General features: G+C 67.0%; 194 protein-coding genes and 4 pseudogenes (2 of these 198 only partly in view). 105 read left to right on the top strand and 93 right to left on the bottom strand.

Going from position 1 to position 230686, the window contains the following annotated elements; all coding sequences use genetic code 11:
- The 3 genes from AC5WJ1_RS27280 to AC5WJ1_RS27270 all read right to left on the bottom strand — a co-directional run.
- Positions 1-767, bottom strand: the 5' portion of a protein-coding gene (locus AC5WJ1_RS27280) for a LysR family transcriptional regulator (RefSeq protein WP_133094646.1). The gene continues 136 nt to the left of window position 1, outside the view; the window shows 767 of its 903 coding nt (coding positions 1-767); it begins with the start codon at positions 765-767; the stop codon falls past the left edge of the window.
- A gap of 219 nt (positions 768-986) precedes the next feature.
- Positions 987-1559, bottom strand: coding sequence for an AraC family transcriptional regulator (locus AC5WJ1_RS27275; protein WP_240745794.1), 573 nt, complete (start codon positions 1557-1559; stop codon positions 987-989).
- A gap of 227 nt (positions 1560-1786) precedes the next feature.
- On the bottom strand, positions 1787-2005 hold the full coding sequence (locus AC5WJ1_RS27270) for a YajG family lipoprotein (RefSeq protein WP_243736861.1): 219 nt from the start codon (positions 2003-2005) through the stop codon (positions 1787-1789).
- Positions 2006-2379: 374 nt separating this feature from the next.
- Between AC5WJ1_RS27270 and AC5WJ1_RS27265 the strand changes: the two genes are divergently transcribed.
- A complete protein-coding gene (locus AC5WJ1_RS27265) occupies positions 2380-2802 on the top strand; it encodes an NUDIX hydrolase (protein WP_133094644.1) in 423 nt (140 codons plus the stop codon).
- On the opposite strand, the gene AC5WJ1_RS27260 is transcribed toward AC5WJ1_RS27265, so the two are convergent.
- From AC5WJ1_RS27260 to ilvD, 3 genes are all read right to left on the bottom strand, one after another.
- Complete coding sequence (locus AC5WJ1_RS27260) at positions 2799-3083, bottom strand: DUF3574 domain-containing protein (protein ID WP_494476762.1); 285 nt, start codon at positions 3081-3083, stop codon at positions 2799-2801. The two genes, AC5WJ1_RS27265 and AC5WJ1_RS27260, sit on opposite strands and share 4 nt — an antisense overlap.
- 247 nt (positions 3084-3330) lie before the next feature.
- The gene (locus AC5WJ1_RS27255; protein WP_135702720.1) at positions 3331-4383 is read right to left on the bottom strand and encodes an alpha/beta fold hydrolase; all 1053 of its coding nucleotides are present in this window, start codon (positions 4381-4383) and stop codon (positions 3331-3333) included.
- Between the two features lie 279 nt (positions 4384-4662).
- The gene (gene ilvD, locus AC5WJ1_RS27250; RefSeq protein WP_133094641.1) at positions 4663-6522 is read right to left on the bottom strand and encodes a dihydroxy-acid dehydratase; all 1860 of its coding nucleotides are present in this window, start codon (positions 6520-6522) and stop codon (positions 4663-4665) included.
- 300 nt (positions 6523-6822) lie between these two features.
- On the opposite strand from ilvD, the gene ligD reads away from it, so the two are divergent.
- Genes ligD through AC5WJ1_RS27235 form a run of 3 tightly spaced genes read left to right on the top strand, consistent with a single transcriptional unit; the run spans position 6823 to position 11102 of the window.
- Entirely contained in the window at positions 6823-9360 is a 2538-nt protein-coding gene (gene ligD, locus AC5WJ1_RS27245; protein WP_494476761.1) for a DNA ligase D, read from the top strand.
- Positions 9361-9390: 30 nt separating this feature from the next.
- Entirely contained in the window at positions 9391-10287 is an 897-nt protein-coding gene (ku, locus tag AC5WJ1_RS27240) for a non-homologous end joining protein Ku (RefSeq protein ID WP_135702723.1), read from the top strand.
- On the top strand, positions 10284-11102 hold the full coding sequence (locus tag AC5WJ1_RS27235) for a tetratricopeptide repeat protein (protein WP_494476760.1): 819 nt from the start codon (positions 10284-10286) through the stop codon (positions 11100-11102). Before ku ends, AC5WJ1_RS27235 begins: the two co-directional genes overlap by 4 nt.
- Positions 11103-11149: 47 nt before the next feature.
- Here AC5WJ1_RS27235 and AC5WJ1_RS27230 read toward each other — a convergent pair whose 3' ends face one another.
- The 3 genes from AC5WJ1_RS27230 to AC5WJ1_RS27220 are packed head-to-tail and all read right to left on the bottom strand — an operon-like array spanning position 11150 to position 13827.
- A complete protein-coding gene (locus AC5WJ1_RS27230) occupies positions 11150-11404 on the bottom strand; it encodes an RNA-binding protein (protein WP_133094637.1) in 255 nt (84 codons plus the stop codon).
- Between the two features lie 53 nt (positions 11405-11457).
- A complete protein-coding gene (locus AC5WJ1_RS27225; protein ID WP_135702725.1) occupies positions 11458-12369 on the bottom strand; it encodes a DUF2950 domain-containing protein in 912 nt (303 codons plus the stop codon).
- A gap of 15 nt (positions 12370-12384) precedes the next feature.
- Positions 12385-13827 carry a DUF3300 domain-containing protein gene (locus tag AC5WJ1_RS27220; RefSeq protein ID WP_494476985.1) on the bottom strand — a complete coding sequence of 481 codons (1443 nt, stop codon included), beginning with the start codon at positions 13825-13827 and terminating at the stop codon, positions 12385-12387.
- A gap of 344 nt (positions 13828-14171) precedes the next feature.
- Here AC5WJ1_RS27220 and ppk2 point away from each other — a divergent pair, with 344 nt between their 5' ends.
- Positions 14172-15068, top strand: coding sequence for a polyphosphate kinase 2 (gene ppk2 / locus AC5WJ1_RS27215; RefSeq protein WP_135702727.1), 897 nt, complete (start codon positions 14172-14174; stop codon positions 15066-15068).
- A 27-nt stretch (positions 15069-15095) separates the two neighbouring features.
- Here the strand turns inward: ppk2 and AC5WJ1_RS27210 are convergent, their stop codons facing one another.
- Positions 15096-15497 carry a hypothetical protein gene (locus AC5WJ1_RS27210; RefSeq protein ID WP_494476759.1) on the bottom strand — a complete coding sequence of 134 codons (402 nt, stop codon included), beginning with the start codon at positions 15495-15497 and terminating at the stop codon, positions 15096-15098.
- A 74-nt stretch (positions 15498-15571) separates the two neighbouring features.
- Entirely contained in the window at positions 15572-17299 is a 1728-nt protein-coding gene (locus AC5WJ1_RS27205; protein WP_494476758.1) for a SulP family inorganic anion transporter, read from the bottom strand.
- A 300-nt stretch (positions 17300-17599) separates the two neighbouring features.
- Here AC5WJ1_RS27205 and AC5WJ1_RS27200 point away from each other — a divergent pair, with 300 nt between their 5' ends.
- The 3 genes from AC5WJ1_RS27200 (at position 17600) to AC5WJ1_RS27190 (ending at position 20806) form a co-directional block, all read left to right on the top strand.
- Positions 17600-18943 carry an MFS transporter gene (locus AC5WJ1_RS27200; protein ID WP_135702729.1) on the top strand — a complete coding sequence of 448 codons (1344 nt, stop codon included), beginning with the start codon at positions 17600-17602 and terminating at the stop codon, positions 18941-18943.
- A gap of 9 nt (positions 18944-18952) precedes the next feature.
- Positions 18953-19546, top strand: coding sequence for an RBBP9/YdeN family alpha/beta hydrolase (locus tag AC5WJ1_RS27195; protein ID WP_135702730.1), 594 nt, complete (start codon positions 18953-18955; stop codon positions 19544-19546).
- A gap of 93 nt (positions 19547-19639) precedes the next feature.
- On the top strand, positions 19640-20806 hold the full coding sequence (locus AC5WJ1_RS27190) for a porin (protein WP_133094629.1): 1167 nt from the start codon (positions 19640-19642) through the stop codon (positions 20804-20806).
- A gap of 120 nt (positions 20807-20926) precedes the next feature.
- Here the strand turns inward: AC5WJ1_RS27190 and phaZ (AC5WJ1_RS27185) are convergent, their stop codons facing one another.
- From phaZ (AC5WJ1_RS27185) to AC5WJ1_RS27165, 5 genes are all read right to left on the bottom strand, one after another.
- Complete coding sequence (gene phaZ / locus AC5WJ1_RS27185) at positions 20927-21760, bottom strand: poly(3-hydroxyalkanoate) depolymerase (RefSeq protein ID WP_133094628.1); 834 nt, start codon at positions 21758-21760, stop codon at positions 20927-20929.
- 61 nt (positions 21761-21821) lie between these two features.
- Complete coding sequence (locus AC5WJ1_RS27180; protein ID WP_135702731.1) at positions 21822-22253, bottom strand: phasin family protein; 432 nt, start codon at positions 22251-22253, stop codon at positions 21822-21824.
- A 98-nt stretch (positions 22254-22351) separates the two neighbouring features.
- Positions 22352-24022: an alpha/beta fold hydrolase gene (locus tag AC5WJ1_RS27175; protein WP_494476757.1), complete on the bottom strand. Its 1671-nt coding sequence runs from the start codon at positions 24020-24022 to the stop codon at positions 22352-22354.
- 56 nt (positions 24023-24078) lie between these two features.
- Complete coding sequence (locus tag AC5WJ1_RS27170) at positions 24079-24543, bottom strand: MaoC family dehydratase (RefSeq protein ID WP_133094625.1); 465 nt, start codon at positions 24541-24543, stop codon at positions 24079-24081.
- 239 nt (positions 24544-24782) lie between these two features.
- Positions 24783-25796, bottom strand: coding sequence for an AraC family transcriptional regulator (locus AC5WJ1_RS27165; protein ID WP_494476756.1), 1014 nt, complete (start codon positions 25794-25796; stop codon positions 24783-24785).
- A 256-nt stretch (positions 25797-26052) separates the two neighbouring features.
- On the opposite strand from AC5WJ1_RS27165, the gene AC5WJ1_RS27160 reads away from it, so the two are divergent.
- The 4 genes from AC5WJ1_RS27160 to AC5WJ1_RS27145 all read left to right on the top strand — a co-directional run bounded on the left by AC5WJ1_RS27160 (position 26053) and on the right by AC5WJ1_RS27145 (position 29251).
- Positions 26053-27105 carry a beta-keto acid cleavage family enzyme gene (locus tag AC5WJ1_RS27160; RefSeq protein ID WP_133094623.1) on the top strand — a complete coding sequence of 351 codons (1053 nt, stop codon included), beginning with the start codon at positions 26053-26055 and terminating at the stop codon, positions 27103-27105.
- An 86-nt stretch (positions 27106-27191) separates the two neighbouring features.
- Complete coding sequence (locus AC5WJ1_RS27155) at positions 27192-27395, top strand: DUF1289 domain-containing protein (RefSeq protein ID WP_133094622.1); 204 nt, start codon at positions 27192-27194, stop codon at positions 27393-27395.
- Between the two features lie 57 nt (positions 27396-27452).
- Positions 27453-28151, top strand: a complete 699-nt coding sequence (locus AC5WJ1_RS27150) for a DsbA family oxidoreductase (protein ID WP_133094621.1) — start codon at positions 27453-27455, stop codon at positions 28149-28151.
- Positions 28152-28273: 122 nt separating this feature from the next.
- Positions 28274-29251, top strand: a complete 978-nt coding sequence (locus AC5WJ1_RS27145) for a tripartite tricarboxylate transporter substrate binding protein (RefSeq protein WP_133094620.1) — start codon at positions 28274-28276, stop codon at positions 29249-29251.
- 579 nt (positions 29252-29830) lie between these two features.
- On the opposite strand, the gene AC5WJ1_RS27140 is transcribed toward AC5WJ1_RS27145, so the two are convergent.
- The 3 genes from AC5WJ1_RS27140 to AC5WJ1_RS27130 are packed head-to-tail and all read right to left on the bottom strand — an operon-like array spanning position 29831 to position 33343.
- On the bottom strand, positions 29831-31477 hold the full coding sequence (locus AC5WJ1_RS27140) for a fatty acid--CoA ligase (protein WP_133094751.1): 1647 nt from the start codon (positions 31475-31477) through the stop codon (positions 29831-29833).
- Positions 31478-31500: 23 nt separating this feature from the next.
- Positions 31501-32349 (bottom strand): TauD/TfdA dioxygenase family protein, encoded by an 849-nt coding sequence (locus tag AC5WJ1_RS27135; RefSeq protein ID WP_135702733.1) that lies wholly within the window; start codon positions 32347-32349, stop codon positions 31501-31503.
- Positions 32350-32362: 13 nt separating this feature from the next.
- Entirely contained in the window at positions 32363-33343 is a 981-nt protein-coding gene (locus AC5WJ1_RS27130; RefSeq protein ID WP_133094618.1) for a quinone oxidoreductase family protein, read from the bottom strand.
- A 191-nt stretch (positions 33344-33534) separates the two neighbouring features.
- On the opposite strand from AC5WJ1_RS27130, the gene AC5WJ1_RS27125 reads away from it, so the two are divergent.
- Together AC5WJ1_RS27125 and AC5WJ1_RS27120 are read left to right on the top strand one after the other, a co-directional pair.
- On the top strand, positions 33535-34581 hold the full coding sequence (locus AC5WJ1_RS27125) for an AraC family transcriptional regulator (RefSeq protein WP_494476755.1): 1047 nt from the start codon (positions 33535-33537) through the stop codon (positions 34579-34581).
- Between the two features lie 48 nt (positions 34582-34629).
- Positions 34630-35646: an AraC family transcriptional regulator gene (locus AC5WJ1_RS27120; RefSeq protein WP_135702734.1), complete on the top strand. Its 1017-nt coding sequence runs from the start codon at positions 34630-34632 to the stop codon at positions 35644-35646.
- 18 nt (positions 35647-35664) lie between these two features.
- Here AC5WJ1_RS27120 and AC5WJ1_RS27115 read toward each other — a convergent pair whose 3' ends face one another.
- The gene (locus tag AC5WJ1_RS27115; RefSeq protein WP_133094750.1) at positions 35665-36147 is read right to left on the bottom strand and encodes a VOC family protein; all 483 of its coding nucleotides are present in this window, start codon (positions 36145-36147) and stop codon (positions 35665-35667) included.
- Positions 36148-36559: 412 nt separating this feature from the next.
- Here AC5WJ1_RS27115 and AC5WJ1_RS27110 point away from each other — a divergent pair, with 412 nt between their 5' ends.
- From AC5WJ1_RS27110 to AC5WJ1_RS27095, 4 genes are all read left to right on the top strand, one after another.
- Positions 36560-36805 carry a hypothetical protein gene (locus tag AC5WJ1_RS27110; RefSeq protein WP_205751615.1) on the top strand — a complete coding sequence of 82 codons (246 nt, stop codon included), beginning with the start codon at positions 36560-36562 and terminating at the stop codon, positions 36803-36805.
- A gap of 301 nt (positions 36806-37106) precedes the next feature.
- Positions 37107-38504, top strand: coding sequence for a hypothetical protein (locus tag AC5WJ1_RS27105; RefSeq protein WP_135702735.1), 1398 nt, complete (start codon positions 37107-37109; stop codon positions 38502-38504).
- Positions 38505-38601: 97 nt separating this feature from the next.
- A complete protein-coding gene (locus tag AC5WJ1_RS27100) occupies positions 38602-42018 on the top strand; it encodes an adenylate/guanylate cyclase domain-containing protein (protein WP_494476754.1) in 3417 nt (1138 codons plus the stop codon).
- A 4-nt stretch (positions 42019-42022) separates the two neighbouring features.
- On the top strand, positions 42023-43261 hold the full coding sequence (locus AC5WJ1_RS27095) for a polysaccharide pyruvyl transferase family protein (protein WP_494476753.1): 1239 nt from the start codon (positions 42023-42025) through the stop codon (positions 43259-43261).
- Positions 43262-43337: 76 nt separating this feature from the next.
- Here AC5WJ1_RS27095 and AC5WJ1_RS27090 read toward each other — a convergent pair whose 3' ends face one another.
- Complete coding sequence (locus AC5WJ1_RS27090; RefSeq protein ID WP_135702738.1) at positions 43338-44048, bottom strand: SDR family NAD(P)-dependent oxidoreductase; 711 nt, start codon at positions 44046-44048, stop codon at positions 43338-43340.
- A gap of 304 nt (positions 44049-44352) precedes the next feature.
- Here AC5WJ1_RS27090 and AC5WJ1_RS27085 point away from each other — a divergent pair, with 304 nt between their 5' ends.
- Positions 44353-45264 (top strand): LysR family transcriptional regulator, encoded by a 912-nt coding sequence (locus AC5WJ1_RS27085; RefSeq protein ID WP_135702739.1) that lies wholly within the window; start codon positions 44353-44355, stop codon positions 45262-45264.
- Between the two features lie 17 nt (positions 45265-45281).
- Here the strand turns inward: AC5WJ1_RS27085 and AC5WJ1_RS27080 are convergent, their stop codons facing one another.
- Together AC5WJ1_RS27080 and AC5WJ1_RS27075 are read right to left on the bottom strand one after the other, a co-directional pair.
- Complete coding sequence (locus tag AC5WJ1_RS27080; RefSeq protein WP_135703942.1) at positions 45282-45746, bottom strand: RidA family protein; 465 nt, start codon at positions 45744-45746, stop codon at positions 45282-45284.
- 241 nt (positions 45747-45987) lie between these two features.
- Entirely contained in the window at positions 45988-48015 is a 2028-nt protein-coding gene (locus tag AC5WJ1_RS27075) for a galactose oxidase-like domain-containing protein (RefSeq protein WP_494476752.1), read from the bottom strand.
- Positions 48016-48625: 610 nt separating this feature from the next.
- On the opposite strand from AC5WJ1_RS27075, the gene AC5WJ1_RS27070 reads away from it, so the two are divergent.
- Positions 48626-49318 (top strand): TVP38/TMEM64 family protein, encoded by a 693-nt coding sequence (locus tag AC5WJ1_RS27070; RefSeq protein WP_195431821.1) that lies wholly within the window; start codon positions 48626-48628, stop codon positions 49316-49318.
- A 141-nt stretch (positions 49319-49459) separates the two neighbouring features.
- A complete protein-coding gene (locus tag AC5WJ1_RS27065) occupies positions 49460-50410 on the top strand; it encodes a Bug family tripartite tricarboxylate transporter substrate binding protein (protein ID WP_240745854.1) in 951 nt (316 codons plus the stop codon).
- 74 nt (positions 50411-50484) lie between these two features.
- On the opposite strand, the gene AC5WJ1_RS27060 is transcribed toward AC5WJ1_RS27065, so the two are convergent.
- Positions 50485-51201 carry a DUF899 family protein gene (locus AC5WJ1_RS27060; RefSeq protein WP_494476751.1) on the bottom strand — a complete coding sequence of 239 codons (717 nt, stop codon included), beginning with the start codon at positions 51199-51201 and terminating at the stop codon, positions 50485-50487.
- Between the two features lie 110 nt (positions 51202-51311).
- Positions 51312-52796 carry a MocR-like pyridoxine biosynthesis transcription factor PdxR gene (gene pdxR / locus AC5WJ1_RS27055; protein WP_494476750.1) on the bottom strand — a complete coding sequence of 495 codons (1485 nt, stop codon included), beginning with the start codon at positions 52794-52796 and terminating at the stop codon, positions 51312-51314.
- Between the two features lie 81 nt (positions 52797-52877).
- Between pdxR and AC5WJ1_RS27050 the strand changes: the two genes are divergently transcribed.
- A complete protein-coding gene (locus tag AC5WJ1_RS27050) occupies positions 52878-53501 on the top strand; it encodes an FMN-binding negative transcriptional regulator (RefSeq protein ID WP_135702745.1) in 624 nt (207 codons plus the stop codon).
- 128 nt (positions 53502-53629) lie between these two features.
- Here the strand turns inward: AC5WJ1_RS27050 and ltrA are convergent.
- A pseudogene (ltrA, locus tag AC5WJ1_RS27045) lies at positions 53630-54637 on the bottom strand (group II intron reverse transcriptase/maturase); the annotation flags it as partial.
- 14 nt (positions 54638-54651) lie between these two features.
- Here ltrA and AC5WJ1_RS27040 point away from each other — a divergent pair.
- The 3 genes from AC5WJ1_RS27040 (at position 54652) to AC5WJ1_RS27030 (ending at position 57554) form a co-directional block, all read left to right on the top strand.
- On the top strand, positions 54652-54960 hold the full coding sequence (locus AC5WJ1_RS27040) for a DUF5372 family protein (RefSeq protein ID WP_494476749.1): 309 nt from the start codon (positions 54652-54654) through the stop codon (positions 54958-54960).
- Positions 54961-55012: 52 nt separating this feature from the next.
- Positions 55013-55345, top strand: a complete 333-nt coding sequence (locus tag AC5WJ1_RS27035) for a DUF6788 family protein (RefSeq protein WP_035862386.1) — start codon at positions 55013-55015, stop codon at positions 55343-55345.
- Between the two features lie 136 nt (positions 55346-55481).
- A complete protein-coding gene (locus AC5WJ1_RS27030) occupies positions 55482-57554 on the top strand; it encodes a recombinase family protein (protein WP_494476748.1) in 2073 nt (690 codons plus the stop codon).
- Between the two features lie 8 nt (positions 57555-57562).
- Here AC5WJ1_RS27030 and AC5WJ1_RS27025 read toward each other — a convergent pair whose 3' ends face one another.
- From AC5WJ1_RS27025 to AC5WJ1_RS26950, 16 genes and pseudogenes are all read right to left on the bottom strand, one after another.
- On the bottom strand, positions 57563-57961 hold the full coding sequence (locus AC5WJ1_RS27025; RefSeq protein WP_494476747.1) for a hypothetical protein: 399 nt from the start codon (positions 57959-57961) through the stop codon (positions 57563-57565).
- A gap of 440 nt (positions 57962-58401) precedes the next feature.
- The gene (locus AC5WJ1_RS27020; protein ID WP_135702746.1) at positions 58402-60144 is read right to left on the bottom strand and encodes a tannase/feruloyl esterase family alpha/beta hydrolase; all 1743 of its coding nucleotides are present in this window, start codon (positions 60142-60144) and stop codon (positions 58402-58404) included.
- Positions 60145-60457: 313 nt separating this feature from the next.
- Positions 60458-61480 carry a class I fructose-bisphosphate aldolase gene (locus AC5WJ1_RS27015; RefSeq protein ID WP_135702747.1) on the bottom strand — a complete coding sequence of 341 codons (1023 nt, stop codon included), beginning with the start codon at positions 61478-61480 and terminating at the stop codon, positions 60458-60460.
- 98 nt (positions 61481-61578) lie between these two features.
- Positions 61579-62083 (bottom strand): annotated as a pseudogene (locus AC5WJ1_RS27010) (Dyp-type peroxidase).
- 68 nt (positions 62084-62151) lie between these two features.
- The gene (fba, locus tag AC5WJ1_RS27005; RefSeq protein WP_133094601.1) at positions 62152-63189 is read right to left on the bottom strand and encodes a class II fructose-bisphosphate aldolase; all 1038 of its coding nucleotides are present in this window, start codon (positions 63187-63189) and stop codon (positions 62152-62154) included.
- A gap of 36 nt (positions 63190-63225) precedes the next feature.
- On the bottom strand, positions 63226-64461 hold the full coding sequence (locus tag AC5WJ1_RS27000) for a phosphoglycerate kinase (RefSeq protein ID WP_494476746.1): 1236 nt from the start codon (positions 64459-64461) through the stop codon (positions 63226-63228).
- 12 nt (positions 64462-64473) lie between these two features.
- A complete protein-coding gene (gap, locus tag AC5WJ1_RS26995) occupies positions 64474-65484 on the bottom strand; it encodes a type I glyceraldehyde-3-phosphate dehydrogenase (RefSeq protein WP_133094600.1) in 1011 nt (336 codons plus the stop codon).
- Between the two features lie 59 nt (positions 65485-65543).
- A complete protein-coding gene (gene gph / locus AC5WJ1_RS26990; protein ID WP_434034623.1) occupies positions 65544-66239 on the bottom strand; it encodes a phosphoglycolate phosphatase in 696 nt (231 codons plus the stop codon).
- Positions 66236-68251, bottom strand: a complete 2016-nt coding sequence (gene tkt, locus AC5WJ1_RS26985) for a transketolase (protein WP_494476745.1) — start codon at positions 68249-68251, stop codon at positions 66236-66238. Before tkt ends, gph begins: the two co-directional genes overlap by 4 nt.
- A gap of 28 nt (positions 68252-68279) precedes the next feature.
- Positions 68280-69158 (bottom strand): phosphoribulokinase, encoded by an 879-nt coding sequence (locus AC5WJ1_RS26980; protein ID WP_135702750.1) that lies wholly within the window; start codon positions 69156-69158, stop codon positions 68280-68282.
- Between the two features lie 11 nt (positions 69159-69169).
- Positions 69170-70264, bottom strand: coding sequence for a class 1 fructose-bisphosphatase (locus tag AC5WJ1_RS26975; protein ID WP_133094596.1), 1095 nt, complete (start codon positions 70262-70264; stop codon positions 69170-69172).
- A gap of 51 nt (positions 70265-70315) precedes the next feature.
- Positions 70316-71020 (bottom strand): ribulose-phosphate 3-epimerase, encoded by a 705-nt coding sequence (rpe, locus tag AC5WJ1_RS26970; RefSeq protein WP_135702751.1) that lies wholly within the window; start codon positions 71018-71020, stop codon positions 70316-70318.
- A 1-nt stretch (position 71021) separates the two neighbouring features.
- Positions 71022-71786, bottom strand: coding sequence for an HAD family hydrolase (locus AC5WJ1_RS26965; protein ID WP_135702752.1), 765 nt, complete (start codon positions 71784-71786; stop codon positions 71022-71024).
- A 3-nt stretch (positions 71787-71789) separates the two neighbouring features.
- Positions 71790-72713, bottom strand: a complete 924-nt coding sequence (gene cbbX, locus AC5WJ1_RS26960; protein ID WP_135702753.1) for a CbbX protein — start codon at positions 72711-72713, stop codon at positions 71790-71792.
- Positions 72714-72859: 146 nt separating this feature from the next.
- Positions 72860-73279: a ribulose bisphosphate carboxylase small subunit gene (locus AC5WJ1_RS26955; protein WP_494476744.1), complete on the bottom strand. Its 420-nt coding sequence runs from the start codon at positions 73277-73279 to the stop codon at positions 72860-72862.
- Positions 73280-73318: 39 nt separating this feature from the next.
- Positions 73319-74779: a form I ribulose bisphosphate carboxylase large subunit gene (locus AC5WJ1_RS26950; protein WP_133094591.1), complete on the bottom strand. Its 1461-nt coding sequence runs from the start codon at positions 74777-74779 to the stop codon at positions 73319-73321.
- A gap of 181 nt (positions 74780-74960) precedes the next feature.
- On the opposite strand from AC5WJ1_RS26950, the gene AC5WJ1_RS26945 reads away from it, so the two are divergent.
- Positions 74961-75914 (top strand): LysR family transcriptional regulator, encoded by a 954-nt coding sequence (locus AC5WJ1_RS26945; RefSeq protein WP_133094590.1) that lies wholly within the window; start codon positions 74961-74963, stop codon positions 75912-75914.
- A gap of 105 nt (positions 75915-76019) precedes the next feature.
- Here the strand turns inward: AC5WJ1_RS26945 and AC5WJ1_RS26940 are convergent, their stop codons facing one another.
- Entirely contained in the window at positions 76020-76427 is a 408-nt protein-coding gene (locus tag AC5WJ1_RS26940; RefSeq protein ID WP_195427216.1) for a hypothetical protein, read from the bottom strand.
- Positions 76428-76890: 463 nt separating this feature from the next.
- Here AC5WJ1_RS26940 and phaZ (AC5WJ1_RS26935) point away from each other — a divergent pair, with 463 nt between their 5' ends.
- Positions 76891-78141 (top strand): polyhydroxyalkanoate depolymerase, encoded by a 1251-nt coding sequence (gene phaZ / locus AC5WJ1_RS26935; RefSeq protein WP_135702755.1) that lies wholly within the window; start codon positions 76891-76893, stop codon positions 78139-78141.
- 11 nt (positions 78142-78152) lie between these two features.
- On the opposite strand, the gene AC5WJ1_RS26930 is transcribed toward phaZ (AC5WJ1_RS26935), so the two are convergent.
- The 4 genes from AC5WJ1_RS26930 to AC5WJ1_RS26915 all read right to left on the bottom strand — a co-directional run bounded on the left by AC5WJ1_RS26930 (position 78153) and on the right by AC5WJ1_RS26915 (position 87275).
- A complete protein-coding gene (locus AC5WJ1_RS26930; protein WP_135702756.1) occupies positions 78153-79493 on the bottom strand; it encodes a TolC family outer membrane protein in 1341 nt (446 codons plus the stop codon).
- A 190-nt stretch (positions 79494-79683) separates the two neighbouring features.
- Positions 79684-83625 (bottom strand): beta strand repeat-containing protein, encoded by a 3942-nt coding sequence (locus AC5WJ1_RS26925; protein ID WP_494476743.1) that lies wholly within the window; start codon positions 83623-83625, stop codon positions 79684-79686.
- 88 nt (positions 83626-83713) lie between these two features.
- On the bottom strand, positions 83714-85096 hold the full coding sequence (locus tag AC5WJ1_RS26920) for an HlyD family type I secretion periplasmic adaptor subunit (protein WP_135702758.1): 1383 nt from the start codon (positions 85094-85096) through the stop codon (positions 83714-83716).
- Positions 85080-87275 carry a type I secretion system permease/ATPase gene (locus tag AC5WJ1_RS26915; RefSeq protein WP_195427218.1) on the bottom strand — a complete coding sequence of 732 codons (2196 nt, stop codon included), beginning with the start codon at positions 87273-87275 and terminating at the stop codon, positions 85080-85082. The genes AC5WJ1_RS26920 and AC5WJ1_RS26915 overlap by 17 nt, the downstream gene beginning before the upstream one ends.
- Positions 87276-87769: 494 nt before the next feature.
- Between AC5WJ1_RS26915 and AC5WJ1_RS26910 the strand changes: the two genes are divergently transcribed.
- Both AC5WJ1_RS26910 and AC5WJ1_RS26905 read left to right on the top strand, forming a co-directional pair.
- Complete coding sequence (locus tag AC5WJ1_RS26910) at positions 87770-87994, top strand: DUF2188 domain-containing protein (RefSeq protein WP_494476742.1); 225 nt, start codon at positions 87770-87772, stop codon at positions 87992-87994.
- Positions 87995-88080: 86 nt separating this feature from the next.
- The gene (locus tag AC5WJ1_RS26905) at positions 88081-88380 is read left to right on the top strand and encodes a hypothetical protein (protein ID WP_255519655.1); all 300 of its coding nucleotides are present in this window, start codon (positions 88081-88083) and stop codon (positions 88378-88380) included.
- 29 nt (positions 88381-88409) lie between these two features.
- Here the strand turns inward: AC5WJ1_RS26905 and senA are convergent, their stop codons facing one another.
- Entirely contained in the window at positions 88410-89612 is a 1203-nt protein-coding gene (gene senA, locus AC5WJ1_RS26900; protein WP_135702761.1) for a selenoneine synthase SenA, read from the bottom strand.
- Between senA and senB the strand changes: the two genes are divergently transcribed.
- The 5 genes from senB to phnE all read left to right on the top strand — a co-directional run bounded on the left by senB (position 89611) and on the right by phnE (position 94023).
- On the top strand, positions 89611-90606 hold the full coding sequence (senB, locus tag AC5WJ1_RS26895; RefSeq protein WP_195427220.1) for a selenoneine biosynthesis selenosugar synthase SenB: 996 nt from the start codon (positions 89611-89613) through the stop codon (positions 90604-90606). The genes senA and senB overlap by 2 nt on opposite strands.
- Positions 90607-90710: 104 nt before the next feature.
- On the top strand, positions 90711-91586 hold the full coding sequence (locus AC5WJ1_RS26890; RefSeq protein WP_135702763.1) for a putative selenate ABC transporter substrate-binding protein: 876 nt from the start codon (positions 90711-90713) through the stop codon (positions 91584-91586).
- Positions 91583-92410, top strand: a complete 828-nt coding sequence (locus AC5WJ1_RS26885; RefSeq protein ID WP_133094584.1) for a phosphonate ABC transporter ATP-binding protein — start codon at positions 91583-91585, stop codon at positions 92408-92410. Before AC5WJ1_RS26890 ends, AC5WJ1_RS26885 begins: the two co-directional genes overlap by 4 nt.
- Positions 92407-93228 (top strand): PhnE/PtxC family ABC transporter permease, encoded by an 822-nt coding sequence (locus AC5WJ1_RS26880; RefSeq protein WP_135702764.1) that lies wholly within the window; start codon positions 92407-92409, stop codon positions 93226-93228. Before AC5WJ1_RS26885 ends, AC5WJ1_RS26880 begins: the two co-directional genes overlap by 4 nt.
- Before the next feature lie 3 nt (positions 93229-93231).
- A complete protein-coding gene (phnE, locus tag AC5WJ1_RS26875; protein WP_494476741.1) occupies positions 93232-94023 on the top strand; it encodes a phosphonate ABC transporter, permease protein PhnE in 792 nt (263 codons plus the stop codon).
- Between the two features lie 10 nt (positions 94024-94033).
- Here the strand turns inward: phnE and AC5WJ1_RS26870 are convergent, their stop codons facing one another.
- On the bottom strand, positions 94034-94312 hold the full coding sequence (locus AC5WJ1_RS26870) for a DUF1330 domain-containing protein (protein ID WP_494476740.1): 279 nt from the start codon (positions 94310-94312) through the stop codon (positions 94034-94036).
- 26 nt (positions 94313-94338) lie between these two features.
- Here AC5WJ1_RS26870 and AC5WJ1_RS26865 point away from each other — a divergent pair, with 26 nt between their 5' ends.
- Positions 94339-94803, top strand: coding sequence for a YaiI/YqxD family protein (locus AC5WJ1_RS26865; protein ID WP_135702766.1), 465 nt, complete (start codon positions 94339-94341; stop codon positions 94801-94803).
- A gap of 96 nt (positions 94804-94899) precedes the next feature.
- Positions 94900-95829, top strand: a complete 930-nt coding sequence (locus tag AC5WJ1_RS26860) for a bestrophin-like domain (protein WP_494476739.1) — start codon at positions 94900-94902, stop codon at positions 95827-95829.
- A 605-nt stretch (positions 95830-96434) separates the two neighbouring features.
- Here AC5WJ1_RS26860 and AC5WJ1_RS26855 read toward each other — a convergent pair.
- A complete protein-coding gene (locus tag AC5WJ1_RS26855) occupies positions 96435-97307 on the bottom strand; it encodes a LysR family transcriptional regulator (RefSeq protein WP_135702767.1) in 873 nt (290 codons plus the stop codon).
- A 174-nt stretch (positions 97308-97481) separates the two neighbouring features.
- Between AC5WJ1_RS26855 and AC5WJ1_RS26850 the strand changes: the two genes are divergently transcribed.
- The 6 genes from AC5WJ1_RS26850 (at position 97482) to AC5WJ1_RS26825 (ending at position 104912) form a co-directional block, all read left to right on the top strand.
- Positions 97482-98468 carry an NAD(P)H-quinone oxidoreductase gene (locus tag AC5WJ1_RS26850; RefSeq protein WP_195427223.1) on the top strand — a complete coding sequence of 329 codons (987 nt, stop codon included), beginning with the start codon at positions 97482-97484 and terminating at the stop codon, positions 98466-98468.
- 863 nt (positions 98469-99331) lie between these two features.
- A complete protein-coding gene (locus tag AC5WJ1_RS26845) occupies positions 99332-100168 on the top strand; it encodes a phytanoyl-CoA dioxygenase family protein (RefSeq protein WP_135702769.1) in 837 nt (278 codons plus the stop codon).
- Positions 100169-100193: 25 nt separating this feature from the next.
- The gene (locus tag AC5WJ1_RS26840; RefSeq protein ID WP_195427225.1) at positions 100194-100601 is read left to right on the top strand and encodes a RidA family protein; all 408 of its coding nucleotides are present in this window, start codon (positions 100194-100196) and stop codon (positions 100599-100601) included.
- A gap of 90 nt (positions 100602-100691) precedes the next feature.
- Entirely contained in the window at positions 100692-102125 is a 1434-nt protein-coding gene (locus AC5WJ1_RS26835) for an MFS transporter (RefSeq protein WP_135702770.1), read from the top strand.
- Between the two features lie 68 nt (positions 102126-102193).
- Positions 102194-103525 (top strand): NAD(P)/FAD-dependent oxidoreductase, encoded by a 1332-nt coding sequence (locus AC5WJ1_RS26830; RefSeq protein WP_434034616.1) that lies wholly within the window; start codon positions 102194-102196, stop codon positions 103523-103525.
- 82 nt (positions 103526-103607) lie between these two features.
- Positions 103608-104912: an NAD(P)/FAD-dependent oxidoreductase gene (locus AC5WJ1_RS26825; RefSeq protein WP_195427231.1), complete on the top strand. Its 1305-nt coding sequence runs from the start codon at positions 103608-103610 to the stop codon at positions 104910-104912.
- A gap of 7 nt (positions 104913-104919) precedes the next feature.
- Here AC5WJ1_RS26825 and AC5WJ1_RS26820 read toward each other — a convergent pair whose 3' ends face one another.
- Entirely contained in the window at positions 104920-105579 is a 660-nt protein-coding gene (locus AC5WJ1_RS26820) for a TetR/AcrR family transcriptional regulator (RefSeq protein ID WP_135702772.1), read from the bottom strand.
- A 370-nt stretch (positions 105580-105949) separates the two neighbouring features.
- Here AC5WJ1_RS26820 and AC5WJ1_RS26815 point away from each other — a divergent pair, with 370 nt between their 5' ends.
- Positions 105950-107164, top strand: coding sequence for a porin (locus AC5WJ1_RS26815; RefSeq protein WP_494476984.1), 1215 nt, complete (start codon positions 105950-105952; stop codon positions 107162-107164).
- A gap of 110 nt (positions 107165-107274) precedes the next feature.
- Here the strand turns inward: AC5WJ1_RS26815 and AC5WJ1_RS26810 are convergent, their stop codons facing one another.
- The 3 genes and pseudogenes from AC5WJ1_RS26810 to AC5WJ1_RS26800 form a co-directional block, all read right to left on the bottom strand.
- On the bottom strand, positions 107275-108201 hold the full coding sequence (locus AC5WJ1_RS26810) for an MBL fold metallo-hydrolase (RefSeq protein WP_494476738.1): 927 nt from the start codon (positions 108199-108201) through the stop codon (positions 107275-107277).
- 199 nt (positions 108202-108400) lie between these two features.
- Positions 108401-109141, bottom strand: a pseudogene (locus AC5WJ1_RS26805) (NAD(P)(+) transhydrogenase (Re/Si-specific) subunit beta); the annotation flags it as partial.
- A pseudogene (locus AC5WJ1_RS26800) lies at positions 109134-109571 on the bottom strand (tyrosine-type recombinase/integrase); the annotation flags it as partial. The pseudogenes AC5WJ1_RS26805 and AC5WJ1_RS26800, both read right to left, overlap by 8 nt.
- A gap of 362 nt (positions 109572-109933) precedes the next feature.
- On the opposite strand from AC5WJ1_RS26800, the gene AC5WJ1_RS26795 reads away from it, so the two are divergent.
- The gene (locus AC5WJ1_RS26795) at positions 109934-110257 is read left to right on the top strand and encodes a hypothetical protein (RefSeq protein WP_195427781.1); all 324 of its coding nucleotides are present in this window, start codon (positions 109934-109936) and stop codon (positions 110255-110257) included.
- A gap of 353 nt (positions 110258-110610) precedes the next feature.
- Here the strand turns inward: AC5WJ1_RS26795 and AC5WJ1_RS26790 are convergent, their stop codons facing one another.
- Positions 110611-110787 (bottom strand): hypothetical protein, encoded by a 177-nt coding sequence (locus AC5WJ1_RS26790; protein WP_255519716.1) that lies wholly within the window; start codon positions 110785-110787, stop codon positions 110611-110613.
- 521 nt (positions 110788-111308) lie between these two features.
- On the opposite strand from AC5WJ1_RS26790, the gene AC5WJ1_RS26785 reads away from it, so the two are divergent.
- The gene (locus AC5WJ1_RS26785) at positions 111309-112268 is read left to right on the top strand and encodes a TauD/TfdA dioxygenase family protein (protein ID WP_494476737.1); all 960 of its coding nucleotides are present in this window, start codon (positions 111309-111311) and stop codon (positions 112266-112268) included.
- Positions 112269-112408: 140 nt separating this feature from the next.
- Entirely contained in the window at positions 112409-112999 is a 591-nt protein-coding gene (locus AC5WJ1_RS26780; RefSeq protein WP_240745805.1) for a 2,4'-dihydroxyacetophenone dioxygenase family protein, read from the top strand.
- Here the strand turns inward: AC5WJ1_RS26780 and AC5WJ1_RS26775 are convergent.
- The 5 genes from AC5WJ1_RS26775 to AC5WJ1_RS26755 form a co-directional block, all read right to left on the bottom strand.
- On the bottom strand, positions 112906-113874 hold the full coding sequence (locus tag AC5WJ1_RS26775) for a Bug family tripartite tricarboxylate transporter substrate binding protein (RefSeq protein ID WP_494476736.1): 969 nt from the start codon (positions 113872-113874) through the stop codon (positions 112906-112908). The two genes, AC5WJ1_RS26780 and AC5WJ1_RS26775, sit on opposite strands and share 94 nt — an antisense overlap.
- 69 nt (positions 113875-113943) lie before the next feature.
- On the bottom strand, positions 113944-115284 hold the full coding sequence (locus AC5WJ1_RS26770) for an NAD(P)H-dependent oxidoreductase (RefSeq protein ID WP_135702778.1): 1341 nt from the start codon (positions 115282-115284) through the stop codon (positions 113944-113946).
- Positions 115285-115316: 32 nt separating this feature from the next.
- Positions 115317-117011, bottom strand: a complete 1695-nt coding sequence (locus AC5WJ1_RS26765) for an IlvD/Edd family dehydratase (RefSeq protein ID WP_494476735.1) — start codon at positions 117009-117011, stop codon at positions 115317-115319.
- On the bottom strand, positions 117004-117939 hold the full coding sequence (locus AC5WJ1_RS26760; RefSeq protein ID WP_494476734.1) for an NAD(P)-dependent oxidoreductase: 936 nt from the start codon (positions 117937-117939) through the stop codon (positions 117004-117006). Before AC5WJ1_RS26760 ends, AC5WJ1_RS26765 begins: the two co-directional genes overlap by 8 nt.
- On the bottom strand, positions 117936-118319 hold the full coding sequence (locus tag AC5WJ1_RS26755; RefSeq protein WP_494476733.1) for a VOC family protein: 384 nt from the start codon (positions 118317-118319) through the stop codon (positions 117936-117938). The genes AC5WJ1_RS26760 and AC5WJ1_RS26755 overlap by 4 nt, the downstream gene beginning before the upstream one ends.
- A gap of 134 nt (positions 118320-118453) precedes the next feature.
- Between AC5WJ1_RS26755 and AC5WJ1_RS26750 the strand changes: the two genes are divergently transcribed.
- The 3 genes from AC5WJ1_RS26750 (at position 118454) to AC5WJ1_RS26740 (ending at position 120519) form a co-directional block, all read left to right on the top strand.
- Positions 118454-119368 (top strand): LysR family transcriptional regulator, encoded by a 915-nt coding sequence (locus AC5WJ1_RS26750; RefSeq protein ID WP_494476732.1) that lies wholly within the window; start codon positions 118454-118456, stop codon positions 119366-119368.
- Between the two features lie 159 nt (positions 119369-119527).
- Positions 119528-119869 carry a YciI family protein gene (locus AC5WJ1_RS26745; RefSeq protein WP_167884539.1) on the top strand — a complete coding sequence of 114 codons (342 nt, stop codon included), beginning with the start codon at positions 119528-119530 and terminating at the stop codon, positions 119867-119869.
- A 428-nt stretch (positions 119870-120297) separates the two neighbouring features.
- Positions 120298-120519, top strand: a complete 222-nt coding sequence (locus tag AC5WJ1_RS26740; RefSeq protein WP_135702783.1) for a DUF1484 family protein — start codon at positions 120298-120300, stop codon at positions 120517-120519.
- A gap of 7 nt (positions 120520-120526) precedes the next feature.
- Here AC5WJ1_RS26740 and AC5WJ1_RS26735 read toward each other — a convergent pair whose 3' ends face one another.
- A complete protein-coding gene (locus AC5WJ1_RS26735) occupies positions 120527-122551 on the bottom strand; it encodes a sensor histidine kinase (protein WP_494476731.1) in 2025 nt (674 codons plus the stop codon).
- Between the two features lie 26 nt (positions 122552-122577).
- Positions 122578-123969 carry a sigma-54-dependent transcriptional regulator gene (locus tag AC5WJ1_RS26730; RefSeq protein ID WP_494476730.1) on the bottom strand — a complete coding sequence of 464 codons (1392 nt, stop codon included), beginning with the start codon at positions 123967-123969 and terminating at the stop codon, positions 122578-122580.
- A gap of 296 nt (positions 123970-124265) precedes the next feature.
- Between AC5WJ1_RS26730 and AC5WJ1_RS26725 the strand changes: the two genes are divergently transcribed.
- The 9 genes from AC5WJ1_RS26725 to moaA all read left to right on the top strand — a co-directional run bounded on the left by AC5WJ1_RS26725 (position 124266) and on the right by moaA (position 133140).
- Positions 124266-125717, top strand: coding sequence for an L-lactate MFS transporter (locus AC5WJ1_RS26725; RefSeq protein ID WP_494476729.1), 1452 nt, complete (start codon positions 124266-124268; stop codon positions 125715-125717).
- 34 nt (positions 125718-125751) lie between these two features.
- Positions 125752-125874, top strand: coding sequence for an MFS transporter small subunit (locus tag AC5WJ1_RS26720; protein WP_198065771.1), 123 nt, complete (start codon positions 125752-125754; stop codon positions 125872-125874).
- A gap of 302 nt (positions 125875-126176) precedes the next feature.
- Complete coding sequence (locus AC5WJ1_RS26715) at positions 126177-127616, top strand: cytochrome ubiquinol oxidase subunit I (RefSeq protein ID WP_195427788.1); 1440 nt, start codon at positions 126177-126179, stop codon at positions 127614-127616.
- A gap of 20 nt (positions 127617-127636) precedes the next feature.
- Entirely contained in the window at positions 127637-128644 is a 1008-nt protein-coding gene (gene cydB, locus AC5WJ1_RS26710; RefSeq protein WP_135702788.1) for a cytochrome d ubiquinol oxidase subunit II, read from the top strand.
- A gap of 11 nt (positions 128645-128655) precedes the next feature.
- On the top strand, positions 128656-128781 hold the full coding sequence (locus AC5WJ1_RS26705; RefSeq protein WP_431189862.1) for a DUF2474 family protein: 126 nt from the start codon (positions 128656-128658) through the stop codon (positions 128779-128781).
- A gap of 3 nt (positions 128782-128784) precedes the next feature.
- Positions 128785-130905: an FUSC family protein gene (locus tag AC5WJ1_RS26700; RefSeq protein WP_135702790.1), complete on the top strand. Its 2121-nt coding sequence runs from the start codon at positions 128785-128787 to the stop codon at positions 130903-130905.
- On the top strand, positions 130892-131104 hold the full coding sequence (locus AC5WJ1_RS26695; protein ID WP_135702791.1) for a DUF1656 domain-containing protein: 213 nt from the start codon (positions 130892-130894) through the stop codon (positions 131102-131104). The genes AC5WJ1_RS26700 and AC5WJ1_RS26695 overlap by 14 nt, the downstream gene beginning before the upstream one ends.
- On the top strand, positions 131101-131916 hold the full coding sequence (locus AC5WJ1_RS26690; RefSeq protein ID WP_135702792.1) for an HlyD family secretion protein: 816 nt from the start codon (positions 131101-131103) through the stop codon (positions 131914-131916). The genes AC5WJ1_RS26695 and AC5WJ1_RS26690 overlap by 4 nt, the downstream gene beginning before the upstream one ends.
- A 108-nt stretch (positions 131917-132024) precedes the next feature.
- Positions 132025-133140, top strand: a complete 1116-nt coding sequence (gene moaA, locus AC5WJ1_RS26685; protein WP_135702793.1) for a GTP 3',8-cyclase MoaA — start codon at positions 132025-132027, stop codon at positions 133138-133140.
- 5 nt (positions 133141-133145) lie between these two features.
- Here moaA and AC5WJ1_RS26680 read toward each other — a convergent pair whose 3' ends face one another.
- From AC5WJ1_RS26680 to AC5WJ1_RS26655, 6 genes are all read right to left on the bottom strand, one after another.
- Entirely contained in the window at positions 133146-133412 is a 267-nt protein-coding gene (locus AC5WJ1_RS26680; RefSeq protein ID WP_133094567.1) for a helix-turn-helix domain-containing protein, read from the bottom strand.
- A complete protein-coding gene (locus AC5WJ1_RS26675; RefSeq protein WP_133094566.1) occupies positions 133399-134859 on the bottom strand; it encodes an aminotransferase-like domain-containing protein in 1461 nt (486 codons plus the stop codon). Before AC5WJ1_RS26675 ends, AC5WJ1_RS26680 begins: the two co-directional genes overlap by 14 nt.
- Before the next feature lie 34 nt (positions 134860-134893).
- The gene (locus AC5WJ1_RS26670; RefSeq protein WP_135702794.1) at positions 134894-136102 is read right to left on the bottom strand and encodes a molybdopterin molybdotransferase MoeA; all 1209 of its coding nucleotides are present in this window, start codon (positions 136100-136102) and stop codon (positions 134894-134896) included.
- Complete coding sequence (fdhD, locus tag AC5WJ1_RS26665; RefSeq protein WP_494476728.1) at positions 136096-136965, bottom strand: formate dehydrogenase accessory sulfurtransferase FdhD; 870 nt, start codon at positions 136963-136965, stop codon at positions 136096-136098. The genes AC5WJ1_RS26670 and fdhD overlap by 7 nt, the downstream gene beginning before the upstream one ends.
- Before the next feature lie 99 nt (positions 136966-137064).
- A complete protein-coding gene (locus AC5WJ1_RS26660; RefSeq protein ID WP_434034601.1) occupies positions 137065-139392 on the bottom strand; it encodes an FdhF/YdeP family oxidoreductase in 2328 nt (775 codons plus the stop codon).
- A 178-nt stretch (positions 139393-139570) separates the two neighbouring features.
- Complete coding sequence (locus AC5WJ1_RS26655; RefSeq protein WP_434034600.1) at positions 139571-139891, bottom strand: AMP-binding protein; 321 nt, start codon at positions 139889-139891, stop codon at positions 139571-139573.
- A 59-nt stretch (positions 139892-139950) separates the two neighbouring features.
- Between AC5WJ1_RS26655 and AC5WJ1_RS26650 the strand changes: the two genes are divergently transcribed.
- Genes AC5WJ1_RS26650 through AC5WJ1_RS26630 form a run of 5 tightly spaced genes read left to right on the top strand, consistent with a single transcriptional unit; the run spans position 139951 to position 145204 of the window.
- Positions 139951-140904 carry a hypothetical protein gene (locus AC5WJ1_RS26650; protein ID WP_195427796.1) on the top strand — a complete coding sequence of 318 codons (954 nt, stop codon included), beginning with the start codon at positions 139951-139953 and terminating at the stop codon, positions 140902-140904.
- Entirely contained in the window at positions 140901-141785 is an 885-nt protein-coding gene (locus tag AC5WJ1_RS26645; RefSeq protein ID WP_195427797.1) for a HesA/MoeB/ThiF family protein, read from the top strand. The genes AC5WJ1_RS26650 and AC5WJ1_RS26645 overlap by 4 nt, the downstream gene beginning before the upstream one ends.
- On the top strand, positions 141778-143061 hold the full coding sequence (locus tag AC5WJ1_RS26640; protein WP_494476727.1) for a hypothetical protein: 1284 nt from the start codon (positions 141778-141780) through the stop codon (positions 143059-143061). The genes AC5WJ1_RS26645 and AC5WJ1_RS26640 overlap by 8 nt, the downstream gene beginning before the upstream one ends.
- Positions 143058-144194 carry a GNAT family N-acetyltransferase gene (locus AC5WJ1_RS26635; RefSeq protein ID WP_133094559.1) on the top strand — a complete coding sequence of 379 codons (1137 nt, stop codon included), beginning with the start codon at positions 143058-143060 and terminating at the stop codon, positions 144192-144194. The genes AC5WJ1_RS26640 and AC5WJ1_RS26635 overlap by 4 nt, the downstream gene beginning before the upstream one ends.
- The gene (locus AC5WJ1_RS26630) at positions 144188-145204 is read left to right on the top strand and encodes a nitroreductase family protein (protein ID WP_494476726.1); all 1017 of its coding nucleotides are present in this window, start codon (positions 144188-144190) and stop codon (positions 145202-145204) included. The genes AC5WJ1_RS26635 and AC5WJ1_RS26630 overlap by 7 nt, the downstream gene beginning before the upstream one ends.
- Here the strand turns inward: AC5WJ1_RS26630 and AC5WJ1_RS26625 are convergent.
- The 6 genes from AC5WJ1_RS26625 to pgaA all read right to left on the bottom strand — a co-directional run bounded on the left by AC5WJ1_RS26625 (position 145201) and on the right by pgaA (position 155386).
- On the bottom strand, positions 145201-146844 hold the full coding sequence (locus AC5WJ1_RS26625) for a c-type cytochrome (protein WP_135702803.1): 1644 nt from the start codon (positions 146842-146844) through the stop codon (positions 145201-145203). The two genes, AC5WJ1_RS26630 and AC5WJ1_RS26625, sit on opposite strands and share 4 nt — an antisense overlap.
- Positions 146845-146965: 121 nt before the next feature.
- Positions 146966-148285, bottom strand: a complete 1320-nt coding sequence (oxlT, locus tag AC5WJ1_RS26620; RefSeq protein WP_133094557.1) for an oxalate/formate MFS antiporter — start codon at positions 148283-148285, stop codon at positions 146966-146968.
- 714 nt (positions 148286-148999) lie between these two features.
- Positions 149000-149494 carry a poly-beta-1,6-N-acetyl-D-glucosamine biosynthesis protein PgaD gene (gene pgaD, locus AC5WJ1_RS26615; RefSeq protein WP_494476725.1) on the bottom strand — a complete coding sequence of 165 codons (495 nt, stop codon included), beginning with the start codon at positions 149492-149494 and terminating at the stop codon, positions 149000-149002.
- A complete protein-coding gene (gene pgaC / locus AC5WJ1_RS26610; RefSeq protein ID WP_135702805.1) occupies positions 149491-150828 on the bottom strand; it encodes a poly-beta-1,6-N-acetyl-D-glucosamine synthase in 1338 nt (445 codons plus the stop codon). Before pgaC ends, pgaD begins: the two co-directional genes overlap by 4 nt.
- Positions 150825-152855: a poly-beta-1,6-N-acetyl-D-glucosamine N-deacetylase PgaB gene (gene pgaB / locus AC5WJ1_RS26605; protein ID WP_167884540.1), complete on the bottom strand. Its 2031-nt coding sequence runs from the start codon at positions 152853-152855 to the stop codon at positions 150825-150827. Before pgaB ends, pgaC begins: the two co-directional genes overlap by 4 nt.
- A 14-nt stretch (positions 152856-152869) precedes the next feature.
- On the bottom strand, positions 152870-155386 hold the full coding sequence (pgaA, locus tag AC5WJ1_RS26600) for a poly-beta-1,6 N-acetyl-D-glucosamine export porin PgaA (protein WP_494476724.1): 2517 nt from the start codon (positions 155384-155386) through the stop codon (positions 152870-152872).
- Positions 155387-156308: 922 nt separating this feature from the next.
- On the opposite strand from pgaA, the gene AC5WJ1_RS26595 reads away from it, so the two are divergent.
- Both AC5WJ1_RS26595 and AC5WJ1_RS26590 read left to right on the top strand, forming a co-directional pair.
- Positions 156309-157001: a cytochrome c biogenesis CcdA family protein gene (locus AC5WJ1_RS26595; protein ID WP_494476723.1), complete on the top strand. Its 693-nt coding sequence runs from the start codon at positions 156309-156311 to the stop codon at positions 156999-157001.
- Between the two features lie 61 nt (positions 157002-157062).
- Positions 157063-157593, top strand: a complete 531-nt coding sequence (locus AC5WJ1_RS26590) for a thioredoxin family protein (protein WP_133094552.1) — start codon at positions 157063-157065, stop codon at positions 157591-157593.
- 38 nt (positions 157594-157631) lie between these two features.
- On the opposite strand, the gene AC5WJ1_RS26585 is transcribed toward AC5WJ1_RS26590, so the two are convergent.
- Positions 157632-158150 (bottom strand): M23 family metallopeptidase, encoded by a 519-nt coding sequence (locus tag AC5WJ1_RS26585; protein ID WP_434034595.1) that lies wholly within the window; start codon positions 158148-158150, stop codon positions 157632-157634.
- 266 nt (positions 158151-158416) lie between these two features.
- On the opposite strand from AC5WJ1_RS26585, the gene AC5WJ1_RS26580 reads away from it, so the two are divergent.
- Positions 158417-158731: a TFIIB-type zinc ribbon-containing protein gene (locus tag AC5WJ1_RS26580; RefSeq protein WP_133094551.1), complete on the top strand. Its 315-nt coding sequence runs from the start codon at positions 158417-158419 to the stop codon at positions 158729-158731.
- A 57-nt stretch (positions 158732-158788) separates the two neighbouring features.
- Here the strand turns inward: AC5WJ1_RS26580 and AC5WJ1_RS26575 are convergent, their stop codons facing one another.
- Positions 158789-160423, bottom strand: a complete 1635-nt coding sequence (locus tag AC5WJ1_RS26575; protein WP_494476722.1) for a hypothetical protein — start codon at positions 160421-160423, stop codon at positions 158789-158791.
- 169 nt (positions 160424-160592) lie between these two features.
- Here AC5WJ1_RS26575 and blaOXA point away from each other — a divergent pair, with 169 nt between their 5' ends.
- The gene (blaOXA, locus tag AC5WJ1_RS26570) at positions 160593-161432 is read left to right on the top strand and encodes an OXA-1206 family carbapenem-hydrolyzing class D beta-lactamase (RefSeq protein WP_494476721.1); all 840 of its coding nucleotides are present in this window, start codon (positions 160593-160595) and stop codon (positions 161430-161432) included.
- 14 nt (positions 161433-161446) lie between these two features.
- Here the strand turns inward: blaOXA and AC5WJ1_RS26565 are convergent, their stop codons facing one another.
- Positions 161447-161791, bottom strand: coding sequence for a hypothetical protein (locus AC5WJ1_RS26565; protein ID WP_133094548.1), 345 nt, complete (start codon positions 161789-161791; stop codon positions 161447-161449).
- 222 nt (positions 161792-162013) lie between these two features.
- Between AC5WJ1_RS26565 and AC5WJ1_RS26560 the strand changes: the two genes are divergently transcribed.
- The 7 genes from AC5WJ1_RS26560 (at position 162014) to AC5WJ1_RS26530 (ending at position 171225) form a co-directional block, all read left to right on the top strand.
- Positions 162014-163276 (top strand): ROK family protein, encoded by a 1263-nt coding sequence (locus AC5WJ1_RS26560; protein WP_135702811.1) that lies wholly within the window; start codon positions 162014-162016, stop codon positions 163274-163276.
- Positions 163263-164864, top strand: a complete 1602-nt coding sequence (locus AC5WJ1_RS26555; RefSeq protein ID WP_240745808.1) for a sugar ABC transporter ATP-binding protein — start codon at positions 163263-163265, stop codon at positions 164862-164864. Before AC5WJ1_RS26560 ends, AC5WJ1_RS26555 begins: the two co-directional genes overlap by 14 nt.
- Positions 164865-165001: 137 nt before the next feature.
- Positions 165002-166033, top strand: coding sequence for an ABC transporter permease subunit (locus AC5WJ1_RS26550; protein WP_133094546.1), 1032 nt, complete (start codon positions 165002-165004; stop codon positions 166031-166033).
- A gap of 26 nt (positions 166034-166059) precedes the next feature.
- The gene (locus AC5WJ1_RS26545; RefSeq protein WP_494476720.1) at positions 166060-167040 is read left to right on the top strand and encodes an ABC transporter substrate-binding protein; all 981 of its coding nucleotides are present in this window, start codon (positions 166060-166062) and stop codon (positions 167038-167040) included.
- Positions 167041-167097: 57 nt separating this feature from the next.
- A complete protein-coding gene (gene zwf, locus AC5WJ1_RS26540) occupies positions 167098-168576 on the top strand; it encodes a glucose-6-phosphate dehydrogenase (protein WP_195427804.1) in 1479 nt (492 codons plus the stop codon).
- A gap of 11 nt (positions 168577-168587) precedes the next feature.
- Positions 168588-170246 (top strand): glucose-6-phosphate isomerase, encoded by a 1659-nt coding sequence (gene pgi / locus AC5WJ1_RS26535; RefSeq protein ID WP_195427805.1) that lies wholly within the window; start codon positions 168588-168590, stop codon positions 170244-170246.
- A 22-nt stretch (positions 170247-170268) separates the two neighbouring features.
- Positions 170269-171225 carry a carbohydrate kinase family protein gene (locus AC5WJ1_RS26530; protein WP_494476719.1) on the top strand — a complete coding sequence of 319 codons (957 nt, stop codon included), beginning with the start codon at positions 170269-170271 and terminating at the stop codon, positions 171223-171225.
- A 319-nt stretch (positions 171226-171544) separates the two neighbouring features.
- Here the strand turns inward: AC5WJ1_RS26530 and AC5WJ1_RS26525 are convergent, their stop codons facing one another.
- Complete coding sequence (locus tag AC5WJ1_RS26525) at positions 171545-172516, bottom strand: Bug family tripartite tricarboxylate transporter substrate binding protein (RefSeq protein WP_494476718.1); 972 nt, start codon at positions 172514-172516, stop codon at positions 171545-171547.
- 493 nt (positions 172517-173009) lie between these two features.
- Here AC5WJ1_RS26525 and AC5WJ1_RS26520 point away from each other — a divergent pair, with 493 nt between their 5' ends.
- Positions 173010-175073 (top strand): cytochrome-c peroxidase, encoded by a 2064-nt coding sequence (locus tag AC5WJ1_RS26520; protein WP_494476717.1) that lies wholly within the window; start codon positions 173010-173012, stop codon positions 175071-175073.
- A gap of 540 nt (positions 175074-175613) precedes the next feature.
- The gene (locus AC5WJ1_RS26515) at positions 175614-176957 is read left to right on the top strand and encodes a nucleobase:cation symporter-2 family protein (protein WP_133094539.1); all 1344 of its coding nucleotides are present in this window, start codon (positions 175614-175616) and stop codon (positions 176955-176957) included.
- Positions 176958-177035: 78 nt separating this feature from the next.
- On the opposite strand, the gene AC5WJ1_RS26510 is transcribed toward AC5WJ1_RS26515, so the two are convergent.
- Both AC5WJ1_RS26510 and AC5WJ1_RS26505 read right to left on the bottom strand, forming a co-directional pair.
- Positions 177036-178517: a PQQ-dependent sugar dehydrogenase gene (locus AC5WJ1_RS26510; protein ID WP_135702819.1), complete on the bottom strand. Its 1482-nt coding sequence runs from the start codon at positions 178515-178517 to the stop codon at positions 177036-177038.
- Between the two features lie 97 nt (positions 178518-178614).
- Positions 178615-179166 carry a MarR family winged helix-turn-helix transcriptional regulator gene (locus AC5WJ1_RS26505; protein ID WP_195427807.1) on the bottom strand — a complete coding sequence of 184 codons (552 nt, stop codon included), beginning with the start codon at positions 179164-179166 and terminating at the stop codon, positions 178615-178617.
- A gap of 115 nt (positions 179167-179281) precedes the next feature.
- Between AC5WJ1_RS26505 and AC5WJ1_RS26500 the strand changes: the two genes are divergently transcribed.
- The 4 genes from AC5WJ1_RS26500 to AC5WJ1_RS26485 all read left to right on the top strand — a co-directional run bounded on the left by AC5WJ1_RS26500 (position 179282) and on the right by AC5WJ1_RS26485 (position 183495).
- On the top strand, positions 179282-180259 hold the full coding sequence (locus AC5WJ1_RS26500; RefSeq protein WP_135702820.1) for a Bug family tripartite tricarboxylate transporter substrate binding protein: 978 nt from the start codon (positions 179282-179284) through the stop codon (positions 180257-180259).
- 19 nt (positions 180260-180278) lie between these two features.
- Positions 180279-181838, top strand: coding sequence for a sulfatase-like hydrolase/transferase (locus AC5WJ1_RS26495; RefSeq protein ID WP_135702821.1), 1560 nt, complete (start codon positions 180279-180281; stop codon positions 181836-181838).
- A gap of 56 nt (positions 181839-181894) precedes the next feature.
- Positions 181895-182815, top strand: coding sequence for an arginase (gene rocF / locus AC5WJ1_RS26490; RefSeq protein WP_135702822.1), 921 nt, complete (start codon positions 181895-181897; stop codon positions 182813-182815).
- A 155-nt stretch (positions 182816-182970) separates the two neighbouring features.
- Positions 182971-183495 carry a host attachment protein gene (locus AC5WJ1_RS26485; protein WP_133094533.1) on the top strand — a complete coding sequence of 175 codons (525 nt, stop codon included), beginning with the start codon at positions 182971-182973 and terminating at the stop codon, positions 183493-183495.
- Between the two features lie 598 nt (positions 183496-184093).
- Here the strand turns inward: AC5WJ1_RS26485 and AC5WJ1_RS26480 are convergent.
- A complete protein-coding gene (locus AC5WJ1_RS26480) occupies positions 184094-184804 on the bottom strand; it encodes a GntR family transcriptional regulator (RefSeq protein ID WP_133094532.1) in 711 nt (236 codons plus the stop codon).
- Between the two features lie 184 nt (positions 184805-184988).
- Here AC5WJ1_RS26480 and AC5WJ1_RS26475 point away from each other — a divergent pair, with 184 nt between their 5' ends.
- The 7 genes from AC5WJ1_RS26475 (at position 184989) to gabD (ending at position 193056) form a co-directional block, all read left to right on the top strand.
- The gene (locus tag AC5WJ1_RS26475; RefSeq protein WP_494476716.1) at positions 184989-186665 is read left to right on the top strand and encodes a GMC family oxidoreductase; all 1677 of its coding nucleotides are present in this window, start codon (positions 184989-184991) and stop codon (positions 186663-186665) included.
- A gap of 71 nt (positions 186666-186736) precedes the next feature.
- A complete protein-coding gene (locus AC5WJ1_RS26470) occupies positions 186737-187645 on the top strand; it encodes a TauD/TfdA dioxygenase family protein (RefSeq protein ID WP_494476715.1) in 909 nt (302 codons plus the stop codon).
- 47 nt (positions 187646-187692) lie between these two features.
- Positions 187693-189114: an aldehyde dehydrogenase family protein gene (locus tag AC5WJ1_RS26465; protein ID WP_494476714.1), complete on the top strand. Its 1422-nt coding sequence runs from the start codon at positions 187693-187695 to the stop codon at positions 189112-189114.
- A gap of 378 nt (positions 189115-189492) precedes the next feature.
- Positions 189493-190689, top strand: a complete 1197-nt coding sequence (locus AC5WJ1_RS26460) for an AI-2E family transporter (RefSeq protein WP_195427814.1) — start codon at positions 189493-189495, stop codon at positions 190687-190689.
- Between the two features lie 131 nt (positions 190690-190820).
- Positions 190821-191036, top strand: coding sequence for a hypothetical protein (locus AC5WJ1_RS26455; protein ID WP_135702827.1), 216 nt, complete (start codon positions 190821-190823; stop codon positions 191034-191036).
- A gap of 127 nt (positions 191037-191163) precedes the next feature.
- Entirely contained in the window at positions 191164-191373 is a 210-nt protein-coding gene (locus tag AC5WJ1_RS26450; protein WP_133094526.1) for a DUF3079 domain-containing protein, read from the top strand.
- Between the two features lie 234 nt (positions 191374-191607).
- Positions 191608-193056: an NADP-dependent succinate-semialdehyde dehydrogenase gene (gabD, locus tag AC5WJ1_RS26445; protein ID WP_494476713.1), complete on the top strand. Its 1449-nt coding sequence runs from the start codon at positions 191608-191610 to the stop codon at positions 193054-193056.
- Positions 193057-193066: 10 nt separating this feature from the next.
- On the opposite strand, the gene AC5WJ1_RS26440 is transcribed toward gabD, so the two are convergent.
- The 3 genes from AC5WJ1_RS26440 to AC5WJ1_RS26430 form a co-directional block, all read right to left on the bottom strand.
- Positions 193067-193837: a hypothetical protein gene (locus tag AC5WJ1_RS26440; protein ID WP_494476712.1), complete on the bottom strand. Its 771-nt coding sequence runs from the start codon at positions 193835-193837 to the stop codon at positions 193067-193069.
- Between the two features lie 69 nt (positions 193838-193906).
- A complete protein-coding gene (gene flhD / locus AC5WJ1_RS26435) occupies positions 193907-194290 on the bottom strand; it encodes a flagellar transcriptional regulator FlhD (protein WP_494476711.1) in 384 nt (127 codons plus the stop codon).
- Positions 194287-195102 (bottom strand): helix-turn-helix domain-containing protein, encoded by an 816-nt coding sequence (locus tag AC5WJ1_RS26430; RefSeq protein WP_133094523.1) that lies wholly within the window; start codon positions 195100-195102, stop codon positions 194287-194289. Before AC5WJ1_RS26430 ends, flhD begins: the two co-directional genes overlap by 4 nt.
- Before the next feature lie 233 nt (positions 195103-195335).
- Between AC5WJ1_RS26430 and AC5WJ1_RS26425 the strand changes: the two genes are divergently transcribed.
- Together AC5WJ1_RS26425 and AC5WJ1_RS26420 are read left to right on the top strand one after the other, a co-directional pair.
- On the top strand, positions 195336-197315 hold the full coding sequence (locus AC5WJ1_RS26425; protein WP_434034582.1) for a PAS domain-containing hybrid sensor histidine kinase/response regulator: 1980 nt from the start codon (positions 195336-195338) through the stop codon (positions 197313-197315).
- A 134-nt stretch (positions 197316-197449) separates the two neighbouring features.
- Positions 197450-198430, top strand: coding sequence for a Bug family tripartite tricarboxylate transporter substrate binding protein (locus AC5WJ1_RS26420; protein ID WP_494476710.1), 981 nt, complete (start codon positions 197450-197452; stop codon positions 198428-198430).
- A gap of 9 nt (positions 198431-198439) precedes the next feature.
- Here AC5WJ1_RS26420 and AC5WJ1_RS26415 read toward each other — a convergent pair whose 3' ends face one another.
- Positions 198440-199300 (bottom strand): IclR family transcriptional regulator, encoded by an 861-nt coding sequence (locus tag AC5WJ1_RS26415; protein WP_133094520.1) that lies wholly within the window; start codon positions 199298-199300, stop codon positions 198440-198442.
- Positions 199297-200139, bottom strand: a complete 843-nt coding sequence (locus AC5WJ1_RS26410) for an IclR family transcriptional regulator (RefSeq protein WP_434034580.1) — start codon at positions 200137-200139, stop codon at positions 199297-199299. The genes AC5WJ1_RS26415 and AC5WJ1_RS26410 overlap by 4 nt, the downstream gene beginning before the upstream one ends.
- A 323-nt stretch (positions 200140-200462) precedes the next feature.
- On the opposite strand from AC5WJ1_RS26410, the gene AC5WJ1_RS26405 reads away from it, so the two are divergent.
- The 4 genes from AC5WJ1_RS26405 (at position 200463) to AC5WJ1_RS26390 (ending at position 205019) form a co-directional block, all read left to right on the top strand.
- Positions 200463-201422 carry an MBL fold metallo-hydrolase gene (locus AC5WJ1_RS26405; protein ID WP_133094518.1) on the top strand — a complete coding sequence of 320 codons (960 nt, stop codon included), beginning with the start codon at positions 200463-200465 and terminating at the stop codon, positions 201420-201422.
- Between the two features lie 63 nt (positions 201423-201485).
- On the top strand, positions 201486-203201 hold the full coding sequence (locus tag AC5WJ1_RS26400; protein ID WP_135702832.1) for an FAD-dependent oxidoreductase: 1716 nt from the start codon (positions 201486-201488) through the stop codon (positions 203199-203201).
- Between the two features lie 36 nt (positions 203202-203237).
- Positions 203238-203468, top strand: a complete 231-nt coding sequence (locus AC5WJ1_RS26395) for a DUF2783 domain-containing protein (RefSeq protein ID WP_494476709.1) — start codon at positions 203238-203240, stop codon at positions 203466-203468.
- Positions 203469-203624: 156 nt separating this feature from the next.
- Positions 203625-205019 (top strand): MFS transporter, encoded by a 1395-nt coding sequence (locus AC5WJ1_RS26390; protein WP_135702833.1) that lies wholly within the window; start codon positions 203625-203627, stop codon positions 205017-205019.
- 66 nt (positions 205020-205085) lie between these two features.
- On the opposite strand, the gene AC5WJ1_RS26385 is transcribed toward AC5WJ1_RS26390, so the two are convergent.
- Positions 205086-205394, bottom strand: coding sequence for a hypothetical protein (locus tag AC5WJ1_RS26385; protein ID WP_133094514.1), 309 nt, complete (start codon positions 205392-205394; stop codon positions 205086-205088).
- A gap of 218 nt (positions 205395-205612) precedes the next feature.
- On the opposite strand from AC5WJ1_RS26385, the gene AC5WJ1_RS26380 reads away from it, so the two are divergent.
- Both AC5WJ1_RS26380 and AC5WJ1_RS26375 read left to right on the top strand, forming a co-directional pair.
- On the top strand, positions 205613-205834 hold the full coding sequence (locus tag AC5WJ1_RS26380) for a DUF2188 domain-containing protein (protein WP_133094513.1): 222 nt from the start codon (positions 205613-205615) through the stop codon (positions 205832-205834).
- Positions 205835-205887: 53 nt separating this feature from the next.
- The gene (locus AC5WJ1_RS26375) at positions 205888-207255 is read left to right on the top strand and encodes an erythromycin esterase family protein (RefSeq protein WP_494476708.1); all 1368 of its coding nucleotides are present in this window, start codon (positions 205888-205890) and stop codon (positions 207253-207255) included.
- 37 nt (positions 207256-207292) lie between these two features.
- Here the strand turns inward: AC5WJ1_RS26375 and AC5WJ1_RS26370 are convergent, their stop codons facing one another.
- The 3 genes from AC5WJ1_RS26370 to AC5WJ1_RS26360 are packed head-to-tail and all read right to left on the bottom strand — an operon-like array spanning position 207293 to position 209332.
- Positions 207293-207571, bottom strand: a complete 279-nt coding sequence (locus AC5WJ1_RS26370) for a BON domain-containing protein (protein WP_135702835.1) — start codon at positions 207569-207571, stop codon at positions 207293-207295.
- A gap of 16 nt (positions 207572-207587) precedes the next feature.
- On the bottom strand, positions 207588-208151 hold the full coding sequence (locus tag AC5WJ1_RS26365; protein WP_135702836.1) for a BON domain-containing protein: 564 nt from the start codon (positions 208149-208151) through the stop codon (positions 207588-207590).
- A gap of 38 nt (positions 208152-208189) precedes the next feature.
- Positions 208190-209332 (bottom strand): flavodoxin family protein, encoded by a 1143-nt coding sequence (locus AC5WJ1_RS26360; protein WP_135702837.1) that lies wholly within the window; start codon positions 209330-209332, stop codon positions 208190-208192.
- 260 nt (positions 209333-209592) lie between these two features.
- Here AC5WJ1_RS26360 and AC5WJ1_RS26355 point away from each other — a divergent pair, with 260 nt between their 5' ends.
- The 3 genes from AC5WJ1_RS26355 to AC5WJ1_RS26345 are packed head-to-tail and all read left to right on the top strand — an operon-like array spanning position 209593 to position 211207.
- The gene (locus AC5WJ1_RS26355) at positions 209593-210201 is read left to right on the top strand and encodes a DUF421 domain-containing protein (protein WP_133094508.1); all 609 of its coding nucleotides are present in this window, start codon (positions 209593-209595) and stop codon (positions 210199-210201) included.
- Entirely contained in the window at positions 210198-210818 is a 621-nt protein-coding gene (locus tag AC5WJ1_RS26350) for a CinA family protein (RefSeq protein ID WP_494476707.1), read from the top strand. The genes AC5WJ1_RS26355 and AC5WJ1_RS26350 overlap by 4 nt, the downstream gene beginning before the upstream one ends.
- A 47-nt stretch (positions 210819-210865) precedes the next feature.
- Positions 210866-211207 (top strand): hypothetical protein, encoded by a 342-nt coding sequence (locus AC5WJ1_RS26345; protein ID WP_133094506.1) that lies wholly within the window; start codon positions 210866-210868, stop codon positions 211205-211207.
- 90 nt (positions 211208-211297) lie between these two features.
- Here AC5WJ1_RS26345 and AC5WJ1_RS26340 read toward each other — a convergent pair whose 3' ends face one another.
- From AC5WJ1_RS26340 to AC5WJ1_RS26330, 3 genes are read right to left on the bottom strand one after another with little or no spacing between them, the layout of a single operon-like run.
- On the bottom strand, positions 211298-211927 hold the full coding sequence (locus AC5WJ1_RS26340; protein ID WP_135702839.1) for a diguanylate cyclase: 630 nt from the start codon (positions 211925-211927) through the stop codon (positions 211298-211300).
- Between the two features lie 52 nt (positions 211928-211979).
- Positions 211980-212417 (bottom strand): PA2169 family four-helix-bundle protein, encoded by a 438-nt coding sequence (locus tag AC5WJ1_RS26335; RefSeq protein WP_133094504.1) that lies wholly within the window; start codon positions 212415-212417, stop codon positions 211980-211982.
- A 36-nt stretch (positions 212418-212453) separates the two neighbouring features.
- Positions 212454-212837, bottom strand: a complete 384-nt coding sequence (locus tag AC5WJ1_RS26330) for a hypothetical protein (RefSeq protein ID WP_494476706.1) — start codon at positions 212835-212837, stop codon at positions 212454-212456.
- A 316-nt stretch (positions 212838-213153) separates the two neighbouring features.
- Between AC5WJ1_RS26330 and AC5WJ1_RS26325 the strand changes: the two genes are divergently transcribed.
- The 7 genes from AC5WJ1_RS26325 to treZ all read left to right on the top strand — a co-directional run.
- Positions 213154-216570 (top strand): maltotransferase domain-containing protein, encoded by a 3417-nt coding sequence (locus AC5WJ1_RS26325; protein ID WP_195427824.1) that lies wholly within the window; start codon positions 213154-213156, stop codon positions 216568-216570.
- A 20-nt stretch (positions 216571-216590) separates the two neighbouring features.
- Positions 216591-219953, top strand: a complete 3363-nt coding sequence (treS, locus tag AC5WJ1_RS26320) for a maltose alpha-D-glucosyltransferase (RefSeq protein ID WP_135702841.1) — start codon at positions 216591-216593, stop codon at positions 219951-219953.
- Positions 219950-222238, top strand: coding sequence for a 1,4-alpha-glucan branching protein GlgB (gene glgB / locus AC5WJ1_RS26315; RefSeq protein ID WP_494476705.1), 2289 nt, complete (start codon positions 219950-219952; stop codon positions 222236-222238). The genes treS and glgB overlap by 4 nt, the downstream gene beginning before the upstream one ends.
- Entirely contained in the window at positions 222235-224475 is a 2241-nt protein-coding gene (gene glgX / locus AC5WJ1_RS26310) for a glycogen debranching protein GlgX (protein ID WP_135702843.1), read from the top strand. Before glgB ends, glgX begins: the two co-directional genes overlap by 4 nt.
- The gene (gene malQ / locus AC5WJ1_RS26305; protein WP_133094498.1) at positions 224472-226724 is read left to right on the top strand and encodes a 4-alpha-glucanotransferase; all 2253 of its coding nucleotides are present in this window, start codon (positions 224472-224474) and stop codon (positions 226722-226724) included. The genes glgX and malQ overlap by 4 nt, the downstream gene beginning before the upstream one ends.
- 104 nt (positions 226725-226828) lie before the next feature.
- Complete coding sequence (locus AC5WJ1_RS26300; protein ID WP_135702844.1) at positions 226829-229372, top strand: glycogen/starch/alpha-glucan phosphorylase; 2544 nt, start codon at positions 226829-226831, stop codon at positions 229370-229372.
- 239 nt (positions 229373-229611) lie between these two features.
- A protein-coding gene (treZ, locus tag AC5WJ1_RS26295; RefSeq protein WP_494476704.1) for a malto-oligosyltrehalose trehalohydrolase crosses the window boundary here: on the top strand, positions 229612-230686 show its 5' portion. Its footprint extends 923 nt past the window's final position; only the first 1075 of its 1998 coding nucleotides appear in the window; it begins with the start codon at positions 229612-229614; the stop codon falls past the right edge of the window.

The following is a 230686-nucleotide window of genomic DNA, read 5'->3' as shown; positions in this document are numbered from 1 at the left end:
AGCGCCATCGTGCCGGCGTGCCGCGCAGCCGTGCTCTCGGGCAGCACGCCGACGCCGACATTGGCCTCGATCATGCGGCAGGCGGTCTCGAAGTTGCTGACCTGGACGCGCCAGCGCAGCTCGCGCTGCAGGTCGGCCGCGGCGCGCTTGAGGAAGTTGTGGATGGCGCTGGCTTCCGGCAGGCCGATAAAGTCGTAGTCGAGCGTATCGATGAAATCCACGGTGTCGCGCTCGGCCAGCGGATGGCTCAGTGCGGTCGCAAGCACGAGCCGGTCGCGCCGGTAGGGCATGACCTCCAGCCCTTCGGTGCGCACATTGCCCGCGATGATGCCGATATCGACCATCCCCTCCTGCACCGCACGCACGATGTCCGGGCTGAGCCGCTCCTGCATGTCGATGGTGACGTCGGGATTGCTGACCAGGTAGGTGCGCAGCACCGCGGGCAGGAACTCGCTCATCGCCGTGGTGTTGGCAAAGACGCGCACATGGCCCTTCACGCCGGCCACGTATTCCTGCAGATCGCCGCTGAGCTGCTCCAGCTGGCGGATCACGCGGCGCGCGTGCGCCAGCAGGGTCTCGCCGGCACCGGTGACCTTCACGCCCTGGCTGCTGCGGCTCAGCAGCTTGACGCCGACATACTCTTCCAGGTTCTTGATGCGGGTACTGGCCGCGGCCAGCGACAGGTGGGAACGCTGCGCGCCGCCGGTCAGGCTCTGGGCCTCGGCAATATGCGTGAACAGTTTCAGATCGACCAGATCAAAGCGCATTACATCGTTCCCTAGCGTGGTACGGGATTATCGCGCAAAGGCGGCGCCCGTACACGACGCCGGTGCGAATGCCGCACCGGCGGGGCGAATATCGCCCAGCGTTGGCGCCTTGTCCGCAAGACAGGCAAAGGTTAGCCAATAGTGCCAGGAAGCCGCGCGGGGCTGGAAGGCAGATGCGCTTGGGTGCCGGGCGGCAGCGAAACGAACGCGTCGTTCGGCTCAGGCTACCGAACGGTGCCGTTCCGGGGCGTGATGCAGCGCGAGACGGCGCGCTGCATCCATGGACAGGCCAAAGCGGTCATAGAAGGCGCAGTCGAGGTCGCTATTGGCGGGCCAGCCCGCAAAGCGCGCCAGGTCGGCCGTCGCCACGTGCCCCGACATGGCTTCGAACAGCACGCGCATGAGCCGCTGCGTCCGGCACAGGTCGGTCAGTGCCGTGCCCTGCGCAAACAACGTGCGGCGCACCCGTGCTGCGGAAATGTCGAGCCGTTCGGCGATGAATGCGGCGCTCCAGGCGTATTGCGGCTGCAGGAAAACCCGCTTGGAGACTCGGTGATGCAGCGCCGCCTGTGCCGCCGCCGGCACCACGCCATGCAGTTCGAGATGGCATGCCGCGGGCTGGGCGCCGCTGCCGTCCAGATGCAGATCGATGGCTTCGAACGGCGCGACCGCCATCTCCTGGCCGGCCACCAGCAGCCGATCGAAGCCGCGCCGCCTGACCACCACCCTGCCTTGCGTGACCGCGACCGACAGCGGAAATGCCAGCAGCAGCCGCTGCAGGCTGATATGCATGGGGGACTGCAAATGGACGCGCATGGTGGCTCGGAAAGCGGTCTGTAACGATGACTATCATCGCCGCCCGCGAGAATTCCTGCCTCTGCAATTTCCGAACACCCCATTCGCCGCCACCACATGGGCTCGCTCTCACAGGCTGCCGGGACCGCGGGACTGCCCGCGGAGCCCGGTGACGCAAGCACTCAGGATGCGGCCGCCATGCCGCCATGCCGCCGGTTGCGCGGTCAGGCAAGGAAACGGCTGCCATCGGTGGCGGCATAGTACTTGCCGACCGTGGGATTGTCGGCATCGCCAACGCTGACGACGTAGGCGCCGGGCTCCAGGTCCGTGACCGGCAGGCTCGCGGACGCGCCCGGGCTGGTCTTGCCCGGCGCATCGTCGCCACCGCAGCCGGCAAGTGTCAGCAGTGCCAACAGGGGGAAAGCTGAAATAAGGCGTTTCATCGCGGCACGCCTCTCACTGGCCAAACAGTTCACCGAGACGCAGGCGCAGCCATTGCTGGCCCGCCGTGCGCTGGTCGAAGCCGACCTGCATGGCCGTCACGGCCACCTTGGTCTTGTAGACCACCGATTCATCTTCGGCCTGCGCGGGCGTCGGCGTACCGCCGCCGGCGCCGATGCCCAGCCCGTACGGAACGCATCCTGTCCGATATTCTCGTCAATTGAGCCGGTGCGCCCCGGACACGCCATGCGAGCCTGTGTTTCTGGCTGCCAGCGTGTGAAGGCCGGATTCTTCCCGATATCCGACGGTCCAACCGGAAGATCGCAGCCGCCGGTGCTGCGGACAGTTCGCATCAATTCCTGATAAGGACTTCCAGATGAAGCCGAACAAAGCCTGTCCGATTGTCCTGAGACGTACGCCGAACGGCCTGGAGATCCTGGCATTCGAGCATCCCCTCTCCGGACTCCAGATCATCAAGGGCAAGATCGAACCGGGTGAACCGCCGGCGGATGCCGCCGTGCGCGAGTTGCGCGAGGAGTCCGGCATTGCTGGCGTAGTGACGGCCGACCTGGGGTTGTGGGAATCCGGTCATGAAGAGCAGATATGGTCGCTGCACCTCTGCGAGCCATCGCAGCCGCTGCCGGACACCTGGGAGCACCTTACCGCCGATGATGACGGCCACGTGTTCAAATTCTTCTGGCATCCCCTGGGCGAGGCCCCATCCGATCGCTGGCATTCGCTGTACAAGGATGCGCTGTCCACCATCGAAATGCGGCTGGCACGGATTGGAAAGTCCTAGAACGACATACAGGCGTTGCTGCGCACCCTGAGCACCGCTTCCTGCCGGAAGCGGGCCTTGTACTCGCTGGCGATGGCACGTACCGCCGCCTCGCTGCGTTCGTCGGGGGCATGCACCAGGCTGAGCACGCGTGTCGCCTCGCTGACGGCCTTGCCATCCGCGCCGCGCCATTGGCCGGAAGCCGGCCAGACCGTAAAGCCGTCCGGGAAGCGCGGTGCCACGGAGCCTTGCACAAAGGCATCCCATTCTGCCTCGGACACCGTGCCGCCGGGCTTTGCCATGCCGAAGTAGATCAGTTCGCCGATGGCCGCCTGTTCTCCGGCTGCGCATGGCGCAGCCGGTATGGCAGCGCAACCCGAAAGCGCGAATGCCAGCGCCAGCGCGATGGCAGGGGCGATCGCGATGGCATTCCCGGCACGAGACGAAGGCGAGCACCGAATCCGCATCCGTGCAGATTAGTGCAGCGACCGGCCCGCGTAAACGGTAAGGGATGCCGGAGCCGCGAACGTTCCGGCCTCCCCTCGGGCATCAGCGGCTGTCGGCGTCCAGTACCGCCTGCGCAAACGCCACCGGCGCCTCTTGCGGCGGGTTGTGGCCGATCTTGCCGCCCAGCTGGCGGTGCTCATAACGCCCGGTGAACTTGTTCGCATACGAACTGGGCGCCGGGTGCGGCGCGCCGTTCGCGTCGGCTTCCATGGTGATGGTGGGCACGCTGATCGCAGGCGCCGTGGCAAGGCGTTTCTCGAACTCGTCGAAGTGCGACTCGCCGGCCGCAAGGCCCTGTCGCCAGCGGTAGTTGTGGATGGTGATCGCCACGTGGTCGGGATTGTCGAGCGCCACGGCGCTGCGATGGAAGGTGGCATCGTCGAACTCCCACTTCGGCGACGCCAGTTTCCAGATCAGTTTGGCAAACTGGTGCGTGTATTGCTGGTAGCCAGCCTGGCCACGGTCGGTAGCGAAATAGAACTGGTACCACCATTGCAGTTCTGCCTCGGGCGGCAGCGGCTTCTTGCCGGCGGCCTGGTTGCCGATCAGGTAGCCACTGACCGAGACCAGTGCACGGCAGCGGTCCGGCCACAGCGCGGCCATGATGGCGGCGGTGCGCGCACCCCAGTCGAAGCCGGCGACCACGGCGGTCGGGATGCGCAGCGCATCCATCAGCGCGATCATGTCGGCGGCGATGGCCGAGGGCTGTCCGTTGCGCATCGTGCCGGACGACAGGAAGGTCGTCGAACCGAAGCCGCGCAGGTAGGGAACGATCACGCGATAGCCGCGTGCCGCCAGCAACGGCGCTACGTCGACGAAGCTGTGGATGTCATACGGCCAGCCGTGCAGCAGCAGCGCGACCGGGCCGTCGGCCGGCCCGGCTTCGGCATAGCCGACGTTGAGCACGCCGGCATTGACCTGGCGGAGCGCGGCGAACTTCGTATGGGTGCCTGGCGTGGTCGACGGCAACGGCGCGGTCTTGGGCAGGCCGGCTTCGGGACGGGCGGCTTGTGCCAGGCCGGCGTGCGCGGCGGCCAGCGTCAGCGCGGCAGCGCCGAGAAAGCCGCGGCGCGGCAGGTCGATGGTGTTTGACATCTCTCTCTCCTATCTGGTGATCGAACCAGGCACGAGTCTAGGAGGCGCTGGCAAGCGCAATGTGTCGGGAATCCGGCGTCTTGTATCGCTGTGTATCCGGATGTGGATGCCAGATACGCCGATACAAATACGGGCCGGAAAATCAGCCAAAAAAAGGCCGCTCCGAGGAGCGGCCCGAGTCTGGTGATATTCACCTCAGTCATTCCCGCGCAGGCGGGAATCCAGCGTCGTTGAAGTCACCGGGTTCCCGCCTGCGCGGGAACGACAGTCAACCTGGCGTCAGTCGTCCAGCAGCGACAGGTCGCGCACGGCGCCCTTGTCGGCCGACATGACCAGCTTGGCATAGGCCTTCAGCGCGGCCGACACCTTGCGCGGACGCGCCTTGGCCGGCTTCCAGCCGCGGGCGTCCTGCTCCTGGCGGCGGCGCGCCAGTTCCTCGTCGGACACCAGCACGTCGATGGTGCGGTTGGGGATGTCGATGCGGATCTTGTCGCCGTCGCGCACCAGCCCGATCGCACCGCCGGCTGCCGCCTCGGGCGAGCAGTGGCCGATCGACAGGCCCGAGGTGCCGCCCGAGAAGCGGCCGTCGGTCAGCAGCGCGCACGCCTTGCCCAGGCCCTTGGACTTGATGTAGCTGGTCGGGTACAGCATTTCCTGCATGCCGGGGCCGCCCTTGGGGCCTTCGTAGCGCACGATCACCACGTCGCCGGCCTTTACCTTGTCGTTCAGGATGTTCTCGACCGCCTCGTCCTGCGACTCGGTGACATGCGCCGTGCCCTCGAACACCAGGATGCTCTCGTCCACGCCGGCGGTCTTCACCACGCAGCCGTCGAGCGCGATGTTGCCCCTCAGCACGGCCAGGCCGCCTTCCTTGGAGAACGCATGCTCATAGGAGCGGATGCAGCCCTCGGCGCGGTCCAGGTCCAGGCTCGGCCAGCGCGTGTCCTGGCTGAACGCGACCTGCGTCGGGATGCCGGCGGGGCCGGCCATGTAGAAATGGCGGACCGCTTCGTCCTGCGTGCGGCCGATGTCCCACTGCTCCAGCGCATCCTTGAGCGAGGGGGCGTGGACCGTCGGCACGTCGGTATGCAGCTTGCCGGCGCGTTCCAGCTCGCCCAGGATCGCCATGATGCCGCCGGCGCGGTGCACGTCTTCGATGTGGTACTTGTTGGTGTTGGGCGCGACCTTGCACAGCTGCGGCACGACGCGCGAGAGGCGGTCGATGTCGTCCATGGTGAAGTCGATGCCCGCTTCCTGCGCGATCGCCAGCAGGTGCAGGATGGTGTTGGTCGAGCCGCCCATGGCGATATCCAGCGTCATGGCGTTCTCGAACGCCTTGAAGCCCACCGAGCGCGGCAGCACGCGCGCGTCTTCCTGCTCGTAGTACTGGCGTGCCAGCTCCACGATGCGGCTGCCGGCGCGCTTGAACAGTTGCTCGCGGTCGGCGTGGGTTGCCACCACGGTGCCGTTGCCCGGCAGCGAGAGGCCCAGCGCCTCGGTCAGGCAGTTCATGGAGTTGGCCGTGAACATGCCCGAGCACGAACCGCAGGTCGGGCACGCCGAGCGCTCCACCTCGGCCACGTCGGCGTCGGAATAGGCGCTGTCGGCGGCGATCACCATGGCGTCGACCAGGTCGAGCTTCTTGAACTCGACGGCCTTGGTGACGGGATTGGCCAGGCGCGTCTTGCCGGCTTCCATCGGGCCGCCGGAGACGAAGATCACCGGGATGTTGAGGCGCATCGCGGCCATCAGCATGCCCGGGGTGATCTTGTCGCAGTTGGAGATGCACACCATGGCATCGGCGCAGTGCGCGTTGACCATGTACTCGACCGAGTCGGCAATGATGTCGCGGCTGGGCAGCGAGTACAGCATGCCGTCGTGGCCCATGGCGATGCCGTCATCGACCGCGATGGTGTTGAATTCCTTGGCCACGCCGCCGGCTGCCTCGATCTCGCGCGCGACCAGCTGGCCCAGGTCCTTCAGGTGCACGTGCCCGGGCACGAACTGGGTGAACGAATTGACCACCGCGACGATGGGCTTGTTGAAATCGTCGTCTTTCATGCCGGTGGCACGCCACAGCGAGCGGGCCCCCGCCATGTTGCGGCCGGCGGTGGAGGTTTTGGAACGGTATGTGGGCATTGTTTTGCTAAGGAATGTCGCCAGAAAGGTTGCGGGCCACGGGATGAACGGCCCTGCGCGCGCCCGTGCGGACAACCTCTTGAGCTGCGCCCTGGGCAAACCGGGGATTATCCCATAACAGGTCGTGTGTCAGGCTCCGGGTCGGCGGCCGATGCGGGCCGTGGATGGGAGCGCCCCCTCGAAATGCCCGATGACGCACTTCCCTCCAACGTAAGACACCGCCCGATACACCGTATCCGGCGCGCCCCCTAGACTGGAATCGCGGGCGCTCTCGTGGCGCGGCTGAGGCGCGGAAGTCTTATGGCAACGAACCCAAGGGCGACAACGGCCAGGCGCCGCGCTGCGGAGCGGCCGGCCAGCCTTCAGGATTACCAGGAAAAGCGGAATTTCCACATTACCCCCGAGCCCGCCGGCACACGGCGCAGGGGGAAGGCGCAGCCGTTGCGCCAGCCGTTGCATTTTGTGGTGCAGAAGCACTGGGCCCGCCGCCTGCACTACGATTTCCGGCTGGAACTGGACGGCGTGCTGCTGAGCTGGGCCGTGCCCAAGGGACCCAGCTACGACCCTGCCGAAAAGCGCATTGCCATCCATGTCGAGGACCATCCGCTCGACTATGCGGATTTTGAAGGCGAGATTCCACCGAAACAGTACGGCGCCGGCTCGGTCATTGTCTGGGACCGCGGCACGTGGGCGCCGGTCGGCGACGCGCGTGAGGGCATGGCAGCCGGCAAGCTGGTGTTCGACCTGTCCGGCGAGAAGCTGGCCGGCCGCTGGGAACTGGTCCGCATCGCCAGGCCGGGCGACCAGTCGGATCAGTGGATCCTCTTCAAGAAGCGCGACGCGTGGGCGCGGCCGTTGTCGGAGTTCGATGTGCTGGCCGCGCTGCCGGACAGCGTCATCGCCAGGCCTCTGGGCGCATTGAACGAATCCGGGCAAGGCCTGGTTGAGGACGCGGCCGAGGCGGTCAGGCACGCGCCGCGCGCGCCGCTGCCGGCGAAGCTGGCGCCGCAGCTGGCAACGCCTTCGCCCACGCTACCGGGCGGCACCGGCTGGATCATCGAAACCAAGTTCGACGGCTACCGCATCCTGGCGCGGATCGACGATGCGCGGGTGACGCTCTTCACCCGCAACGGCCATGACTGGACCCGCAAGCTCGGCTCGCTGGCCGCCGAGATCGAGAAGCTCGATATCTCGCAAGGCTGGCTCGATGGCGAGATCGTCGTGCTGCGCGACGGCATGCCGGACTTCAATGCGCTGCAGAACGCCATCGACGGGCAGCGGCACGACGCCATCGTCTTCTTTGCCTTCGACCTGCCTTACTGGGAAGGCCGCGACCTGCGCGGCCTGCCGCTGGCGCAGCGCCGCGAAAAGCTGGCCACGCTGGTCGCCACGGGCACGGAGCGGGTCCGCTTCAGCGAGGCCTTCGATGCGCCTGCCGCGCAGATGTTCCAGGCGGCGTGCAAGCTCGGCCTGGAAGGCCTGATGTTCAAGCGCGCGGATGCGGCCTACGTTTCCGCTCGTACGCAGACCTGGCTGAAGATCAAGTGCAAGCTGCGCCAGGAGTTCGTCATCGGCGGGTTCGCGGACCGCGAAGGGTCGAAGACTGAAATCGGCAGGCTGCACCTGGGTGTCTATGACGAGGGCAACAAGGGCGAACTGCTCTACGTGGGCGGCGTCGGCACCGGCTGGGACAGCGAGATGGCCGCGAAGCTGCACAAGCGGCTGGCGGCATTGCAGGTCGACGACAGCCCGTTCGCCAACGAAGCGCGTGGCAGCCGCCGCTGGGGCCGTGGCCGTCCCGCCGTGTCGCGATGGGTCAAGCCAACGCTGGTGGCGGAGGTCGAGTTTTCCGACTGGACGCCGGAGGGCCAGGTCCGCCATGCCTGCTTCAAGGGCCTGCGCACCGACCGCCCCGCCGGGTCGGTCCGGCGCGAAGCGGTCCAGACCGCCGTGACGCCGCATGGCATGGCCGCCATCAAGGTCACCAACCCCGCGCGCGTCATCGACAAGGCCGGGGGCTTCACCAAGGTCGAACTGGTGCGCTATTACGAGAGCGTCGCCAGCCTGATGCTGCCGCACCTCGCCGAGCGCCCCTTGTCGCTGGTGCGCGCGCCGGAAGGCATCGACGGGCCGACGTTTTTCCAGAAGTATGCGGAAACGGCAATGCCGGGACTGACCGAGCGCCCCGCGTCGCTCTGGCCCGGCCACGGCGCGCTGCTGACGGCCGACTCGGCCGAAGCCATCGTCGCCGCGGCGCAGATGAATGTGGTGGAGTTCCATACCTGGAACTCCACCACACGCGATATCGGCCATCCCGACCGGGTCATCTTCGATCTCGATCCCGGCGAAGGCGTGCCATGGGAATCGATGCTCGAAGCAGCCATGCTGGTGCGCACGCTGCTCGATGAGCTCGGCCTGCAGGCATGGCTGAAGACCAGCGGCGGCAAGGGACTACACGTGGTGGTGCCGCTGGCGCCGCGCCGCTCGTACGATGAAGTCAAGGCATTCTCACGGGCGGCGGTGAAGCACCTGGCCGCCACCCTGCCCCGCCGCTTCACCGCCCGCTCCGGCGCGGCCAACCGCAAGGGGCGGATTTTTGTCGATTACCTGCGCAACGGCTTTTCCCAGACCACCGCGGCGGCGTTCTCGGCGCGGGCCAGGCCGGGGCTCGGGGTCTCGATGCCGGTGTCGTGGGAGCAACTTGGCAAGCTGAAAAGTGGCGCACAGTGGACCATCCGCGATGCCCGCGAGTACCTCAGCTTCCAGGTCGCCGACCCGTGGCAGTCCTATTGGGACAGCCGCCAGACTTTGACCGCCGCCATCGAGCGCTTAAGCTGATTCCAGCCGTACTGCATTGCGGAGACTTCCATGCCTGCCCGATCCCTCGCCTCGCTGTCCCTCTCCTTCGGCCTAGTATCGATCCCCGTCAAGCTCTACACGGCCACCGAAACCAGCTCGGCGGTGCGCTTCAACCTGCTGAGCAAGGAAGGCTCGCGCCTGAAGCAGCAGTACATCTCCGAGCAGACGCAGGAGGTGGTCGAGCGGGCCGACATGGTCAAGGGCTATGAATTCGAGAAGGGCCGCTTCGTGACCTTCTCTCCCGACGAGCTCAAGGCGCTGGAAGAAAGCGCCAGCCACATGGTCGATATCGTCGCGTTCATTCCCGAGCGAAGCGTCGATCCGCTGTACTACGACAAGGCCTATTTCATCGCGCCGGACAAGCGCGGCGGCAAGCCTTACAGCCTGCTGCGCGAAGCCATGGCCAGGACCGGGCGCTGCGCCATCGCCAAGTGGGCCGCCAAGGGCAAGTCGCATATCGTGCAGATCCGGCCGGTCGAAGGCGGGCTGGTGTTCCAGCAGCTGCTGTTCGCCGATGAAGTGCGCAATATCGCGGAACTGCATATCGATGAGGTGGCGGTCTCGGATGCCGAGCTGAAACTCGCGGTCCAGCTGATCGAGCAGGCATCGGAAGACCAGTACGACCCGGCCCAGTACAAGGACGAAGAGAAGGCCAGGGTTCTCGCCGCCATCGACGCCAAGATCGCCGGCAAGCAGATCGTGTCGCCGGAGCCGGCCGAGGTTGCCGCCGGCGGCGAGGTCATCGACCTGATGGATGCACTGCGCGCCAGCCTGTCGAAGAAGGGAGCGCCTGCGGCCAAGGGCAAGGCCGCCGCGGAAACGGCGTCCGCCCGCCGTCCCGGCAAGCGCGCCGCAACGCCGGCAGCGCCCACGCCGATCCGGCGCACCGCGAAGAAATCGGCGTGAACCGCGGCGAAGGCCTGACCACGCGGGCGCTGGAGGCGCGCCTGGGCGTATCGCGCCGGCTGATCGGCAGCCTGGTCAGCGCCGGGCTGGTCACGCCCGCGCGCGGTCCGCGCGGCGAGCATGTGTTCTCGTTCCAGGACGTGGTGCTGATCCGCACCGCGGCCTCGCTGCACCAGGCACGCGTGGCACCGGCGCAGATCCTGCGGGCGCTGCAGCGGCTCGAACGGCTGGCGCCGGACCGGCACCTGTCAGGCGTGCGCATGTCCGCCAGCAGCGGCAAGGTCTCGGTGCGCGACCGGCATGGCGCGTGGCTGGTGGAGAGCGGGCAGCGGCTGATGGAATTCGAGCCGGCGCCGGACGATGTGCGCGTGGTGGAACTGGCGCGTGCCGCCGCCGGCGAAACAGCGGCCGGCCAAGCCTTTGCGCGCGCGCAGGCGCTCGAGCCCGTCGATGCCGTCGCCGCGGAAGCCGGCTACCGGCGCGCGCTGTCGCTGGCGCCCGGCATGCTGGACGCCTACCTGAACCTGGGCTGCCTGCTGTCGGACCAGCAGCGCTTCGACGACGCGATCGCGCTCTATGAAGGCGCACTGGGCTGGCTGCCGGACGCGCCGCAGCTGCATTTCAACCTGGGCGTCGCGCTGGAAGATATTGGTGCGCCGCAGTCGGCGCTGGCGGCCTACGATCGCTGCATTGCGCTTGCGCCCGGCGATGCGGATGCACATTACAACGCCGCGCGGCTGCATCATGAACTGGGGCACTTCGAGAAGGCGGTGCGGCACTTCAACCAGTATCGCAAGCTCAACCGGGCGGATTAGCAGTACGGGCGGCCGCACGGGCCGATGGCCGCGAAGTGACGCCCGCTTCAGCTGAAGCGATCCCGCATGACCAGTGCGCTGACCTTGTGGCCGTGCCAGAACATCTGGTGGATGCGGCCCTTGAGCTTGTCCAGGGTCTCGTCGTCGAGCGTGTCGAAGGTCAGCCTGACCGCGGGCCGGGTGCCGTCGCCTTCCATATGTTCGATGCTGTTGTATTCCGGGAAGCCGTACTTCACCAGGAAGGCGCCGATTTCTTCGTCGGTGACGCCGGCATCGATGTTGCTGAGCATGAGAACGGACATGGATCACCTCCGCTGTTGGTACAAGGGCGACGGACATTCCGCCGCCCGGGGCGTCATGGCTTGACCTCGGTCCACCCCGGGCCGGGGTCGAAGGACCGGATCGCAGCGGCCCTTGCCGCACTGTCCGGACCCAGGTCGCGCTCGTAGACGCGGCCGTCGTGGCTCACCATGAAGCTCTTGACGCCGGTATCCCCGTACCGCAGCGGCCAGGCGATCACCGCAAACCCGCCAAAGAGCTTGCCATCGACGACATAGTCATACTTGCCGCCCGGCGCGTGCGCGCCCTGCGACGTCAGCAGCCGGTAGCGGTAGCCATGGTAGCCCGCGCCCGGCGCGCTGCGATGCTCCGCGCTGAGAAAGGCGGGGCCCAGCGGGCTTTCCGGTTCGCCGGGGCGCGTTGGCCAGTACAGGCCATCGTGCTTGCCGGGCGAGCTGACCAGCTTCGAGGCGTACGCTGTCACGCCGCGGTCCTGGCGCATCAGCTGCGCATATTCGTTCTGCGCGTCGCACACGGCGAGCAAGGTCTGCATCACCGACAGTTCGTTGCGGCCGATGCGGCGCAGGCGCATCTCATCGACGCCGGCGCGCGTGTCGAAATGCCAGCCCTTGGCAGTCTTCACCAGCGGCACCGGCATGGTCCAGCCGTCATTGCCCGCGGCAATGCGGGCGCGGTCTGGCCCGTCGGGTCGGATTGCGTGCGACTGGTGCCATGCCTCAAGGAACCTGTAGCGGATCTCGGCGCCGACCGGCGGGATCAGGTCGGTATAGCGGGCGCCGAGCAGCGACTTCATGGCGGCGTCGTCGCTGGTGGCAACCGCTTCGCCGAATGCGTTCATTGCCGCCTCGGGCGTGGCGAAACTCTTCTGCGCGTAGGCCGGCGCCGCCGCCAGGGCGAGCAGCAGCCCTCCAAGGGACAACGCCTTGCGGCAGGGCCAGGCCAGGCCCGATCGTTGCGTGCGCTGCATATCGCTGTCCCCCGCTCAACGCCGTCCGCCACCACGGCCACCGCCACCACCACCGCGGCCACCGCCGAAGCCCCCGCCGCCACGGCCGCCGCCGCCGCTGAAGCCGCCACCGCCGCCACGCTGACCGCCACCGTCGCGGAACGAGGCTGACTGCGTGCTGGCGCGGCCGCGGTCGAAGTCACGCTGCGCGGCCGCGCCTCCGCCGCCTACGCCCTGGAATGCGTTGTCGCGACCACCGCCAGCGGGCCGGTCCGAAGCGCGAGCCCGGTCGGACGCCCCGGCGCGATCGGACACCCCTGCCCGGTCGGACACGCCGGCGCGATCGCCCGCACCGCCACGACTGCCACCTCTGTCCGCGACGCTGCCGCGATCGCCAACACCGCCACGGTCGCCAACACCGCCGCGGTCGCCAACACCGCCGCGGTCGCCAACGCCGCCGCGGTCACCGACGCCGCCGCGCCCACCGCGATCCCCGCCCGCCATGCGGTCGGACACGCCACCCGCGCCTTCGCGGCCGCGGAACTCGTTGCGGCGGTTGGCGGCAGCCGCATCACGCCCGCCAAACCTTTCGCTCGTCGCGTTATCCCGGTACGCCACCCCTTTGCGGTGCGAGGCGTCGTGCTGCCATTTCCCTCCGCCCTGCACCTTGGTGCGGTCGAAATTGCGATCGATATTGGCAGCCTTGTTGACGTTGATGTTGACGTCGCCCCCGCCCCAGTTGCAGTTGCCGAAAATCGCGCCCGCAGCGGCCAGGCCAACGCCCCAGGCAAAGCCGGTCATCAGCGCGGCGCCGGGATAGTAGGCGGGATAAGGGGGCCAGTAATACGGCGGGTAGGAGGGATAGCTCCAGGCGCCATACACCACCGTCGGGTTGTAGGCCGGCACATAGATGACTTCCGGGTTCGCCGGCTCGATCCGCACGATGGTTTGCGCCGGCGCTGCCGACTGCGCTGCCTGTGCCGACGGCGCCGGCGCAGGTTCTACAATGACGTTCTGCTGCTCATTCGACTTGAGATTGCCCGATTGCTGCGCGCGCGCCCGCAACCGCTGCACGGCGTCGAGCACTTCCTTCTCCTGGCCGATGAAAGCGTCGCCCAGCTTCTGCGTCCAGTCGAGCTTGTCGCTCATGGGCTCCAGCACCTGCGGGAACGCCACCAGCGACTTGACGCTGACATCCCAGCTCTGGCTCTCGACCGCTTTCAGCGCGGCGTCACCCTTCACCTTGGGATTGGCCTTGACCCAGCGTGCCGCCTGCACGATCTCGAGCGGATAGGTGGAGGCCATCAGCACCTGCGACAGCACCGAATCGGGATAGAGGGCGATGGGTGCAACCAGGGCCTCGAGTTCTTCCGGCTTGAACGGTGCCGGCTGGGCTGGCGCATTCTGCGCATGGGCACTCAGCGCCAGCCATGCCAGGCCCGCGCACAGGCAGGCGCCGACACGGCGCCAAAGACGCATTTCCCGCCCCTCCATGGCCGTCTCCCTTGCCCCGTCGCCGAGCGCCGTTACGGGGCTCAACTTCCGGCCTGCCGTCCGCTCCGTGTCCGCGCCAGGCCTGGAAAAGGTAATTAGCGATCACGATGTATTGCCCTGACAAACTATAGGTGCCGGCGCCGCCTCCAGAGATGAAAACTTTGCGAAAGTGAAATAGGAAAAACTTTTGCCGCCCGCCGGTCCGGACAACGCGGCCAATGCCCGCGGTTTTGCTATTGTGATGAGGTGCCGCATGACACAGGCCGGGCCGCCGTATGCCTTGCCACCTCTCCCGATGCTCGAACCCTATGGACCTATGGAGGAGAACCATGGCCAAGCATAAAGACAAGCGCCACGACAAGGACAGGGAGCAGGCCGCGGCCGAGACCGAGCCGCCACGCCCGCGCGATGACGCCGAGGACCGGCAGGACGAAGGGCGGGAGCCGCTGCAGGAACGCATGTCCGAGAAGGACTACCAGAAGGAGCTTCGCCACCTGCACGGCGAACTGGTCAAGCTGCAGCGCTGGGTGCAGGCGAGCGGCACCAAGGTCTGCGTGCTCTTCGAAGGCCGCGACGGCGCCGGCAAGGGCGGCACCATCAAGGCGCTCACCGAACGCGTCAGCCCGCGCGTGTTCCGCGTGGTCGCGTTGCCGGCCCCGACCGATCGCGAAAAGAGCCAGATGTACATGCAACGCTATCTGCCGTATCTGCCCGCGGCAGGCGAGATCGTGATCTTCGACCGCAGCTGGTACAACCGTGCCGGCGTCGAGCGTGTGATGGGATTCTGCACCGAGACCCAGGCCGAGGAGTTCCTGCGCGCCGTCCCGCTGGTGGAGCGGGCCATCGTCAATTCCGGCATTATCCTGATCAAGTACTGGCTGGAAGTCAGCCCCGAAGAGCAGACGCGCCGCCTGAAAGGACGCATCCACGACGACCGCAAGACCTGGAAGCTCACCGACATGGACCTGCGCTCGTACAGCCGCTGGTACGACTATTCGCGCGCGCGCGACGCCATGTTCGAGGCGTCCGACAGCGACTTCGCGCCGTGGTACGTCGCCGATTCCAATGACAAGCGGCGGGCGCGGCTGAACATCATCCGGCACATGCTGGACCGGATCCCGTACCAGGAGATCGAGCGCAAGCCGGTCAAGCTGCCGGCCCGGCAGAAGGCGCACGGATACCAGGAGCCCCACTACCCCTACCGGCATGTGGAGTCGCGGTATTAGTACGAGGAGTACGAGGCAGCCGGCGGCCTAGTCGCGCAGCTTGCGCGACTTCCAGTCGCCGTTCTTCTCCTTGCAATACCAGCCGGTCCAGCTCTCGGACACGCCGGCACGGCGGAACTCGCTGTGCAGCTGCCGGCACCGGTCGCCATGGTCCTGCCGGGAACGCAGCGGCGTGAATGCGCCTTCGACCTTGCGCTCGCGGGTGTCCGGCGGCAGCGTGAACGGCACGCGCGCACCGTCGGCCCCCTGGTCCAGCGTCCTGCGGAAGACGTCGTTCAGCACGTCGAACTGCTTCTGGGTCAGCGTGCCGACAACAGTGCCGGAAAGATAGTGATCAAAGTAGGCAAAGGCCGTCCCTGCCGGCGCCAGCGCGGCAAGGCACGCGCCGGCGCATGCCAGCGCGGGCAAGACCCGGAATTGGCGGTTCATGTAAGGCTCCTTCGACGTGGTGCCCTGGCAAGCGTGGCGTGAGCTGCAGGCGCTGGCGCCGGCCGCGTACGGCATCAGTCTTCCTTGCCAAGGTAATCATCGACCGCGCTGCCCACGGTAGGGTGGAACTTGTCGCCGAACGCTTCCATCAGCTCGAAGCGCTTGAGCTTGTCGCGCACCGGGTCCTTCATCTCGGCGAAATGCAGGTCGATGCCGCGCTCGCGCAAACAGGCGCTCAGATCGCGCAGCATGTCGGCCGACGTGACGTCGACGCTGGTCACCGGTTCGGCGGCGACCACCACGTGGCGCACCGGCGTCGGCGAGGCGTCGATCGCTTCCATCAGGCGTTCCTGGAACAGCTCGGCGTTGGCAAAGAACAGCGGCGCGTCCCAGCGGAACAGCACCAGTCCGTCGATCCGCCTGGCCTCAGGGTAGCGCTCGGTATCGTGGTACCCGCGCAGCCCCTCCACCTTCCCCAGCACGGCATAGTGCGGCCGCCAGCCGTCCCAGAGGAATTCGATCACGGCGATCACCACGGCCAGGAAAATGCCCTGGATGGTGCCGAACACGGCCACCGCGGCGAAGCACACCATGGACAGCCAGAACTCCCATTGCTGGATGCGGTAGATGCGCCTCAGGTCGGCAAACTCGAACAGGCCGATGGCCGCGGCGATCACCACCGCGGCCAGCGCGCTGCTCGGCAGGTACTGCAGCAGGTTGGGCGCGAACATCAGCAGCACGGCCACGGCCAGCGCGCCCACCACGCCGGTGACCTGGGTCTTGGAGCCGGCGGCTTCGGCCACTGGCGTGCGCGAGGCGCTGCTGCTGATCGGAAAGCCCTGGAACAGTCCCGCCGCCAGGTTGGCGGCACCCAGCCCCACCATTTCCTGGTTGGGGTCCACGCGGGTATTGGTGCGCGCGGCATAGGTGCGCGACAGCACGCTGGTGTCCGCGAAGGCGATCAGCGCCACCGCGCATCCCCCCAGCACGATCTTCATCAGGTCGGCGCCGTCCAGCCACGGCACGACAAAGGCGGGCAGCCCCTGCGGCGTCTTGCCCAGCACTTTCACCCCATGCTGGTCCAGGCCGAACATGCTCACCGCGAGCGTGGCGAGGACCACCGCGATCAGGATGCCCGGCACGCGCTCGAAGCGCTTCAGGGCCAGGATCAGGGCCAGGCTGCCGGCGCCGACGGCAAAGCTGTACCAGTTGGTCTGCCCGGCCACGATGGCGCTGCCCAGCGCAACCATCTCCCGCAGCGGCCCGGCATCCTCGACCGGGATGGCGAACAGCTTGGGCAGCTGGCTCACCAGCACGGTCAGGGCGATGCCGTTCATATACCCGTAGCGGATCGGCTTGGACAATAGTTCGGCGACGAAGCCGAGGCGCAGCAGCCCCATCACTATGCAGACCACGCCCGAGACCACGGCCATCATGCTGGCCACCAGCACGGCACGCGCCGGATCGCCGCCGGCAACCTGCAGCACCACGGCCAGGATCGGCGCGGCCAATGCCGAGTCCGGGCCCAGCACCAGGATCCGGCTCGGCCCGAACAAGGCGTAGACCAGCAGCGGGACCATGGTGGCGTAGAGCCCGTAGACGCCGGGCACGCCGGAGGCCTCGGCGTAGGCGATGCCGACCGGCATCAGCATGGTGGTCAGCACCAGCCCCGCCGCCAGGTCCCGCGGCAACCAGTCCGGCCGGTAGGACTTCAGCATCCGGACGCCTGGCAGCCAGCGCAGCCACCCGGCGGCCTTGCCATCGTCTCGTCCTGCGAAGGGCGTCAGTTTCCCGGATTCCATGGCAGCCTTAATTGTCCGATACGCATCGAATATAGGCGTTGGCGGCACAGTCTTGCCATGCCGCGGGTGGGTTACTTGCCGGCGGCGCCAGACGCGGGCGGTGCCACGGCTCGCGCCCCGCTCGCCCGCCCTCCTCGTTTTCCCGCACTGTCCCTGAATGCAAAAACGTTGTCCCGGAAAGCCAAACCGGAGACAGCCAATCTTAGATACTTCGCGGGTCGCAACCGACCTGCGCCCGCCGCCTGCAAGAGCATTGCCTCCCCTGCTGGCGTAGCCGTGGCCACTACTGGAAGAGCTTTCATGATCGGGCAACCCACTAACACCCATCGCGCAATTGCAACGCCCTCGGGCAAGGCATCGCAATCCGGCCTCTACGGCTGGATCGTCTTTGCCCTGAGCTTTGGCCTGCTGCTGTCGGACTACATGTCCCGCCAGGTACTGAACGCGGTATTCCCCCTGCTGAAGGCCGAGTGGTCGCTGAGTGACACCGAGCTCGGTGCGCTGGGCGGCATCGTGGCGCTGATGGTCGGCTTGCTGACGTTCCCGCTGTCGATCCTGGCGGACCGCTGGGGCCGGGTCAGGAGCCTGGTGCTGATGGCGGCGCTGTGGAGCCTGGCCACGCTGGGCTGCGCGCTGGCGAACAACTTCGGCGAGATGTTCATCGCGCGCCTGTGCGTGGGCATCGGCGAGGCGGCCTACGGCAGCGTCGGCATTGCCGTGGTGCTGTCGGTGTTTCCGCGCCACCTGCGGGCGAGCCTGAGTTCGGCCTTTATCGCCGGCGGCGCGTTCGGCTCCGTGCTGGGCATGGCGCTGGGCGGTGCGTTGTCGGCCCATTTCGGCTGGCGCTGGGCCTTTGCCGGCATGGCGCTGTTCGGGCTGGTGCTGGTGGCGGTGTTCCGCCTGGTCGTGACCGAACCGCGGCTGCAGGCCCGGCGCAAGGCGCTGGGCGAGGACGCCGAGACCGCATCGCGCGAGCCTGCCCTGGCCATGCGCCCGCTGCTCGCCGCGCTGTTCTCGGCGCGCTCGATCCTCTGCGCCTATGTCGGCAGCGCCATGCAACTGCTGGTGATGGGCGCCCTGATCACCTGGATGCCGAGCTACCTGGCGCGCTACTACGGCATGGCCACCGATCGCGCCGGCGTGGTCGCGGCGGGCTTCGTGCTGGCCGGCGGCGTCGGCATGGTGCTGTGCGGGGCGATGACCGACTGGATCGCCCGCCAGGCGCCTTGCCGCAAGTGGGCGGTCGCGGTGACCTACAGCCTGATCTGCTGCGGCCTGCTGCTGACGGCGTTCCGGCTCCCCGCGGGCAGCCTGCAACTGGCGCTGATCGGTGCGGGCATGCTGTTTGTCGGCGGCACCGCCGGCCCCGCCAGCGCCGCGGTCGCCAACCTGACGCGCCCGGCCATCCATGCCACCGCCTTTGCCACGCTCACGCTGGCCAACAACCTGCTGGGCCTGGCGCCCGGACCGTTCGTCACCGGCCTGCTCGCCGACCACATCGGCCTGCAAGGCGCATTGCAGTGGGTGCCGCTGGCGTCTCTGGTCGCCGCCGCCGCCTTCCTTGCCGGCCGCCGCTACTACGCAGCCGACCTGCGCCGCCTGGAGAGCCGGAACGAAGACGCCGCTCCCGCAACTTCTCACTGATCTGGAACCATGAGCCTTACCCCTGACACCACCGTGCTGCTGGTCCCCGGCCTGCGCGACCACGTTGCCGAGCACTGGCAGACCCTGCTCCAGGCACAGCTGCCCAACGCGCGCTCGGTGCCGCCGCTCGAGCACGACAAGCTCAGCCGCGATGCCCGCGTTGCCGCGCTGGACGCCGCACTGGCCGAGATCGACGGTCCGGTCGTGCTGGTCGCGCACAGCGCCGGCGTCATGATCACCGTGCACTGGGCTGCGCATGCGGACACGCATGCGGCTGCAGAAAACCGCCGCAAGATCCGCGGCGCACTGCTGGCCACGCCCGCCGACCTGGAAACCCCCATGCCGGCCGGCTACCCTGACACCGCCACGCTGGCGCAGCACGGCTGGCTGCCCGTTCCCAGGAGCCCGCTGCCCTTCCCGACCATCCTCGCCGCTAGCCGCAACGATCCGCTGGCGACCTACCCGCGCGCCGCCGAAATGGCCAGCGACTGGGGCAGCAAGCTGGTCGACCTGGGCGAAGTCGGCCACCTCAATCCCGCCGCGGGCTACGGCCCATGGCCGCGCGCGACCGCGTTGATCGATGAGTTGCTGCGCGCCGGCTGATCCAGCGCATTGATTTGTAGTACCCGGCAATACCAAACGAGACGGAAATATCCGCATCCCAAAAACCAAAGGAAACAAGTGGAGAAACAATCCATGAAGATCAGGACCCTGGCTGCAGCCGCAGCGCTTGCCTGCTCGGGCAGCGCCCTCGCGCAGTCATCGACCGTCACGCTGTATGGCGTGGTGGACATCAACGTCGAATACGCCAACCATGTTGGCGCGGTGCCGGTGGCGAGCAACCAGTTCAACCGCGGCCCGGCAAACGACGTGTACCGCATGAACTCGGGTGGCATCTCCGGCTCGCGCTGGGGCATGCGCGGCACCGAGGATCTCGGCGGCGGCCTGAAAGGGCTGTTCGTGCTGGAAAGCGGCTTTAACCTCGATACCGGCACGATGCAGCAAAGCAACCGCCTGTTCGGCCGCCAGGCCTTCGTCGGCCTGCAGAAGGCAGGCATCGGCCAGATCAGCCTGGGCCGCCAGTACACCTCGATGTTCGAGGCGCTGGCGAACTTCTCGCCGGCGGCCTACGCCACCCAGTACGAGCCGGTGGTGCTGCAGTCCGGCCCGAACTTCCGCGCCGACAACACCGTCAAGTACACCGGCCAGTTCGGCCCGGTCACCGCGCTGGCGCACTGGTCCTTCGGCACCGGCCTGGCCCTGCCGGCGACCGTGGGCATTGCCACGCCGATCGGCGGCAACGGCGAAGTGCCCGGGCAGTTCCGGCGCGACACCGCGTGGGGCGCCGCGGTGGCCTACCAGGGCGGCCCGTTCGGCGTGACCGTCGGCTACGACCAGTGGAACCCGACCATCGGCACCAGCAACGGCGAGGTCAAGAAGGCCGTGGTCGGCGCGAGCTATTCGTATGGCCCGGCAAAGATCATGGGCGGCTATCGCTGGGGCCAGAACAAGAACGCCGCGGACGTGGTGATCCAGCGCGACGATTTCTACTGGATCGGCGGCACCTACCAGGTCACCCCGGCCATCGGCCTGACGCTCGAATACGCCTACGACAACGTCAAGACCCTGTATGGCGATACCCATGTCCCCAACCCGTGGCAGGTCGCCTTCATCGCCAACTACGCGTTCTCCAAGCGCACCGACGTGTACCTGACCACGGCCTACGCCAAGAATGCCGGCCTGATGATGGAATCGCTGGCTACGGTCTACGCCAACAGCCTGTCGCTGGGCAACAGCTACGCGCTGGCCAACGGGCAGAGCAACATGTTCGGCGCGGCAGTGGGCATCCGCCACAAGTTCTGACAACGCGTCTCGCGGCATCGATCCCGCAAGCGATGCTCTTTGCGGCCGCCCGGTCTTTCCGGGACGGCCGATTTTTTTTGGGACGGTGGAAATGCGGCGTGCGCCAGGCGCACGCCGCCGCTATCGGCGCAGGAAGCCGTGGACGATGCCGGCCGCATGCTCCGGCCCGGTCACCAGGAAGAGGTGGCCATCATCGACCATCTGCAGCGTCGAGCCAGGGATGCGGGCGGCCAGGATCCTGGCATTGACCGCGGGAACGATCGGATCGTCGGTGCCGTGCATGACCAGCGTGGGCTGGCGCAGCGAGCCCAGCCACGGCAGGCTGCTCCAGCCCCATGCCGCGAGCAGCTGGTAAAGATAGCCGCGCCCGGCCGGCGGCTGCATGTGCTGGCCGTGTTCGTCGAGCAGGGAAGGATCACGTCGAAAAGCGCCGCCGTAGAGGTCGGCGCCGACGCGGCGCAGGTATTGCGGGTCGGTATAGCGGCGCACGCCGATCATCCTGGCAAGCACCGACAGGCGGCCCGGCACCATGATCACGCCGGGCGACGTGGCCGCCAGCACCAGGCGCCGGCACCGCGACGAATAAAGACGGGCGAACTCCTGCGCCAGCGCCCCGCCCCACGACACCCCCAGCGCATCGACCTGGCCCGTATAGCCGAGATACGACAGCAGGCGGTCGGCGAGCACGCAAAGACTGGAAAAACGGTACGGCACCATCGGCGCGGGCGAGCCGCCGGCGCCGGGAACGTCGAATAGAATGACTTCGATGCCCGGCAGGGCATCGACAAAGGGGGCGAGCAGTTCGAGATTGGCGCCGATGCCGTTGAATATCAGCAGCGGCGGTCCGGCATCGCTGCCGGGCCGGATGCCGGCACGCACGACCTGGCCGTCCAGGTCCACGGTCAGCACCTGCAGCTTTTGGCCGGCATGCGTGCCGGTGTCTGTTGTTGTCATCAGCTTGTCCTGGAGAGTTTGCGCACGGGCATGGCCGGCGCGCGGCCATGCCCGCCGCAATTTATTGCTTCGGGCGCAGAATCCCCTTCACCTCCTCGACGTTCTCGGCAAGGCGGCGTCCGACCACGGAAATGCTGTCCGCCTGCGCCTTGTACAGCGTGTCGGTCAGGCCGCGCACGCCGGCAACGGCCTTCTGCAGCGAGCGCGGCAGGGCTTCCGCCAGCTTCACGGGCGCCTTGCCATCGACGGCCTGGCCGCCGCGCGACAGCGCCTGCAGATCGGCGGCGGCATCGCACAGGAACTCTGCCTGCTGGCGCACCAGCGATTGCAGGCCTCCGAGCAGCATGACGTTGACGCTGGCGAGCGCCTCGATGTCCTTGCGGCGCGATTCCAGGACCGCGGCCGGGTCCAGGCGGTTGTTGCGCACGAAGTCGAGCAGCTTCTTGTGCGGGGCTTGCGCGGCCGATGTGCCTGCGGTGTTGGTCGATTCCATATTGCTTTCTCCTGAAGGTTGGGTTGGGAAATTCAGATCGCGATGTTGGGTACTGCGATGTTGCGGTGTTGCGATGTTGCGGCGTCTCGCCATGCGCGCTACGCCTCGGTCACATAGCGGCCCGGCGCTTCGCCGCAGGGGGCGAAACGCAGGCTGCCGGGGGCCGCGGGCGCGTTGCGCTTCGGGCCGGAGCGCTTCTTCAGCCACTGGGTCCAATGCTCCCACCACGAGCCCTGCTCGGCGGTGGCGCCGTCCAGCCAGCTTTCGGGGATCGCATCGGGCGTGCCGCTGCGGAAATACTTCGACTTGGCGTTGCCGGGCGGATTGACCAGGCTTTGCACGTGGCCGCTGGAACTCAGCACGAACTCGGTGCGCCCGCCGAACGCCTGCGCCGAGCGGTACACCGCCTTCCACGGCGTGATGTGGTCGGTCATGCCCGCCAGCACGTACTTGTCGCAGTCCACGTCGGACAGCGAGATGGCGTGGCCGAGCACCTGCAGCGCACCCGGCGTGGCGAGCTGGTTCAGCGTCAGCATGTCCAGGAACTGGCCATGCAGGCCGGCCGGCAGGCGCGTGCTGTCGTTGTTCCAGTAGAGGACGTCGAACGCGGGCGGCGCATTGCCGAGCAGGTAGTTGTTGACCCAGTAGTTCCACACCAGGTCGTTGGGCCGCAGCCACGCAAACACCCGGCCCAGCGCCTCGCCATCGAGCACGCCGCGCGACGCGCTGCCGTGCCGCGCCGCCGTGACCGCCTCGGGCGTGCTGAACAGCCCGAGCTGCGACTCGGCATCGAGGCCGAACACCGCCACCATCAGCGTGACGGCGTGCACGAGCTTCTCGCCACTGGCGGCGCAATAGCCCAGCAGCGCCGCCATCGTCATCGCGCCGGAGCAGGCGCCATGCACGTTGACATCGGCACTGCCGGTGATGTCGCGCATCGCATGGATCGCCTCGACCAGCGCGCCGACATAGGTATCGAGATTCCAGTCGCGCTGTGCCGCCGTGGGGTTGCGCCAGCTGACCACGAAGACCTGCAGTCCCTGGGCCAGCATGTACTCCACCATGCTCTTGCCAGGCGCAAGGTCGAACACGTAGAACTTGTTGACCTGCGGCGGCACGATCAGCTGGGGCCGCGCATGCACTTTCGCGGTGGTCGGGGCGTACTGGATCAGCTCCAGCACCTCGTTGCGGAACACCACCGCGCCAGGCGTGGCAGCCAGGTTCGTGCCGACGCTGAACGCATCCTTGTCGACCTGTGCGGGCATGCCGCCGTTGGTCAGCACATCGCTGGCCAGGTTGATCATGCCGCTGACCAGGTTCATGCCGCACGACTCGAAGGTCTTGCGCAGCGCCGCCGGGTTGCCTGCCAGGGTGTTGGTCGGTGCCAGCGCGTCGGTCAGCAGCGACATGAAGTATTGCGCGCGATGCTTGCTGCGCGGATCCATCACCGAACGCCGCACCGTGCCCTCGAGCGCGTCGCGCCAGGCCTGGTAGCCCTGCAGCGACATGCGGAACAGCGGATGGTCGCGCCAGGCGTCGTCGCCGAACCGGCGGTCGCGCGCCGACGGCATCGGTGCCGAGCCGTCCAGCACGCTGACCAGGTCATGGGTGAGCTGCGCCTGCTGCTCGAGCACCAGTACCGGCTCCTGCACGCACTGCGCGCCGATCTGCTGGGCGGCCGTGATGAGATCCTCGGGACGGATCCCGACAAAGGGATTGGGTCCTGCCAGAAAATCGGTGGGCGCCTCCATGGTGGCTGCATTTGTCATACTGCTCTCCTGTCTCTTTCTTTCCTGCTTCTGCTTTTGCTTCCGCTGTTACCGTTTCATGCCATGACAAGCGCCAGGGCCTCGGCCACCATCGCCGGCTTGGCTTCGCCCTCGATCTCCATCGTGTTTTCCGTGCGCAGCAGCACGCGGCCGTCGCCCTTGTTGTCGGCCGACACCAGCCTGACGCGATTGCGCACGCGCGCCCCGGCCTTCACCGGCGCGAGGAAGCGCGTCTTCTCCACGCCATAGTTGACCGCGGCGCGCGCATCCGCCGGCACCACGCCCATGTCGACCAGCTTCCCTGCCAGCAGGGACAGCGTCAGGTAGCCGTGGGCGATGGTGCCGCCGAACGGGCTTTCGCGGCGCGCGCGCTCCACGTCGACGTGGATCCACTGGCTGTCGCCGGTGCATTGCGCGAATGCATCGATGCGCGCCTGGTCCACTTCCATCCACGCCGAAACGCCGAGTTCCTTGCCGACGAATGCGCCGAGCGTGCCCATGCTGTAACCTTCGATTGCCATATGCCTCCTTGCTTGCTTTGGCGTCCGTGCATGCCGACCGTGTCGGCGCACGCATGTTTGTACTGCCGCATCGTAGTGGTGCGGCGCGCAAACACGGCTACCAAAACCGGCCCATTTGCTGACAATGCTTGCCGCTTTGCAGGGCCGTGGCACGGCGTGCGCGCAATGCGCTTCCGCGGGCGCACCGAATGGCAGGATTTGTCAGTCGCGCGGCCGGCATTGCCAGCACCGTTGCTGCGCTAAGGCGTGCGGCGGTAGGTGTTTGGCGTGCTGCCGGTCCAGTGCCGGAAGGCGCGGTGGAAGGCAGTCGGATTGTCGAAACCCACGTCGAAGGCAATGGCCGTGATCGCGTCATCGGAGCGGGTCAGGCGCTGGATGGCAATGTCGCGCCGCACGCCGTCCTTGATCGCCTGGAAGGTGGTGCCCTCCGCGGACAGCCGGCGGCAGAGCGTGCGCACCGAGCAGTGCAGCGCCGCCGCCACGGCTTCGATGGTCGGCGCTACCGGCAGGCAATCCGCCACGTACTGCCTGACGCGATGACAGGTCATGGGCTCGGCAAACGTGACGAAGATCCAGTCCTCGGGCGCGCGTGCCAGGAATTTCTCAAGGTCGGACTTGCGTTGCCGCACCGGCATGTCGAGGAATGCCGCGTCGAAGGCAATGCCGCCGCGCTCGCAGCCGAAATGCACCGGGCCGGGAAACAGGTAGAGATGGTCACTCGCCTGCGCGGGGCGCGCTGACGGCAGCTGCACCGCCTGCAGCGGGATCTTGTGGCGGATCAGCCATGACGCCACGCCATGCACCAGCTTCAGCATCAGCTCGCGTGCCATCGGGCCCACGGGCGGACCGGCCACTGCCTCCACCAGTTCCACATGCGCGGCACTGCCTTCGCGCCGCGACTCCACGCGGAACTCATCCAGCAGCAGCCGGAAGAACTGCCCGAAGCGATGCAGCGCGACTTCGAGCCGTGGCGCATCCAGCAAGCTCAGGCACAGGTACTTGAGCGTGCCGTTGCGCAGCGGACGGCTGAAGATGCCGGGCATCTCATCGTCGAGCTCGTGCGCCAGCAGCCGGTACAAGGTCGAGAACTGCTCCTGCGTCACGCGTGCCGCGGGCTCGTCCATCAGCTCCGTGGCAATGCCGGAACGCGCCGCCAGCTGCGCGATCAGCGCAGGATCGGCACCGGGCAGGAAGCCATGGACGAAGGAAACCGGGACGGTGGGGGACAGGCAATTCACTTGAAAAACCGGCATCGGATGCCGCGGGTGGGAGACGAAAATACGGCGCGTCTGCGCCATCGCCCCGACACTGTGCAACGTTGCCCCGGCCGCGCACATCGTGTTTTCCCTGACTGTCCCGAAATGTCAAGCGATCGTCCCGGATCGTCAAATTGCTTCATGCCGTTCGCCGATACTTCAGGCCATCGAATGACGATGAAAACAGGCCGACGGAACGCGAACCAGCAGGTTCTGCCCGGACCGCCTGCCGACAACACCCAGGAGCAACAGCATGCAATTCCTCGACGATTCCCTGCACCCCGAGAACATGGACAAGGTGGTCATCACCGTGGCGCCGTACGGTCCGGAATGGATGCCGGCAGATTTCCCGGAAGACATCCCCGTTACCATGGAAGAGCAGGTGCAGAAGGCCGTCGACTGCTATAACGCCGGCGCCACCGTGCTGCACCTGCACGTGCGCGAACTGGATGGCAAGGGTTCCAAGCGCCTGTCGAAGTTCAACGAGCTGATCGCCGGCGTGCGCGCAGCCGTGCCCGACATGATCATCCAGGTCGGCGGCTCGATCTCGTTCGCGCCGGAAGACGACGGCCAGGCCGCCAAGTGGCTGTCGGACGACACCCGCCACATGCTGGCCGAACTGGACCCGAAGCCGGACCAGGTCACCGTGGCGATCAACACCACGCAGATGAACATCATGGAGCTGCTGTACCCGGAATACACCGCGGGTACCTCGCTGTCCCATCCGGCCTACGTCGAAGCTTATCGCGAAATGACCGTGCCGGCCGGCCCGGGCTGGGTGGAAGAGCACCTGCGCCGCTTGAGCAACGCTGGCGTCCAGCCGCACTTCCAGCTGACCGGCATGCACGCCCTCGAAACCCTCGAGCGGATGGTGCGCGCCGGCAAGTACATGGGCCCGCTGAACCTGACCTGGATCGGCATCGGCGGCGGCTTCGACGGTCCCAACCCGTTCAACTTCTTCAACTTCATCCACCGCGCGCCCAACGGCTGCACGCTGACCGCCGAGTCGCTGCTGAAGAACGTGCTGCCGTTCAACATGATGGCGATGGCGATGGGCCTGCACCCGCGCTGCGGCATCGAGGACACGATCATCGACCAGCACGGCAACCGCATGACCTCGGTGCAGCAGATCGAGCAATGCGTGCGGGTGGCCAAGGAACTGGGCCGCGAGATCGCCTCGGGCAAGGAAGCGCGCGAGATCTACCGCATCGGCACCTGGTACGACAGCGCCGAGGAAACCCTTGCGGCGCACGGCATGGCGCCCAACCGCAAGCCCGGGCAGAAGAACCTGCCGGTGCGCGCCTGACGCGCATCGCCCGGCCGCGGGGCGTCCCGCCCCGGCCGGGCATCGGCGCCCCACGCGCCTGCCCGAACCACAACACCGCTGAAGCCATGAATCCTGCCCCCGCCGTCGCCAATCCGTGCCTCAACATCTGCCGCCTGGACGTGGCCGGCAAGTATTGCCAGGGCTGCGGCAGGACCCCGCTGGAAATCGGCACCTGGGACCGGATGACCGAGGCCCGGCGCGCCGAGGTGCTGGCCGAGCTGCCCGCCCGCCAGCCCTGGCGCCGCGCGCAAGCCGCGTCCGCCCCCTGATTCCCCTCGCCCGCCGCCAGGCACGCATGCGGCGGCGGGCGCCATCAAGCTGCTGCCATGACCCACCCCACGACGCTTACGGTCGATGCCTACTTCGACCTGATCTGCCCCTGGTGCATGATCGGCAAGAAGCACCTCGAAACCGCCATTGAATGGCTCGCCCGGGAGTACCCGAAAGTTGCCGTCCGGGTCGCCTGGCACTCTTATCCGCTGATCCCGACCACGCCACCGGAGGGCAGGCCCTACCGCGAGTTCTACCTCGCGCGGCTGGGAGGCCCCGAGGCCATGGCCGCGCGCCAGGCGCAAGTCTGCGCTGCCGCGCGCGAAGCCGGCATCACGCTGGCGCTGGATCGCATCGAGACCTTTCCCAGCACGCTGCTGGCCCACCGGCTGGTCCGCCACGCCGTCAGGCAAGCCGGCCCCGAGGCCGCTTCGGCGCTGCTGGACGAGCTGTTCACGCGCTACTTCATCCGCGCCGAGAACATCGGCGATCCGCAAGTCCTGCGGCGCGCCGCGGCAGCCTGCGGCATCGCACTGCCTGACGCAGGCGCCGACGGCGACCTGCCCGATCTGGACTGGCTGCCCCCGCTGCACGACCCGGACGCCCCGCCGCTGCGCACCGGCTTCGGCGTGCCGCATGTGGTGTTCAACGGCACGCACAGCGTGTCGGGCGCCCGGCCGCCTTCGGTGCTGGTCGAAGCCATGCAGCGGGCCCTTGCGCGCGCGAAGCAGCGCGCCACGCTCGCTGCCGGCTGAAGCTCCCCCGCCGGTATTCAAACCGGCGCGCGCCCCCATCTCTTCAACCTGAGCCCATGACCATCCCGACAAGAAGGCTGGCATGGGCAAGTTTCATCTCATATCTTTAAACGGAGACAACCATGCCAACCCGCCCCACCCTGTTCCGTCCCCGCCACGCCGCGGTTGCCGCCATGCTGGCACTGGCGATGCCGGCCGCGATGGCCTGGACCAGCAAGCCCGTGCGCATGCTGGTGCCGGCGCCTGCCGGCGGCACCATGGACGTGATCGCACGCCTGCTGGCCGACCAGCTTTCGGCCGACCTCGGCACGCCCGTGGTGGTCGACAACAAGCCGGGCGCCGGCGGCGGCATCGCGATTAGCGCGATGCTGGCCGCGCCGCCCGACGGCCAGACCATCATGGTGACCGCGACCAACGTGCTGACCGAAGTGCCGCACGTGCTGAAGACTCCCTACAACACCATGAAGGACATCCGCCCGCTGGCCGCCGTGGCCCGCTCGCGGCTGCTGCTGGTGGGCTCGCCGACGCTGCCCGCCAAGGACTTCAACGGCCTGGTGAGCTACGCGCGTGCCAACCCCGGCAAGCTCAGCTTCGCTTCCTACAGCGCCGGCACCGCTTCGCACTACGCGGGCGTGATCGTGAACCAGAAGTCCGGCATGGACCTGCAGCACGTGCCGTTCGCCGGCTCGGCGCCAGCGCTGGCCCAGGTGATGGGCGGCCAGATCGCCGTGATGTACGACGGCATGGTGACGTCGCTGCCGATGATCAAGGCGGGCAAGCTGCAGCCGTACGCCGTGGCATCGAAGAACCGCTCGCCGCTGCTGCCGCAGGTGCCGACCTTCGCGGAACTGGGCTATCCCGATGTGGAGTTCAGCAACTGGGTCGGCGTGATCGCATCGGCGCGCGTGCCGGTCGAACTGGCGCAGAAGATCCAGACCGCGACCTACAAGGCCGCGGCGACGCCCAAGGTGCAGGAGCGGATGCAGGCGCTGAGCTATGAGCCGATGCAGCCACAGTCGCTGCAGCAGCTCGGGCAGTCGCTGCACGAAGAGTTCGAGCGCAATGGCGCGATTGTGAAGGCGTTCAATATCCAGCCTTGATCGGGCGCTTTTGTTCCACTGGTTTGCTTCCCTTTCCCATAAATGGGAGAGAGGAGAAAGCACTGCCGGCACCAGGCTTCGTCGCACCCACACGCCTCCCTCGGGAGGCGTTTCTCATGTGTGCCGAGCATGCCCAACAGCTCGGTGGTGCAGGTCCCCTATCCAACCTGATGGTGGTGAAGGATTAGCGAAGCGCAAGGGCTCCACCGTGAGGTGGGGTCTGAAGGAAGCGTGGAGCAAAGCCACGACCTGACGAACAGAAATCAGATACGAGGCCTGGTACCTGAAGTCGCACTGGGCTGGGCTACTTCGGCTTCAGTGAGTGGCCAAGCGTGCTGCGCGATCTCGAGTGCTGGCTGCGCCGGCGCTTGCGCTGCTTCCTCCGCTTGCGCGAGAGAGGGTGAGGGCAGGCGCATGGCAAGCATCGCTGCCGGCACCAGGCTTCGTCAGCCCCCCGCACGCCTTTCTCGGGAGGCGTTTCTACTTGCCGGCGAAAGCGCGTCGCCCTTTCGCAAGCTCAACAAAAAAAAAGCGCCAGTCCCCGCCCGAGGACTGGCGCCAAGCTCCTTACCTTCCCTTTCAGGCTACGTCTTCCCGCAGCTGCTTCTTGTTGATCTTGCCCACGCTGGTCTTCGGGATCGCCTCGACGAACGTGATGCGGTCGGCTTCAGGCACCGCGTACTTGCTGATGCGCTGCGATTCGACGTGGCCCAGCAGGTGCGCGCGGACCTGTTCCGCATTCACCTCCACGCCCGGCTTGCGTACCACGAACGCCATCGGCCGCTCGCCCCACCTGGCGTCGGGGACACCGATCACCGCGCATTCCAGCACGCCTGGCACTTCGGTGATCAGATTCTCCACCTCGATCGACGACACCCACTCGCCGCCGGTCTTGATCACGTCCTTGATGCGGTCGACGATCTGCACGAAGCCGTCCTGCCCCATCACCGCGACGTCCTGCGTGTGCAGGTAGCCGCCGGCCCACAGGTCTTCCGATGCCGCCGGCTTGCCGAAGTACGCCTTGGTCAGGAACGGCGCACGCAGCACGATCTCGCCGCGGCTCTTGCCGTCGTGCGGCAGGTCCTGCATGTCTTCGCTGACGATGCGGTAGTCCACCAGCGTCACCGGGCGGCCGGTGGAGCAGCGCATGCGCACTTCTTCGGCACGGTCCTTCGGCACGCACCCGGGCGGCAGCTGCGCCAGCGACACGATCGGGCCGGTCTCCGACATGCCGTAGCCGGCGAAGATGTCGATGCCGCGATCCAGGGCCGCCTCGCACAGCGCGGGCGGCAACGCCGAGCCACCGATGATGATCTTCCAGCCCGACAGGTCCGGCTTGCCGTCGGCGGAGGCCTGCAGCAGCATCTGCAGGATGGTTGGCACGCAGTGCGAGAAAGTGACCTTCTCGGTCTCGCGCAATTTCAGCAGCTGGTCGGGCAGGTAGCGGCCCGGCAGCACCGTGCGCAGCCCGAGCATCACGGCGACATACGGGATGCCCCATGCCAGCACGTGGAACATCGGCGTGATCGGCATGTAGACATCTTCACGATGCATGCGCTGTCCTTCGCGCGGCGAGCACAGGCTCGTCGCCGACGCCAGCGTGTGCAGCACGATCTCGCGGTGGCTGTAGCAGACACCCTTCGGATCGCCGGTGGTGCCGGTGGTATAGAAGGTGGCGGCCTTGGTGTTCTCGTCGAAATCCGCGAACTCGAAGTCCGCGGGCGCATGCTCCAGCAGCGCCTCGTACTCGCCGGCGAACGGCACGCTGGACTTCGGCACGTCCTGGCCATCGGCCAGCAGCACGAAGCGCGGGTTGCCGGTGAGCTGCGGGCGGATCTGCTCGATCACCGGCAGGAAATCCGGGTGCACCAGCACGATCGCGGCGCCTGCATCGTTGAGCGTGTAGAGGATCTGCTGGGGCGACAGCCGCACATTGACGGTGAACAGCGTGGCGCCCATCATCGGTACGCCGAAATAGCATTCCAGGTAGCGGTGGCTGTCCCAGTCCATCACGGCCACGGTGCTGCCGTGGCGGATGTCCAGCGCAGCCAGCGCAGACGCCAGCTTGCCGATGCGGCGGCGGAAATCGCGGAAGGTGTAGCGCATTTCGCCGCGGTAGCTGATCTCCTGGTCGCCATAGAGGCTCAGGGCATTGGTCAGCAGCTGCTTGACCAGCAGCGGATAGGCGTAGGCCGACTTGGCCGGCGTGATCAGGTTGTCTTGCATGTTCATTCGCTCGAATCCAGGGTTCAGTACGGCCTGGTGCCGATGATGCCGGCCCGCTCCATCTTGCGGTGGCACGGCGGATAATCCATCACAGCATAGTGCTGCGTCGCGGTGTTGTCCCAGATCGCCACGCTGTCGGGCGCCCAGCGCCAGCGCACCTGGTACTCGGGGATGTACGCCTGGCTTACCAGGTAGCGCAGCAGGTCGGCGGCGCCCGGGTTGGCGTCCTGCCCGAAGCGCACGCGCGCGGCGGTGTGGTAGTTGGTGAAGTGCGTGGTGAAGGCGTTGACGTAAAGCACCTTCTCGCCGGTGTCCGGGTGCGTGCGCACCACCGGATGCTCGGCATCGGGATACTGCGCCTTCAGCGCCAGGCGCTTCTCGACCGGCATGGCGGCGCCGAAGCTCGCTTCGATGCTATGGCGCGCGCGCAGGTCGGCGATCTGCGTCTTGATGTGCTCGGGCAGCCGTTCGTAAGCCAGCGCCATGTTCGCCCACATGGTGTCGCCGCCAACCGGCGGGCATTCCACGCAGCGCAGCACCGCGCCGAACTGCGGCGCCTCGCGCCACGTGGTGTCGGAGTGCCAGGCGTTCTCGTAGCGGTCGTTGGGCTGGTCGGGCGTCTTGTAGATGCGCACCAGGCCGGGGTGTTCCGGGTCGCTGCCGGCCACCGGATGGTCTTCCAGTTCGCCGAAGCGGCTGGCGAAGGCGACATGCTCGGCCCGGCTGAACTTCTGGTCGCGCAGGAACAGCACGCGGTGCTGCAGCAGCAACGCGCGGATCTCGGCGAACAGGCCGTCGTCGCGCACGGCATCGGCCAGGTTGACGCCGCTCAGTTCGGCGCCCAGCGCGCAGGTGAGTTGTTGGACTCGCATGGCTTTTGGCTCCTCAGATGACAAAGATCGACGAACCGGTGGTCTTGCGCGACTCCAGGTCGATATGCGCCTGCACCGCGTCTTCGAGCGCGTAGCGCTGGTTGATCTCGATCCGGATGCGGCCGGAGCCGACATGATCGAACAGTTCCCCGGCCAGTTGCGCCTTCTCGGCCGGATCGAAGATGTAGTCGGCCAGCGCCGGACGGGTCAGGAACAGCGAGCCCTTCATCGCCAGCAGCACCGGGTCGAACGGCGGGATCGGGCCGGAGGCCGTGCCGACGCAGACCATGGTGCCGCGGCGGCGCAGCGAATCCAGCGAAGACGTGAAGGTGCTCTTGCCGACGCTGTCGAACACCACCGACACGCCGACGCCGTCGGTCAGTTCGCGCACGCGCTTGGCCACGTCTTCATGGCTGTAGTTGATGATGTGGTCGCAGCCATGGGCACGCGCCACTTCGGCCTTGGCCTCGCTCGACACCGTGCCGATCACGGTCAGTCCCAGCAGCTTGGCCCACTGCGAAACGATCAGGCCCACGCCGCCGGCTGCCGCGTGCAGCAGGATGGTTTCGCCCGGCTGGAACGCATGGATGCGGCGCATCAGGTACGCCGAAGTCAGGCCGCGCATGGTCATCGCCGCCGCGGTCTCGAAGCCGATGGTGTCGGGCAGCCGGATCAGCGGCGCCGCCGGCACCAGGCGCTCGGTGCTGTAGGCGCCCAGCGTGTTGATAAAGCCGGTATACGTGACGCGATCGCCCACGGCAACGTTGGTCACGCCCGGGCCGATGGCCTGCACCACGCCCGAGGCTTCCACGCCCATGCCGGACGGCAGCGGCACCGGGTAGGTGCCGTTGCGGAAATAGGTGTCGGCGTAGTTCAGGCCCACCGCCACGTGGCGGATGCGCACCTGTCCCGCGCCGGGCTCTCCCACCGCCGCGTCTTCGTAACGCAACACTTCGGGGCCGCCAGTCTCATACATGCGGACGATCTTTGCCATGCAGTTGTCTCCTTGGAACGTTGCGGCACCGATGTGTGCCGCGCATGCAGCCAATGTAGGTCGCCGCGGCCGCGGCAGCTTTGCAATAGGCTCCAGCGGCTTTGCATTTCATGCCAAGCCCGCCTATCATGCCGCTGCAAAGACAATGCGGCGGCCTTCCCAAGGCCAGCCGCCATAAGCGGGAGACAACCTTGGACACCCTGGTACGTGCAGCAGCACTGACCAATTTCTTTGAAGTGGCCGGCGCGCTCGGCCTCAATACTCAGCCTTTGCTGCGCACCGCCAGGCTTAGCCGGGCGCTGCTGGCCGATCCGGACCAGCGCATCCCGGTGGGCGCCTGCGCCACGCTGCTGGAAGCCGCGGCCAGGGCGGCGGACTGCCCCACCTTCGGCCTGCGCATGGCGGAATCCCGGCAGCTATCGGACTTTGGCGTGATGAGCCTGCTGATCAGCCAGCAGCCAACGCTGCGCGCCGCGCTCGCCACGATCATCCGCTACCGGCACCTGGTCAACGAATCGGTGTCGATCCTGCTGGAAGAGGCCGGCGGCGCGGTCATCATCCGCCAGGAAATCGTGCTCGACCAGCCTTCGCGCCAGGGCACCGAGCTGGCGCTGGGGGTGGTGTTCCGCCTGTGCCGGGCCTTGCTCGGCTCGCACTGGCGCCCGCTCAGCATCAACTTTACGCACCCCGCGCCCGACGACCTGCGCGTGCACCGGCGCCTGTTTGGCTGCCCGCTCGAGTTCGACAGCGAATTCAACGGCATCGTGTGCCGGGCAGCCGACCTCGACGCGCCCAACCCGACCGGCGATCCGGCGATGGCGCGCTATGCCGAGCGCTTTGTCGACGCGCTGCCGCGCATCAACGCGCCCAGCATCGGCCGCGATGTGCGCAATGCCGTCTACCTGATGCTGCCGATGGGCCGCGCCACCTGCGAAGCCGTGGCGCAGGGACTGGGACTGAGCCTGCGCACCATGCAGCGCCAGCTCGACGAAGCCGGCGAAACCTTCACCGATATCCTCAATGAAGTGCGGCGCGAACTGGCGCTGCGCTATGTGGAGAACCCGCAATACGCCATGCTGCGCGTGGCGGAGCTGCTGGGATACAGCTCGGCCAGCACGTTCACGCGCTGGTTCTCGCTCCAGTTCGGCGAGCCGCCGCTGGCATGGCGCCGGCGGCACGCAAACGGCAACACCAGCGGCAACGCAAGCGCTGCCGGTGCCGAGGCCACGCAACGATGAGCCCTTCGCACACCATCGGCGTGCATTTCGCGACAATCGGATAACGCGATGTCTTACTACCTGCGCAGCGCCAGCCTGACCAACTACGTTGAAGTGGCACGTGCCGTCGGCCTCGATCCGCACCAGCAGATGCGTGCGGCCAAGATCAGCCGCGACGTGCTGCTCGATCCCGATATCCGCATCCCTGCCGCGCTGGTGGGACGGCTGCTTGACGCGTCGGCACGCGCCGCGCAGGTGGACGACTTCGGCCTGCGCATGGCGGAGCTGCGCCAGTTCTCCAACCTGGGGCCGCTGGCCTTCGTGGTGCGCGAGCAGCCCACGCTGCGCCGCGCGCTGGAGTCCATGGTGCGATACATGGGCCTGCAGAACGAATCGCTGGCGATGCGCCTGGAGGAATCCGAAGGACTGGTCATCATCCGGCTCCAGGTCCTGAGCGAGGAATCCGGCGTGCTGCGCCAGGCCACCGACCTGGCCGTGGGCGTGATGTTCCGCATGCTGAGCCTGTTCCTGGGGACTTCGTGGCGCCCGCGCAGCATCTGCTTCACGCACCCCGCACCCGCCAGCGTGGCGACCTGCATGCGCGTGTTCGGCATCGACCCGCTGTTCAACCAGGACTTCGACGGCATCGTCTGCGCCGCCGCCGACCTGGAGGCCCCGCTGCCGTCCTACGACCCCGCGATGGCAGGCCAGGTCAAGCGCTACCTCGGCAGCCTGCTGGCCCAGGCCAACGCCACCGCGCCGGACAAGGTGCGCAAGCTGGTTTACGTCCTGCTGCCCACCGGCATGTGCTCGGTCGACCGGGTGGCGCAGCACCTGGGGGTGGACCGGCGCACCATCCACCGCCGCCTGGCGCGCGATCAGACCAGCTATTCCGAGATCCTGAACCAGGTGCGTGCGGGGCTGGTGGTCGGCTATATCGAGAACCCCGACAGGCCGCTGTCGGAGGTGGCCACGCTGCTGGGATTTACTTCACTGAGCACGTTTTCGCGCTGGTTCAGCGGCGAGTTCGGCTGCAGCGTGTCGAAGTGGCGGTCGCAGCAGGCGCAGCAAGCGCAGCACGCGTAGGCTCGAGGCGCGCCGGGATCAGGTTCCGCGCCGGGCCGCCTCGATTTTTGCGATATCGATTTTCCGCATCGTCATCATCGCTTCGAAGGCGCGCTTGGCCGCCGCGGGATCGGAATCGAATACCGCCGCGGTCAGCGCGCGCGGCGTGATCTGCCACGACAATCCCCACCGGTCCTTGCACCAGCCGCATTCGCTTTCCTGCCCGCCGTTGCCGACGATGGCATTCCACAGGCGGTCGGTTTCGGCCTGATCGTCCGTCGCGATCTGGAAGGAAAACGCCTCGCTGTGCTTGAAATGCGGGCCGCCGTTGAGGCCAAGGCAGGGAATGCCGGCAACGGTGAACTCTACCGTCAGGACATCGCCTTGCTTGCCATCGGGATAGTCGCCGGGGGCGCGGTGGACGGCCTTGACAGCGCTGTCGGGGAAGGTCTCGGCATAGAAGTTCGCGGCATCCAGCGCGTCGCGGTCGTACCACAAACAGATCGTATTCTTGCTCGGCATGTTGTGTCTCCTTGGAAAGGTGAGCACGGGGCATCCGTGGTCGTCGAACACTCAAGGGCGCCGGCCAGGCACGGTGTGCCGGTCGGCCGCCCAGGCGTCGATATTAGACTTATCTGGCCGCATCCCCAATATGCCGTGGACGCCATAAGCCGGCGCTAGCGTGCCCGCCCATCGCGGCAATTTGATCCGCCCCGCCCCCGAGGGGCGCGACGGTGGCGCCATCCAGACGCACTTGGTGGTCGAGGTACATGTAGTGCCATGAGAGCTTCGCCGCCCCTTTGGTCAGTACGCCTCTCGTCTGAGGAGCACCGGGATAGTGACAGGCGTGCCCATCATCCCGCCACGACTTCGCTAAGACCAACATGACGGTGGACAATCCGATCGGCCACCGTAGCGCCCGGCTATCCCCCCAATGCGGCCGACGCTTTTCCACGAAGGCCGCAATTCCCTCCTTCGCGTCGTCGGTCGCGGCCACCTGGCAGAACGTATCAAAGGCGTGCAGCCCGCCATGAGCCGCCAGGTGTGGATCTGCCGGTCGGCGACGATGCCGGTCACGCTCGCCGCAAGCACGGTGTGGACGCAGTTGCTGGAGATTACCGCCGGGCTGGTCGACGGCGGTGTGTGGCCAGCGCGTTCGGTCCGCAGGCCCGGTTCCTGATCCTGCCCCTTTCGGGGCATGGTTGCGCGGCACATTTCTCATTGTGAAAGCGTCGCTTATTGATCATTGCGGGGATCCATGACCGTCGCCTATCCTGTCCTAACCGGCACGGCGAATCTGTGCGGTACAAGACATAGCCGGACAAGAATTAACAATAACAAGGACAAGGGGAATCTCCCCAAATACGGGCTGATGCGAGAAGCATGCGCCGTCCGCGCGCTCGGCCTGACTGGAATCATGGGGTGAAACCATCGCACGCGGTGCAGTACCGGCCGTGAGCGGGATTCTCCGTTGACAAAACATGGCCGATGCATTCCTGTTCAGCAAACCCTTCACGTTTCTCGCCTGTCCCGGCATGCCGGAAGTCAGGTCCGGCGTCGATGCACTGGAATCGCTGCCCGGACATATGTTCTGGCTCGAGAACGAGGACTTCATCCGCAGCGTCCACGTGCCGGACTTCCTCGCACAGAGCCGCGCCGCCCTCGAGGCGGTGATGCCCGGCGGGGCCGCGCTGGTTGACGCGAAGGCCGACGAGATCCGGCGCAGCACGCATCTCATCTCCGCCCTGCAGCGCCTCGGCCCCGAAGCGGCCGCTGCCGCGCACTCGTACTGCTACTGGCGCTATTCCGCCGACGTACTCGGGCGCTCGCAAGGGATTCCGCGCAGCGCGATCGAGCGCCAGTTCGACCGCGCGGTCGCGCCGCGCGACGGTGCGCACAAGCTGGAATGGATCTGCCCTTGCTGCGATGGCCAGGCGCACTACCAGGTCGACGGACTGCTCGCGTCGCAACGCGTGGCACGGCAGGGCGGGTTCTCGGTGGAATGCCCGCATTGCGGGCATCGGGAGCGCCTGTATGCCGGCTTCCTGCACGCCGGCCGGCTGGAGTGTCAGTGCAGCATCTGCACCGGCTTCATCCAGACGCTGGCAGGCCAGCTTGCCAGGCCCGCTCGCAAGCTGGCGGGCGGGCTGGAAGCGTTTGCCTGGAAGCATGCCGTCGACACCATCGCGGAGATCCACGAACTGAAGGAGGCAGCCTTGCAGCGGCTGGCACGCGGCGATACGCCCTCGGACAACGCGATGGCGTTCGCGCATGCCGTGCAGGCGGATGCCGAACGCCCCCTGCCGGACATCCTCTGCCAGATCGATCCCACGCTCGAAGGCCGGCTCGACAAGAACCCCCGGGTGTGGGCGCTGCTGTGCGAGCTGCTGCAGGAAGGCGTACTCGACTGCGAGTGCACGATCTACGATCAGGACAAGTGCCAGCAGGTCGCGCTGGAGCTTGCGTTGCTCGACGACGACCCGGCAGCGGCCAATCCCGCGGCCCATGATCAGCTCACTACGCTGCTCAAGGGCTACGAGCCATCCAAGCGCGACACTTTCATCAGCTGGCTGCAGGCTCTCAAGCGCTTGCGGCTGTGCGTGGCGCGTTTCAATGTCGCCGTCGACGTGGCCTGGCGGCTCAGCGTGGAGCATTGCCGCATCCTGACCGCGCGGCAACCGGATGGCCCGGGCGCGGCTGGCCCCCATGCCAGCGGGCTGCCACGCTGGCAGCCCGCGCCGCGCCTGCGGCGACCGGACCGGCCGGTCTATCTCGACGCCGAGCTGGAAGCGGTGCAGCTGTTGAAGGCGCTCGGGTATATCGTGTTCAGTCCGGAGGATATCCGCTCGCAGCAGGACAACATGGAAGACATCTCGTAACGCGTTTTCCTGCTGAACCACGATCCCTGGCAACGCCTCTTGCGATGGACGGCTTTGGGCACTAATCCTATGAAGGACGCGTCCCCAAGGAGGCCCCATGGCGCAGTGCACAAAGTGCGGATGCGATAACACCGCGGGTGCCAACTTTTGCCAGCAGTGCGGCAGCGCCCTCGTCCGCCAGTGCCGCAGTTGCGGCCAAGCCCTGGCGCCGGCGGCGCGCTTCTGCAGTGCATGCGGCGAGCCTTGTGGGGAACCGGCACCCGCCGCGTCCACCGCGCCGGTCTCGCCCGTGTCCCCGGTGTCCCCGGTGTCCTATACGCCACCCCACCTCGCCGAGCGCATCCGCAGCGAGCAGGCGGCGCTGGAAGCCCGCGGCGAGCCCGCCGGCGAGCGCAAGACCATCACCGTGCTGTTTGCGGACATGGCCGGCTCGACCGCGCTGATCCACGACCTGGATCCAGAGGACGCCCACCGGCTGATCACGCCGGTGATCGACCTGATGATGGAGGCGGTGCACTACTACGAGGGCTACGTTGCCAAGTCATTGGGCGACGGCATCCTGGCGCTGTTCGGCGCACCGATCGCGCACGAGGACCACCCCCAGCGTGCGCTCTACGCCGCGCTGCGCATGCAGAAGGCAATGCAGCGCCACAGCGACAGGCTCAGGCTGGAGCAAGGCATCTCGCTGCAGATCCGGGTCGGCATCCACACCGGCGAAGTGGTGGTGCGCTCGATCCGCAAGGACGATCTGCACACGGACTACGATCCGGTCGGCCACACCATCCACATCGCGTCGCGGATGGAAACCATGGCGGCGCTCTCGTCGATCTTCGTCAGCGAATCCACGCAGCGGCTTGCCGAAGGGTATTTCGCCTTCAAGCCGCTGGGCGTTGCGCAGGTCAAGGGCATTCCCATGCCGCTGGCCGTCTACGAGCTGACCGGCATCGGGCCGCTGCGTACACGCTTGCAGGTGTCGGCGCATCGGGGCCTGGCGTGCTTCGTCGGGCGCGGCCTGGAGCTGGAGACGTTGCACCAGGCACTGCAGCGATCCGCGGCGGGTCAGGGGCAGATCGTTGCGGTGGTCGGCGAGGCCGGAGTCGGCAAATCGCGGCTGTTCCATGAATTCAAGGCGCGTTCGCCGGGCAGCTGCCTGAAGCTGGAGACGTTCTCGGTGTCCCACGGCAAGGCCTTTGCCTACCTCCCGCTGATCGAGCTGGTGAAGAACTATTTCCAGATCGAGGCTCACGACGACGAACGGAAGGCCCGCGAAAAGGTGGCGGGCCGCGTGGTGATGCTCGACCGGGGACTGGAAGACGTGCTGCCATACCTGTTGCACCTGCTGGGCATCAGCGAGCCGGGCTCGGCGTTGCCGAACATGGATCCGCTGATCCGGCGCCAGCGCACCTTCGAGGCGATCACCACCCTGCTGGCGCGCGAGAGCCGCAACCAGCCGCTGGTGCTGCTGTTCGAGGACCTGCAATGGCTGGACAGCGAGACCGAAGCCTTCCTGGATGTACTCGTCGACCGCCTTGCCAACGCCAGGATCCTGCTGCTGCTGAACTACCGGCCCGAGTACCAGCATGGCTGGAGCCATCTTGACTGCTACACGCCGCTGCGGCTAGACCCGCTGGGCCTGGCGGAAGCCGGGCAACTGCTCACCGCGCTCCTCGGCGACGATCCGGCGCTGGCGGACCTCAAGCGCCTGATCCTGGCAAAGACCGAAGGCAATCCCTTCTTCATGGAAGAAGTGGTGCAAACCTTGTGCGAGGAAAAGGCGCTGCTTGGCGAGCCCGGCCACTACCGCATCGAGAAGACGCCCACGGCGCTCCATATCCCGACCACGGTACAGGGCGTGCTTGCCGCCCGCATCGACCGGCTGTCCCGTGCCGAGAAGGACTTGCTGCAAACCCTCGCCGTGATCGGGAAAGAGTTTACGCTCAGCCTGATCCAGCGGGTGGTCGCGCAACCCGATGAGCAGTTGCGCCCGCTGCTCGCCCAGCTGCAGGCGGGGGAATTTATCTACGAGCGGCCGGCCTTTCCCGACACCGAATACACCTTCAAGCATGCGCTGACCCAGGAAGTGGCCGGCAACAGCCTGCTGACGGAGCAGCGCACCGCGCTGCACCAGCGCACCGCCCAGGCGATCGAGGCCCTGTTCCAGAACCAGCTGAAGGACCACTACGGCGAACTGGCGCGGCATTACAGCCTCAGCGGCAACGACCCGAAGGCGGTGGAATACCTGCAGTACACGGGACAGCAGGCCATCCAGCGCTCGGCCTACCACGAGGCGATCAGCCACCTGAATGCCGCCCTGGAATTGCTCGGCCGCCAGCCGGACACCCCCGAACGCGCACACCAGGAGCTCGCGCTGCGGCTGGCCATCGGGCCGGCGCTGATCGCCGCCCGGGGCTTTGCCGCCGCCGAGGTCGAGGCCACCTACAGCCGCGCGCTGGCCCTGTGCGGCCAGGGCGGCGACACGCTACAGCTGTTCCCGACGCTGGTCGGGCTGCGTACCTACTTCTCGCTGCGGGCGGAGCATGCGAAGGCTTACCGGCTAGGCAAGCAACTGCTGCGGCTGGCCGGGCGAACGAACGATCCGGAGCTGTCGGGAGAAGCGCACGTCGCGCTTGGGATGAGCGCGTATTACCTGGGCAGGTTCGGCATCGCGCATACCCATCTGCGCGCTGCCCTCGCGCTCTATGGCGCAGGACCGCATCTCACCCACCTGAATGTCCATGGCGTGGATCCCGAAGTGCGCGCCCTGTCGGCGTCAGCACTCGTGCTCTGGACGCTTGGCTATCCGGACCAGGCCCTCCAGTGCGCGCAGGACGGGCTTGCGCTGGCGCGGCAGATATCCCACCCCTTCAGTTTGGCGCATGCCCTGTGCCAGGCCGCGGAATTGCACCAGTTCCGCCGCGAGCCCCAACTCACGCAGGAATACGCCGATGCCGCCATCACGCTGTCGACCGAGCAGGGTTTCCCGCTGTGGCGCGCGTGGACCACCATCCTTCGCGGTTGGGCGCTAACGGAACAGGGGCAGCAGCAGGCAGGCATCGCGCTGATGCATGAAGGGCTGGACGCCTATCATGCGACCGGTGCGGTCCTGGGGAATTCGCACTTCCACTGCCTGCTGGCACACGCCTACGGACGCCAGGGACAATGGCAGGCGGGGCTGGACGCGCTTGCCGTGGCGAAGGACGCGGTGGACCAGACCGGGGAGCACTATTGCGACGCGGAATGGCACCGCCTGAACGGCGAGCTGGTACGGCAACGGTCGGCTGCCGAGGGGCGGCCTGAAGGCGACACCGAAGCGCAAGCGTGTTTCGACAAGGCGATGGAAGTGGCTCGCCACCAGCATGCCAGGTCGCTGGAATTGCGGGCCGCGCTGGACCTGGCGCAGCTATGGCGGCAGCAAGGCAAGGAGCAAGCGGCCATCCAGTTGCTGGCGGGCATCCGGGCCGGGCTGACGGAAGGCTTCGACAGCGCGGACATGCAGGCCGTGGCCGCCCGTTGATGCCATGCCAGCGTCCGGGCCGCGGGAACAGGCAGGCGCCGCGACCTTCACGATCCTGTTCGGCGCCTTCGACCGCCACAATTTCGGCGACCTGCTGCTCGCGCATGTGGTGCGGCGCATGATCGGCCAGCACAGCACCAGTGACAAACTCTATTTCGGAGGTCTTGCCGGGCGCGACCTGAGGCGCCATGGCGGCCACCGGGTCCGCGCGCTGGCGCATCTGTCCGCCACCGTGGGCGACGCCGCCGTCGAGGTCATCCACGTGGGCGGCGAAATCCTGACGTGCTCGCCGTGGGAAGCCGCCGTGATGCTGCTGCCGCCTGACGAGGCCGGCGCAGTGGTAGCGCGGCTCGATAGCCATCCGCGCGAGCGCACGGCGTGGGCGCGGCGGCAACTGGGCGTGCCGGACCTTGCTCCCTACCTGTTGCCTGCCACTTTGTTTGCCAATGTCAGGCGCGTCATTGTCCACGCCGCCGGTGGCATTGACCTGGGATCGGTCGAGTCCGGCATGCGGGCCGAAGTGGTGGCCAAGCTCGGCGCCGCCACCAGTGTCGGCGTCAGGGACCGGCAAACCCGGGCCGTGCTCGCCGCGAACGGCATCGATTGCCGCCTGGAGCCGGATCCGGCGGTGCTGGTGGCTGAACTGTTCGGCGATCGCATCCGCCGGCGCGCCGGCCATGGCGAATGCGCCCGCATCGGGTCGGGTTTCCCGGGCGGATACCTGGCGGTGCAGTGCAGCGCCGATTTTGGCGACGACGAAACCCTGGCACAGCTGGCCTCCCAACTCGAGCGCGTCGCCCGGGACAGGCACCTGGGCGTGGTGCTGTTCCGCGCCGGCGCCGCGCCATGGCATGACGACCTGGCTTGCTACCAACGCCTTGCCGCACGGCTGCGCAGCGCGCACGTCGCGCTCTTTGGCTCGCTCGACCTGTGGGACATCTGCGCGTTGGTCGCGCACAGCCAGGGCTTCATCGGCAGCAGCCTGCACGGCGGCATTGTCGCAGGCGCCTTTGGCTTGCCGAGGCTGGGCCTGCTGCGGCCCGGGCAACCGCCCGAAGCCAGCAAGCAGGTTGCGTTCGCCTCGGCCTGGGGCGCGGCCGGCGCGCCGGCGGCCGTACCCGTAGAGAAACTTGCGGCGAGCATGGACCAGGCGTTGGCAATCGGGCTTGCACAGCGCAGCGCGCTGGCCCGCGAATGGGCCGCCGCGTGCCGTGCCGCGTTCAAGCTGGTTCAGGACGACTAGCACCGGTGGCTCAACGCAAAACGGCGCGACAGGGCAACTGCCCCGTCGCGCCGTCGATCCCTTGCGGGCAGGAGACTCAGTGCCCGGCGCTCTGGCCGCCGTCGACATGCAGGATCTCGCCCGTCACGAACGGCGCGCGGTCAAGGTACAGCACGGCGTCGACGATATCGCGCATCTCGCCCATATGCCCCACCGGATGCAGCGCGCCCAGCGCCTCATGCGTTTCCTTCGGGTGCATCGGCGACTTGATGATGCCGGGCGACACCGCGTTGGCGCGGATGCCGGTCTTCGCATACTCGATCGCCAGCGATTTCGTCGCCGCGCTCAGCCCGCCCTTGGTCAGCGAGGCCAGCACCGACGGCACGCCGCTGATGGCATGGTCGACCAGGCTGGTGGTGATGCTGACCACATGGCCGCTGCGCTGCTTCTCCATTTCGGCAATGGCCAGCTGCGTGATATGGAAGAAGCCCGTCAGGTTGATACCCGTGACAGTGGCATAGTCCTCGTCGGTATAGCTGGTGAACGGCTTGGCGACGAAGATGCCGGCATTGTTGACCAGCGTATCGATGCGGCCGAACTTCGCCACGGCTTCGGCGATGACGCGGCGCGCCGTTGCGGGGTCGGCGATATCGCCGGGAACGGCCAGGATGTCCGCGTCGTCCGACGGCTTGATGCTGCGCGCGGTGGCGACCACGCGATGGCCGCGCTCGCGGAATGCCTTGACCAGTTCCGCGCCGATGCCCTGCGATGCGCCGGTGATGACGACAACCTTCTGTGCTGCACTCATTTTCTTACCTCGATGTCAGTTGATTCGGCCTTCGGGTCCTTCAGGTCCTTCGGGCCGATCGGGCCGACGGCTCCGATGGGCTCAAATCTAGGAGAACCGTCCCGTGGTTCGAAGACCTCGGCGGAACAAACAGTTATGCACGCGCGGAACAAATGGCGCAGGAAGCACCGTTGCCAAGGCGGCGAAACGTCGACTCCCGGCCGCTTTTCCGCCCGCTAGACGGCCGCCATCGACTTCTGGCAAAGGCCCACATATGATGGGAACACCGCTTCCCGCCACCCGATGCACCGCCTGATCCGACCCGATGAAAAGGCAATTCGATGACCTCCAGCTCGGCAGCATCGAGCTGTTCTGCCTGGCCGCCGAACTGGGCAGCTTCACCGCCGCCGCGGTCGCGGCCGGCGTGACGCCGCCTGCAGTCAGCCGCACCGTGCAGCGGCTGGAAGAACGGCTGGGGGTACGCCTGTTCGTGCGCACCACGCGGCAGATCCGCCTGACCGACGAAGGCCGGCTGTATTTCGAGCAAAGCCGGGGCGCGCTGGCGCAGCTATTGGATGCGGAGCGGCAGGTCAGCGGCCAGCGCGCAGCGCCCGCGGGCCGCTTGCGGATCAGCCTGCCGACGCCCTATGCCCACTACCGCGTGCTGCCGGTCCTGCCGGCGTTCCGGGCGCAGTACCCGGAAGTCGAGGTCGACGTGCATATCAGCAACCGCAACGTCGATTTCGCGGACGACACCTATGACCTGTCGGTGCGCGGCCGCGCGCCGGACGACTCGAACCTGATTGCGCGCAAGCTGGAGGATGCCGAGCTGGTGGTCGTGGCAACGCCCGCCTACCTGCAGCGCGCCGGCACGCCCCGGTCACTGGAAGACCTGCTCAGGCATGAATGCATCCAGTTCGAACGCCCCAGCAGCGGCCGGCGCATTCCCTGGACCTTCCGCGTCAATGGCGAAGACACCGATATCGTCACCACCGGCGGCTATGCGGCGACCGAAGACATCCTCGGCGGGGCCACGCTGGTCCGCGCCGGAGCGGGCCTGTTCCAGACCTATCGCTTCGTGGTGGAACAGGACCTGCGCGACGGCACGCTGGTGGAAGTCTTGCAGGAATTCAGCGGCAGTACGCGGCCGTTCGTGCTGCTCTACCCGTCGGCGCGGCACGTGACGCGCCGCGTGCGCGTCTTCGTCGACTTCCTGGTGGAGAAGTTTTCCGCGTAAATCTCCACGCGGAGCGCTCACGCAGGCTTGAGCTGCGCAATCACCACGAGGATCACCGCTGCATTGGCGGGCTGCTGGAAATGCGCGGAAATGGTCCGTGCATGGCCGGCCTTGTCCCCCAGCACATCGCGGAACAGGTCCGAAGCCCCGTCGAGGACCGCGGGCTGGTCGAACCAGCCCGGCGCGCTGGCAATGTGGCCGTCGACGCGAACGATATGGTCCAGGCGCTCGAAGCCACCCAGGCAGTCATCGATCTGCGCCAGCACGTTGAGAGCCGCGAGTTCGGCGGCCAGCTTGCCCTGCCCGACCGTCAGGTCCTTGCCGACCTGGCCTTGCCAGGCCACCTTGCCGTCCTGCAATGGCAACTGGCCGGAGATGAAGAGCAGGTCTCCCGCCTGGCTGACGGCGGTATAGCTGCCCAGTGGTTGCGGGGGCCGCGGCAGCGCCAGTCCGCGCGCCGAAAGTCGTTCATGTACGGACATCATGTATTCCAGTCTGGTCGGGTGTGCTGTGAATCGGGAGTGCCGTGCGGCTGGCCTGAATGGCGGCAGCGCAGTCTTCGGCCTTCTCCTGTCAGGCTCAGTTTAGGTGCGCATTGACCGGGAATACAGGCACCGGCGGGAACAGGAATAGAAACGCCATGGAACAAATCCGCGTGCCCGTCGGGGGCCGCCTCGCGAACGAAGGGCCCGGACGGGTCCGGCGGTCAATACCTGCCAATGTCTAATCGTTCGCAGGTTCCCCCTTGGACTTCAGCAGCACATGCCGCCCTTCGCTGACGGTCCCGTTCTTGCCAACGGCGTAGAGCACGTAGTCGCCGGCAATCGCCAGCCCTGGCAGCGGCGGCGCGGTGACCTCCAGCTTGCCGTCGTTGTGAAGCCGCACCGGCAGCTTCACGTACCGGTTTCCCCAGGTCCAGTTGTGCGTGATCGGACCGGTACGAACCAGCGCCACCGACTCGACCTCAGTACCGGAGACGTCGAGCTTGAAGCTGTTGCCGTAGTGGATGCTGTTGGGACTTTGGATGATGACCGGCTTCGCGCCCTTGAAGAAATACGGCGGCTTGTAGAACTCGATGACCGGTACAGCGGCGTCACGCTGCGCCTGCGTCTGCGGCGATCCCGGTATCAGGTTGACCCGGTTGCCGCCCATCACCCATACACCGCCATTTGGCATCAGCAGCGCAGTGGAATGGTCATGCCGGGGCACCGGCGAAGTGGCCACGTCGGTCCTGCTGCCGTCGGCCGGATTGTACAGCTGGTAGACCAGGCTGTTGACGTCGCCCTCGGCACCACCAACGACCAGCAGCTTCCCGTCCGGCAGCACGACCACATTGTTCTGGGAGACCGGCTGGGCCAGGTTGCTAAGGGACGTCCATTTTGGCGTCGCGCTGGAGAAGTTGATGGTTTCCGCAACCGCCGATCCCGGTGTGTTGCCGCCATTCGATCCGCCGAACAGGAACACGTTTTGCGACCACGTGCCATCCGCGTTGATCGTTACCATGATGGCCCCGGCACCACTGTCGTGGGCATTCTGCGCGGTATCGACATATTGCCAATGGTTTTGCGCCGGCGTGGCGATCAGCGGATCGGCCAGCGCTGCCTGGACATCGAACAGGTAGGTCTTGCCGCTGTAGAAGAACGGGTCATATCCGCGGATGTTGAGGCCGCCCGTTTCCCCGGGCAGGGGCGGCACGACTTCGGATGTCACCGCGACCTTCCAGTCCTTCTCGCCAGGGCCGGTCTGGACCACAAAGGCGCGCGGATACATTGGCAACAGCTTGCGCGCGCTCTCCAGCGCCACCGTCGTGTCCGTCTTGGGGTCGTACACCTCGGGTACCGCCTGCCGTACCTTGGTGGCGCTCGCGTTGCCCGCCCCCACGCTGGTATCCTGGTCCGAGCCGGACAGCACCAGGATCTTCCCGTCGGGCAGGGTCACGGCGGTGGGGTACCACCGCTGGTACTTCAGGTCCGAGGGGAGCGGCGGGTCGGTGTTGTTCTCATCGAGGGGATTGCAATGCGACAAGGTGCCGGTCGGATCCGATTCAAAGCCTGACCTGACGCAGGGCGTGGGCCTGAATACCCATTGCTCGGTCTTGGGGTCGAATATATTGACCTTCCTGCCGCCATTGTTGCCGCCCTTGTCATGCAACCCGACTACATAGATGCGGCCATCGATGCCAGCCACGTGGCCATTGCAGAACAGGTTATATCCCAGTCCCCTGGAAAAGCCTGCGTCCGAAAAGAACGGATCGGTATGGCTGATGTCCGCGCTGGTCAGGTCGGCGATAGCCGTCTTGGTGAATATGCCGGTATCGATCAGGGACTGCAGTCCACAGACATCCACGATCTGGGTGTTTTCACGTTCGAGGTCGGAGCTGTAGCGCGACCAGCCGCTTTCGTCGAGTTGTCCGAGCCCGAAACCGCCCTGTACCAGTTCGATGTACTTCTGGTTGAATCCCGGGAAGCCACCACCCTGCACCGGCGGATTCAGATAGTGCTTCGGCTTGTACTCAGATGGCCGCATCCAGATCAGCATTTTCGGGCATTCCGCGTACTTCTTATTCCATATCAGCGAGGTGTGGATGAAATCCTTGTGCACGGGAATCAGACCGCTGTTTACCCCACATACCGTCGCACCCGCGGCAGGGCATGCCTCCACCGCCGCAGCGGTACCGGCCGGCGCGGCGATAAGCCAGAACGAGCATGTGCCTGTCAGCGCCAGTGACAGGGCCTTACGACGATTTGCCATACGACCACCTTTGAAGCCATCAATGCAGGAAACAGCCGGGAGGACTGCAGCCAGCAGTGCCCCCAGCCCTTGAAAAGCTGTTTCAACCAAGGTACTGGTGGCGCCCTCCTTCTCTGATTTCCGTGGCGCATTTGGCTATGCCCTGGACATGCGGTGCACCCGCAGCGTCGCAAGACAGGGAAGCGCGCGGGACGACATCCCTGGTCTCGGCTGCGCCCTCCAATACTGCCTTCGGGCGGTAGCTTCACTGCCAACTTGAGCGCGTGCCGGCATCGCCGGCCCACGCCCGGCATCTCCCCGGAATAGCGAATTGATTCAAATGGCTAAGCGAGATCGGTGCCAACCGGGCTAGCGTCTTGATTCTGTTCGGAAATTCTGCGGTGGAAGAATTGCCGGCCAGCGCAAACCGGAAAGAACGTTTCAGAGAGGAGACAACTACGTCGGGGCTCGTATGTCTCTAGCGGGGCAATGAGCCGTCAATCTCTTGCAGTTTGTGCCGCGAGCTAAAACTCGAAATTGCCGCCAGTGGCCGCGCGCACGGCGCCCCCCGTCGTGATCCACCGTGCCCTCGCATCGAAACTTCGGCCCTGCCCGCGGTTCTAATTTTTATATGCTGAGCAAATTGTCTGCCAATCGGCGCACCATCTGGTTCTGGTCTGCAGTCGGCACCGTGGCGGCGCTGATCGCCCTGGCCGTGCTGTCCCCGCCCGTCAAGGGCTTTGCCGACCAGGCCATCGCCTGGGCCCAGGCAACGATGGAACAGCATCCCGGGGCTGGCGCGCTGGTTTTCTTCCTGTTCTCCGCCGTATCTGCCATGCTCGCTTTCGCCTCGAGCGTGGTCCTGGTGCCGCCGGCCAGCGCCGTGTTTGGCAAGCCCCTCACCGTTCTTCTGCTCTGGGGCGGCTGGGTGCTGGGCGCGGTTGCCGCCTACGGCATCGGCCGTCTCGCCTATCCGTTGCTTGCCCGCAGCGGTTATGCGGACAAGCTGGCGAAGTACCAGGACTACGTATCGAAGCGCATCAGATTCTGGGCGGTGCTGCTGTTCTGCATCGCGGTGCCGTCCGAAATTCCCGGCTATCTTTTTGGCACGATGCGCTACCCCTTCGCGAAGTTCCTGGCCGCCATCGCCATCGCCGAAGCGGGCTATGCGATTGGCATCGTCGTCGCGGGCGAGAGCCTGGCGATCGACCGGCCCCTGCCCTTCTTCATCGCCGCCGGCATCCTGGCGGTCGTCGCGGTGCTGGCGGGACTGGCGCTGCGTACGGCCAGGAAGCACAAGGCTGGCGGCCTGCGTCGGCGCTGAGGCGGGCGTCGGCTCAGATCAGGTCGTTGCGGGCAGTCCCCGGGTGAATATAGGATTACCGGCACAAAAGACATACGCTGACGAGCCGATTCCCTGATCCACACACGGAGACAAGCCTTGACCACGAAATATCGATTCGCCTTGGGCCTGCTGGCCACGGCAAGCCTGATTGCCGCTACGCCGGCCTCGGCACAAGGGCAGTGGCCGAACAAACCCATCCGCTTTGTCGTGCCTTTCGCCGCTGGCGGCGCCAATGACCTGATGGCGCGCGCCGCGGCCGAGGGCGCTTCCAAGGAGCTGGGGCAGACCGTACTGGTCGAGAACCGCCCGGGCGCCGGTGGCACCGTCGGCGCGGACGTGGTGGCCAAGAGCAAGCCCGATGGCTACACCTTCCTGATCAGCGCCGCCGGTGTCATTTCCAACAGCATGATCAAGAAGTCGATGCCGTTCAAGGACGACGACCTGGTGCCGGTCGCCATGATCGGCCTCGCGCCGTCGGTGATCGTCGTGCCGAAGAACGCGCCCTACAAGGACTTGCGCGACTTTGTCGAGGCCTCGAAGAAAGGCACCGGCTTCAACTTCGCCACCGCGGGAACCGGAAGCACGCCCCACTTTGTCGCCGAGATCCTGAACGTAAAGTACGGCGCGAAGCTGCAGCCGGTGCCGTACAAGAGCGGGTCGGAGAGCACCACGGCAGTGCTGGGCGGCCAGGTGGAGGGCACCTCCGAGGCCAGCATCATCGCGCTGCCGCACATCCTGCACGAAGGCAAGTTCAAGGCGCTGGCCACGACCTGGACGCAGCGCATCTCGGCCTACCCGCAGCTCTCCACCGCGGTCGAGCAGGGTTTTCCGGATTTGCAGATCGCCCACTGGGCCGGTGTCCACGCGCCCAAGGGCACGCCCAACGCCATTCTCGACAAGGTCGCCGCGGCGGTCGACAAGGCCATGAAAGATCCCGACGCCTCCGCCAAGCTGAAGGCCGTCGGCATCGAGCCGATCGGCGGCACGCGTGCGGATTTCGTGAAGTTCGTCAATGCGGAACGGAAGCGGCTGGGCGAGATCGTCAAGGCGGCCAGGATGCAGGAGAAGTGATGGCAGCGCAGGCCGTCGCAATGGCCTGCGCTGTCAGCGCATCCTGCGACGAAGGACTGGTCGCGCGCGGGGCGTTAGTAGGCAAGCTTCGGCATGAACTGCCCACGCCCCTCGGGCGTCATGTCGAGCAGGCCCCAGAGCGCACTGACGGCGTCGCCGGACCGATGATCCGTGCCAACGTCCGCCGGTGCCCAGGTAAGGTCGCTGCCCCAGAAGTGGCGGACCTTGCCGTGGTCGAGACGGAATACGTTGAATGCGGTGTCGTCCCATTCCTCGCCGGGCTTCCCGCCGCTCAACGCCCGGATCTGCGCCGGCAGTTTCGTTGAGTCTCCGAAATAGTCGGCGTCGTAGCTGTTGCCCGCGGTCGAGAGGAACTGAAGATGCGCCCATCCCCGTTCGCGCGCCCACGCGACCAGCCGTGCGATGGGCGACTTGGCGACGATATAGAGCGCAGCACGCTGGCCGATATGCCTGGCCGCGCCGTTGACGGAGTCGAGCAAGAGCGTGCACATCGGGCATGGCGTATCGCGGTCCGGGCCGTACATGAAGCTGTACAGGACCAGGGTGGGATGCGGGCCGAACAGCCCGGACATTGCGACCGTTTCGGGCATGCCGTTCGCGCCGATCCGCTCGAACACGTAGTCCTGCGGCACTTCGCCGCCTGGCGGCAGCGCGCGGCGCTGCGCCGCGACGGCCTCGATATGCCTTCGCAACGCAATTTCCTCTTCAAGCAGTGCGTTCCGCGCCTTGCGGTACTCGGCGCTTTCGTTGGGGTAAGTGACGTGCAACATGCTAGCCTCCTGCGGTTGCTCCCTGTTAGGCTTGTCGACGCCGGGATCGGTTCTCCGCGCCTTCGAGCACACCGGCATAGACGCGATCCGATAGCACCGCAGCATAGGGTTCACGCGGCCATAGCCGCGATGACCGCGCCCAGGATGCGCATGCCTTCCTCAATCTGCCGGGTCGTCAGGCTGGCATAGCCCAGCACCAGCCCGGCCGGTCGTGTGGGTCCTGGCGACGGCGGCAAGGCAAACAGCGGCGACAACGGATAAACGCCCACGTCCTGCTCCCGCGCGGCAGCCGCCAGCGCCGCTTCGTCCCGCGGGCGCAGCGACGGCAGCCACAGCACCACATGCAGGCCGGCCGCCGTGCCGCTGACCTCGGCATCCGCGGGCAGGTAGCGGGCAATGCCATCCAGCAACGCCGCACGGCGGCGCTCGTTCTCCCGGCGCATGCGCCGCACATGGCGTTCGTAGGCGCCGCTCTCGATCAGCGCGGCCAGCGCGCGCTGCTCCAGCACCGGCGCATGGCGGTCGGCCAGCCGCTTGGCCTGCCGGAACACCGGCACCAGTTCGGCAGGGAGCACCAGGTAGCCGAGCCGCAGTTGCGGCGACAATGCCTTGGAGAGGGTGCCGACGTAGATCACGCGTCCGTCGGTGTCGATCGACTGCAGCGTGTCGATCGGGCGCTGGCCGTAGCGGAACTCGCCGTCGTAGTCGTCTTCGACGATCCAGGCATCGTGGCGCTGTGCCCATTGCAGCAATTCCATGCGCCGGCCGACCGGCAGCACGCCACCCAGCGGGAACTGGTGCGATGGCGTCACGTATGCCAGGCGGACGCGCTCGTGCTGCGGCAGGCTGGCGGTATCCAGTCCGTGTTCGTCCGCGGGCGTGGGCAGGCAGGTGGCGCCGGTCGCCGCGAAGCAGCACCGGGCCATCAGGTAGCCGGGATCTTCAAAGGCGAAGGCGTCGCCGGCATCCAGCAGCAGCCGCGCGCACAGGTCGATGGCCTGTTGCGAGCCGTTCACCACCACGATTTGCGCGGGCTCGCAGGCAAGCCCGCGGGCCCGCCGCAGATAGCCATGCAGGGCGCGGCGCAGCGCAGGGTCGCCCTCCGGCGCCGCATAGTAAAGGCCGTCCTGCTGACGCAGCAGTTCGGCCTGATAGGCGCGCCGCCACGCCAGCGTAGGGAAATCCCGCGACGCCACCGCGCCATAGCGGAAGTCGAAACGAAGCGGTTCCGCGTCGGGGAATGCCGGCATGCCGATGTCCGCCAGCCGGCGTGCAAAGCGGGACAGCGGCAAACGGGAGGCAAGGCGCGGCGTCCCGGCCGCGCTGGCAGGCGCCGGCGCCGCCAGCGCATTGGCAACCCGCGCCGCGCGCCCCGCCGACGTGACGAGAAAGCCTTCGGCCGCCAACTGCTCATAGGCCGCGGTGACCGTGGTGCGGGATACCCCCAGCTCGGCTGCCAGCGCCCGCGTGGACGGTGCGGGCGCGCCCGGCGGCAGCACGCCGTCCGAGATCTGGCCGCGCAGCAGGTCGTAGATGCGGCGTCCCGCGCCGCTGGCGCCCGGCCGCGGGCCGTTGGGTCGGGGAATCTGGCCCATAAAAAATCCTGAAAACTGGACCTTCCGATTGTGCCAGTTACAGGAGACAGTATCTACGACGCCAGGACACCCGTTCGCCCCATGTACATCCCCGCCCACTTCGCAGAAACCCGCCCAGAAGAACTTGCGCGCATCATTCGCGCGCACCCGCTCGGCATGCTGGTCACCCAGGCAAGCGGCACGCTGGATGCCGACCACATTCCGTTCGAGTTCGACGCCGACGCGGGCTCGCACGGCGTGCTCAGCGCCCACGTGGCGCGTGCCAACCCGGTCTGGCAGCGCTGCCCTTCCGGCACGCCGGTGATGGTCGTCTTTCGCGGCGCCGAGGCCTACATCTCGCCAAACTGGTACCCGAGCAAGCACGAGACGCACCGCCTGGTGCCGACCTGGAACTACGAGGTGGTGCACGCGCACGGCACGCTCACCGTGCATGACGACGAACGCTTCGTCCGGCGCATCGTCGCGCGCCTGACGCGCCGGCACGAAGCGGACGAGCCCAGGCCGTGGAAGATGGGCGACTCCACGCCCGAATTCATCGACGGCATGCTGCGCCATATCGTCGGCATCGAGATCGCCGTCACTGCGCTGCAGGGCAAGGTCAAGCTGAGCCAGAACCGGGAAGCGCGCGACCGGCTGGGTGCCGCGGAATCGCTGCAAGCGCGGGGATTCGGCGAACTCGCGCAGTCCATGCGTCGTGCCGGGTAAGGCAGGCAAGTAAAAGAGCAAGTAAAAGCGCAAGCAAGCAATCGGCATAGGGGGCAGCCCATCGGGCTGCATCCCCTGCCACACCACCCGGCATGCGGGTCCGCACCGGGCGGTTCGAGAGGTTGAGGTCAGACGAGACGGGGCAGTCCCAGACTATCGAAGTAGGCAGTGGTCAGCACCCGATGAATCGCCGATAGGCTGTTGTGCCACCAGCGACGGCTTAACGCCGCCACCGACTGCGCCACCGGTAGTGAGGCCCCCAGGCGAAGCAGTTCGCGGTGGATAGTCTTGCCCCTGCGCCACTGTTTGAGCTGCAAGGCCCGAAGCCGCCGCCTTATCCAGCTGTCCAACTCACGCCAGATTCTGGAGGTCTGCGCCAGCCCGAAGTAGGCTTTCCAGCCCAGCAGGTAAGGGCGCAACTGATCGACTACGGCTTGGAGGCTGCGCCCACCATTGCGCCGCGTCAGTACCCTGACACGCTGTTTGAACGCCGCCATTGGCTTAGCAGCCACCACACGTTTGATCACACCGTCCCGGGCTTGCCATAGGCCATACCCAAGGAACTTGCGACCAAATACCGGCGCCACGGCGCTTTTGGCTTCGTTAACTTTCAGCTTGAGGCGGTCATAGAGCCTTCGTAGCAGAGCCATCACCCGCTCGCCAGCGCGACGACTGCCAACGTAGACGTTGCAGTCATCGGCATACCGCGCGAAGCAGTGACCCCGCCACTCTAACTCCTTGTCCACCTCATCTAGCAAGACGTTGGCCAGCAGCGGCGACAGGGGACCACCTTGCGGCGTTCCCTGATGCCGTTCCATGACCACCCCGCCATCCATGATTCCCGCGTTCAGGTAGGCTCGTATCAGCCGGATGATCCCGGCGTCGGCGATGCGTTGCCTTAGGCGGTCGATCAGAATGTCGTGGTTGACCCGGTCGAAGAACTTCTCCAAGTCCACGTCCACCACCACATGACGGCCCGACTGCACGAACGACTGAGCGGCTAACACCGCATCATGTGCCCGCCGTCCAGGCCGAAACCCGTAGCTATGCTTGCTGAAGGTCGGGTCAAGCAGCGGTTGCAGGACTTGCAACAGCGCCTGCTGGATCAGCCGATCCGTCACCGTCGGGACGGTCAGCGCGAACTACACAAGTGCTCAACGAGCATTTGGGATGGGCTGAGATCCGCCATCCGTTTCATCCGCTCCGGGGCCAACGCTTTCCGGTCCTGAAGACGCGCCGCGTGGCGGGCGCCGACACACTGCTGCTGGGTCATGTAGAGCGCGGCAGCTTCAGCATTGCCCGCGATTGGACCGACTGGGGCGCGCCTATCGTCGAAGACGATCGCGAGGTCCCTGCGTGTCGCTTCGATCTGGACATGCTGCTGGAGCTGATTGCGCTGATCGAACAGCTTGCCGCTTCGTCCTCCAAGAAGTCATCCAAAGGATCCAAAGGAGCTTGATCAATGCATCACGTTCACCTACTATCAGACCAGTTTTTACCGTGGTCCGCCAATGCAAGATATTCCGTCGTCCACTCTACGCAAACGCCGCGCGCAATTGCTCAAGCAAATGCCGGCATTGGACACGCTCTTGCGAGGCTCGCTCATCGAACGCTACAAGCGCTGCGGCAAGCCTGGCTGCAAGTGCGCCGACGGCCCCGGTCATGGCCCCAAGTACTACTTATCGGTGAGTTTCCCCGGGCGCCGGCCGCAAATGGACTACGTGCCACAGGCCGATTACGCCGAAGTCTCCGAACACTTGACGAACTATCACCGGGTCCGCGAGATCATCGAGGAGATCTGCGAGATCAATCGCGAACTACTACGCCGCCGCGAGGCGCTCTGAGGGGCGTCGGTGAGCCAGGCACCGCTGTCGCTCACCATCTCCATCGATCCGCAATCAGCCGGCGTACTCATCGCCAACATGCTCGAGGCTTGGCTCACCGCCGAGTCCGCGCTGGAACCGACTGAGGAGGCCGTCGATGAACACCAAGATCACCCCGCAACATCACAGCAAGCCGGCGTACATCTATATCCGCCAGTCGACGCTGGCTCAGGTACGGCATCATCAGGAGAGTACCGAGCGCCAGTATGCGTTGCGCGAGAAGGCGCTGGCGCTCGGTTGGCCGGACACGTCGATCCGGATCCTGGACCGGGACCTCGGTCAGTCGGGCGCCCAGATGACCGGCCGCCAGGACTTCAAGACGCTGGTGGCGGATGTCTCGATGGGGCAAGTGGGCGCCGTGTTTGCGCTGGAAGTCTCGCGCCTGGCGCGCTCGAATCTGGACTGGCATCGCCTGCTCGAGTTGTGTGCACTCACCCATACGCTCGTCATCGACGCCGATGGCTGCTACGATCCGGGCGACTTCAACGACGGTCTGCTGCTCGGTCTCAAAGGCACAATGGCACAGGCCGAACTTCACTTTTTGCGCGGGCGCCTCCAAGGCGGCAAGCTCAATAAGGCGCAGAAGGGTGAGTTGCGATTTCCGCTGCCAGTTGGCTTGTGCTATGACGATGAGGGTCGCATCGTCCTCGATCCCGATGACGAGGTTCGCGGCGCCGTGCAACTGGTATTTCGTTTATTTGAAGAGACCGGCAGCGCATACGCAGTCGTCAAGCGCTTTGCCGAGGATGGGCTGCGCTTTCCTAAGCGCGCATACGGCGGTGCCTGGGCAGGTCGACTCATCTGGGGGAGCCTGAGACACGAGCGCGTGCTCGGTTTGATCCGCAATCCCTCGTACGCCGGCATCTATGTCTTCGGCCGTTACCAGTATCGCCGACGCATCACGCCACAGGGAGAGGTCCATCAGCGCGTGCAGCCGGTACCCAAGGCGGACTGGCGCGTCCATCTGCCCGACCATCACGAAGGCTATATCACGCCGGAGGACTTCGAGCGCAATCAGGCGCGACTGGCGCGCAACCGAACCAATGGCGAAGGTTCCGTGCTCAGCGGTGCGGCGCGTGAAGGGTTGGCGCTGCTGCAGGGGATGCTGATCTGTGGCTGCTGTGGTCGGGCGCTGACCGTGCGGTACCAGGGTAACGGTGGCCTTTATCCGTTGTACCTGTGCAATGCGCGCCGCCGCCAGGGTCTGGCGACCACCGATTGCATGAGCGTGCGCAGCGACCTGCTCGACAACGCGATCGGCGAAGCAGCGCTCGCGGCCCTGCGGCCAGCGGAACTCGAACTGGCCATGAACGCCCTGAACGAACTCCAGCAGCGCGATCACGCCATCATGCGCCAATGGCATATGCGCATCGAACGCGCCGAGTATGAGGTCGCGCTTGCCGAGCGTCGCTACCAGGAATGCGATCCCGCCAACCGTCTGGTCGCGGGCACCCTCGAGCAGCGCTGGAATGACGCGATGCTTCGCCTCGAAGCCATCAAGACGGAAGCCGCCCAGTTCCAGAGCCAGAAGGCGCGCGTCGCCACGCCCGAACAGAAGGCCCAGATCCTCGCACTTGCCCGCAATCTGCCGCGCCTTTGGCGTGCCCCGGCGACCCTAGCGAAGGATCGCAAGCGCATGTTGCGACTACTCATCCGGGACATTACGGTTGAGAAGCTGCCCGCAACGAGACAGGTAGTCCTACATGTGCGTTGGCAGGGCGGCATCTGTACCGACACCACCGTGACTTTGCCCAAGCCGGTCACCGACGCGATGCGCTATCCCACTGCGACCGTCGAGCACGTGCGCAAACTTTCGCAACATCTGTCCGACCCACAAATCGTTGCGCACCTCAATCAGGAAGGCCTGCGCAGCCCAACTGGCAATTCGTTCACGCTCTCCATGGTCAAGTGGATCCGCTACCGGTACGGGATTGCGCCGACCAGCCTCAAGCGGACTGACGAACTCACGGTACAACAACTCGCTCACCGACTGGGCATCAGTCCACACGTCGTGTATTACTGGATTGAGCGCCAGGTGGTCCACGCTCGGAAGCTTGATGGGCGGGGGCCGTGGTGGATCACCCTGGATCCTACCAAGGAACAGCAACTGCGGGACTGGGTGCGCACTTCAGGGCATCTTCGGGGGCAACATTCCTACAATCAACTGTGAGAGGTGCATTATGAGATCACCGTCGGGATGCCAAGCTCGCGCTCGCCACCTTCCGCCTTCGGGATCGTCACCCGTCGTACCGGACTGGGCCGGTACGTCCCCCGCAGCAGTTCCTCACGGATACGAGGCCACTCGGACGCCAGTTTGCGCGACGTCTGGTCAATGTCCAGCCCGTCCACACCCGCCGACCCCTTGTTCGCCCGCACCCGTTTGAACGCCTGCCGCAAGTTCTCGCGCGTCAGCGCCGCTTCCAGCAGCGCCGACCCTGTGCCGTCCGTTTCATGCCGCGGGATTTCGGCTTCGCCGCGACACACTCCATCCGGGGCTTCACCCCTGGCTTCGGTGTCCCGCCCCGCTCGCGCGGGCTTCTGGCGCCTGGCCTCCAACATCGTCATGGCTTCTGACACTTCCTCTCGTTCGGCCCTTCGCCAATAGCTCCAACCTTGCCGGTCTGTCCTCTGGCTACTACGGCCTCTGCTGACTCCTCACTCCGGCTCGACGCCGTTACCCTTTCGGGATCGAGGTGAGGTCTCCCCAGGTAAGAACGCACTCCTTCATCGCACAGCCGCCACATTTACGCTGCCTCGCCTTGATCACAAGAGCTTCGCGGTTTCTCGCCCGCTCGCCCTGCTCAGCCGCGCCTTCTATGTGGTTCTTGTTCATCGGCTCACGATTTACGCTCCACGCTTCCTCCCCACGCTCGGTCGCCCTCACGCAGTTGCGCTTCGCTTCGTTCGCTGTGATCAGCTTACGGTGGGACTTGCACCCACAAGAGTGCGCCCATGCTGGGCGCACAAAAGAAGCGAGCCGCGCGGGCTCGCCCCTTTTTCCTACGCCTGCCTCCGCATTATTGCGTCGCGCAGGTAAAGCTCGATGCCAGGTTCACATCGCCGGCGCCGTTGTACTTCGGCCAGCTCGGGTATTCGCACAGCGGCCGCGTGCGGCCCGGCACGCCGACCGTGTCGGTCACCGTCAGCGAAGCCGGCGCGGTGCCCTGCTCGACCCACTTCTCAAGCGCCGTCAGCGAGTCCCACGAAGCATTGAACACCGAGCTTATCGAGTGTCCGTAGCCCGGGATTTCGTAGTAACGCATGAAGTTGGCGACATTGCCCGCGCCCATCGTTCCCTGTACGCGCGTGAAGTAGTCCTCGGTCGCGCGCGTGCTGACCAGCGCATCGGACTTGCCGTGCGCCATCAGGATCTTGCCGCCCTTGTTCATGAACGCGGACAGGTCGGTCTTGTTGATGTCCTGCAGCCCGGCAAGCTGGCTGATGCGGTCCTGCCAGGGCCCCGGGTTCTGCGGGTCGAGCGTCAGCGAGTTGAAGGTCGGATCGCGCGTGACGAAGTAGCGCACCCACTGGTCCCAGAACACGCTCATGTACGGCGCGGTAGCGGGCATCGGATTGACCGGGGCATCGATGTTGAGCGCCAGGGCAATGACTGTCGGCTGGACGGATGCGTTGCCGGCCAAGCCGAGGTCGGCGCCCCAGACGTTGAAGCCCGGATACTGCGTCTCGCCGCTGCCCAGCGCATAGCCGAACACGATCTGCGAGTTGTACACCTTCAGCGCGTTGATCTGCGCGTCGGACAGGCACGTGTCCCCGGCGTCGGCGCCGTTGGCGCAGCGGACCGGCTGGCCGTTGAGCATGGCCGTGGATGGGTCGAAGCTGGCATTGCAGGCGGCGACATTGCTGATCAGGCCGTCCTTGACGCCGTCGAGGTCGTCGCACGCGGCAATGGCGGCGTCGTATAGCACCTTGCGCTTGGGCTGGTTCGGGTAGGCGCCCGGCGCGGCCAGCGCGCGGGTGATGCGGCCGAACTGCAGGTCCAGGCTGGCGGCATTCCAGGCGGGATAGAGCACGATGGCGCCATCCCAGTCCTGCGGCCAGCGCTGCACCACGGCCAGCGCTTCGCGGCCGCCGGTCGATCCGCCGGCAAAGTAGGCCTTCTTCGGGCCATCGGCCTGGTAGTGCATCTGGATCAGCGCGATCGCCACGTCGCGCGTCTTCTTCAGCGCGTCGCTGGCATAGTTGCGCAGCGCCTCGTCATTGACGCCGAACGAGCCGTCGCGGCTGCCGAGCGCACCCGCCTGGTGGCCGGAATCGCTGGCGAAGGTGGCATAGCCGCGCGCCAGTGGCGAGGGCTGGTCAGTCGGTCCGGCCGGCACATTGCCTGCCGTGTTGGGAATGGTCCCGTCATAGCCGCCGCCGCCGAACATCACCACCTTCTGGTTCCAGCTGGCGGGCATGTTGATCTCGAACCGGATCGGTGGCGCCGTCGGATCGACGGGCGCGATGGTCCCCGTTACCTTGCAATACGCGCCAGTGCCCAGCTGCCCGCCGCCGGTGGCCGGCACCATGTCGGTCTCGGCAACCGTTGCGCCCTTGGTAGGCAGGCCGATGCTGCTCGCGGGGACGGTCTTGCCCGGCAAGTTCTGGCACGATACCGGGGTCTTTACCGGCGGGGGATGATCGTTGTCACCGTCACCGCCGCCGCAGGCACTCAGCACAAGGCCGGCCACGGTCGCAACGAGGACGGGAGCCAGTTTGAAGGTCACTGGCAAAACTCTGCTTTGCAAGTCGGTTGACATTTGTCTTCTCCACGGGGTCTCCTGGGACGGGATAGCGCCGCCGGGACCTCGGCCCCGGCGGGATAATCCTCGGTGCCTGCGTCTGCATTCGGCATGCCAGCACGCAGGTGATGAGACGGATGTGGAGCGTGAAATATGTTCCGTATTGCCGAAGCGGAGGGCCGGGTGTTTGCCGGATGCGCGCGTCACACGCGCACCCGGGCCGGCGACCGGAAGTTCTTTCAATCGAATCGGGAAGGACCTGCAAACGGCGCGGCAGGCCGCCGGCGATTCAGCGATAGAAGAGCACGCCCGCCGGCATCTTGCGCGTTGATCAGGCCGCGGCGTTCTCCATCGCCGCTTCGTATTGCCCCAGGCACGCCATGGCGTTGAGCCGCGAGCGCTGCAGCAGCGCCCGTTGCGCCAGCGCGGCGTTGGCCGGCTCCCCGCGCCACGCCAGCAATGGCGGCTCCTGCAAGGCGCGCCCATAGGAGAAGCTGAGCCGCCAGGGCAACGGGCCGAGCCGGTTCATCGCATCGAGATTGGCGGTGGCTTCGGCGGGCGTCTGGCCGCCGGACAGGAAAAAAATACCCGGCACCGCGGCGGGCACGGTGCGCCTGAGCACCTGTACGGTCTGCGTGGCAACCTCTGCCGGTGCCGCCTGCCCCGCATCCTTGCCTGGAAGCACCATGCTGGGTTTCAGCAGCATGTGCTCGAACACCACCGCATGCCGCTGCAAGGCGTCGAACACCTCATGCAGCACGGCTTCGGTGACTTCCGCACAGCGCGCCATGCTGTGCGCGCCATCCATCAGCACCTCGGGTTCGACGATGGGCACGATCCCTGCCTCCTGGCAGATCGCGGCATAGCGCGCCAGCGCCTCGGCGTTGGCGTGAATGGCAAGCCGGCCCGGCAGCTTGTCGGACACGTTGTAGACGGCACGCCATTTGGCAAAGCGCGCGCCCTGCTGGCGATAGCCGGCAAGCCGTTTTGCCAGCCCGTCGAGGCCTTCGGTGATTTCGTCCCCGGGTGCGTGCGCCAGCGCGAGCTTGCCCTTGTCGACCTTGATGCCGGGCACGATGCCCTGGCGCGCGGCCAGTTCGGGCAGCGGCGTGCCATCGTCGGCCCGCTGGCCCAGGGTCTCCTCGTACAGGATCACGCCGCTGATGAACTCGCCCAGGCCCGGCGTGGACAGGAGCAGGTTGCGCCACGCCCGGCGGCTCTCCTCGCTGGATTCCACACCGATGCGGTCGAACCGCTTGGCGATGGTCGGCCCGCTTTCGTCGGCGGCCAGCAGGCCTTTGGCGCCCTGCACCATGGCGTCGACGGTGGCTTGCAGTTCGCTTGCTGTGTCCATGGCGTTGCTCCGGGAGGGGGTATAACAACAAGCATTGGCGCCTCGGTGCGATTGCGCAAGCGACCGGCGTGCGGGCCGTCGCGGACCGCCACGCGGAACTACCGAGCCTCACCGGTATCGGCGCCTCCCGGGCGGCGTTCGGCAAGCGCCTCCAGCAGCGAGGCAGGCGGCACGAAGAACAGGTTGCCGCTGACCGCCTCGCTGAAGTCCAGCAGCCGGTCATAGTTGCCGGGCGGGCGCCCCACGAACATGTTCTCGAGCATCTGCTCGACCGGCGCGGGAGAGCGGGCGTAGCCGATAAAGAAGGTACCGAACTCGCCCTTGCCCGGTTGCCCGAACGGCATGTTGTCACATGGCCATGGCGCGGCGCGCGCCGCTGCCGAATTCGCGGAACGGATGCAGCGAGGCCGGCCGTGGCTGTCCGAACAGCGTGTCCCAGGCCCCGGATCCGAAGCCGCAGACACAGGAAAGGTTGCCGCCCTGGACCCGCTTGCCTACGGCACGGACCAGCGCGGCCACATCCGCGCACCACGCCCGCACGGTTTCGGCGTGCGCGGCGCCGGGTGAAAGGGTCGCGACGATGAAAATCGCGCTACGGGTGATGGGGCTGCTGACGGCTTGCGGCTCTGCAGCCGGATCGCCGTGGCGGGGTGGTGGTACTGCGAGCGCCGCTAGCGGTAGAGCCCCGCCATCCTTTCCATCCCCACCGGCTTGATCCGCGACGCCTGCCCGGCGCAGCCGAAGGCCTCGAAACGCAGCTTCACCACGCCCTTGGCCCCTTTCTTGGCCGCCAGCAGGGCCTTGCGCGGATCAAACTCGCTGCGGTCCTCGGACAGCGACTTGCGGATCGCCCCGGTCATGGCCAGGCGGATATCGGTGTCGATATTCACCTTGCGCACGCCCATCCTGATGCCACGCAGGATTTCCTCGACCGGCACGCCGTAGGTCTCCTTGATCTCGCCGCCGTACTGGCGGATGATCTCCAGCCATTCCTGCGGCACCGAGCTGGAGCCGTGCATCACCAGGTGGGTATCGGGGATCTGCTCGTGGATCTCGCGGATGCGGTCCATCGCCAGGATGTCGCCGGTGGGCTTGCGCGAGAACTTGTAGGCGCCGTGGCTGGTGCCGATGGCGATGGCCAGCGCATCCACGCCGGTGCGTGCGACAAAGTCGCGCGCCTGCGCCGGGTCGGTCAGCATCATGTCGTGCGACAGCGTGCCTGCCGCGCCCACGCCGTCCTCTTCGCCGGCCTGCCCGGTTTCGAGCGAGCCCAGGCAGCCGAGTTCGCCTTCCACCGACACGCCGACCGCATGCGCCATCTCGCACACGCGCCGCGTGACCTCGACGTTGTAGTCGTAGTCCGACGGCGTCTTCATGTCTTCGCGCAGCGAGCCGTCCATCATCACGCTGGTGAAGCCGGAGCGGATCGAGGCCTGGCACACGGCCGGGCTGGAGCCGTGGTCCTGGTGCAGCACGATGGGGATGTCCGGATGGGTTTCGGCAGCGGCCAGCACCATATGCCGCAGGTAGGCCTCGCCGGCATACTTGCGCGCGCCGGCCGAGGCCTGCAGGATGACCGGGCTGTCGGTCTCCTCGGCCGCTTCCATGATGGCGTGAATCTGTTCCAGGTTGTTGACGTTGAATGCCGGCACGCCGTAGCCGTACTCTCCCGCGTGGTCCAGCAGCTGTCGCAAGGAAATGAGTGCCATGGTGAAGCTCCTTTAGTCGATGCTTGGTAATACGGGTCAGCCGGCGGCGCGCTGCTCCAGCACGTCCAGTGCGGGCAGCTTCCTGCCTTCCAGGAATTCCAGGAACGCGCCGCCGCCGGTGGAGATGTAGCCGACACGGTCGGCAATGCCGTACTTGGCGATGGCGGCCAGCGTGTCGCCGCCGCCGGCGATCGAGAAGGCCTTGGATTCGGCGATGGCCTGCGCCAGCACCTTGGTGCCGTTGCCGAACTGGTCGAATTCAAACACGCCCACCGGGCCGTTCCAGACGATGGTACCGGCGGCCTTCAACTGCTCGGCCAGCAACGCGGCGGTTTGGGGGCCGATGTCCAGGATCATGTCGTCGTCGGCCACATCCTTCACATCCTTGACGGTGGCCGCGGCGGTCGCGCTGAATTCCTTGGCGCAGACCACGTCGACGGGAATGGGCACCGAGGCGCCGCGCCTGGCCATGATATCGATGATGGCCCTGGCATCGCCGACCAGCTCGGCTTCCGCCAGTGACTTGCCGATCTTCAGGCCGGCGGCCAGCATGAAGCTGTTGGCGATGCCGCCGCCGACGACCAGGTTGTCGACCTTGTCGGCCAGCGACTTCAGGATGGTCAGCTTGGTCGAAACCTTGGAGCCGGCCACGATCGCCACCAGCGGACGCGCCGGCTGGCCCAGCGCCTTGCCCAGCGCGTCGATCTCGGCGGCCAGCAGCGGGCCGGCGCAGGCGACCGGCGCATACCTGGCGATGCCATGGGTAGTGGCTTCGGCGCGATGCGCGGTGCCGAAGGCATCGTTGACGTAGATGTCGCACAGCGCGGCCATCTTCTGGGCCAGCTCGTCGCTGTTCTTCTTCTCGCCCTTGTTCACGCGGCAGTTTTCCAGCAGCACCACCTGTCCGGGCGGCACCTGGAAGCAGCCCGCGGTCCAGCCGGACAGCAGCGGCACCTGCCGGCCCAGCAGCTCCGACAGGCGGCGGCCCACCGGCGCCAGGCTGTGGCGCGGGTCCGGCTTGCCTTCCTCGGGACGGCCCAGGTGCGAGGTGACCATCACCGCGGCCCCCGCCTGCAGGCAGGCCTCGATCGCGGGCAAGGAAGCACGGATGCGGGTATCGTCGGTGATCTGTCCCGCATCGTCCTGCGGGACGTTGAGATCGGCGCGGATAAAGACCCGCTTGCCGGCCAGCCCGCCGGCGGCGAGCAATGCGGCCAGCGTGTGCGGCGCCGCGGGTTTCGGTTGCGTGTCCGTAGCATGGAAAATGCTCATCGTAGCCACCCTTCAGCGTGCGTTGGCCAGCGCCACCGCGGTATCCAGCATGCGGTTGGAGAAGCCCCATTCGTTGTCATACCAGGCCGAGACCTTGACCAGCGTGCCGTTGACCTTGGTCAGCGTGGCGTCGAAGGTGGACGAGGCCGGGCTGTGGTTGAAGTCCACCGAGACCAGCGGCGCGGTGTTGTAGTCCAGGATGCCCTTGAGCTCGGCCTCGGCGGCGCTCTTCAGGATGCCGTTGACCTCGTCCACGGTGGTCGGCCGCGCCGCCACGAAGGACAGGTCGACCAGCGACACATTGATGGTCGGGACACGCACGGCAAAGCCGTCCAGGCGGCCATCCAGCTCGGGCAGCACCAGTCCCACGGCGGCGGCGGCGCCGGTCTTGGTCGGGATCATCGACATGGTGGCCGAGCGCGCGCGGCGCAGGTCGTCGTGGTAGACGTCGGTCAGCACCTGGTCGTTGGTGTACGAGTGCACCGTGGTCATCAGCCCGTTCACCACGCCCAGCTTCTCGTGCAGCGGCTTGACCAGCGGCGCCAGGCAGTTGGTGGTGCACGAGGCGTTGGAGATGACCGTGTCGGTCGCCTTCAGCACGCCGTGGTTCACGCCATAGACGATGGTGGCGTCCACGTCCTTGCCGCCCGGGGCGGAGATGATCACCTTCTTCGCGCCGGCCTTCAGGTGGGCCGATGCCTTCTCCTTGCTGGTGAACAGCCCGGTGCACTCCATCACCACGTCCACGCCCAGCCCGGCCCACGGCAGCTCGGCCGGATTGCGCTGCGCCACCACGCGGATGCGGTCGCCGTTGACGCGGAAGGCATCGCCGTCAACCGAGACCTCGCCCGGGAAACGGCCGTGGACGGTGTCGTACTGCGTCAGGTGGGCATTGGTGGCGGCGTTGCCGAGGTCGTTGATGGCAACGATCTCGATATCGTGGCGCTTGCCGCCTTCATAGTGGGCGCGCAGTACATTGCGCCCGATGCGCCCGTAGCCGTTGATGGCAACCTTGATGGTCATGATGTCTCCTGATGTCTCCGTTTACTTGTCTTGGTATCCTTGCCGGCCCGCGCCGGATATCAGGCGGCGGGTGCGAGCCACGCCGGCGTCAGCAGCACCGGCAGTGCCTCGATCGAGTCGATCAGCGCATCCGCGCCCAGTGCCGCGGGCCCGTCGGGGCCGGCGTAGCCGTAGCGCACCAGGCAGACCGGCATGCCGGCCGCGCGCGCAGCGGCCACGTCCACTGGCGAATCCCCTACCAGCACGCCTTGCGCCGCATCGACGTCGAGCAGCCGGCAGGCATGGCGCAGCGGTGCGGGGTGCGGCTTCATCTGCGCGATCGAATCGCCGGCCACCAGCACGTCGAGGTACGCCGCCAGGCCGGTCATGGCCAGCAGCGGCGCCGCCAGCGCGCGCGGCTTGTTGGTGACGCAGGCCATGCGGTAGCCCTCGCGCCTGAGCGCAGCCAGGCCCGCTTCCACGCCCGGGAATACCGAACCCAGGCGGCCGTTGGTGTCGTCATAGTGGCGATGGAACAGCGCCTCGGCAGCGGCGGCCTCCACCCGCGGCGCCAGCTGCGCGGTCTCCAGCACGCGCCGCACCAGGTTGGGTACGCCGCGGCCGATGAAGCCGGCCACCGTATCGAAGGGCAGCGGCGCGCTGTCGAGACCGGCGAGCATGCGGTTGGCGGCCTCGACGATGTCCGGGGCGCTGTCGACCAGCGTGCCGTCGAGGTCGACCAGCACCGCGGTGCAAGGCAGGGATACGGCAGTCATGGCTTCTCCTCCAGCAAGGCGCGCGCGGCAGCCGCAACGTGCGCCGGAGTCAGTCCGAAGTGCTGGTACAGCGCCTCCGCCGGGGCGGACTCGCCGAACGTGTCGATGCCCAGCGCCACGCCGCCCTCGCCCACCACGCCGCGCCAGTACCAGGTGGCGCCCGCCTCCACGCTGACGCGCGGCACACCCGGCGGCAGCACCGTGTCGCGGTAGGCCGCGTCCTGCGCGTAGAACAGCTCCACGCACGGCATCGACACCACGCGCGCGGCGATGCCGGCGTCGGCCAGTTCCTGCGCGGCGCGCACCGCGATCTCCACTTCGGAGCCGGTGGCGACCAGCACCACCCGCGGCGCCACGGCATCGCGCAAGGCGTAGCCACCGCGCGCGATGTCCGCACGCCGGGCGGCATCGCGCTCGAACGGCGTCAACGCCTGCCGCGACAGCACCAGGCAGGTCGGGCCGTGCTCGCGCTGCAGCGCGGCCTGCCACGCGTAGGCGGTTTCGGCGCCGTCGCACGGGCGCCAGACCCGGTTGTTGGGGATCAGCCGCAGGCTCGCGGCATGCTCCACCGGCTGGTGCGTGGGGCCGTCCTCGCCCAGGCCGATCGAATCATGCGTCAGCACGTGGATCACGCGTAGCCGCATCAGCGCGGCCATGCGGATGGCATTGCGCGAGTAGTCCGAGAAGGTCATGAAGGTGCCGCCGTAGGGGATCAGCCCGCCATGCAGCGCCACGCCGTTCATCACCGCCGCCATGCCGAACTCGCGGACGCCGTAGCTGACGTAGTTGCCGTGCCCTTCGTGGTTGACCCAGACCGAAGCCTTCACATTGGTCAGGTTGGAGCCGGTGAGGTCGGCCGAGCCGCCCAGCAGTTCCGGCAAGGCCGGCGCCAGCGCCTCCAGGCAGAACTGCGAGGCCTTGCGCGTGGCGATCCTGCCCTGCAGTGCCGAGGGCGCGTCCAGCAGCGCCATCAGTGCCGCATCGAAGCCTTCCGGTAGCTGGCCTTTGATGCGGCGCAGGAATTCCCCGGCCAGTTCGGGATGCGCGGCGCTATAGGCGGCGAAGCGCGCCTCCCATTCAGCCTCCCTCGCCGCGCCCTGGACGCTTGCGTCCCAGGCGTCGGCCACGTCCGCCGGTACGGTGAAGGGCTCGGCCTCCCAGCCCAGCGCCTCGCGCATGGCTGCGATCTCCGCCGCGCCCAGCGGTGCGCCATGCACATCGTGCCCGCCCGCCTTGGCCGGGGCGCCCTGGCCGATCACGGTGCGGCAACAGATCAGCGTGGGCCGGTCGCGCTCCGCCCTGGCCGCGTGCAGCGCCGCGTCGACGGCGTGCGCATCATGCCCGTCCACGCCGGCGATCACGTGCCACCCGTACGCGGCAAAGCGCTTCGGCGTGTCATCGGCAAACCAGCCGGCGACGTCGCCGTCGATGGAGATGCCGTTGTCGTCGTACAGGCAGACCAGCTTGCCCAGCCCGAGCGTGCCCGCCAGCGAGCAGGCCTCGTGGCTGAGGCCCTCCATCAGGCAGCCATCGCCGAGGAAGACATAGGTGTGATGGTCGACGATGTCGAAGCCGGGGCGGTTGAAGGTGGCGGCCAGCAGCTTCTCCGCCAGCGCCATGCCGACGGCATTGGCCAGGCCCTGGCCCAGCGGCCCGGTGGTGGTCTCCACGCCCGGCGTCACGTCGACTTCCGGATGCCCCGGCGTGGCCGCGTGCAGCTGGCGGAACTGGCGCAGCTGCGACATGGGCAGGTCGTACCCGGTCAGGTGCAGCAGCGCGTACTGCAGCATGGAAGCATGGCCGTTGGACAGCACGAAGCGGTCGCGGTCCGGCCAGGCCGGGTTGGCAGGGTTGTGGCGCAGGTGGCGCCGCCACAGCGCCTCGGCCATCTCGGCCATGCCCATGGGCGCGCCGGGGTGGCCCGACCTGGCCTGTTCCACCGCGTCGGCGGCCAGGAAGCGCAGCGCGTTGGCGCAGCGGGCCGCGGAGTCGATGCGTTCGGGTGCGTTCATGTTTCTTGTCCTCGCAGCTCAGCGGTTGTTACAGGGCGGCGCGCTTGCGGCGCTCCATCATGCGCAGCACGAAAGGCGTGAAGATCAGCTGCATGGCCAGTTCCATCTTCCCGCCCGGCACCACGATGGTGTTGGCGCGCGACATGAACGAGTCGTGGATCATGCTCAGCAGGTACTGGAAGTCGATGCCTTTCGGGTTGGCGAAGCGGATCACCACCATGCTTTCATCCGGCGCCGGGATCTCGCGCGAGATAAAGGGGTTGGAGGTATCCACGCACGGCACGCGCTGGAAGTTCACATGGGTGCGCGAAAACTGCGGGCAGATGTAGTTCACGTAGTCCGGCATGCGGCGCAGGATGGTGTCGGTCACCGCCTCGGTGGAGTAGCCGCGCTGCTTCTTGTCGCGCCAGAGTTTCTGGATCCATTCCAGGTTGATGACCGGCACCACGCCGATCAGCAGGTTGGGATATTGGGCGACATTGATTTCGTCGGTGACCACGCCGCCGTGCAGGCCCTCGTAGAACAGCAGGTCGGTGTCGGCGGGCAACGGCTCCCACTCGGTGAAGGTGCCCGGCTCCTGCCCGAAAGGGGCGGCCTCCTCCGCGCTGTGCAGGTAGTGCCGGTGCATGCCGGTGCCGGTTTCCGCATAGGAGCGGAACAGGTTTTCCAGGTCGCCGAACAGGTTGTTCTCCGGGCCGAAATGGCTGAAGTTCATGTTGCCGGTGCGCTCGGCCTCGGCCATCTTGACCTTCATCTCGGCACGGTTATAGCGGTGGAAGCTGTCGCCTTCGATCACGACTGACTTCACGCCTTCGCGGCGGAAGATATTCTCGAAGGTACGGGTCACCGACGTGGTGCCGGCGCCGGAGGAGCCGGTGATGGCAATGATGGGATAGCGTTCTGACATGGCCGTGCACCTCAGGCAGACGCGCGAAACAGGCTGCGCTCGTTGAACAGGGGATTGGGAAGGTCGGGATCCGACTGGTTGGCGTGGTAGTCCTCGATCCGCTCCACTTCATTGCGCGAACCGAAGATCACGCCGATGCGCTGGTGCAGCCCGCCCGGCGCCACCGCCATCAGCGGCTGCCGGCCGGTGCTGGCGCGCCCGCCGGCCTGCTCCATCAGGAAGGCGATCGGGTTGGCCTCGTAGAGCAGGCGCAGGCGGCCCGGCTTGGCGGGATCCTTGGTATCGCGGGGGTACATGAAGACACCGCCACGCATCAGGATGCGGTGCGCCTCGGCCACCATCGACGCAATCCAGCGCATATTGAAATCCTTGCCGCGCGGGCCGCTCTTGCCGGCCATGCACTCGGAGATATAGCGCTGTACCGGCGCCTCCCAGAAGCGGCTGTTGGAGGCGTTGATGGCGAATTCCTGGGTCTCGGCGGGCACGCGCAGGCCCGGGTGCGTCAGGAAGAATTCACCCAGGTTCGGATCGAGGGTGAAGCCGTTGACGCCGTTGCCCACGGTCAGCACCAGCATGGTGGTGGGGCCGTAAAGCGCATAGCCGGCAGCCACCTGGGCCGTTCCGGGCTGCAGGAAGTCCTGCTCCGTCACGGCGTCCGCGCCTTCGGGCGCGCGCAGCACCGAGAAGATGCTGCCCACCGAAACGTTGACATCGATGTTCGAGGAACCGTCGAGCGGGTCGAACACCAGCAGGTACTTGCCGCGCGGGTAGCACGCGGGGATCTGGTATGGCGCCTCCATTTCCTCCGAGGCCATGCCGGCCAGGTAGCCGCCCCACTCGTTGACGCGCAGGAAGGCCTCGTTGCTCAGCACATCCAGCTTCTGCTGGATCTCGCCCTGCACGTTGATGGCCGACTCGTTACCTTCCGCACTACCGGCGCGGCCGTGCAGGCCGCCCAGCGCGCCGAAGGCCACCGCGCGCGCGATCTCCTTGCAGGCCATGGCCACGTTAAGGATCAGGCCGTTGAAGCCGCCGCCGGCATCCGGGTAGCGGCGGCGCTCCTCGATCAGGAACTGCGTCAGGGTCATCCTCTGGACTTCGGGCATGACAGGTCTCCTCTTCATTTGCTATGTGTTCTTGTCTGGCGCCGGCGCGGGCTAGGTGAGCGTCGCGGCCTCGCGCAGTCGGCGCAGGATGCCGCGGTAGCCGCCGCCGGCGTCCGGCGCGCCAAACACGGCGCTGCCTGCAACGAAGGTGTCGGCGCCCGCGCGGGCGATCTCCGCAATGTTGTCGGCCTTGACGCCGCCATCGATTTCCAGCCAGACCGCTCGCCCGCCGGCCTCCACCTGCCGGTCGATGCGCGCGCGCACCTGGCGCAGCTTGTCCAGCACGCCGGGGATGAACGCCTGGCCGCCGAAGCCGGGATTCACGCTCATCAGCAGCACCAGGTCGAGCTGGCCGAGCGTGTGGTCGAGCCAGCCCAGCGGCGTGGCCGGGTTCAGCACCAGGCCGGCCTTGCAGCCGTGCTCGCGGATCAGCGCGATGGTGCGATCCACATGGCGGCTTGCCTCGGGATGGAAGCTGATGATGCTTGCGCCCGCCTTGGCGAACATGGGGATCAGCGCGTCGACCGGCTCCACCATCAGGTGCACATCGATAGGGATGGACACATGCGGCCGGATCGCCTCGCACACCAGCGGCCCGATGGTCAGGTTCGGCACGTAGTGGTTGTCCATCACGTCGAAGTGCACCAGGTCCGCGCCCGCTGCCTCGATCGCGCGCACCTCTTCGCCCAGCCGCGCAAAATCCGCCGACAGGATGGACGGCGCGAGGCGGACGGCATGTTGGTCGTTGGCATGCATGTCAGGCTGCCTCGAACAGGGTGCCGCGATGCCAGTTGCGCAGTGCGCCCAGGTCAGCCCAGCGCTGCGCCGCGCCGGGCAGCTGCTGCGGCAGCGGCTGCCCCGGATCGCCCAGGTGCGGCAGCACCAGCAGCGCGCCGTCGAAGCGTTCGTGCGCGGTGTAGGCGCTGGGCGTGACCAGGGTGGCAATGCCGGCCGCCTGCGCGGCGCGCAGCCCGTTCTCCGAATCCTCGATCGCCAGGCAATCCCCGGCTTCCAGGCCGAGGCGTTCCAGCACGGCCAGGTACACATCCGGGGCCGGCTTCTTGATGGCGGTGGTGCCGGCGTCGCCGATGGCGGCGAAGCGCTCGCGCCAGCGCTGGCCCAGCGGCACCTGCAGCAGCGCATCGAGATTGGCCGGCGTGGTGGTGGTGGCGATGGCGATGGGCACGCCGGCACTGCCGGCCTCGTCGATCAGCCGGGCAATGCCCGGGCGCAGCGGCAGCTGGCCGCTGCCGACGCGCTCGGCGTAGTGGCGTGTCTTGATGGCATGCACGGCGTCGATAGTCTCCCTGACCTTGCAGCCGCGGGCCTCTTCCGGATCGACCATCCCCCAGTAGTGCAGCAGCCGCTCCTTGCCGCCGGCCACCTTGAGCAGGCGCGTGTAGAGCGCCTCATCCCAGCACCAGTCGAGGCCGACCTCGGCAAAGGCGGCGTTGAAGGCCTGCAGGTGGGCGGTCTCGGTATCGGCAAGCGTGCCGTCGACATCGAAGATCAGGGCTTTCATGGCTTACTCCGCGGCCGAAGGCTGCGAGAACACGCGGCTGGCGCGCAGGTCCCCGGCCGTGATGGTGGTCAGGGCACGGTCATCGACCACCGTGCCGGGATCGTCGAGCAGCCGCGACGCATGGCGCAGGCGCGCGCGGTCCAGCGCGTTGCGCACGCTGCGGGCATTGGCGAAATGCGGCTGCGCCATGCGCCGGGCCAGGTAATCGGCAAATACGGCGCGGCTCTCGTCGTCGAAGTGGTATTGCATCTCCGCCAGCATCAGGTCGGCGATCCGGCGCAGTTCCTCGAGCTGGTAGTCGGGGAAGTCGATATGGTGGGCAACGCGCGACGACATGCCCGGGTTCGATTCGAAGAACCGGTCCATGCGGTCCTTGTAGCCGGCCAGGATCACCACCAGGTCTTCGCGGTTGTTCTCCATCACCTGCAGCAGGATCTCGATGGCCTCCTGGCCATAGTCGCGCTCGTTCTCCGGGCGGTAGAGGTAATAAGCCTCGTCGATGAAGAGCACGCCGCCCATGGCCTTCTTCAGGATCTCCTTGGTCTTGGGCGCGGTATGGCCGATGTACTGGCCGACCAGGTCGTCGCGGGTCACGGCCACCAGGTGGCCGCGGCGCACGTAGCCGAGCTGGTGCAGGATCTGCGCCATGCGCAGGGCCACCGTGGTCTTGCCCGTGCCGGGATTGCCGGTGAAGCACATATGCAGGCTGGGCGCCCCCGCGCTGAAGCCGCGCGCGGCGCGCAGCTTGTCCACCAGCAGCAAGGCGGCAATGTCGCGGATGCGCGCTTTCACCGGCTTCAGCCCGATCAGCTCGCGGTCGAGCTGGGCCAGCAGCTCGGTGATGCCGGAGCTGGCCAGCGACTCGGCCAGCGAACCAGGCAAGGCAGCGGGGTGCTGCAGTGGTGCGGTCGTTTCAGGTGCGGACATGGCAGGCTCCGTAGGTTTCATCGAATCCGGGGCGCAGCTTCCCCCCGCGCGCTGCCTGACCGCGGCGCGCCCGTGGGACTGCACAGTGAGGGAATCGCCGGCGGGCAGTGCGTGGCTGCGCTACGCGCCGGTGCGGCCGCTGCCGTTCAGTAGCGGCAGCCTTCGGGCCGCGCCTGCACGGCGTAGCTCTCGATCGAGTAGCGCAGCGTGCGGCCGGGCCCTTCCTGCCGCACCAGGCGGAAGCCGGGTTCGTCGGCCGGCCGGTTGACGATGAACGACATCACCACCGACTCCACCGTATGCGTCGAATCGAAGGCCGTGACGCGGATGTAGTGGTTCGGGAAGGTGTTCCGCGCGTTGTTGATTTCCATCAGGATGCCGGCGGCATCGCGCAGGTCGAACATCGGCAGCCCGAACATCTCCCAGTACGTATTGCGCGGGTGCGGGTCGTCGGTGTATTCGATGCCGACCGCCCAGCCCTTGTTCAGGCAGTATTCGAGCTGCCTGGTGATCTGCTCGTCGGTGAGGTCGGGCAGGAAGGAGAAAGTGCCTTGAGTGATGCGCATGATGTCCTCTCGTTCTGTGGTGTTCAGGGGCTCGGGGGCTCAGGCCACCGACGCGGTGGGCACGAAGTCCGAGGTATCGGTCGGCGTGTAGTTGAAGGTGATGTCGCCCCAGGTATCGAGCGCCGCCCGCAGCGGTGCGCACCAGCGCGCCGCGTCGCGCAGGATCTCCGGCCCTTCGTTGAGGATGTCGCGTCCTTCGTTGCGCGCCAGCACCATCGCTTCCAGCGCCACGCGGTTGGCCGTGGCACCGGCCTGGATCCCCTGCGGGTGGCCGATCGTGCCGCCGCCGAACTGCAGCACCACGTCGTCGCCGAAGAGGTGGATCAGCTGGTGCATCTGGCCCGCGTGGATGCCGCCCGAGGCCACCGGCATCACCTTGCGCAGCGAGGCCCAGTCCTGGTCGAAGAACAGCCCGCGCGTCAGGTCGGTCTGAGTATAGGCATCGCGGCAGACGTTGTAGTAGCCCTGCACGGTGAGCGGATCGCCTTCCAGCTTGCCCACCGCGGTGCCGGTGTGCATGTGGTCGACGCCGGCCAGGCGCAGCCATTTGGCGATCACGCGGAACGACACGCCATGGTTCTTCTGGCGGGTGTAGGTGCCGTGGCCCGCGCGGTGCAGGTGCAGGACCATATCGTTCTGGCGGCACCAGTTGCTCATCGACTGGATGCAGGTCCAGCCCACGATCAGGTCGACCATGATGATGACCGAGCCCAGCGACTTGGCGAACTCCGCGCGCCGGTACATCTCTTCCATGGTGCCGGCGGTCACGTTCAGGTAGCTGCCCTTGACCTCGCCGGTGGCGGCCGAGGCCTTGTTGACCGCGTCCATCACGAAGAGAAAGCGGTCGCGCCAGTGCATGAAGGGCTGCGAGTTGATGTTCTCGTCGTCCTTCATGAAGTCCAGCCCGCCCTTCAGGCCCTCGTACACCACGCGGCCGTAGTTGCGGCCCGACAGGCCCAGCTTGGGCTTGGTGGTGGCGCCCAGCAGCGGGCGGCCGAACTTGTCCAGGCGCTCACGCTCGACGATGATGCCGGTCGACGGGCCGGCGAAGGTCTTCACGTAGGCCACCGGGAAGCGCATGTCTTCCAGGCGCGCCGCCTTGATCGGCTTGAAGCTGAACACGTTGCCGATGATCGAGGCGGTCAGGTTGGCGATCGAGCCTTCCTCGAACAGCGACAGGTCATAGGCCACGTAGCAGAAGAACTGCTCGGGGTTGTTGGGTACCGGATCGACCCGGTAGGCCTTGGCGCGATACATGTCGCACGCGGTCAGGCGGTCGGTCCACACCACCGTCCAGGTGGCCGTCGACGATTCGCCGGCCACCGCGGCGGCGGCCTCGACCGGATCGACGCCGTCCTGCGGCGTGATGCGGAACAGCGCCAGGACATCGGTGTCCTTGGGCACGTAGTCGCCGTCCCAGTACCCCATTTCCTTGTACTTCATCACGCCGGCGTCATAGCGCTTGCGCGGCTTGCTTTGGATCGTTTCAGGTGCGTTCATGCTGGTCTCCCTTCCGTGGTTTGGCGGCGTGACTGCTCGTTGGAAAGAAAGATATCCGGCCACCAACATAAGGTAAATTCAGATATTCTTAGCCCCTGTATAAGCCATCCTTTAAGTGAGGCGCGGGCCGCACACCCGGGCCTCAGATCAAAGGACAAACCCCAAGCCGCCCCCACTGCCCATGTCCTCCTTCCTGCGCGCCCTCACGCTTCGCCAGCTCCAGATCTTTGTCACGGTGGCCCGCCACGCCAGCTTCGTGCGCGCGGCCGAGGAGCTGCACCTGACGCAGCCGGCCGTCTCGATGCAGGTCAAGCAGCTGGAATCCGTGGTGGGGCTGGCCCTGTTCGAGCGGATCCGGGGCCAGCTCACGCTGACCGAGCCCGGCGACCGGCTGCTGCACCATGCCTCGCGCATCCTTGGCGAGATCAAGGATGCGGAGGAAGGCCTGCAGGCGGTCAAGGATGTCGAGCAGGGCTCGATCACGATCGGGCTGATCAGTACGGCCAAGTACTTCGCGCCCAAGCTGCTGGCGGGGTTTACGGCGCAGCATCCCGGCATCGACCTGCGCATTGCCGAGGGCAACCGCGAAACGCTGCTGCAGCTGCTGCAGGACAATGCCATCGACCTGGCCCTGATGGGCCGTCCGCCACGCGAGCTGGACGCGGTGTCAGAACCGATCGCCGCGCATCCGTACGTGGTGGTGGCCTCGCCGCGGCATCCGCTGCGCGGCGAGAAGCGCTTCGACCTGCAGGAACTGCGTCACGAGACGATCCTGCTGCGCGAGCCCGGATCCGGTACCCGCACCGTGGCGGAGTTCATGTTCCGCGACCACCTGTTCACACCGGCCAAGGTGATCACGCTGGGCAGCAATGAAACCATCAAGCAGGCGGTGATGGCGGGCATGGGGATCAGCCTGCTGTCGCTGCATACGCTGTCACTGGAACTGCGTACGGGAGAAATCGCGTTGCTGGATGTGACGGGTACGCCGATCGAGCGCGTCTGGCATGTGGCGCATATGGCAAGCAAGCGCCTGTCTCCGGCCAGCGAGAGCTGCCGGGGCTATCTGCTTGAGCACACTGCGGAGTTCCTGGGGAAGGAATATGCGGGGCTGCTGCCTGGGCGGCGCGTGGCGTGATGAAACAAGGGGACGCCGGGATTTGCAGGTGATCGGCGGAAGCCGACAGGCGCAGGATTCAGTGGATGGGCTGTCGCACCCGCATGAACGGCTGTCGCCAGATAATCAATCCGGTTGTTCGTCGTCCGTCGGTGCTTGAAGCAGGTGCCCGTACGCGTGCTCGGCATTCGCCTCGTCGACCCCGACGCGCGTCACGGTGCAAACCTTGGAGATCATGTATCCCACACCGGCGATCCGGTGCTGGTGGCGGGGCGCGAAGGCGTTCAGGTGCGCGGTGATGCAACGGTCGATGGCCTGGCAAGCCGCAGCGTCATCGAACTCTGGCAGGAATGCAATCGAGATACCGGGTAGCTGGTAGTCGAGCAAGCGCGCCTCTGCCAGACGGGTGTACAGATTGCCGTTGCGGAAGTCCGCCGGGATGTCGTCCCATTCCGGCAGCAGTTTCATGGTGCTGCACTGCACGTCGCCATCGGTAATGCTGTCCACTTCGGCGCGCGAGAGCGAATAAGTCATGGTGGTTACATCCTTCCAAGAACATCGCGACACGAGACATGCCGGCAACGCGCCCAGGCTGGACACGCGTTGATTTCGGTCATGACCTACATGGCATAGCCTAACGGCGCCAGCGGGCCGCCCGCCATGCAAAGGATGCCAACGACTTTGCATTACATGCCACTGTGTCGGATTGGTGCCCCATAGGGCACACCAAAACGCGGCATAACGTGTTTGGCGAGGATGGAGCCCCCTCCGCGTACCCTGCTTACAGTCGAGTCACAGGCCGAACCCGCCTGGACTATGCTGGAGTGGTTCCGGGCTGAGGCATTGCCGGCAGTCCGCTTTATCGGCAGCGGCAGCAGAACGAGCCCATAGCGATTGGAACGGTCCGACTTTGCCTCGCTCGGCATTGCGGGTCGTGCCATGTTCGGTGCTGGTGGCGCGTGATTATCTGGCAGACCTACTTCGACGTGAGATCGGTATGCTCTATCAGATTGTGGAGTATCAAAGGGCAACAATGGCGGCCTTGGCGATACAAGCGAGCCGCGCGTTTATCCACCCCATGAGTCCGTTTTCTTATGTGCCTGGCGCAAGCGACTTTGCCGCTTGCTGGGAAATGCTCAGTCGCGTCGGCTCGCCCTGCGATGAGCCCTCGTTCAGCATTACAGCGATTCAGCTTCGTGGCTGCGTTGTCCCGGTGGAGGAAACTGTCCTTTTAGAAAACCCGTTTTGCCGCCTGCTGCGCTTCACGACTGGCTCCGCCAAACATGAGGCTGGACAACCGTCTTCATCAATACTTCTGTGCGCACCGTTGGCGGGTCACCATGCCGTCATGCTCCGCGAGGTCGTGGAGTCGTTGCTGCACGAACATATCGTCTATGTCACAGATTGGAGCAATGCGCGCAACGTGCCTGTGAGTGATGGCCCCTTCCATCTGGACGACTATGTGCTTTTCATCAAACGCCTTATTCGTCAGATCGAAGCGGAATCGCTCCATGTCCTCGCCATCTGCCAGGCCACTGTGCCGACGTTGGCCGCCGTTGCGCTGCTGGCGAGCGAGGATGAGCCGACACCGCAAACCTTGACTCTGATTGGCGGTCCGATCGATGCGCGTCGCAGCCCGACCGCGATCGGGGATCTCGCCGCTCGTCATTCCCTGCAGTGGTTTCAACGCAATCTGATTCACGCGGTGCCTGAGCCGTACATGGGCGTCGGACGCCAGGTTTGCCCAAGCTTCGTGCAAGTCGCCGGCCTGGCCGCGGCGGAGTCATCTTCATTGACGACCCTGTATCGGGACTTCTGCCTCAGTCTTGCGCGCGGCGACGCCGATCTTGCGCAGAGGCATGGGCAAGCATTGGACGCCTATAACGCCGTGCTCGACATGGCGGCAGAGTTCTACCTGGATACCATCAGCACAGTGTTTCAGGACTTCCGGCTGCCGCGCGGAACATGGCAGGTGCAAGGACATGCGGTGCGACCACAAGACATCCGTACGACCGCATTACTCACCATTGAAGGCGAGTGCGACGAAATCTCTGGCCGGGGACAGACCCATGCGGCTCATGATCTGTGCCAAGGCATTGCCCTGCGCGGCAAGCGGCTCGTTACGGTGCCGCGCTGCGGCCATTATGACCTTTTCTCTGGCCCTTGCTGGCATAGGGAAGTCTTTCCCACGATATGCGATATGACGCGACGCGGCATTGACGCCCGGGCGAGCATGGGAAGCGTTTGACATGGCGCCGGCTAACGTGGGCGGCTGCGTATCCCGGCCTGCATCAGCGCCTCGCCCGGCGGTGCCACCTGCAGCGTCGCCAGCAGCAAGCCCATGCCGGCCAGGATGCGGTACTGGCTGGCCAGCTGGGTGTACTGGCCGGTCACGTACGCCGTGCGCGCGCTGAAGTACTCATTCTCGGCATTGAGCAGGTCGAGCAGGCTGCGTTGCCCGATGCGGAACTGCCTGCCGTAGCTGACGCGGGTGGCGTCGCTAGCCTGCACATATTGCTCCAGGCTTGCCAGCCGGTCCTGCGCGGTGCGATAGGCGTTATACGCCAGCGACACGCTTTCCTGCACCTGACGGCGCAGCCGCTCCAGGTTCTGCTCCGCTTCCTGGATCTGGTAGCCGGCCTCGTTGATCCGTGCCTTGTCGGCATTGCCGCGGAACAGGTTGTAGCGCACCCGCAGCATTACACTGCGCTCATCCGTGGTGCCGAGCACCCGGTCGCGGTCGCGCGCCGCGCCCACCTCCAGGTCCAGCCGCGGCCACATGGCCGAGCGGGCCAGCGAGCGCGCGGCCTCGGCTTCGGCGATATCGGCCTGCCCCGCGCCCAGCGCCGGATGGCTGGCGCCGGCCACCAGCATCGCCTCGCGCTCGGTGGCGGGCAGCACGGCCGCCAGCGATTCCGGCCGGGACAAGCCTTGCGGCGGCGCGCCGACCACGCGCAGGAACGCCGTCACGGCCTCCTGCAGCGCGCCCTGCTCGGCGCGCAGGTTAGCCTGTGCCAGCGCCAGCCGGCTTTCGGCCTGGTAGAGATCGGCGCGGCGCAACACGCCGTTGTCGGCACCGAGCCGGATCTGGTCGTAGATGTGCTGGTGCGCTTCAAGGTTGGCCATCCCGATGGCCACCGTTTCCTGCCGGCGCAGCACCTCCACATAGACGCCCACCGTGCGCAGCGCGATGTCTTCGGCGGTGGCGCCCACCCGGTAGGCCGCGCCTTCGATGCGCGCGCCCTGCCGCTCCACGTCGCTGCTGACGCCAAAGCCGTCAAACAGCATCTGTGTAATCGTCACGCCGGCCAGGTGGCTGGCATAGGAGGAATCAGCCAGTCCCATCGCACGCGTGCTGTGGCTGTCCAGGCGCACGCGGCCGGTGGCGGCATTGACGTCGACCCGCGGCAGGTAACCGGCGCGCGCCTGCTTCAGCCCCTCGTCGGCGGCCAGGCGGCGGCTGCCCGCCGCCAGCACTTCGGGATTGGTGTGCACGGCCTGCTCCACCGCCTGCTGCAGCGCCTGGGCGGCCGCGTGCGGCGGCGCCGCCATGGCTGCCCATAGCAGTACGGATGCCAGCCGGCACCATGCTGTCGTCATGCTTCCCCCAGATCGGGTACACCGCGCTCGCCGTGCCAGTGCGTGCGCAACGCGGTGCCCTGCCCGTTTATTATGGTTTTCTACTGCGCCGGCAGCGGTGCCGCCGGTCCTGCCTTGCCCAGCTTGCTGCTTGCGCCTGATGCTTGCCTTTGACGCCAGCGGTGAAGTGATATGAAATCAGCGGTATGAATCAAGCGGTATGAATATTGCCGTTGCTCAGCAGCGTATTCAGGTCGAGCCCGACCACGCCCTGCAGCACCGCCACGTCCTGGAAGGCCGCGCCCGAACCACCGCCATCCCGGTCAAGGCTGACCACGGTATTGCCATCAATCTCGGCGAGCCGCACGAATTGCGCCGCGTTCGCGGTGGTGACACTGGCGCCGGACAGCAGGTCGGACAGGTCCAGCACATCGCCACCTGCCGCCGCGGGCGTGACATCGAAATCGGAGATCGTGTCGACCGAGGCCGCATCGGCGCGCAGGAAGCGGTAGGTATCGCTGCCGCCGCCGCCGCTCAGCTGGTCGGCCCCGGCCCCGCCCACGAGCAGGTCGTTGCCGCCGCCCCCTGCGAGCTGGTCGTTGCCCGCGCCCCCACGCAGCACGTCGTCGCCGCCCGAGCCGGTAATCGTATCGTTGAAGGCCGACCCGATCACCCCTTCCATGTTCCGGTAGCTGTCGATGCCCAGGCCGGACGCCGTCCCCAGATCGACGGTAGTCGTCGCGCTGCCTTGCGTCAGCGTGAAGACAACCGAGCTCATCGCATCGGCAAAGTCCAGCAGGTCGAGGCCTTCGCGGCCGTCGATGATGTCATTGCCGGCGCCAGCGCGAATGATGTCGTTGGCCAGGCTGCCCGTCAGGGTGTCGCCAAAGCGCGAGCCGATCACACCCTCCATATTCTGGTAGGTGTCGGTACCGAGTCCGGTCCCCGAGCCCGTGTTGAACTGGGTGGCGACGTTGCCCTGCGTCAGCGTGAACGTCAGCGACGCGCCTGCGTCGGAGAAATCCAGCAAGTCGATCCCTGCGCCACCGTCGATGTTGTCGTTGCCGGCGGCACCGCGCAGTACGTCGTCGCCGGCACCACCGTTGAGCGAGTCGGTACCCGATCCGCCAATGAAGACGTCGGCAATGCCGGCGCCGGTCAGCGTGTCGTTCTGGGAGCCGCCATCGAGATAGGAAGCCTGGTATTCCAGTCCCTCAAGGGACACCTTGGCACCGTTCTCGGTGAGCATGACATTGACCGAGACAGTTGCGGTACTGGTGCCGCCGGCGGCGTCCGAAACGGTATAGGTGAAGCTGCCGGAGGTCTTGTCGACGTCGAAGCGGATGTAGCTGCCGTTGGTATCCGCGACGAAAGCCAGGTTGCTGACGCCCCCGTTCGCGGAGCCCAGCCCCGTGACCGACAGCGCCATGCCATCGACATCGCCATCGTTGGCAAGCAGTGCGCTGACCGGAATCAGGATGGTGCTGCGGCTGTTGCCATTGCTGTCGTTGGAGACATAGACCAGGTCGGATGCCGCCACCGGTGCATCGTTGACAGCACTGAGCGTGATGGCAACGGCGCTGGTGTCGGCTGAGATGCCGTCGCTTGCCTGCATCTGCACCGACGCCGTGCCGGCATAGTCCTTGTCGCCGACGAACGTCATCCCGTCCAGCGCGGCATTGATCGCCGCGTCGGTGCCCGTAAACGTCATGGTGCCGTCCGCGGTGCCATCTCCCGCCAGGAACTGCAGGCCGGCAATGCCGTTCAGCGTGATCGTGCCGGCTGCCGCCGTCAGCGTCACGGTATGGCTTGCGTTGTCCACATCCGCGATGCTGAGCGCATTGCCCGTGGCCGAACTGAAAACCAGCGGTGTGTCTTCCCGGCCCGCCTGCACCGTTGGCACGGTGTTCACAACGGTATCGTTTTCACCGGTGATATTGACCGTGATGACCTGGCTGGCGCTGAGATCCGACGATTGCACGGTCAGCGTGTCGGTCACGTGCTGCCCCGCTGCCAGCGCGTCCGCCTTGCCCTGGTCAAGCGTGTAGGTCCACGCGCCCGTGTCGCTGTCGAAGGAAAAATTCCCGTACTGGCCGACCAGGCTGTCCGGCGCCACGGCGGCAAAGTGCGACTGCCCGGCATCGCCATCGCTAACGGTCAGCATGCCGCTTGCGAATGCGTCGCCCGTGGTGCCGTTGGCCACGCCACCCGCCTCGGTCACCGAGGTCTCGTCGCCGGCCGATGCGGTGATGATGGCCTGATCGTTGGTGCCGGTGATATTGACACTAATCGTTTGCCGGGCGGTCTGGTCCGCTGACACCACGGTCAGCGAATCGCTGGCCTGCTGGCCTGCGGTCAGCGATTCGGCCTTGATGTTGTCAAGCGTGTAGGTCCAGGCGCCGGTATTGCTGTCGAAGGTGAAGGTGCCATAGTTTCCGGAAAGGCTGTCCGTCGGCACAGCGGCGAAATGCGCTTCACCGGTATCGGCATCAGTGACCGTCAGCGTTCCGCCGGCCGAAGGATCACCGGCAATGGCGTTGGCCAGCCCTCCGGCCTCCGTCGCCAACGTATCTTCGCTGGTCGATGCCGTGATGGTGGCGTGGTCGTTGGCGCCGGTGATATTGACGGTGATGGTCCGCTGGGCGGTCTGGTCCAGTGACACCACTGTCAGCGAATCGGTGACCTGCTGGCCTGCGGTCAGCGATTCGGCTTTGCTGTCGTCAAGAGCGTAGGTCCAGGCGCCGGTGTTGCTGTCGAAGGTGAAGGTGCCATACTGCCCGACCAGGCTTTCCGCCTGCACGGCGGCGAATTTCGCTTCACCGGTATCGACATCGCTGACGGTGAGCCTCCCACTGGCCGAAGGATCACCCGCAACGGCATTGGCCACCCCGCCAGCCTCTGTCGCCAACGTATCTTCGCTGGCTGACGCATGGATGGTGGCCACATCGTTGGCACCGTCGACCCGGATGGTCAGCACCGACGATGCCGACGCCTGCCCATCGGTCACGCTGTAGCTGAAAGTCTCATCGACATGGTCGCCACGCCGCAGTGCCTGCACCTGCGCATTGCTGTTGTCCAGCGTGTAGCTGTAGCTGCCGTCGGCGTTGATCTGCAGCGTGCCGTACTGGCCGACATAGATGCCGGGACTGGACACCGCCAGCACGTTGCCGGCGTCGATATCGCTGTCATTGGACAGCACATTGCCGGTAATCGGATTCGGATGATTGTCTTCGGCCATGCCATGGGTGTCGGCGGCGGCCGTGGGCGCATGATTGTCGTAGCCGGCAAAATCGCTCCTGGCGAGTTCATGCAGGCCGTTGAGCTGGATGACCATCTCCGCTGTGGCGGGATTGCCATCGACATCCACATAGACATAGGTATTGCCGCCCGATTGCCCGAACCAGGCGCCATGAGCCGTCGGCGTGCGGCCTCCCCATTCGAAGCCGGTCTGTCCCAGCACCGGCCGCAGGTCGAGACGGTCGGTGCCGCGCTGGAAGTCGGTGATGACATCCATGCCGCCCGCAGAAGAATCCATCACGGCGCTGTAGACGAACACATCGCGGCCTGCACCGCCACTCAGCAGATCGCCGCCACCGCCGCCGCCGATGGTGTCGTTGCCACCTTCGCCATAGACGGTGTCCTTGCCGTTGCCGCCGGCAATGATGTCGTCGCCGCCCACGACGGCGTTGTTGCCGTTGTCGCCGTAGATCAGGTCATCGCCATTGCCGCCAGCGATGCGGTCGTTTCCAGGCTGGGCCGACTCATGGCCGCGCCCAAGCTGGTAATCGGCGTAGCTGTCGAAGCCGTCGCCATAGATGGTATCGCCGCCGTTGTCGCCGGTGTAGAGCGCAGAGCTCGCATCGAGGCTGCCGATTACATCGTCGCCGCTGCCGCCATAGACCGCATCGGCCCCGTTGCCGCCCGCCAGGCTGTCGCTGCCGCGCCCGCCGAATACCCGGTCCTTGCCATTCGCACCCAGCAGGGTGTCGTCGCCGTCGCCGCCTTCGACGATATCGTCGCCGTTGCCCGCGTCGACGTAGTCATTGCCATCGCCGGCGCTGACATAGTCGTTGCCGTTGCCGCTCAGGATGGTGTCGCTGGAAGTGGTGCCGCTGATATTGTCGATGCCATTGCCGCCGGTCAGTGTTGCCATGGTTCCCCCGTCCTGAATGCCGGCCTGGTGGCCGTGCCTTGCTGGTTGTGATTGTGCGCGGGCTGCGCGCGTGCCTTTTTTGTTGCGCTTACCGTTCCCGGAACGCCAGCTCCCGGGTCTTGATGATGGGCTTGAGCAGGTAGTGGAGCACCGTCTTCTGGCCAGTCAGCACATCGACCGTGGCCACCATGCCGGGCAGGATGGGCACCTGCACGGCGCTGCCGCCGGGCCGGTTGTCGCGAGTGCGCACGCGTACCAGGTAGTAGCTCTCCGGCCGCTCGCCCGGGCGTTCCGGCGTCAGCGTATCGGCGCTGATATGTTCGACCGTGCCGGGAAAACCGCCATAGATCGAGAAGTCATAGGCCGACAGCTTGACCACCGCCGGCTGCCCCGGGCGCAGGAAGGCGATATCGGCCGGGCGCACGCGCGCTTCCACCAGCAGCGTGTCTTCCAGCGGCACGATTTCCACCAGGTCCATGCCGGGCTGCACCACCCCACCGACGGTATTGACCTTGAGTTGCTTGACGATGCCGGCGAGCGGCGCGCGCACCAGGGTGCGATCGACACGGTCCTGCAGCGCGGTGTTGGTGGCGCTCTGCGCCGCCTGCTCGGCCTTGGCCTGGTTCAGTTCGCGCATGGCCTCCGCGCGGAAATGCGTGGCCGTCTCGTCCAGCTTCTGCTGGCTCTCGCGCAAGGCCGCTTCCAGGCGTGGCATGGCCAGCCGCGTGGCGTCGAGCTCGCCCTTCAGGTCGTTGGTCTGCCGCTCCAGCCGCAGCACGTCGACGTCGGACACGACGCCCTGCGCCACCATTGGCCGCATCATCGCCAGCTCCTGCGCCACCAGGCGATGGCTCTGCCGCAGCTGCTGCTCGCGCGAGCGCTTCTCGGTCAGTTCCTGGCGGCGCTGCTCGGACTGCTGGCGCAACACTGACAGATTGGCTTCGAGCGCGCGCTTGCGTGATTCGAACAGCGCGTGTTCCTCGGCCAGGAACCGGCGGTTGTCTGCATCGCCGGCCGCGCTGGCGACGAACGCCGTGCCGGCAGACTCGGCACTCAGGCGCGCAATACGCGCCACCAGCGCATCGTCCCTGGTGCGGCCTTCCTGGTACGAGGCGGTAAAGCGGGTATCGTCGATACGCATCAGCGCCTGGTCCTTGTTCACGACCTGCCCCGGGCGCACCATGATCTCGGCGACGATGCCGCCTTCGAGGTTCTGCACCACCTGCACCTGGCTGGACGGGATCACCTTGCCCTCGCCCACCGTCACTTCATCCACGCGCGCCAGCGCGGCCCATGCCAGCGCCACCAACACGAACAGCAGCGTGCACAACAGGATCCAGTGCGTGAACCAGCGCGGCCCCGCCACCGCTGCGGCCTCGCGCTCGCCCATGAACACGGTGTCATCCGCGTGCGGCCGCAGCGCTGCGGCCAGGCGGCGCAGGCGATTCCGGGTCTCATGCAGACGCGACATGGAGCTTCCTTCCTGCAAGCGCGTTCAGCACATCGGCCTTCGGCCCGTCGGCGACAATGCGGCCCTGGTCCATTACGATCAGGCGGTCGACCAGGCTCAGCAGCGAGCCCCGGTGCGTCACCAGCAGCAGCGTGCGCCCACCCAGCGCCGCGGACAACCGCGACTTGAACTGCTCCTCGGTGCGGTTGTCCATCGCGCTGCTGGGTTCATCCAGCAGCAGCACCGGCGGTTGCAGCAAGTCGGCGCGGGCGATCGCGATCGCCTGGCGCTGCCCGCCCGACAGCCCTTCGCCGCGCTCGCCAAGCCGCAGGTCATAGCCATCCGGCAGGCGATCGATAAAGTCGCTGACGCCACCCAGCCGCGCCGCGCGCAGCACCGCCTCATCGTCGGCATACGGTGCGCCCATCACGATGTTCTCGCGCACGGTGCCGCTGAACAGCATCACCTCCTGCGGCACATAGCCGATATCGCGCCGCAGCGCCGCGGGGTCTAGCTGGCGCACATCCGCGCCATCGACCAGCACCGAGCCAGTCTCCGGTGCGTAAAGGCCCAGGATGAGCTTCTCGATGGTGGTCTTGCCCGAGCCGATGCGGCCGATCAGGCCAACGCGCTCGCCGCTGGCAATGCGGAAGGACACGTCGTCCAGGACGGCGCCGTCGCGGCCCGGATAGCGAAAGCTCACCTGCCGGAATTCGATCTCGCCCCGCAACGGCGGACGGTGCACGAAATGCCTGCCGGGCGGGCGCTCGACTGGCAATGCCATCATCCGGTCAATGCCGGCCAGCGCGGTGCGTGCCTGGTGGTAGCGCGTGGTCAGCCCTGCCATCTGCGACAGCGGCGCCAGCGCGCGCCCGGCCAGGATGGTGCAGGCAATCAGGCCGCCCATGGTGAGCCGGTCTTCGGCGATCAGGTAGACGCCGATAACCACCACCACCAGCGTGGCGGCCTGCTGTGCGAACAGCGACACGTTGATCACGCACGCTGACAGCAACCGTGCCCGCAAGCCCAGCCTTGCCATCTGCCCGACCACCTGTTCCCAGTTGCGCTGTGCGGCACCGTCGGCGCCGACCGTCTTGATGGTCTCGAGCCCGACCAGGGTTTCCACCAGCGCGGCTTGCCGCTGCGCCGCGCAGGCACTGCTGGCGCGCACCGCGCGCGACAGCGGTCCCTGCAATGCCAGGCTGACACCCAGCACCAGCGGCACCGTCAGCAGCGGCACCCAGGCAAGCGGGCCGCCGACCCAGAACATCGCGACGATGAAGACCGCGGCAAACGGCAGGTCGATCAGCGTGGTGATGGTGGCGGAGGTCAGGAAGTCGCGCACCGATTCGAACTCGTGCAGCTGGCTGCTAAGGCTGCCCGCCGACGCGGGCCGCGACTTCATCTCGATGCCCAGCACTTTGCCGAACACCGTTGCGGAGACGGTCACGTCGATGCGCCTGCCCGCCACGTCGACAAAATAGCCACGCAGCGTTCGCATCGCCAGCTCGAACAGCAGCACCAGGCCAACCCCGACAGCCAGCGCCCATAGTGTCTCCAGCGCATGGTTCGGCACCACGCGGTCGTAGACGTTCATGGTGAACAGCGGCATGGCCAGCGCGAACAGGCTCAGCAGCAGCGAGGCGACCATTACCTCGCCATAAACCGGCCAGGACTGGCGCATCACACCCCAGAACCATTCATGGGGCGCAGCCGGCGCGCCATCGTGCGCCGCCGCATCCGTGCGATGCGCGGGCCGGGCAAAGATGGCATGGCCGGAGTAGCGCGCCAGCAGTTCTTCTGCGGGCACAACCTGCTCGCCGTTCCCGCATTCGGGCAGCGCCAGCACCACGGTGCCCGCCTCGCCCCGGCGCAGCAGCACGCAGGCCTGTCCCTGGTCAAGCAGCAGGATCGCGGGCAAGACCAGGTCAGGAATCCCTTCCAGCTTGCGCCGCACCAGCCGCGCCGACATGCCGGCCCTGGCCGCCGCCCGCGCGAACAGCGCCGGGGTCAGGCGATGCGAGGCAAGCGGCAGGCCGGCAAGCAGCGCCTCTGCTGACGCCGGCTGGTGGAAGTGGCGGGCCAGCCAGAGCAGGCAATCCAGCAACGGATCGTCCGGACGCGCCTCGCGGCATGCCGGGTCCGGCAGGTTCCAGCCGGTATCCCCGGCCTCCCGGGCAGGGATGGCGGCAGCATGCATGGCCATTGCCCTCGCGCTTCAGCGTGCGCGCGCGCCACGCCGCCGCGGCGCGGCATGGCATGCCGCCAGCAGCCTGGCGCGGCCTGCCGCCGCCTCACGCCATGCACGCCGTGCACAAGGCGTGCGTCGATTGCATCCATCCATGTTTTCCCCGGTCCCATTTGTTATGACGTTTTTTGCAAGCGTATGCGGCGGAGGTCTGTGCGCCCATCCTGCAAATGGCGCAACCGGGCCATCGGAGACGCTCGAAGCAATCATCCGTATGGCGTTTCATACATGCAACATCCGGGAAAGAGCGCCAAGAATCAGGGACCGCGCGGGCCACCAAATATCAAGGCATGATGTATTCGCGCCACGCCCTACTTAAGTGGTGTATATCCCTCGGGCGGGCACATAAGACAATACAAAGACAATATAAGACAGTGATAGTGCGCCAGCCCGCTCTGGCAGGGTGCGCTTGTTTTTCTTGTCACAACTACGGCGGGGTCATCCAGATGCCTACGCGAATCTTTCGCGTTGTTCCGGCAGTTCAAGGCTGGGCCCTTGAAATTGAAGGTCTTGCGGAAAAGCCCCTGCTTTATACCTCTCTTGAAGCTGCGATAACCGCGGGATGGCGCCGGGCGAAGCATGATAACGCCGAGCTTCACATCCACCGCCAGGATGGAACCGTCCGCCTGCTGACCGCTCTCGCAGCCGATTCAGGCGGCAACAAGGAGTGAAGGCTTTCTGGCAGGCTGCACCGCGGATAATCCGGCGTGTGACGCCATCTTCACCAGGTGTAGGACGCCGCCCGATAGCTACGCGATTGCCGCTGATCTATCACAAAGGCATGAGCACAGGCTTCCGCATGGAGATCATCATGCAACCCGGATTAGAGGCGCGATGCATAGAGCAGGATCTGCAAGACCTGGACGACACGGATCTGGCCATCCTGCGGGCCGAGAAACGTATCGCCGCGCAGGAGCTACGGATCGCTCAGTTGAACCGGGATGGTATCGATAGCGCCAGTGCGCAGGCAATGCTGACCAACATGCGTGAAGGTCTCAAGGAACTCATCATGCACCGTGCGCTAATCGTGCATGGCATCACCTATCGCGAACCCTAGGCAAACCCGGCACGGCCTATGGCACCTCCTCAACCGCAGCAGCGGAATCCGACGAAGAGGTCGCTGCGGTGCGGCAGGTAGAAGTTGCGGTAGCGGGGATGCTTCATGCGTGCATGGGTAGCGAACGATCCGCCGCGAACCGAGCGATGCGTGTGAAACCAGGGGGCGGAATATTCCTGGTACGGGTCGGGCGAGAATCCTGCGTAGGGTACGAACGGATCAGCCGTCCATTCCCACACGGCCCTCCCCCAGCGGATCAGGTCATGCGTTGCCGCATACTCCCATTCCGCTTCCGTGGGCAAGCGCTTGCCGGCCCAGCGGCAATAGGCTTCCGCCTCGTAGGCATTGATATGACACACGGGCTGTTCGGGCGGCAGCGGCACCCATTGCCCGAACCAGCGCAACGCCCATTGCCCGGGGGGGCCGCCGGCTGGCCGGCGCCAGCGACCCGGATGCGCCAGCCCGCCCTGCTGCAGCCATGCGCGTCCGTCGCCGGACCACCACTGCGGATCGCGGTAGCCGCCGGCGGCCACGAAGTCCGCAAACTCGGCATTGCTGACACAAGTGCGATCGATGCGGAAAGGGGCGAGGTGGACGGGGTGGGCCCACTTCTCGTTGTCGAAGACAAAGCCGTCGCCCCCTGCGGGCGCCCCCATCAGGAACGTGCCGCCGCCTGCGGCTGCCGAGCCGGCGCCTGGCGCAATGGAAGGCATGCCAAGCGGGGCATGCAGCGGATAATCGAGCGTCTGGCGCATATAGGTCAACGCCTCCGCGTGCATGTCTTCGTGGAACAAGGCGAGCCGGAAAAAATAGAGCGCCTGGTCGGTATCATCCGCCACGGCGAGGCTGGCCCGGACACGCTCCAGCACCGCCGCCACGTAGCCGCGTACTTCCCGCAGCGGGGGCAAGGCGAGCTTCCAGCGATCCGTGTGAGGAACGAGCGAGGAATCGAAGAAGCGGTCGGCATTATCGAGCATCGACGGCAGGCTCGCGACCAGGCGGCCGCCCGCGCCCGGACGCGGATCCCGCAGCACCCAGTGCTCGGTGAACCACGCGACATGCGCGTATTCCCACAAGGGTGGATTGATCCCCGGGTCGTAGCGAACCTGCCACTGGGACGGCGACAGATCCTGCAGGATGGCCCAGGTGCGCCGATGCGCATCGGTAAAAGCCGCATCGAGCCCGAATTTGTTTATCCTTCTGGCTGCACCCCCTTCAGAGCCGATCGTCATGCGTCCTCCCAAGGCCACTGTCGCGATTATCAGCCCGGCACTCCGCAAAGCCAATAACGGCAACTGGCAGACCGCACATCGCTGGTCGCACTTCCTGCAGGCAGATTACGGTGTGACCGTGGCCGCGGAGTGGCCGCCGGGCCACTCAGGCGGTGCGGTCCCGGCGTGCCTGATCGCGCTGCACGCCCGGCGCTCGGCAGATTCCATCGCCAGGTTTGCCGAAGCCTGCCCCGGCCGTCCACTGGTGGTGGTGCTGACCGGGACGGACCTGTACCGCGATATCCGCAGCGACGCATCCGCCCGGCGCTCCCTGGAGCTTGCCACCCACCTGGTGGTGCTGCAGGACGAAGGGCCCGCCGAACTGGCCCCCGGGCATCGTGCCAAGTGCCGGGTCATCTACCAGTCCGCCCCGGCAATCGTGCCGGCAGCGACCAGCCACGATGCGTTTGACGTCGTCCTGGTGGGTCATATGCGGGCGGAAAAAGACCCGGCGACGCCCATGCTGGCCGTGATGCTGCTTGCTGAGGATTCGCGCGTGCGCCTGACCCATATCGGCGCCGCCCTGGACGAGAGCTACCGGGAGTCAGCCGAGGCGCTGCAAGCGCAGCGCTGGCCAGGGCTCCAGCGCTATGTCTGGCTGGCAAACCTGCCTCACACCGAGACGCGGCTGCGCATCGGCCAGGCGCAGGCGCTGGTCGTATCGAGCGTGATAGAAGGCGGCGCCAACGTGATCATCGAAGCCGTTACCAGTGGCGTACCGGTGCTCGCCAGCCGCATCCCCGGCAACATCGGCATGCTGGGCCGCGACTACGAGGGCTATTTCCCGCCGGGCAATGCCGCGCATCTGGCGGAGCTGCTGGAACGCGCCAGCCGCGACGCCGCCTTCCTGGCGCGCCTGCGGCAGCAATGCGCACAGCGGGCGCCGCTGTTCGCACCGGAGCGCGAACGCGCCGAAGTCATTGGGCTTGTCGCCGAAGCCCTGAAGCCGGATTAACCTAGCCGGATTGACCAGGAGAGGCCTTGCCCGGATTGCGGTAGCATAGGCGCCCCTTTGGATAGTCCATCACCATCACCGCCGTTCTTCGACCACGCCCGATCATGATCCCGACCATATTCCCGCGTATCGCGAAACGCCTTGCCGCGCTTGCCCTGTTTGGCCTTGCCGGCCTGTCCGGTGCCCAGGCGGCACAGACCGTGCTGAAGGTGTCGGCCATCCCCGACGAGGCACCGACCGAACTGCAGCGCAAGTTCGCGCCGCTCGGCAAATACCTGGAGAAGGAAACCGGCATGAAGGTGGAGTTCGTGCCAGTGACGGATTACGCCGCCGTGGTCGAGTCCCTGGCGACGGGCAAGCTCGACATGGCATGGCTGGGCGGTTTCACCTACGTGCAAAGCAAGATCCGGACGCAGGGCGCCACCATCCCCATCGTCCAGCGACAGGAAGATGCCGCGTTTACCAGCAAGTTCATCACGGCCGACAGCAGTATCAAGACCCTGGCCGACCTCAAGGGCAAGACCTTCGCCTTCGGCTCGCCGTCCTCGACTTCCGGACACCTGATGCCGCGCAGTTTCCTGCAGCAGGCCGGCATCGATCCGGACCGGGACTTCAAGACTGTCGCCTACTCGGGCGCCCATGATGCAACGGTCGCCTTCGTCCAGGCCGGCAAGGCCGACGCCGGCGTGCTCAACGCCTCGGTCTGGGACAAGCTGGTGGAGCAGCACAAGGTGGACCCCGGCAAGGTCCGGGTGTTTGCCGTCACGCCGCCCTACTTCGACTACAACTGGACCGTGCGCGGCGGGCTCGACCCGGCCTTGGCCAAGAAGCTGACCGAAGCGTTCCTGCGCCTTGACCCGGCCAATCCCGAGCACAGGGAGATCATGGCACTGCAAAGGACCGTCAAGTACATCCCCACCCGGCCGGAGAACTACGCCGGCATCGAGGCCGCGGCCCGCGCCGCGGGCCTGGTCAAGTGAGTTTCAGTCTCGACGCAGCCAGCGTCACCTACCCCAACGGGCAGCGCGCGCTGAGCCGGATCGCCTTGTCGGCGGGCAGCGGCGAGCGCATCGCCGTCATCGGTCCCTCGGGCGCCGGCAAGACCTCGCTGCTGCGCCTGCTGGCAACGTCGCTGCGGCCCGGCGAAGGCCGCGTCGAGATCCTGGGGCAAATTCCCTGGGCACTGAGCGCCGCGCGCCTGCGGCGCCTGCGCTGCCGCATCGGCATGGTGCACCAGGCACCGCCCATGCCTCCGCGCCAGCGCGTGATCACCGCCATCCTTGCCGGCCGCCTCGGTATCTGGCCCGGCTGGAAATCCATGCTCTCGCTGGTCTATCCGGCGGATATTGCCGGTGCCAGCGAACAGCTGGCGCGACTGGAGCTGGCCGACCGCCTGTTCGATCGCTGCGACCAGTTGTCGGGCGGCCAGTTGCAGCGTGTCGGGGTGGCCCGCGTGCTCTACCAGCGCCCGGAACTGATCCTGGCCGACGAGCCGGTCTCGGCGATGGATCCCGTGCTTGCCAACCTGACCCTGGGCGAGTTGCGCAAGGAAGCCGATACGCGTGCGGTGACGCTGGTCGCCAGCCTGCACGCGGTAGATCTGGCGCTGCGCTGGTTTCCCCGCATCATCGGCCTGAAGTCGGGCGAGATCGCCTTCGACCTGCCGGCCGGGCACGTCACTGACGCCCTGCTGCGCGAACTCTACGCCTCCGAGAGCGAATCGCCACCCGTGCAGGGCAGCCGGTCCGTGGCCATCGCCGCCACTGCCGGCAGCGTTGACCCACGCAGGGCGGCATGCCGATGACCACGCATCCACGCGACCCGCAGGCGCTGCGGCGGGCCAGCGGCCTGCTGCTGGCGCTGCTGCTGCTCTGGCCCCTGCTGCGGCTGTCCCGGTTCAGCCCGTCGGCGCTGTTCGACGCGGCAAACCTCAAGGTGATGGGCGGCTTCCTGCGCAACTTCCTGCCCCCCGAGGTCTCGGTCGAATTTCTTGGCTACGTGGCCAAGGCAACGCTGGAAACGCTGGCTATCGCGACCGCAGGCGTCGCGCTGGCCTTTGTCATTGCTGCGCCACTGGCTGTGGCAATGTCCAGGAGCCTTTCCATCTCGCGTATCGGCCCGGGCCCGGGAAAGCGGGTGCGGGCAGCGTTGCGCACCGCCGTGCGGGCGCTGGTGCTGCTGCTGCGTGGCGTACCGGAGCTGGTCTGGGCGCTGGTCTTCGTGCGCGCCCTGGGCCTTGGCGCGGCGGCGGGCGTGCTGGCGCTGGCGGTCACCTATGGCGGCATGCTGGCGAAGGTCTATGCGGAAATCCTCGAATCGAGCGACCAGCGCGCGGCGCAGGCCCTGCTCACCGGCGGCAGCGGGCGCCTGGCGGCGCTGTCCTACGGATTGCTGCCGAATGCCGCGCAGGAGCTGGTCTCGTACACGGTGTATCGCTGGGAATGCGCCATCCGGGCGTCGGTGGTGATGGGCTTCGTCGGCGCCGGCGGGCTTGGCCAGCTGATGGACCAGGCCATGAAGCTGCTCAACGGCGGCGAAGCCGCGACCATCCTGCTTGTATTCCTGCTGCTGGTCCTGCTGGCCGACGCGCTCAGCGCCCGGCTGCGCAAGATGCTGGAATGAACCATGGCGACGAACACGCCCACGGCCGCCCAACTCTGCCTGAAGTGCCTGCTTACGCTGCTCGCCGTGGCCATAGCGGTTGCGGCAAGTTTCGCCTGGCTCTCGCTTGACCTGGGCCAGCTCATTTCCCGGGACGCTGCAGCCGGGATGCTGCGCTTCCTGCTGACGTTCTTCCCGCCGGAGCTGTCGCCGGCGTTTCTTGCCAGAACCGGTGTCAGCATGCTCGAAACGCTCGCGATTTCCGCCGTGGGCACGCTGTGTGCGGCGGTGCTGGGTTTTGGCCTGGCACTACCGGCTTCCGGGCTCTACGGCGATGCGCTGCGCACCTTGTCACGCTTGCTGCTGAACCTGCTGCGCTCGATTCCCGAGCTGGTATGGGCTGGCCTGACCGTGCTCGCGGTCGGCCTTGGACCGTTTGCCGGCACCCTTGCCCTGGCACTGCACACGGCGGGCGTGCTCGGCCGCCTCTTCGCCGAGGCGCTGGAGAATGCGCCGCGCACACCCGCCCGCGCGCTGGCGGAAAAAGGCGCCCCCGCCGCACTGGTCTTCATGTATGGGACGCTGCCCTGCGTATGGCCCCAGTTCCTGTCCTACACCCTGTACCGCTGGGAAACCAATATCCGCGCGGCGGCGATCCTTGGCTTTGTCGGCGCCGGCGGGCTTGGGCAGATGCTGTATTTCGAGCTGTCCCTGTTCCATATGCCCCAGGCTTGCACGGTGATCATCGCCATGCTTGTCCTGGCGGCCATGGTCGACACGGCCAGCGCGATCATGAGGGTTGACCGGCCATCCTGAAATTACGAGGTTACGGGGCAATCCCTTCTAGCGCGACAATCCTTGTCGTCGCACATTTTTGACGGATCGCCTTAAGACGAGCGTACTCTGGTGACTCATACCAGGCCATCAAGGAGTCCATGCTCGGGAACTCGACGATGACGAGACGATGTGGCTGCCAGTCGCCTTCGAGAACTTTGGTCAGACCACCACGGCCCAAATATTTTCCGCCGTAGCGGAACTCAGTGGCAGGTACTTCTCGCTTGTACTCTTCGAAAATGGCAGGGTCCGTTAGCAGTAATATGAGCATTCCGCCCTTCAATTGGAAATACCGCGATGCAAGTACTGGTTGACGCAGACGCCTGCCCGGTTGTCGTCAAGGAAATGTTGTATCGGGCCGCGCAGCGTGTCGGAGTGTGCGTCACGCTGGTGGCGAACAAGTATATGCGCACGCCGCCTTCCCGCTTTATCAAGGCACTGCAAGTGCCGGCGGGCTTCGACGCCGCCGATGACCGTATCGTCGAATTGGTCAGCAACGGTGACCTCGTGATTACGGCGGACATACCCCTTGCCGCCGCTGCCCTCGGCAAGGGCGCTTTCGTGCTCGACCCACGAGGAATCTGGTTTAGCCGAGAGAATATCCAGGAGCGCCTGACGATGCGCGAGGTGATGGACCAGCTCCGCGGCTCGGGCGTCGATACCGGCGGTCCGGCACCGTACGCCTCACAGGATAGCAAGGCGTTCGCTGGCCAATTGGACCGATTCCTGGCACGCCATGCGCCGCCAGGTGCGGTCGCCTGAAGCGTGCTACCCACAGCAACGCAATAGTGGACCGGCTCTGATAAACGTGGCTCCCGCCAGTCGCTTGCCGGCCATCTACGGGCGTTGGCTTATGCCGTGACGCCGACGTTCAAGCGTCAGTTCCACCCAGCTATCGGACGCCGGTGCGGAAGCGCACATATTGTGGCGAAACTTTTCCATACCGTCTTCAACGTTGAAAGCGCGCATCGCGGCAATGCACCGGAGACGATTTTGGCATCACTACTTTATGGTGCCGGTTGGGCCGGCGGGCTGGTGTTGGCGGTCGCAATATTCACAAGTATCCTGATCGCCCTGGAGCTCGGCCGGCTGGTGTGGCAATGGCAGGTTGCCTCCGGTCGCGAACCGGAGACAACGGGCGTCAGCGCGGTCGCAAGCGCGATATTCGCACTGCTTGGGCTATTGATCGCCTTCACCTTTTCCGGCGCGGCAAGCCGCTTTGATATGCGGCGTACGCTGATCGTCCAGGAAGCCAACGATATCGGCACTGCTTACCTGCGTCTGGATCTGCTGCCGCAACCAGCACGTGGTGAGTTGCAGGAGATACTCCGGCAATATCTCGATACCCGGCTTGGCGCCTATCGAGCCGTCCCTGACCGCAAACGCGTCGAGGCTTTCTTGGTACGTTCGGACGTACTGCGTGAACACCTCTGGACAAGATCCGTAACGGAGTCCCAGCGATCCGCTAGTACGGCGGCCACCATGCTTCTGTTACCAGCGCTCAATGCAGCATTCGACACGGCATCGACCCGACTCGCCGCAACAAAGGAACATCCGCCCGGCGTCATCTTCGGCATGCTTTTCGCGCTTTGCTGGGTTGGGGCATTGTTTGCGGGCTATGGCATGGCCAGCCGCAGTCCTCGAAACTGGTTGCATGCGCTTTTCTTCGTGGCCTCGCTGACGGTGACACTCTATGTCATCGTCGACTTGGAGTTTCCGCGGTTAGGCCTGATCCGCGTTGACGTTTTCGATGAGGTGTTGCAGGAAGTCCGCAATGGAATGCGATGAACCAACAGGTGCAGCAGCGCGCCAGCGGCAAGAGACAGGTTGAGTGACGTCTGGATGCGCTCGAGAGTCCTGAGCTGACGGTACACCAAGTTAACGAGCGGAGTAAAGCAATCCACCCAGCCCCCCCGACTCCGCCGACCACGACAAATGCCAGTGGCGACGATGCGGCTTGTCAGGGCCACCCAATCGCGGCTATCGCTGTCCGGACGACGTCATCAGCCGCACTGTGCGCTGGGCAGATCCCAGAAAGTATGTGCGGAATTGAGCAGTGGCCGCTGTACTCTGAAAGTGGCCGTCGCGGCGTCTTGTGCTCGAAGGGCAGCAGTGGGTCGGGAAGCGCCTGCTGGCAAGTGGCTGGCAGAGGTCGCTTGCCGATCTCTATCTGGCCGCAGGCAGAAACGGAATCCCATTGGTGGCGCCTCCATTGATTTAAGGCGTGGCGACATCGCTGCCCCGTGAGCACTCGAGAAGGCGGTCAAGGTCATTCGCGCACCATCTGCGGACGACCGCAGTTCGGCCGACGCGGCCGTCCAAGGTCTGGGAGGTGTTTTTCATACGCTCCTGGCCACTTGGTATCCTTGTTGCTGCCAATACCCCGCCCTCGCTCAGCGGCTGCCCTCGAATTCTGCCACGATGGCCTCGATCATCGCCCGCACCCGGGCGGTGTGGCGCAGGTCCTGATGGGTGACCAACCATACCTCGTAGGGCTGCGCGCGCTCGCGTTTGGGCCAGATCCGCACCAACCCGTCGCGCTCGGCCAGGTGCACTGGCACTTCGCCGATGGCAATGCCGGCCTGGATCGTCGCGCGCAGCATCAGGCTGGAGTTGACCGCCGACACGAGCCGGCCCGCGTGGGTCGGCTCGCCCACCAGCGTCGGAAGGCGGCTGCCGCTGGTATGGGGCTGGTAGATGACGAGGTCGTGCCCGGCGAAGCCGGTGCCGACGGCCGGCTCGCCGTGCCGCTTCAGGTATGCCCTCGATGCGTAGAGTCCCACCGCCCAGCGGGCCAGCAGGCGGGCCGCCAGGTCGGGGTTCTCGGGCTTGATCGTGCGCACCGCGATATCCGCCTCGCGTCGTGCCAGGTTCATCATCTGGGTGGACGTGTTGAGCTGCACGCGCACGTCCGGGTGCTCGGCGTGCAGCCGCTCGATGGCCGGGATCAGGAACCCCAGCGCCAGCGTGTCGGTGGTGGTCACTCGCACCTCGCCTTCCAACCGGGTATCGACGCCTTGTGCCTGCCGGGCCAGCTCGTGGGCCGACTGCTCCATCTTCTCGGCGGACCTGAGCGCGTTCTCGCCCGCGTTGGTCAGCACGTATCCATCGGAGGTGCGCAGGAACAGCGTGGCGCTCAGCGCGTGTTCTAGCGCGGCGATACGCCGGCCCACGGTGGCCTGGTCCATGTTGACTACCTTGGCCGCGCGCCGCAGAGTGCCCTCGCGCTGCACGGCCAGGAATACACGGGTGTCGTCCCAGTTCATATCGGATCCTTCCGAGGAGGCGGATGAGGTGATGCAAAAATGCATTGCTGACCTGGAATATATCAGCATGACTGCATCGCCGCGCCGACCTACATTGAGGCCCTGGCACAGAAACCGGGCCGCGTATGGCTGATCTGCCCATCGGCCTCCGGCCCATCCACTAAGGACATTCCCATGAAAGCCATCGACTTCCAGGACTTCGGCGACGCCGACGTCCTGCAACTGCAAGATCTGCCCGTGCCCGAACTGCGCCCGCAGGACCTGCTGGTGCGCACTCACGCCGCCGGCGTGAACCGCGCCGACATCATCCACCGCCGCGGCGGCTATGGCCGCGCCAGCTTTGGCGATTCCACGGTGATGGGCCTGGAAATCGCCGGCGAGGTGATCGCAGCCGGCGCCGAGGTGGCTGGCTTTGCGACTGGCGACCGCGTAATGGGCATAGTGGGCGGCGGCGGCTATGCCGAGGTGGCGCGCATCGACTACCGGCAGGCCATGCACATCCCCGACCGGCTTGACTACGTGCATGCCGCCGCGATTCCCGAGGTGTTCGTCACGGCGCACGAGGCGCTGCTGCACCTGGGTCGTCTGCAGGCTGGCGACAAGGTGCTGATCCACGCGGGCGCCAGCGGCGTGGGTTCGGCCGCCGTGCAATTGGCGCATGCCACTGGCGCGCGGGTCTTCGCCACGGCCAATGGCGGCAAGCTGGCGCGCGTTCGCGGCTTCGGCGCGGACGTGCTGATCGACTACAAGGCCGAGGACTTCGGCGAGGTGGTGAGGCGCGAAACCGATGGCAACGGCCTAGACGTGATCGTTGATTTCATCGGCGGTTCCTACCTGGAGCGAAACGTTCTTTCGCTGGCCAATGGCGGCCGGCTGGTGCAGGTCGGCCTGCTTGGCGGCGCAGAGGGTGCGAATCTACCGCTGGAGCGGCTGCTTTACCGCCATCTGCAGATCATCGGCACGGTGATGAAATCGCGTACGCCGGAGGTCAAGCGGCAGATGGTAGCGCGCTTCTCGCAGCGCTGGCTACCGGGCTTTACTGAGAGCGGACTGGTGCCGGTGGTAGACAGCGTGTACCCGCTGGCCCGGGCCGCCGATGCGCACCGTCGCATGGAGTCGAACCAAAACGTGGGCAAGATAATTCTGTCGACCGGGGCATAGCGGGATCACTACGTTGCCGGCAGGCGGAAAACGACGGTGGATTCAATCCGCCCTGACCTCGCTCAGGCCGCCTGCCAGTTGGCGCTTGCCAACCGGCTCAAGCGTGGTTTCCCTGGCCTGCCCCGCCCGCAGTCGACGCGAGCGCGTGCCTATCATGCAAGCCATCGTTGCTACCAAGCTGGTCGAGCGGCAGTAGTGGGGGAGGAAGGCAATCAGGTAGCGGAGGGCCGAGGTCCCTTCCCGGCCATAAGCGGCCTTTGACCTCGACGAAGCGAGGACCGTTCTAAATCCACTTGCAGCCATTTGCCCAGGTAGCGTTTCGGGAAACCCCTACGTTGTCGATGGCCTTCAACTGAGCCTTGGTCGACCGCGGGCGTCGCGCCAGTCCCCACACTTTGCACGCCTCACGCCTTTCATGACGGCGGCCATGGGCCGGCGGCGCACAGCACCTTCCACGACCCAGGTGCACACGGCCCGGTGGGGACATTCAACTACCCGATCTGCGACCAGCCCGGAAAAGCCGGTGGGTGCGGGCCCATCCCGATCCGACCAAGACCCGTCTGGCGGTCATGGCCCTCTGCTACGAATCGAGGCGGGATGTTGCCACAGCATACGCCGCGGTATCCGCACCTCCGTTTTGCCCGAGTTGAAGCCATATACCTAGACAACGCCTTCTTGTCCGCGGAGAACCAAGCACGGCCGAGCTCTCGTCACGATTACACGGACGGCAAACTCGACGATTCTCCAAGAATCCCGATGCTCGCACTTTAACCCAACGAGTGTTGTCTTAAATCGAATTGCGAGTTATTGTTCATGCATCGCGCCGGCCAGCGTCCATCACCGAGGAATGAAGGAGACTTATCATGCTTACCACCCAATCCCAACGAGAGGCGTTTCGCGAGGACGGCGCCGTACTTATAAAGAACTGCCTCGACCCTGTGCAGCTAGCCCGGTGCTATGAGGCTTTCAAGTGGAACGTCGCCAACCCGGGCCCATATCACTTCCGCTCGCTGGACGGCACCAGCCTGCAGACCCATATCGACAACGCCAATCCGGTGGTTAAGCAAAAGCTTGACGACCTGGTCACGACGCTGCCGTTCGGAATGGTGTTCCAGGAGTTATGGGGCTCGGAGCATGTTTGGTATTTCGCCGAGGAGGTGTTCGCCAAGGAAGGCGGCAACAGCGGCCGCGGACCGTGGCATCAGGACACCGCGAACCTGCCGTGGGCCGGCCAGCATTGGGGCAACGCGTGGATTACCTTCCAGGCCATTCCAAAGAAGAATTCGCTGGAGATCATTCGCGGCTCCCACCTCGGCATCCAGTACGACGGGGCCAGCTTCGCAAATGCCGATGACCCGACCGATCCGCTGTACGGCGACGGCACCCTGCCCCGCCTGCCGCATATCGACAAGGAGCTCGCCGAAGACCCCAACTCCTGGGACGTGCTCTCCTGGGAGGTGACCCCTGGCGATGTCGTGTTCCTGCATCCACGTTCGCTTCACGGAGGAGCCGCCGTCGATGCCGCCTGCCCGACCCGCCACACGCTGGTGCTGCGCTTCTTCGGTGACGACGCCACGTTCCGCGCCCTGCCAATGTCGAACCCGCGCTATGCCCGCAACGGGCCGCTCTTCCGGGAAGAAATGGCCAGGCTCAATGAAGGCGAACCGTTCCGCTCGCCTGTCTTCCGCCAACTCGCCTGATATCGCCTTGCACGGAGCAGCAGCCATGAAACGACAAATGATCAATCCCGGCCTCACGCAGGCAAGGCACTACGACCAGCTTCACTTCTCTTCGGCGACCCGTGTCGGCGACATGATCTGGGTGTCCGGTCAGGTGGGCTTCGATCTGGTGACGGCCACGGTGGGCCAGGGAATGGAAGCGCAGGCCCGGCTGGCGTTTGAAAACCTGAAGGCGGTGCTCGAAGCCGCAGGAGCCGGCCTTGCCGACGTCGTGGAAATCATGACTTTCCACACCGACCTGCGCGGCGACATCCAGGCATTCGTGAAGGTCAAGGATGAATACCTCCCCGACCGCTATCCCTCCTGGACCGGCGTGGGCGTAAGCCAATTGGCCCGGCCCGAATTCCTGGTCGAGATACGCGCGATTGCGGTCGCCGGCTGCGGCGCCGGCTGACAGCAGAGGCCGTGCCCCGTTTGCACACCGGGGCCGCGGCACGACATCCTTAGAAAAAAGAACAGCGACAAAGCTGATGGAGACATAAACATGAAGCGTCCGAATGCGGTCGTCAGACCGGACAAGCCATCCAGCATTCTTGCGCGGCTTGACCGCCTGCCGGTAATGGCTTCCCACTACGTCTGGGCCGCGCTGCTCGCGGCCAACCTGATGCTGGAGTACTACGACAACGCCATCTTTGCCTATGCCAGTCCCACGATCAAGGCCCACACCAATCTGAGCACCGAGCAGATCGGCGTCATCAGCAGCGCGTTCTTCATCGGGATGATCATCGGGGCTCTGGTGGGAGGAAGACTGTCTGACCAATGGGGACGACGTTCGGTGCTCGTATGGACCACCGTCCTGTACTCGCTGGGAGCGTTGGCGACGGCATTCGCACCTACCTACGAGACCATACTGGCCTCCCGCGTCATCACCGGTATCGGCGTGCAGGCCGCCACATCGGTGCTGCTTGTCTATATCGCCGAAATGTTTCCCGGCAGGGCACGTGGCCGCTTCGTCTCCATAGTGACGATCGGGTTCGTGGTCTCCGGCATCGGTGCTGCCGCGCTGGCGATGTTCTATCTCCCACACGGCAGTAGTGATGCCTGGCGCAACCTGTTCCTGGGCGGCAGCGTCGGCCTGCTGATTGCGCCCCTGGCACGCTTCATCCTGCCGGAATCGGTGCGCTGGTGTGTCTCGCGCGGTCGATTCGACCGCGCCGAACGCATCGTAAGCGAGCTGGAAGCGCGCGCGCTGCGCCGCGGTCCGCTCGACGAACCCGCAATTGCCACCGTTCAACCGACCGCCGCAGCGCCCACGCTACGCGACCTCTTCAACGACAAGGCCTTGCTGCGAACCATAGCCGTGCTCACGCTCGGCTACTTTGGCGCCAGCCTGGCCTATTACCTGTTCGGCCAATGGGGCGTCTACTCGCTCGTATACAGCCTCAGGTACTCCGAGGAACATGCGTATTTCATCCAGTTCCTGTGGAACGTGATCTATGGCGCCACGCCGTTAGTCGCCATGCTGTTTCTCGACCGGTATGAACGCAAGTCCACCATCCTTGTCGTGTCCGTGCTAAGCGCACTGCCGTTGGCCGTGCTCGGCATCTCGGCCACCAGTTGGGCAGTGATCGGGGCAGGAGGACTCGCCGCCATCATCACGGGGCTCGTCGTCAACGCCTACTACACCTACATCCCGGAGACGATACCGACGCAGCTGCGCGCCCTCGGCAGCGGGATCGTGATGTCTGGCGGGCGGTTCGGCGGAGCGGCAGCCGGCGTCCTGGGCGCCGCGCTGTTCTCCGCAAGCGGCATGGCTGGCGTCATGCTAGCGGCGGCAGCCTGCTACATCGTCTTCTCCATCCCCGTCGCGCTGTTCGGCCCGCGCACGACCAACCGCTCGCTGGAAGCCGTTGCCGGCGACGAGTCGGGCGCTGCCAACGGAGCGCGCCAATGCCCGGACACGTCCATGGCCGCCTGACACGGCATTTGCGTCTAGCGCGGATTGTTCCCGCCCGCATAGATCACCAGACAAAGGAAAGCGGCAACGTGACTGAAGACTTCAAGACATATCGAACGCTGGGCGGCTGGATAGAAAGGCCGGCTGACCTGCAGCCATCGCTCGAGGGCCATACCAACGCCGATGTGGTCATCGTCGGCGCCGGCTTTGCCGGGCTATGCGCGGCGCTGGAGCTCGCCCGGCAGCGCGTGAAGGTGGTCGTGCTCGAACGCGAGTTCTGTGGCTATGGAGCGAGCAGCCGCAACGCGGGCTATCTCGCCGGCGGGCAGGGACTCAAGTACGACCGCTTCCTCAAGCGGGCAGGCCATGAGAAAGCGAAGCAGATCGTCCGCTTCTACCAGGAAGGCGTTAGCTTCGCCGAAGGCAAGTTCGCGGAGCATGGGATCGACTGCGACTACAACCGGTCGGGATTGATCCGTGCCGGCATCGACCCGTCGCAGGAAGCCAGGGTGCGCGAGGATATGCGGATTGGCGCCGAACTCGGATGCCCATCGGAGTACCTGGACCAGGCCGAGATGCGAGCACGCGGCATCCCGCCAGCGTTCCTGTTTGGCAGTTACGTGCCGACCGGCGGCACGCTCGATCCCGGCAAGTACGTCCTGGGACTGCGGCGCGCGGCCCTGCGGGCAGGCGTGACGATCCACGAAAACACGCCGTTGCTGTCCTTCACCGAAGGACCAACCGTCAGGGTGCAGACACCTCGCGGCAGCGTCAGCGCGCCGGTCATGATCCTGGCCACCAACGCCTATACGCCCCAGCTCGGCCCGCTCGCGGACAAGGTGGTGCCGTTGCGGCTTTCGGCCCTGGAGACCGAACCGCTTTCCCCTGTACAGCTGGCGGCGCTTGGATGGCACCGCCGCGAAGGCATCACAACCATGCACCGGGTCATGGAGAGCCATCGCCTGACGGCGCGCAACACGCTGGTCTTGACGACCAAGCGCCTGCGCTACCCGTTCGGCTCGCGGACGCCCGAAGTGCCCGAGCACGACCAGTATCGAGCGCTGCGGATGGCCCTGCATTACCGCTTCCCGCCCTTGAGGGGCATCGCCATCCGGCGCTGCTGGAGCGGCTACATCAGCTACGCCGACGACGGCCTGCCGGTCATAGGCCGCACAGGAGCAGACAGGAACATTTACTACGCGGCGGGATGTTCCGGTCACGGCGTCGGCACACAGGGCATGGTCGGACACATGCTGGCGGAAGACATCCAAGGCATCGGCAACCCGCTGCTTGTCATGCTGATGCAACACGCGTCACCCGCGACGCTGCCGGAACCCCTGCGCTGGCTGGCCCTCAACGGCGCCCTGAAAGTCGCAAGCGGTCTCGATGAACGTTCGAACCGCAAGGCGCGCCGGGCATGAGGCAGCGTGAGAGGCGGACTCGCAATTGCCGGGAGCATCCTTTCCCGCCCACGTATCACCTGAAACTCAAACGGAAATTCCCATGACAGATCTGTACGATGTTGCCGTGATTGGCGCTGGCTTCGCAGGCGTGACCGCTGCGCGGGACCTCAGCATGGCAGACCACTCTGTGGTACTGCTTGAAGCGCGTGACCGCATCGGCGGTCGGACTTGGTCGAGCACGGCGCTTGGCCTGGAGCTTGAACTGGGCGGCACCTACGTGCACTGGACGCAGGCGCATGTGTGGCGCGAACTCAAGCGATATGGCATCGGCCTGGCGACACCGATGCCGGTGACCAGGGCCTATTGGTACGCCGACGGCGTTGTACACGCCGGGACGTGGGAACAACTCAACCAACTGGCCACGCCGCTGGTCGCCCGCTTCTTTGCCGATGCGCGGATGCACTTTCCCCAGGTGGATGACCTGGCAGCCGCCGACGTCGGCACGATCGACAGGCAAACCATCGGCGACCGGCTTGACGCGCTTGAACTCTCGGCGCACGACCGCGACGTGCTGGTCAACGCGATGTCCATCCTGGTTTGCTCCGAACGCGAGCAAGGGCTCGCACAACTGCTGTTCTGGTGCGCGATCTGCTTCGGCAACTGGAGCGCGTTCAAGGAAATCGCCGGGCACTGGCCGATCGAGGGCGGCACCGGTCGCCTGATTGGCGCCATGAGCGCCGAATCGAAAGCCGAACTGCGCCTCTCGACGCCAGTGGCCGCTGTCGATGACAACGGGCACGAGGTCATTGTGACCACACGCGATGGACAGCGTATCCGGTCCCGGCGAGCCGTGGTGGCATTGCCGCTGAACATGCTGAGCGAGTTTTCCGTCACGCCTGCGCTGCCGCGCCCCGTGCGCGCCATGATCGAGCAAAAAAACCCGATCATGCCCAGCAAGATCTGGGTACGGGTCAAGGGCGAGATCGAGCCCTTCGTGATCTATGCACCAGCGGGCAAGCATCCCATCAACACCGCCCATGCCGAGCGGCGCGCCGATGGCGATACGCTGGTGGTGTGCTTCTGTTCCGACAGCTCGGCGCTGGACGGCAATGACCGCGAGGCAGTACAGGAGGCGCTGCGGGATTTCATTCCGGACATCGAAGTGTTGGACACGGTCTGCCAGGACTGGGCGAACGACCCGTTCTCCAAAGGAGGATGGATGCATCACCGCCCCGGCAATCTGACGCAGGCCGCGCCCTTGATGCGGCAGACCCACGGCCGCATCCATTTCGCGGGCGCGGACATAGCGCCCATCGGGGTCGGCGGCATCGACGGTGCCATCGAGACCGGCGCCAAAGCCGCCATTGACGTCGCTTGCGCCCTGCGTGGCGACCACCGGTTGTGATCCCGTGCTACGCGCGCGCCGCCCGTCCGCCGGACTTCTGCTCGCCCGGCACGGGCGCAACCAGCACCGCCAGGGCATCGATAAGCGCCCGCATTCGCTTGGGCGTGAAGCGTTTGGGTTCGATCGGGTACATCATCATCCATCCATCCCCCATGGCAACGAGCTGGTCGGTGAGGATGTCGGCCGGAATATCGTTGCGGACCGCCCCCCGTTCCTGCGCGTCCTTGACAATGGCGGCGAGCAGGCGACGATAGCGCGCGTAGCGCCTGCTGATGACTTCCGCAAACGCAGGCTCGTGTCGTCCCTGCGCCAGCAATTCCGATGTCGCCGGCCAGAACCTGGTGCTGCGGTCGGTCAGCCTGATCCAGCTTTCGAACGGCGCGAGGATGTCACCGCTTTCCCGAGCGGACTCCAGCATCGCGTCGAAACGATCGAATGCGCTTTCCATCAGCGCCACGACCAGCTCTTCCTTGTTTGCGAAGTAATAGGTCACCGCGCCGGTGGTGTAGCCCGCATGCTTCGCAACCTTGCGCAGCGATGCGTTGGCATAGCCCTCCTGTGCGATCACCGTTGATGCCGCGCGCAGCAACTCCTTGCGCTTCGCTTCGCGGTCGCCGACCGGACGACCCCGGGTTGAGACCTGCTCGATATCGTCGTCGCTTTCCATTGTCTTGTTCTGTCTCTTGAGCATTACGATCACTGGCTGCCAGCCTGGTTAGCCGCCAGATACGTGATTTTACAGAATCATCGTTATGTTTTGATTCCACGTGGCCCCTCTCCGGCTAGCTCCTCTCGGGCAAGGCCTATGCGCAGTCTGTTCCACCCAGGTAGTGTGCCGGCGTCCGCACGCCCCCACGTAGCCACACCTCTGCTCGCTCATGGTACCGCCCAGGCAGGGAATACCCGGCCTTTTTATTTAACATCACGCTCGTTATTCTAATTCACGATTTGCGCGAATCGCCGACAGATTCAGGACGAGTGCGCGGCCGATGCGCTGCATGCGGCCGCCAGGCAACTGACAAACAAGGAGATCGTTGATGGATGCATTCAGGCGCTATGCCTCTAACAAGGATGGGGCTGTGGTCACGGCGGTGCCGTGCAAACTGGCACGCGACTGGGGCAAGACGCCTGCCGTCGCACTTGCAGCATTTGGTGTCTTCGCAGGCGCGGCGCACGCCCAGTCATCCGTCACGTTGTACGGTACGCTCGACACCAACCTGGAGTTCAACACCAACTTCAAGAGCGCCGGCAGCGGCTCGGCCAATCGATACGCGCTGAACGGCGAAGGTCTGTCGGGTTCGCGTTGGGGCCTGCGCGGCGTGGAAGACCTCGGCAACGGACTGAGCAGCGTCTTCGTGCTGGAAAGCGGCATCGGCGCAGACGATGGCACCATGCAGCAAGGCGGTCGCCTGTTTGGCCGGCAGGCGTTTGTCGGCCTGCAGAGCGCCACCTACGGCAAGATCACCTTCGGTCGCCAATACACCTCTATGCTGGAGGCACTGGCCAACTTCTCGCCAGCGGCGATGTCGAGCCTGTATGAGCCCGTGATCGCCCAGATCGGACCGGTGTACCGCGAGGACAACACCGTCAAATATTCGGGCACCTTTGGTCCGGTCAGCGTCGGGGCACACTGGAGCTTTGGCACCGGCGGGAGCAGCGGCACCGTGGACCTGAGCCGCCTGGGTGGCTCGGGCGAGGTTCCGGGCCAGTTTCGCCGCGATACCGGCTTTGGCGCCCGGGCGTCCTATGCGGCGGGGCCATTCAGTGCCACCGTCACCTACGACCAGGTGAACCCGAGCATCGTCGGCAATGGCGGCTTCGCCGGTACCGGCACATTCAAAAAGGCCGCCGCAGCAGCCAGCTACGCCGTCGGTCCGGCGATCTTCATGACTGGATACCGCTGGGGCATGTCGACTGCGCCGGGGCAGACACTGACGCGCGATAACTTGTACTGGGCCGGCGTCTACCACGAGATGACGTCTGCGCTGAGCCTGACGCTGGACTACTACTACCAGACGTTCCGGTCCTCGACCTTGCCGGTGCTAAGGCCTGTCGGCAATCCGAGACAGTGGATGCTAATCGCCGACTACCGCCTCTCCAAGCGTACGGACCTGTACCTGACTACCGCTTACGCAAAGAATGCCGGCCTGTGCCTGGACACCGCTTCCATTGCGTTCAACAACGGCTATCAGCCCGCTGCTGGCAAGGACAGCATGTTCGGCGTCGCGCTGGGCATCCGCCACAACTTCTGAGCGCGACGGAAATCGTCAGACCGATGCAATCCCGATGCGGGCAGCTTCAGCAATCCGCATCGGGACATGATGCAAGGGCGGCCACTACCGAAGTGGTCCTCCCGGGTATCTCATCCCACCCGGTAGACGCCGTCTTTGTTCACCTCAACCCGCCCGTCCGCCAGCAGTTCTGCCAGATGCTGGGAAATCGTACGGGTCTCGGCATCGACTACCCATGAGCCTTGAAAGCCCGGCGGATACAGCAGCCGCAGGTCGACCAGCTGTGCCAGTGTCTTTGGCGATTCGCGCAGCAAGGTCAGCAGGCGCTGTTCGCGTTGGTCCAGCTTGGCCGCATAGGCAGCGAGATCGCGCAGGAAGTGCTCACGATCGGTATAGACGCCCCGATGATGGGAGGTAACCCACACCTTGGCCGGAACCTCGGCCAACCGTGCCAGGCTACGACGGAAGTCCCCCAGGCTGGACCCTGCATCGCCATAGTAGGGCCCGAATCCGGTCAGGTCGATGTCGCCCGTGAAAGCCACCCCCTCCGGTTCCACAAGGAGAACGGTATGGCCCGCGGTGTGCCCTGGCAGGTGGAAAGCCCGAATGCCGGTCTGCCCTAGATCCCAGCACGCACCGTCCACGTAGCCCTGCGCATCGGGCCGCGGCGCATAAAAGAATTCGCGCTGAAACCTGAGCAGGGTCTCCGATGCATACGCCGCATTACCGAAAGCGGCGACCATGCCATCCCAGCTCCTTGCCGCCGGTAAATCGCCTTCGTGCACATAGACCGATGCATCCGGTAGACGATGCAACCCAGCCATATGGTCCTCATGCACATGGCCCATCACCACCAGCTCGGTGGCGTCAAACTCGGGACCGATGTAGTTCGCGACAAGCGGCGTGTCGAAAGCCGCGCGGGTTTCGGAGCCCCGTATCAATACCTGGTTGCCGTCGGGATACTTGCCGCTCTTCTCGCCAAAGAAGACCGAGACGCGCCCGAGATCCACGCGCTGGATATGTCGATTCGTGCCGGAGTTGCCGAACGCTGTGCTCATGTCGATCATCCTCGCTGGGCAGTCTTAGCGATTTCCGCAGCCGGGGCGTTCCGGTAGCGATCAGGTCAGGCTGCGCAGCTTTGTTCTCTGTCTATTTATAGTAACACCAGTCATCAAAATAAAGATGCCCGCAAACGCGGCACAGACAGAACGTGGGATGTCGTTATAGACGTAGACGCCTTCACGCCAGGCGTCAGGGTTATGCTTCGACCGCCTTGAACATGTCCTCGACCACCTTCTTGGCGTCGCCGAACACCATCATGGTCTTGTCCATGTAGAACAGCTCGTTGTCCAGGCCGGCGTAGCCGGCCGCCATCGAGCGCTTGTTGACGATGATGGTCTTGGCCTTGTACGCCTCCAGGATCGGCATCCCGGCGATCGGCGACTTGGGATCGGTCTTGGCCGCCGGGTTGACCACGTCGTTGGCGCCCAGCACCAGCACCACGTCGGCCTGGCCGAACTCGCTGTTGATGTCTTCCATCTCGAAGACCTGGTCGTACGGCACCTCGGCCTCGGCCAGCAGCACGTTCATGTGGCCGGGCATGCGGCCCGCCACCGGGTGGATCGCGTACTTCACGGTCACGCCCTTCTCGGTGAGCAGTTCGGTCAGTTCCTTCAGGGCATGCTGCGCGCGCGCCACGGCCAGGCCGTAGCCGGGGACGATGATCACGGTCTCGGCGTTGCCCATCAGGAAGGCGGCATCGTCGGCCGAGCCGGACTTCACGTTGCGCTGCGCCTGCGCGCCGGCGGACGCGCCAGCCGACGCATCGCCGCCGAAGCCGCCCAGGATCACGTTGAAGAACGAGCGGTTCATCGCGCGGCACATGATGTACGAGAGGATGGCACCGCTTGAGCCCACCAGCGAGCCGGCGATGATCAGCATCGGGTTGTTCAGCGAGAAGCCGATGCCCGCCGCCGCCCAGCCCGAGTACGAGTTCAGCCACTTCGCTGGCGCGCAAGCCGGCGCCATAGGCGACCGCGAGCGCGGTCTGGTGCTTCAGGTTCCCAGCGGCCGCCAGCAGTCGGCCGACTTCGTCGGGACTGACTACCACGGGCAGGGTGCGTGGAATTCGTACCGGTCGCATCTTGGCCATGCGTTGCGCGTCGCCGAGCGTCACTTCAAAGAAGAACTTCAATCCGGTGATCGCGGCATTGAGCGAAACCGGGGAGATGCCGTGATCGACCAGATGGAGTTGATAGCGCCGTAGGTCCTCAGTGCTAGCCGTGTCGGGAGAGCGGCCGAGAAAGACCGCGAACCGGCGCACGGCACGGATGTATTGGGTCTGGGTCTTATCTCCAAGCTTGCGCATCCGCATGTCTTCGATCATGCGCTGGCGTAGCGGGCTGATGGTAGGCGTCGCGACTGACATGGCTGTGCTCCTGTCGAGGCTCGAGGCGAATTGCCTCGGTCCTCAACATAGGAAACAGCGCTGGCGGTTGAGTCACTTCGCGCTTGACCGGAGGGTTACCGTGTGAGCGGTTTAGTCCGTCGGCCAAAAACGGGCGCTGGCATAGCCCGCGGGCAATGACGTTTGCGTCAAGTATCGGTCATCTCGCTCCGGCGCCGGCGCCGACGCGGCACAGGCGTTGCCGTTGCAGACAAGCACAGTACGACCTACTATGGGGAGGCAGCCCGTCGCGGATTCGCCTCGGGCAGGGCCAGTTCAGGGCAGGTCGCCCCCGCCAGTCGGGTTCTACGCTTGAGTGAAGTTGATCCTCACGGGAGAAAGAAATGAGAGCGATTATTATCGCGGTAATTGCGGCCTTCGGAGCATCACTAGCACTGCCCGGCTACGCGCAAAAGGCAGTGGATCCGTATACGCAAGGGGCCAAGGGGAAAGCGGATCCATTTACGGACGGTGCGAAATCCGCAAAATTCGACCCATATACGGATGGGGCTAAGGAGTCGACCCGCACCGACTTGGCGCCGACCAAGAAGCCCGACCCGTATACCGACGGCGCGAGGGCTGGCAAAGCTGATCCTTATACCGACGGCGCGAAGGCAGGGAAGGCCGATCCGTTTACTGACGGCGCCAATAGCGGCAGCAAGCAATAGCGGAACGCGTCAACTGCGTGGCCTTCCCGGTCCGCCCGGGAAGATCAGGGAAAGCGGTGGCCCCTCGCACACAGCGGGGGGCTATTTTCGCTTCAGGCGTCACCCCATCCGTTCCGGGCCTTCCGTCGCGTCACGCTACTGAATCGCAGCAGCCGCATCTGGATCGCCGCGTCTGAATCACCACTTCCAAGACGGTCTTGCCACCAACCATCGCGATTACCGCTACGATGCCTTCGGTAAGCCCTTGTCTCGCCATCGAGGGGCGACTCGCTGGGGCGATTGGGCTACGCCGCGTACAAGGCAATGATTCCGCGAAATGCTGGTAATCAGTTCCGCATCCGACACGAGAACAGTCATCTCTCACCGCGCATATAGCGCACGCCTATCAACAGGACAACAGCCGACGCGATCCCTGCTCTTGGCAATAGCTCGAGCGCCACCGTCAGCCCTAACCGATCTGCCAGTGCTCCGGTGACGATGGAACCCGGCGCCAGGCCGAGGACGTTGTAGGCCAGGGCGAGCGTCGCCATGGCGGTGCTGTGAATCGCCTTGGGCGTCAGCCTCGCGACCACAGCAGGCGCAAGCTATATGAAGTCGCCGAACTGCTTGGATTCTCCACCGCTGGCGACTTTTCCCGCTGGTTCCGCCGGGAGTTCGGCAAGACCCCATCGGATTGGGTGGCTAACTACAGGCAGAGCATGGCCACAGCCAGGCCCCGGGTGGACCGTGGATGATCGTTTGGGAGGTCCCTGACGCAGGTGTGGCTGCTTCATCGGCCCACGGCTTTCTGCCCGGTTCTCGTACCGACTAGCATCGAACGGCAAGCAAGAGCGCCAACCGCCCATTGCATGGGCGACTTGAAGGCAATTGACGGCGTGTCCCAACATGCTAAGAATTTGGCCCATAGGGCGAATCATGGAGGGGCGACAAAACCTACCATAGCTGCATCCAAGTGGATTTGATCAAGCGCCGTCGATGCGCTGGCGTGCCGAACCACCAAGGCCTGCCAACGACTCGCGCACCGCGGCCCAGACTGAGATTGGAGACAGCTATGACAGCAGCAACTACGGCGCAGAACTGGGCTACACAAGCCTCCCCTACAGCACCAGCCATCATCCGGACATCGGTGCGTCAACATTCGATCAAGGTGGAGCTTTGCACGCCGGCCATCGGCGCTGAACTCAGCAACATCAGCCTGGCCGACGCCGCCCAGGATCCTGACCTCATTGCTGAGATTCGGGCGCTGTGGCTGAAGCACAAGGTGCTGTTCTTCCGCGACCAGGACATTACCCCGCTGGAGCAGCAGGCGTTTGCCGCGCAATTCGCCGAACTCGAAGCGCACCCGCTTGCGCCGAGCCATCCGGAGGCCGACAAGCTTCTGATGCTCTATCGGAATCTGGATCCGAACAAACAGAATTTTGTCGAGAAGGCCAGCCGGGAGAATGTCTGGCATTCGGACGTGACCTACAAGAAGGCCCCTCCGCGCGGCGCAGTCTTGCGCCGCGAAATGGGACCGGAAAACGGCGGCGATACGATCTGGTCCAACATGGTAATGGCCTATGAACGCCTTCCCGACGCCATCAAGCAGCGAATTGACGGCCTGTACGCCAAGCACAGCGCCGAACATGTCTTCCTGGCTCAGTATCCGAAGGACGAACGCCACGCCGCCGCAGCAAAGAACCCCGGCAGTGAACCTCCGGTCGTCCTGATCCACCCGGAGACACAGGAAAAGGTTCTGTTTGTCAATTCGGCATTCACGACCCATTTCGTGAACTATTTCAACTTCACGGACATTCGCTACGGCCAGGACTTCATGCCCGAGTCGCACCACCTGCTGTGCTACCTGTGCTCGCAGGCCGCGATTCCGGAGTATCAGGTGCGCCTGAAATGGCGCGACAACACCGTGGCAATGTGGGACAACCTGCTGTGCCAACACTATGCCGTGGCGGACTATGGCAATGCGCCACGCAAGATGCTTCGCGCGACGCTGACAGGCACATCCCTTTCCTGATCCGGACAGTCCGCCGGAAAAACCCCTGAGAAGTCCGCCAGCCAACCCATGGCGGCGGCAAACAGCGCCTCATCCGGAACGATGTCGAGGAAGGATGAGGCTCCTCACCGCACGCGTGTTGCATCACGCGGTGTATTGAAATGCCGTCTTATTCCAAATCACTGGAGACAGTCAGGCTTTACCAACAAATCGATACTGCAGTCATCGATGGCGAATCGCTGCCGTGGGTTCCGTTCACCCCCTATTCGGACGACGTCCTGCTGAAGTACTTCAAGCTTGACCCGATTCGGGGCGAAATCATCGTGCTGATGAAGGCGCCCAAGAGCATGCAGCTTCCCAAGCACCACCATTCCGGCACCGTCGTCGTCTACACGCTGGAAGGCCAGTGGAAATACAAGGAGCACGACTGGGTTGCGGGTCCTGGCAGCGTGGTATTCGAGACCGCCGCGTCCTGCCACACGCCCGAAGTCGTCAGCACCGACGATGAAGGCGGCTACGTGGTGACGCTGGTCTCCGTGATGGGTGACCTTGTTTTTGTCGATGAGAACGACAACAAGCGCTGCATATGGAATCCCACGGAAGCTCTTCACAGTATCCCCGATGCCAGAGACCTTCCCACCTTCGGTCGTCGCAACCGTTATTCAGCGGTGATTCTTCCGTCCTTAATCACCTTCGCCCAGGTAGCGAGTTCTTGGGTCACAAATTTATCCAGAGTCGGAGGGTCCATGTAGGCAGCAAAGCCGCCCTGCTCCTCAATCTTTTTCTTGTACTCCGGGCTCTCCACGATTCTCTGAATCGATGTGGAGAGTTTCTTGACGATGTCCGGCGGCGTGCCTGCCGGCGCGAATACCGCAAACCAAGACTCCACGATGTAGCTTGGCAGACCAGCTTCAGCAGAAGTCGGGACGTCAGGCATCGAAGGGTGGCGTTTAGCCCCCGTGTAAGCCAGTGCCTTGATTTTTCCGGCCTTAACCTGTCCGATTACTGACGGCGGTGTCGTCACGAACATATCGACCTGGCCGCCGATGAGGTCGCTGACCACAGGAGCAGCCCCCTTGTATGGGACATGGGTTACCGGGACCTGCGCTTGATTGCCGAACATGACGCCCGCAATATGCTGGATGGAGCCATTGCCTGATGACGCAAAGAACAAGCCTTGGTTGTCCTTCTTGCCAAACGCAATCAGGTCTCGCAGGTTCTGAGCGGGAATCTTTCCGCTGACGGCGACGACATGCGGGGCGCGCATCACCAGCGCTACAGACGCGAAGTCCTTAGGCTTCCAGCGCGCCTGGGGAAACAGCGTGGGATTGCCCACGTGATAGCCGGAGTACTGCATGAGGAGCGTGTAACCATCCGGCTTGGCTCTCGCGACAGCTTCTGTGCCAATGTTGCCGCTGGCGCCAGGCCGGTTCTCAATCACGATAGGCTGGCTGAGGTCCTTGGCGAGTTGCTCGCCAATTAGCCGCGCGACGATGTCGGTCGACCCAGCAGGTGCGCTCGGGACAATCATCGTGACCGGCTTGCTAGGGTAGGCGTCAGCTGCAAGCACCGGCCCTGCGGCCGCCAGCACGAGCGCTGTCGCGGAGATCTTCACACTCCATTTCATTCTGCGTCTCCTATTGATATATGTAAGTCGGGAAGGTCCGTCCCATCCCGGCTTCGTTCCGGTGGCCTGTCAGCTCTGGAACAGAGCTTCCATCTCTTTACGAACGCGGTAGGCTGGTTGCTCTGCATCGATGACCACGTCCTCCCACGTGAGGGACTGGTCCTTGGGCACATCCCGCCGCAGTTTCATGTGATGGGCCAGACCCAAGGGCAGACTGCCAACACGGAGCGATTCCTTTGCAGGGAACAGCTTGCCGAAGACCGTGTAACCGCCTTCGCCATCGAGCATCTCCCCTGCCTTCAGGTCCCGCTTTGCCGTGGCAACGACGTCCGCGTTAAAGTGCTGACCCACACCGGTTGACTCCCGACGCAGCCCGACGCTCGCCACAGAGATGCCGAGCTCCAGGCCAATGAGATGCCATTTCTTGTACTGGACCATGCACTGGCCGTTGGGGTCGGTGAAAACCTGGTATTCCTTGAAGCAGCGACGAATGTATTCCGTTGGTGCCTCGACGCAGACCCACACACCCTTACGGATGTCGTACCCTACGGAAGTACCGTCGGTGTTCAGCGACGACACCACATCGACCACACCCTTTTGCGACAGCACGCCGCCATCCGACTTGAGCCGCATGACGGTCGGAATCTGCTCGACGGACGCCGGTGCAAAGGTGATACCTTCGGCCTGCACATGAAGGCCGGTGGCATTTGCAATGGCAGTGCTTTCGATAGCTGGCTTGGAGCCATCGAGGAAGGCATTGAACATTTTCGAATTCATGCCGCCGATGCGTGCCTGGTCGGCCGTAACGCCCCAGTGGTCCCAGACCGTATCGGGCGTCGATTCCCGGAACTTGGGCAGCCACTTGTGCCCGCGCCCCGCGGCGATGATGGGGAACCCGCAAGTGCGAGCCCAATCGACGAGTTCGCAAGCCAAGCCTGGTTGGTCACCATAGGCCAAGGAGTAGACCACTCCAGCCTGACGGGAACGGTGGGCTAGCAGCGGACCGCAGAATGCATCGGCTTCGACCGTGACGTTGATGACATGCTTGCCATGCTTGAACGCGGCGAGGCAGTGGTCGACAGCGGCAATCGGGTTACCCGTGCATTCGATTATGATGTCAACACCCGGATGCGCCACAAGCGCTTCCCAGTCATCGCCGACGTGCGTGGCGCCCGAGGCGACCGCGTCATCCAGGGTCGCTGCTTGCGCACGGCCACGTTCCCAGCCCACGCGTTCGAGGCTGGCATGGGCGTTTGCCGGATTCAGGTCGGCAATACCAACCATGTGCACGCCTGGCGTGCGCGGCACCTGCGCCAGGTACATCGAGCCGAATTTCCCTGCACCAATAAGGCCGACGCGCACGGGGTTTCCCTGCTCGGCGCGCGCGAGCAGCTGAGGATAAAAGTTCATGGTCAATCGAGTAAGGTTGGTGACGAACGGTGTCAGCTGCGAGGCTGGGCGAGGAAGTCGAGGTCACAGCCTTCAGGGGCTTGCGTGACTGTGCGCTGATAGAGTTGCTGATAACCGCCGCGCTTCTGAGGCAGCGGCCTGCGCTCCGTAAGACGGCGTGCAATTTCGTCAGGCTCGACCAGCAAGTCGATTCTCTTTTTAGACACCGACAGGCGAATCCGATCGCCGTTGCGGACCGCTTCCAAGGGGCCGCCGGCCGCCGCCTCCGGAGAGACGTGCAGCACGATGGTGCCGTATGCGGTACCGCTCATGCGGGCATCCGAGATGCGAACCATGTCTTTCACGCCGGCCTTGGCGAGCTTCGACGGAATAGGCAGATAGCCGGCTTCTGGCATACCGGCTGCCAGCGGGCCGGCGTTCTTCAGCACTAGGATGTCATCCGCATTGACGTCCAGGTCGGGCGAATCGACACGGTTGGCCAAGTCTTCCAGGCCTTCGAAGACCACCGCGCGGCCTTCGGTTTCGAACAACGAAGGCGTGGCGGCAGCACGCTTGAAGATTGCGCCGTCCGGTGCCAGGCTGCCGTGCAGTGCAATCAGCCCGCCGACCTCGCTAACCGGCTTGTCAAACGCCCGGACGACTTTGCGGTCCACCCAGCCAACCGGTTCGTCCAGGCGCTCGCGCAGCGTCCTGCCATCCACGGTCAGGCAGTCCAGGTTCAGCAGCGGGCGCAGTTCGCGCAGCACCGCGCCCATGCCGCCTGCGGAATGGAAGTCCTCCATGTACCCATCGCCCACCGGCTTGAGGTCGACCAGCACCGGGGTTTCGTCCGAAATCTCGTTCAGGCGTTGCGGGCTGATACGGATGCCGAGGCGGCCGGCAACGGCCGTGAGGTGGATGATGGCATTGGTGGAACCGCCCAGCGCCATCAGGACGCGGAAGGCGTTTTCGACCGACTGCTCGGTCATGATTTGCGAAGGCACGATTGGCGAACGCGCCAGTCGCACTGCAGCCCGACCACTCTCTTCAGCGGCCACCAAACGCTGCGAGTCGACTGCAGGAATCGCCGCGGTGCCTGGCAATGACATGCCGAGCGCTTCCGCAATGCACGCCATCGTACTGGCGGTACCCATGACGGCACAGGTGCCGGCAGTGGTGGCCAGACGTGTTTCGACCATCTGGATTTCTTGCTGGTCAATCTCTGCGGCTCGGAACTTGCCCCAGAAGCGACGGCAATCCGTGCATGCGCCGAGCCGCTCGCCCTTGTGGCGACCCGTTGACATCGGGCCAGTCACCAGTTGGATGGCGGGGCGATTGGCAGAAGCAGCGCCCATCAGCTGAGCCGGCACGGTCTTGTCGCAGCCACCAATCAGGACGACGGCGTCCATCGGTTGGGCGCGCACCATTTCCTCGACGTCCATCGACATCAGGTTGCGGTACACCATGCTGGTCGGGTTGAGGAACACTTCGCCCAGGGACACCGTGGGGAACATGCGCGGCAAGCCACCTGCCGCGAGCACACCGCGCGATACCGCTTCTACGAGTTGTGGCATGTAGCGGTGACAGTTGTTGAAATCGCTGGGCGATGCCGCGATGCCGACAACCGGTTTCGAAAGCAACTCTCCCGAGATACCCATCGAATGCGCCATCGAGCGGCGCAGGTAACGCGCGAAATCCCGGTCGCCGTAGTTTGTCAGGCCATTGTCTAGGCCAAGCGGTTCAGCCATGTTCTTTCTCCATCTGGGGTGCTGCGGCGCTGAACTGCACGGCAAGCATGTCTTCAAAGAAACGTGTCATTGCGCCCTTGTCGCTGGTGCCGTGGCCGGCCAACAGACTCATCTGATATGTGGCGGTAGCGGCGGCAAGCACAGGCATCGGGATGCAATGGCGAGCGCCTAACTCGGCCGCGCTGACCAGGTCCTTGTAGGCCGCCTTGAGCGGATAGCCGTCGCTGAAGTGGCGTGCCAGGATGCGGGGCAGGAAGAATTCCGATGCGTAGCTACGCCCCGTGCCGCTGTTGATGACTGACGCAATCTTCTCGGGGTCCAGCCCCATCTTCCGGGACATGGGAAGAATCTCTGCGAGAGCGGCGCAGTTGATATCGAATAACAACTGGTTCACGAGCTTCGTCAGCTGTCCGCTACCTGCGTCACCCATGTACAGGACGTTGTTGCCCATGCGCTCGAGCCACGGCTTCACCGTTTCAAAGGTCTGTTCCGCCCCGCCGCACATGACAGTCAATGTGCCGGCTTCAGCCCGCGATTGCATTCCCGACACCGGCGCATCGAGGAACACGATGCTGGCAGCAGTAAGACGTGCATGAATATCCATCGTCGCACCGTGCTCCATCGTGCTGGTATCGACAACGATGGAACCCGGACGAAGCAGCGTTGCCAATCCACCGTCGCCAAATAGCACATCCAGCACGGCAGCGGTGCCTGGCAGACTCAGGAACACAATTTTGGCGTCGGCCAGGCCGGCCAGATTGTCGGCTGTCGTAGCGCCAGCTTCCTGCAGCTCCCGATACGGGTCCTGCACTTTTGACGTGACGCGCAGGTCCGTGTCGGCATGAATCAGGTTAAGAGCCATTGGCTTGCCCATCTGGCCGAGGCCAACGAAGCCAACAATGGTGCGCTCGGAATTTGCGGCACTCATGCGTCGGCCCTGTCGGAGATTTCAATCAGATTCAGGTCGGGGTCGCGCAGGTAAATCGAACGCAGGCGGTAGTTCGCGCCGGTACGGGCGACCGGCCCTTCGATAATGCGAGCGCCCCGCGCATTCAGTTTCGCGATGACTTCATCGAGCGGAATCGCCGCGATAAAGCAGAGGTCCAGGGCGCCAGGCACGGGAAGATGGGCCTTCGGCTCGAATTCCTTGCCCTTCACATGCAGATTGATTTTCTGCTCGCCGAACTTGAAGGCTTTGCGGCCTTCTGCGAAGGTCTCGAGGGTCATCCCCAACAGACCGACGTAGAAATCGACACATGCTTCCTCGTTGCTGGTCGTCAAGACCAGATGGTCCAAGTGATGAATCACCAGCGTCTCCTTCTTGCGATTTTGCGATGACCTCGAATGTATGCGCACGAATAGGAGAGGAGGAATTCCTAATTTCGCATGGAGCCTTCGCATTTTGCGAAGCCGGTCGCTTGCCAGACTGATAAAGTGCCTACATGCCACAGAACCTCATCAATCCCGCTCGCGTCGATTTCGTCACTCTGCGTTTGTTCTGTGCCGTGGCACAGACCGGCAGCATCACCAAGGGTGCCGAGCGGTGTAACTTGGCGCTATCGGCCGCAAGCAGGCGGATTTCGGACTTCGAAACCGCCTCTAACGCAGTCCTGATGGAGCGGAATGCCCACGGCATTCGGCTGACGCCCGCTGGTCACGTTGCGCTTCAGCATGCGATGCGTCTTTTTCAGGGATTCGAGCTTTTCAGTAATGAGCTCAGCGAGTACTCAAGCGGTTCTCGGGGACACGTTCGGCTTTGGGCGAACATGTCCGCCCTGGTCGAATTTCTTCCATCTGCACTAGAAAGCTTTTTGCACCTTTACCCCGACACCCGTGTCGAGGTCGAAGAGCAACTCAGCGGTGACATCGTCCGTGCAATCGTGGAAGGACTGGCAGACGTAGGCATCTTCGTCGAGGGTCCACCAACGCACGGTCTGAACGTCATCCCCTATCAAACTGACCGGCTCGTTGTACTTTGCTCGAAGAGGCACCCGTTGGCGGGGGTGGACGAAATCGACTTCCGAAGCTGTCTTTCCTATGACTTCGTGGGCCTGAATCGAGGCAGTTCGCTGCTTAACACCATCTCTAGCGCGGCACATGACATTGGCTTTCCGTTGCGGCTGCGCATCCAGGTTCGAAGCTTTGACGCCATGTCCGAAATGATTGCTTCTAATCTGGGGATAGGTGTACTTCCGCTCGGCGCATGCTTTCGAAAGCTCGAGCCGTGGGGTCTGAAAGCCGTTCGGCTTGTAGATGACTGGGCAGAGCGGAGGCTGCTTATCGCCACGAGCGCCTCCCGCGCTCTGTCCGGTTCAGCTGCCCTTCTTGTCGAGCATCTGAGTAAGACGCCTGACTGAATTGCTGCCGTCCGATAGGCCACTCTGCAAGATCAACGGCTTACATGCTCGGAATCTGCACGTGTTAGAGCGCATCATCCGTATTAGGGCGCGTTACACATCAACCCATAACAGGCTAGGCCTCCCAAACAGCACCAACCTCAACCGAAGGATGGAACGATGACGAAATACCTTATCTCCTTTCCTGGAAGGGCGATGCAAGTCCCCGCCGAGGACTTTGCCGCCGTGGGCGAAGCTGCGCACGAGGTCATACGCGAGGCGAAGGCTGCAGGCGTGTACGTGTTCGGTGGTGGTATCAACGAGGATGTCGCACCACTCATGGTCGCCTCAGACGGCACGGTCACAAACGAAACCTATCCCCAGACGAAGGAGTTCGACGGTGGCTTCTGTGTCCTGCAGCTCCCGTCGCGCGAAGCCGCCATCCTGTGGGCTGCAAAGATCGCCAAAGCCTGCCGCTGCTCGCAGGAACTCCGCGAGTTTGGGTATGACCCCGAGAGCTGACGGGCAGGGCCCGTACCCACTGCGAGCGAAGACACTCTCCCGCATCTACTTTCCTCATCGCCATGAACTTCAGTCAGGCAATAGCCGAGTCCGGTTGCAGAGCTGCCGCCGGAAGCCGCTTTCCGTTGAACCCAAAGGAAGCTTGCGAATCGTCTGATCGTCATCCCCAACTGAAAAGGGAAAACTAAGGCCATCACCGAGACAACGGTGATCGGGCGTCGAAACCCGCTTTCACCAACGGATGGTCGCTCAGGCGACCATCCTCAAACGCACGCGCGCGTCGCTTCACAATGGCGGGCCGGGCGGGGCAGCCAATCAGGCTGGCCGGTGTTCGTTGGTGAGCCGGTATTTCGACCCCCGCTGTCAGGCCCGCCACCCCTCAAGCAATTGCATCAGGCGGGTCTCCTAACCTTCTTCAGGAGAACGCAATGCAAGAGAAAGCCCGTCAACAGCGCGAAGCCATTATCGTCGGCATTCCGGCAGAAACACTTGAATCGCTCGACCGGATCAAGGCCGGCCTGGGTAGCGTCCTGTCGCTGCTGGAAGTGGAAAGCGAGCGCTTGCAGGCATGCCACGGCGTACACTGCCTGCTGGCAATGATCAAAACGCAACTTGATCTGATGGCAGAGGAGTTGTGTCCCGTGGCGTGAGTCGTCATCACCCTCGGCCATCCGCCTCTGGCTGCGCCGCAGACCCGTCTTCGCGCAGCCAGACGATGAACTCGGCACCCTGCCCCACCGTGCTTTCCACCGTAATGCGGCCACCATAGCGCTCTACCAGCGCATAGCTGATGGACAGGCCGAGGCCGGTCCCCATCTGCTTCTTGGTGGTGAAAAACGGATTGAACAGGTTGGGCAGGTCTTCCTCGCGGATGCCGCGGCCCGTGTCGCGCACATGCAGCGTCACGCCGTGCCCTTCCCAGTCGCGCGTGGCCAGCGTAAGGATGCCGCCCTCCGGCATGGCGTGGATGGCATTGGTCACCAGGTTGACGATGACCTGCTGCAGTTCGCTGCGGCTGATGCGCACGCGGCGTGTGGCCTGGCAGGCCAGTTCGACCCGGATGGCCGCGTCCTTCAGCATATGCCGGACCAGGTCCATGCAGCCGGCCGCGACCTCGCCCACATCCAGGCGCTCGGTATTGCCGGCGTAGGCCTCCGGCCGGACAAACTGCAGCAGCCGGTTGGTCAGCAGGTAGATGCGTCGCACCTGCTCGTCGATCAGCCGCAATTCATGCCGGACCGGCTCCGCGGCCGGGCCGAGAATATCGCGGGCCACGTCCAGGTTGCCCTGGATCACCGCAATCGGATTGTTGATCTCATGGGCCACGCCCGCGGTAAGCTGCCCCGCGAGCGCAAGCTTTTCCGAGGTAATCAGCTGCTGCCGGGTCGCGCGCAGCACCGCGTTCGCATCCTCGAGCTCGCGGGTCCGCTCGGCGACCTTGCGGTCTAGCGAGTCCGCCCAGTCCCTGAGCTCGGCATTGCGCTGCTGCACGTCCGACAGCAACCGGTCGAACTGGCCAGCGAGCTGGCCCAGTTCATCCTCGCTGCGCACCGGGCCGACGCGCGCGTTGTCGTTGCCGGCCTCGAGCGCGCGCATGGTGCCGACCATCTGCGTCATCGGCGTGAACACGCGCCTGGCCCACAGCAGCGAGAATAGCGCTCCCGCCACGGCCAGCAGCAGGAACAGGCCCACCAGCACGCCCAGCGCGAGGTCCTTGGCCTGGCTGATCGGCCTGGCCAGGTAGCCCACGTAGAGCATGCCGATGCGCTGGCCGCGGCTGTCCACGATAGGCTCATAGGCGCTCATGTACCGGTCGTTGACCACGAAGGCCAGGTCCAGCCATTTTTCGCCACGCGTGAGCACCTTGTCCCGCACCTCGCGGGAGACGCGCGTGCCCAGGGCCCGCTCGCCATGGAACAGCCGCACATTGGTGGCAATGCGCGTGTCGTCCAGGAACAGGGTCGCCGTGCCCTGGCTGCCACGGGGCAGGGATTCCGGCTGGTAGACCAGTGCGTTGATCGCGTCGATAAAGCCGAGGTTGTGGTTCAGCAGCGTACCGCCGTGCAGGATCGCCACCAGCTTGCCCGCCGCATCGAACACCGGCGCCGCCGCGTGCACCACCATGCCACGGGATTCCATGGTCCTGTCGGTCGGCGCCGCATTGGCGGTGGCGCGCAGCGTTACCTGGGCGCGCCTGGCAAGGTCGCCGGAGACGGCAGCCAGCTGCGCGGCGGACCAGGCGTCGGTGGCGGCATCCGGGCGGCCGGCCGCGGCGCTTTCCACCACGCGCCAGCCGGCGTAGTCCATACCCGCCGCACCCGCCGGCGCAGCGGCAAGCAGCCGCCCTTTGGGATCGAGCAGTTGCAGGAAGTCGAGGCCGTGCGTACGCCGCGCGTCGGCCAGGATGGCGGGCATGGCGCTGCCGCGGCCAAGACCGTCCACCAGGGCATAGGATCTGGCCTCCTGCAGGACGCGGTCTTTCATGCCGCCGACCATGTGCTCGAAGTACTCGTGGGCGACCAGCAGGTCGCTGTTGACCTTGTAGGCCAGCAAGGCCTGGAACGTGCGATTGCCCCACAGCGCCATCAGCAGCAGCAGCGCCACCAGCGCCACCAGCAGGGGCGCGACCACGATGGACACCAGCTTGGCGCGCAGCGAGGCGCGATAGCGGCGCAGCAGCATTGAGGGCGCTGAGGGCGTTGAGGGCTTCAAGCGCGCAGGCCCCACTGCAGGCATTTGCGGTCCAGCGTGCGGCGCGAGATGCCGAGCCGGCGCGCGGCTTCCACGCGATTGCCGCCCTCCGCCGCCAGCACCTGCAGGATGTGCCGGCGCTCGACGGCTTCGAGCAGGGTGGCGTCGTCGGCGGCTGCGTCATGCGTCGGCGGCGTATCCGCGTCACGCGGCTCGGCGGCATGGGCCAGCAGTTCGACCGGGTACTCGCCCAGGATCAGCGCCCGCTCCACCAGGTTGCGCAGCTCGCGCGCATTGCCTGGCCAGTCATAGGCCTTGAGCAGGCACACCAGCGACGGCGACAGCGGCACCGGCGGCAGCCCCAGCTGCGCCGACAGCTGCTCGGAGAAATGCTCGGCCAGCGGCACCACGTCTTCCGGCCGCGTGCGCAGCGGCGGGATGGTCACGGCGACCACGTCGAGCCGGTAGAACAGGTCCTGGCGGAAGCGCCCCGCGGCGACTTCGTTGGCCAGGTTGCGGTTGCAGGCGGCAACGATGCGCACGTCCACCGCGATCTCACGCTCGGTGCCGAGCGGGCGGATGCGCCGGTCCTCGATGACGCGCAGCAGCTTGGCCTGCATCGCCAGCGGCAGTTCCGAGATCTCGTCCAGGAACAGCGTGCCGCCATCGGCATAGAGGAACAGCCCGTGGCGCGCGCCGGCCGCGCCGGTGAAAGCGCCCTTGGCGTGGCCGAACAGCTCGCTTTCGATGATCTCGGGCGCCATCGCGCCGCAGTTCAGCGGCACGAACTGGCCCTGGCGGCCGCTGAGCCGGTGCAGCTCGCGCGCCACCACTTCCTTGCCGGTGCCGGACTCGCCCGTCACCAGCACCGTGGACGGCATCGGTGCGACCCGCGCGACCAGCGCCATCAGCTTCTTCATGGCTTCGGACTCGCCGATGAAGTCCTTGTGGATGGTGTACTTGTCCAGCTCGCGGCGCAGCAGGTAGTTCTCGCGCGCGAGCCGGGCCTGGTTGAAGCAGCGCCGGATGGCGTTGAGCACCTGGTCGACGCGGAACGGCTTGACGATGAAGTCCGTCGCGCCGGAGCGCAGCGCGGCAATGGCCGTGTCCATGTCGGCGAAGGCCGTCATCAGGATGACGTCGGCGGGATTGCCGGCTGCGCGCAATGCCTGGAGCCACTCCATGCCGCTGGCGCCGGGCAGCGCCACGTCCAGCAGGATCAGGTCCACATGGCGCTGCTCCAGCAGCGCGGCGCCCGCTTCGGCGCTGTCGGCCGTAAGCACGCTGCCCACCTTGCCTTCCAGCGCCCGCGACAGGAACGAACGCATGCCGGCCTCGTCGTCCACCACCAGGATCGTGCGGCGCTGCCAGTTATCGGCTTCGGCGGCGTTGCTTTGTCGTTCGCTCATCACTTTGGTTGTTGCGGTGCAGGCGGAGAGTCTAGCGACTGTGCCCGATCCGCCTGTATTGGGGTTAAACCGACCCGACCGTGCGCGGCGGCGGCCGTGGATGGACATTTTGACCCGCACGCCGGGCCCGTGCCCGGACATTTTGTCCAATGGCCCGCCCTTCCGGAAGGCCGCTTGCCGCAACCCATTGATGGCAAACGGTATCGGCCACCGGCACAGCTCTTGCTGAACGACGCGCCTCAGCCCGGCGCACCCGCGCAACAAGAGGCTGCCACTTCCAGGTAGGAGACAACTTCATGTCCTATTCCGCGCAAGCGCAAACACCCGCCAAGCAGGAGCAACACCGTTCCGGGCCATCGCAAGGACCATCGCCATCGCGGCCAGCATCGCGGCCATCGCCCTTCTCCAAGGAAGCGATCATCGCCCGGCCGGGCTTCAACCGCTGGATGGTGCCGCCCGCCGCGCTGGCGGTGCACCTGTGCATCGGCCAGGCCTACGCCTTCTCGGTCTTCAACGAACCGCTGACACGGATCATCGGCGTCACGAGCGCGGCGCCGGGCGACTGGCAGCTGACCACGCTGGGCTGGGTGTTCTCGCTGGCGATCTTCTTCCTTGGCATCTCGGCCGCGTTCGCGGGCAAGTGGCTGGAGAAGGTCGGGCCGCGCCGCACCATGTTCACGGCCGCATGCTGCTTCGGCGGCGGCTTCCTGGTGTCGGCGGCGGGGATCTGGCTGCACCAGATCTGGATGCTGTACCTGGGCTACGGCGTGCTGGGCGGGATCGGGCTCGGGCTTGGATACGTGTCGCCGGTGTCTACGCTGATCCGCTGGTTCCCGGACCGCCGCGGCATGGCCACCGGGATGGCGATCATGGGCTTCGGCGGCGGCGCGATGATCGGCGCGCCGCTGTCGGTCGCGCTGATGAACCACTTCAAAAGCGCCACCAGCGCGGGCGTGGCCGAGACCTTCCTGGTCATGGGCGTGATCTATTTCATCTCGATGTCGCTTGGCGCGCTGGCGATCCGCATCCCGGCCCCGGGCTGGGCGCCTGCCGGCTTTGTGCCCAAGGCCAAGGCGAGCAAGATGGTCACGCACGCCAACGTGCATATCGACCAGGCGCTGAAGACGCCGCAGTTCTACCTGCTATGGCTGATCCTGTTCATGAACATCACGGCAGGCATCGGCGTGCTGGGCCAGGCAGCGGTGATGATCCAGGAAACCTTCAAGGGCACCATCACCGCCGCGGCCGCGGCCGGCTTCGTCGGCCTGCTCAGCATCGGCAACATGACGGGACGCTTCCTGTGGAGCTCCGCCAGCGACTACTTCGGCCGCAAGCTGACCTACGCCATCTTCTTCGCCTTCGGGGCCGCGCTCTACCTGGCCGTGCCGGCGATCGGCGCGGCCGGCAACGTGGCGCTGTTCGTGGCCTGCTATTTCCTGATCCTGACCATGTACGGCGGCGGCTTCAGCACCATTCCGGCGTACCTGGCCGACATGTTCGGTACCGCGTACGTGGGCGGCATCCATGGCCGCCTGCTGACCGCATGGGCCGCCGCCGGCATTGCCGGACCGGCGCTGGTGAACTACATCCGCGAGTACAAGCTGGCGCTGGGCGTGCCCAGGTCAGAGGTCTACGTCGACACCCTGCACATCATGGCGGGACTGCTGGTGGTGGGCTTCGCCTGCAACCTGCTGATCCGGCCGGTGCATGCGCGGCACCACCTGCGCGAAGCGGCCAGCGCGGCCTGACTGGGCCTGCCATCAAGAACACAGGAGACAAACCATGGAAAACGGCCGCACTTTCGGCAAGACACTGCTGCTGCTCGCGTTCTGGACCTATGTGCTGATCCCGCTGGGCGCGGGCATCTGGTCGACCCTCGGCAAGGCCATGACGCTGTTCAGCTGAGCAACCGCGCAGGCTGTCCGCTGCAGCACGCTCCGTGCTTGCGGCGGCGCCCGATGCGATTGCCCCTGGCTCCGGGCCCGTCGATGCCGCGGGATCCATCCCGGCCTGTGATCCCGCGCAACGGCGCTATCTGTACTGGTGGCGCCCACGCGCCTGGCCAGCGTCGCCCCGGCCCGAACAACTGAGCTTGAACGGTTCCCCCAGAACTGTATCCCTGGCGGGCAGGCTGTCACCCGTACCCTTGTCCGTAATGTCGCGGTACGGCCCATCTGCCGGCGGCGCCCCCCACGGAGAGCACCTCAATGCACGGACTCACAGCCCTGGACCTTGCCCGAATCCAGTTCGGGTTCACGGTTTCCTTCCACATCTTATTTCCCGCCATCACTATCGGGCTGGCCTGCTTCCTGGCATTCCTGGAAGCGCGCTGGCTGCAGACCCGGGACACCGTCTACCGGACCCTGTACCAGTTCTGGATCAAGATCTTCTCGCTGAACTTCGGCATGGGGGTCGTCTCCGGCCTGGTCATGGCCTATGAGTTCGGCACCAACTGGTCGGGCTTCTCGCAGTTTGCCGGGGGCGTCACCGGCCCGCTGCTGACCTACGAGGTGCTGACCGCCTTCTTCCTGGAGGCGGGCTTCCTTGGCGTGATGCTGTTCGGCTGGAACCGCGTCGGGCCGGGGCTCCATTTCTTCTCGACGGTGATGGTAGCGCTCGGCACCATGATTTCCTCCACCTGGATCCTGGCGTCCAACAGCTGGATGCACACGCCCGCCGGCTACGTCATCGTTGCCGGCAAGGTGGTGCCGACCGACTGGCTGGAGGTGATCTTCAACCCGTCGTTCCCCTACCGCCTCGCCCATATGGTCATCGCCGCGCTGCTGTCCACGGCGCTGTTCGTGGCGGCGTCGTCGGCCTGGCAGCTGCTGCACGGGCGCGCCGTGCCCGCCGCGCGCAAGATGCTGTCGCTGGCGATGTGGATGGTGCTGGTCACCGCGCCGATCCAGGCGATGGTGGGCGACGCCCACGGCCTGAACACGCTGGAGCACCAGCCCGCCAAGATCGCGGCGCTGGAGGGGCACTGGAACACGGCCGCGAAGGATGACAAGAACGGCTTCCCGCTGATCGTGTTCGGCATCCCCGACATGGAGCGCGAGGAAACCCGCTACGCCATCGAGATTCCGCGCCTGGGCAGCCTGATCCTGACGCACACCCTTGACGGGCAGATCCGCGGCCTGAAGGACTTCCCCACGGAAGACCGCCCCAACGCCACCGTGCTGTTCTTTACCTTCCGCACCATGGTGGGCCTTGGCGTGGCGATGATCGGCTTCGGCCTGCTGGGATGGATACTGCGCCGCAACGGCGCGCTGTACCGGTCCAGGGCGTTCCTGCGCCTGGCCGTGGCGATGGGCCCCACCGGCCTGATCGCGCTGCTGGCCGGCTGGATGACCACGGAGATCGGGCGCCAGCCGTGGGCGGTGTACGGGTTGCTGCGTACCCGGGACGCCGTGTCGGCGCATGCGGCCGGCCCGGTGGCGCTGTCGCTGGCGCTGTTCGTGGTGGTCTATTTCGTCTGCTTCGGCGTCGGCATCCGCTACATGCTCAAGCTGGCCAGCGCCGGCCCCGCCCCTGACGCACATCCGCATGAGGCACCGTCCTACGGCCCCGGCAGCGTCGTTCCCGCCGCCATCGCCGCGGCTTCCGAACCCCACGCGATGGCCCGCCACGGCCGCCGCGATTCCTGAACCCTGAACAGGTGATCGACATGGGTATCAACCTTCCCGTTATCTGGGCCGCCCTGATCTTCTTCGGCGTGATGATGTACGTCGTCATGGACGGCTTCGATCTTGGCATCGGCATCCTCTTCCCCTTCGTCGGCGACCGCCATGACCGCGACGTGATGATGAACACCGTGGCGCCGGTCTGGGACGGCAACGAGACCTGGCTGGTGCTGGGCGGCGCGGCGCTGCTGTGCGCCTTCCCGCTGGCCTACTCGGTGCTGCTGACCGCGTTCTACCTGCCGCTGATGTTCATGCTGCTGGGACTGATCTTCCGTGGCGTGGCCTTCGAATTCCGCTTCAAGGCCAGCGACCGCAGCCGCCCGTACTGGGATGCCGCCTTCACGTGGGGCTCGGTGATGGCCGCGTTCTTCCAGGGCGTGACGCTGGGCGCCTATATCGATGGCATTGCCATGGATGGCACCACCTATGCCGGCGGCGCGCTGGACTGGCTGGCGCCGTTCCCGATCTTCGCGGGCGTGGGCGTGGTGATCACGTACGCCTTCCTGGGCGTCACCTGGCTGATCATGAAGACCGAGGGCCGGCTGCAATGGACCATGCTGCGCGTGACCAACGTGCTGACGGGCGTGATGGTGGCCATGATCGCGGCGGTGAGCGTGTGGACGCCGCTGACGCATCCGGGCATTGCCGAGCGCTGGTTCGCGCTGCCCAACCTGTTTTTCTTCCTGCCGGTGCCGCTGCTGGTGCTGGTCGCGGCCGCCGGCATCTACCGCTCGCTGCACCAGCAGCCGAACGTGGCGCCGTTCCTGTACGCGCTGCTGATGATCTTCATGGGCTATACCGGGCTGGCCATCAGCATCTGGCCCAATATCATCCCGCCGTCGATCTCGATCTTCGATGCGTCGTCGGCCCCGCAAAGCCAGGGCTTTGCGCTGGTCGGCACGCTGTTCATCGTGCCGATCATCCTGGCCTACACGTCCTGGTCCTACTATGTGTTCCGCGGCAAGGTCAAGCGCGGGGAGGGGTACCACTGATGGCCAGGCTCATGCGTTCGCGGCTCGCGTCGCGGCTGGGCTGGCTGCTGGCCCTGTGGCTGGCGGGCGTCGGCACGGTCTTCGTGTGCGCCAGCCTGATGCGGCTGCTGATGCGGGCGGTCGGGTTGTCGGGCTGAAGCATGGCCTCGTCCAACCCGCTTCCCCGGGCCACGCTGCCGGGCCACGATGCACCGGATGCCCCCGATGCCACCGAGGCACAGCGCTGGCTCCGCGCGCTCGCGGCAGCATGCCCGGAATACGCGCCGTGGCTGCATTCGCTGAAGGTGTTCGGCGCGGCCATGCTGGCGCTCGGCGTGGCGCTGGCGCTCGGCCTGCCGCGGCCGTACTGGGCCATGGCCACGGTGTACCTGGTATCCAGCCCGCTGGCCGGCGCCACCCACGCCAAGGGCACCTACCGCATCCTCGGCACGCTGCTGGGCGCGGTGTCCGCAGTGGTGCTGGTGCCGCTGCTGGTCGACGAGCCCGTGCTGCTGATGGCCGCGATCGCGTGCTGGACCGGCGCCCTGCTCTACCTGTCCCTGCTGGAGCCGGCGCCGCGCAACTACATCTGCCTGCTGGCCGCCTACACGCTGCCGATCGTGGCGCTGCCCACGGTCACGCATCCGGCGGCCGTGTTCGGCGTGGGCCTTGCCCGTATCGAGGAGATCGTGATCGGCATCGCCTGCGCCAGCGTGGTCAGCGCGGTGGTCTTTCCCGTGCGCACCACCCCGGCGCTGGCTGCGCGCGCGTCCGCCTGGCTGGACCATGCCTCGCGCTGGATCCGCGACATCATGGCCACCGGCGCCACCGGTGCCAGCGCGGGCCAGCGCCACGACAGCTTCAGCCTGCTGGCCGCCGATATCCTGGCCATGGAGACGCAGCTCGCCCAGCTCAGATATGAGACCGACGGTGCGCCGGCACTGCGGCACGCGCGCGCCCTGCACCAGCGCATGACGGCCCTGCTGCCGCTGGTGCTGGCGCTTGCCGATGCCGCCGGCGCCTTGCGGCGCCACCCGGCGGGCATGCCTGACGCGGTGGCGCAACGGCTGCGCGCCACCCTGGCATGGATCGCCGGCGAGCGGGGCGCGAGCCGCCCGGTGCCTTCCTGGCTACCCTCGGGCACTGCACCGGCACCATCCGCGGACTGGCATGCGCGCCTGGTCGCGGCCACCAGTACCTACCTCGATGAGCTGGCCGAGCTGTGGCAAGACTGCCGCCTGCTGCAGGCAAGCCTGCGCCAGCATGGCAGCGACCCGGCGACGCTGCGCTATCGGGTCGAGCCCGCCGGACGGGCGCGCCACCACGATCACGCGCAACTGCTGTTCCGCGCCGCCACCGCCGGCTCGGCCACTTTAATGGCGGGATTGCTGTGGATGGCCTCGGGCTGGATCGACGGCGCCGTCCCGGCCGGGCTGGCCGCGCTTGCCAGCTGCTTTATCGCCAGCACCGCGGAGCCGCGCCTGGTGGCCGGCCGGGTGATCGCGTGGGGCATCGCCTGCGCGCTGCTGTCCTGGTACTACCAGTTCGTGGTGCTGGTGCTGGCGCATGACTTCGGCTCGCTGGTGGCGCTGCTGTTCGTTCCGTACCTGTTCATCGGCGCGATGACGACGCAGCCGCGCAATGCGCTGTTCGGGGTGCTGCTGGCGGTCACCGCGGCGTCGTTCCCCGGGCCGCAGCACCTCGGTGCAGCCAGCTTCGCCGGCATCTTCAACAGCAGCCTGGCAAGCCTGGCGGCGCTGGTGTTCGCCGCGTTGTGGGCCGTGCTGATGCAGCCCTTCGGCCAGCAGCTGGTGGCCTACCGGCTGGCCAGGGCCAACTGGAACGAGATCGCGCTGGCCGCGCATCCGCGCGCGGCGGTCAACAGCGCGCGGCTGCGCGGCCGCATGCTGGACCGGCTGCTGCGCCAGTGGCCGCCGCTGACGCGCCGCAACAACGCCAGCACCAGGCCGGCCGGCCTTGCCGCAGCCGACTTCCTGGTGGAAGCCGCCGTGCTGGCGCTGCGGCGCGCCTGTGCCGATGGCCCGGCCGAGCGCCGCCGCGCCGTGGAACACGTGCTGGCAGGGGTGGCGCGGCATTACCGGCAGTACGCGCGCATCGGCCATGCCGGCACACCCGCTGTGGCGCTGGCCGCGCGGATCGACGCTGCCGCCGCGGCGCTGGCCACGAATTTCCACGCCAGCCCCCGCGCCGCGCTGGCGGCGCTCGCCACCCTGCGGCTGGCGCTGTATCCGGACCAGGGACGCCCTCATGCACGCCACTGAGTTCGACCTGTACGGCGTCTTCGTGCCGGCCACCGTGGTGTGGATGCTGGCGGCGTTCGCCATCACCGCCGGCGTGCGCGCCGTGCTCGGCCGGATCGGCTTCTACCGCATCGTGTGGCACCGGTCCCTGTTCAACTTCTCGCTTTATATCCTCGTGCTGGGCGCGATCGTCGCGCTCGCCTGGCAGGCTCCATCATGAATCGCAAGCTTTCGCTGCTCGGCCCCTACGCGGTGACCCTGGCGGCCGTGGTCGCGGCGGCACTGACCGCCTGGCATCTTTGGCAGTACTACACCGAAGCACCGTGGACGCGCGACGGCCATGTGCGCGCGGACGTGATCCAGGTCGCGCCCGATGTCTCCGGCCTGGTCACGGCCGTGATGGTCGATGGCAATGCCTGGGTGCGGCGCGGCCAGGTGCTGTTCGTGGTGGACGAGGCGCGCTTCAGCCTGGCGTTGCGAGTGGCGCAGGCCGAGGCCGCCTCGGCACGCGCGGCGCTGGCCCTGGCGCGCCGCGATCCCGCCGCGGCGGACAGCGCGCAGGGGCGCGTCGCCACGGCCGATGCCGCGGTGGACGTGGCCAGCCTGAACCTTGCCCGCTGCCGCGTAACCAGCCCCGTGGACGGCTATGTCAGCGACCGCCTGCCGCGCGCTGGGGATTTTGCCAGCCGCGGCCGGCCGGCGCTGTCGGTGGTGGCGAGCGGCACCCAGTTCGTCGAAGGGTATTTCGAGGAAACCAAGCTGCCCGCGATCCGGGTCGGCAGTGCCGCGGAGGTACATATCATGGGCCTGCCCACGCCGCTGCGCGGCCGGGTGCAGAGCATTGCCCCCGGCATCGAAGACCAGGACCGCAGCAGCGGGCCGAACATGCTCCCCAGCGTCAACCCGACCTTCAACTGGGTGCGGCTGGCACAGCGCATCCCGGTGCGCATCGCCCTGGACAAGGTGCCGCCCGGGGTACGCCTGATCGCCGGCCAGACCGCCACGGTGCGCATCCGCGACGCGCACGAATAGGCGCCAACTGTTCTGCTGCGGGCCGGCCCGAAGTGTGCGCCTGCCGGGCCGCGAGCCGTCCTTACCATGGACGGCATGCCCCACCCCATTGCCCCCGGGAGAGCCGCCATGCAAGCCGCGCCTGCGCAGACCCAGCACGCTACCCAAGCCAACCCCGCCACCCTGGCCACCATCGCGCCGGACCAGGCCTGCCGCGACCTGCTTGGCCGGCCCTTGCGCGACCTGCGGCTCTCCGTGATCGACCAGTGCAACTTTCGCTGCACGTATTGCATGCCTAAAGAGCGCTTCGGGCCCGACTATCCGTTCCTGACGGCGCAGCAACGATTGAGCGATGCCGAGCTGCTGCGCATCGTCCGCGCCTTCGTCGGCCTCGGTGTCGAGAAGGTGCGGCTGACCGGCGGCGAGCCGCTGCTGCGCAAGGGGATCGAAGCGCTGGTGGAAGCGATTGCGTCGTTGCGCACCCCCGGCGGCAAGCCGGTCGAGGTGGCCATGACCACCAACGGCAGCCTGCTGGCGCGCAAGGCCCGCGCGCTGCGCGACGCCGGCCTGGGCCGCGTCACGGTCAGCCTGGACAGCCTGGACGACGGCGTGTTCCGCGCCATGAACGACGTCGGTTTCCCGGTGGCACGGGTGCTGGAAGGCATCGATGCCGCGTGCGCCGCCGGGCTGGCTCCGGTCAAGGTCAACTGCGTGGTCGAGCGCGGCACCAACGACGCGCAGGTGTTGCCCCTGGTCGAGCACTTCCGTGGCACCGGCGTCACGCTGCGCTTTATCGAATATATGGACGTGGAGGGCCCGCGCGGCTGGTCGCAGTCGCGCGTGATGCCTTCCGCCGAGATCCGCGCCATGGTCGAGCGCACGCATGCGCTGCTGCCGGTCGCGCGGCGGGATGCGGAAACGGCCAGCAACTACATGCTGGCCGATGGCAGCCTGAAACTGGGCTTTATCTCCAGCGTATCGCACCCGTTCTGCGGCGATTGCACCCGCGCACGCGTTTCGGTCGATGGCCGCCTGCACCTGTGCCTGTTCGCCACCAGTTCCGTCGACCTGCGTCCGCACCTGTCGGCCACTCGCCCGGGTGCAGCACTCGCCGATGCCATCAGCCAGGCATGGCAGGCGCGCGGCGACCGCTACTCCGAACTGCGCGGCGAATTGCGCGCGGAACGGCTTGCCAGCGGCAAGTGCCAATACCCCACCGTACGCATGTCGCTGGTGGGCGGCTGAGCCGTTCAGTCATTCTGCGGGAACGCCTGCGCGGCAAGCTCCGCCCCGGCCTGCGTCAGGCTGGCGTGGCCGTGTCCCGCCTCGTCGATCGCAAAATCGGCCAGCCCCGCGGACTGCAGCTGCGTCAGCACGCGCCGCAGCACGCTCATCGGCAGTTGCGCCCGCTTGGCGATCTTCGCGAGCGACCAGGGCGCCGTGGCAGCGTCGCGCGGGGCCTGGTTCAGCACCTGCAACGCGGCGAGGATGGCGGGATCGATGTCATGGTCCGGCATGGCCCGGCTTCTCCTGTTCGTGCTGCCGGCTGCGCGCCAGCAGGTGCTGCGCGATCTTGCCCAGCGTCTGCACCGCGGACTCGATGCCGGGCGACCATTCGGCGCTGTAGTTCAGCCGGATGCAGTTAGCGTAGGTGGCCCCTGGCGCGAACATATGGCCCGGCGCGACCGTGATGCGGTGTTCCAGCGCCGCGTGGTACATCTCCATGGCGTCGATGCCTTCCGGCAGCTGCACCCACAGCACGTAGCCGCCCGCGGGCCGCGACGTGGTCGTCCCTTCGGGAAAGAAGCGGCGCACCGCCGCCGCCATGATGCTGGCCTGCTGCGCATAGGCCTTGCGCACGCGCCGCAGGTGGAAGTCGTAGCCGTCGTTCTTCAGGAACTCGGCGATCGCCAGCTGCGGGATCGCCGGCGTGGTCAGCGTATTGAGGAACTTGAGCCGCTCCACCGCTTCGCGGTAGCGGCCCGGCAGCGCCCAGCCGATGCGGTAGGCATTGGTCAGCGTCTTGGAGAACGAGGCGCAATGCAGCACAATGCCGGCCTTGTCGTGGGCCTTGAGCGAGCTGGGATGGGCTTCGCCGTAATAGAGCTCGCCGTAGACGTCGTTCTCGATCACGGGGATGTCCTTCTCGGTCAGCATCGCCACCAGGCTGCGCTTCCTGTCGTCGGGCATGTGGAAGCCGAGCGGGTTCTGGAAGTTCGGCATCACCATGCACGCCTTCACGCCTTTCTCGTCGATCAGCCGGGCCAGTGCCTCCTGGTCGATGCCTTCCACGGGATCGGTCGCGACCTCTATGGCGCGCATGCCCAGGCGCTCGATCGCGTGCAGCATGGCATAGTAGGTCGGTGACTCGACCGCGATGGTGTCGCCCGGCTTTGCCACCGCCTGCAGGCACAGGTTGATGGCTTCGGTGGCGCCGATGGTGACGATCACTTCATTGGGGTCGATGGCCTGGCCGTTCTCCAGGTAGCGGCGCGAGATCTGCCGGATCAGCTCGGGGCTGCCCGGAGGCAAGTCGTCGAGCAGCGTCCACTTGGCATAGCGGCGCGCGATGTTGTTGGCGTACTGGTTGATGCGCTGCCACGGGAACAGCGACGGATCCGGATAAGGCGAGCCCAGCGGCACGGCCTCGTCCGAGCGGATCGAGCGCAGCGTGGAAAGCACCAGCGCGCTGACGTCGACCGCCGAAGGCTTGGCGCTGGGCCGGGACGTACGCAGCTCGATCGCCGGCTCGCCCGGGCGTGCGCGGACGAAGTAGCCGGACTGCGGCCGGCTTTCGATCACGCCGCGGCTCTCCAGCAGCACATAGGCGCGGATCACCGTAGTGATGCTCATGCGGTGGTGCTGGCTGGCCTGCCGCACCGACGGAATGCGCTCGCCCGGCAGCAGCACGCCCTGCTGCACCAGCGCCTCGATATCCGCAGCCAGTTTTTCATATAGTGTCACGCTGCGCTCCCCGCCTGCCGTGTTGCCGATCTTGTTAGCTGAGCCAACGATGGAGATCATAGTACGGCAGCGGCACATGATGGAGCGATCCGGCGCTGTGCGGCCCGACGCGCACAAAGCCGCTGGCGTGGCCGAGCGCGGACACGGACGCCGCGCCCTGCTGCGCGGTGACCTGCACGAGGCTGTCCCGGCCGGCCGGGCTGCCGGGCTCGCCGACACGCCAGAAGGCATCACCGCGCTGCGCCCGCGCACCCGGCAGCGCCGCGCGCACGCGCCCTACCGGCGGGAACAGCACCGCGCGGCCCTGCAGCCGGCGCAGCAGCGGCGTCACCAGCAGCGCGAAGGTGGCATACGCCGCGGCCGGATTGCCGGGCAGGCAAACCACTGGCTTGCCGCGCAGGCGCCCCACCGTGACCGGCTTGCCGGGCTTCATGTCGACGCCGCGGCAAAGCAGTTCCCCGCCGGCCGAGGCCAGCGCCGCGGCCACCAGGTCGCGCTGCCCGACCGAGGCGCCGCCCGCCACCAGCACCAGGTCCGCATCGGCGGCCAGTTCGCGCAGGATGTCGTGCAGCGCCCGCTCGTCGTCCCGCACATGGCGATGGCAGCAGACTACCGCGCCCATGGACTGCACCAGCGATTCGAGCATGGGGCCATTGACGTCATGCACCTGGTAGACGTCGCGCGGCTCGTCGTTGGCGGCGACCTCGTCTCCCGAGGTCACGACCGCCACTTCCACCAGGCGGCAGACCGGCACTTCGGCCAGGCCCTGCGACGCCAGCGCGGCGATATGGCCAGCCTGCAGCAGCGTGCCGGCGGGCAGCAGCAGGTCGCCGCGGCGGGCGTCCTCGCCCTTGCGGCGGATATGCTGGCCCGCACCGGGGGCGCGCGCGCACACCACGCCGCGGTAGCTTTCCTCGGCATCCTCCAGTGCGACGACCGCGTCGGCGCCGGGCGGGATCACGCCGCCGGTGTAGATGCGGATGGCATGGCCCGGCAACAGCGGCTCGGGCCGCGTGCCGGCGTAGACCACCTGCTGCAGCGGCAGGCAGGCCTCGCGGCAGTCTTCGCTGCGCACGGCGTAGCCGTCCATCGCGCTGCGGTCGGCTGCCGGCGTGTCGATCACGGCGCAAAGGTCGCGTGCCAGCACGCGCCCCGTCGCCAGTCCCAGCCATACGGTCTCCGTTTCGCGGACCGGCTCCGCGCTCATGGCGAACACGGCCTGTGCCTCGTCGAAGCTCAGCACGCTGCCCCTCCCACTTCTCCAGTCATGCCCGGCGCGGCGGCGGTGTAATCGACATAGCCGTCGGCGCGGCAGAAGCTGAGCAGGCGCAGGCCGGCCTGCTCGGCTATGCGGATCGCCAGCGAGGTCGGCGCCGAGATCGTCGCCAGCATCTGGATGTTCATGCGCGCGGCCTTGCGCACCAGTTCATAGCTGGCACGGCTGGACAGCAGCACGAAGCCGTCGTCCAGCGCCACGCGCTGCATGGCCAGGTGGCCGATCAGCTTGTCCAGGCCGTTGTGCCGGCCGACATCTTCGAACGCATGCAGGATCTCGCCGCTGGCGTTGCACCACGCCGCCGCATGCACGCCACCGGTGGCGCGCATCAGCCGCTGGTGCGAAGGCAGCGCCGACACGGCGCGCTCGAGCAACCCGCGCGAAGGCACCAGCCGCCGTGCCGGCTCGCGGATGCGCGCAGGCTGCAGGTCCAGCAGTTCCAGGCTCTCGATGCCGCACACGCCGCAGCCGGTGCGGCCCGCCAGCGCACGGCGCTGCGCCTTCATCGCGGCAAAGGCCTGTTCGCTGATCTGCAGCTGGATTTCGGCGCTGTGCCGGTGCACGCGGACTTCGACGTCGTGGATCTGCGCGTTGTGGGCAACGATGCCCTCCGTCAGCGAGAAGCCCACGGCGAACGCTTCCAGGTCCAGCGGCGAGGCCATCATCACGGCGTGCGAGATGCCGTTGTAGACCAGGGCCACCGGCACTTCCTCCGCCACGTTGTCGAGCGCCGGCCGCGCCGCGATGTCCTTGTGGCGGACGATGGGGCGGGATTCATAGCCTGTGTGCTGGATCTGGTCGATCTGTCCGGCCTGTTCGATGCAATGCATGGGGACCTCATGAACCTGTGAAATGCTGCCGGTCTGCTCCCTCTCCCACTGCGCGGGAGAGGAGCGTTTGCGTGGGGCGACGGCAAGCGCCGGCCACGCTCACGCCGCCACTGCCGGCTGGCTGCGCGACGGCGTCAGCAGCACCGGCACCGATTTCGAAGTCGGCGTGCCGCAGCCGTCGCCGGTGCTTTCCAGCGGCACCAGCGGATTGGTCTCGGGATAGTAGGCGCCCAGGCAGCCCTGCGGGATGTCGTAGTCGACCAGCACGAAGTCCTCGACATGGCGCTGCAGGCCGTCGTCCCAGACGCTGGTGATATCGACATGCTGCCCCGCCTCCAGGCCAAGCCTTGCACGGTCGGCCGGATTGATGAAGACCACCCGGCGCAGGCCGAACACGCCGCGATAGCGGTCATCCAGGCCGTAGATCGTGGTGTTGTACTGGTCGTGCGAGCGCGTGGTCATCATCACCATCAGCTTGTCGCCGTACTGGTCCCGCGCGCGGTGGATCGGGGTGTCCTTGTCGATGCCGTGGACCAGGAACTGCGCCTTGCCCGACGGCGTCTGCCAGATCCGGTTGCGCGCCGGCGGCGTCAGGTGGAAGCCGCCCGGCACGGCGACGCGCTCGTTGTAGTCGTCGAAGCCTTCGATCACCTGCTCGATGGCATCGCGGATACGCGCATAGTCCTGCGCGTACCAGAGCCAGTCGATCTTTCCGGTACCCAGCGTGGCGGCGGCCATGCGCGCCACGATCGCGGTCTCCGACAGCAGGTGCGGCGACGCCGGCGCGTTCATGCCGAAGGAGATATGCACCATGCAGACCGAATCCTCCACCGTCACTCCCTGCGGCACGCCTTCCTGCATATCGATTTCGGTGCGGCCTAGCGTCGGCAGGATCAGCGACTCCTTGCCATGCACCAGGTGGCTGCGGTTGAGCTTGGTAGCGATATTCACCGTCAGCGCACACTGGCGCAGCGCCTCGTGCGTGCGCGGCGTGTCCGGCGTGGCGGTCGAGAAATTGCCGCCCAGTCCGACAAAGACCTTGACCTTGCCCTCCAGCATCGCGGCAATGGTCTCGACCACGTCATAGCCGTGCTCGCGCGGCGGCTCGAAGCCGAAGGCGGCGCCCAGGCGGTCCAGGAACGCCGCTTCTGGCTTTTCCTCGATGCCCACGGTGCGGTCGCCCTGCACGTTCGAATGCCCGCGCACCGGCAGCAGCCCGGCTCCCTCACGGCCGATATTGCCGCGCATCATCATCAGGTTGGACAGCAGCTGCACCGTCGGCACCGAATGCTTGTGTTGCGTCAGGCCCATGCCCCAGCAGGCGATCACGCGCTTGCCGCGGGCATAGACCTGCGTCAGCGCATCGATGTCTTCCAGCGAAACGCCCGACTCCGAGACGATGTCGGCCCAGCTTTCCGCACGCAGGTCTTCGACGAAGGCGCCGAAGCCGATGGTGTGCTCGCGCACGAAGTCGACATCGACCAGCCGCTCGCGGCCATGCCGGATCGCCTCGTCGTCGAGCTCGACCAGGCGCTTGGCCATGCCCTTGATGAGCGCGAAGTCGCCGCCCAGCTTTGGCTGCACGAACATCGACGCAATCCTGGTGCTGGAGCCGGTCAGCATCTCCACCGGGTGCTGCGGGCTGGTAAAGCGCTCCACGCCGCGCTCGCGCAGCGGATTGATCGACACGATGGTCGCGCCGCGCCGGGCGCATTCGCGCAGATCGCCCAGCATGCGCGGATGGTTGGTGGCCGCGTTGTGGCCGAACAGCAGGATGGTGTCGGCATGCTCGAAGTCATCGAGCACCACGGTGGCCTTGCCCACGCCCACCGTCAGCGGCAGGCCGCGGCTGGTGGCTTCGTGGCACATGTTCGAGCAGTCGGGGAAGTTGTTGGTGCCGTAAGCGCGCACGAACAGCTGGTACAGGAACGCGGCCTCGTTGCTGGCGCGGCCCGACGTGTAGAACGCGGCCTGGTTCGGGTCCGGCAGCGCATTCAGGTGGCGGCCGATCATGGCAAAGGCCTCGTCCCAGGCGATCGCGCGGTACTTGTCGGTCTGCGCGTCATAGACCATGGGGTGCGTGAGGCGGCCGTGCTGCTCCAGCTCGTAATCGGTCTGCGCCATCAGCGACGTCACCGTGTGCTGCGCGAAGAATTCCGGCGTGACGCGCAGGCTGGTGGCTTCCGCGGCCACGGCCTTGACGCCGTTCTCACAGAACTCGAAGGTCGACGCGTGCTGGCGGTCCGGCCAGGCGCAGCCGGGACAGTCAAAGCCGTCGGCCTGGTTCTGCTTGAACAGCATCTTGTACTTGCCGCCGGCCACCTTCTCCTTGATCAGGTTGATGGCAACGTACTTCAGCGCACCCCAGCCGGCGGCGGGATGGGTGTAGGGGGCGATGTGGCCTTTCTCGGGGGTCGGGGTGCTCATTGGCGTGGTGTCCTGTAACGACGGGGGCATCCGGGGGGCTGGACCAGGGGTCGCGTCCGGATCGTTGCGGTGACACCAGAGTAGGCCGGCGGGGTGGCGCCGGAGACGTACAAAGCGCGGGATGGCCGGGGAGTACAGTCTTGCCGGGCGGCCGGGCCGCCGCCCATGCGAGGTTGCGTCAGGCCGGCTGGCTGCCGGCCTGGCCGTGCCTATGCAGCACAAGCGACGTGCGCGGCAGGTTGCACCTGGAACAGCGCGCGCCCACGGACCGCAGGTTGCGGTGTGACAGCGGCACGCCCTTGGGAACGCCGGTCGAGCCCGAAGTGAACAGGACCCGCCCCGTCTCTTCGTCACCGATTGCGGCATGGGCGGCGCGCACCGCCGCGCTGCGCTGCGCCGTGACTTCGGCACCTGCCAGTGAGGCCCAGGGCAATTGCCCGGTCACGGCCTTGTCGAATTGCGTACTGGCCCCGATCTTGTTATATGCTGCGCCCTGCACCTCCGTTTCCCGGAGTTACTGGACCGCTTACATAAGAACAAGGCATCGGGCAGACCTGCATGTTCCAAGTCATCCGTCGAATCCGCCAGCGGCTGCGCTACCTGGACCTGACCCTGAACGCCAGCCGCAGCGTGCGCATCCGGGTGGTCGAGCGGCCCGGGCTGTGGATGGACAGCGCCCGGCTCGACGCCATGCTGGCCCAGATGCGCGGCGTGGTGCGGCGGGGCATCGGCAAGGATCTCGACTACGGGGTGCTGTCCGGCGATCCCGAGCGGCTGCGCCGCGCCGTGGTCACGCTGCTCTACGACCGGGACAGCGGCCATCCCATCGCCTTCAACGCGCTGTCGATCATGCCGATCGAGGTCAGGGGACGGCCGGTAGAGGCCATCCACCTCGGGCTGGTGATGGTCGATCCCGGCTATCGCACGCAGGGACTTTCCTGGGTGCTGTACGGCCTGACCTGCATCCTGCTGTTCTTCCGCCGCGGCTTGCGCCCGATCTGGATCAGCAACGTGACCCAGGTGCCGGCGATCATCGGCAAGGTGGCCGAAGTCTTCGTCACGGCGTATCCCAATCCGTTCGCGCAGTCGCGGCGCAGCTTCGAACACCTGAGCGTGGCGCGCGAGATCATGAAATCGCACCGCCATGTCTTCGGCGTCGACGCGGATGCCGGCTTCGACGAGGCCCGCTTTGTCATCACCGACGCGTATCGCGGCGGCTCGGACAACCTCAAGAAGACCTTCGACGCGGCGCCCAAGCACCGCGACGAGCGCGTCAATGCGCTGTGCCAGCGCGAGCTCGACTACCAGCGCGGCGACGACTTCCTGCAGGTTGCGCGGCTGGACCTGGCCAGCGCGCGCAAGTACCTGCTGCGCGAAGTCCCGCGCGACTCGCTGCCGGCGATCTTGTCGCAGGTGGCGTTCCTCGCGCTCGGCCGGATCGTCCTGCCGCTGGTGCATTGGCTGAACCCGCGCGAGCCGATGGGAGACTTGCGCGCAAGGAACCACGCATGACCGCATCGCCTGCCTTTTCTTACGAAGAATTCACCACCCGCAATATCGGCTTCGTGACCGAGGCCGAGCAGCAGCGGCTGCGCGACGCGCGCATCCTGGTCTGCGGCGTCGGCGGCATGGGCGGCGCCTGCCTGCAGGCCCTGGCGCGCATGGGCGTCGGCGGCTTTGCGCTGGCCGACTTCGACGTGTTCGAAGTGTCCAACATGAACCGGCAGGTGTTTGCCAGCCTGGCCACCGTCGGCGTCGGCAAGGTCGAGGCCACCGTCGCGCAGCTGCGCCAGGTCAACCCCGCGCTTCAGATCGAGATGCTGGGCGAGGACTGGCCGGGGCGGCTCGATGACCTGCTGGCGCGCTACCCGATCGTGGTCAACGGCATGGACGACATGGCCGCGGGCATCGCGCTCTACCGCAAGGCGCGCGAGCATGGCGCCACCGTCATCGATGCCTATACCGCGCCGCTGCCCTCGGTCACCGTGGTGCGGCCGCACGACCCGCGGCCGGAGACGCGCCTGGGCTATCCGACCGCCGGCATGGACTGGCAGGCGCTGACGCCGGAGATCCGGCAGGCCTGCCTGGGCAAGGAGCTGGAGTACGTCATGGTCCATTCCAGCTCGGTCCGCCATGTCGATCTTTCGATTGCGAAGGACCTGCTTTCGGGCAAGCGCAAGCGCATGTCGTTCGCGCCGATGGTAATCACCACCGGCAACCTGATGGCCTTCGAGGCAGCCAAGCTGGTGCTGGAGCGGCCGAGGCTGGCGGATGCGCGCGGCTATTTCTTCAACCCGTGGACCATGCGCGTCGAAACTCCGCGCAATGCGCTGGCGGCGTGGCTGGTGCGCGCCGCGGTGCGCCGCTTCATGGCGAGGCTGTTCCGTGATTAACGCGCTTGCCAGCGATGTCACCGTGACCTGGCTGGGCGCACTGGGCTGCGGCCTCTACCTGCATTTCCTGTGGACACGCCGCGAAGCTGGCACCGGCACCGGGTTGTTCCTGTTCGGCGTGCTGACCGCATTGCTGGCGGTCCGGGGCTTTGCCTGGCTGCTTGGCGGACCGCATTTCGGCCCACTTCTCGGCCCACTTCTCGGCCCACTTCTCAGCCGACTACTCGGCCGGCTGGTGTTCGCCGCGGCCACGCTGCTGCCGATCGCGACCACGCTGTTCGCCGAACAGCTGCTGCGGCGCCATCATCCGTTGTGGCTGAAACTGCTGGCGCTCGGTGTGTCGGTGGTGTTCTTCGTCATCAACCTCGTTGCCGACCTGTCCGCCAACGTGCCGCTGCTGCTGGCCTTCCTGGCCTGCTATGCGATGGTGACGGCGAGCAACGGCTGGTTCCTGCTCTGGCTGCGCGATGCCGACCTGTCCAGCAATGAAGAGCGGCTGGCGCGCGCGGTGGTCGTGGTGGTGGCGCTGGCCGTGCCGCTAATGGCGACGGATTTCCGCGAGGAACTTGGGCATGTGCCGGTCCGGCTGGGCGCGCTCGGGGCGCTGGCCTTTATCTACGTGCTGCTGAACCTGTCGGATTCGCAGCGGGTCGTGCGCGGGCTGCTGGCGCATATTGCCGCCGCGCTGGTCTTTGCCGTGGTCCTGGCCGGCGCCATGGCGCTGGCGTCGCACGGGCCGGGCCAGGGATTCTGGCAGGCCGGCGTGCGCGGCATGCCGGTGGCACTGGCCTGGGTGTTGCTGACCGCCATCTTTGCCCGCATCCGCGCGGTGTCGCTCGCTGGCGACGGCAACGCCTTCCTGCGCTGGCTGCTCCATGCCCGGCTCGATACGCCGGACGGCTTCCTCCATTCGCTGCGGCGCCTGCCGCAGACGGCCGACCATGTGGTACTGGGCGACGCCGAGCTGGCTGGCTATGCGCTGGGCGAGTTGTTCGCGCTGGCCGGCAAGCGGCGTGAGCCGGTGTCGATCGGTGATGCCAGGGCGTGGGCCCGGCAGCCCCAGGCAAGCGGCGTCGGCAACGGCATCGAAGCCGCGGAGCAACTGGTCGACCTGATGGAGCGCCACGAGATGACCCACGCCCTGCTGATCGCACGGCAACCGGCCATGGTGGTGCTGCTGAACCTGCCGCAGGGCGCCAACGCCGCCATCGGCGAGCTGCGCGCCGCCGTGATCCTGCGGCTGGCTCGGCACCTGCGCCGACAGGAGGCCGCATGACCGTGGAATTGCGCGAAGGCGATTTCGATGCGTTCTTCGCTGCGCCGTTCGCCTGCTATGGCGACCAGACCCATTTCGTCTCGCCGATGAAGGGCGACCTCGCGCGCGCGCTGGATGCGGCAAAAAACCCCTTGTTCCGGCAGTTTGCGCGCCGCACCTGGTACACCGCGCACCGCGACGGGCAGATCGTGGGACGCATCCTGGCCCATGTGCACGATGCCTCTAACCGGCGGTACGGGCAGAAGCGCGGGTATTTCGGCCTGTTCGACTGCATCGACGACATCGCCGTCGCGCGTGCGCTGCTCGATGCGGCTGCCGGATGGGCCAGCCGGCAAGGCTGCGACGAGCTGGCGGGCAGCTTCAACCTGACCATCACGCAGATGATCGGCATCGTTACCGATGGCTTCGGGCACGCGCCGTACACCTACCAGGAATACACGCCGCCGCACATTGCCCGGCTGCTGGAAGCCTGCGGCTTCGAGCGCTTCTTCCCGATGCGCACCTTCGAGATGGACGTGCGCGGCTACGACCCCGAACAGTTGCTAGGCGACCGGCAGCGTGCGCTGGCCAGCGATCCGGACTGGCGTTTCGCGCCGATCCGCCGCCGCGGCTTTGAAGGGCGCCTGCGCGAAGCGTGCGCCGTGCTGAACGACGGCTTTGCCGGCAACCCGATGTTCGTGCCGCTGACGGAAGCGGAATTCCTCTACCCCTGCGCCGGCATGATGTGGATCATCGACGAGCGCCTGTCGTACACCGCGTATTACCGCGGCGAGCCGGCCGGCGTGCTGCTGTGCGTGCCGGACCTCAACCCGTTCCTGCGTGCCACCGGGTTCCGGCTGACATGGTCGACGCTGTGGCACTTGCTGCGGTTCCGCGCCAGCCGCAAGCGCGCGGCGGTGATCTTTTTCTCGGTACGCCAGGCGTTCCACGGCCAGGGCGTCAACGGCGTGCTGCTGCATCGCCTGCTGACGGCAATGCGCGATGCCGGCTATTCGCACCTGGGCATCAGCTGGGTGTCCGATACCAATGGCGCAAGCCTGCGGCAGATGGAAAAGCTGGGCGCCACCGAACTGCACCGCCTGCACCTGTTCCGCCGGGCGCTGGCGCCGGAGAATGGCAACCTACGATGCTGACACCAGACCAGCAACTGGCCCTGGTCGCGCAGGCCGCGCGCGCCCCGAGTGCCCACAATATCCAGCCGGCCCGCTGGCACTTTGCCGGCGACCGCATCCTGCTGCTGGAGGATCCCGCGCGCTGGCTGTCCGTAGGCGACCCGACCGGCCGGGATAACCGGATCGCGCTGGGCATGGCGTGGGAAGGCATGGCGCTGGCGTTGTCGGCCATCGGCTTTGCGCTTTCGCCGCCGGAGGTCGCGGCACTGCCCTACCCGCCCGCGGCTGCCGGCCCGCGCGTCACGGCCACAGGCGAGCTCCGGCCGGGCGCCTGCGCCGATCCGCTGGCTGCCGCCTGTGAGCAACGCCGCACCTGGCGCGGCACGTTCGCGCCTGCCGACGCCGCGCAGCTCGCGGCCATGGACCAGTGCATCGCCACTCATGCCCCGGTTGCCATGGCGGCGGAGCCCGCCAGCACGGCGCAGATCGCCAGCTGGCATGAGGCTGCCGCCGCGGCCGCCTTCCACGACCCGGCCTTTGTGCGCGAGCTTTACCACTGGATGCGCCTGTCCCCGCGCGCCGCTGGCTGGACCCGCGACGGACTGTCGGCCGAGTGCATGGCGCTGTCGCGCTGGGAAGCGATGGCAGCGTCGGTGGCCCTGCGTCCGGCCGTAGTGCGCGCGCTGTCGGCGCTGTCGCTGACCGGCCTGCTGGCCGCGGACGCCGCCAAGGTCAACAGCGCCGCCCGGATCGTGCTGATCCACGCCGCGCACGACGTGACAGACTTCGAGGCCGGGCGCCGCTGGTACCGCTTCTGGCTGGGCATGGCCGCCCTCGGCTTTGCCGGCGTGCCGATGTCGGCCCTGTCCGATTCGCCCCGCTACGCGGCATTGCTGACGGACCACCAGGCGCTGCCAGCGGGCCACCGGCTGGTCAACGTGATGCGTTTCGGCCCGGCGCCTGGCGCGGCGATTCCGCGCAGCGCCAGGCTGCCGGCGGCGGAATTGCTGCAGGCGGACGGCCCGCGCTAGAGCAGCTTCAGGAATTCCAGCAGCGCATCCTTGTCGCTTTCCGGCAAGGCGCTGAACTCCCGCTCATGGCCCCGGTTGTCCCGCCCCGTGGTCGCGGTGTCATAGAGCACCGGGCTTGACCACGGCCGGTAGTCCGGAGGATAGGCCCACGCGCCCTGCGCATCGGGCCGCCCGGCAATGCCCACTTTGGCGTAGTCCAGCGCATGCCCACCCACCCAGAACCGGCGCGGCCGCGCCTCCGGATGCATCAGGTGCCACAGCGTGGGCACCGAGCCGTTGTGCAGGTAAGGCGCCGTCGCCCACAGGCCCGACAAGACGGGCGCCACATAGCCGCCGGTGTTGGCCGCATCGATATGCTTGCCCAGCGCGGAGCGCCCGATGGCCTGCAGCAGGCTCGCATCGATCGCCTGCCAGCGCGTGGGATCGGTGCCGAGTTCCGCCTGCGCCACCAGCCGGTTGGGATAGCTGACCAGCCGGGGACGCGCCGCGTCCTGGCTGTAGCTGCCATGGCACTGCGCGCACTGCGCCGCGTAAACGCCGGCGCCGCGTGCCGCGCGGCCCCGGTCGACCGGTCCGGGAAACGGCGGCGGCGTGTAGCCCGCCATAAACCGCATCACGTCCTCCACCTGCGGGATGGCGCGGCTGGCGCGATCCGGCGGCATGCCCATGGTCGGCACGGTAAAGAAGGCCACGATATGCGCGAGACGCCCGGGATCCATGGCCGCATCCGCGGCAACCGGCGCAAAGCGCGCCGCGCCCTTGTTGGCATAGACCCCGTCATAGAGCAGCGACGAGCGCAGGCGCCGGTCGCCCAGTTCCGGGATCGAGGTCGAGCCGCTCGCGCCCGTCCCGGCGGAGAGCAGATGGAACTGGAACTTCAGCGCCGCCACGCCATTGGTGCTGCCGGCCGCGCCATTGCTGAACGGCAGCGGCGCATCGCCGCTGGCCGCGAGTTCGTCGATGCGCCTGACCAGCCGCGGCCAGACGAACTTGCGGATGGTCGCCAGTTCGTCCGCCGAGGTATCGGGATACAGCTTCGGAATGGCGACCAGCAGCTTGTCGGGGTCGGACTTGACCCGCTTGACCGCGAGGTAGACCGCGTTGACGAAGCCATCGAGATTGAGCGAGGTATTCGGCAAACCCAGCCACACCTTGCCGCTGGGCTGGCCGTCCTTGCCGTAGGTCACGCCCGCATGGCACGCCGCGCACCCCAGGTTAGAGACTTCCAGCCGGATCCTGGGCAGGTCGCGGCCGACGGTGCCGCTGACGATGCCGAGCGGCTTGTCGAAGCGCGGCTGCTGCGCAAGCGGCCAGTTCAGGATGCCGTCGGGATAGACAAACCCGAACTCCCGCAGCGCGCGCCGCAATGTCTGCGGCGCAGGCACCGCATCCGGGGCGTTGGCAAGCACCAGCGCGGTCGTGGCCAGCTTCCATGGCAGCGCGTTGGATTCCAGCGTATCGGTGCTCAGGCCGCCGAAGTCGTCGAACACAAAGCGCGCCGCGCCGATCTGCGCCGGCGTGCCACTGCCGGCAAACTCCCGCATGGCCGAGGATTGGCCATCGGCATAGCCGCGCAGGAAATCGCAGCCTGCGAGCGTGGACAGCAGCAGCCCTATGGTGATTGCGCGTGCGAGAGGCATCGAGATCGCCGGTGGATCGAGCTTCGCATTCTAATCGGTGACGCCCAAAAAAAAAGGGCTTCCGAAGAAGCCCGCCCAGCCAACTACAGTGGATCCGTCTATCTGAAGCGCGGCGCGTGGACTAGGCCGCCACCTGCGCGCCGGCTGCGGCAGATTCCTTCGCGAACTGCTGCCTGGAGGTCGCAACGTGCGAGGCCAGCACCGGCCGCAGCACCATGATGGCAAGGAACGCAGCGGTCAGGTCCATTGCCGCCACCGTGTAGAGCACCGTCGACCAGGTGCCGGTGGCTTCCATCAGCAGGTTGCCGATCGGCACGAACAGTGCGCCGATGCCCTTGGCGGTGTACAGCACGCCGTAGATCTTGCCGATGTGCTTGGTGCCGAAGGCATCGCCCGCCAGTGCCGAGAACAGCGAGTAGACTTCGCCCCAGGCCAGGAACACCACGCCGGACAGGATCAGGAAGGCGTACGGGTCGCTGCCGAAGTAACCCAGCGCGATGATGCCCAGCCCTTCCAGCGTGAAGGCGATCACCATCGTCTTCTCGCGGCCGATGTTGTCCGAGATCCAGCCGAACAGCGGACGCGAGATGCCGTTCATGATGCGGTCGAGCATCAGGGCGAGCGGCAATGCGGCCATCACGAAGAAGTGCAGGTCAACCTTGAATTCCTTCACGCCAAGGTCCTTGGCGATGACGCCGAGCTGGGCCACGGCCATCATGCCGCCGGTGACGACCAGCACGAACATCACCAGCATCAGCCAGAACAGCTTGGTGCACAGCGCTTCCTTGAGGGTGTAGTCGCGCGTGGCCTGGGCCAGCTTCTTCGAACCACGCACCTCGCCGGTCTTGGGCGAACGCAGGAACCATGCCGCGACGAAGGCGAGCGATCCTTGCAGCAGGCCGAAGAACAGGAAGGTGTGCTGGAAGCCCTGCGACTCGATCATCGCCGCGATCGGCAGGATGGTCGCCGCCGAGCCCGCGCCATAGCCGCCGGCGGTCAGGCCGACCGCGAGGCCGCGGCGGTCCGGGAACCACTTCAGCGCGTTGTTGATGCAGGTCGCATAGATGGAGCCCACGCCCAGGCCGCCGACCGCGGCGCCGACGTAGAAGCCCATCAGCGTGGTCGCCTGCGAGTTGATGACCCACGCCGTGCCGATAAAGAGCGCGCCGAAGGCCACCATCATGCGCGGCCCGAACTTGTCGATGAAGTAGCCCTCGATCGGCGCCAGCCAGGTCTGCACCAGCACGAACACGGTGAAGGCGATCTGGATGCTGGCGCGTGACCAGCCGTAGGTTTCCTGGATTTCAGGCACGAACAGCGTCCAGGCGTACTGGATGTTCGCGGTTGCGATCATGCAGACCACGCCGACGACCAGCTGGATCCAGCGCGTGGACTCCGGAGCGTGATTGGGGTGCAGGGCCCCTGCGTTTGCGTTACTCATAGCGCACTCCTTGAACCGTGTGTTTCGGGAAATCCGTGGGGATGGACGAAGGTGGGGACGCCATGCGCGTCAACTTGCAGGTGGCTCCTGGCATTTTCTGTCTCCTGTGTCGTTGGCATTTACTGCCTTTTATTGCGACGCCATATCGACGTCTCCCGCACTCACCTGTTTTCAAAACTACGAGATGCGATGGGATACACAGTATGTGATATATCAAGTAAGCACAAGGCGAACCAGCAGCAGGGTTTTCACTAGCCCGCCGATTAATGAGGAATATCGCTGGAAATCAGGATTCAGGCTATTTGCGCATCAGTGCGAAAGGCGCATGAATAAGCACGTCACATTCCCGGGAATCCAATACCGGCGCGGCTTTTCTGGAAGTGTTGACGATCAGGTCAAAAGCACGTCAAATGCTGACCAACCCAGAAACATTGCGATTTTGTAATGTTTCGGGAAAAATCAGGGTTTTCACCAGCCAAAATCAGAAAGCGGCAAAATGAAATTCCTGATTAATATCGATCATGAATAATCGAGGATAAAAAAAGGCCCGCAGGCGTCCCGGCGGGCGGAGTCATGATGCGTGACATCAGCCGCAGCATGTCACGTATTTATAGGCGATTATCTCAGGCAATTAAATAGCGGCAAGACTAGTGGATTACCCGTTGTCCGGCGCGCTGTCGCGCAGGCGCCGCGCGTGCATGCGCGACTATCCGATCACGCTGGACAAGCTTCTGCCGAAGCTGCCACTGCGGGCTTGACCGGCTCGAGTTGCCATTCGTAACCCAGCCGCACGCCAGCAATGCCGCCGTCGTGGTCGTGGTCGACGACCGCCACCTTGGCCTGCTGCAGCGCCTCGACGCGCTGTTCCGGCAGGCCGAAGCTGGCCGCCAGCTCATCGCCGCCCAGCGGCGGCAGCGGCTTGCGGCGGTCCATGCCGGCGAAGCGGATCTGGTTGTACAGGGCCCACACCAACAGCACCACGCCATTGAACACGCCCACCAGCACGTACACCGACAGCGTGCCCATGGTGGGCATCATCGCGGACCAGAACGGCACGTCGAGGCCGGACGACGCTCCCGCCAGGATGTCGCGGATGCCGCTGGCGAAGAGGTAGAAGAACCCGGTCCACGCCAGCGCGGTCAGCACCGCGTCGAACGCCCAGCGCAGCGGTGCGCGCCGGGTACGGATGATCATGTTGTCGGGATTCATGACGATTTCATCGATTGGATGCCGCGATCGGGACTGTCCCAGCGCGCACGCTTGCGCCGGGTCTTGAGCATGACCTTGGGAAAGGCCAGCAGCGTGGTGAACATGCCGACCAGCCAGTACGCCAGCGGGTACCAGATGATCCAGTACAGCGTGCGCCCCAGGCGCGGCTCGTAGCGGCGGTCGATCGCCACGCTGATCATGAACTGCAATATGCAGACCGCCGCCAGCACCATGCCGGTAAAGCCCGGCGGCATCAGCTTCTGGATGCGGATATGCTCCGGCAGCTCGACGAAGTGCCCCAGCGCCCACAGTACGATCGACATGGCAAAGGCAAAGGCCCAGCCCGCGGACAGGCAGTACTCCGCCATCAGCGGCCACAGCCGGCGGTGGCGCCAGATCCAGATCGAGCGCACGTTTTTCATGAACACTTCGGCGCCGCCCTGGGCCCAGCGCAGCCGCTGCTTGAACAGGCCGCGCACGGTCTCGGGCATCAGGATCCAGCACAGTGCGCGCGGCTCGTAGAAGATCGACCAGTGGTCGCGCTGCAGCTTCCAGCTGATGTCGATGTCCTCTGTGATCATGTCCAGGCTCCAGTAGCCGACGCGGTCCAGCGCGCGGCGGCGGAACGCGGCGACCACGCCGGACACGGTAAAGACCTGCCCATAGACGCGCTGGGTGCGCTTGATCAGCCCGATGATCGACGAGAACTCGCCGACCTGGATGCGGCCCACCAGCGTGGAGCGCGTGCGGATGCGCGGGTTGCCGGTGACCGCGCCCACGCGCGGGTTGGCCACCATCGGCGCGACCAGGTAGGCGGCAGCGTCGGGATCCAGCGCCGCGTCGCCGTCGATGCAGACCAGGTATTCGCCGCGCGCGGCCAGCGCGCCCATGCGCAGCGCCATGGCCTTGCCCTGGTTCTGCGCCAGGTGCACCACGCGCAGCCGCTCATGGCGCTGCGCCAGCGCTTCCAGCACGGCGCCGGTGCCGTCGCGCGAACCGTCATTGATGGCGATCACCTCGAACTTGGGATAGCGCTGTCCCAGCGCGGCCAGCAGCGTCTCTTCGCCGTTCTGCTCTTCGTTGTAGCAGGGCACCAGGATCGAGATGAACGGTGTGCCGGGCACCTGCGGCGCCTCGCGCTGCTCGCCCCCCCGCCACTCGCGCTCCCAATGCAGCCAGAAGTACACGCCGCCGGCCATCCACAAGCCGGACATGAACAGCGGATAGAAGAACACGAAGGCCAGCAGCAGGTCGCCGGTGGCAAGCGCGGCCAGCGCGAACGGCAGCGCCAGCGCGAGGCACAGGATAACCAGGGCAAACAGTCTTTCGATCATGGTGCGGGGTACCAGGCGTTAGACAGCGCCGGGCGGATCAAGTCGAGCCGGGGCTGGTTGTTCAGGAAGTCGTCGGGGTAGTAGCCGAAGCTGCGCGCGCCGCGCCGCTGAAGGCGCTGCATCCAGCCGGCCAGCACCTTGCTGTCGACTGCGCCTGCAACCCCACCTTCTGGCTTGCGCCAGTCGCGCGCCTGCAGCTCGAACACCGTGCGCCGCAGCGCGCCGGGGCGCTGCGCCACCGCGTCGACGATGCGGTCGAGCCATTGGTGCTCGTGGCCGCGCGGCACCTGCTCCATGTACGGCATCGCCATCGGCGCGGTCCAGTCGTATGCGGCCAGGAAGTCGTCGAGGTTCTGCGCGAACCAGGCTTCGCTGTCCGGCTGCAGGATGGGCATGGCGAAGATATTGCGCGCGGTCTTGATCGCCGGGCCGCGGATGGCGCGCACACGCTGCGTCAGTTCCTGCGTGAAATCGACCAGCGCACGGCTCTTCATGCGCGTCCAGCGCTGCACCGTTTCCGGGTCGGCGCGCAGCGCGGCAATGTTGTCCGGCAGCCCGGCCTTGCGGTACGCCGCCAGTGCCGGCGCGCTGGCGTCCTCGAAATCGCTGAGGGTGGCGTCGTCGTGGAACAGCAGGCCCTGGAAGAAGGCGTGCCGGGCCAGGTCTTCATAGACCTCGGCGATGCGCTGGCGCGCCACCGGGTCGAACGGCGACAGGCGGCGGTATTGCTTCGCGTCGACCCCGGCGCGATTGGTGGCCGGGTCCCAGCGGGTCACGCGCGGCAGCGACGGGTCCATGTCGAAGCTCAGCACCGGCATCCAGGCGTAGACCTTGACTTTGGCGCGGTTGCCGAGCTGCCATGCCACGCGGTTGAACAAGTCCGCGCGCATCGGCAGCCAGCGGTTCGGGAAGTACACCGACCGGACCAGGCCGCTGCCATCTTCGTCGGAGAAGGCCTGCAGGAAAACCGTGTTGATCTTGAGGTCGTAGATGCGCTGCACCAGCCGGTCGAGGTTGCGATCGAGCTGGGCCGGGTCCGGATCATAGACGTAGTCCAGGTCGACGTGCGCGACGCGCATGGCGCTCGGCTCTTCCATCGTCGCCACCGACTGCGCGAAGCCGGGCACGCCGGGATCGCCGGTGACTAGCATGCGCGGGCCGGACATCAGCTTGTCGACGCTGGCCAGGCCGTCTTCCAGCGTCAGCGCCATCTCGTAGCCGTTCTCGCCGACGATGCGCAGCGCGGTGCCTCCTTCGGCGCCGTACGGCCATACCCAGACGCGCACCGGCTTGCCGGTGACGGCATGGACTTTCTTCGTGATGCGCTGCATGTCGGTACGCACGCGCGCCGCGTAGGTTGCGTCGGTCTCGTAGCGGCCGGTGCCGGCATCGAAGGCGCGCACCGCCGCAGCCGGCTCGGTATTGCCCTGCGGATTGGCGTTGATGCCGTAGTGCAAGGCGTCCGTGTGCGCGCCGATCTCGACCAGCCCGGAGGCGGAAATCTCGCGCAGTTGCTGCCACGTCAGCAGGCGGTCGCGAGCGGTCGGCGTGCCGCCGAAATCGACCGGCTGGCCCGCTGGCGTGTCGAGCCACGCACCGACCGGCGCCAGCACCGCGGGCCAGCGGTAGGCCTTCAGGATCGGCAGCACGCGCGCATGGAAGCTGCGGTAGCCGTCGTCGAAGGTCAGCAGCACCGCGCGCGCCGGCAACGGCTTGCCGCCGCGGCGCGCGGCCAGCACCTGGTCGACCGAGACCGCCTGGTAGCCGTTCTCGCGCAGCCACGCCAACTGGCCGATCAGGTGGTCGGTACGCACGCTCAGGTAGGCCTGGTCGGGGTCCCTGTCTTCGACGTCGTGGTAGGCCAGCACCACCAGGTGGTTGCCGGGCCAGGGCTGTTCGGCGGCGGCGAGCGGGCGCTGCGCCGGCGGCGTGAACACCGGAATGTCCTTGGCGCAGCCGGCCAGCAGGCATGCGGCCAGCAGCAGCCAGAACAGGCGGCGCCAGGCGCTCAGCGGGAATCGTGTCATGGCGGGGGTCCGGGTCAGAATCGATAGGTCAGGTCGAACACGATGCGCAGTTCGCGCTCGCGCTGGCCGTCATAGGGCCGGCTGCTGGCGGTGACGGTGGCGCCCACGTCGAACACGTCGTTGGTGCGGTAGCGCTGGCCGTAGCCGAGCAGCAGGATCGCGCCGGTGCCGAAGCCTTGCTGGCTGTAGGTGCCGGCGCCGCCCAGGAACTGCTGCTCCCAGGCGGTCTCGTAGCGGCGGTACAGCGTGTGCGTGAGCCGGGCCGACGGCAACACCGTCAGGTCCGCGCGCGGGCTGTAGTACGGCACGTCGGTGCGGCTGTTGCGCGAGCTCCACAGGTCCACCAGCAGGTCGGCCTTCAGGTGCGGCGCGGCGTAGATCCGCTGCACGCCGGAGATGCCGCCTTCGAGCCGGTCATTGCCGTCGCTGAAGTGCGACGGCGCCACCGTCAGCATCCACTCGCAGGCCTCGCTGGCGCGCCAGCGGCCGTAGACCTGCACGTTATTGGCGTAAATGCCGTTGAGCAGCGCCCGCAGCGGCGTGGCGGTCGAGCGCATCGCGGCCGAGGCGCCGATGCGCCAGCGGTCGTCCAGGTCATAGTCCACCGCCACCCGGCCGCCCTGGCGCGCGCCATAGCCATACCCGTGCATCGACAGCTCGGCCTCGACGGTCAGGTCGCGCACGCGCCGCTGCACGCCGGCGCGGGCCCAGCGGTAGTCGACACGCCCTTCGTCGAAGCGGCCGGTGGCATAGCCCACGCCGCCGAAGGCGCGCCAGTCATAGTGGATCGGCGGCGTGTACAGCACCGACTCGATGCCGAAATTGCCGTCGCCCACCACCGGGCTGTCGTTGGCCAGGCCGCGATAGCCTTCGATGCGCAGCTCGGCCTTGTTGTGCACGGCCCATTCGCGCGCCAGGCGGCGGGCGGCCAGGTCATCAGGGAAGCGCGCCAGGGTATCGTCGCGCAGCATTTCCGCCTGGCGCCATTCCTGCAGGTCGAGCGCGGCGTGGCCCTGCTGCACTTCCACCGCGAGCGCGCGCGGCGCCAGCGTTTCGGCGGCCTTCAGTTCCTGCTCGGCGGCGCGCGGCCAGCCGCGCGCCAGGTAGACATTGGCCAGGCCCACGCGCAGGCCGGAATGGCCGGGCGCGTTGCGCACCAGGTCTTCCGTGCGCTGCTGGGCCTGCTGGGTGTCGCCGGCCTGCAGGGGCGCGAGCGTGGCGGTCTGCTCGGCGGACAGCCACAGTTCGTTGGGCTGGCGCGCCGGCTGGCCGCGCACCCGGCGCCATTGCGGCTGCTCGGCGCGGGCCTCGCTCACCGCCTCGCCCGCCGGGTCGAAGGCTTCGGCTTCGGCGTTGGCGTAGTACAGGCCGGTCTGGGCCTTCAGGCGCGTTTCGGGGTCGAGTCCGGGCGGATAGGCTTCGCGCACCTGGCGGAACAGTTCGGCGGCCTGCTCGGGGTGGCGCAGGTAGAGGTAGGCCGAGGCCACGTCGCCCAGCGCGTAGACGGGCACGGCGACACCCTCGGCGCGCAGCGCCTCGTAGCTGTCGACCACGTCCTGCATGCGCAAGCGCGCATGCAGCGCGCCGAGGCGGTCGATGCGGGCGCGGCGGTACAGGGCCTCGCTTTGTCCTTCCTTGTTGCCCTGCCCCTGCAGTGCGGGCAGCAGCGCGTCATAGCGCGCCAGCGCGCGGTCGGCGATGGCAAAGCGCTCGGCTTCCATCCGTGTGGGCATGTCGGCCAGCCGCACCAGTTCGGCGGCGGCGTCCAGTTCCAGCGTCTGCCGGGCCGCGGTGTCGAACAGTGTCGGCTGCTCGCCGGCGACGCGCAGCGCGGCATCGGGCAGCCCGGCGCGCTGCAGCGCGCCCACATAGGCGCGCACGGCGTCGGCGCGTTTGGGTGCGCGGGTATAGGCCTGGTCGGCCTCGAACAGGGCCTCGTAAGGTTCGCCGGCGCGGGCCTGCGCATAGGCCAGCGCGAGGCGGCTGTCGACATCATACGGCTGCTTGCGCACCAGGGCCTGGCCAGCGCTGACGGCTTCCGCGGCCTGGCCGCCGTCGGCCAGCACGCCGACCTCGCCCAGCGCGAACACCGGCTCGGCGGGGTAGCGCTGGCGTCCTTCGCGGTAGCGTGCCAGCGCCTCGTCCCAGCGCTTCTGGTCGCGCAGCGCGCCCGCCGCCGCGGCCAGCACCTGCGGCGGCGCGGTGCGCGCGGCGCCCGCCTGCTCCAGTTCGCCGTAGGCGGCCAGCACCTCGTCGGAACGGCCGGCCCAGCCGGCGATGATGATCCGGTCAAACGCCGCGCGCCGGTCCGAGGGAGCGCTGGCCACGCGCTCGCGCAGCATTGCCAGCGCACTGCCGTAGTCGCCGGCGCGGGCGCGCTGGATCAGGGCTTCGTATTCGGCGTCAGCCTGCGCGGGGGCCGGCATGCAGCAAAGTGCCGCCGCCAGCCCGGCCGCGAGCCCGGCCGGCATGCGCCGGCGCAAGGCCTTGCGCCGGGCGGGACCGGTGCCGGCGCACGAAGGTTGCGTCATCAGTGAATCCATGGGATCCGCAGCCTGTCTCATCTATGCCCGAGCGCCGGCTCGCCTGCTGGAAGCGGGCGCGCGCCTGGGGTCCGTTATCGGCAGATGACATGCGGCACGGAGACACGGAACCCGATCGGGCCTGGCCGCAGGAGAGAGGCGGCAGGACAGGCCTACGGGATCCGGCGGGTACCGAGGAACCACGCCGGATGGCCAGCCCGCGATGGGCATGGCGTCGTGCAGACGCTACCTCCGCCGGTGGCGGGGTGCGTTGCCGCAAATCGGGGGAAAGTGTAAGCGCGTGGCGAAAATCAAATCGTGAACATTCGCAAACACATTTACAGCTTGCATCAAATTCCCGGGGCGAATTCTTGCCGCATTCCGCGGCTCGGGACAATACCCGTTCGGGGGAAACATTACTCGGTTCTGGCCAGGCGCCTTGCCTGGCCTGGTGTCGCGAGAGCCGCGGTAAAGCGGGGGGGGGGTAAAGCGGGAGTTTCCGGGGCGGATTTGGCGGGGTATCAGGTAATGTCCGACATAACTCCTCGCGCACGAATATCTTGATTATTCGCTGGCTGGCAGGTGTCCGGAATTCGATAAATCAGCCCAATGGCGGATTTATGGTGGTAGAAATGCCGCCCTTTGGCGGCATTTCACCGGCCCCAGCGGGCCACCTGGCCGTCGATGCCCATTTCCAGGCCGCTGACGCGCTCAGTGCCTGCGGCCAACCCGCCACTTTGTATCGCACTGTATCTGGCGCGGCGCCGGACATGAAATCTTGCATTCCGGCCGCTGCCCGGAAACAAGCGGGATACGCGCGGGCGCTCCAATGCGGTCATCGACCCGACCGGAGCCCGACGATGACCTGCTGCCTTGCCCTGCCTGCCCCTGCCGCGCGGTGTGCCGCGACGCGCCCCCGCAGGAGCCGCCAATGATCGACGCACTGCTTGCCTTCCTCGCCGGCGTGCTGACGATCGCCTCGCCGTGCGTGCTGCCGGTGCTGCCGATGCTGCTCGGCGCTTCCCTGGGCCAGTCGGACCGCCTGCGCCCGCTGGCCATCGCGCTGGGCTTCGTCACGGCGTTCTCGGCCTTCGGCATTGCCTTCGGCGCGCTGTCCAGCGCCTTTGCCGACGCCCACGGGGTGGTGCGCAACGCCGCCATCCTGTTCCTGCTGGCGACCGGACTGGCGCGGCTGTGGCCGGCCGGCTTCGCGCGGCTGACGGGGCCGTTCGGCGGTATCACCGAGCGCCTGGCGGACCGGCTCGGCAGCGTGGGCGGCAGCGGCATGGCCGGCGGCTTTGTGCTGGGCATGTCGCTGGGCGTGGTCTGGACCCCGTGCGCGGGGCCGGTGCTGGCGTCGATCCTGGCGCTGGTGGCCAAGGCCCAGGACCTGCAACGCGCCGCCGCGCTGCTGGGGATGTATGCCGCCGGCGCGGCTATTCCGATGCTGTTGATCGCCTATGGCGGCCAGTTCGCCACCACCCATGTGCGCCGGCTGGCGCGCCATACCCAGCGGCTGCAGCAAGGCTTCGGCGCGCTGGTGGTGGCCACGGCCGTCGCCATGTACTTCCAGTACGACACCCTCGCCGTCGCTTGGCTGACGTCGCTGGCCCCGCTGACCTGAATCCACCAGCGGAATCTGTTCGCTGAACCCTTCCCCCACTGTCTGACACGGAGACTGCACCATGCACCGCATCCTGCGTACCCTGCTTGCCGCCACCACCATCTTCGCCGCCACCCACGGCGCTCCCGCTGCCGCCGCGCCGGCGGATTTCGGCAAGGCGCCGGAATTCACCGGCATCGAGAAATGGCTCAACTCCGAACCGCTGACCCTTGCCGGACTGCGCGGCAAGGTCGTGCTGGTAGATTTCTGGACCTACGACTGCATCAACTGCATCCGCACCCTGCCCCATGTGCGCCAGTGGTACGACAAATACCGCGACAAGGGGCTGGTGGTGGTCGGCGTGCATACGCCCGAGTTCGGCTACGAAAAGTCCACCGCCAATGTCCAGGCGGCGATCAAGCGCTTCGACATCCGCTACCCGGTGGCGCAGGACAACAAGTACGCCACCTGGAACGCCTGGCACAACCAGTACTGGCCGGCGCTGTATCTTGTCGACGCCAGCGGCAACGTCGTCTACAAGCACTTCGGCGAAGGCAACTACGCCCAGACCGACGCTGCCATCCAGAAGGCCCTGGCCGACGCCAGGCCCTGACTCCTCCGGCGCGCTCCTGCGCGCGGCGCAGCCCCCGGCTAGCGCCGCGGCGCGCCGGCTGTCGGGGGCGGCTTCAGCAGCGGATACGGGTTGATCGCACCCCCGGCGGCATAGATGCCGTAGTGCAGGTGCGGCGGCGTGCCGCGGGCGTTGCCGGTGGTGCCGACATAGCCGAGCACCGTGCCCGGTGCAACGATATCGCCGGCGCGTATTGCCGCGTAGTCGTCGAGGTGCGCGTAGTAATGCATCTGCCGGCCCGGTCCCATCACCCAGACCACCTTGCCGCCGAGCGAATTGGTGCCGACGCGCGAGACGATGCCTTCCGTGGCCGACTGCACCGGCCGGCCGCGCGGCGCGAAGATGTCGATGCCTTCATGCTTGCGCCCGCCGGAGCGCGCGCCATGCCACGTGTCGCGCAGCGCGCGCGGGGCGACGCCTTGCACCGGAACCGGCAGCGCGCTCGGCGCCGGGCGGGCCGCCAGCCGCATCGCGTAGATGGCGCGTTCGAGCTGGGGCTGCAGCCATGGCCAGGCGGCCCACAAGATCGCCGCCACCATCGCCGGCGCTGCCAGGCGCCCGATCAGCGGCCGGCGGCGCGGCGCATCGCCATACGGCGCCGATGCTGGCGAAGCGGACGGTTCAGGAGCCGGTCCGCGATGGGGATCGAATTGAGGCATTCCGGTTCGACGGCGGCGCGGCCGACAAATTCCGCACGCCGCCACGTGGCGTGCGCGTCTCTGCGCAGGCGACAGCCGCACACTGGCGAACCATTGCCGGGCGGGCCGGTCATACCTCGACTTATCGACAGCAACGAGGAGAAGGCATGGATTGTCCGGTGTGCCCGCAAACGCAACTGGTGATGTCCGAAAGGCAGGGCATCGAAATCGACTATTGCCCGAAATGCCGCGGCGTATGGCTGGACCGCGGCGAACTCGACAAGATCCTGGAGCGTTCGGTCGCCGCGGCGCCAGCGACGCAGGCCGTGGCGCCCGCTGCGCCGCCCCAGCAAAGCTACGGCGACCGGGACCGCGGCCATGAGTGGGGCCGCGCTCGTCATCATGACGGGGACCGCTATTACGACGAACGCCACCAGAAGCAATATCGGAAGAAGAGCATCTGGCACGAGCTGTTCGACTGAACGCTGGCTGCGCGCGATGCCGCGCAATGAATACGCCGGCGATCCCGCTATCCCCCGCTATCCCTTGCGCCGCCGGCGCGCCACCTCCGCCGCCGCGTCGCGCAGTTCCGGCGGCAGCGCGCGGATCTCCGCCGCAAAGAACGCCCGCTCGGCCGCGCGCAACGCCGGCAACTGCGCTGCCAGCCGCTCCACCGCCGCGCAGGCTTTGGCGGTTGCGCCTTGCTCGTGTGTCAGGTACCAGGCCGACTCCAGCAACAGGTTGGCCAGCTGCAACGGCCCCAGGCTGACATGGCCCGCGTCGTGGTCTTCCAGCGCAAAGGCGGCCACGGCCGACCAGCGCACGAATCCCTTGGCCGGAGCAAACGGCGCGTGGAAGGGCCGCAGCGCATCAATGGCATCGGCTACGGACAGCGGGCGCTGGCGGCGAAAGGCGGCCACGCTCTGCACGCCCTTGCCCTCGCCAGCATCGCCGGGCGCATCCGGCCCGCAGCTGCCGCGCGCGATGCGCAACAGGAAGATCGCGTTCCACGCGGTGCCGCCGCCCACCCCGAAGCGGTCGCAGATCCATTCCGACAACCCCAGCCAGCGCATCGCCTGCCGCTGCACCGCGCCGGCATCGAGCGCGCGGCCGGGGTCGGCCAGCCCATGGCGCCAGAACAGCCACAGGCACAGGCCGATATTGGCCGCGGCATGCTGCACGGCGTCGACCGAATCGGCTTCGTAACCGGCTTGCAGCGCTGCCGCGAAGGCATCGAGGGCACGCTGCGCCGACAGCGCCGGCGCCACGCTGCCGGCTGCGGCCTTGCCCATCGCACCGGCCTTGTACAGCAGCCCTTCCAGGTTCAGCACCTCGAAGCGCAGGCGCGGGTTGTAACGCACCGCCGGGGATAGCTCCGGATCCGCACGCAGCGCGGCCAGCCCGGCGCCGGCGCCGTCGTGGTCGCCGCGCGTATAGCGGGCCCAGGCGCGCACCACGTGCGCCATCGCCGCGAAGGTGGGCATGGCGGCGCCGGGGCTGCCTGCCCGATACAGCCGGCCAAAGCGCGCCAGCGCGGCGCGGCTCTGCTCGAGGCTGCCGCAGCGGCGCCAGGCCAGGCTTTCCTTCAGCAGCGACAACGCCTGCTGGAACGGATCGCCGGCGCTGCGCTGTGCCACGCGGAACGCTTCGGCCACGGCGGTGCCGTGCGCGCCGGCATAGCCGTCCTGCGCGCTGCGCATGGCCTGCGTCAGTTCGCTCCAGAAGGCCATGTCGCGCATCACGTAGGCCGCGCCGTCCGCCATGCCGGACTCTGGCGCCCCCGCCTCGGCAAAGCCCAGCTGCCGCGCCAGCGCCGCCGGGCCCAGCGTGCGGCCGTGCGCGACGAAGCGCAGTTGCCGGGCCTGCGCCGCCGTCATCCAGAACGGCCCGCGGCTGCGCTGCGCGGGGTTGGCCGTTGCCGGATCGCGTTGCCGGTCCGCGCCCCAGCCCAGCGTCACGCCCCACCGGGCAAAGTCCGCGAAGGCGCGCGATACCAGCATGCGCAGGTTGGCGGCGGCCGGGAAGGCGCTGCGCACGGCCGCCGCTGTCACATCACCGCCGCTGCGCTGCGCATGCCAGGCGCGCGCCAGCAGCCAGACCGACTGGAAGCGGGCGGGCTCGCCATTGACGCGATAGGGGGCGCGGACGTCGATGCAAAGCAAGGCAGCGGACATGGGCTGGAGCAGTAGCAGGCTGGAGGCCGGAGAGGATGCGACGCCGTCATGTTACGCAGGTTACAGCGTGCGCGGTTGGCGTGCGTGGAGCGCTCTCCTATGCTGCGCACCACGGTCCGGGCCCGGATTGCCACCAGAGGATTCCTATCCAACCCAACACGCTACTGCCATGCCTATCCGAATCGCCCGTTTGCTGTCCCCGCTGGCCGTGGGACTCGCCCTGCTCTCTTGCGCCCTGCCCGCCACCGCCGCACCGCAAGCTGCACCGCTCGATGCGGAAGCGCTGTTCCGCCAGGCCGGTACCAGCGGCACCATCGTCGTCCACGACCTGCGCCGCGATCGCGTGCTGACCTACAACGCTGCGCGCGCGGCCAGGCCGTATTCGCCTGCGTCGACCTTCAAGATCATGAATTCGCTGATCGGCCTGGACAGCGGCGCCGTGGCCGAAATCGACCACGACAAGCTGCCGTGGGACGGCAAGGTCTGGCTGGTCGGCGGCAAGGCTGTCCTGCCCGAAGCCTGCAATGCCGACGTGCCGCTGCGCGTGGCCTTCCCCAACTCATGCGTGCCCGCCTACCAGGCGCTGGCGCGACGGGTCGGCAGCCCGGCCTACCAGCGCTACCTGACCGCCTCGCATTACGGCAATGCCGACAGCTCGGGACCGGTCGACCGCTTCTGGCTCAATGGCCGGCTGCAGATCTCAGCCAACCAGCAGATCGATTTCCTCAAGGGGCTGGTGCAGCGCACGCTGCCGTTCTCGCCGGCCGCGTTCGATGGCGTGGACCGGCTGACGGTGATCGAACGCACCGCAGGCTATACGCTGCACGCCAAGACCGGCTGGGCCGATTCGGCGCAGCCGGCGGTGGGATGGCTGGTGGGATGGGTGGAGCGCGGCGGAGACAACTACCTGTTCGCGCTCAATCTCGATCTCCTCAAACCCGAGCACGCCAAGGCACGGATGGAGATTGCACGCGCGGCGCTGCGGCAGGCCGGGGCGCTGCCGGATTGAGTTGCAGCCGACGCCTACGGCACCGTCCCGCCGAGCTGCCGCAATAGCTTCTTCACGATGTCATCGTGCAATGCCAGCGCGGCAGCGAGCGTGGGCGCGCCGTAGCTTTCGTTGTCCTGCTCCCCCATGCCAGTCACGCGGGTCACGAACAGCGGCGCTTCCCCTGATGCCTGCGCCAGTCCGCGAAAGCGCGTGGTGACCACGCCGCCGCTGTCCTGCAGCAGCGTGCGGCGGAACACCGGATCGTTCTCAGCCATCCAGCGCTCCCATTCCTCACGTGCCGCCACCTCCACCGGCCGGTTTTTCAGGTCCAGCACGTAGTAGCGGCTCCACTGGCCAGTCTCGGCGCGGGCCTTCATCTCTTGCTCCGGGTTGCTAGTTTCGGTCTGTCTTTACGCTAGCCAGCCAGGCGCCGCCGCGCAAGCGCAGTGTTCCAAAAGCCACTCCAGCCCGCCTGCGGCGCTTTCACCCACGGGTTTTCCCGCAGTTGAGTTCTGCCGTCGAGTATTCTTTAATTCAACCTGAATTAATTAATACAAAGCCGACGCGCCCACCAGCGTCGGCCAAAGGACGGAGACAACATGACCGCATCCAAGGCAGGCCGTGGCGTGAATTCCGCCAGCTTGCGCCTGTACAACGAACGCGCGCTGCTGCTGGCGTTGCGCCGCGCCGGCGAGGCGTCGAAGGCCGATCTGGCGCGGATGGCGCAGCTGACCAACACCGCGGTCGGCAGCATCGTGCAGACCCTGGCCGACGAAGGCCTGGTGGAGCAGGCCGGCCGCCGCACCGAGGGCCAGCGCGGGCAACCCGCCAGCCTGATCCGGCTCAAGGCCAAAGGCGCCTTCGGCATTGGCGTGAGGCTCGACCGCGGCAGCATCGAGACCGTGATGGTGGACTTTGCCGGCGAGCTGCTCGCCAGCCATGCGCACCAGCTGGTCCTGCCTCATCCCGAGCAGGCGCTGGAACTGGTGCGGCGCGATATCGACGCGATGCGCGCCCGGCTCAGCCCGGGCGAGCAGAAGCGGCTGCTGGGAATCGGCGTGGCGCAGCCCTATAACCTTGGGGCGTGGCTGCGCGAGCTCGACGTGCAGGGCGAGGACTTCCAGGCAAGCTTCCGCGCCTGGGACGAAGCCGACTTCGCCGCGATGCTCAACGCCGTCACTGGCCTGCCGGTGTTCAGCGAGAACGACGGCACCGCGGCCGCGGTAGCCGAGCTGTTCTACGGGCGCCACCACGCGCAGCATTTCCTCTATGTGTTCCTCGGCCCCGCCATCGGCGGCGGCGTGGTGATCAACGGCGACTGCGTGCGCGGCGTTTCCGGCAATGCCGGCGACATCGCCATGATGCCGGTGCCGCCCAGCACCCTGCCGTCAGCGCCGGCGCCTGCCGGCAAGCGCCGCGACCTGCTGCTGTCGCGCGCCTCGCTCAATGCGCTGACGCGCCACCTGCGCTATCACGGCGTGGCGGTCGACGGCCATGCCGACCTGCAGCGCCAGGCCGAGCTGGGCCACCCGGCGGTGGCGCAATGGATCGACGACTGCGTCGACGCGCTGGCGCCGGCGCTGCAATCGGCGCTGGCGGTGCTGGACGTGCCGCTGGTGATCTTCGACGCCGACATCGACGGCGGGCTGGTGCCGGCGCTGATCGACCGGCTGCAGCAGGCCCTGAACGACAGCGCCCCGGAAGCGCGCACGCCCGCCACCGTGGTGCGCGGCTGCTTCGGCGCCAACGCCGGCGCGGTCGGCGCGGCGTCGCTGCCGATGTTCATGAATTTCTCGCCGCGTGCCGAGCTGCTCAAGGGCGCCTCGGCCATTGTCCCGGAGGCCCGCCATGCCATGGTCTGAAGCATCACGCACCCTGCCCCAGCCCCAGCAGCAGCGCCCCCATGGCGCCGCCGCTGCCGGGCCGCTGCTGGCGCTGCGCAATATCTCCAAGACCTTTCCCGGCGTGAAGGCGCTCAGCAATGTGCAGCTGACCGTCTACGCGGGCGAAGTCCATGCGCTGATGGGCGAGAACGGCGCCGGCAAGTCGACACTGATGAAAATCCTCTCCGGCGCCTACACCGCCGATCCCGGCGCCGAATGCCGCATCGCCGGCGAGCCGGTCGCTTTCGGCGGCCCGGCCGCGGCACGCGAGCATGGCATCGCGGTGATCTACCAGGAGCTGAGCCTGGCGCCGAACCTGAGCGTGGCCGAGAACATCTACCTCGGCCGGCATCTGCACCGCCATGGCATGGTTGACCGCGCCGCGATGGCCAGCGCGTGCGAAGCCACGCTGGCGCGGCTCGGGGCAGACTTCACGCCAGCCACGCCGGTGCATACGCTGTCGATCGCGCAGCGCCAGCTGGTCGAGATTGCGCGCGCGGTGCATTTCGAGACGCGCATCCTGGTGATGGACGAGCCCACCACGCCGCTGTCGACCCGCGAGACCGACCGGCTGTTCGCGCTGATCCGCCAGCTGCGTGCCGAAGGCATGGCGATCATCTACATCAGCCATCGCATGGCCGAGATCGACGAGCTGGCCGACCGCGTCACGGTGCTGCGCGACGGCTGCTTCGTCGGCACGCTGGAGCGCGACAACCTGACCCGGGCAGCGCTGGTCAAGATGATGGTGGGCCGCGACCTGTCCGGCTTCTACACCAAGACCCATGGCGAGACACGCCAGGGCGAGATCATGCTGTCGGTGCGCAATATGTCCGATGGCCGGCGCGTGCTGCCGTGCAGCTTCGACCTGCGCGCCGGCGAAGTGCTGGGGCTGGCCGGCCTGGTCGGCGCCGGCCGTACCGAACTGGCGCGGCTGATCTTCGGCGCCGATGCGCGCAGCGCTGGCGCGGTGTTCGTCGCCGGCACGCCGCTGGCCATTTCGAGCCCGCGCCAGGCGATCGACGCCGGCATCGCCTACCTGACCGAAGACCGCAAGCTGCAGGGGCTGTTCCTGGATCAGAGCGTGCACGAGAACATCAACCTGATCGTGGCGGCCCGCGACGCGCTGCGCGGCGGCCGGCTCAACCGCGCCAGCGCCCGCCAGCGCACCACGCAGGCAATCCGCTCGCTCGGCATCCGCGTGGCGCACCCGCAGGTCAACGTGGGCGCGCTGTCAGGCGGCAACCAGCAGAAGGTGATGCTGTCGCGGCTGCTGGAAACGCGGCCGCGCGTGCTGATCCTGGATGAGCCGACGCGCGGCGTGGATATCGGCGCCAAGGCGGAGATCTACCGGCTGGTAGACGAGCTGGCCCGCTCGGGCGTGGCCGTGCTGCTGATTTCCAGCGAGCTGCCGGAGGTGGTCGGCCTGTGCGACCGCGTGCTGGTGATGCGCGAAGGCGAGCTGGTCGGCGAAGTGGCTGGTTGTGCCGATGCGGCTGGCATGCAGGAACGGATTATTGCGCTGGCGACCGGGGCGGGTGGGGACATTCAACCCACCACACTGCATTGACGGTCCCCGCGGTTTGCTTCCCTCTCCCGCAAGCGGGAGGGGAGCAAACAATCGGTTCATCAGTCGCCAATCGCAAAACATAAATGCACCTAAGCACGTCGGCCCACGCAGGCACGACGTTCCGACAAGGAGACAACATGCGCAACCCCTTCCACCCCGCCGCCCACGCCGCTGCCGCGGCCGCACCTTCCACCGGCCCCGCCCTGCCCGGCGCCGCCGGCCGCGCCACCACGCAGGAACGCCTGCGCGCGCTCGGCATGCTGCCGGTGCTGGTGCTGCTCTGCTTCGGCTTCACGCTGCTGACCGACAACTTTGCCAGCCTGCAGAACCTGTCGATTATCGCGCAGCAGGCGTCGATCAACCTGGTACTGGCGGCGGGCATGACCTTTGTCATCCTGACCGGCGGCATCGACCTGTCGGTGGGCTCGATCCTGTCGGTGTCCGCGGTGGTGGCGATGCTGGTTTCGCTGATGCCGCAGCTGGCGGCGCTGAGCGTGCCGGCGGCGCTGCTGTGCGGGTTGCTGTTCGGCCTGTTCAACGGCGCGCTGATCGCCTTCATGAAACTGCCGCCGTTCATCGTCACGCTGGGCAGCCTGACCGCAGTGCGCGGACTGGCCCGGCTGGTTGGGAATGACAGCACCGTCTACAACCCCGACATCTCCTTTGCCTTCATCGGCAACGGCGACCTGCTGGGCGTGCCCTGGCTGGTGGTGATCGCGGCGGCCGTGGTGGCGGTGTCGTGGCTGGTGCTGCGACGCACGGTGCTGGGCCTGCAGATCTACGCCGTCGGCGGCAATGCCGAAGCGGCGCGGCTGTCGGGCATCAAGGTCTGGGTGGTGCTGCTGTTCGTCTATGCCGTGTCCGGGCTGCTGTCGGGGCTGGGCGGCGTCATGTCGGCGTCGCGGCTGTACGCGGCCAATGGCCTGCAGCTGGGCCAGTCCTACGAGCTCGATGCCATCGCCGCGGTGATCCTGGGCGGCACCAGCTTCGTCGGCGGGGTCGGCTCGATCGCCGGCACGCTGGTGGGCGCGCTGATCATCGCGGTGCTGTCCAACGGGCTGATCCTGCTGGGCGTGTCGGACATCTGGCAGTACATCATCAAAGGGCTGGTGATCATCGGCGCGGTGGCGCTGGACCGCTACCGTCAGAAGGGTTCGGCGCGGACCTGAGCAACGCACTGACAGGAGACAGATCGATGATCAAGCCCGTTCCCTTCCTCCGCGCACTGGCAGCGGTCGCAATGGCCGCGCTCTGCGCGCTGCCGGCCGCCGCGCAGACGCCGTCGCAGTCCGCCGTACAAGCCCCGCAGCGCCAGCTCAAAAAGGTCGGCGTAACGCTGGGCTCGCTCGGCAACCCGTACTTCGTCGCGCTGGCGCGCGGCGCCGAGGCCGCGGCCCGGCAGGTCAATCCCGACGTGAAAGTCACCGTGCTGTCGGCGGACTATGACCTGAACAAGCAGTTCACCCATATCGACAGCTTTATCGTCGCCAGGGTCGACCTGATCCTGATCAACGCGGCGGATGCGCGCGCGATCGAGCCTGCGGTGCGCAAGGCGCGCAAGGCCGGCATCGTGGTGGTCGCGGTCGACGTGGCCGCCGCCGGCGCCGATGCCACGGTGCAGACCGACAACACCCAGGCCGGCGAACTGGCCTGCGGCTTCATCGCCGAGCGTCTCAAGGGGCGCGGCAACGTGATCATCCAGAACGGGCCGCCGGTGTCGGCCGTGCTCGATCGCGTCAAGGGCTGCAAGGCCGTGCTGGCGCGGCACCCTGACATCCGCATCCTGTCGGACGACCAGGACGCCAAGGGCTCGCGCGAGGGTGGCCTGAACGTGATGCAGCTGTACCTGACGCGCTTTCCCAAGGTCGACGCTGTCTTCACCATCAACGACCCGCAGGCGGTGGGCGCCGACCTGGCCGCGCGCCAGCTCAACCGCCGCGGCATCCTGATCGCTTCGGTGGACGGCGCGCCCGACATCGAAGCCGCGCTGAAGGCGGATACGCTGGTGCAGGCCTCGGCCAGCCAGGACCCGTGGGCGATCGCCCGCACCGCGGTGCAGCTGGGCGTCGGCATGATGAACGGGCAGCGTCCCGCCACCCCGACCGTGCTGCTGCCGTCGACGCTGGTGACGCGCGCCAACGTCAGCCAGTACAAGGGCTGGGCCACGCCGCGCTGAGCGGCAGGCCCGCCATCTTTCCAATCTCTCTTGCCGAACGCACCGTTTCTACCCCACATGCCTGACAGTCTTTCCGCCGCGATCCACGCCCCCGAATTTGACTTCGTATTGTTCGGCGCCACCGGCGACCTGGCGCGGCGCAAGCTGCTGCCGGCGCTGTTCGATGCGCACGCCGCCGGCGCGCTGCACCCGCGCGGGCGCATCCTGGCGCTGGGCAGCCAGCCGCTGTCGCACGACGCCTACGTGGCCATGCTCAACGACGAGGTGCTGCCGGCGCTGGCCGGCAACGCCGCGGCATGGCAAGGCTTCCTGGAGCGCATCGTGTACCTGCAGGTCGATGCCAACGCCGATGCCGGCTTCGACGCGCTGGCCGAACTGGTCAACGCCCGCGCCGCGCCGGTGGTGGTGTGCTACCTGGCGACCGCGCCGCACCTGTTTGCCACCATCTGCGCGCAGCTGGCGCGCGTGGGGCTGGCCGGCGAGCGCAGCCGGGTGGTGCTGGAAAAGCCGCTCGGCCATGACCTGGCATCGTCCGAGGACATCAATGCCGAAGTGGCGCGGCATTTCGCCGAGGACCGCATCTACCGCATCGACCACTACCTCGGCAAGGAGTCGGTGCAGAACCTGATGGCGATGCGCTTCGGCAACGTGTTGTTCGAGCCGCTGTGGCGGCGCGAATGGGTACGGCAGGTACAGATCACCATTGCCGAGGAGCTGGGCGTGGAGCGCCGCGGCGGCTTCTACGACGGCATCGGCGCGCTGCGCGACATGGTGCAGAACCACTTGCTGCAGCTGCTGTGCATGGTGGCGATGGAGCCGCCCACCAGCCTGTCCGAAGACGCCATCCGCGACGAGAAGCTCAAGATCCTGAAGGCGCTGCGTCCGATCCGCACCGAGGACGTGGCCGAGAAAGTGGTACGCGGCCAGTATTGCCGTGGCGCCGCGGGGGGCAACCCGGTGCCAGGCTACGCCAGCGAGCCGGGCATCGCCCCGGACAGCCGCACCGAAACCTTCGTCGCCATCCGCGCCGAGATCGCCAACTGGCGCTGGGCCGGCGTGCCGTTCTACCTGCGTACCGGCAAGCGCATGCAGTCGCGCGTGGCGGAGATCGTGATCCATTTCCACGACGTGCCGTACCCGCTGTTCCCGCATCCGCTGGGCACCATGGCCGGCAACCGGCTGGTGATCACGCTGCAGCCGGAGGAAAGCATCCGCCTCTATTTCCTGACCAAGCAGCCGGGCGACACGCAGGCGCTGCAGCCCGCTTCGCTCGACCTGCAGCTGAACAGCGCGGCGCCGCGCGTGCGGCGCGTGGGCGCCTATGAGCGGCTGCTGCTCGACGTGATCCGCGGCCGGCTGGGCCTGTTCGTGCGCCGCGACGAGCAGGTGCAGGCCTGGCGCTGGGTCGCGCCGATCCTGCAGGCGTGGGAGAACACCACCGCGCCGCCCAAGCCATATACCGCCGGCACCTGGGGGCCGGCGGCCTCCAGCGCCCTGCTGTCGCGCGACGGCCAGGCCTGGCACGAAGAAATGTAGGAGCCATCGACATGACCACCACCCTCCCCGCCTGGCAAGCGCTGCGCGCGCATGCCGAGACCATGCGCCACACCCATATGCGCGACTGGTTCGACGGCCCGCATGGCGTGGCGCGCGCCGAGCGCTTCACCGCCGAGGCCTGCGGCCTGACGCTCGACTACGCCAAGAACCGGGTCACCGACGAGACGCTGCAACTGCTGCTCGAGCTGGCGGCACAGGCGCGCGTCAGCGAGCGGCGTGATGCCATGTTCGCCGGCGAGCCGGTCAATACCACCGAGCGCCGCGCCGCGCTGCATGTCGCGCTGCGCGCTTACCCCGAGGACGGCTACCGCGCGCTTGGCGTGCCGGTTGGCGCGGACGTCGCCACGGTGCTGGGCCAGATGGAACGATTTGCCGATGCCGTGCGTGGCGGTGCCTGGACCGGCTTTGACGGCCGCGCGATCACCGATGTGGTCAATATCGGCATCGGCGGCTCTGACCTGGGGCCGCGCATGGTATGCCGTGCGCTGGCGGGCGCCGAGAGTGCGAACAGTGCCGACAGCGCCGGGCCACGCATGCATTTCGTCGCCAACGTCGACGGCAGCGACCTGGCGCGCACGCTGGCACCGCTGGACGCCGCCACCACGCTGGTGATCGTCTGCTCCAAGACCTTCACCACGCTGGAAACCATGGCCAACGCAGGCACCGCGCGCGACTGGTTCATGCAGCAGGGTGCGTCGCGCGCGGACCTGGCGCGCCATTTCGTGGCGGTCTCGACCAACCGCGACGCGGTGGCCGCGTTCGGCATCGACCCGGCCAACATGTTCCCGTTCTGGGACTGGGTGGGAGGACGCTTTTCGCTGTGGTCGGCGGTGGGCCTGTCGATCGCCGTGGCAGTGGGCTTCGGGCGCTTCCGCGAACTGCTCGACGGCGCGCGCGCGATGGACCTGCATTTCGCCAGCGCGCCTGCAGCGCGGAACCTGCCGATGCTGCTGGGGCTGCTCGATGTCTGGTATCGCAGCTTCCTCGGCGCCGGCAGCCGCTGCGTGGCCCCCTACTGCGAACCGCTGGAACTGCTGCCCGCCTTCCTGCAGCAGCTGGAGATGGAAAGCAATGGCAAGTCGGTGCGCCTCGACGGCGGCAGCATCCAGGCAGGCTCGGCCCCGGTGGTGTGGGGTACGACCGGCACCAACGGCCAGCACGCCTATTTCCAGATGATGCACCAGGGCTCGCAGCTGGTTCCGGTAGACTTCATCGCCACGCTGGAGCCGGTCAGCGACCTGCCCGGGCACCATGCCAAGCTGCTGGCCAACTGCTTCGCGCAGGGAGAGGCGCTGCTGCGCGGCCGCACCGCGCAAGAAGTGCGGTCCGAAGGCGTCAGCGATGAAGCCCTGGTGCCCCACATGGTGTTCGAAGGCAACCGGCCCAGCAATACGCTGCTGCTGCGGCGGCTGGATCCGTGGCACCTTGGTGCGCTGCTCGCATTGGCCGAGCACCGGACCTTCGTGCAGGGCGCGCTGTGGCAGATCAATTCCTTCGACCAGTGGGGCGTGGAACTGGGCAAGAAGCTGGCCGCACCGATCCAGCGCGAGCTGGAAGGCACGGCGGCCGCGGCCCCGCACGATGCCTCTACCGCCGCGCTGATCCGCCGCGCGCAGGCCGCTCTCGCCCCGCAAGACGCCGCGGCCTGAGCTTTCCGCCGGAGATACCCTTATGTCCACGCCAACCTCCCTGCCCCGCTATGTCGTCTTTGGCGAAGCCCTGACTGACATGGTGCGCCAGCCCGACGGCAGCTGGCTGGGCCTGCCTGGCGGCTCGTGCTGGAACGTGGCGCGCGCCGGCGCGCGGCTGGGCCTTGCCACCGCATTCGCCGGCGCCGTCAGCCAGGACCTGTTCGGCGACGACCTCGCCCGCGCCAGCGCCGCGGCCGGGCTCGATACGCGCTTCCTGCAGCGCGTGCCGCACTCGCCCTTCCTTGCCTTCGTCGCCTCGCGCCATCCGCCGCAGTATTTCTTTGTCGGCGACGACAGCGCCGACCTGCACTTCGATGCCGCCGCGCTGCCCGCCGGCTGGCGCCAGGCGGCAGAAGTCGTGCATTTCGGCTCGATCAGCCTGGTGCGCCAGCCGCTGGCCGCACGGCTGTGCGAAGAGGCCACCCAGGCTGCGCAGGCCGGCAAGCGCATCGCCTTCGATCCCAACTTCCGCGACCTGATGCGCACGCCTGGCTACGCCGCGGTGCTGGCGCATATGCTGCGCCTGGCCAGCTACGTCAAGATCTCCGACGAAGACCTGGCGGGGCTGTTCCCCGGCCTCGACACCTGTGCCGCACTCGCACAGGTGCGCGCCATGGCGCCGGATGCCACCGTGATGCTGACGCGCGGCGCGCAGGGCATGACGCTGTGCAAGGGCGATGTCAGGGTCGAACAGCAGGCCTTGCGCGTTGAAGTCGCCGATACGGTCGGCTGCGGCGATGCTGCCATGGGCGGATGGATGGCCGGCGTGCTGTCGGGCGCCGCGCACGATCTGGCGGCGCAGGCGCGGCTTGCTGCGGCAGCCGCGGCGGTAGCAGCGACGCGGGCCGGGGCGTATCCGCCGTCGCGCGAAGAAGTCGAGGGCCTGATGAACTCTACGGCAAGAACGCCGGCGACAACAACCGCAACCCGATCGTAAAAAACCGCTCGCCGGTCCCGCCGCCGAACACATTGCCATAGGTGGTATCGACCTGCACCCGGTCCCGCACGACCCAGAAGCGCAGGCCCGCCCGGAACGATGGGGTTGTCGCCAATGGAAGCCACTGCAGGCAGCGATGCCGCGCCTGCAGCCGCAAGACTGCAGTTGCTCAGCGCGCCATGGCGGCCCGGGACGATCCCCTTCCGCGGGAATGACTGGAACAACTGTCCACGGATAGCTCCGTTTATCAGAACGGGGCGCAGTGTAATGTCTGCGTCGGAAGCGGATCAACCCATCTGCGGCATGGATTTCGTGCTGGTCAGGAACCGGCCTTGTAGTTGGTTTCCTTGACGATGCGGGCCCAGCGGGCCGTGTCTTCGGCGATGGTGGTGGCGAACTGCTCCGGCGTGCTGCCGACCGCCTCATAGTCGATCGCCGCCAGCTTCTCCTTCATCTCCGGCAGCGCAACGATGCGCGTCACCTCCTGGTTCAGCCGGTTGACGATCTCCTTCGGCGTCCCCGCCGGCGCCAGCAAGCCGGCCCACGAGTTGAACGCCATGCCGTCGAAGCCAGCCTCCTGCATGGTCGGCACCTGCGGCAGCGCCGGCGATCGCCTGGAGGCAAACACCGCCAGCGGACGCAGCTTGCCCGCCTTGATCATCGCCATCGAGTTGAACGGATCGATGGTCATGTCTACCTCGCCCGACACCACCGCCTGCATCTGCGGGCCGGTGCCCTTGTACGAAGCGCTGACGACATCGGGAATGCCCGCGCTTGCCTTGAAGCTCGCGCCGATCAGCTCGATCATGCTGCTGCCTGCCGACAGGCTCAGCGGCCGGGTCTTGGACTTGGCCAGCGCCACGAACTCCTGCACCGTCCTGGCCGGCACCGACGGATGCACCACCATCACGAAGCCGATATTGCTGATCAGCGAGATCGGCGCAAAGCTCTTCAGCGGGTCGTAGCCTGCCTTGTACAACAGCGGGCTGAGCGTCTGCGCGCCGGCGGTGTTGAGCAGCAACGTGTAGCCGTCCGGCGCCGCGCGCGCAACGATATCGGTGCCGATGATGCCGTTGGCGCCGGGACGGTTCTCCACCACCACCGACTGCTTCAGCGCCTCGCCCAGCTTCTGCGAGATCAGCCGCGCCACCACATCCGTGGCGCCGCCAGGAGAGAACGGCACCACCATGCGGATCGGCTTGCTGGGATAGGTATCGCTCCAGGCCAGCGTGGGCAGGGTGCCCAGCACGGCGGCGCACAGCAGCGCGCGGCGGCGCAGGTTGACGATCATGGGGCTGTCTCCGGTTTGCGGGCTATGCCAGTTCAGGGCCAGCCCTGCTGTTATTCATGATGGTAAATCAGATTTTATTCCCATGAATTTCATCGTCAACTGAGGGTATGTACGGACGACGTTGACCACGTCGCGAAGCCGCCTAAGCAAAAACCTTGCCAATCACCCCTGCTCCAAGCTGGGTGTCTCTTTCCACTCCCAGTTTGAATCCCTACGCGCTGATCGCGACAACGGTCGCGCAGCGACAACCAACTCCCTGCCTCGCCTTTTGCGACAACGCTTTCCGGCACATGACCGTGCCACGCGAGCGAGCTGGCGAAAGCCCATGACGGGGTTACAGGGCTATGTGCGGTACCGCACATAGCCGATCCATTGGTCATCCTGCGGCCCCTACAAATTAATAGCGAAAGGGCCCGTCGGGCCCTCTTGCAAGGCTGCATGCCAACTCCTGAGGGACAGGCAGCAATGCTGGCGGGAGGCGGCCTGTTGACGCATGGAATACGACAACGCCGCTCGAATTCATGGGGTGCAATTGCCTACGGTGAGGGGAGATATGATCAACAACATCAGTAGTGGCCGAGCCACGCCAATGCTCACGGCTGCCATCCTGGCTGCCGCACTAGGCCTGACGTCGCGCACGCCGCAGGCCCAGGTGACAGACCCACTGGCGGGTCTGCGTTCACTCAAGACGGTTACGGTTCCCGGTCCGCCTGCCGAAGTCCTGGACGAGTTCGTCAAGGACAAGGCGGCCGCCATCCAGCTCGGAAAGGCGCTGTTCTGGGACATGAAGGTGGGCAGCGACAACAAGACCTCTTGCGCAAGCTGCCACTTCCATGCCGGCGTCGATAACCGCATCACGAACCAGCTTTCTCCAGGTTCAGGTGCGCCCGGCACCGATAGAACCTTCCAGCTGGGGCGGCCCAACTACACCTTCAAGCCGGAAGACTTTGGGTTCACCAAGCATGTGGACGTGAACCAGCCGCAGCCGCAACTCTCGAACGTCAACGAGGTTTCCGGCTCGCAGGGGGTGTTCACGGCCAACTTCATCGACTTTGGCACAGGCAGCACGGGCGATGCCTGCGCCAATGTTTCCGATGACATCTTCCACGGCGGCTCGGGATTCAACATCAACGGCATCAACACGCGGCAGGTGACCGGACGCAATACTCCTTCCGTCATCAACGCGGTATTCAATTTCCGCAATTTCTGGGATGGGCGCGCCAACAACATGTTCAACGGCGGCGACCCGTTTGGCATGCGCAATCCATATGACCTTGTGTGGAAAAGTGAAGGTGGCGTCCTCAGGCAAGTCAAGCTGGCAATCCCTGGCGCGTCCCTGGCGTCGCAAGGTAGCGGCCCTCCCCTGAGCTCGGTCGAGATGAGTTGCAATGGACGGTCATTCATGAAACTCGGCAAGAAGCTGCTCGGCCAGCGTCCTTTGTCAGGCCAGGCGATCGCGGCGGATGACAGCGTACTTGGTCCCCTGGTGATATTACGCAACAAGGATCAGGTGCCGACCTACTCCGAGATGATCAAGAAGGCATTCCGCTCCGAGTACTGGAACTCACCGACGTTGTTGAGGATGTCGGCCGCGGATGAGGCGAAATTTGCTTCGATGGATTTGTCGCCTCGCCAGGTCAAGCGCAGCACCGGGAAATTCGAGGTAAGCCAGATGGAAGCCAACTTCGCGCTCTTCTTCAGCCTCGCCGTTCAGCTTTACGAGTCCACCTTGATTGCCAACGATACGCCGGTCGACCGCTACCTCGATGGCCAGACCGGGGCCCTGAATGAGCAGCAGTTGCGTGGCGCCAGGATCTTCACCGGCACAGGTCGCTGCAGCCGCTGTCACTCGGGCGCTGAGCTGACCGCCGCCTCATTCTCCAGCGTGACCGCGCAGCGGCTCAGGCGGATGCCGATGGGTGACGGGCTCGAAGCGGTCTATGACAATGGCTTCTACAACATCGGCGTGCAACCGACCGCAGAAGATCTCGGCGTAGGCGGGCTGGATCAGTTCGGCAATCCGTTGTCCGAAACGCGGATGGCGCAGCAGGGCAAAACCCATTTGCTGGGGAACGGCTTCGATGCCACCAAGGAAACCACAGTCGGAACTGAACAGCGGGTGGCGGTTGACGGTGCCTTCAAGACACCAAGCCTGCGCAACCTGGAGTTTACCGGCCCCTATTTCCATAACGGCGGCAAATCTACCCTGATGCAGGTGGTCGACTTCTATAACCGTGGCGGCGATTTCGGGGACGTCAACAGGGCTAACCTGGACCGGGGCATTACGCCGCTCGGCCTGAGCGAGACGGACAAGCAAGACCTGGTGGCTTTCCTGCTAGCCCTGAGTGATGACCGCGTTCGCTATCGCAAGGCGCCGTTCGACCACCCCTCGCTGTGCGTCCCCCAAGGGCATAAGGTCGGCGATTCCGGGGCCCTGCTGCAGGACGGAAGCACCGGGAACGGCGTAGACAACACGGAGTGCATTGGCGCGGTGGGCGCGGGCGGCGCGAGCAGCGGCCTCAAGCCGTTCCTCAACCTCGATCCGTTCCAGCGCTAGTGGATGAGCCAGCGGCGATTCGTGCAGCGCGGGTCCCGCTGACTCCCTGATCCCCCGTGCGGCGGCGCACCGCCGCCGCATGATTGTCGGCACAAACTGTCGTGGCGTGACCGCCATTCCAGTGCACGACAATCCAGCAAGACAATGACCAGCGCTGCGACGAAGCGGTGCTGACATTGTCACTGGAGATATATGTCGGTGCCGATTATCGTCTTTACAAGACGGACTGCAGGAATTGCCTGTCGTATTTACTCACGACTCGCATCGCCCCTCAACAAGGGCCAGCTTCCGTTATTATCGGCCGACAAAATATTTCCCGACGAAGCCTACATACACCACCTCGCGCCCCAATAGCATCACGGCTTCCTGATAATCACATGGATTGATTTTTCATTTACTTTCCGGATAGCATGCCGGGCGCGCCGCGTAGCCGCCTCGATGCTTCGCTGCACGCGCATTGCCCCTCCCGGCGGCATATGCCGACCGGCCCGGAAAATGAAAAAAGGTGGAAACATCCACCCGCATAAAAAGGAGACGTGAATGGCACCTTTGCTGTTCAAGGTGGAAGACCGTCCGCCGCGCATTACTACCGTGCTGCTGGCGCTTCAGCATTTGCTTGCCGCCCTCGGCGGCATTATCGCGGTGCCGCTGGTGATCGGCGGGGCATTAAAGCTGCCGACCGCGGAAATCATTGCGCTGGTGAATGCCGCGCTGATCGGCTCGGGCGTCGTAACCATTATTCAATGCAAGGGCGTGGGGCCGGTCGGCATCCGCCTGCCGTGCGTGATGGGCACCAGCTTTTCCTTCGTCGGTGCTGCCATCAGCGTTGGCGCCGAGCACGGCGTGGCCGGCATCCTGGGCTCGGCCCTGGCCGGCTCGCTGCTGATGATCGTCGGCAGCCATTTCATGCCGACCATCCGCAAGCTGTTTCCCCATACCGTCACCAGTGTGGTCGTCACCATGATCGGCCTTTCGCTGATCCCGGTTGCAGTGGACTGGGCCGCCGGTGGCCGCGGCAGCCCGCAGTATGGCGCAGTCGGCAACCTGGCGATTGCGGCCTTCGTGCTGGCGCTGGTGATCGCGATGGTGCAGTGGGGCAAGGGCATGATCTCGGCCTCTGCCATCGTGATCGGCATCCTGGGCGGCTACCTGCTGTGCCTGGCGCTGGGGCTGGTCGATTTCACGCAGATGCGAAATGCGCCGGTGCTCGCGCTGCCGCAGCCGCTGCACTTCGGGTTGACGTTCCCGGTGTCGGGCATCGTTGCAATGGCGATTGCCTACCTGGTGACGACGGTGGAATCCACCGGCACCTTCATGGCGCTCGGCTCGGCCACACAGACGCCGATCACGGGCAACAAGCTGTCGCGCGGCATCCTGTGCGATGGCTTCGGTTCCGCCTTTGCCGCACTGATTTCGAGCCCGCCGCTGTCCACGTTCGCGCAGAACGTCGGCGTGGTGTCGCTGACCGGCGTTGCCAGCCGCCACGTGGTGGCGCTGACCGGCGTGATGCTGCTGCTGGCCGGGCTGTTTCCGGTGCTGGGCGCACTGGTGGTGACGATTCCGCAGCCGGTGCTCGGCGGCGCCGGCCTGATGATGTTCGCGATGATCGTCTCGGGCGGCATCAACATGCTGAGCCGGATCGAGTTCACGCAGCGCAATACGCTGATCGTGGCCGTGTCGATCGGCTGCGGCCTGGCGGTGACGTTCCGCCCGGAGCTGCTGTCCAGGCTGCCGCTGTTTGTGCAGGAAGTATTCGGCTCGGGGATCTCGGTTGGATCGCTGGTGGCGGTGACGCTGAACCTGGTGCTGCCGGGCGGCAAGGCTGAACATGCTGAGGAGGCGCAGCACGACGAAGGGGCGCAACCTTCCGGCGAACTGGCCTGAACGCAACCGCTGCGCAGACGCGGTCGGGCCGGATTCGTGTATGGCACGGATCCGGCCACCAGTGTGACCAGGGGCGGCTTACTGCCCGCCAACGGTCGCATCGACCCGATACACCGCACCACTGGCCGCCGAAGTTCCTGTGTCCGACAGCACATACAGCGCCTGCCCGGCATCCACGCCAAAGGAATAGACGCTACCGGGGATGGTGACATTCCAGTCGACCTGCTCGGCTGCGCCACCGTCGCGGTACACAAAGCTCAACAGCTTGCCCGTGCACAGGTCCGAGTAGAAATAGCGGCCTTGCAGCGCAGCCAGCGCATTGCCCCGGTACACATAGCCGCCGACGATGGCGCAGGCGCCGGCTTCATGGCCGTACTCGAACACCGGCAGCGTCAGCCCGGCCGTATCGCAGGTGGCGGCGCCCACGCACGCGGTGCCCTCCATGCGGTTCCAGCCGTAGTTCAGCCCGGCGCTGGTGGCCGCCGCGACGTCGACTTCCTCGCGCTGGCCCTGGCCGACATCGGCGATATACAGCAGACCGGCATCGAACGAGAACCGCCACGGATTGCGCAGTCCGTATGCCCAGATCTCGCCACGCCTGCCGCTCTGGCCGGCAAACGGGTTGCCGGAGGGAACGCCATAAGGCTGCCCCGATGCGCCGCTGACATCGATGCGCAGCAATTTGCCGAGCAGCACGCCGAGGTTCTGCGCATTGCCTGACGGATCTCCGCCACCACCGCCATCGCCGGTGCCGACATAGAGCATGCCGTCCGTGCCGAACGCCAGCTGGCCGCCGTTGTGGTTCTGGAAGTTGCTGTGCGGGATCGACAGCAATATCGTGCCTGCGGTGTCCGCAACGTCTGGATTGCCCGCCGACACCTGGTAGCGCGCAATGGTGATGGCGCCGTTGTTATCGGTGTAGTAGACGTAGAAGCGGCCGTTGCTGGCATAGCCGGGATCGAATGCCATTGACAGCAGGCCGCGCTCGCCGTCGGTGGTGGTCAGCGCATCGATATTAAGGAAGGGCGTGCCCAGCAGCGTGCCGTTGCGCACGACGCGGATGCGCCCGGCGCGCTCCACGATGAACAAACGCGCGTCGCCCGCGGGCGCGGTGAGATAGATCGGCTCGGCCAGGCCGCCGGCCACTTGCGTCAGCGACAGGCGCACCGGCTGTGGCGAGCCATAGACGACGTTAGCCGTGGCGCCCGCGCCAGCGCCGACGGTCACCGACTGGGCCGGTGGCTGCGGCTGATACTGGCTGGTGCCGGCGAGCACGTCGGCGGCGCTGACGGTGTAGGTGCCGGTGGCAAGATTGGACAAGGTAGTCGACTGGGCGACGGCCTGGCGGTATTGCCCCGGGCCAGTCACCGTAACCAAAGCCGGAGTGCCGGACGGCAGGCCGGTTACCGTCAACGACAGCGTCCCCGGGCCGCCCGGCCCGCTGCCACCGCTACCGCCGGCGTTGCCGGAACTGCCCCCGTCGCCGCCACCGCATGCCACCAGACCCAGGCAGCATGCAAGGAACCATTGGCACAGCGAAGATCGTATTGAGACTGTCATGATGCGCTCCTGCCACCCCGGCGCCAGATACAACGCAAGAACCGCTCCATGGCGGGCAACGTAGCCAGCCCTACCCCTTACCCCCTATCACCCCCTATCACCCCCTGTCGCTCCGCCACACCTGCAGCGGATCCCATGCCGGCGCCGCGTCTTCCGGCTGCGGCAAGGCCTGCGCCTCTGCCATCATCGCTTCGGCCCGCGCCTGCAGCTTGTCCAGGCAGCGCGACAGCACGCGCGCTTCCTCGGCGCTCAGGCATGCTGCCAGCTCGCGATTGAAGGCGCGCGCCTGGGCAAAGGCGCGGCGGTAGACCGCTTCGCCCTCTTCCGTCAGGGTGAACGCGGCTGCGCGCCGGTCCTGCGCACGCGCCTCGCGCCGCACCAGGCCGCGCTCGGCCAGCGCGTGCACGGCCCGGCTGGCAAGCACCTTGTCCAGGCCGGCACTTTGCGCCAGTTCGGTCAGCCGGGTACCCGGCTGCTCGCCCAGGAAGGCGATCATGCGCCATTCGCGCCGCGTCACGCCGGCCGTGGCGCGCAGATGAAGCCCCGCCGCCCCCAGCGCCACGCGGTTCAGGTGATAGACCCGGTAGTTGATGAAATCGCCCAGCCGCCTGGGCCGCTGCAGCCGGCCGCCGCCGTCGTCGTGTGCCATGCCACACCCGCGAATTAGTTGACTTTGTCAATTATATCGACGGGTGTTAGCGTGCCACCCATACCAAACGAATACCTAACGAATACCAAACGACGATCCGGACCGAGGAGACACCGTGAGCCCCCGCAATTGCCTTCCCCGCCTTGCCGCCTGCCTGGCGGCCATTGCCGCCGCCTGGGCGCTGCCCGCCGGCGCGCAGTCGGAGCGCCCGCTGCGCATCCTGGTCGGCTACCCTGCCGGCGGCACCGCCGACCTGGCCGCGCGCCTGGTCGGCGACAAGCTGCGCGAGACCCTGAACCAGAACGTGGTGGTGGAGAACAAGCCGGGCGCAGGCGGCCGGCTGGTGATGGACTATGCCCGCACGCAGCCTGCCGACGGCCATACGCTGGTGGTGGCCAATTCGGCCGTGATGACGATCGCGCCGCTGGTCTACCGCAAGCTCAACTACGACATCCAGCGCGACTTTGTCCCGGTGGCGCAGGCCGCCAACTTCCAGCTGGCACTGGCCACCGGCCCGGCCAGCCCGGCGCGCTCGCTCAAGGACTACGTGGCATGGCTCAAGGCGGGCCCGCAGAACAACTCCTACGCCTCGCCGGCGCTGGGCAGCATCCCGCATTTCTTCGGGCTGATGATCGGCAAGCAGGTCGGCGTGGAGATGCTGCACGTGCCGTTCAACGGATCGGCGCCGCTGATGAGCGCGCTGGTGGGCGGGCAGGTGCCGGCCTCGGTCGATACGCTGGCCGACCTGACCGAGATGCACCGCGCCGGCAAGGTGCGCGTGCTCGCCACTTCCGGCACGCAGCGCTCGGTGGCGCTGCCCGATGTGCCGACCTTCACCGAACTGGGCTACAAGGGCATCGAGGGCGAAGGCCGCTACGGCGTGCTGGCGCCCGCCGGCACGCCGCGGCCGGTGCTGGACAAGCTCAACGCCGCCATCGTCAAGGCGGTGCAGTCGCCCGACTTGCGCGACAAGTTCCTGAAGCTGGGGCTCGAACCGGCCACCGGCACGGCCGACGCGTTTGCCGGCGTGCTGAAGGCAGACGCCGCCAGGTGGGCGCCGGTGGTGAAGGCCTCCGGCTATACCGGCGACTGACAAGCCGCAGCGAGCCACCGTGCCGATCCGCAATACCCTGTTCATCATGTGCGACCAGTTGCGCCGCGACCACCTGGGCTGCTACGGGCACCCCACGCTGCGCACGCGCAATATCGACGCGCTGGCCGCGCGCGGCGTGCGTTTCGACCGCGCCTTCGTCACCTCCGGCGTCTGCGGCCCCAGCCGCATGAGCTTCTACACCGGCCGCTATGTCAGCAGCCACGGCGCCACCTGGAACCGCGTACCGCTGCCGGTGGGCGAAATCACGCTGGGCGAGTACCTGAAGGACAGCGGCCGCGCGCTGGCGCTGGCGGGCAAGACCCACGTGATGCCCGACAACGCCAACCTCAGGCGCCTGCACCTGGACGGCGGTACCGAGCTGGAGACGCTGCTGCGCAGCGGCCATTTCACCGAGGTCGACCGCCACGACGGCCATCATGCCGAGCCGCGCGGCGCCTATGCCGACTGGCTGCGCCGGCAAGGCTACGACAGCGCCGACCCGTGGACCGACTACGTCATCAGCGCCGAGAACGCGCAAGGCGAGATCGTCTCCGGCTGGCACATGCGCAACGCGGGCCTGCCCGCGCGAGTGGCCGAGCCGCATTCCGAGACGGCGTACACCGTCGACCAGGCCATGCAGTACATCGGCGCGCGCGGCGACGAGCCGTGGGTGCTGCACCTGTCGCTGGTCAAGCCGCACTGGCCCTACCTCGCGCCCGCGCCCTATCACGCCGCCTACAAGCTCGACGACTGCCTGCCGCTGCGCCGCCACGCCGCCGAGCTGGAAGACCCGCATCCGGTGCTGTCGGCGTACCGCACGCAGGAGGAATGCGCCAACTTCATGCGCCAGGAAGTGTCGGATACGGTGCGTCCCGCCTACCAGGGCCTGATCCAGCAGATCGACGACCGCCTCGGCCTGCTGTGGGACCAGCTGGAACGCCTTGGCCGCTGGCAGGACACGCTCATTGTCTTTACCGCCGACCATGGCGACTTCCTCGGCGACCACTGGCTGGGCGAGAAGGAGCAGTTCTACGACACCGTGCAGAACGTGCCGCTGATCGTCTACGACCCCTCGCCCGAGGCCGATGCCACCCGCGGCAGCGCGCCGCAGGACATGGTGTCGGCGGTCGACGTGGTGCCGACGGTGCTCGACGCGCTGGGACTGCCTCCGGCCGGCCATCGCATCGAAGGCCGCTCGCTGCTGGACCTGACCGGCTCGCGCGATGCGGGGCCATGGCGTGATTTCGTCGTTTCCGAACTCGACTACGCCTACCGCGGCGCACGGGTCGCGCTCGGCCGCCACCCGGGCGAATGCCGCGCCTGGATGGTGCGCGACGCGCGCTGGAAATACGTCCACTGGCAAGGCTTCCGGCCACAGCTGTTCGACCTGGAAAGCGATCCGGACGAGTACTTCGACCTGGGCGCCGACCCCGGCCATGAAGCCGTGCGCAACGCCATGCGGCTGCGGCTGCTGGACTGGTTCTGCACGCTCAAGCCGCGCGTGACCGTGACCAACGAGGAAGTCGCGGCCAAAACCAACGTGTACAAGCAGGCCGGCGTATTCTTCGGCGTGTGGTGAACGCGGCGGGTACGGAACCTGCAAACCCAGGGGCGTCCGCACTCACCGCACCCGCCATGAAACCTGTCACGCTGATTGGCGCCCCCACCGACGTCGGGGCCGGCACGCGCGGCTGCTCGATGGGCCCCGAGGCGCTGCGCGTCGCCGGCCTGGCGCAGGCGCTGGCACGCAACAACCTGCTGGTCGAGGACACCGGCAACCTGGGCGGCCCCGCCAATCCGTGGCAGCCGCCGCAGGATGGCATGCGCCACCTCGACGAAGTCGTGGCGTGGAACCGCGGCGTCTATGACGCCTGCCTCGGCACGCTGCAGGCAGGCCGGCTGCCGCTGCTGATGGGCGGCGACCATTGCCTGGCGATCGGCTCGATCAGCGCCGCGGCGCGCCATTGCCGCGACACCGGCAAGACCCTGATGGTGCTGTGGCTCGATGCGCACGCCGACGCCAATATCGGCACCACCACGCCCACTGGCAACATGCACGGCATGCCGGTGGCCTGCCTGTGCGGGCACGGCCCCGCGCCGCTGACCACGCTGGCCGGGCCGGCGCCGGCGGTGGAGCGCAGCGCGATCCGGCAGATCGGCATCCGCAGCGTCGATGCAGAGGAGAAGCATCGCCTGCACGAACTGCAGCTGGCGGTGTACGACATGCGCTACATCGACGAGAACGGCATGCGCTACACCATGCAACAGGCGCTGGCCGGCATCGACGCGCAGACGCACCTGCACGTCAGCTTCGACGTCGATTTTCTCGACTGCGTGATTGCGCCTGGCGTGGGCACCACCGTGCCGGGCGGACCGACCTACCGCGAAACCCAGCTCTGCATGGAAATGATCGCCGATACCGGCCGCCTGGCATCGCTCGACGTGATGGAGCTGAACCCGGCCTGCGACGTGCGCAACCAGACCGGCCAACTGGCCGTGGACCTGGTGGAAAGCCTGTTCGGGAAATCGACGCTGTGGCGTCCGCCGCCCGCCTGAAAAAGTTGCACGGCGTGCCTGTCGATACTGCAATGCCATGCCGCATGCGGCACCCGGGCGCGCGAACCGGCGCAGCCGCGCGCCGCCGGCCGGTGGCGTACCCCTTGCAACACCGGTAATCAGGCCCACCATTCGGGCCGGCAACCGGAGCGATCATGAAGAACATCTGGATCCTGGTGGCGGACGAATCCGTCGCCCGCGTCTTTGCCTCGCATGCAGACGCCGCCCCGCTGGCGGTGGTCGAAGAAATTACCGATGCCGCCGCGCACGCCGACCGCGCCGACCTGCGCCGCGATGCCTACGGCCGGCGTGGCCACGCCGCCTCGCAGGGCGATGCCGGTCATCCCGGTGCACACCAGGTCGGCCCGTCCACGGTTACGTCGTCCGCGGGCGAGGACGAACTGCACCAGGAAGCGCAGCTGTTTGCGCATCGGGTCGCGGATTTCCTGGCGGACGCGCGCAACAAGCAGCGCTATGAAGAACTCGTGCTGATCGCGGCGCCGCGCTTCCTGGGGCTGCTGCGCAAGACCCTGCCTGCTGCCGTCGCCGACGTGGTGACGCGCGAAATCGACAAGGACTTTATCCACGTGCCCAACAACGACCTGCAGCAGCGGCTGGCCGACGAGGGCGTGGTGCCCGCGCGCCGTGACGAGCGCGTGAATACAGGAAGGGATCGCTGACGACGGCAGGCTCGAAAGAAAGGCGGCCGCCCATATGCTTGCGGGCGGCCGCGAGAGATGTGCGGGCGTGTCAGCGCGCCGTGCCCGAGCCGCTGGTCGCGCCGCTGGAGCCGCTGGAGGTGCCGGCAGGGCTGGTGGTGCTGGTTGCGCCGGACGTGCCGGTGGAAGTGCTGGAACTCGGCGAGCCATAGCCGCTGCGGCTGCGTTGCTGCTCAGACACCGAGCCGGAACCCGACAACGATCCTGATCCGCTGGTGCTGCCGGTGGCAGTGCATCCAGCCAGGATACCGAGCGAGGCGAGTAATGCAGTGCCAATGCGTAGCGTCGTTTTCATGTGGTCCTCCGTCTTGCAGGTTGCGACCGGGCCTTGCATCGATGCAGGACCGGCCGGCGAGCGCGCAGAAATCGCCGCTCCGCTGCGTCATCACGCAACTGACGTACCAGTAGTCCGCAGCGATGCCGGCAATGGGCTGCCGTTGCCGGACCAACGGCGGGAAAGGACAACACTGCGGGCTTGCTGCAGTAAGAAGTGCGCGGCGCGCGTAAAACTTACCGCGCGCCCCCGGTGGTTTAGTTCAGCGTTTACAGAAAAACGAACCTAGCGCCTGAGCGTCCATTTGTACGCGTAGCGGTCCGGCCGGAACACCAGTTCGGCGCAGAGCAGCGGCGTGCCGTTGATGTCGTACGGCGTGCAACGCAGCCGCAACAGCGGCTCGCCCTCGGCGACGCCCAGCCGCCTGGCCACTTCGGCCGGCGCGGCTACCGCGCTCGCCTCCATCGTCGACTCCTTGAAGCGGTAGCCGAGCCGGCTCTCAAGCACCGACATGGCGTCATTGGTCTCCAGGTCTTCCTGCACCAGCCGCCGCATCAGCGGCTCGCGCCCAAGCAGCGTGAAATACGCCACCGGCGCATCGTCCCAGAAGCGCACGGTCGACACGCTCAACACTTTCTCCGCGGGTTCCAGGTCGAGCACGCTGGTCACGAACGCCGGCGCGCGGACCAGCTTGACCGAGGCGAGCTTGCCATACGCCAGCTGGCCGCGCGCACGGGCGGTCTCGTAGAAACCGGTCAGCGCACCGAGGCTTGGCGTGTCGGCCGGGCGCGTGACGAAGCTGCCCTTGCCGTTGACCTTTTCGATCAGCCCGGCATTGTGCAGGCCAGACAACGCCTGGCGCACGGTGATCCGGCTTACGGCAAATTCCGTCATCAGCTCGGCCTCCGACGGCAGCTTTGCGCCCGGACCCAGCTGGTTGCGGACGATCCGCTCCCGGATCTCGTTCTCGATTTCCTTGAATCTTGGCAGCGCCACGTTGTGTTCCGCCTGGCGGCGGCTCCGATGCGGGGATCAGGGATTATACCTATCATGACAGGTCAGGCCGTAAACTCGTTGACCTGTTATAACAGGTAATGGCAGTATCGCATCGCCAGCGCATGCCAGCGCCCCCGACATTCCCCAACCCACCTTGCATGCCGGCGACTCAGGAGACACGCAATTGCATACCCACGCAACACCAGGCGCCGCGCGCGCGACGGCGGACTTTGACTACATCGTGATCGGCGCGGGTTCGGCGGGCTGCGCCGTGGCCGCAAGGCTGGCCGAAGACCGTGGCGCAACCGTGGCGCTGCTCGAGGCAGGGCCGCATGACCACCACCTCTCGGTCTGGGCGCCCATCGGCTTTGCCCACACCGTTCCCAAGGCCGGGCCGCGCAACTATGCGTACTACACTGAACCACAGGCCGGGCTGAACGGCCGGCGCTCTTACCAGCCGCGAGGGCGCGGGCTGGGCGGCAGCTCTTCGATCAACGGCATGCTCTACGTGCGCGGCCATCGCAATGACTACGATGAATGGGCAGCTCTGGGTTGCAAGGGCTGGGGCTTCGACGACGTGCTGCCCTACTTCCGCCGCAGTGAGCACAACGCCAGGCTGGCCAGTGATCCGCTGCACGGCAGCGACGGTCCGCTGCATGTCAGCGACCTGCGCTCGCCCAATCCGTTCTCGCGGCGCTTTGTCGAAGCGTCGCTGCAGGCCGGCATGGCGCCCAATGCCGATTTCAACGGACTAACGCAGGAAGGTGCCGGCCTGTACCAGGTAACGCAGCGCAACGGCGAGCGCTGGAACACGGCGCGCGCCTACCTGCATCGCGGCGATGCCGCGGACAAGGCCTTCAACGGCGGCCGCAGCGGCCTGTCGGTGTTGACCGACGCGCAGGCGCTGCGGATCCTGTTCGAGGGCCGGCGCGCCACCGGCGTGGAGATCGTGCGCAACGGCGAGAAGCAGGTGCTGCGCGCGCGGCGCGAGATCGTGCTCAGCACGGGTGCCTTCAACTCGCCGCAGTTGCTGATGGCTTCGGGCGTCGGCCCGGCGGCACAGCTGCGCGGCCTTGGCATCGACGTGGTCCACGACCTGCCCGGCGTGGGCGAAAACCTGCAGGACCACCTCGACATCATCGTCAACAAGCAACTGCATTCGACCGACCTGTTCGGGCAGACCGCAGGCGGGCTGCTGCGCATGGCGGGCGAGGTCATGCGCTACCGGCGCCACCGCACCGGCATGGTCACGTCCAACTTTGCCGAGGCCGGCGCGTTTTTCCGCAGCCGTCCCGAGCTTTCCATCCCTGATGTGCAACTGGTGTTCGTGGTCGCGCTGGTCGGCAACCGCAACATGGACAAGCGCAGCAAGCTCGGCCACGGCTATTCGTGCCATGCCTGCGTGCTGCGCCCGAAGAGCCGCGGCCACGTGCGCCTGCGCAGCGCGGACATGCGCGACGCGCCGCTGATCGACCCACGCTTCCTGTCGGCGCAGGAGGACATGGCCGGCATGGTGGCCGGCGTGCGCGCCATCCGCCGCATCTTCGCCCAGCCGGCGCTGGCGCAATACGGGGGCCGTGAGCTGCTGACCGACGATTTCGGCCCGGACAACAGCAACGAAGAGGCCATCCGCCATTTCATCCGCACGCACGCGGACACCGTCTACCACCCGGTCGGCACCTGCAGGATGGGGATCGACGACATGGCGGTCGTCGATCCCGAGTTGCGCGTGCGCGGCATCGACGGGCTGCGCGTTGCCGATGCCTCGGTGATGCCGACGCTGGTCGGCGGCAATACCAACGCGCCGACGATCATGATCGGCGAAAAGGCTGCGGACCTGATCAAGGCCTCGGCCCGCTGAAAACCCCTCGCCGCCTGGCTGGTCCGGGCGGCGAACTGCATCCGCAACAGCCATCACAAAGGAGACAACGCATGCAAGCCACCGCCCTGACCCTCAGCCCGGAAGCGTTCCGCGCCCAAGACCCGGCCTCCTGGCCGTTCACCGTGCGCCGCTGCACGCCTGCCATTGGCGCCGAAGTCGAAGGCATCGATTTCCGCGAAGCCCTGGATGACGGCACCTACCTCGCGCTGCGCGCCGCGCTGCTGACGCACAAGGTGCTGTTCTTCCGCAAGCAGGCGATCACGCCGGCGCAGCACGTGGCCGTCGCGCGCCGCTTCGGCGAACTCGAAGTGCATCCGATGTTCACCAACCATCCCGAGCATCCCGAGCTGGTGGTGTTCGGCCGCGACGGCGAAAAGCGCGGGCGCGAGAACCTGTACCACTCCGATGTGTCCTGGCGCGAGATTCCCTCGACGGGGTCGATGCTGCGCTGTATTACCTGCCCCGAGGTGGGCGGCGACACCATCTGGATCAACATGGCCGCGGCCTATGAGAAGCTGCCCGAGGACGTGAAGGCGCGCATTGCCAACCTGAAGGCGGTCCATGACGCGATGCCCACCTTTGGCGCCGCGCTGTCCGAGGAAAAGTATGCGGAAATGCGCGCCAAGTACCCTCCGATGGTGCATCCGGTGGTGCGCACCCATCCGGAAACCGGCGAGAAGATCCTCTTCATCAACGAGGCCTTCACCACGCACTTCGCCAACTTTGTCAAGGAACAGGCCTACCGCATCGGCTCGGACTATCGCCCCGCCGAGCTGGACCTGCTGCAATACCTGTACCGCCAGGCGGCAGCGCCCGAATACCAGGTGCGCCTGCGCTGGCAGCCCGACACCATCGCCCTGTGGGACAACCGCTCCACGCAGCACTACGCAGTGCAGGACTACTTCCCCGCCGTGCGCCACATGAACCGCGCCACCATCATCGGCGACCGTCCGGTATGAGCGGCCCCTCCCCATCGATTACCCCATCGACCTGCGAGGCAAACCCGATGAAACTCGTCGACAAGTTCTATATCAACGGCCAGTGGGTGCAACCCGCGCCGGGTGCAACCCAGGCCGATCTCATCGATCCGGCCACCGAGTCGGTGGCGGGCAGGATCGCCATGGGCACGGCTGCCGACGTGGACCACGCGGTAGCTGCCGCGCGCGCCGCCTTGCCGGCGTGGTCGGCATCCACCCGAGAGGACCGCATCGCCCTGCTCGAGCGCATCATGGCCGCGTACCAGGCGCGCCTGGGCGACCTGGCGCAGGCGGTGCGGCAGGAGATCGGCGCGCCAATCACCGTCGCCACCAACCTGCAGGCCGCGATCGGCCTGGCGCAATTGCAGGCCACGGTGCAGGCGCTGCGCGAGTTCGAATTCGAAAGCCAGCGCGGCAAGAGCTACCTGTTGCGCGAGGCCATCGGCGTGGCGGCGCTGATCACGCCATGGAACTGGCCGCTGAACCAGATCGCCGCCAAGGTGGCGCCGGCGCTGGCGGCGGGCTGTACCGTGGTACTCAAGCCATCGGAAATCGCGCCCCTCGACGCGCAGATCTTTGCCGAGATCATGGATGCCGCCGGCACGCCGCCGGGTGTATTCAACATGGTCTTTGGCGAAGGCCGCGTGGTCGGCACGGCGCTGTCGTCGCACCGCGATGTCGACATGGTCTCGATCACCGGCTCGACGCGCGCCGGCGTCGAGGTGGCGATCAGCGCCGCGCCGACGGTCAAGCGCGTGACGCAGGAACTGGGCGGCAAGTCGCCGCTGGTGATCCTGGACGATGCCGATTTGCAGGCCGCCGTGACCAGCGGCGTCGCCCACGTGATGCTGAATTCCGGGCAGACCTGCATCGCGCCGACCCGCATGCTGGTGCCGCGCGCGCAGTATGAACAGGCGGTGCAGATTGCCGTGGTGGTGGCCAACGCGGTCACGGTGGGCGACCCCGCCGATGCGCAGACCAAAATGGGACCGCTCTCCAACCGCGCACAGTACGAGAAGGTGCAGCGGCTGATCGGCGTCGGCATCGAGGAAGGCGCGCGCGTGGCCGCCGGCGGCCCGGGCCGTCCCGAGGGGCTGGCGCAAGGGTTCTATGCCCGCCCGACCGTCTTTGCCGACGTGCGCAATGACATGACCATTGCGCGCGAGGAGATCTTCGGGCCGGTCTTGTGCATACTGCCTTACGACACCGAGGACGACGCCGTGGCCATCGCCAACGATACGGAGTTCGGCCTGGCGGCGTACATCGCGTCGTCCAACCCCGAGCGCACCCGCAAGCTGGCCGCGCGCCTGCGGGCCGGCAGCGTGCGCATCAATGGCGCGTCGATGGACATCTCGGTGCCGTTCGGCGGCTACAAGGCCTCGGGCAACGGTCGCGAGTTCGGTCCGGAAGGCATCGCCGAGTATCTCGAAACCAAGACCGTCACCGGCTGACCGCCGTAATGGCCCGGCCGCAGGCGCCCCGCAATGGGCGCCTCGCAACACGAGCCCGGCCATGAGAGGCCCGGCCCGGCAGCGCTTGAGCTGCCGGCCGGGCTTTTCCGCCTTGTTGCCAAAGGTACCGAACCCGGCGCGCCGGTACAGCAGGGCCTCCCTCACCAGTTCGGACAGCGCCCGCTGTATGGGGGATGCCCGCGCCACCTGTCCCGACCGTTCAAAATTGCCGTGGCAACTTGCAGGCGCAAATGCCGCGCATGCCACACCCCGACCAGCCGCCCTTGTCTGACACCAGCAGTCGGCGGCGTCCGACAGCCGCGCGTCGCCAGGCAGCTACATTTCAAAGACAGCCCCTTTTTTGCCGAAGCGCCGGCTATGTCGACCGTTCCCGACCCTGCTCCGTCCCCGATACCGCATGCCGAGCCGCCTGCTCCTGTGGAAGCAGATCCGGCAGCGCCGGCCGACGCCCCGACGGTGGCGATTGCGCCTGCCACGGTGTCCGCGGCCCTGCAGCGCGCCAGCACGGCGCTGGTCGTGCTGGCAGTGCTGTTCTCGCTCTATGCCGTGCATCTCGCCCGCGATTTCCTGGTGCCGGTGGTGATCGCGATCGTGCTCGCCTACCTGCTCGACCCGCCGGTGCGCGCGCTGCAGCGGCTGGGCATGCCGCGCGTGGCGGCCGGCACGGTGGTGCTGCTGGCGCTGCTGTGCGCGCTGCTCAGCGGCGCCTACCTGCTGCAAGGCCAGGTGGAGTCCATCGTCAACAGCCTGCCCGAGGTGGCCAGCAAGCTGTCGCGCTCGGTCGGCGCCCTGCTGAGCGGCGACGATTCGATGTGGCAAAAGGTCCGGCGCGCCGCCACCGTGCTCAGCGGCGCCGGGCAGCCGCCGCCGGTGCGCGTGCCGCACGTGGTGGTGGACCACTCGGGGGACCAGATCAACACCATGCTGCTGGCCGGCTCGGTGAGCATCTTCACCATGGCCGGCCAGGCGGTGGTGGTGGTGTTCCTGCTCTATTTCCTGCTGCTGGCGGGCGACACCTTCAAGCGCAAGTTCATCAAGATGGTCGGCAATACCATCTCCGAAAAGAAAATCAGCGTGCACATGCTGGACGAGGTCAACCGCTCGATCCAGCGTTACATGGGCATGCTGCTGGTGACCAATGCGGCGCTGGGGGTCTGTACCTGGCTGCTGCTGAAATGGCTTGGCGTCAATAACGCGGGCAGCTGGTCGATCGCGGCGGGCGCGCTGCACCTGGTGCCTTACTTTGGCGCAATGGCGATCGCGTTGTGCCTGGGCATGGTGACGTTCATGCAGTTCGGCACGCTCGGCATGGCCGCGGCAGCCGCGGGCGGCTCATTGTTGATCGCCACGCTGATCGGCTCGCTCGTCACCACCTGGATGACGGGTCGCATGGCCAGGATGAATGCCGTCGCGGTGTTCGTGGCGCTGCTGCTGTTCACGTGGCTGTGGGGCGTGTGGGGGATGCTGCTCGCGATCCCGCTGATCACCATTGCCAAGGTCGTGGCCGATCACATCGAAGGGCTGGAAGTGGTGGCGGAGTTCCTTGGCGAATAGTCTGTTCGCTTTCCCACGCGCCGGCGCAACACCGGCGCGGACCCGCGCATCCCCAATGCATCTATACTCAATCCACGGATGCTGCACCACAGCATTTTTCCTGCTGCGGAATTCGTGCTGGAGGAACCAACATGCCTTTGTGCGACCTTTGCCTGTCGCAACTGGACCGGCCGGGGCATTTCCCGCCACATGCGCGCCTGCTGAAGTCGGCCACGCTAAGCACCACCAGCGGCCAGAACGCTTTCGTGTACCGCTGCGGCGATTGCGGCGAAAGCCTGCTGCTGGCCTCGTCGGATGGCGAGGCGCCGGACCGCTGGACATGGCTGGACGCCGATGGCTGGCGCTGAAGCCGGAGCCGGCGCAATCGGCAGGTCCGCGCTGGGCTTCGGCCCGCCTTGATCTTGGGCAAATCTGCATTGTTGGGGGGCCGGATAATCTGGCTCAAGCGGGCGCTTTCCGCCCGCCAACCACGCCATGGCCAAGAAATTTCCCCTGCACCCAAGCCATCCCGAGCGCGTCTGCTGGGGTTGCGACAAATACTGCCCGACCGACGCCATGGGATGCGGCAACGGCTCCAGCCGGACGCAGCATCCCATCGAACTGCTCGGCGACGACTGGCTCGACTACGGCGACTGGGGCATCGAGGCTCCGGACGCTCCCGCGCGCGGACCCGCTCCGGCCTGACCGGGCCCGCATCACCGCACCTTCACCCAGCCGTCCTGCTTCTCGCGGGACGCCCGGTGCATGCCGGCTCCTTCCCAGGCATCGCGCGATGACCGGCACGCGCGGCAGGCCCCGCACGGCTTTCACGCTTTCACGCGGCGGCGGCAAGAACCTCGACGCGGGCCGGATTACAATCGCCCTCAGGCTATCCAGCCCTTCCGCCTACCGCCCCCAAAGCCTTCCACCTGAACCATCATGCTCAACCTCCAGGATTCTTCGCTGCTGCGGCAGCAATGCTATATCGACGGCCGCTGGACCGATGGCGAGCGCCGCATCGACGTGACCAACCCCGCCACCGGCGAACGCGTCGGCCAAGTGCCGCAGCTGGGCGCCGAGGAAACCCGCCAGGCCATCGAAGCCGCCAACCGCGCCCTGCCCGCCTGGCGCGCGCGCACGGCCAAGGAACGTTCGGTGCTGCTGCGCAAGTGGTTCGAGCTTATCCTGGCCAACCAGGAAGACCTGGCGCGCATCATGACCGCAGAGCAGGGCAAGCCGATCGCCGAGGCACGCGGCGAAATTGCCTATGCGGCCTCATTCATCGAATGGTTTGCCGAAGAAGGCAAGCGGGTCTATGGCGACACCATTCCCGCGCCGGCCACCAACCAGCGCATCGTCGTCACCAAGGAGCCTGTCGGCGTGTGCGCGGCGATCACGCCGTGGAACTTCCCGGCGGCGATGATCACGCGCAAGGCCGGCCCTGCGCTGGCAGTCGGCTGCACCATGGTGCTCAAGCCCGCGTCGCAGACGCCGCTGACCGCGCTGGCGCTGGTGGCGCTGGCCGAGCGTGCCGGCATTCCGGCCGGCGTGCTGTCGGTGGTGACGGGCTCGGCGAGCGCGATCGGCGGCGAGATGAGCGGCAACCCGCTGGTGCGCAAGCTGACCTTTACCGGCTCGACCGAGGTGGGCCGCGTGCTGATGGCGCAGACCGCGTCGACCATCAAGAAGGTGTCGATGGAGCTGGGCGGCAACGCGCCCTTCATCGTGTTCGACGATGCCGACCTGGATGCCGCGGTGGAAGGCGCGATCGTGTCGAAGTACCGCAATGCCGGCCAGACCTGCGTCTGCGCCAACCGCATCTACGTGCAGGCGGGCGTGTACGACGCGTTCGCGCAGAAGCTGGTGGCCGCCGTGGCCGCGCTCAAGGTCGGCAACGGCATGGAGGATGGCGTGCGCATCGGACCGCTGATCGACGACAAAGCCGTGACGAAGGTGGAGGAGCATATTGCCGACGCCGTCGGCAAGGGCGCGCGCGTGCTGCATGGCGGACAGCGCCACGCGCTCGGCCATTCGTTCTTCCAGCCGACCGTGCTGGCCGATGTCGCGCCCGGCATGCTGGTCGCGCGCGAGGAAACCTTCGGCCCGCTGGCGCCGCTGTTCCGCTTCGACACCGAGGACGAGGTCGTGGCCATGGCCAACGATACCGAGTTCGGCCTGGCCAGCTACTTCTATGCGCGCGACCTGGGCCGCGTCTGGCGCGTGTCCGAGCGGCTGGAGTACGGCATGGTGGGCGTCAATACCGGGCTGATCTCGAACGAGGTGGCGCCCTTCGGCGGCGTCAAGCAGTCGGGCGTGGGCCGCGAGGGCTCGCACTACGGTATCGAGGATTACCTGGTCATCAAGTACACCTGCATGGCCGGGATCTGACCCGCGCGCCCTAGCGAAACCGCTCGATCTGCTCACAGAAGCGCTGCATCTGCTCGAACTGGTAGCGCGCATGGTCGGCGCCGTACGGCTTGCCCAGCTCATGCAGCGCGCAGTCGGCGGCCCGCGACAGCGCTTCGAGCGCCTGTGCCAGCGCCCGCCCTTCCACGCTGCGATGCCGGCGCAGGCGCCACGACAGCGATTCCTGGCCCTTGCCGAACAGGCTCTGGTCGAGGTGGCCAAGCCGGTCGGCAGTGGCCTGCGCATCGTGGAGCGCCGCCAGGTAGGCGCAAACCGACGACAGCCGCTGGTTCATCTCGCCGCCGCGGCACAGCAAATCGCCGGCGCACTTGCGCAAGCGCTCCGCCGCGCCGCGCTGGCCCGCCGTCGGGCCGTCGGGCACATACGTGCCGATCGGCCGCACCGACAGCGCCAGCCCCGGTGGCAGCACGCTCGTGCACAGGCTGGCCAGCTGGCGCTGCAGCGCGCCATCGAGCTCGCAGCACGCCACCAAGCCGGCCTCGACGTAGAAGTCCAGCGACGCCTGCCGGCCCTGCCCGCTGTACACCACCGTGCGCACCGGCTGGTGTCCCGCCTGCACCAGCACGCGCAGTGCGGCTTCGATGCAGCGCTGCGCGATGGCGTCGCCCGGCAGCGCACGGAGCAGCGCGTGCGCGTGCGGCATGCCGGTGATTTCAGTGCGGGTCGGCAATGTGCCCGGCTGGCCCGCGTTGCCGGACAGTCTCAGGCTGGTCTCGACGTAGCTCGAGGCGGTACCCGTCATCAATAACTCCATGGTTGGTTGCTATGCCCATGCGGGCGGTGGCGGGGCGCGCAAGTGCCAGGGCTGGCATCAGCGCGTCCCGCCGGCAGGCTGCGAGGCCATCACGATCGCCGCATGCATGCCCCGCAGCGGGTGGCGCGCCTCGGGCGCCGTCAACGATGCCAGCACCTTGCTGTCTTCCAGCCTGAAGCGGCACAGCAGCAGGTTCGATTGCGCCAGGGCCACCATCTGCGCCGGGGCCAGCGCGGCCAGCGCGCGCCCCAGCTCCTGCCGCATGCCAAGCCGGAACAGCGCCTCGGCTTCGTGCTCGCGCAGGAGGCGCTGCGCCAGCATCAGGTAGGACAGGTTCAGCTGCTGGATGTCGCGCAGGATGTCAGCCCCGGCAGCGCCGAGGTCCGCCGCGCCGCGCGTCGTGCCTGCGCTCGTGTCGGCGTGCTCCGGTTTGCGCTTCATTGGATAAACGCCGTGGTGCCAATGGCGGTACCTGCGGAGCCGGCGACGGTGTCCGGGGCGGTGCGCGCCGAGATCTTCGGGCGTTCTGCGATGGCGCGCAGCGCGGGCTTGTCCAGCAACTCGACGCAACGGTTCCGCACGCGGATCAGCCCGATCCCTGCCATCCGCGAGAACTGGCGGCTGACCGTCTCCAGCGTCAGGCCGACATAGCTGCCGATTTCCTCGCGGCTCATGCGCAGGATGAACGCCGACGAGGAAAAGCCGCGCGCCGCGAAGCCGTCGGCCATCCACAGCAGGAACGTTACCAGCCGCTCCTCGGCAGTCATCAGCGCCAGCATGGTCTGCATGGCCCGCGCGCGCTGGGTCATGCAGTCGAGCGCCAGGAACAGCTGGATGGCCAGCGCAGGCGCTGCGGCCATGGCGGCACTGCCCAGGTCGACCGCGATCATGCACAGCTTGGTGTCTTCCAGCGCCGTGGCATACGACGCGTAGCGAGTGCGCACGAGGCTGTCGAGCCCGACCAGTTCACCCGGAAAATGGAAGCCAACCACCTGCGTGCGGCCGTCTTCGGTGGTGACATGCGTCTTGAGCGTGCCGACTCGGATCGCATAGAGCGCGGTGACCGGATCGCCGATCAGGTACAGCGGCTGCCCCTTGCGCAGCCGGACGCCGCGCTGCGGCTGCGGACCGGCCGCGGGATGCGCATGCCGTACCAGGCCGGCCCCCTGGCAGCCCTGCGCGTGGGGGCAGCTGTCGCAGCAAGGCAGCGCATCGGGCGACGCGGACCGGCCGCTGGTCGGTGGCAATTGCATTGTTTCGTGACAAAGATTGACGGCGTTTAAAACATGTGACCGATTCTATGGATCGTGCACCGCGTAACAATCTGTATATTCCGAATCATCGTCGCGAACCTTCGGACCACCCAGGCGCCGCGGCCGCCTGCTTCGGCGCGAGGCGCGTATGCTATGTCATGCGCAGCGCCGCGCGGCGGCGCTCGCTTCCAGACATCGCCGGCAAGCCGGCAGCAGCGAACCCAGATTTCGCCATGAAGAAAGACCCCGCCGGCGCCGACGGCCCGGCCGCACACGCGTCACTCCGCGAGTCGCAAGGCAACGCGCCCGGCGACGTGGCTGCCGACGCCCCCTACCGGACCCTGGTCGAGTCCGTGCAGGACTACGCCATCTTCACGCTCGACGTGACCGGGCATGTGTCGAGCTGGAACAAGGGCGCCGCGCGCATCAAGGGCTATACCCGCGAAGATATCCTGGGCAAGCACTTCTCGACCTTCTACACGCCCGACGCCGTGGCACGGCGCTGGCCGGATGCCGAGCTCAAGGCCGCCGCCGAGTTCGGGCGCTTCGAGGATGAAGGCTGGCGCGTGCGCAAGGATGGCAGCCGCTTCTGGGCCAATGTGGTGATCACGGCCCTCAAGGATCCGGACGGCAAGCTGATCGGCTTCGGCAAGGTCACGCGCGACATGACCGCCCAGCGCCGCACCGCCGAAGCACTGCGCCAGAGCGAGGAAACGCTGCGGCTGCTGGTGGAGGGCGTGAAGGACTACGCGGTCTTCATGCTCGATCCCGCCGGCAATATCGTCAGCTGGAATGCCGGCGCCTCATACATCAAGGGCTATCGCCGCGACGAGATCCTGGGCCGGCATTTCTCGGTGTTCTACCCGCCCGACGACATTGCCGCCGGCAAGCCCGCGCGGCTGCTCGAGAAGGCCCGCCGCGCCGGCCGCGTCGAGGACGAAGGCTGGCGCGTGCGCAAGGACGGTTCGCTGTTCTGGGCCAACGTCACGCTGACCGCCGTCTACGACGAATCGCGCGCGCTGCGGGGCTTCGCCAAGGTCACCCGCGACATGAGCGAGCGCCGCCGCCACGTAGAGCTGGAGCGCTCCAGCCAGCGCATGAGCGAATTCCTGGCCACGCTGTCGCATGAGCTGCGCAATCCGCTGGCGCCGGTGCACAGCGCGCTGGCGGCAATGCGGCTCGCGCCCGGCGACGAGGCACTGGCCGACAGGAGCCTGAGCCTGATCGAACGCCAGGTCACGCACCTGAGCCGGCTGGTCGACGACCTGCTCGACATCGGCCGCATCAACTCCGGGCGCATCGAGCTGCGCACCGGGCCGCTCGAGTTCAACGAAGTGATCGCGCTCGCCACCGAGGCGGCACGGCCGTCGCTCGAGGCCAAGTCGCAGCACGTCGCGGTGCAGGCCCACGCCGCGTCGATCCCGATGCACGCCGACAAGACCCGGCTGGTGCAGGTGATGCAGAACCTGATCCTGAATGCGTCGAAGTTCTCGCCGGCGCAGACGACCATCAGCATCGTCACCGCCGTACAAAAACGTACCCTTCTGGTACAGGTGATCGACCAGGGCCGCGGCATCGCGCCGCAATCGCTGGACGACATCTTCACCATGTTCGTGCAGGAAAGCCGCCCCGGCACCGATGCGCATGGCGGTCTGGGCATCGGCCTGTCGCTGTGCCGCGCGCTGGTGGAACTGCATGGCGGCACCATTGCCGCAGCCAGCGCCGGGCCCGGCATGGGCAGCACCTTCACCTTGCGGCTGCCGCTGCCGGTGGCACAGGAAGCCGCCACGATGCAGCCACCGGGGCGCGCCGCGGCCGGCGGCCGTGCCAACGTCGTGCTGCAGGCACAGCGCATCCTGCTGGTCGACGACAACCGCGATGCCGCCGACAGCCTGGCGATGCTGCTGGAAATGTGCGGCCACGACGTGACCATTGCCTACGACGGCGCCGAGGCGCTGCACGTGGCGCCGCGCTGCCGTCCGCATATCGCGCTGATCGACCTGGCCATGCCGGGCATGGACGGCTTCGAGGTGGTGCGCGCCCTGCGCGGCGTGGCCGGCACCGACCAGACCCGCTACGTCGCGCTGACCGGCTTCGGCCAGCCTGCCGACCGGCAGCAAAGCGAGCGCGCGGGGTTCGACGCACACCTGGTCAAGCCGGTGGAGCTGGAGACGCTGTTCGGCACCATCGCGCGCCTGCAGCGGCCCGAATAGGTTGCGCGCGGCCGCCCGCTGCACGCTGTGCAGGCCGCGGAAGGCCACCTTCGCCAAAGCCAAACCCGCGCTTGCTCGCGCTGCGACACACTGAGGCCCGTTCCATCGCCAGAACACACATGGAGGAGACAGCGATGCAGGGTTGGATCAGGCGTGCAGCCAGCGGGCTGCTGTTCGCATTCGCCGCCACGGCGGCAGGCACGGCACTGGCGGACTACCCGGACAAGCCGGTCCGGCTGGTGGTGCCCTTCCCGCCCGGCGGCGCGACCGATCTGCTGGCGCGCGAGATCGGCAATGCCCTGTCGGCGCGGCTGCGGCAGCCGGTGGTGATAGACAACCGGCCCGGCGCCGGCGGCAACCTGGCTGCCATCGCCGTGGCGCGCGCGCCGGCCGACGGCTACACGCTGCTGTTCGGCACCTTCGGTTCGCTGGCGGTCAACAAGAGCCTGTACGCCAGGCCCGGCTACGACCCGCTCAAGGATTTCGCCCCGGTCGCATCCGTGGCCTACCTGCCCAACGTGCTGGTGGTGCATCCGTCGGTGCCGGCGCGCAACGTGCAGGAACTGCTGGCGCTGGCGCGCAAGGAGCCGGGCAGGCTGACCTACGGCTCGTTCGGCAACGGCTCGTCGTCGCACCTGGCTGGTGAATTGTTTACCCATCTCGCCGGTGTCAATATCGCGCACATTCCGTACAAGGGCAGCGCCGCCTCCATGACCGACCTGATCGGCGGCCGCATCACGATGATGTTCGACAGCGTCTCCACCGCGCTGCCGTATATCCGCGACAACCGCGTGCGCGCGCTGGCGGTGACCACGCAAAAGCCCTCGGAACAGCTGCCGGACGTGCCTACGCTGGCCGCGGCGGGCGTGCCCAACTATGAGCTGACGGCATGGTTCGGCGTGGCCGCACCGGCCGGCACGCCCAAGGCAGTGATCGACCGGCTCAACGGCGAGATCGTTGCCGCGCTGAAGCAGCCGGAGTTGTCGGCGAAGCTCGCGAGCCAGGGCACGGTGCCGTTCCCGGCCACGCCCGCGCAGTTCGGCAGCTATATCCGCGCGCAATACGAAAAGTGGGATGGGCTGATCAAGTCTGCCAACATCCGGCTGGACCAGTAAGCAGCCGGCTCAGCCGGCCGCGCCGCGCAACGCGCCGAAGCGCCACGACAACCGCCGCGCCGCCTGCCGCACCAGCGCGGCGGGCGCGCCTTCGGTGCCGCTGTCGAAGCTGCCGCTCGATCCCATCACCGCGATCACCAGCGCCAGGCTGCCGGTGTGATCGAACACCGGCGCCGCCAGCGTATCGATGCCCGGCACCGGGTGGCTCAGCGCGTTGTCGATCTGCGCCTCGCGCACCTTGGCCAGGCGGGCGGCGTAGTCGGGCGCAGGCTTTCCGTCTTCCCCCAGCACCTGCCCGACGGCAGCGCCGGCCATGCGCAGGTAGTCGGTCTGCAGCAGCCCGGCAAGCACGTTGCCCGGCAGGTGCGCGGCCACGGTACGGCCGATCGCGGTATGGACCAGCGACAGCACCGTGCCGACGCGCAGGCTGACATGCTGGGGCCGCGCCGATTCCTCCAGCCTGACCACGGTCGGACCCATCGGGCCCAGCACGGCCATGGCCACGCTCAGGCCGGTGGTGCCGGCCAGTTCGATCACTTCGGGCTCGGCCTCGCGCGTCGGCGACAGCCGCTGCAGCGCGACCAGTCCGAGCTCGAGCCCCAGCGGGCCGCACAGGTAGTTGCCGGCGGCATCGCGCGCGAGCAGTCCGGTCTTCTGCAGGCTGACCAGGTGCGGGAACGCCTTGGCGGGGGGCATGCCGGCAGCCAGCGCGAGGTCGCGCAAGGCCAGCGGACGGCCCGCCGCGACCAGCGCGCCCAGCAACTGGCCGGTGCTGTCGAGAGACTGGATGCCGCGCTGCGGCTTGCCGCCTTCGGCTTCGGCATCCGGGCCGGCGATGCCGTCCGGGTCGGGTATGCGGGTCGGGGTCATGCCGCGCTTGCCTCCTCCGCGCCTTCCGCACGCAGCAACGCTGCGATATCGGCCGCTGCTGCCAGCAGCGCGCGTGCGGCGGTGCCGTTCCAGTCGACGTCGATGGCGCCGGTCGAGCCAACCAGCGTCAGCACCAGCCGCAGCGTCCCGGCAGCGTCCAGCACCGGCACGCTGAGGCTGCTGACCGCGGGGCTGGGCGTGTCGATGCTGCGCTCGATGCCGCGTTCGCGGATTCCCTGCAGCACTGCGCCGAAGTCAGCCAACTGCGCCTCCGTGGCGTCCGGCTGCTGCGTGCGCCACAGCGGCTGCCACTGCGCCGGCGGCCGGAACGCGCAGTAGACGCGGCCGGTGGCGGTGGCCGCCAGCGCCATCACCGTGCCCACGTGCAGGTTCACGTGCAGCGGCGCGCTGGCAGGCACGTAGCGCACGATGGTCGGCCCCTGCGGCCCGGCGATGCTGATGGCCACGCTGAAGCCCGACGACCGCGCCAGCGCGTCGACGCGCGGCACCGCGGCGCGGTAGGCCGGATCCTGCTCCAGGCGCAGCATGCCCAGCTGCAGCGATAGCGGGCCGGGCTCGTAGCGGCCGGAGACATGGTCGCGCTTGAGCAGGCCCAGGCGCGTCAGGCTGACCAGGTAGGCGTGCGCCTGCGCCGGCGCCAGCTGCGCGGCCTCGGCCAGCGCGGCCAGCGGCATCGGTACGCGCGCCGCCGCCAGCGCGGCCAGCAGCCGGCCGCCGACTTCCACGCTCTGGATGCCGCGCTGGGCCTTGTCAGCCTTTTCCGGCTTTCCTTCCTTGTCAGCGTTGCCGGCCGCGCCGGTTGCCTTGCCCCTGGCCATCGCCACCTTGTGTGATCGGAAAACCCGGATATTAATCGAACGCCATCCACGCGCCTTCGAATCGGGGTAAACCCGCGATCGCGCGGTACGCGATCCGTTGGTCTCGTGTCGCACCATTATTTGCTATAGACGAACGAATTAGCTATTGATTAATTAAACGGTCTTTCCTAAGATTGCACTACCCCGTCGAAACACGCCGGCACCGCCGCGTGGAAGACCCATAGAAACGGGGGCGAGACAGCCCGTGCCGCCAGCCCCGAACTGCGGTACACCCGCCGCGCGCACGTGCCGTCTTGCCTCCCCCACACACAAAGGAAGACGCCATGTCCAAGGCATTCGCATCCCAGGCCGACCTCGAAGCCAAGCAAGTCACCTTCACCCAGCTGTCCGAGAACGCCTGGGCCTACACCGCCGAGGGCGACCCCAATTCCGGCGTCGTGATCGGCGACGACGGCGTTCTGATCGTCGATACCACCGCCACGCCGGCGATGGCGCAGGACCTGATCGCGCGCATCCGCACCATTACCGACAAGCCCATCAAGTACGTAGTGCTGTCGCACTACCACGCGGTGCGCGTGCTGGGCGCATCTGCCTACTTCGCCGAAGGCGCGCAGCAGGTCATCGCCAGCCGCGGCACCTGGGAAATGATCGTCGAGCGCGGCGAGGCGGACATGAAGTCCGAGATCGAGCGCTTCCCGCGCCTGTTTGCCGGCGTCGAGACCGTGCCCGGCCTGACCTGGCCGACGCTGGTGTTCGAGAAGGAAATCACGCTGTTCCTCGGCAAGCTGGAAGTGCGCATCGCCCACCTGGGCTCGGGCCACACCAAGGGCGACACCGTGGTCTGGCTGCCGCAGCAGAAGGTGCTGTTCTCCGGCGACCTGGTCGAGTACGACGCCGCCTGCTATTGCGGCGACGCCCAGCTCGAAGAATGGCCCGCCACGCTCGACGCGCTGCAGGCGCTCAACCCCGAGAAGCTGGTTCCCGGCCGCGGCCCCGCGCTGACCACGCCGGAAGAGGTCAGGAAGGGCCTCGCCTACACCAAGGACTTCGTCACCACGCTGTTCCAGTCGGGCAAGGAAGCGGTGGCCGAGAAGCTCGACCTGAAGGCCGCGATGGCGCATACGCGCCAGGCCATGGACCCGAAGTTCGGCCATGTCTTCATCTACGAACACTGCCTGCCATTCGACGTCTCGCGCGCCTATGACGAGGCCAGCGGCATCCGCCACCCGCGCATCTGGACCGCGCAGCGCGACAAGGAAATGTGGGCCGCGCTGCAGGACTGAGCGGCCGAAGACCCATAACAAGTCGGGCAACGAAGCAACACAGAGTTGGATGGAGAGACAGGCATGAGCAGCATCGACTACCAGCGGTTGTCATTTGAGTACCAACCCTGCGCGGAACAGCGTGCCGGGCAGGCGGATGGCCCGGTCCATCCTGTCGTGGTGGTGGGTGCCGGTCCGATCGGGCTGGCCACCGCCATCGACCTGGCCCAGCGCGGCGTGCGCGTGGTGCTGGTCGACGACGACTGCACGCTGTCCACCGGTTCGCGCGCCATCTGCTTCGCCAAGCGCACGCTGGACATCTTCGACCGGCTGGGCTGCGGCGAGCGCATGGTGGACAAGGGCGTGAGCTGGAACGTTGGCAAGGTATTCCTGCGCGACCAGCAGGTCTACAGCTTCGACCTGCTGCCGGAAAGCGGGCATCGCCGCCCGGCCTTTATCAACCTGCAGCAGTACTACGTCGAAGGCTTCCTGCTGGAGCGCGCGCAGGCGCTGCCCAATATCGAGATCCGCTGGCACAACAAGGTGGTCGGGCTGGAGCAGCGCGCGGATGGCGCCGTGCTGACCGTCGAGACGCCTGAAGGCAGCTACCCGCTGGCCGCGCGCTACGTGGTGGCGGCCGACGGTTCGCGCAGCCCGATGCGCAAGCTGCTCGGGCTGGACAGCAAGGGCCGCACCTTCCGCGACCGCTTCCTGATCGCCGACGTGAAGATGGAAGCCGACTTCCCCAGCGAGCGCTGGTTCTGGTTCGACCCGCCCTTCCACCCCAACCAGTCGGTGCTGCTGCACCGCCAGCCGGACAATGTCTGGCGCATCGACTTCCAGCTCGGCTGGGACGCCGACCCGGTGCTGGAGAAATCGCCCGAGCGCGTGATCCCGCGCGTGCAGGCACTGCTCGGCAAGGACGTCAAGTTCGAGCTGGAATGGGTCAGCGTGTACACCTTCTCGTGCCTGCGCATGGACAGCTTCCGCCACGGCAATATCCTGTTTGCCGGCGACTCGGCGCACGGCGTTTCGCCGTTCGGGGCGCGCGGTGCCAACAGCGGTGTGCAGGACGCCGAGAACCTGGCGTGGAAGCTGGCCTACGTGCTGCAGGGCCACGCTGCCGACAGCCTGCTCGATACCTACGCCAGCGAGCGCGAATACGCCGCCGACGAGAACCTCCTGAACTCGACCCGCGCCACCGACTTCATCACGCCCAAGAGCCCCGTCAGCCGCGTCTTCCGCGATGCGGTGCTGACGCTGTCGAAGCGGCACGCCTTTGCCCGCGGCCTGGTCAACAGCGGCCGCCTGTCGGTGCCGGCGGTGCTGCACGGCTCGCCGCTGAACACCGGCGATGCCGATGAGGGGTATGCCGGCGGCATGGTGCCCGGCGCGGTCTGCGCCGACGCGCCGGTATCCGGGCCGCAGGGTGCCGGCTGGCTGCTGTCGCACCTGGGACAGGACTTCACCGTGCTGCTGTTCGGCAATCCCGATGCCATCGACGCCGCCACGCTGGCCGACCTGTCCGCGCTCAGCCAGGGCAACGTGCCGCTGCGGCTGGTCTACGTCACGGACGCGGCGCAGCCGGCGATGACCTGTTCCAACGCCACCGTGCTGCGCGACGACCAGGGCCTCGCCGCGGCCCGCTACGGCGCCGCGCCCGGCACCTGCTACCTGGTGCGGCCCGACCAGCATGTGTGCGCGCGCTGGCGGCGCGCCGACCCCGCCGCGATCCGCGCCGCGCTGGCGCGTGCCACCGGTGCCGGCCTGGCCGCGGCCCCTGGCCGGATCGCCGCCTGAGGCACGCCGGACCGCTCGAGAACAGGAGACCACAACATGCCCGCCACCCTCAATACGCAACCCAACCTTGCCCGGCCCGACGATTTCTACGAAGCGCTGATCGAGATGCACCGCGATCTCGACGACGCCCAGAGCCAGGCCGCCAACGCGCAGCTGATCCTGCTGCTGGCCAACCATATCGGCGACCACGACGTGCTGCTGGCCGCGCTGCAGGCCGCGCGCGAAGGCGTGGCCGACATGCCGGGCACTGCGGCGCCGGTCGCCTGACACGCCGCGCCCCGCTCCGCTCTTTCCCCGGCCTGACCCGGGTCCGCCAGCCAGCGCGCAACAGACGCGCCCGGCGGCGCCATTCCCTGGCTGCAACCACCCAGGCGCGACACGCGCAGCCACCACCGCAGCTACCGAAAATACGGAGACAACAGCATGAGCCATCCGGTCTCAGGGGATCTCGCGTCCCTGCATCTGACGCCCGCCAACATCACTGCCCCGCCCACGCTGGCGGCGCGCGAGGAAGACGCGCTCTACCGCAAGGTGTGGCTGCGCATCATCCCGTTCCTGTTCGTCTGTTACGTGGTCTCGTTCCTGGACCGCATCAACATCGGCTTCGCCCAGCTGCAGATGAAACATGACCTGGGCTTCAGCGACGCCATGTACGGGCTGGGCGCCGCGATCTTCTACGTTGGCTACGTGCTGTGCGAGGTGCCGAGCAATATGCTGCTGGCGCGCTTCGGCGCGCGCCGCACCTTCACGCGCATCATGGTGCTGTGGGGCCTGGCCTCGGTGGGCATGATGGCCGTGTCGACGCCGGCGCAGTTCTACACGCTGCGCTTCCTGCTGGGCGTGTTCGAGGCGGGCTTCTTCCCCGGCATCGTGCTCTACCTGACCTACTGGTTCCCGGCACGGCGCCGCGCCGCGGTGATGGCGATCTTCTTTGCCGGCGTGGCGGTGGCGGGCGTGCTCGGCGGCCTGGTCTCGGGCTGGATCATGCGCGACATGGCCGGCGTGCTCGGCCTGCAAGGCTGGAAGTGGATGTTCGCGATCGAAGGTGCGCCCGCGGTTTTCCTGGGGCTGATTGCCGCGCGCTGCCTGGTGGATGGTCCGGAACAGGCCCGCTGGCTCAGCCCCGATGAGCGCGCATACCTGACGCGCGCCGCGGCGGGCGGGTCGGCCAGCGCGGCCGACGCGGGGAAAGGCGGCCATTCGCTGCAGGCGCTGCGCCAGGTGCTGCGCAACCCGCGCGTGTACCTGTTCGCCCTTATCTATTTTTCGCTGACGTGCGGATCGCTTGCGCTGAGCTTCTGGATGCCGCTGATCATCCGCGACTTCGGCATCACCGATGTGATGTCGGTCAGCCTGTATTCGGTGGTGCCCAATGCCGTCGGTGCGGTCGGGCTGATCCTGATCGCGCGCCATTCCGACCGCACCGGCGAGCGCCACCGCCATTTCCTGCTGTGCACCGCCGGCGGCGCGCTGGCGCTGGCCGCGCTCACGCTGCACCCCTCCAGCCTGGCCATGATGCTGGCGATCCTGTCGGTTGCCGCCGTGCTGATCTTTGCCGCTCTGCCGGTGTTCTGGTCGCTGCCGCCCAGCTACCTGCCGGGCGCGGGGGCCGCGGCCGGCATCGCCGTGATCAGCAGCGTCGGCATCACCAGCGGCATCGTCAGCCCGTGGGTGATCGGGCAAATCAAGACCCGCACCGGCAGCCTCGACCATGCGCTGTTGCTGCTGGCGGCACTGCTGCTCGCCAGCGGGCTCGCGATGTGGCTGGGCGTGCCGCGCCAGCCCGCGCAAGGATCCCGCCAGGCCCGGCAGGATTAACCTGCAGCAAGGGCCTGCAACGGGTTTCGTCAAACCGGAATGTCCGCACCCGCGCGGGTGCGGCGTTCAGTGGGACCGGCCGCAGGGAATGACCTGCGCGATCTCCTCGCGCATCACCTCGACCACATCATCGATCTCCAGCCCTTCGGCCGTCACCAGCACGTCCTGTCCGCGGCCGATCGCGTAGACCACGCCGCGCCAGCGGCCGGGCTCGACGGCCTCGCACAGGCGGATATTGAATTCGGTGTCCTGGTCCTGGCTGTACACGGTCACCAGGTCGCCAATCTGGGGGGCCTGCACCGCTTCTCCGTCGAACGCCCGGGCCACCACGGTCACCGGCGACTGCGTCAGTCCCCTGGCAAATCTTGCACGCATGGTCCGCTCCTCTAATGCGATCCAAGTCCAGCTTACAAGAGGGGCGCCAAATAACCAGAAATTTCCATGAAAAAGTCGGGCTTGCTGCCCTCCACCCAGCGTCCGGGTTGCGTCCGGGTGTGCGGCCGGGTTGCGGCCGGCCTGTCAGACGCCGCCGGATAGACAGCCGCCGTACATCGCCCACAATGAAAGCATAGACAGCCGTAGGAGACAGCAAAATGGGCACCAGCATACACGTCGTGCCGCATCGGGATGGCTGGGATGTCATCCATGAAGGGGCCCGCTACGCAGAATCCCACCACGACACGCAGGAAGAAGCCATCGCCGCCGCGACTGCGCAGGCGCAGCGCGAGCATGTTGAACTGCTGGTCCATGGCCGCGATGGCCAGATCCGCTCGCGCAACAGCTTCGGCCACGATCCGCGCACCATACCGGGCTAATTCCGGCCTAGCCGGATAGCGTTTCCGGCGCGCGATCCTGCGCAGGCGCATCCATGCCACCGCACTGGGACGAAATGCACGCGGCTGCCGCGATCGCAGCCGCGGCGGTGCCGCTGCCGCAAGTCGACGACCCCGCGCAGAACCCCTTCTCCGGACCCTTTTCCAATGCACTCGCGGTGCAGGCCGAAGCGCTGGCCGCGCACCGGGTGGTGCTGCTTGGCGAAAGCACGCACGGTACCGCGGAGTTTTACCACGCGCGCGCCGCGCTGACGGCGCAGCTGGTGGCGCGCCACGGTTTCCGCATCGTCGCGGTGGAAGCGGACTGGCCCGACGCCGCGGCGGTCGACCGCCATGTCCGCGGCCGGCCCGCGCAGCCGGCGCAAGCGCCGGCCGAAGCGTTCACGCGTTTCCCGGTGTGGATGTGGCGCAATCTCGAAGTCGCGCGCTTTATCCGCTGGCTGCACGCGCACAACGCGCCCCTGCCCCCGGTGCAGCGCGCCGGCTTCTTCGGGCTGGACATCTACAGCCTGCGTGCCTCCATCGCGGCGGTGCTGGCCTACCTGGACAGCGTCGATCCTGAGGCCGCGCGCGCCGCACGCGAGCGCTACGCCTGTCTGGAACCCTGGGGCCGGGACCCGGCGCGCTATGGCCGCGCCGTGCTGCACGGCACCCATGAAGACTGCGAGGAAGCCGTCATCGGGCAATTGCAGGAGCTGCTCGACAAGCGCCTGGCCTATGCCCGTGCCGGCCATGAAGACTACCTGGATGCCGCACAGAATGCGCGGCTGGTTGCATCGGCAGAGCGCTACTACCGCGTGATGTACCACGGCAGCGACGACAGCTGGAACCTGCGCGACACGCACATGTTCGAGACGCTCATGCAACTGCTGCATGCGCACGGACCCGATTCGCGCGCCGTGGTATGGGCGCACAACTCACACATCGGCGATGCCTCGCACACCGAAATGGGAACGCTGCACGGCCAGCTCAATATCGGCCAGCTGTGCCGGGAAACCTTCGGCGATGATGCGGCGCTGGTTGGCTTGAGCACCTATGCCGGCACGGTAGCCGCCGCGACGTGGTGGGATGGCCAGATAGAAATCAAGACCGTGCGCCCCGGACGGCCCGACAGCTACGAGCACCTGTTCCACCAGGCCGGCCACGCCCAATGCTGGCTCGACCTGCGCGGCGCGCGCAGCGGGCCGCTCGAAGACGCCCGCACCGCGTTGCTGCCGCCGCGGCAGGAGCGCTTCATCGAGGTCATCTACCGGCCCGAAACCGAATTGCAGAGCCACTATGCGCGCGCGGCACTGCCGCGGCAGTTCGATGCGCTGCTGTGGTTCGACCACACGCGTGCGGTCCCGGCCTTGCCGGCCAGTCCGGCGCCTGGCGCACCGGAGACGTGGCCGTCCGGACTATAGCGGCTGGCGGGCGCGGCCGGTGTCACGCGACCGCCGCTCACCCGCCGGTGCGGTCCGGCGCCACGCTGACATGATTCACGACCTCGCGCACGCCGCCGGACTCGCGGATGCTCGCCTCGATCGCCGCGCGATCCGCCTGCGTGCCGACCGCGCCTTCGATGGTGACGCGACCTTCCGCGACGTTCAGCGCGATCTCGCTGACATCGAGGCCGCTGTCCCACAGGCGCGCGCACAGCGCTGCCTGCAGTTCGACGTCAGCGGCGGTGACAGCGGTGCCGCGCGGATTGGCTGGCGGCGTATTGGAAGGATCCTGCATGCGTGAGCCTCCGGCGTCAGTACATGCGCATGCCATGCCCCGGATGCGCGGCCGTAGCCTCGCCCCGCGCCACGCGCAGGTGGTTCACCACGTCGGTGACGCCGTAGATCTCGTCCGCGATGTCCTCGATCCGGTACTTCTGCTGGCGATGCGGCACGCTGCCCTCCAGCGTGACCACGCCCTGCTCCACCCGCACCTCGACGTCTTCCACCTCCAGCCGGGCGCTGCGCGCGAGCTGCTCGCACAGGTCCTCGAGGATGCGCGCATCGCTGCGCCGGTAGTTGCGCGGACCTACTGGGCGCACAGGGCGCGCCTGGCGCGTTCCGCCGCGATACAGGTCCATGCGCTCGTTGTAGCCGGTGAACTGGCGGTAGGGATCGCGCCCGCGCGGCGCTTGCCGGGCGCGTGCATCTGGCGCGCCGCCGCGCTGCCAGTGTTGCGTGCCGCCGAACTCGCCGGGGTCCACCGGCTCGTCATAGTCGTAGACGCCATAGGCGCCCACGTAGTGGCTGCGCATGTCGGTGTCCGGCACGGGGCTTTCGTGCCAGGGTGGTCCGCGCCGGTTGTCTCTACGGTCCATTGTCGTCTCCGCTTGCCGTGCCGGGATTTGTAGCGCCGCTATTTCTGCCGCGGCGGCACCAGGCCGCGGTCGGGCTCGCTGAGCTTGCCGGCGCGCAACTGCTGCACCGCGCACGCCAGCGCACGCGCCACGTTGTCCACCTCGCCGAGCACGCCGTCATCCTCGTCGAGTTCCACATGGCTGGTGGCATATGGCTTGTAGTAGCCGATAAACCGGTCCAGCCGCGCCTGCGGACCGGCGTCGATCAGGCCCATCCAGTCGAGCCAGTCGGACAGCGCGCGGCGCACGCCTTCGATGCCGGCCACGTCGCCGTGGACCACCAGCCCGTAGGTACGGCCGGCCAGGTGCTTGGGATAATCCCACCCCGCCAGTTCGATCGACTTGGCGCGCACCACGTCCTTGCCCTGCGTGCTGGTCGGATCCGGATTGCCGCCATCGGCGCAGACCAGCCGGTCCATCATCAGCTTCAGCGGGCTGCTGGCCTGGTACCAGTAGACCGGGGTGACGATCAGCACGCCATGGCAGCCTGCCCAGCGCGGATAGATGTCGTTCATCCAGTCGTTGACCTGGCCGAGCGCGTGGTTGGGGTAGCAGCTGCAGGGCCAGTGGCACAGCGGCATCGACGTCGAGACGCAGCCCTTGCACGGATGGATGCGCAAGTCGGCATCGGAAGCGAGCAGGCTCAGGTCGAGCACATCGACCTCGATGCCCTGCGCTTCCAGCGTTGCCCGCGCGCGCTGCGCCAGCCGCCAGGACTTGGACATCTCGCCGGGGCAGGTGTAGTCGTTGCGCGCGGCGGCACAGACCAGCAGCACGCGCGAGGGCGTGGCAGGGTCGGCCTGCAGCTGCTGCGCCACGCGGACCGCCTCGCTGGCCGCGCGCCATTCGTCCGACAGCTCATACTCCGGATCGGCATAGCCCGGTCCGGCCTTGTGCTTCAGCGGCGCCTTGCGACCCTCGCGGTAAGCCTCCCAGGCAATGCGCTCGAGCCGCGCCAGGGCTTCATCCTCGTCACGGTAGGCGGGGTCGGTAAAGCGCGCCATGAAGCGCTGCCGGAAAGTTTCGCGCGGCAGCGGCTCGCTCACCTGGCCCTTGCGGACATCGGCGGGATCGCCGGGATAGCGCTGCTTGCGCGGTGCATCCGGCGCCGGCTGGTTCGGCTTGTGCGTCGGGTCTGGCATAGGTGTCTCCGTGCGCCTCTGCAATGTGTGCTGGTGCAGGACATGCAAGATAGACGCCACCATCCGCCACCATCCGCGGCCATGTGCAGCGCGCGCGGCCACGCAGCTTTTACAGGCGGCTGCTGGCGCTGCATGTACTTTTTTCCTCGCTTGCGGCACCGGCGCGGCATTGCGACGACCGCTGGGCGGCGCTTCGCCGGTGCCGCGGCGCTGGCACGGAAAGTGCCGCCGCTGCCATCAATTCCATTCCGGATGCCGTCATGGACGTCATGGAAATCCTGCTCGATATGGTGCGCCGCGCCGTGGGCGAAGGCGACGAGCTGCAGTGGTGGCAAGGCGCGGTGCGCGCCGCGGTGATCTTCATCGCCACGTGGGCCATGCTTCGGCTGGCGGGCCGCCGCGCCTTCGCGCAGAAGAGTTCGTTCGACCTGTGCATCGTGCTGCTGCTGGGCGCCGTGCTGTCACGCGCGGTGGTGGGCGCAACCTCGCTCACGGTGGCATTCGCGGCCGCACTCGTGCTGGTGCTGCTGCACCGGGCAGTGGGCTGGCTCTCGGGCCGCTATCCCGCGTTCGACCGCGCCACAGGCGGGTATGCGCTGGACCTGCTGCACCAGGGCCAGCTGGATCGCAAGCGGATCGGCCGTGCCATGCTTACCGAGGAAGACCTGAAGGCCAACCTGCGCGCTACGCTGCAGACCGACAGCTTTGCCGACCTGACGCGCGTCGTGCTGGAGCGCGACGGCAAGGTAACGTTCGTGCGCCGGTCCAAGGAGGATGAGCCGGCGAAGAACCATCCTGCCGCACCGGCAGCGCCGGCCGTCTCGCGCGGCAATGGCGTGCCGGTCCGGTCGCGGAGTCGGCGTCAATGACCCGACGCAACGCAGGCGGAGGCTCGGGCGATAACCGCGGCATCGCCCGTTACCTCAGGCGCCACGGCATCCACGTAGTGACCGCGGAATCCTGTACCGCGGGCCTGATTGCATCGCGCATCGCAGAAGTGCCTGGCTGCGGCGATGTCCTGTATTGCGCCATCGTCGCGTATTCGCCATCGGCGAAGGAGCAGTTGCTGCGCGTGCCGTCGGGAACCATCCGCCGGTACGGACTGACAAGCGAAGAAGTATCGCTCGCGATGGCGCTGGGCGCGATGCAGCTCACCGGCGTCGACCTGGCGCTGGCGAACACCGGCGTGGCCGACGACGGCGGCGACGGTGACACCCCGGCCGGCACGCAATGCTTTGCATGGGTCTTCCGCAGGCCTGGTCACGCCGGCCGTGCCGGCCGCGCCCTTGAGGACGCGCCCGCGGGCGTGGCGGTGTTCACGGAAACCCGCCGCTTTCCCGGCGAACGCAATGCCGTGCGGGAAGCCGCGGCGGATTGGGCGCTGGCCCGGATCTGCCATTACCACGAACTGGCGCGCCGCGGTGAAGGCAACCGCGCCGCGGCGCCCGATGAATTGCCGGACACGCCTGCGGGCGCAACGGCATAACCCAGGGCCCTGGGCCCGACCGACGTAGTCTTGCAATGGAGACCATCATGAAACGCACCCTCGCTACCACGGCACTGGTCGTCGGCACTGCGCTCTGCCTGCCGGCCTTCGCCCAACAGGCTCCGGCCTCGCCTACCGCGCCGAACCCGAGTGCGCCACCGATCGAAGGCGCCGGCGCCTCGCGTAACCAGCCGGCCGCCACCGACATGACCACGGCGCCGACCGACACCACCAAGGACACCGCCAAGAAGTCCAAGTCCAAATCCGGCAAGCAGGCCAACACCGCCCGCAGCAAGAAGCCACGCGAACAGGGCGCGCCGCCGGCACCGACCGCCGATGCGCCGAGCGGCCCGAAGGGCGATTCGCCGGACCCGGCGACCAAGCAGTAAGCGCATGCCGTTGCGCATGCATCGAGCGCATGCATTGGGCGCAATCGTGGCGGGGCTTCAGCGGACAGGCCCTCGCGCGACGGGCGCTGCTCAGCTATCCCCGCGCAGCGCCCGGGTCGCCTGCGCCAGCGCGGCGTCACGCTCGCGCTTGCGCCAGCGGTGGCAGCGCCACAGTTCTTCCAGGTAGGGCAGGCCGGCGAGCAAGACGACCGCGATGAACAGTCCGCCCAGATAGCCCGGCGGCAGCGCTACGGGCTTCCACGCCAGCGCCAGGCGCGCCGGTTCGCTGCCGGCGCCGAACAGCGCCAGGAATTGGCCCCAGTACATCACCACCACGTATGAGGCGGCAGCCATCGGCAGGACTTCGAGCAGGCTGTGCATATGCTGCTCGACTGGCGCGATATGGCGGCGCTTGCTGGCGTACTGCACGTCCCACCACGCCGTGGCTTCGTGGATCACGAGCGCCGCCAGGACGACGGCGATCACCAGCGCATTGACCTCCAGGAACAGCACCATCAGCAGCGGCAGGCCGACCTCGGCCAGCATCAGCATGTGCAGCAAGGACTCGCGCACGCCCGCGTTGCGCTCGATGTGCGTGAGGCGATGGCACAGCCAGTCGCCTGCGCCGGCCAGCAGCCACAGCGGCACCAGGCCGTACATCAGCACCAGGCGCACGGCATGCTCGAAAGCTTGCAGGTCGGCAGAGGCGGCAGTGGGCATGGTGGGAGGAGTGTCCCGACGATGTTCCGATGGTGACCGGTCAGGTGACCGGTTACGCGCGCACCGGCTGCGCCCGGTATTGCTCGCGCAGCACGCGGAACAGCTCGTGGTTGACCTGCACGCCGCGATACTGGCGCCGCACTACCGCCCGCAGGCGCGAGCCCAGCACATGTGCACGCAGTGCGCGCGCATAGCGCCGTTGCACCGCCTGCTCGCCCTTGCTGACCGCGAGCAGGATGGCGCGGTCCGAGCGGTGCTTGCCGCTCCCGCCCCGACAGGCTGCCGCCGGCATGGCCTCCGGCACCTGCCCCAGTTCCAGCAGGCACGCCTGCAGTTCCTGCGCAGCCAATGCGAAGGCATTGGCGCGGCTGGTCAGCAGCGACTTGAGATGCGGGTTGGCGGCGGCGTGTGCGGCGCGCCGGCAATCGTGCTCGCCCTCGCGCGAGATCGCGATCAGCGCGTTGAGCACCAGGATCTTTTTCTTTGCCATCGCACACCTGCCTGGTCCGCGGCCGGACCCGTGAAGTCATCGATCGGGGCCGGCGGAGGCCGGCGGTTGCTGGCGGGCGCCCCGGACATGGCGCATGTCGGTGCGGGACAAGGATAGTGGCTCTGCGCCTGCGCTGCCAGTGCTGTCGCGCGGCGCGCCAAAGGCCTGGCGCGAAGACGCTTGCCAGGCCTTGCGTGTTTCGCGCATGCCGCGCAGGTTCATCACGACCAGCGCCAGCTGCAGCACGATCAGCGCATACGCATCACCGTGCCATCCCCACGCGATCCACAGCACGTTGCTGACCAGGAACACCCAGAACCCCGCGCGACGCCGTCCAAGGGAGCGCGAACCCACCAGCCAGGTGGCCAGCACCGTCACCACCATCGCCGGCCATTGCGCGGCCTCCAGCCACCAGTCCATGCATGTTTCCCACGGTTGTCCGTCACGACACCGGGCAAGAAACGTACCGGGCAAAGCGCCTCCGCGCCGCATGGCCGGCGCGGCCACTTTCTTGCCATTGGTCATGACGTACCCGGTACTTTTTACAAGCGGTAGCGTCAGACGCACATTAGCCTTACGCCGGAAAATCCTTTGGCGCGGTGGGCCCCCGCCGCATATCTTCTATCGAGCTGGCGTGCTGGCACGCACTTCGCGTGGCTTTGCCATCCCGCCGGCTGGCCGTGTGGCGCCGGGCGGGTCATTGTTGCTCCGCCGGAGCTGAAACCGGGAGGATTTTGTGCGGATCTGCCAGATCGACCTGACCGGAACACCTGATGCCGACGAACGCGCCTTGCAACGCGTGGCCGCGCTGGGCTTCGACCACGTACTGATCGGCGGCTGGCCGCACCTGTCGGGGACTGACACGCTGGCGGCGTGCGCCCGGCATGGGCTCGCGGCGCTGCTCGACATTTCACTGGACCGCTACAGCGCCGATGGGGAAGGCGCTCCCGATCCCGCCTGGATCGATACCGCGGCCCCCGCCTTCGCCCCCCACGAAACCGACAATCATCTTCCCGGCGCACGCCTGCGCTGGCATGACCCGCAAGTGGCCGATGCCCTGGTGCAATGGTGGGCCGCGCGCCTGCGGCTGGCATGGGCCTCGGGCGCCGCCGGCTTCTGCTGCCGGGCGCCGGCGCGCGTGCCCGGCAGGCATTGGGCAACGCTGGCCGACACCCTGCGCAACCACGCCGCGCCGCCTGAAGCGCGCGGCACGCCGCTGCTGCTGGCGTGGACGCCCGGCCTGACCCCCGCCCAGCTGGACGACCTCGCCCCCGCCGGCTTCGATGGCGCCTTCTGCTCGCTGCCGTGGTGGGACTTCCGCAGCGCCTGGCTGACCGAGGAAATCGCGCGGCTGCGCCGCTTCGGCCGCGTGCTGGCGGCTCCGGCGCTGACCCCTGCGAGCCAGGATGCGCTCAGCGCACGCCGCGCTCTGTGGACCGCCGCCGCCATCGGCGACGGCATCCTGGTGCCGGCCGGCTTCGAAACCGGCGGAACGCTGGCGCGCGACCCGCTCGCTCCGGATGGCGCCAGCCACGACGGGGCACCCTACGACATCACGCATGAACTGCTCGAAGCGACCACCTGGCTCGCCTCGCGCGACCCCGCGCCGGCGCTGGCGGTGCGGCTGCTGAGCGGCCCGGAAGCACCGCTGACAGTGCTGGCAAGGCTGCCAGCGCCGAACGGCCTGTGCGCGGACCCCGCCACGGGCAATGGCTTCGCCGAGCCGGATGACGCCGCGGCGTTGACGGTGGTCCTCAATCCCGACCCGATGAAGCCCGGCACGCTCGGCGCCGACCGCGTGCTGAGCGCGCTGCCGCATGCCAGCGCCCACCTCGAAGCCACACCGGGCGGACCCGGCGGCACGCTCGATGCCAGCAACCGGCTCGATGCGCTGGGGTCGATCACGCTTGCACCCGCCGACATCCGGTTGTTTGAAGCGCCGCCGGTGCCGCTGACCCGGCCCGGCATGCCGCGCGCCGACGCGCGCGCGCCGCACGGGCACGAGACCCTCACCGCAACCGGGCTGGGCAGCGTGGTCGCCGCCATGGAATCGCCGCGCATCGCCATCGAGCATATCGAACCCGCGTGCGACGACGGCCGCTTCGCCGTGCGGCGCGTGGTGGGCGAGCGCGTGGAAGTCAGCGCCGATATCTGGATGGACGGTCACGACAAGCTCGCCGCCGCGGTGCTGTGGCGTGCACCTGGCGAGACCGACTGGCACGAAGCGCCCATGCGGCATGTGGTCAACGACCGCTGGCAAGGCAGCTTCCCGCTGGTGGCGCTGGGCCGGCATGAGTTCACGGTCGAAGCCTGGCGCGATCCTTATGCCAGCTGGCTCGATGAAATCGGCAAGAAGCGCGCGGCCGGCCTCAACGTCAGCCTGGAGACCGAGGAAGGCGCCCGGCTGATTGCCGACGCGCTGCTGCCGCCTGAAGGCAAGAAGGGCAAGAACGGCAACAAACGAAGCAAAGGCAATGGCCGGAAGAATGGCGAGGCCCCTCCCCCGGACAGCGAACTGTCCGCCATCGTCGACGAACTGACCGCCGCCGCGGGCGATGACGAGCGACGCCTGGAACTCCTTCTGTCCGCACGCACCGCTGCCGCCATGCAGGCCCACATGGCCACGCCGGCAGGCAGGCAGTTCGCCTCGCGCCACCCGGTGGCGCTGCCGGTGGAAGCCGACCGCCTCGCCGCCCGCTACGCCAGCTGGTACGAGCTGTTCCCGCGCTCGCAAAGCAATGATGCGCAGCGCCACGGCACCTTCGACGATGTCATCGCGCGGCTGCCCGCAATCCGCGCGATGGGCTTCGATGTGCTCTACTTCACGCCGATCCACCCCATCGGCCGCACCCACCGCAAGGGCCGCAACAACAGCCTGCGCGCCGAGCCCGGCGAACCGGGCAGCCCCTATGCAATCGGCGGCGAGGAAGGCGGGCATGATGCCTTGCATCCCGAGCTGGGCACGTTCGAAGACTTCCGCCGCCTGTGCAACGCCGCCGCGGCGAACGGCCTGGAGATCGCGCTCGATTTCGCGATCCAGTGCTCGCCCGACCACCCGTGGCTGAAAGACCATCCCGAATGGTTCGCGCACCGCCCCGACGGCTCGCTGCGCTACGCCGAGAACCCGCCCAAGAAGTACGAGGACATCGTCAACGTCGACTTCTACGCCGCGCCGCCCGCCGGCGCCGCGCTGTGGCAGGCGCTGCGCGACGTGGTGATGTTCTGGGCCGACCACGGCGTGCGCATCTTCCGCGTCGACAACCCGCACACCAAGCCGCTGCCATTCTGGGAATGGATGATCGCCGACGTGCGCGCGCACCACCCCGACACCATCTTCCTGGCCGAGGCCTTCACGCGGCCGAAGATGATGGCACGGCTGGCCAAGCTGGGCTTCAGCCAGTCGTACACCTACTTCACCTGGCGCAATACCAAGTGGGAGCTGACCGAGTACCTGACCGAGCTGACGCAGAGCCCGCTGCGCGAATTCTTCCGCCCGCACTTCTTCGTCAATACGCCGGACATCAATCCCTATTTCCTGCACCACGGCGGCCGCCCCGCGTTCCTGATCCGCGCGGCGCTGGCCACGTTGCTGTCGGGGCTATGGGGCATGTACAACGGCTTCGAGCTGTGCGAGAGCGCGCCGTTCGTGCTCGACGGCAAGGTGCGCGAGGAATACCTCGACTCCGAGAAATACCAGCTGCGCGCCCGTGACTGGCACCAGCGCGGCAACATCGTCGCCGAGATCTCGCGCCTGAACGAGATCCGCGCCGGCCATCCCGCGCTGCAAAGCCACCTGGGGCTGCGCTTCTACCATGCCGGCAGCGATGCCGTGCTGTGGTTCGCGCGCTTCGTTCCGGGTACCGAGTACCTGTTCGGCGACGACGTGCTGCTGGCAGCGGTCAACCTGGACCCGCGCAACGCGCACGACACCGATATCGAGCTGCCGCTGTGGGAGTGGGGCCTGCCCGACCATGCGCGCGTGGCCGTGCACGAGCTGATGCGCGGCCAGCGCTTCGAGCTGCAGGGCAAGCACCAGCGCATCCGCCTCGACCCCGCGCAACTGCCGTTCGCGGTATGGCACGTGCGCCCGCTGGACCGGCCGGCGCCGCGCCCCGCCGCCGCGCCGGCATCGCATGATCCGCATGGCGCCTGACCGGCATACGTGGAGACACGATGAAACGCCTCACCGAAACCGCCAGCGCCGCGCTGCTCAATGCCGATCCGCTCTGGTACAAGGACGCGGTTATCTACCAGCTGCACATCAAGTCGTTCTTCGATGCCAACGGCGACGGCGTGGGCGATTTCGCCGGATTGCTGGCCAAGCTCGACTACCTGGTCAACCTGGGCGTCGACACCATCTGGCTGCTGCCGTTCTACCCGTCGCCGCGCCGCGACGACGGCTACGACATCGCCGACTACCGCAACGTCCATCCCGACTACGGCACGCTGGCCGAGGCGCGCCGCTTTGTCACCGCGGCCCATGCGCGCGGGCTGCGCGTGATCACGGAGCTGGTCATCAACCACACCTCCGACCAGCACCCGTGGTTCCAGCGCGCGCGCAAGGCCAAGCCCGGCTCGGCCGCGCGCAGGTACTACGTCTGGTCCGACCATGACCAGTCCTACGCCGGCACGCGCATCATCTTCTGCGACACCGAGAAGTCCAACTGGAGCTGGGACCCCGTCGCCGGCGCGTACTTCTGGCACCGTTTCTATTCGCACCAGCCGGACCTGAACTTCGACAATCCGCAGGTGCTCAACGAAGTGCTGTCGGTGATGCGCTTCTGGCTCGACATGGGCATCGACGGGCTGCGGCTCGATGCGGTGCCATACCTGGTCGAGCGCGAGGGCACCAGCAACGAGAACCTGCCCGAGACCCACGCCGTCATCCGCAGCATCCGCGCGCATCTCGATGAGCACTTTCGCGGCCGCATGCTGCTGGCGGAGGCCAATATGTGGCCGGAAGACGCGCAGCAGTACTTTGGCCTGACCGGCCCCGAACCGGAAGGCGACGAATGCCACATGTGCTTCCACTTCCCGCTGATGCCGCGCATGTACATGGCCATCGCGCGCGAAGACCGCTTCCCGATCACCGACATCATGCGGCAGACGCCGGAGGTGCCGCCCAATTGCCAGTGGGCGATCTTCCTGCGCAACCACGACGAGCTGACGCTCGAGATGGTGACCAGCAGCGAGCGCGACTACCTGTGGGAGGTCTACGCCACCGACCGGCGCGCGCGCATCAACCTGGGCATCCGCCGCCGGCTGGCGCCGCTGATGGAGCGCGACCGGCGCCGCATCGAGCTGATGAACAGCCTGCTGTTCTCGATGCCGGGCACGCCGGTGATCTATTACGGCGACGAGATCGGCATGGGCGACAACATCCACCTGGGCGACCGCGACGGCGTGCGCACGCCAATGCAGTGGTCGCCCGACCGCAACGGCGGCTTCTCGCATGCCGACCCCGAGCGGCTGGTGCTGCCGCCGCTGCAGGGGCCGCTGTACGGCTACGAGGCCGTCAACGTGGAGGCGCAGGCGCGGGACCCGCACTCGCTGCTCAACTGGATGCGCCGCATGCTGGCGCTGCGGCGCAAGCATCGCGCGTTTGGCCGCGGCACGCTGCGCTTCCTCTTTCCCGGCAACCGCAAGATCCTCGCCTACCTGCGCGAGTACGAGGGCGAGCACATCCTGTGCGTCGCCAACCTGTCGCGCGCGCCGCAGGCGGTGGAGCTCGACCTGTCTACCTTCAACGGGCGCGTGCCGGTCGAGATGATGGGCGCCACGCCCTTCCCGGCAATCGGCACGCTGACGTACCTGCTGACGCTGCCGCCGTATGGCTTCTACTGGTTCGTACTGAGCGACGAGGCGCAGCCGCCGTCATGGCATGTGGAGGCGCCTGAGCAGATGCCGGACCAGATCACCCTTGTGATGCAGAACATCGGCCGCCCCGAACTGACCGACGCGTCGCGCCGCGCCCTGGCCACCGAGGTGCTGCCCCACTACATCAGCCGGCGCCGCTGGTTCGGCGGCAAGCACGAGCGCATCGAGCGCGTCGGCATGGCGTACCTACTGCCGTTCACGCGCGGCAGCAACGGCGAGGATGTCTACCTCGGCGAAGTCGAGGTGGCACTGCCCGGACGCACCGAGCGCTACCAGCTGCCGGTCGGCATCCTGTGGGACCGCGAGAGCCCCGACGGCATGTCGCAGCTGGCGCACGGGCTGTCGATGGCGCGCGTGCGCCAGGGCAGCCGCGTGGGGCTGGCCACCGACGGCTTCGTGGTCGAGCCGTTCGCGCGCGAAGTGGTGCAGGCGCTGCGCAAAGGCGTGGAGCTGCAGGCCGGGCCGGACCGGATCCGCTTTCGCGCCGAACCGGGCCTGGCGGCGCTGGAACTGGAGCGCGACCCGATCGAGTGGATGTCGGCCGAGCAGTCGAACAGTTCGCTGTCGTACAACAGCACCGCGGTGCTCAAGCTGGTGCGGCGGCTGTCCGGCGGCATCCATCCCGAGGCCGAGATGACGCGCTACCTGACCGCGCAGGGCTATGCGCATGCGGCGCCGCTGCTGGGCGAAGTGGTGCGAACCGGCGCCGACGGCGTGCCGCATACGCTGATGCTGCTGCAGGGCTATATCCTGAACCAGGGCAACGGCTGGGACTGGACCCTGGACTACCTGGGCCGCGCCATCGACGATGCGCTGCCGGCCAAGGAAAGCGAGGACGAGTTCGCCGAGGCCATGAACGGCTACGCCGCGATGGCGGGCACGCTGGGGCGGCGGCTGGCCGAGCTGCATGCGGTGCTTTCGCGCCCGACCGACGACGAGGCTTTCGCGCCGGTGCCCGCAACGGAATCCGACGCGCGCGACTGGGCCGCGCAGGCGCTGCAGGCGCTGGAGCGCGCGCTGGCGACGGTCGACCAGCGCGCCGACAGCGTACAGGGCTCGGTGCCGCAGACGTTCGACGCCGATGTGCAGACCCTGATGGCCGCGCGCGGCGAGCTGCCCGCGCTGGTCGAGCAACTGGCCAGGGCGGCGCCCGGCAGCCTGCAGACGCGCTTCCACGGCGACTTCCACCTGGGCCAGGTGCTGATCGCGCAGAGCGACACCTACCTGGTCGATTTCGAGGGCGAGCCGGGCAGGACGCTGGACTGGCGCCGGCGCAAGACCTCGCCGCTGCGCGACGTGGCCGGCCTGCTGCGCTCGCTCGACTATGCCGCCGCCACGGTCGGCACCGATCGCCAGGAACGCACCCATACCGAGCTGCCGCCGCAGCTGGCCGAACGCCGCGCGCTGCTGCTGGAGCGCTTCCGCAGCACCGCCAACGAGGCCTTCCTGCAATGCTACCGCCAGCATATGGAAGCTTCGCCCGCACCGTGGGTCGACCCGGCTCAGCTGCAGCCGCTGCTGGACCTGTTCCTGCTCGAACGCGCCGCCTACGAGGTCGACTACGAAGCCGCCAACCGGGTGGCGTGGATCGACCTGCCGGTCAGCGGGCTGGCGCGCCTGCTGCGCAAGCTGCTGGGGCAGCCGGGAGCCCAGCCATGACCGCCCCGACAACAACAACCCGCGGCGCTTCGCGCACCGGCATGCTGCCGGGACACGAACTCGATGCGCTGCTGGGCGCGCGCCACCACGACCCGTTCGCGGTGCTGGGCCCCCACCATGACGGCGACGGGCTGCTGGTGCGCGCCTGCCTGCCCGGCGCCGTGGCGGCGCAGCTTGCCGGCGCCGACGGCGCCACGCTCGCCGAGATGGAGCGGCTGCATCCCGGCGGCATTTTTGCCGCGCGCCTGCCCGGCAACGCGCATCGTGCCGCCGCGCCGGACTACCGCATCCGCGTGACCTGGCCGGACGGCACCGAGCAGTGCAGCGCCGACCCCTATGCCTTCGACCTGCTGCTGGGCGAACTGGACCTGCACCTGATCGCCGAGGGCCGCCATTTCGAGCTGGGCGAGTGCCTGGGCGCGCAATGGCAGCGGGTGGACGGCATCGATGGCGTGCGCTTCGCGGTGTGGGCGCCGAACGCGCGGCGCGTGTCCGTGATCGGCGAATTCAACGGCTGGCACCAGGCGCGCCATCCGATGCGGCTGCGCCACCCCAGCGGCATCTGGGAGCTGTTCGTGCCGGCCGCGCTGGGCGCCGGGCCGGGCAGCCGCTACAAGTATGACCTGCTCGACCCGCACGGCACCGAGCTGCCCGACAAGGCCGACCCGCTCGCGCTCGCCACCGAAGCGCCGCCGCAGACCGCCTCGGTCGTGACCGCGCCGGGCAGGGGCGCGCCGCCGTTCGAATGGCATGACGGCGACTGGATGGCGCGCCGCGAGGGCGCCGATCCCTACGCCCTGCCGATGTCGGTCTACGAAGTCCATGCCGGCTCGTGGCTGCTTGCCGCCAACGACAACCGCCATGGCTGGGACATCCTGGCCGACAGGCTGGTGCCATACGTGCAGGAGCTCGGCTTCACGCATATCGAACTGCTGCCCATCACCGAACACCCCTTCGGCGGCTCGTGGGGCTACCAGCCGCTGTCGCTGTATGCGCCGACCGCGCGGCTGGGACCGCCGCAGGCCTTCGCCGCCTTTGTCGACCGCTGCCACCAGGCCGGCATCGGTGTGATCCTGGACTGGGTGCCGGCGCACTTCCCGACCGACCCGCACGGGCTTGCGCGCTTCGACGGCACCGCGCTCTACGAACACATGGATCCGCGCGAAGGCTTCCACCAGGACTGGAACACGCTGATCTACAACCTCGGCCGCAACGAGGTGCGCGGCTTCCTGCTGGCCGGCGCGCTGCACTGGCTGGAGCACTTCCACGCCGACGGGCTGCGCGTCGACGCGGTCGCTTCCATGCTCTACCGCGACTACAGCCGCGAGCCGGGGCAATGGGTGCCGAACCGCTACGGCGGCCGCGAGAACCTGGAGGCAGTCGCGTTCCTGCGCGAACTCAACAGCGTGGTCCATGAACGCTGCCCCGGTGCGCTGACCATCGCGGAGGAATCGACCGCGTGGCCCGGCGTCACCGCCAGCGTGGCCAGCGGCGGGCTGGGCTTCGACTTCAAGTGGAACATGGGCTGGATGCACGACACGCTGCGCTACCTCGGGCATGAGCCGGTACACCGCGCCTGGCATCACCAGGACATGACCTTCGGGCTGGTCTATGCGTGGTCCGAGGCCTTTGTGCTGCCGCTCTCGCACGACGAGGTCGTGCACGGCAAGGGCTCGATGCTGGGCAAGGTGCCCGGCGACCACTGGCAGCGCTTTGCCGGCCTGCGCGCCTACTACGGCTTCATGTGGACCCATCCCGGCAAGAAGCTGCTATTCATGGGCAGCGAGCTGGCGCAGTGGCAGGAGTGGAACCACGACGCCGAACTCGACTGGGCGCTGCTGGACCACCCCATGCACCGCGGCATGCATACGCTGGTGCGCGACCTGAACCGGCTCTACCGCGAGCTGCCGGCGCTGCACGCGCTCGACCACAGCCCCGAGGGCTTCCAGTGGGTGGTCGGCGACGACAACCACAACAGCGTGTTCGCGTGGCTGCGCCGCGCCGCGCCGGGCAGCCGCGAGGTGGTGCTGGTGGTGGTCAACATGACGCCGGTGCCGCGCCAGGGCTACCGGGTCGGCGTACCCTTTGCCGGCACCTGGCACGAATGCCTGAACACCGACGCCGGGTGCTATGGCGGCAGCAATGTCGGCAACGGCGGCACGGCGACAGCCGTGGACGTGCCCTCGCACGGCCAGCCCGCCTCGCTGGCGCTGACGCTGCCGCCGCTGGCCACGCTCGTGCTGCGGCTCGAGCCGACTGCGGGTGCGCCAGGCGCCACGACATGACCCGACCGTTCGCGAACCGGCTGCTGCCCGGCAAGCCGTACCCGCTGGGCGCCCACTGGGACGGGCTGGGGGTTAACTTCGCGGTGTTCTCGGCGCATGCTTCGCGCATCGACCTGTGCCTGTTCTCCGAGAACGGCCGCAAGGAACTGGCGCGCCTGCCGCTGCCGGAATGCACCGACGAGATCTGGCACGGCTACCTGCCCAACGCCGCGCTCGGCACGCTGTATGGCTACCGCGCGCACGGCCCCTACGATCCCGCGCACGGGCACCGCTTCAATCCGCACAAGCTGCTGCTGGACCCGTACGCGCGCCAGCTGAGCGGGCCGGTGCGCTGGGCCGACGTGCTGTTCGGCTACCGCCTGCAGAGCGCGCGCGGCGACCTGACGCCGGACCGCCGCGACAGCGCCCAGAGCATGCCCAAGGCGGTGGTGATCGACGAAAGCTTCCATTGGGGCGACGACCGCCCGCCCGCCGTGCCGTGGCCCGCCACCGTCATCTATGAAGCCCACCTGCGCGGCCTGTCGATGCTGCGCGACGACCTGTTGCCCAACCTGCGCGGCTCCTTCGCCTCGCTGTGCGACCCGCGCTTTATCGACCACCTGGTGCAGATGGGCATCACCACCGTGGAGCTGCTGCCGGTGCAAGCGATCCTGCAGGACCGCTTCCTGCTGGAGCGCGGGCTGCGCAACTACTGGGGCTACAACACCATGGCGTACTTCGCGCCGGAACCGGCCTACCTGGGCACCGGGCAGCTGCAGGAATGCAAGGTGGCAATGCGGCGCCTGCATGCAGCCGGCATCGAAGTGATCCTGGACGTGGTCTACAACCACACGTGCGAAGGCAACGAGCTGGGACCCACGGTATCGTGGCGCGGCCTGGACAACGCCAGCTACTACCGCCTGATGCCGGGCGACGGGCGCCACTACATCAACGACACCGGCTGCGGCAACACGCTCAACCTGTCGCACCCGCGCGTGCTGCAGATGGTGATGGACTCGCTGCGCTACTGGGTGGAGTGCTACCACGTGGACGGCTTCCGTTTCGACCTGGGCAGCACGCTCGGGCGCGAAGGCAACGGCTTCGACCAGGGCTCGGGCTTCTTCGATGCGCTGATGCAGGACCCGGTGCTGAGCCGAGTCAAGCTGATCTCGGAACCGTGGGACCTGGGCCCCGGCGGCTACCAGCTCGGCAACCACCCGCCCGGCTTTGCCGAGTGGAACGACAAGTTCCGCGACGCGGTGCGCCGCTTCTGGCGCGGCGACGCCGGCAAGCGCGGCGAACTGGCCGCGCGGCTGGCAGGCTCGGCCGACCTGTTCGACTGGCGCCACCGGCGCCCGTGGGCCAGCGTCAACTTCATCACCGCGCACGACGGCTTTACGCTGGCCGACCTGGTCAGCTACAGCGCCAAGCACAACGAGGCCAACGGCGAAGACAACCGCGACGGCACCGACGACAACGCCAGCGGCAACTGGAGCCCGGACGGCAGCGTCGAAGGCCCGACCGACGACCCCGAAATCCTGGAGCGCCGCAGCCGCGTGGCGCAGGCCCTGATGGCCACGCTGCTGCTCGCGCAAGGCACGCCGATGCTGACCGCCGGCGACGAATGGGGCCGCACCCAGCACGGCAACAACAACGCCTACTGCCAGGACAACGAGATCTCGTGGCTGGACTGGAAGCAGGCCCAGACGCCTGGTGCGCAGCCGCTGCAGCACATGGTACGACGCCTGCTCGCGCTGCGCCGGCGGCTGCACGCGTTCACCGGCGACCGCTTCGCCCACGGACGCCAGGAACCGGCGCGCGGCATCGCCGACATTGCCTGGTTCGATATCGACGGCAATCCGCCCACCCCCGAGGAATGGGCCGACCCGGAAATCCGCACGCTGGCGCTGCGCCGCGCCGCCGCGCCGCCGCAGCCCGAGCGCCCGCAACTGGGCTCGCTGCCGGAAGAGGAGGGAGACGAGGACGATGCGCGCACCGTGCAGGTGACGCTGATGCTGCTCAACGCCGGTGAGGCCGACGCGTCGTTTTCGCTGCCCGCGCCCAGGCTGGCCTGGACCCTGCTCTTCGACAGCAGCCGGCCGGAAGCCACCGAGTCCGAGCTTGCCGGCGATCCGGTGGACGAAAGCCAGGTGGTGCCGGGGCATTCGCTGGTGCTGCTGGCTGCCCCGGCCCGCAGCCGCGAGAGCCCGCACCAGGAAAGCCCGCCGCTGGGCGCGCCGCAGGAAACACAGGAATGACCCGACGCATGCACCGCAGCGCAACACCGCCGCCAACGCTACTACAGAAGCTGGCGCTGCGCGCCGACCTGCAGCCGCACTGGACGGATGCCTGGAGCCAGCCCCGAATCGTGTCCGACGACGCGCTGCGGCGCGTGCTGGACGGCCTTGGCCTGCCCTGCGCCACCCCCGGCCAGTGCGAGGCCTCGCGCGCCTGGCTCGCGGCCGATGACGCCGCCCACACGCTGCCGCCGCTGGTCACGGCCGAGCGCGGCCAGCCGGTGGCGGTGCCGTGGCCGCACACGCTGCCGCAGCGCGCATACCGGCTGACGCTGGAAGACGGCGCCATCGTGAGCGGCACCGCCGTGCGCGCGCACGCAGACGGCAATCCGGCCGGCACCATGCTGCTGCCGCCGATCGACGTCTGCGGCTACCACCGGCTCGAACTGGGCGATGCGCAAACGGTGCTGGCAGTGGCACCGGCGCGCTGCTACGGCGTGGCGGACGCACTACGGCACGCCAACCGTGCAGCCACGGGCGCCGGCGCACGCCCCTGGGGGCTGGCGGTGCAGCTCTACAGCCTGCGCCGCGGCGCCGACTGCGGCATGGGCGACCTGACCGCGCTGGCCCGGTGCTGCGCCAGCGCCGCCGCCCTGCACGCCGACGCGGTCGCGATCAATCCGCTGCACGCCGGCTTTGCCGCGCTGCCGCAGCGGTACAGCCCGTATGCGCCCTCCAGCCGGCTGTTCCTGAACCCGCTCTACGCCGATCCCGCCGCGGTGTTCGGCCAGCAAGCGCTGGACGCGGCCATCGCGGCGCTCGGCATCGGCGAGCGGCTGGCGGCACTGGAAGCGCTCACGGAAATCGACTGGATCGTGCTGGCGCCGCTGCGCTATGCCGTGCTGCACTGGCTCTGGCAGCGGCGCGAGACCCTGCTGCCACGCGCGGCGCTGGACGACTGCGCCGCCTTCCGCGCCCGCGGCGGCACGGCACTGCATGCGCATGCCTGCTATGAAGCGATCCAGGCGCAGCGGCTGGCCACGGCCAGCAATGGCATGAACCACGCATCGGCGCCGGACTGGCGCTGCTGGCCGGTCACGCTGCGCTCGCCCGCCGACGCCGCGGTGGCGGCCTTTGCCCGCGACCACGCCGACGACGTGGGCTACCACGCCTTCCTGCAATGGCTCGCCGCCGATGGCATGGCGCGTGCGCAGCGCGCCGCGCGCGACGCCGGCATGGCGGTTGGCGTGGTCTGCGACCTGGCGGTCGGCGCCGACCCGGGCGGCAGCCAGGCCTGGACCCGCCAGCAGGAAATACTGGCCGGCTTCCATGCCGGCGCGCCGCCGGACCTGTACAACCCGCTCGGCCAGGACTGGGGCGTGGCGGTGTTCACGCCGCGCGGCCTGCGCCAGAACGGCTACGCCGCCTTCCTGGAAATGCTGCGCGCCAACCTTTCCCATTGCGGCGGGCTGCGCATCGACCACGTGCTGGGCCTGGCGCGGATGTGGCTGGTGCCCGCGGGCGCATCCGCCAGTGACGGCGCCTACCTGCGCTACCCGCTCGAAGACCTGCTGCGGCTGGTGGCGCTGGAATCCTGGCGGCACCGCGCCATCATCATCGGCGAGAACCTCGGCACGGTCCCGCCCGAACTGAACGCGGCGCTGGCCGCGCGCGGCGTGCTCGGCATCGACGTGCTGTGGTTCCAGCGCGAGGAAGTGAAGGCGGCAGAGGCCGCGGCCGATCCGGCCACCGAAGCAGACCCCGCGCCGTTCCAGCCGCCCGCGCAGTGGCCGCCCGAAGCCATCGCCACCACGTCCACGCACGACCTGCCCACCGTCGCCGGCTGGTGGGCCGGACGCGACCTCGACTGGCGCGACCGGCTGAAGCTGCTCGCGCCCGGCGAATCCCTGGCGCAGGCCCAGGCAGGCCGCGCCCGCGAGCGCAGCGCGCTGTGGCGGGCGCTGAGCGACGCCGGGTTGTGCCACGGCCCGGAACCCGGTCCGGCGCACGCGCCGCTGGATGCCGTGCTGGCCTGGCTGGGTACCGCGCGCACGGCGCTGCGCGTGGTGCCGCTGGAAGATCTGCTGGGCGAGGCCGAGCAGCCCAACCTGCCCGGCACCACCAGCGTCCATCCCAACTGGCAGCGCCGGCTCGACCCCGACGTACGCGCGCTGGCCGACATGCCGGCGCTGCGCGCCCGGGCGCAATCGATCCGGCAAGCGGTTCGCAGTGGCCGCCACGGCACCCTGCATCCGCCGCCGCGCGGCTAGCCACCATGGAGGTGGCGCCGACCCCACCCGCGCCGCGATCCGGGCGCGCACCGTTCCCCCCATCCGCTAAGCTTGACCCACCAGCATGCGCAGGAGGTTCCGCCATGAAGGAAGTGATCCGGCCCGAGCACGCCGACGACACCCGTACCGCCCTGTCCGGCGCCAGCCTGCGCCGCGCGTTCCTGGACCACGTGTTCCATACCCAGGGCAAGCTGCCCGGCCACGCCAGCCAGAACGACCTCTACCAGGCCGCGGCGCATACCGTGCGCGACCGCCTGGTGCAGCGCTGGATCAGCACCGCCGAAGCCTACCTGGGCCAGCCTTCGCGCACTGTGGCCTACCTGTCGGCCGAGTTCCTGATGGGCCCGCACCTGGGCAACAACCTGATCAACCTCGGCATCTTCGACGAAGTGCACGAGGCCATGGCGGCGGCCGGGCTCGACCTCGACCGCATCCTGGAGCAGGAAGTCGAGCCGGGCCTGGGCAACGGCGGCCTGGGCCGTCTGGCGGCGTGCTTCATGGATTCGCTGGCGACGCTGGAGATCCCGGCGCTGGGCTACGGCATCCGTTACGAATACGGCATTTTCCAGCAAACCATCATGGACGGCATGCAGGTGGAGAAGACCGATACCTGGCTGCGCAACGGCAACCCGTGGGAGATCCAGCGCTCCGAATGGGCGGTGCAGGTGCGCCTGGGCGGCCACACCGAGCACTACACCGACGACCGCGGCCACTACCGCGTGCGCTGGGTGCCGGCCAAGACCGTGGCCGGCGTGCCCTTCGATTCGCCGATCCTGGGCTACCGCGTCAATACCGTGAACACGCTGCGGCTGTGGCGCGCCGATGCCACCGAGGCCTTCGACTTCCATACCTTCAACCGCGGCGACTACCTCGGCGCGGTGAGCAAGAAGGTGACGTCGGAGAACCTGACCAAGGTGCTCTACCCCAACGACGAAACCGCGCAGGGCAAGGAGTTGCGGCTGGAGCAGCAGTACTTCTTTGTCGCCTGCTCGCTGCAGGACATGCTGCGGCTGCTGGCTGTCGACGGCATCCCGGTGACGCGCTTCCACGAGAAGTTCGCGGTGCAGCTGAACGACACGCACCCGGCGGTAGGCATCGCGGAACTGATGCGGCTGCTGGTCGACGAGAACGACCTGCCCTGGAACCAGGCGTGGGACATCACCCAGCGTGCCTTCGCCTACACCAACCACACGCTGCTGCCCGAGGCGCTGGAGCGCTGGCCGCTGCCGCTGTTCCAACGCGTGCTGCCGCGCCACCTGGAAATCATCCTGGAGATCAACGCGCGCTTCCTGGACGAGGTGCGCATCCGCTTCTACGGCGACGAATCGCGGCTGTCGCGGCTGTCGCTGATCGACGAGCACGGCGAGCGCAATGTGCGCATGGCCAACCTGGCGTGCGTCGGCAGCCATGCCATCAACGGCGTGGCCGAGCTGCACTCGCGGCTGATGCGCGAGGACGTGCTCAAGGATTTCTACGCGATGTGGCCGGAGAAATTCACCAGCATCACCAACGGCGTCACGCCGCGGCGCTGGCTTGCGCTGTCCAACCCGAGGCTGACGCGGCTGGTCACGGATGCGATCGGCGATGGCTGGATCTCCCACCTCGAACGCATCCGCGTGCTCGAGCCCTATGCCGACGACGCCGGCTTCCGCCGGCAATGGCAGGCGATGCGCCGCGCCAACAAGGAAGACCTGGCGCAGCTGATCCGCGACACCACCGGCGTGGTGGTGGACCCATCGTCGATGTTCGATGTGATGGTCAAGCGCATCCACGAATACAAGCGCCAGCACCTGGCGGTGCTGCACGTGATCGCGCTGTACCACCGCATCAAGTCCGACGCGCACGCCGAGATCCAGCCGCGCACCTTCCTGTTCGGCGGCAAGGCCGCGCCGGGCTACGAATACGCCAAGCTGATGATCCGCTTCATCACCTCGGTCGCCGACGTGATCAACCGCGACCCGCAGGTGCGCGACCGGCTCAAGGTGGTGTTCCTGCCCAACTTCAACGTCACCTTCGGCCAGCGCATCTACCCGGCTGCGGACCTGTCCGAGCAGATCTCGCTGGCGGGCAAGGAAGCCTCCGGCACCGGCAACATGAAGTTCGCGATGAACGGCGCGCTCAACATCGGCACCATGGATGGCGCCAATATCGAACTGCGCGAGGCCGTCGGCAACGACAACTTTTTCCCGTTCGGCCTGACCGCGCCCGACGTCTATGCGCTGCGCGCGAGCGGCTACGACCCGGCCGCCTACTATCACGGCGACCCGCAACTGCGCGCGGTGATCGACCTGGTGCAGCAGGGATTCTTCTCGCGCGGCGATCCGGCGCTGTTCCGCCCGCTGTTCGATCCGCAGGCGGGGCACGATCCCTACCTGCTGCTGGCGGACTTCGCTTCCTATGTCGAATGCCAGCAGATCGTCTCCGACGCCTACGCCGACCCGGATCGCTGGCAACGCATGTCGGTACTGTCGTGCGCGCGTTCGGGCCGTTTTTCGTCGGACCGTGCCATCCGCGAATACTGCGAGCGCATCTGGAACGTCGAGCCGGTACCGGTGCGGCTGCTGCACCGTGCCAGCGGCGCGCCGTGGCAGGTTGATCCGGGTGCCCAGGGGCCGCGCGCGGCATAGCCATGCAGGCGCAAGACGCGCGCGCAGTGTGCGGTATCGCATGCGCGGGGCGCCGCATGCCGGGCAGTACTTTCTACAATCGCCCTTGTAACAAAGCTTTCGGCCCGGCCGCCCGCCTGCCCGCGCGCCGCACCGCAAAAGCGCCGTTCTGCTGGCATGGAGTTCGCATTGCGCTAGGGCCGCCGCAAGGCAACTTCCAGTCCGCACACCCAGAAGCCAATCGATGGCAGGAGCCGAATTTGAACGCGAACCCGTTTCCGCTGGCCCCGGGTGCCAGGTCCGCCCTGCCCAGCCTGCCCCCGCTCGACTGCTTTGCCGCGCCTTCTTCACGGGCCTTCTCCTCCAACGACGAACATGCGCAGGACTACCTGTTCGGACCGGCCTGGCTGCCCGACGGACGCGTGCGCTTCCGCCTGTGGGCGCCCGACGCGGCCGAGCAAGGCCATCCCGTGCGGCTGGAGATCGCGGGCCTGGGACCGGTCCATATGGCGGCGGGGCCCAACGGCTGGTTCGAGGCGATCGTGCCGTGCTGCGAGGGCGCGCGTTACTGGTTCCGGCTCGACGACGGCACCACGGTGCCCGACCCGGCCTCGCGCTGGCAGGCAGACGACGTGCACGGCCCGAGCATCGTGCCGGCGCGCGACGCCGGTGCCTCGTACGCCTGGACCTGCCCCGACTGGCGCGGCCGGCCGTGGCATGAAGCCATCATCTACGAAATGCACGTTGGCCTGTGCGGCGGCTTTGCGGGCGCCGCGCAGCAATTGCCGCGGCTGGCCGCGCTGGGCTTCACCGCCATCGAGCTGATGCCGGTGGCCGAGTTTCCCGGCGGACGCAACTGGGGCTATGACGGCGTGCTGCCGTTCGCGCCGGAGTCCGGCTATGGCACGCCGGACGAGCTGCGCGCGCTGGTCGACCGGGCGCACGCGCTCGGCCTGATGGTGCTGCTGGACGTGGTCTACAACCACTTCGGGCCTGAGGGCAACTACCTGCACCGCTATGCCAGCGCCTTCTTCCGCGCCGACCGGCGGACCCCGTGGGGCCCCGCCATCGATTTCCGGCGCCCGCAGGTACGGCGCTTCTTCACCGAGAATGCGCGCTACTGGCTGGAACAGTTCCGCTTTGACGGACTGCGGCTCGATGCGGTCCACGCCATCGAGGACGAAGGCTGGCTCGCGGCGCTGCCTGGCGAAGTGCGCAGCATGCTGACCGATGGCGCCGGCGGCGACCGCCACCTGCACCTGGTGCTGGAGAACGACGACAACGAAGCCGCGCTGCTGGCGCAGGGCTTCGACGCGCAATGGAACGATGACGCCC

The sequence above is a fragment of the Cupriavidus sp. MEYA8 genome, from assembly GCF_059278825.1.
Note: the sequence above shows the minus strand (reverse complement) of the source record. Positions and strands in the feature narration are given on the sequence as shown.

Bases quoted from the DNA above. Each gene is read 5' to 3' on its own strand.
- AC5WJ1_RS27275 (WP_240745794.1), bottom strand. From the start codon at position 1,559: ATGCATATCAGCCTGCAGCGGCTGCTGCTGGCATTTCCGCTGTCGGTC.
- AC5WJ1_RS27270 (WP_243736861.1), bottom strand. From the start codon at position 2,005: ATGAAACGCCTTATTTCAGCTTTCCCCCTGTTGGCACTGCTGACACTT.
- AC5WJ1_RS27265 (WP_133094644.1), top strand. From the start codon at position 2,380: ATGAAGCCGAACAAAGCCTGTCCGATTGTCCTGAGACGTACGCCGAAC.
- AC5WJ1_RS27260 (WP_494476762.1), bottom strand. From the start codon at position 3,083: ATGGCAAAGCCCGGCGGCACGGTGTCCGAGGCAGAATGGGATGCCTTT.
- AC5WJ1_RS27255 (WP_135702720.1), bottom strand. From the start codon at position 4,383: ATGTCAAACACCATCGACCTGCCGCGCCGCGGCTTTCTCGGCGCTGCC.
- ilvD (WP_133094641.1), bottom strand. From the start codon at position 6,522: ATGCCCACATACCGTTCCAAAACCTCCACCGCCGGCCGCAACATGGCG.
- ligD (WP_494476761.1), top strand. From the start codon at position 6,823: ATGGCAACGAACCCAAGGGCGACAACGGCCAGGCGCCGCGCTGCGGAG.
- ku (WP_135702723.1), top strand. From the start codon at position 9,391: ATGCCTGCCCGATCCCTCGCCTCGCTGTCCCTCTCCTTCGGCCTAGTA.
- AC5WJ1_RS27230 (WP_133094637.1), bottom strand. From the start codon at position 11,404: ATGTCCGTTCTCATGCTCAGCAACATCGATGCCGGCGTCACCGACGAA.
- AC5WJ1_RS27225 (WP_135702725.1), bottom strand. From the start codon at position 12,369: ATGCAGCGCACGCAACGATCGGGCCTGGCCTGGCCCTGCCGCAAGGCG.
- AC5WJ1_RS27220 (WP_494476985.1), bottom strand. From the start codon at position 13,827: ATGCGTCTTTGGCGCCGTGTCGGCGCCTGCCTGTGCGCGGGCCTGGCA.
- ppk2 (WP_135702727.1), top strand. From the start codon at position 14,172: ATGGCCAAGCATAAAGACAAGCGCCACGACAAGGACAGGGAGCAGGCC.
- AC5WJ1_RS27210 (WP_494476759.1), bottom strand. From the start codon at position 15,497: ATGAACCGCCAATTCCGGGTCTTGCCCGCGCTGGCATGCGCCGGCGCG.
- AC5WJ1_RS27205 (WP_494476758.1), bottom strand. From the start codon at position 17,299: ATGGAATCCGGGAAACTGACGCCCTTCGCAGGACGAGACGATGGCAAG.
- AC5WJ1_RS27200 (WP_135702729.1), top strand. From the start codon at position 17,600: ATGATCGGGCAACCCACTAACACCCATCGCGCAATTGCAACGCCCTCG.
- AC5WJ1_RS27195 (WP_135702730.1), top strand. From the start codon at position 18,953: ATGAGCCTTACCCCTGACACCACCGTGCTGCTGGTCCCCGGCCTGCGC.
- AC5WJ1_RS27190 (WP_133094629.1), top strand. From the start codon at position 19,640: ATGAAGATCAGGACCCTGGCTGCAGCCGCAGCGCTTGCCTGCTCGGGC.
- phaZ (WP_133094628.1), bottom strand. From the start codon at position 21,760: ATGACAACAACAGACACCGGCACGCATGCCGGCCAAAAGCTGCAGGTG.
- AC5WJ1_RS27180 (WP_135702731.1), bottom strand. From the start codon at position 22,253: ATGGAATCGACCAACACCGCAGGCACATCGGCCGCGCAAGCCCCGCAC.
- AC5WJ1_RS27175 (WP_494476757.1), bottom strand. From the start codon at position 24,022: ATGACAAATGCAGCCACCATGGAGGCGCCCACCGATTTTCTGGCAGGA.
- AC5WJ1_RS27170 (WP_133094625.1), bottom strand. From the start codon at position 24,543: ATGGCAATCGAAGGTTACAGCATGGGCACGCTCGGCGCATTCGTCGGC.
- AC5WJ1_RS27165 (WP_494476756.1), bottom strand. From the start codon at position 25,796: ATGCCGGTTTTTCAAGTGAATTGCCTGTCCCCCACCGTCCCGGTTTCC.
- AC5WJ1_RS27160 (WP_133094623.1), top strand. From the start codon at position 26,053: ATGCAATTCCTCGACGATTCCCTGCACCCCGAGAACATGGACAAGGTG.
- AC5WJ1_RS27155 (WP_133094622.1), top strand. From the start codon at position 27,192: ATGAATCCTGCCCCCGCCGTCGCCAATCCGTGCCTCAACATCTGCCGC.
- AC5WJ1_RS27150 (WP_133094621.1), top strand. From the start codon at position 27,453: ATGACCCACCCCACGACGCTTACGGTCGATGCCTACTTCGACCTGATC.
- AC5WJ1_RS27145 (WP_133094620.1), top strand. From the start codon at position 28,274: ATGCCAACCCGCCCCACCCTGTTCCGTCCCCGCCACGCCGCGGTTGCC.
- AC5WJ1_RS27140 (WP_133094751.1), bottom strand. From the start codon at position 31,477: ATGCAAGACAACCTGATCACGCCGGCCAAGTCGGCCTACGCCTATCCG.
- AC5WJ1_RS27135 (WP_135702733.1), bottom strand. From the start codon at position 32,349: ATGCGAGTCCAACAACTCACCTGCGCGCTGGGCGCCGAACTGAGCGGC.
- AC5WJ1_RS27130 (WP_133094618.1), bottom strand. From the start codon at position 33,343: ATGGCAAAGATCGTCCGCATGTATGAGACTGGCGGCCCCGAAGTGTTG.
- AC5WJ1_RS27120 (WP_135702734.1), top strand. From the start codon at position 34,630: ATGTCTTACTACCTGCGCAGCGCCAGCCTGACCAACTACGTTGAAGTG.
- AC5WJ1_RS27115 (WP_133094750.1), bottom strand. From the start codon at position 36,147: ATGCCGAGCAAGAATACGATCTGTTTGTGGTACGACCGCGACGCGCTG.
- AC5WJ1_RS27110 (WP_205751615.1), top strand. From the start codon at position 36,560: ATGCGGCCGACGCTTTTCCACGAAGGCCGCAATTCCCTCCTTCGCGTC.
- AC5WJ1_RS27105 (WP_135702735.1), top strand. From the start codon at position 37,107: ATGGCCGATGCATTCCTGTTCAGCAAACCCTTCACGTTTCTCGCCTGT.
- AC5WJ1_RS27100 (WP_494476754.1), top strand. From the start codon at position 38,602: ATGGCGCAGTGCACAAAGTGCGGATGCGATAACACCGCGGGTGCCAAC.
- AC5WJ1_RS27095 (WP_494476753.1), top strand. From the start codon at position 42,023: ATGCCAGCGTCCGGGCCGCGGGAACAGGCAGGCGCCGCGACCTTCACG.
- AC5WJ1_RS27090 (WP_135702738.1), bottom strand. From the start codon at position 44,048: ATGAGTGCAGCACAGAAGGTTGTCGTCATCACCGGCGCATCGCAGGGC.
- AC5WJ1_RS27085 (WP_135702739.1), top strand. From the start codon at position 44,353: ATGAAAAGGCAATTCGATGACCTCCAGCTCGGCAGCATCGAGCTGTTC.
- AC5WJ1_RS27080 (WP_135703942.1), bottom strand. From the start codon at position 45,746: ATGTCCGTACATGAACGACTTTCGGCGCGCGGACTGGCGCTGCCGCGG.
- AC5WJ1_RS27075 (WP_494476752.1), bottom strand. From the start codon at position 48,015: ATGGCAAATCGTCGTAAGGCCCTGTCACTGGCGCTGACAGGCACATGC.
- AC5WJ1_RS27070 (WP_195431821.1), top strand. From the start codon at position 48,626: ATGCTGAGCAAATTGTCTGCCAATCGGCGCACCATCTGGTTCTGGTCT.
- AC5WJ1_RS27060 (WP_494476751.1), bottom strand. From the start codon at position 51,201: ATGTTGCACGTCACTTACCCCAACGAAAGCGCCGAGTACCGCAAGGCG.
- pdxR (WP_494476750.1), bottom strand. From the start codon at position 52,796: ATGGGCCAGATTCCCCGACCCAACGGCCCGCGGCCGGGCGCCAGCGGC.
- AC5WJ1_RS27050 (WP_135702745.1), top strand. From the start codon at position 52,878: ATGTACATCCCCGCCCACTTCGCAGAAACCCGCCCAGAAGAACTTGCG.
- AC5WJ1_RS27035 (WP_035862386.1), top strand. From the start codon at position 55,013: ATGCAAGATATTCCGTCGTCCACTCTACGCAAACGCCGCGCGCAATTG.
- AC5WJ1_RS27030 (WP_494476748.1), top strand. From the start codon at position 55,482: ATGAACACCAAGATCACCCCGCAACATCACAGCAAGCCGGCGTACATC.
- AC5WJ1_RS27020 (WP_135702746.1), bottom strand. From the start codon at position 60,144: ATGTCAACCGACTTGCAAAGCAGAGTTTTGCCAGTGACCTTCAAACTG.
- AC5WJ1_RS27015 (WP_135702747.1), bottom strand. From the start codon at position 61,480: ATGGACACAGCAAGCGAACTGCAAGCCACCGTCGACGCCATGGTGCAG.
- fba (WP_133094601.1), bottom strand. From the start codon at position 63,189: ATGGCACTCATTTCCTTGCGACAGCTGCTGGACCACGCGGGAGAGTAC.
- AC5WJ1_RS27000 (WP_494476746.1), bottom strand. From the start codon at position 64,461: ATGAGCATTTTCCATGCTACGGACACGCAACCGAAACCCGCGGCGCCG.
- gap (WP_133094600.1), bottom strand. From the start codon at position 65,484: ATGACCATCAAGGTTGCCATCAACGGCTACGGGCGCATCGGGCGCAAT.
- gph (WP_434034623.1), bottom strand. From the start codon at position 66,239: ATGACTGCCGTATCCCTGCCTTGCACCGCGGTGCTGGTCGACCTCGAC.
- tkt (WP_494476745.1), bottom strand. From the start codon at position 68,251: ATGAACGCACCCGAACGCATCGACTCCGCGGCCCGCTGCGCCAACGCG.
- AC5WJ1_RS26980 (WP_135702750.1), bottom strand. From the start codon at position 69,158: ATGTCAGAACGCTATCCCATCATTGCCATCACCGGCTCCTCCGGCGCC.
- AC5WJ1_RS26975 (WP_133094596.1), bottom strand. From the start codon at position 70,264: ATGCCCGAAGTCCAGAGGATGACCCTGACGCAGTTCCTGATCGAGGAG.
- rpe (WP_135702751.1), bottom strand. From the start codon at position 71,020: ATGCATGCCAACGACCAACATGCCGTCCGCCTCGCGCCGTCCATCCTG.
- AC5WJ1_RS26965 (WP_135702752.1), bottom strand. From the start codon at position 71,786: ATGAAAGCCCTGATCTTCGATGTCGACGGCACGCTTGCCGATACCGAG.
- cbbX (WP_135702753.1), bottom strand. From the start codon at position 72,713: ATGTCCGCACCTGAAACGACCGCACCACTGCAGCACCCCGCTGCCTTG.
- AC5WJ1_RS26955 (WP_494476744.1), bottom strand. From the start codon at position 73,279: ATGCGCATCACTCAAGGCACTTTCTCCTTCCTGCCCGACCTCACCGAC.
- AC5WJ1_RS26950 (WP_133094591.1), bottom strand. From the start codon at position 74,779: ATGAACGCACCTGAAACGATCCAAAGCAAGCCGCGCAAGCGCTATGAC.
- AC5WJ1_RS26945 (WP_133094590.1), top strand. From the start codon at position 74,961: ATGTCCTCCTTCCTGCGCGCCCTCACGCTTCGCCAGCTCCAGATCTTT.
- AC5WJ1_RS26940 (WP_195427216.1), bottom strand. From the start codon at position 76,427: ATGACTTATTCGCTCTCGCGCGCCGAAGTGGACAGCATTACCGATGGC.
- phaZ (WP_135702755.1), top strand. From the start codon at position 76,891: ATGCTCTATCAGATTGTGGAGTATCAAAGGGCAACAATGGCGGCCTTG.
- AC5WJ1_RS26930 (WP_135702756.1), bottom strand. From the start codon at position 79,493: ATGACGACAGCATGGTGCCGGCTGGCATCCGTACTGCTATGGGCAGCC.
- AC5WJ1_RS26925 (WP_494476743.1), bottom strand. From the start codon at position 83,625: ATGGCAACACTGACCGGCGGCAATGGCATCGACAATATCAGCGGCACC.
- AC5WJ1_RS26920 (WP_135702758.1), bottom strand. From the start codon at position 85,096: ATGTCGCGTCTGCATGAGACCCGGAATCGCCTGCGCCGCCTGGCCGCA.
- AC5WJ1_RS26915 (WP_195427218.1), bottom strand. From the start codon at position 87,275: ATGCATGCTGCCGCCATCCCTGCCCGGGAGGCCGGGGATACCGGCTGG.
- AC5WJ1_RS26910 (WP_494476742.1), top strand. From the start codon at position 87,770: ATGCCTACGCGAATCTTTCGCGTTGTTCCGGCAGTTCAAGGCTGGGCC.
- senB (WP_195427220.1), top strand. From the start codon at position 89,611: ATGCGTCCTCCCAAGGCCACTGTCGCGATTATCAGCCCGGCACTCCGC.
- senA (WP_135702761.1), bottom strand. From the start codon at position 89,612: ATGACGATCGGCTCTGAAGGGGGTGCAGCCAGAAGGATAAACAAATTC.
- AC5WJ1_RS26890 (WP_135702763.1), top strand. From the start codon at position 90,711: ATGATCCCGACCATATTCCCGCGTATCGCGAAACGCCTTGCCGCGCTT.
- AC5WJ1_RS26880 (WP_135702764.1), top strand. From the start codon at position 92,407: ATGACCACGCATCCACGCGACCCGCAGGCGCTGCGGCGGGCCAGCGGC.
- phnE (WP_494476741.1), top strand. From the start codon at position 93,232: ATGGCGACGAACACGCCCACGGCCGCCCAACTCTGCCTGAAGTGCCTG.
- AC5WJ1_RS26870 (WP_494476740.1), bottom strand. From the start codon at position 94,312: ATGCTCATATTACTGCTAACGGACCCTGCCATTTTCGAAGAGTACAAG.
- AC5WJ1_RS26865 (WP_135702766.1), top strand. From the start codon at position 94,339: ATGCAAGTACTGGTTGACGCAGACGCCTGCCCGGTTGTCGTCAAGGAA.
- AC5WJ1_RS26855 (WP_135702767.1), bottom strand. From the start codon at position 97,307: ATGAACTGGGACGACACCCGTGTATTCCTGGCCGTGCAGCGCGAGGGC.
- AC5WJ1_RS26850 (WP_195427223.1), top strand. From the start codon at position 97,482: ATGAAAGCCATCGACTTCCAGGACTTCGGCGACGCCGACGTCCTGCAA.
- AC5WJ1_RS26845 (WP_135702769.1), top strand. From the start codon at position 99,332: ATGCTTACCACCCAATCCCAACGAGAGGCGTTTCGCGAGGACGGCGCC.
- AC5WJ1_RS26840 (WP_195427225.1), top strand. From the start codon at position 100,194: ATGAAACGACAAATGATCAATCCCGGCCTCACGCAGGCAAGGCACTAC.
- AC5WJ1_RS26835 (WP_135702770.1), top strand. From the start codon at position 100,692: ATGAAGCGTCCGAATGCGGTCGTCAGACCGGACAAGCCATCCAGCATT.
- AC5WJ1_RS26825 (WP_195427231.1), top strand. From the start codon at position 103,608: ATGACAGATCTGTACGATGTTGCCGTGATTGGCGCTGGCTTCGCAGGC.
- AC5WJ1_RS26820 (WP_135702772.1), bottom strand. From the start codon at position 105,579: ATGGAAAGCGACGACGATATCGAGCAGGTCTCAACCCGGGGTCGTCCG.
- AC5WJ1_RS26815 (WP_494476984.1), top strand. From the start codon at position 105,950: ATGGATGCATTCAGGCGCTATGCCTCTAACAAGGATGGGGCTGTGGTC.
- AC5WJ1_RS26810 (WP_494476738.1), bottom strand. From the start codon at position 108,201: ATGAGCACAGCGTTCGGCAACTCCGGCACGAATCGACATATCCAGCGC.
- AC5WJ1_RS26795 (WP_195427781.1), top strand. From the start codon at position 109,934: ATGAGAGCGATTATTATCGCGGTAATTGCGGCCTTCGGAGCATCACTA.
- AC5WJ1_RS26790 (WP_255519716.1), bottom strand. From the start codon at position 110,787: ATGGCGACGCTCGCCCTGGCCTACAACGTCCTCGGCCTGGCGCCGGGT.
- AC5WJ1_RS26785 (WP_494476737.1), top strand. From the start codon at position 111,309: ATGACAGCAGCAACTACGGCGCAGAACTGGGCTACACAAGCCTCCCCT.
- AC5WJ1_RS26780 (WP_240745805.1), top strand. From the start codon at position 112,409: ATGCCGTCTTATTCCAAATCACTGGAGACAGTCAGGCTTTACCAACAA.
- AC5WJ1_RS26775 (WP_494476736.1), bottom strand. From the start codon at position 113,874: ATGAAATGGAGTGTGAAGATCTCCGCGACAGCGCTCGTGCTGGCGGCC.
- AC5WJ1_RS26770 (WP_135702778.1), bottom strand. From the start codon at position 115,284: ATGAACTTTTATCCTCAGCTGCTCGCGCGCGCCGAGCAGGGAAACCCC.
- AC5WJ1_RS26765 (WP_494476735.1), bottom strand. From the start codon at position 117,011: ATGGCTGAACCGCTTGGCCTAGACAATGGCCTGACAAACTACGGCGAC.
- AC5WJ1_RS26760 (WP_494476734.1), bottom strand. From the start codon at position 117,939: ATGAGTGCCGCAAATTCCGAGCGCACCATTGTTGGCTTCGTTGGCCTC.
- AC5WJ1_RS26750 (WP_494476732.1), top strand. From the start codon at position 118,454: ATGCCACAGAACCTCATCAATCCCGCTCGCGTCGATTTCGTCACTCTG.
- AC5WJ1_RS26745 (WP_167884539.1), top strand. From the start codon at position 119,528: ATGACGAAATACCTTATCTCCTTTCCTGGAAGGGCGATGCAAGTCCCC.
- AC5WJ1_RS26740 (WP_135702783.1), top strand. From the start codon at position 120,298: ATGCAAGAGAAAGCCCGTCAACAGCGCGAAGCCATTATCGTCGGCATT.
- AC5WJ1_RS26735 (WP_494476731.1), bottom strand. From the start codon at position 122,551: ATGCTGCTGCGCCGCTATCGCGCCTCGCTGCGCGCCAAGCTGGTGTCC.
- AC5WJ1_RS26730 (WP_494476730.1), bottom strand. From the start codon at position 123,969: ATGAGCGAACGACAAAGCAACGCCGCCGAAGCCGATAACTGGCAGCGC.
- AC5WJ1_RS26725 (WP_494476729.1), top strand. From the start codon at position 124,266: ATGTCCTATTCCGCGCAAGCGCAAACACCCGCCAAGCAGGAGCAACAC.
- AC5WJ1_RS26720 (WP_198065771.1), top strand. From the start codon at position 125,752: ATGGAAAACGGCCGCACTTTCGGCAAGACACTGCTGCTGCTCGCGTTC.
- AC5WJ1_RS26715 (WP_195427788.1), top strand. From the start codon at position 126,177: ATGCACGGACTCACAGCCCTGGACCTTGCCCGAATCCAGTTCGGGTTC.
- cydB (WP_135702788.1), top strand. From the start codon at position 127,637: ATGGGTATCAACCTTCCCGTTATCTGGGCCGCCCTGATCTTCTTCGGC.
- AC5WJ1_RS26705 (WP_431189862.1), top strand. From the start codon at position 128,656: ATGCGTTCGCGGCTCGCGTCGCGGCTGGGCTGGCTGCTGGCCCTGTGG.
- AC5WJ1_RS26700 (WP_135702790.1), top strand. From the start codon at position 128,785: ATGGCCTCGTCCAACCCGCTTCCCCGGGCCACGCTGCCGGGCCACGAT.
- AC5WJ1_RS26695 (WP_135702791.1), top strand. From the start codon at position 130,892: ATGCACGCCACTGAGTTCGACCTGTACGGCGTCTTCGTGCCGGCCACC.
- AC5WJ1_RS26690 (WP_135702792.1), top strand. From the start codon at position 131,101: ATGAATCGCAAGCTTTCGCTGCTCGGCCCCTACGCGGTGACCCTGGCG.
- moaA (WP_135702793.1), top strand. From the start codon at position 132,025: ATGCAAGCCGCGCCTGCGCAGACCCAGCACGCTACCCAAGCCAACCCC.
- AC5WJ1_RS26680 (WP_133094567.1), bottom strand. From the start codon at position 133,412: ATGCCGGACCATGACATCGATCCCGCCATCCTCGCCGCGTTGCAGGTG.
- fdhD (WP_494476728.1), bottom strand. From the start codon at position 136,965: ATGCATTGCATCGAACAGGCCGGACAGATCGACCAGATCCAGCACACA.
- AC5WJ1_RS26660 (WP_434034601.1), bottom strand. From the start codon at position 139,392: ATGAGCACCCCGACCCCCGAGAAAGGCCACATCGCCCCCTACACCCAT.
- AC5WJ1_RS26650 (WP_195427796.1), top strand. From the start codon at position 139,951: ATGTTCCAAGTCATCCGTCGAATCCGCCAGCGGCTGCGCTACCTGGAC.
- AC5WJ1_RS26645 (WP_195427797.1), top strand. From the start codon at position 140,901: ATGACCGCATCGCCTGCCTTTTCTTACGAAGAATTCACCACCCGCAAT.
- AC5WJ1_RS26635 (WP_133094559.1), top strand. From the start codon at position 143,058: ATGACCGTGGAATTGCGCGAAGGCGATTTCGATGCGTTCTTCGCTGCG.
- AC5WJ1_RS26630 (WP_494476726.1), top strand. From the start codon at position 144,188: ATGCTGACACCAGACCAGCAACTGGCCCTGGTCGCGCAGGCCGCGCGC.
- AC5WJ1_RS26625 (WP_135702803.1), bottom strand. From the start codon at position 146,844: ATGCCTCTCGCACGCGCAATCACCATAGGGCTGCTGCTGTCCACGCTC.
- oxlT (WP_133094557.1), bottom strand. From the start codon at position 148,285: ATGAGTAACGCAAACGCAGGGGCCCTGCACCCCAATCACGCTCCGGAG.
- pgaD (WP_494476725.1), bottom strand. From the start codon at position 149,494: ATGAATCCCGACAACATGATCATCCGTACCCGGCGCGCACCGCTGCGC.
- pgaC (WP_135702805.1), bottom strand. From the start codon at position 150,828: ATGATCGAAAGACTGTTTGCCCTGGTTATCCTGTGCCTCGCGCTGGCG.
- pgaB (WP_167884540.1), bottom strand. From the start codon at position 152,855: ATGACACGATTCCCGCTGAGCGCCTGGCGCCGCCTGTTCTGGCTGCTG.
- pgaA (WP_494476724.1), bottom strand. From the start codon at position 155,386: ATGACGCAACCTTCGTGCGCCGGCACCGGTCCCGCCCGGCGCAAGGCC.
- AC5WJ1_RS26595 (WP_494476723.1), top strand. From the start codon at position 156,309: ATGATCGACGCACTGCTTGCCTTCCTCGCCGGCGTGCTGACGATCGCC.
- AC5WJ1_RS26590 (WP_133094552.1), top strand. From the start codon at position 157,063: ATGCACCGCATCCTGCGTACCCTGCTTGCCGCCACCACCATCTTCGCC.
- AC5WJ1_RS26585 (WP_434034595.1), bottom strand. From the start codon at position 158,150: ATGGTGGCGGCGATCTTGTGGGCCGCCTGGCCATGGCTGCAGCCCCAG.
- AC5WJ1_RS26580 (WP_133094551.1), top strand. From the start codon at position 158,417: ATGGATTGTCCGGTGTGCCCGCAAACGCAACTGGTGATGTCCGAAAGG.
- AC5WJ1_RS26575 (WP_494476722.1), bottom strand. From the start codon at position 160,423: ATGTCCGCTGCCTTGCTTTGCATCGACGTCCGCGCCCCCTATCGCGTC.
- blaOXA (WP_494476721.1), top strand. From the start codon at position 160,593: ATGCCTATCCGAATCGCCCGTTTGCTGTCCCCGCTGGCCGTGGGACTC.
- AC5WJ1_RS26565 (WP_133094548.1), bottom strand. From the start codon at position 161,791: ATGAAGGCCCGCGCCGAGACTGGCCAGTGGAGCCGCTACTACGTGCTG.
- AC5WJ1_RS26560 (WP_135702811.1), top strand. From the start codon at position 162,014: ATGACCGCATCCAAGGCAGGCCGTGGCGTGAATTCCGCCAGCTTGCGC.
- AC5WJ1_RS26555 (WP_240745808.1), top strand. From the start codon at position 163,263: ATGCCATGGTCTGAAGCATCACGCACCCTGCCCCAGCCCCAGCAGCAG.
- AC5WJ1_RS26550 (WP_133094546.1), top strand. From the start codon at position 165,002: ATGCGCAACCCCTTCCACCCCGCCGCCCACGCCGCTGCCGCGGCCGCA.
- AC5WJ1_RS26545 (WP_494476720.1), top strand. From the start codon at position 166,060: ATGATCAAGCCCGTTCCCTTCCTCCGCGCACTGGCAGCGGTCGCAATG.
- zwf (WP_195427804.1), top strand. From the start codon at position 167,098: ATGCCTGACAGTCTTTCCGCCGCGATCCACGCCCCCGAATTTGACTTC.
- pgi (WP_195427805.1), top strand. From the start codon at position 168,588: ATGACCACCACCCTCCCCGCCTGGCAAGCGCTGCGCGCGCATGCCGAG.
- AC5WJ1_RS26530 (WP_494476719.1), top strand. From the start codon at position 170,269: ATGTCCACGCCAACCTCCCTGCCCCGCTATGTCGTCTTTGGCGAAGCC.
- AC5WJ1_RS26525 (WP_494476718.1), bottom strand. From the start codon at position 172,516: ATGATCGTCAACCTGCGCCGCCGCGCGCTGCTGTGCGCCGCCGTGCTG.
- AC5WJ1_RS26520 (WP_494476717.1), top strand. From the start codon at position 173,010: ATGGAATACGACAACGCCGCTCGAATTCATGGGGTGCAATTGCCTACG.
- AC5WJ1_RS26515 (WP_133094539.1), top strand. From the start codon at position 175,614: ATGGCACCTTTGCTGTTCAAGGTGGAAGACCGTCCGCCGCGCATTACT.
- AC5WJ1_RS26510 (WP_135702819.1), bottom strand. From the start codon at position 178,517: ATGACAGTCTCAATACGATCTTCGCTGTGCCAATGGTTCCTTGCATGC.
- AC5WJ1_RS26505 (WP_195427807.1), bottom strand. From the start codon at position 179,166: ATGGCACACGACGACGGCGGCGGCCGGCTGCAGCGGCCCAGGCGGCTG.
- rocF (WP_135702822.1), top strand. From the start codon at position 181,895: ATGAAACCTGTCACGCTGATTGGCGCCCCCACCGACGTCGGGGCCGGC.
- AC5WJ1_RS26485 (WP_133094533.1), top strand. From the start codon at position 182,971: ATGAAGAACATCTGGATCCTGGTGGCGGACGAATCCGTCGCCCGCGTC.
- AC5WJ1_RS26470 (WP_494476715.1), top strand. From the start codon at position 186,737: ATGCAAGCCACCGCCCTGACCCTCAGCCCGGAAGCGTTCCGCGCCCAA.
- AC5WJ1_RS26465 (WP_494476714.1), top strand. From the start codon at position 187,693: ATGAAACTCGTCGACAAGTTCTATATCAACGGCCAGTGGGTGCAACCC.
- AC5WJ1_RS26460 (WP_195427814.1), top strand. From the start codon at position 189,493: ATGTCGACCGTTCCCGACCCTGCTCCGTCCCCGATACCGCATGCCGAG.
- AC5WJ1_RS26455 (WP_135702827.1), top strand. From the start codon at position 190,821: ATGCCTTTGTGCGACCTTTGCCTGTCGCAACTGGACCGGCCGGGGCAT.
- AC5WJ1_RS26450 (WP_133094526.1), top strand. From the start codon at position 191,164: ATGGCCAAGAAATTTCCCCTGCACCCAAGCCATCCCGAGCGCGTCTGC.
- gabD (WP_494476713.1), top strand. From the start codon at position 191,608: ATGCTCAACCTCCAGGATTCTTCGCTGCTGCGGCAGCAATGCTATATC.
- AC5WJ1_RS26440 (WP_494476712.1), bottom strand. From the start codon at position 193,837: ATGACGGGTACCGCCTCGAGCTACGTCGAGACCAGCCTGAGACTGTCC.
- flhD (WP_494476711.1), bottom strand. From the start codon at position 194,290: ATGAAGCGCAAACCGGAGCACGCCGACACGAGCGCAGGCACGACGCGC.
- AC5WJ1_RS26430 (WP_133094523.1), bottom strand. From the start codon at position 195,102: ATGCAATTGCCACCGACCAGCGGCCGGTCCGCGTCGCCCGATGCGCTG.
- AC5WJ1_RS26425 (WP_434034582.1), top strand. From the start codon at position 195,336: ATGAAGAAAGACCCCGCCGGCGCCGACGGCCCGGCCGCACACGCGTCA.
- AC5WJ1_RS26420 (WP_494476710.1), top strand. From the start codon at position 197,450: ATGCAGGGTTGGATCAGGCGTGCAGCCAGCGGGCTGCTGTTCGCATTC.
- AC5WJ1_RS26415 (WP_133094520.1), bottom strand. From the start codon at position 199,300: ATGACCCCGACCCGCATACCCGACCCGGACGGCATCGCCGGCCCGGAT.
- AC5WJ1_RS26410 (WP_434034580.1), bottom strand. From the start codon at position 200,139: ATGGCCAGGGGCAAGGCAACCGGCGCGGCCGGCAACGCTGACAAGGAA.
- AC5WJ1_RS26405 (WP_133094518.1), top strand. From the start codon at position 200,463: ATGTCCAAGGCATTCGCATCCCAGGCCGACCTCGAAGCCAAGCAAGTC.
- AC5WJ1_RS26400 (WP_135702832.1), top strand. From the start codon at position 201,486: ATGAGCAGCATCGACTACCAGCGGTTGTCATTTGAGTACCAACCCTGC.
- AC5WJ1_RS26395 (WP_494476709.1), top strand. From the start codon at position 203,238: ATGCCCGCCACCCTCAATACGCAACCCAACCTTGCCCGGCCCGACGAT.
- AC5WJ1_RS26390 (WP_135702833.1), top strand. From the start codon at position 203,625: ATGAGCCATCCGGTCTCAGGGGATCTCGCGTCCCTGCATCTGACGCCC.
- AC5WJ1_RS26385 (WP_133094514.1), bottom strand. From the start codon at position 205,394: ATGCGTGCAAGATTTGCCAGGGGACTGACGCAGTCGCCGGTGACCGTG.
- AC5WJ1_RS26380 (WP_133094513.1), top strand. From the start codon at position 205,613: ATGGGCACCAGCATACACGTCGTGCCGCATCGGGATGGCTGGGATGTC.
- AC5WJ1_RS26375 (WP_494476708.1), top strand. From the start codon at position 205,888: ATGCCACCGCACTGGGACGAAATGCACGCGGCTGCCGCGATCGCAGCC.
- AC5WJ1_RS26370 (WP_135702835.1), bottom strand. From the start codon at position 207,571: ATGCAGGATCCTTCCAATACGCCGCCAGCCAATCCGCGCGGCACCGCT.
- AC5WJ1_RS26365 (WP_135702836.1), bottom strand. From the start codon at position 208,151: ATGGACCGTAGAGACAACCGGCGCGGACCACCCTGGCACGAAAGCCCC.
- AC5WJ1_RS26360 (WP_135702837.1), bottom strand. From the start codon at position 209,332: ATGCCAGACCCGACGCACAAGCCGAACCAGCCGGCGCCGGATGCACCG.
- AC5WJ1_RS26355 (WP_133094508.1), top strand. From the start codon at position 209,593: ATGGACGTCATGGAAATCCTGCTCGATATGGTGCGCCGCGCCGTGGGC.
- AC5WJ1_RS26350 (WP_494476707.1), top strand. From the start codon at position 210,198: ATGACCCGACGCAACGCAGGCGGAGGCTCGGGCGATAACCGCGGCATC.
- AC5WJ1_RS26345 (WP_133094506.1), top strand. From the start codon at position 210,866: ATGAAACGCACCCTCGCTACCACGGCACTGGTCGTCGGCACTGCGCTC.
- AC5WJ1_RS26340 (WP_135702839.1), bottom strand. From the start codon at position 211,927: ATGCCCACTGCCGCCTCTGCCGACCTGCAAGCTTTCGAGCATGCCGTG.
- AC5WJ1_RS26335 (WP_133094504.1), bottom strand. From the start codon at position 212,417: ATGGCAAAGAAAAAGATCCTGGTGCTCAACGCGCTGATCGCGATCTCG.
- AC5WJ1_RS26330 (WP_494476706.1), bottom strand. From the start codon at position 212,837: ATGGACTGGTGGCTGGAGGCCGCGCAATGGCCGGCGATGGTGGTGACG.
- treS (WP_135702841.1), top strand. From the start codon at position 216,591: ATGAAACGCCTCACCGAAACCGCCAGCGCCGCGCTGCTCAATGCCGAT.
- glgB (WP_494476705.1), top strand. From the start codon at position 219,950: ATGACCGCCCCGACAACAACAACCCGCGGCGCTTCGCGCACCGGCATG.
- glgX (WP_135702843.1), top strand. From the start codon at position 222,235: ATGACCCGACCGTTCGCGAACCGGCTGCTGCCCGGCAAGCCGTACCCG.
- malQ (WP_133094498.1), top strand. From the start codon at position 224,472: ATGACCCGACGCATGCACCGCAGCGCAACACCGCCGCCAACGCTACTA.
- AC5WJ1_RS26300 (WP_135702844.1), top strand. From the start codon at position 226,829: ATGAAGGAAGTGATCCGGCCCGAGCACGCCGACGACACCCGTACCGCC.